Origin of the sequence: Collimonas fungivorans Ter331, assembly GCF_000221045.1 — a bacterium.
Lineage (GTDB): Bacteria > Pseudomonadota > Gammaproteobacteria > Burkholderiales > Burkholderiaceae_D > Collimonas > Collimonas fungivorans_A.
The window spans coordinates 2349662-2580347 of the sequence record NC_015856.1; the positions used below are offsets into that span (position 1 = coordinate 2349662).

The window sequence follows — 230686 nt, forward strand, 5'->3', positions numbered from 1 at the left end:
GCTGTATGAAGAGCTGCTGGCTTCGGATTTGCCGGCAGACCCGTTCATCGCCAGTTCGCTGGCCGCTTATTTCCCGCAGCCGCTGCGCGAACGCTACCCGGACGCCATGCAGCGCCATCCGTTGGCGCGCGAGATCATCTCGACCTACCTGGTGAACACGCTGACCAACCGCGTCGGCGCAACCTTTGTCCACCAGCTGGCCGACGAAAGCGGCGCCAGCCCGACCGACGTGCTGCGCGCCAGCGTCATCGCGCGCGAGGTGTTCGGTTTCGAGGAAATCTGGCAAGACATCGACGCCCTCGACAACCTGGTGCCGGATGCCCTGCAGGCGCAGATGTTTGTCGATGTCGGCGGCCTGATCGAGCACGCCAGTTTCTGGTTCCTGCATCGCCATGTGCAAGAAGCGTCGATCGAAGCCACGGTGCTGCGCTTCCGCCAGGCCGCCGACCAGCTGGGACCGCAGCTGGTATCGCTGCTGGCGGCCGGCGACGCCGAAGCGCTCAGGGCGAAACGCGATGCCTTGATACAGGCCGGCGTCTCCGAACAGCTGGCGCGCCGGGTCGCCAGCGCCGAACTGATCGGCGCGGTGCTGGATATCGCCGAAGTGGCGGCCTCCACCGAGCGCAGCCTTGAACTGGTGGCGGCGGTCTATTTTGCGCTGGACGTCAATCTCAACTTCGGCTGGATGCGCGAGCGGGCCGGTGCGCTGCCGGTCGACTCGCACTGGCAGACCCTGGCGCGCACCGCCTTGCAGAGCGACCTGACCGGCTTGCAGCGGGCGTTGACGGCCAAGGTGATCCAGCTGTCGCCGTCGCTCGAGCAATCGCAGGAAATGATCGAGGTCTGGCAGGCTGCCAGCCGTACGCCGCTGGAACGTTACCGCCGTTTGCTGACCGATTTCCAGATGGGCGGCAACGTCGACCTGGCGATGCTGTCGGTGGCGGGCGCGCGAGATGCGGGCAATCGAAACCATCTGAGGAGTTGTTTTATCTCTAGCTGAAGCAGCCGCCTGGCAGGCAGAAAGGCAAGGCCATGGATACCGTTTCATTCCGACACCGACGGCGCCATCTGCACCATCACCATGGCGCGGCCGGAAAAACGCAATGCCGTCGACCGCCCAATGGCCGAGGCATTGCGCCTGGCGTTTGAGCGGTTTGAAGCCGAGCCGGCGCTGAAGGTAGCGGTACTGGCTGGCGCCGGCGGCCATTTGTGCGCCGGCGCCGACCAANNNNCAATGTGCGATCCGGCCTTGCGCAACAATTGCTCGCCGATGGCGGCGGCAGCGGCCCGATGGGACCGAGCCGAATGGCTTTGTCGAAACCGNTGATCGCCGCCATCAATGGCTGCGCCGTGGCGGGCGGACTGGAGCTGGCGCTGCTGGCCGATTTGCGGGTGGCTGACGAAGACGCCGTGCTCGGCGTGTTTTGCCGGCGCTGGGGCGTGCCCCTGATCGACGGCGGCACGGTGCGCCTGCCGCGCCTGGTCGGCATGGGCCGTGCGCTCGACCTGATCCTCACCGGCCGGCCGGTAACGGCGGCGGAAGCCCTGGCCATGGGGCTGGTCAATCGCGTCACCCCGCCAGGCGCCGCGCTGGCGGCGGCGCAGGAGCTGGCGCGCGAGGTCGCCGGTTTTCCGCAGCAATGCATGCTGGCCGACCGCCGTTCCGCGTATGAGCAGTGGGACCTGCCGCTGGCCGAGGCGCTGCGCCGCGAAGGCGTTCAAGGCGTGCCGATTGTATTCGCCGAAGGCGAGGCGGGGGCCGCCAGGTTCACGCACGGCGCCGGCCGTCATGGCCGTTCCGAGGACTGACCAGTCTTTACATCTCAAACCGATAAGATCCGTTTGTTGTCAAATACACCTTGCTTCGCGCCTGCCGGCCTGTGTTGCGGGGATCGCTGCGCCTGGAGAAACAAAAGGAAGGAAACTTGACTGGGGTCAATGCCGTCCTCTCTATGAGCTGGCTAAGATGGCATCAAGCTAAAGCAATGCAAGAGGTATTGCGGCGGCAGATAACCGATAACAGGAGGAGCAATGGCAGCAGTGATATCCGAGTCGAAGGTCGCGTCTGTGTCAAGTACGACCGCCGACGATACGCTCAAACGCAAGAGCCGCGACGCCGGCGTGGTGTCAGGCGGGCATCTGGTGGCGCGCGCGCTGAAGAATGAAGGCGTGGACACGATCTTTACGCTGTGCGGCGGCCATATTATCGATATTTACGATGGCTGCATCGATGAAGGCATCCGCATCATCGATGTGCGCCATGAGCAGGTCGCAGCCCATGCCGCCGACGGTTATGCGCGCCAGACCGGCAAGCTGGGCGTGGTGGTGACGACGGCCGGTCCCGGCTGCACCAATGCCGTGACCGGGATTGCGACAGCGTTCCGTTCGGAAAGCCCGGTATTGCATATCGGCGGCCAGGGCGGCATCACCCAGCACATGATGGGTTCGCTGCAAGACTTGCCGCATACCGAAATGATGCGGCCGATCACCAAATTCTCCGAAGGCGTGCGTTCCACCGAACGGGTGGCCGACATGGTGTCGATGGCGATCCGGGCCTGCTTTGCCGGCGCGCCCGGCCCGGCTTACCTGGAAATTCCGCGCGATGTGCTGGACCGCGAAATCGAGATCAGTAAAGCAGTGATTCCGGCGGCCGGCCAATACCGTGCTTCGGTCCGCTCCTTGGGCGATGTCGCCGATATCGAGAAACTGGCCGACATCCTGGTGCAGGCGGAGCGTCCGGTGGTCTTGTACGGCGGCCAGGTCTGGTCCTCGCGCGGCCACAAGGAAGCGATCGACCTGGTGCGCGGCCTGGACATCCCGGCGTATTTCAACGGCGCCTCGCGCGGCTTGCTGCCGCCGGGCGATCCGCATCACTTCGACCGCACCCGGCGCGAAGGTTTCGACAAGGCCGACGTGATCCTGATCGTCGGCACGCCGTTCGACTTCCGCATGGGCTACGGCAAACGGCTGGGCCTGAACGCCAAGGTGATCCAGATCGACCAGGATTACCGTACGGTCGGCAAGAACCGCGACATCACGCTGGGCCTGGTGGGCGATCCCGGCGCGATCCTGGGGGCTGTCTTGCAGGCCGCCAGCGGTCGCATCAACAAGACAGCGCAAGAGAAGCGCCGGTCCTGGATGAAACAGTTGCAGCAGCAGGAAGCGATTGCGACCGAGAAGCTGATGCCCTTGTTCAAGTCGAACAGCTCGCCGATCCATCCCTACCGGGTGGCGTATGAAATCAACGAGTTCCTGAACGACGACACGATCTACATCGGCGACGGCGGCGACGTGGTGACGATTTCGGCGCAGGCGGTGCGTCCGCGCAATCCGGGCCAATGGATGGATCCGGGCGCGCTGGGCAGCCTGGGCGTGGGCACCGGTTTTGCGATTGCAGCCGGCTTGGCCAATCCGGAGAAGGAAGTGATGTGTTACTACGGCGACGGCGCATTCAGCATGACGTCGTTCGACATGGAAACGGCGAACCGTTTCGGGGTGCCGTACATCGCGGTGATCGGCAACAACTCGGCGATGAACCAGATCCGTTACGGCCAGCTGGCGAAATACGGCGAAGAACGCGGCAATGTGGGCAATTTGCTGAGCGATATCCCTTACGGCAAGTTTGCCGAGATGCTGGGCGGGCATGGCGAAGAGGTGCGCGATCCGGCGCAGATCGCTGGGGCGTTGCAGCGGGCGCGGGAAGCGGTGCGCAAGACACGGCGTTGTGCGGTGGTCAATATCTGGGTCGATCCTGCGGTGTATGCCCCGGGAACCATGGCCCAGACCATGTACAAATAAGCCGCTTAATAAGCCACTGAGCATCATGTTGCAGACCGATGCATCCGGATGAGCAGTCATCCGGATGCATTGGCACGGAGAGCCGCAATGGGAAAGCATCAAGTTGTAGACATGGAACACATCGCCTCGCTCATCGCTGCGCAAAAAACGCTGCCTGGGGCGCTGTTGCCTATCCTCCATGCGATCCAGGAGTCGGCCGGTTATATCCCGGCCGAAAGCGTGCCTGTGATCGCGCAAGAGCTGAACCTCTCGCGCGCGGAAGTGCACGGCGTGATCAGCTTTTATCATTATTTCCGCCAGCATCCGGCCGGCCGCCATGTAGTGCAGATCTGCCGCGCCGAGGCTTGCCAGGCGCGCGGTTCGGCGGCGCTGGAAGCACACGCCAAGACAGTGCTGGGCTGCGATTTCCACGGCACTGCCAAGGATGGCGAGTTCAGCCTGGAAGCCGTGTATTGCCTGGGCCAGTGCGCCTGCGGCCCGGCCATCATGATCAACGACGAATTGCACGCCAGGGTCAGCCACGGCAAGCTGGATCGGTTGTTGCAAGCCAAGCGAGGTGTGTCATGAGCATTACCGTCTATGTACCGCGTGATTCCACCGCGCTGGCGCTGGGCGCCAATGAGGTTGCCGCGGCAATCGTGGCCGAAGCGGCGAAGCGCGGCCAGCAAATCACCCTGGTGCGCAACGGTTCGCGCGGCATGTTCTGGCTGGAGCCGCTGGTCGAAGTGGCTACCGCCGCCGGCCGCATCGGCTACGGACCGGTTGCGCCGGAGGACGTTGCCGGCCTGTTCGACGCGGACTTGTTCAATGCTGATGTCCTGGCCGGCGGCCAGCATCGCCTGGCTTTGGGGCTGGTCGACGAAATTCCCTATCTGAAGAACCAGGAACGCCTGACTTTTGCGCGCGTAGGCATTACCGATCCGGTATCGCTGGACGACTACCTGGCGCATGAAGGTTACCTGGGCCTGCAAAACGCCCTCGCCATGCAGAGCGCCGATATCGTCCAGGAAGTGCTGGATTCCGGCCTGCGCGGACGCGGCGGCGCGGCTTTCCCGACCGGCATCAAATGGAAGACGGTGCTGGGTGCCCAGGGTGCGCAAAAATACATCGTCTGCAATGCCGACGAAGGCGACTCCGGCACATTTTCCGACCGCATGATCATGGAAGACGATCCCTTCGTGCTGATCGAAGGCATGACCATCGCCGGCCTGGCTGTCAACGCCGACTATGGCTACATCTACGTGCGCTCGGAATATCCGCATGCGATTGCGGTATTGAACGAAGCGATCGCCACCGCCAATGCGCGCGGTTTCCTGGGTAAAAACATCCTCGGTTTCGGCAAGGATTTCCAGCTGGAAGTGCGCAAGGGCGCCGGCGCCTATGTGTGCGGCGAAGAAACCGCCTTGCTGGAAAGCCTGGAAGGCAAGCGCGGCGTGGTGCGCGCCAAGCCGCCGCTGCCGGCGATCGAAGGCCTGTTTGGCAAACCGACCGTGATCAACAATGTGATCACCCTGGCTAGCGTGCCGATAGTGCTGGCGCGCGGCGCGGCGTTCTACAAGAATTTCGGGCAAGGGCGTTCGATGGGCACCTTGCCGATGCAACTGGCAGGCAACATCAAATACGGCGGCCTGGTGGAGAAAGCGTTTGGCGTCACCTTGCGCGAACTGCTGTTCGACTTCGGCGGCGGCACCGAAAGCGGCCGCACCATGCGCGCGGTGCAGGTCGGCGGCCCGCTGGGACCGTACCTGCCGCCGGCGCTGTTTGATACGCCGCTGGATTACGAAGCCTTTGCCGCCGTCGGCGGCACGGTCGGCCATGGCGGCATGGTGGTGTTCGACGACAGCGTCGACATGGCGCAGCAGGCGCGCTACTCGATGGAATTCTGCGTGGTCGAATCCTGCGGGAAATGCACGCCTTGCCGCATCGGCTCGACCCGCGGCGTGGAAGTGATCGACAAGATCATCGCCAATGCAAATCCGGCGAACACTGGCCAGCGCCAGCAGCAGATCCACCTGCTGCGCGATTTGTGCGACACCATGATCAACGGCTCCCTGTGTGCAATGGGCAGCATGACGCCGTTGCCGGTGTTGTCGGCCCTGAACCATTTTCCGGAAGATTTTGGCGCGCCGCCTGCGGCAGTCGGCAAGGCGGCATAAAGAAACAATAAAGCGCAGGCCTATGCGCGAACAAAGAATCAAGCTGCAGCGTGCGACCCGGTCGCATCGGCCAACAGGAGAAACAGAGAATGAACCAGCTCAATGAAATAGATTACGGCACGCCGGAGCGGCTGTCGGAACGGATGATCACTCTGGAAATCGACGGCGTCAATGTCGACGTGCCGGCCGGCACCTCGGTGATGCGCGCGGCCATGGATGCCGGCATCAGCGTTCCCAAATTGTGCGCTACCGACAGCCTGGAGCCGTTCGGTTCCTGCCGCCTGTGCCTGGTCGAAATCGAAGGACGTAGGGGTTATCCGGCGTCTTGCACCACGCCGTGCGAGCCGGGCATGAAGGTCAGGACGCAGACACCTAAGCTGGCCGATATCCGGCGCGGCGTGATGGAGCTGTACATTTCCGACCACCCGCTCGATTGCCTGACTTGCCCGACCAACGGTAATTGCGAACTGCAGGATATGGCTGGCGTGACCGGATTGCGTGAAGTCCGCTACGGCTATGAAGGCGATAACCACCTGAAGATGAAGAAGGATGAATCGAATCCTTACTTCACCTACGACCCGTCCAAGTGCATCGTCTGCAATCGCTGCGTGCGCGCCTGTGAAGAGACCCAGGGAACGTTTGCCTTGACGATTGACGGCCGCGGTTTCGAATCGCGCGTGTCGGCCGGGCAGATGGATAGTTTCATGGAATCGGAATGCGTGTCCTGCGGCGCTTGCGTGCAAGCCTGCCCGACGGCGACGCTGACCGAAAAGACCGTGATCATGATGGGCCAGGCCGAGCACAGCAAGATCACCACTTGCGCCTATTGCGGCGTCGGCTGCTCGTTCAAGGCCGAGATGAAGGGCAATGAAGTAGTGCGCATGGTGCCGCACAAGGATGGCAAGGCCAACCACGGTCACTCCTGCGTCAAGGGTCGTTTTGCCTGGGGTTACGCGACCCACAAGGACCGCATCACCAAGCCGATGATACGCAGCAAGATCACCGATCCATGGCGCGAAGTGTCCTGGGATGAAGCGCTGACGTACGCCGCCAGCGAATTCCGCCGCATCCAGGCCAAGCATGGCAAGGATTCGATAGGCGGCATTACGTCCTCCCGCTGCACCAATGAAGAAACCTATCTGGTGCAAAAACTGGTGCGCGCCGCTTTCGGCAACAACAATGTCGATACCTGCGCCCGCGTTTGCCATTCGCCTACCGGTTATGGCTTGAAACAAACGCTGGGCGAATCGGCCGGCACCCAGACTTTCGATTCGGTCATGCAATCGGACGTGATCATGATCATTGGCGCCAACCCAGCCTCGGGCCATCCGGTGTTCGCTTCGCAGATGAAGCGCCGTCTGCGCCAGGGCGCCAAGCTGATCGTGGTCGATCCGCGCACCACTGAAATGGTGAAGTCGCCACACGTTGAAGCCGATTACCACCTGAAACTGCGCCCCGGCACCAATGTCGCGGTAGTGACGGCCTTGGCCCATGTGATCCTGTCGGAAGGCCTGGAACAGGTCGATTTCATCGCTGAGCGCTGCGACCGGCAATCGTATGCCGACTGGAAAGCCTTCGTGCTGCGCCCGGACAATTCGCCGGAAGCGATGGAAGCTATTACCGGCATACCGGCTGCAGAGATGCGCGGCGCCGCACGTTTGTTTGCTACTGCCGGCAACGGCGCGATCTATTACGGCCTCGGCGTCACCGAGCATGCACAGGGTTCGACTACCGTGATCGGCATCGCCAACCTGGCCATGGCCACCGGCAATGTCGGACGCGAAGGCGTCGGCGTCAATCCGCTGCGCGGCCAGAACAATGTGCAAGGCGCCTGCGACATGGGTTCTTTCCCGCATGAATTGCCGGGCTACCGCCATATCTCTGACAGCATCGCCCGCGCCCAGTTTGAGCAGGCATGGGGCGTGACACTGGCCGCAGAACCAGGCTTGCGTATCCCCAACATGTTCGATGCCGCCATGGACGGCAGTTTCATGGGCCTGTATTGCGAAGGCGAGGACATCGTGCAGTCCGATCCGAATACCCAGCACGTGACAGCGGCGCTGTCGAACATGGAATGCATCGTGGTGCAAGACATTTTCCTCAACGAGACCGCCAAGTACGCCCACGTATTCCTGCCGGGTTCGTCGTTCCTGGAAAAGGATGGCACTTTCACCAATGCCGAGCGGCGGATTTCGCGCGTGCGCAAGGTGATGCCTGCCAAGGCCGGCCTGTCCGACTGGGAAGTCACGATTGCCCTGGCCAAGGCGCTGGGATATGAAATGCCGTACAAGCATCCGTCCGAAATCATGGATGAAATCGCGGCCCTGACGCCAACCTTCCATGGCGTCAGCTACGCCAAGCTGGAAAAGCTGGGCAGCATCCAATGGCCATGCAATGACGCGGCGCCGGACGGCACGCCTATCATGCACATCGACGAGTTTGTGCGCGGCAAAGGCAAGTTCATCAATACGCAATACATCGCTACCGATGAAAAGGTCACGCAGAAATATCCGCTGATTCTCACCACCGGCCGCATCCTGTCGCAATACAATGTCGGCGCCCAGACCCGGCGCACCGAGAATGTCGAGTGGCATAGCGAAGACCGGCTGGAAATCCATCCGCATGACGCCGAGGACCGCGGCATACGCGAAGACGACTGGGTCGGCATCGAATCGCGCGCAGGGCAGACCGTGCTGCGCGCGACGGTGACCGAGCGGGTGCAGCCGGGCGTGGTATACACCACCTTCCACTTCCCGGAATCGGGCGCGAACGTGATCACCACCGACAATTCCGACTGGGCCACCAACTGTCCGGAGTACAAGGTGACGGCAGTGCAGGTGATGCCGGTGGCGCAGCCGTCCGAGTGGCAGCAGCAGTACAGCCGTTTCAACCGCGAGCAGCTGGGGTTGCTGGCGGGCGAGGCTGCGCAGCTAGCGGATGCCGTAAGCAAATGAATCGAACTATCAAGGGAAAAAAATGAATCCGGGCAATCTTATAAAAATGGCGAACCAGATCGGCAGTTTCTTTGAAACCATGCCTGACAGGGAACAGGCGCAAAGCGATATCGCCAGCCACATCAAGCGCTTCTGGGAGCCGCGCATGCGGCGCTCCTTGCTGCAGTATGTGGATCAGCACGACGGCGTCGACCTGATGGAGATTGTGCTGGAGACCTTGCGTAGTCATCGTGCCGCAGTGCTCTGACAGGCGGCTGCGATTTTGTGATTTTCCTTATATCAACTTGGAGTAAAGTTAAATTTCTGATAAATAAAAATAACCCAACTCGCTTGGGTTTTTGCTATAATGCCCACTGTACTGGCAATTCTCGGACTGCGCGTAACCATTTATCCAAACGATCATCGTCCAGCCCATGTTCATGTTATCGGGCACGGATGCGAGGCAGTGTTTAACCTGCACTGCCCGGATGGACCAGCCGAATTGCGAGAGAATTATGATTTTTCCCAGAGAGCTGAACAAGATCGCGAGCGGGCTAAACGCTTGCCTGGCTGATCTTTGCGGCAAGTGGAGTCAGATACATGGACATTACTGATAAGGTTTTTGAAGCGGCCAACCAGCGCGCCGCCGCTGCCAGGAAAACATTCCCCGCGGCGGTGGAGGTGCGTTACGACCGCCGCGTAGCGCGCATCGTCATTGTGCTTGTCTCCGGCCTGGAGCTGGCATTTTCTCCCAAGCAGGTGCAAGGGCTGGAGCATGCGCATCCAGCCGAGCTTGCCGACGCGGAAATTACTCCTTCCGGTCTGGGAATTCACTTTCCGCAGCTGGACGCCGATTTGTACCTGCCGGCATTGCTTGAAGGTTTTCTCGGCTCAAAACGCTGGATGGCCTCCGAGATCGGCAAAATGGGCGGCAAGATATCCACTGAGGCAAAGGCCAAGGCCGCACGCGAAAACGGCAAGCTGGGCGGACGGCCCAGGAAAACCAAAGAATTGAAGGCTGCTTAAGATTTCAATTTGAAACGGGTAAACGTTTCAATCAGCTGAGCCCCGTCGCTCATCAAGAAATTCTCGAAGGCGATCGCCACCGGCGGCAGCTGCTTGTGCTGACGATGCACCACGTACCAGTTCAGCATCGCCGGAAAACCCTGGACGTCCAGCACCACCAGGTTGCCGACCTGCAGCTCCAGGCTGATGGTATGCACCGACAGGAAGCTGATGCCCATGCCTGCGATCACCGCCTGCTTGATGGTTTCAAAGCTCTTGATCTCCATGGCCACATTGAGCTGCGCCAGGTGGTCGCCAAAACTCTCCTGCATGGAATTCCAGGTATCCGAACCTCTTTCGCGCACGATGAACGGTTCGCGCATCAAGCGCGCCATCGGAATCCGCTTCTTGCCGGCCAGCGGATGCTGGGGTGAAGCCACGATGACGTAAGGGTGGGGTGCGAACGCGCGCCGGACCATGCCGGGATCTTCCGGCGGCCTGACCATGATCGCCAGGTCGGTCTGGTTCTCCTGCAGGTTGCGCAACAATTCTTCGCGGTTATGCACGGTCAGCTTGAGGCTGACGTTTTCATGGCGGCGCTGGAACTCGGCCAGCAGGCGCGGGAAAAAATAATCGCCGGCGCTGATCACGGCGACATTCAACCGGCCGCCGGAGACGCCTTTCAGCTGCGCCATCGCATCTTCCGCTTCACGGAACTGCTGGATGATCATGCGTCCATGCCGCAGCATTTCCACGCCTGCGGCAGTCAGGTAGATTTTCTTTCCCAGCTGCTCGAACAAGGGCAGGCCTGCGTGTTCCTCAAGCTGCTTGACCTGCAGCGACACCGCCGGCTGCGTCAGGTGCAATTCTTCCGCCGCCCGCGAATAACTCAGGTGGCGTGCCACGGTCTCGAAGGTTTTCAGCTGCCGCAACGTAGCGTTTTTCATTCTTGTCTCGTTTTTATAATAAGTATGTACTAATGATTATGCACAAAAACTTTAACTATGACTAATGATTTATTTTCCCTACCATGGCTTCAAGTCTGGAGATAAACGCAGAGCAGGCGCAGATGAATCCTGCAGATGAGTCCACCCGTAATTCCGATCACTGAAACCTGTATTTAGGAGGAAATGAATCATGGCCAGCATCACCATCGAGCGCACTTTTTTTGACCCTGCCGAAGAAACATCCCTGTTTGCCTACAACGCGGCTTTCCACGAGCTGGGCTTGAGCTGGCACTGGGATTACGATACCTACCGTTCGCTGCTGGCCGGCGCCAGCGAGAAGAACGTGATTTGCACCTATATAGAAACGCATCAGCGCCACTTGCTGAATGCCTACGACGCCGATTTCCTGATCAAGGCGATCGAAAGCGCCCGGGCGCAATGCCTGGAAAATATCAAGGCATCCGGCAGCCAGCCTGGCTTCAGCGTCAACTGGGCGGAAGTGCAGCGCGCCGAAGTCGGCATCTGACGCAGCGTTGTTTTTGACCCAGGCGCCAGGCTGCAAAGACAGCCGCGCTTAGTTGTATGTGACTCGGTTTCATGAGAATCAATGAATTGGACTTTTTCCTGGCAGATCCGGCATTTTTTCGAGAACAGAAAATTACTAATCTTGACCGTAGTCAAGGATCGCTCGAACAAGTCCTCGCACAATCAGTGCGACCATGCATTTTCCGCGATGGCTGCAAAAGACGGCGACGCGGACGGATAAGAGATGCAGGGTGGACATACAACTCATGGTCGCCCATGCGCAATGCTAGGCACAATGCAGTGTTCATGGCGACGTAGAAAACCAACCATAATGGAGACGGAGACATGAATCAAGACAGTGCACTAGGGGGCAAGGTATCGAATTCCCATCGATGGTGGCAGCTCATCATGGGAATTGTCTGCATGGCCATGATTGCCAACCTGCAGTACGGCTGGACCTTGTTCGTTAATCCTATTTCTGAAAAATACGGCTGGAGCAAGGCTGCGATCCAGATTGCCTTTACCGTGTTCGTGCTGACCGAAACCTGGCTGGTGCCTATCGAAGGCTACCTGGTCGACAAGCTGGGCCCGCGCCCGGTGGTATTGGTGGGCGGCATCCTGTGCGGCCTTGGCTGGGTACTGAATTCCTACGCATCTTCCTTGCCGATGTTATACATCGCGGCGGCCATCAGCGGCGTCGGTGCTGGCGCTGTATACGGCACCTGCGTCGGCAATGCGCTGAAGTGGTTCCCGGACCGGCGAGGGCTGGCGGCGGGGCTTACCGCGGCCGGCTTCGGCGCCGGTTCGGCGATTACCATCATCCCGATTTCGGCAATGATCAAGAGCAGCGGCTATGAATCGGCGTTCTTCTACTTCGGCATCGGCCAAGGTGTGATCGTGTTCCTGATCGCGCTGGGCCTGAAGACGGCGCCAAGCTACCTGAAGAAGGGAGCCGCAGCCTTGAAAATCAAGGTGCAGCAGGGACGGCGCGACTACCGGCCGAGCGAAGTGCTGCGGCAGCCGGTGTTCTGGATCATGTACCTGATGTTCGTCACGGTAGCTGCCGGCGGCCTGATGGCGACCGCGCAGCTGGGACCGATCGCCAAGGACTTCAAGGTGATGGACGTGCCGGTCAACATCATGGGCCTGGTCTTGCCTGCGCTGACTTTTGCACTGGCGATCGACCGTGTCCTGAACGGATTGACGCGGCCGTTTTTCGGCTGGGTATCGGACCAGATCGGACGCGAGCAAACCATGTTCATCTGCTTCGCGCTGGAATCGTTCGGCATCCTGATGCTGTATAAATTCGGCGCCGATCCGCTGCTGTTCGTGGTCCTGACGGGGCTGGTGTTCTTTGCCTGGGGTGAAATCTACAGCTTGTTTCCATCCACCTGCGCGGACACCTTCGGCAGCAAATATGCGGCAGCCAACGCCGGTCTCTTGTATACCGCGAAAGGCACAGCGGCCTTGCTGGTGCCGTTTTCCAGCATGCTGACCGCCGCTACCGGCAGCTGGGAGGCGGTGTTTGTGGTCAGCAGCGTGATGAATGCGGTGGCTGCCTTGCTGGCATGGTTTGTATTGAAACCGATGCGAAAGGCGCTCATGGATCAATCGATTCCGGAACACGAACTTAACAAAGAAGCTGAACTGAAAGCGCTAGGCCGCGTTCCTGACCGCCTGGTCTGACCATCATCGGATTTTACCCTTGGATTCTTGTGGGCGATCCCCTCAAGAATCCAGGCGGTCTTGGCTAAAGTAAGGCAGTCCGCATCGGCGCTCCGGTTTTCGAGCCATTCATTCACACAGCAGCAGCTTGCCGGCGCCCGCAACCGGGTGCGACGGGACAGGTGCGCGGCAAATATTTACATGGCTTGCCCGGCGTCCAGGGCAAGTCTTTCAAATTCTTGACAGGTCGGGGAAAGATTAAAAATGATACAGCGCTGGCTACGGTTCACATACCAGAATACAGTCCGCTTCGGCACCTTGGAAGGCAAGCGGGTGCAGATATGGGAAGGCGACATGTTCGCCGCGCCTAAGCCGTCCGGCTTGTTTGTCGACCTGGCTGAGGTAAAGGTGCTGATGCCGACCCGGCCGAGCAAGATCCTGGCCCTGTGGAACAACTTCGGCGCGCTCGGCGCCAAGCTGAACCTGGCGCGGCCGGTCGAACCGCTGTACCTGATCAAAGCGCCGAATTCTTACCTGAATCCGCAGGAAACCATCCGCCAGCCGGCGGCAGGCGGCAAAGTGGTGTTCGAGGGCGAACTGGGCATCGTGATCGGCAAAACCGCCAGCCGGGTGGCCGAAGCCGAGGCCGGCAAATACATTTTCGGTTATACCTGCGCCAACGACGTCACGGTAGCCGACATCCTGAACCGCGATCCGTCGTTTGTGCAGTGGGTGCGCGCCAAGGGTTGCGACACCTTCTGTCCGTTCGGACCGGTAGTAGCGAGCGGGCTGGATCCGAGCACGCTGACAGTGCGGACCATCCTGAACGGCGAAGTGCGGCAGGATTACCCGGTCAGCGACATGCTGTTTTCAGCGGCGCAGCTGGTGAGCCTGATTTCCCAGGACATGACGCTTTATTCCGGCGACATCATCTTGTGCGGCACCTCGGTCGGGGTCGGCTCGATGAAACCGGGCAGCACGGTGGAAATCGAGATCGAAGGCATAGGCAAGCTCAGCAACCGTTTTGAGTAGGAGCGAGTTGCGGCTGCAGCGGCGCTTCCAGGTTTTTTATTACTAGTACGGAGCAATCATGAAAATCGCAATTGTGGGAGCGGGGGCCATCGGCGGCTATGTCGGCGCCAAGCTGTCGCTGGCTGGCGAAGACGTTACCTTTATCGTGCGCGGCGCCAACCTCGAGGCCATACGCCGCAACGGCATGAAGCTGATCCTGGAGGATGGCTCGGAACACATCGCCGACCAGGTCAAGGCCACCGACAACTACCGGCTGGCCGGCCGCCAGGACCTGGTCATCCTGGCGCTCAAGGCGCACCAGCTGGAAAGCATCGCCGACCAGCTGCATCATCTGCTGGGGCCGGAGACGGCGATCGTGACCATGCAGAACGGCATTCCTTATTGGTATTTCTACAAGCATGGCGGCGCCCTGGAAGGCAGTCATCTGAAAATGGTGGACCCGACCGGCGAGATCAGCGAAAAAATCCCGGCGTCGCGGGTGATCGGCTGCGTGGTGTATCCGGCGTCCGAGCTGATTGCGCCGGGCGTGGTGCGTCATTTTGAAGGCGAACGTTTTCCTTTGGGAGAGCTGGATGGTTCCAGCAGCGAACGGGTTACGCGCATCTCGGCATGTTTTGTAAACGCCGGCTTCAAGGCGCCGGTGCTGGACGACATCCGTTCCGAAATCTGGCTCAAGCTGTGGGGCAACCTGAGTTTCAATCCGATCAGCGCGCTGACCCATTCGACGCTGGTCGACATCTGCCAGTTTCCCTTGTCGCGCGAGCTGGCGGCGGCGCTGATGACCGAGGCGCAGACGATCGCCCACAAGCTCGGGATCAGCTTCCGGGTGCCGCTCGACAAGCGGATTGCCGGCGCCGAAAAAATAGGCAAGCATAAAACGTCAATGCTGAAAGATGTGGAAGCAGGGCGCGCATTGGAAATCGATGCGCTGGTCGGCTCGGTGATCGAATTGGCGCGCCTCACCCACACGCCGACGCCGCACCTGGATACGGTCTATGCCCTGGTGAAACTGCTGGCCAAGACCTTCGAGGAAGAACGCGGGCAAGTGCAATTGCAGCGCGTGGCCTGAGCTGAGCGGCGGCGCATAGCGAATCCGGTTCGGCGGCAAAGTGCGCAATCTTAACCTTCGTCAAGGATTAAGCGAGGAAATTCTCGCAGAATGAATCATGGCGCAAGTTCCGCGTATTGCCGCCACAGGGATATTTGCGGTAGCACCAAAATAATATGTATTCAATAACGCGCACCCATAATAAATAAGCATCCTAAAATCATCAGGAGACAAGATACATGGACACCAGTAACGCCAAGCGAGCTCCTAATCGTTGGATTCAACTGATTATCGGCATCATCTGCATGGGCTTGGTCGCCAATCTGCAATATGCCTGGACATTGTTCGTCAACCCCATGGACGCTAAACACCACTGGGGCCAGGCAGCAATTCAATTATCGTTTTCCATTTTCATCGTGACTGAAACCTGGCTGGTGCCGATCGAAGGCTGGCTGGTCGACAAATTCGGGCCGCGCCCGGTGATTGCCATGGGTGCGCTGTTTGCCGGCGCCGGCTGGGTGATCAATTCGATGGCGACCAACCTGATCGAACTGTATGCCGCCGCGATCATTGCCGGCATAGGCGCCGGCTGCGTGTACGGCACATGCGTCGGCAATGCGCTGAAATGGTTTCCGGACCGCCGCGGCCTGGCGGCAGGGCTGACCGCTGCCGGCTTTGGCGCCGGCGCCGCGGTGACGGTGATCCCGATCGCCAACATGATCCAGTCGTCCGGCTACGAACGGGCTTTCCTGTTCTTCGGCATCCTGCAAGGCGTGTGCATTTTCCTGCTGGCCTTGCTGATGGTGAGGCCGGTGCCGCCCAAGGGCGTGGTGGTATCGAAGAAGATCACCATGACAAAAATCGATTACACGGCTGGGCAGATGATCAAGACCCCGGTGTTCTGGCTGATCTATGTGCTGTTCGTCGCGGTCGCCGCCGGCGGCCTGATGGCCACTGCGCAGCTGGCGCCGATCGCCAAGGATTTCGGCATCGCCAAGCTGCCGATGACGATGCTGGGCGTGACACTGCCGTTGCTCACCATGACGCTTTCCATCGACAATCTTTGCAATGGCTTTACACGGCCGCTGTGTGGTTTCATCTCCGACAAGATCGGCCGCGAAAACACCATGTTCATTGTCTTCATAGGCGAAGGCCTGGCCTTGCTGGGATTGATGGAATACGGCCATAACCCGTATGCCTTCATGCTGTTCGCAGCGTTGGTGTTCCTGTTCTGGGGCGAGATATTTTCGATCTTCCCGGCGATCTGCGCCGACACCTTCGGCAGCAAGTTCGCGGCCGGCAACGCGGGCACGCTTTACACCGCGAAGGGCACCGCAGCCTTGCTGGTGCCGCTGACTTCGGTGCTGTCCGCAGGCGGCGCCTGGAACCGGGTATTCCTGGCCGCTTCCATCATCACCATCGGCGCCGGCCTGGTCGCCAAGTTCATACTGGCGCCGATGCGCAAGCGCTGGGTGGATAAAGGCGTGCCGGCTTATTCGCCCGGGTTCGATCCGCATGCAGCGGCTGCGGTCAAGCGCTAAGACCGATTCATCACGCGGGATGGTGGCCTTGAACGGCCACCGGCCTGGGCCGCAAGGGTGAGCCGGCGATGGTCAGCCGGTGCAGCAGGACCTGGGCGAAATGGATGTGTGCCTTGGCGCCGCCAAGCATGGCGATGAACACCAGTCTGCCGTCGTCCGCCAGGCAGTTCAGTTCACGCTGGATATAATCCCCCGCCGCTATGTCGAGAATCACATCCTTGCCTTTGCCTTTGCCTTGGGCAGTGCAGAGGCGGTGGGCGGCACCGGATAGTGGCCGGCGCGCTGCGTTGATGGCGCGCATGGAATTCGATCCCGGTAGTTGGCGATCGAATCAGTCTACGAAGATGTCCCGGGCCGCGCATTGATCGGGCTCAATCTTCCTGCGCATTTTTTCTTAATTAGACCTGGGTTTTACCTGCTGATATAACCTGACCGGATATCTATATTATGTTGCAGCACGGTAGCGCCGTCCTGGGGAGATTGCCGGAGGCTTTGAATCGGCCGCCAAAAATAAAACAGCCGATCAATGATCGGCTGTTTTTTGCGCTATCTGCAGTATCACCGGAGTGACCTGCAATACCGGGAATTACAGGCCCCAGGTGTAGGTGGCGTCTGCCTTGTCGCCGGTAGTTGCCGCGTCAAGGGACTCGCGCAGGTTGACTGCCAGAAGGGTCGCGGCTACAGCATAGGCGATGCCTGCCACTTTTGCGGAAAAACCAGTGCTGCTTGCCGAGGTGTAGCTGTTGGTTGCTGTAGTCACGGTAGTGCTCCTGTCAAAGTAAGAATCTCTTATGCTGCTTTGCATTATATATTTCCAATAATGACTTTTCTAATGACATTATCCAATAACAGGTATGTCATCTGTCAATATCTTGCGCTGCAATAGAAGAAGATTCTGCCAGGAATACAACAGTATTCGGGCGATTTGACCAGCTTGGGCGGCTGTGACGGCTGGTTTCGGAAGCATCGTGTATACACAACGTATACACGATGCCGGCTGCTGTTTAGATTTTCCCTTGGTGTTTGAGCCTGCTCAGGGTCTCGGGGGAAATATTCAGGTAAGTCGCAAGCTCTTTTTTCGGCATGCGGTCGTAGAGATCCGGATGCTTGCGCAAGAAGCGGTGCACGCGGCCGGGCGCATCCAGCAGGTGCAGGGTGATGGTATGCGCCATGATTTCGCTCATCAGGCGCATCACTTCGTATTCGAATGCTTGCTTCAGTTTCGGGTGCTTGTCCATGAATGCCGCCCATTGCTGCAAGGGTAGTTTGGCAACCCGCGCCTTGGATACGCAGACGATGCTGTAGGGTGTCGGCGTTTTCAGGCGCCATGCGGCGTAGCTGGTCTCCATGTCGCGCTCGTCGGCAAAGCGCAGGATCATTTCCTTGGCTTGCTGGTTTGTCACCACGCGCTTGAGTATGCCGTCCAGGATGAAATATTGCTCCATCTCATGGATGCCCTGGTGCAGCAGAATTTCTCCTTTACCGCCATCGACTACGATCAAATGCGATTCCAACTCGAGCATTTCGCTCTCGTCCAAGTCTTTTAAAACATTATTTTGCCTGAGCTGAACACGAATGATGTTTTTCTCTGGGTGGTTTTCTATGAGAGTCATGTAGGCGTTTTAAGGGATGGTCGACAGTCTAAGGCCCCGTTAAGGACCCTGCGAAGATGATGCGTGAAAACTTGACCAAGGTCAATGCCGTCCTCTCTATGAGCTGGCTAAGATGGCATCAAGCTGAAGCAATGCAAGAGGTATTGCGGCGGCAGATAACCGATAACAGGAGGAGCAATGGCAGCAGTGATATCCGAGTCGAAGGTCGCGTCTGTGTCAAGTACGACCGCCGACGATACGCTCAAACGCAAGAGCCGCGACGCCGGCGTGGTGTCAGGCGGGCATCTGGTGGCGCGCGCGCTGAAGAATGAAGGCGTGGACACGATCTTTACGCTGTGCGGCGGCCATATTATCGATATTTACGATGGCTGCATCGATGAAGGCATCCGCATCATCGATGTGCGTCATGAGCAGGTCGCAGCGCATGCTGCCGACGGTTATGCACGCCAGACCGGCAAGCTGGGCGTGGTGGTGACGACGGCCGGTCCCGGCTGCACCAACGCCGTGACCGGGATTGCGACAGCGTTCCGTTCGGAAAGCCCGGTATTGCATATCGGCGGCCAGGGCGGCATCACCCAGCACATGATGGGTTCGCTGCAAGACTTGCCGCATACCGAAATGATGCGGCCGATCACCAAATTCTCCGAAGGCGTGCGTTCCACCGAACGGGTGGCCGACATGGTGTCGATGGCGATCCGGGCCTGCTTTGCCGGCGCGCCTGGCCCGGCCTACCTGGAAATTCCGCGCGATGTGCTGGACCGCGAAATCGAGATCAGTAAAGCAGTGATTCCGGCGGCCGGCCAATACCGTGCTTCGGTCCGGTCCTTGGGCGATGTCGCCGATATCGAGAAACTGGCCGACATCCTGGTGCAGGCGGAGCGTCCGGTGGTCTTGTACGGCGGCCAGGTCTGGTCCTCGCGCGGCCACAAGGAAGCGATCGACCTGGTGCGCGGCCTGGATATCCCGGCGTATTTCAATGGCGCCTCGCGCGGCTTGCTGCCGCCGGGCGATCCGCATCACTTCGACCGCACCCGGCGCGAAGGTTTCGACAAGGCCGACGTGATCCTGATCGTCGGCACGCCGTTCGACTTCCGCATGGGTTACGGCAAACGCCTGGGCCTGAATGCCAAGGTAATCCAGATCGACCAGGATTACCGTACGGTCGGCAAGAACCGCGACATCACGCTGGGCCTGGTGGGCGATCCCGGCGCGATCCTGGGGGCTGTCTTGCAGGCCGCCAGCGGCCGCATCAACAAGACAGCGCAAGAGAAGCGCCGGTCCTGGATGAAACAGTTGCAGCAGCAGGAAGCGATTGCGACCGAGAAGCTGATGCCCTTGTTCAAGTCGAACAGCTCGCCGATCCATCCCTACCGGGTGGCGTATGAAATCAACGAGTTCCTGAACGACGACACGATCTACATCGGCGATGGCGGCGACGTGGTGACGATTTCGGCGCAGGCGGTGCGTCCGCGCAATCCGGGTCAATGGATGGATCCGGGCGCGCTGGGCAGCCTGGGCGTGGGCACCGGTTTTGCGATTGCGGCCGGCTTGGCCAATCCGGAGAAGGAAGTGATGTGTTACTACGGCGACGGCGCGTTCAGCATGACGTCGTTCGACATGGAAACGGCGAACCGTTTCGGCGTGCCGTACATCGCGGTGATCGGCAACAACTCGGCGATGAACCAGATCCGTTACGGCCAGCTGGCGAAGTATGGTGAGGAGCGCGGCAATGTGGGCAACCTGCTGAGCGATATCCCTTACGGCAAGTTTGCCGAGATGCTGGGCGGGCATGGCGAAGAGGTGCGCGATCCGGCGCAGATCGCTGGGGCGTTGCAGCGGGCGCGGGAAGCGGTGCGCAAGACACGGCGTTGTGCGGTGGTCAATATCTGGGTCGATCCTGCGGTGTATGCCCCGGGAACCATGGCCCAGACCATGTACAAATAAGCCGCTTGGCCACTATAAAAAATTCGATCAAGTTGAACAGGAGATTTGAAATGAGTACCGAAAAAAGCAAGGTAAAACCACTGGACGGCATCCGCATCATCGACTTCACGCACGTGCAAGCCGGTCCTGCATGCACGCAACTGCTGGCATGGTTTGGCGCCGACGTGATCAAGGTCGAACGTCCGGGTTCCGGCGACGTGACGCGTTCGCAGCTGCGCGATATCCCTGATGTCGATGCCCTGTATTTCACCATGTTGAACAGCAACAAGCGCTCGCTCACACTCGACACCAAAAAGCCTGAAGGCAAGCTGGTGCTGGAAAAACTGATCAAGGAATCCGACGTGCTGGTCGAGAACTTCGGACCGGGCGCACTGGACCGCATGGGCTTTTCATGGGAACGCATCAACGAACTGAATCCGAAGATGATCGTGGCCTCGGTCAAGGGTTTCAGCGACGGCCATCATTACGATGACCTGAAAGTTTACGAAAACGTCGCCCAGTGCGCCGGCGGCGCGGCTTCCACTACCGGTTTCTGGGACGGCCCGCCGACTGTCAGCGCCGCCGCCCTGGGCGACAGCAACACTGGCATGCACCTGGCAATCGGCATCCTGACCGCCTTGATCGGCCGCGACAAGAGCGGCAAGGGACAGCGCGTTGCGGTGTCGATGCAGGACAGCGTGCTGAACCTGTGCCGCGTCAAGCTGCGCGACCAGCAGCGCCTGGACAAGCTGGGCTTCCTGGAAGAGTATCCGCAATACCCGCACGGCACATTCAGCGATGTGGTGCCGCGCGGCGGCAATGCCGGCGGCGGCGGCCAGCCAGGCTGGGTGCTCAAGTGCAAGGGCTGGGAAAACGATCCGAACGCCTATATCTACTTCACCATCCAGGGCCATGCCTGGGCGCCTATCTGCAAGGCGATCGGCAAGGATGAATGGATAGATGATCCTGCCTACAGCACGCCGAAGGCGCGCCAGCCGCACATCACCGAAATTTTCGACACGATAGAAGTGTGGCTGAAGGACAAGACCAAGTTCGAAGCGGTCGACATTCTGCGCAAATTCGACATTCCTTGCGCACCGGTGCTGACCATGAAAGAACTGGCCAACGATCCGTCGTTGCGCGCCAGCGGCACCATCACCGAAGTCGACCACAAGGAACGCGGCAAATACCTGACCGTCGGCAGCCCGATCAAGTTCTCCGACCTGACGCCGGAAATCACCGGATCGCCGTTGCTGGGCGAGCACACCGACGAAGTGCTGGCGGACGTGCTGGGCTACAGCGCCGGACAGATTGCCGAACTGCATAAAGCAGAAGCAGTCTGAGGATGACGATAGGCGAGTAATTGCCACATGAGTCGTCCCAAGGACGATTGACGGCGTCCGCCCAGGACGCCGTTTTTACATGCGGGCCGCGGATATCAACAAGTTCTTAGCAAGGAGCAGGGATATGTCAACCGAACTCGATCTCAGGCAGCTGGTGCAAGCCGTCGGCGACGCCATCGTGATTTCCGACGCCAAGGGCGCCATCACCTTGTGGAATCCGGCGGCCGAACGCATGTTCGGCTTTACCCAGGGCGAAGCGCTAGGGCAGTCGCTCGACCTGATCATCCCCGAACGCCAGCGCCAGCGGCACTGGGACGGTTATCAAAAGACCATGGATACCGGCATCACCCGCTACGGCAACGACGTGCTGCGGGTGCCGGCGGTACACAAGGACGGCCATACCTTGTCGATCGCGTTTACAGTAGCGCTGCTGCATACGGCGGACAACAAGGTGGCGGCGATCGTTGCCGTCATCCGCGACGAAAGCAGCCGCTTTGCCGAGGATCGCGCCTTGCGTAAACGCCTGGCGGAAATGGAAGCCAGACTGACAGCGCTGGCGAACGAATCCAGTTAAGATCGTGATGGAACCGGGCACACGGTACCTATGATAAATATAAACAGGAGATTTTCATGAGCAAAGCACTGGATGGCGTGCGCATTCTAGATTTCACCCATGTCCAGTCAGGGCCGACCTGCACCCAGCTGCTGGCCTGGTTCGGCGCCGATGTGATCAAGGTCGAACGCGCCGGCGAAGGCGACGCCACGCGCGGGCAGCTGCGCGACATTCCCGGGGTCGACAGCCTGTATTTCACGATGCTGAACCATAACAAGCGCTCCATCACGCTCGACACCAAGAACCCCAAGGGCAAGGAAGTGCTGGAAACGCTGATCAAGGATTGCGACGTGCTGGTGGAGAATTTTGCACCGGGCGCGCTGGACCGCATGGGATTTACCTGGGAACGCATCCAGGAACTGAATCCGAAAATGATCGTGGCCTCGGTCAAGGGTTTCGGTCCCGGCAAATACGAAGATTGCAAGGTCTATGAAAACGTCGCCCAGTGTGCCGGCGGCGCGGCTTCCACCACCGGCTTCGACGACGGTCCGCCGATGGTGACCGGAGCCCAGATCGGCGACAGCGGCACCGGCCTGCATTTGGCGCTCGGCATCGTCAGCGCGCTGTTCCAGCGCCACACGTCGGGCCGCGGCCAGAAGGTGCTGGCGCCGATGCAGGACGCCGTACTGAACTTGTGCCGCGTCAAGCTGCGCGACCAGCAGCGCCTGGAACGCACCGGCACCATGCACGAATATCCGCAATACCCGGACAGCAAGTTCGGCGAGGCCGTGCCGCGCGCCGGCAACGCTTCCGGCGGCGGCCAGCCGGGCTCGATCCTGAAATGCAAGGGCTGGGAAACCGATCCTAACGCGTATATCTATTTCATCACCCAGGGCGCGGTCTGGCCGGCGGTCTGCAAGGTAATAGGCGAGGAGGGCTGGATCACCGACGAGGCTTACGCCACGCCGGCGGCGCGCCTGCTGCACCTGAAGCCGATCTTTGCCCGCATCGAGCAATGGACCATGAGCAAGACCAAGTTCGAAGCCATGGATATCCTGAACCAGCACGACATTCCGTGCGGACCGATCCTGTCGATGAAGGAAATCGCCGAAGACGAGTCGCTGCGCCAGAGCGGCACCATCGTCGAAATCGACCACCCGGCGCGCGGCAAGTACCTGACGGTAGGCAATCCGATCAAGATGTCGGACAGCCCGACCGAGGTCACGCGTTCTCCCTTGCTGGGCGAACATACCGAAGAAGTGCTGGCGCAGCTCGGCTACGGCAAGGATTACATCGCCGCGCTGCGTGAAGAGAAGGTGATCTGAAAAAAACGGGCCGACGACATGACAGCAGAATTAGATTATCAGGCATTGAATTGCGCCGGTGCCTCGGTTGTGACGTCGGCAACGGACTATCCGGACGGCCACGTCATCCCGCTGCACCGCCATTCCTGCGCCCAGCTGCTGTATGCGACCAGGGGCGTGATGACGGTCGATGCGGCGGCCGGACGCTGGATGGTGCCGCCGGGCCGTGCGGTCTGGCTGCAGGCGCATGTCGACCACCAGATTCGCATGCACGGCGAGGTCGGCTTGCGCACGCTGCTGCTGGATGTCGCCATGTCGCCGCACCTGCCTGCGCGCAGCTGCGTGCTGGATATCTCGCCCTTGCTGCGCGAACTGATCGCCGCCGCCCATGGCAATCCGGCCGGGTATGACGCCAATAAGGACGCCAATACGGACGCCGACGCCCGCAACTGGCACATGCTGCAATTGTTGCTGCACGAACTGGCGTCGGTGACCGTGCTTCCTCTTTATTTGCCGTTGCCACTGGCGGCGCGCCTGCGCAGCCTGTGCGAACTGCTGATGGCGACTCCCGGCAAGCAGGTAACAATCGAAACCTGGGCCGGCCAGCTCGGCATCTCCACCAGCACCTTGCACCGCCTGTTCCTGCGCCAGACCGGCATGCGTTTCGGCCATTGGCGCCAGCAAGCCAGGCTGCTGCAGGCCATGGAACAGCTGGCGCGCGGCGGCAAGGTCGCCGCCGCAGCGCAAGACCAGGGCTACAGCAGCCAGAGCGCGTTCAGCGCCATGTTCAAGAAACACTTCGGCAGCACCCCCACTGCGTTTTATCGCTAGACCCTCCTGCGTTTTCTTTCCTGCCGCTGATAATTCCCGAAGAATCAAGGCCTTAGCTCGTCCTGGCGATTCCTGCCAGGCGTCCGGCTGTCGAATCGAACTGGTTGGCGGTATCATGCAGGGCGTTTCGGTCGTAAAATTCGGATAAGTCATTTGAATATCATGGTTTTTTATAAAGGAGATGGGCATGGGTCAGGAAAACAAGGGGCAAGAAAAATATACGGTCGAGCATGAGTGGTTGCGTGTCGAAGATGGCGGCCTGGTGACGGTCGGCATTACCGCTTACGCGCAAGACCATCTGGGCGACCTGGTTTTTGTGCAGTTGCCTGAAGTCGGCGCAACTATCGCCAAGGGCGAAGAAGCCGCGGTGATCGAGTCGGTCAAGGCCGCAAGTGAAATCAACATGCCGGTTGCCGGCACGGTGGTCGAAATCAACCAAGCGCTGGCGGACGCGCCTGAAAAGGTGAACGAAGACCCGCTGGGCGAAGGCTGGTTCTTCAAGATGAAAATAGACGATGCGGCCGAGTTGAACGGTCTGATGGACAAAGCGGCTTATGACGAGCTGATCAAAGGCCTGGCTTAAATAAGCGCAACTCTACTGTTCATTAAATGAAGGAAGCACCCATGACACAATCACGGCCTGCTCTTGAAGATCTGGCACAACATGCCGATTTCATTGAACGCCATATCGGCCCGGACCAAGCCCAACAAAAGGCCATGCTGACCGCCCTCGGTTTCGATACGATCGAGGCATTGATACAGAAAATCGTGCCAAGCGCCATCCTCGAGCGCCACCCGCTGAAACTCGGCGCCCCGCGCAGCGAAGCGGAAACGCTGGCCGCCTTGCGCGAAATCGCCGGCAAGAACCAGCTGTTCAAATCGCATATCGGCATGGGTTATTACAACTGCCATACGCCGACCGTCATCCTGCGCAACCTGCTGGAAAACCCGGCCTGGTATACCGCCTATACGCCGTACCAGCCTGAAATTTCGCAGGGGCGGCTGGAAGCGCTGCTCAATTTCCAGACCATGGTGACCGACCTCACCGGCATGGAAATCGCCAATGCTTCCCTGCTGGACGAAGCCACCGCCGCGGCCGAAGCGATGACTTTCTGCCAGCGCCTGTCTAAAAGCAAGAGCAACACCTTTTTCGTTTCGCAAGACTGCTTCCCGCAAACCATCGACGTGCTGCGCACCCGCGCCGCGCCGATCGGGGTCGAGATAGTAGTCGGCGACCATCTCAAGGACCTGGAGCGGCTCGACTGCTTCGGCGTGCTGCTGCAATATCCGACCCTGAACGGCGAGATCAACGACTATGCCGCCACCGCGCGCCTGGCGCATGACAAGCAGGCGCTGGTAGTAGTAGCTGCCGACCTGCTGGCGCTGACCCTGCTGACGCCGCCGGGCGAATTCGGCGCCGACGTGGTGATCGGCACTGCCCAGCGCTTCGGCGTGCCGCTCGGCTACGGCGGCCCGCACGCAGCGTATTTCGCCACGCTGGATGCGCACAAGCGCGTCATGCCCGGACGCCTGGTCGGCGTTTCGATCGACAGCCGCGGCGAACCGGCTTACCGGCTGGCGATGCAGACCCGCGAACAGCATATCCGCCGCGAAAAAGCCACCAGCAACGTCTGCACCGCGCAAGTGCTGCTGGCCAATATCGCCAGCATGTATGCGGTGTATCACGGCCCAAGCGGGCTGAAAACGATCGCGCAACGGGTGCACCGGCTGACAGCGATCCTGGCCGAGGGCCTGCGCCAGCTGCACCATGCGGTGCCGACCGCCAGTTTCTTCGACACCATCACCGTGCATACCGGCGGCCATACCCAGGATATCCACGCCGCGGCGCGCAGCCAGTCGGTGAACCTGCGCCTGATCGACGACGGCAGCGTCGGCGTTGCGCTGGACGAAACCAGCACCCGCGCCGATGTCGAAGCACTGTGGGGCATCTTTGCCGTAGGCAAGCCATTGCCTGCGTTCGCCGCGCTGGAAGCCAGCGCCGAGGAAAAGATACCGGCAGCGCTGGCGCGCAGCAGCGCCTACCTGACGCATCCGGTGTTCAACAGCCACCATTCGGAAACCCAGATGCTGCGCTACCTGCGCGCGCTGGCGGACAAGGACCTGGCGCTGGACCGCAGCATGATACCGCTCGGCTCCTGCACCATGAAACTCAACGCCACCACCGAGATGATCCCGGTGACCTGGCCGGAGTTCGGCTCCCTGCATCCGTTTGCGCCGCTCAACCAGGCCCAGGGCTACCAGCAGCTGGTGGCCGACCTGGAGCAGATGCTGTGCGTGTGCACCGGCTACGACGCCGTATCGCTGCAGCCGAACGCTGGTTCGCAGGGCGAATACGCCGGCTTGCTGGCGATCCGCGCCTACCACCAGAGCCGCGGCGAGGGCCAGCGCAATATCTGCCTGATCCCGAGCTCCGCCCACGGCACCAATCCGGCTACCGCCCATATGGCCGGCATGCAGGTGGTGGTGGTGCAATGCGACGAGCAAGGCAACGTCAACGTCGCCGACCTGCGCGCCAAGGCAGACCAGCACGCCAAGGACCTGGCGGCGCTGATGATTACCTATCCCTCGACCCATGGCGTGTTCGAAGAAGCCATCGGCGAGATCTGTGAAATCGTCCACGCCCACGGCGGCCAGGTGTACATCGACGGCGCCAACATGAACGCCATGGTCGGCTTGTGCGCGCCGGGCACTTTCGGCGGCGATGTCTCGCACCTGAACCTGCACAAGACCTTCTGCATCCCGCACGGCGGCGGCGGGCCAGGCGTCGGTCCGATCGGCGTCAAGGCCCACCTGGCGCCGTTCCTGCCGGGCCACCGCATGCTGGAAAACGGCATCGCGCCGGTTTCCGCCGCGCCGTGGGGCAGCGCCAGCATCCTGCCGATCACCTGGGCCTACATCACGCTGATGGGCGCGCAAGGCTTGCGCCAGGCGAGCCAGGTGGCGATCCTCAACGCCAACTACATCATGCACCGGCTGGCGCCGCATTATCCGGTCCTCTACAGCGGCAGCGACGGACTGGTGGCGCACGAAGGCATCATCGACCTGCGCCCGCTCAAGGACAAGACCGGGATCACGGTGGAAGACGTCGCCAAGCGCCTGATCGACTACGGCTTCCATGCGCCTACCATGTCGTTCCCGGTAGCCGGCACGCTGATGATAGAGCCGACCGAAAGCGAGTCCAAGCAAGAGCTGGACCGCTTCTGCGACGCCATGATCGCGATCCGCGAAGAGATCAGGGCAGTCGAGAACGGCGATATCAAGGCGGAGCAGACGGCATTGCGCCATGCGCCGCATACCAGCCAGGACCTGACCGACGAATGGTCGCGCGTGTATTCGCGCGAACAGGCGGTGTTCCCGCTGAAATCGCTGCGCCAGGACAAGTACTGGCCGCCGGTAGGACGGATCGACAATGTCTACGGCGACCGCAACCTGGTCTGTTCCTGTCCGCCCATGTCGGATTACGAGTAAGGCAAAGGCGGGCGCCGCATGCATACCGGTAGGGTGGGCACCCGTGCCCACGCGGATATGGATGATGCGACCACCGCGTGGGCAAAAAAACCTGCCCACCCTACAACTGATAAAAAGGACAATTTTCATGAGTGACGCAAGCAACGCCGCAGCAGCGGCGCGTACACCGCTATACCAGCTGCACCTGGAGCTAGGCGCCAAGATGGTGCCGTTTGCAGGCTACGACATGCCGTTGCAGTATCCGACCGGCATCCTGAAAGAACACAACCACACCCGCAGCCAGGCCGGCCTGTTCGACGTTTCGCACATGGGGCAATTGCGCCTGAGCGGTGCGGACGCCGCTGCCGCGCTGGAATCGCTGGTGCCGGTCGACATCGTCGACCTGCCAGTGAACCGCCAGCGCTATGCGGTATTCACCAATCCGCAAGGTGGCATCCTGGACGATCTGATGGTCGCCAATGCCGGCGATCACCTGTTCCTGGTGGTGAACGCAGCTTGCAAGCAGCAGGATACCGAACACCTGCGCCAGCATCTGTCCAGCCGTTGCCAGATCGACGAGCTGAGCGACCGTTCCTTGCTGGCTTTGCAGGGACCGGCTGCAGCCGCGGTCATGGCGCGCCTGGCGCCGGATACTGCGCAGATGGTGTTCATGCAGACCGCCAAGTTCACGCTGGCGGGCAGCGGCTGTTTTGTCAGCCGCTCCGGCTACACCGGCGAAGACGGCTTTGAAATTTCAGTGCCGAATGCCGCTGCGGAAACCCTGGCGCGGCTGCTGCTGGCGCAGCCCGAGGTGGCGCCCATCGGTCTCGGCGCGCGCGATTCCTTGCGGCTGGAAGCAGGCCTGTGCCTGTACGGCCACGACATGGATGGCAGCACCACGCCGGTCGAAGCCAGCCTGGGCTGGGCTTTGTCGAAGGCGCGCCGTACCGGCGGCGTCCGTGCCGGCGGTTATCCCGGCGCGGAACTGATCCAGCGCCAGCTTGAGCAGGGCGTCGGCCGCAAGCGGGTCGGCCTGCTGCTCAAGGATCGCATGCCGGCGCGCGAAGGCGCCGAGCTGGTCGATGCCGACGGCAAGCAGGTCGGCAAGATCACCAGCGGCGGTTTCGGACCGACGGTGGGCGGCCCGGTGGCGCTGGGTTATGTTGACAGCGCCCATGCGCAGGTCGGCACGCTGCTGCAAGCCGTGGTGCGCGGCAAATCGGTGCCCATCGAAGTGGTCAAGACGCCGTTTACTCCAACCCGCTATTTCCGCGGCTGAAGCACGCCGGGCTCCCGGCATCAGCGTTAGCCTGGTGCCGGCGGCAGAAAAAATGACGCATGGTTTGCCCGTGGCAGGAGGCGCAAGCCAGCTTGCCCGGCTTCCGCTTATCTGAATTCCAACTATCCCGAGAAGATTTTATTCGTTCTTTTTGTTTTTCCTTCTTATTAAGATCGGGCTGGGTGCTGCTTGCAGCTTGACCAGGGAAATCGATTTCATCGGAAAGACAATATGAGCGACAACAAGCCAGGCAACCATAAAAACCGGGCAGGCCGGCGCCGCCGTCTGCTGCAGGCCGGCATCGGCATGGCTGCCGTTGCGGCCCTTACGCCATTCGCAGTTCGCGCGGCGCAGCGCGAACTGCGCGTCGGTTACCAGAAAGGCTTGCTGAGCCTGCTGAAAAAGCGCGGCACGCTGGAGCAGCGCCTGGCGCCGCTTGGCGTGGCGGTCAAGTGGATAGAGTTCAGCGCCGGGCCGGTGCAGCTGGAAGCGCTGAATGTCGGTTCCATCGATTTCGGCGATGTCGGCGAAGCGCCGCCGATTTTCGCCCAGGCCAACGGCACGCCGATTGTCTATGTCGCGGCGACCGTGCCGCGGCCGGCGGTGGAGGCGGTGCTGGTCCCGGCAACTTCGGCGATCAGGGCAGTGGCCGACCTGAAAGGGAAAAAGATCGCTCTGAACAAAGGCTCGAACGTCCATTATTTCCTGGTCAAGCTACTGCAGAAGAATGGCTTGAACTATAGCGACGTCAACCTGGTGTGGCTGGCGCCGGCCGATGCCCGCGCCGCGTTCGAGAAAGGCGTGGTCGACGCCTGGGTGATCTGGGAGCCGTTCTTTGCGGCCGCCGAACAGACTCTGGCGGCGCGCATCCTGGCCGATGCCGGCGGCGTCGTCAAGAACCGGGCCTATTACTTTTCATCGAAGGATTACGCGCAGAAGAATGGCGACGTCCTGAGCATCGCCGTCGAAGAACTCAACAAGATCGACATCTGGGGCAAAGCCAACCGCAGCGAGCTGGCGGCGGAACTGTCGGCGGTGTGGGGCTTGCCGAAGCCCGTGGTCGATGTCCTGGTGGCCCGTTCTTCGTTCGGCACCGAGCCGATCAACAGGTCGATATTGGCGGAACAGCAGGTCATCGCCGACACTTTCTTCGAATTGAAGCTGATTCCCCGCCAGATCGACGTGCGCGACGCCGCGCCCGCGGCTCTGGGGCGGTCATAGGCGCGGACCGGCAATAACCGCTGCGCATATGAGATTAGCGAACTAGCTTATGCGTTTTTCGTCATAAAAATTCGTAGTCAATTTTTCCGCCTGCCGACAAAATGAGCAGGCATTCAAGGATTCAGGATTCGCATCTTCTTCGCTGCAATAGTGATTTCGCTGTTTTTAACAATGAGCATCTGCACGCATGAGTAGCCGCAATTTTTCCGAACAACAGGCGCTGACCGACAGTTCCGGCCTGGGCCTGGAGCAGGTGGTTTCCGCTTTGCGCACCTCGCGCGAGGTGACCAACAAGATCCGGCACCGCGGCGATATCCGCGAACTGCCGTCGCGCCAGGCGCTGGCGGAGGTGCTGCAGGGCTTGTCGGCGGCGCTGTTTCCGACCCACTACGGCCGCACCGACCTGAACGACGAGAACATCGACCATTTCGTCGGCAACACCCTCAGTTTCACCTTGAACATCCTGGCCGAGCAGATCCGCCGCGGCTTGCTGTTCGTGCTCGAAGAAAGCACGCCGGAAGCCGACCTCAACCGCCAGGCGATCGCTGTCACCCGCCAGTTCGCGGCAGGCTTGCCGGCCATCCGCGACCTGCTGGCGAGCGACATCCAGGCTGCTTACAGCGGCGATCCTGCCGCCACCAGCATTTCCGAAATCTTGCTGTGTTATCCCGGCACCACGGCCATCATCTACCACCGCCTGGCGCACGCCTTGCATGGCCTGGGGGCGCCGCTGCTGGCGCGCCTGATCGCCGACATCGCGCACTCCGCGACCGGCATCGACATCCATCCGGCGGCGCGGATCGGCGCCAGTTTTTTCATCGACCATGGCACCGGCGTGGTGATCGGCGAGACCACCATCATCGGCCAGCGGGTGCGCCTGTACCAGGCCGTGACGCTGGGCGCCAAGCGCTTTCCCGCCGATCAGGACGGCGCCCTGATCAAGGGCAACGAACGCCATCCTATCGTCGAAGACGACGTTGTCATCTATGCCGGCGCCACCGTGCTCGGCCGCGTCACCATCGGCAAGGGATCGACCATAGGCGGCAATGTCTGGCTGACCCGCAGCGTGCCGCCCGGCAGCAACATTTCGCAGGCGCAGATGCGCGACGACTGAATCTCCACCCCTCAACCTTCGATCACAGGAAATGTAAATGGCCAGCAAACCAGAAGTGAATACCGCCCTTGGCGATGTAGCAGCACGCCAGCTGGCAATTGCGACGCGCACCGTACCGCAGATGTCGTCCATCACGCCGCGCTGGCTGACCCACCTGCTGCAATGGGTGCCGGTGGAGTCCGGCATCTATCGCTTGAACAAGGTGAAAGACGCCTCCAGCGTCGAGGTCGACTGTTCCGGCCGCGACGAGCGCGAACTGCCGCAGACCTTTGTGGACTACATCGAGAACCCGCGCGAATACATGCTGAGCGCGGTCAATACGGTGCTCGATGTGCATACCCGGGTGTCCGACCTGTACAGCAAACCGTATAACCAGATCGCCGAGCAGCTGCGCCTGATCATAGAAACCATCAAGGAGCGCCAGGAAAGCGAACTGATCAACAACAAGGAATACGGACTGCTGCACAGCATTGTCGCCTCGCAGCGGATCAAGACACGCAGCGGCGCGCCGACCCCCGACGACCTCGACGAGCTGCTGGTGAAGGTCTGGAAAGAACCCGGTTTTTTCCTCGCCCATCCGGTGACGATCGCCGCCTTCGGCCGTGAATGCACGCGGCGCGGTGTGCCGCCGCCGACGGTATCGCTGTTCGGCTCGCAATTCATCACCTGGCGCGGCGTGCCGCTGATCCCCAGCGATAAGATCCTGATCGAGAAGGGCAAGTCGAAGATCATCCTGATCCGCACCGGCGAAAGCCGCCAGGGCGTGGTCGGCCTGTACCAGCCGGACCTGCCGGGCGAACAGAGCCCGGGCCTGTCGGTCCGTTTCATGGGCATCAACCACAAGGCGATCGCTTCCTACCTGGTCTCACTGTATTGCTCGCTGGCGGTGCTGACCGACGACGCCATCGCCGTCCTCGAAGACGTGGAAGTGGGCAAGTACCATGAGTACAAGTGATTTCTCCGGAAACGGCTTGCCCGACATTGCGGCATTGGCGCAGCTGGCGAACCAGTTTTTCACGGCATTGCCATCAGCCAGCCAGGGTCAAGCCGGCATCGGCTTGCCGGCCGGTTTGTCGCATCTCAACGCGGCGCCGCCAAGCGTTCCAGGCGGCGTCTCCGCCCTGGGCGGCGGCCTGGGATTTTCTCCCGGGGGAAGTCCGAGCGCAGTGTCGGGTGTGCCGGCTTCGCTGACCGGCGACCTGCCGCTGAGCGGCGCTTCGCCTGCGGCGTTCGGCCTGCCCGGCGAAGCCGAGCTGAAAGCGTTGTTGGCGGCGCCGGCAAGCAGCCAGTCGCAGCCGCCGGCGACAGCGGCCGGCCCAGGTAGTGGCGCCGCATATTATTTCCTCGACTTCGCCAAGCCATATCCTGCCGGCCTCAAGGTTCCCGGCCTGGCGACCGACAGCCTGCATGCCGGCAGCGTACCGGCGGCGCGCGCGCCGTTTGACATCAACCTGGTGCGGCGCGATTTCCCGATCCTGCAAGAGCGCGTCAACGGCAAGCAACTGGTCTGGCTGGACAACGCGGCGACCACCCACAAGCCGCAATCGGTGATCGACCGCCTGGCGTATTTCTACGCGCATGAAAATTCGAATATCCACCGCGCCGCCCACGAACTGGCGGCGCGCGCCACCGATGCGTACGAAGGCGCGCGCGAGAAAGTGCGCGGTTTCCTCAATGCGCGTTCGGCCAACGAATGCGTGTTCGTGCGCGGCGCCACCGAAGCCATCAACCTGGTGGCGCAAAGCTGGGGTAGGGCGAACATCGGGCGCGACGATGAAATCATCGTCAGCCACCTGGAGCACCACGCCAACATCGTGCCGTGGCAGATGTTGTGCGCGGAAAAGGGCGCCCGCCTGCGCGTGATCCCGGTGGACGACGACGGCCAGCTGCAGCTGGAGGAATACGCCAAGCTGCTGGGGCCGAAGACTAGGCTGGTAGCGTTTACCCAGATATCCAACGCCCTTGGCACAGTCACCCCGGCCAGGCAGATCATCGAGATGGCGCACAGCGCCGGCGCCAAGGTCTTGCTGGACGGCGCGCAGTCGGTATCCCATCTGCGCGCCGATGTGCAGGCGCTGGATTGCGACTGGTTCGTATTTTCCGGCCACAAGGTATTTGCACCGACCGGCATCGGCGTGTTGTACGGCAAGGAAGCGCTGCTGAACGAGATGCCGCCGTGGCAGGGTGGCGGCAACATGATCCGCGACGTTACTTTCGAATCGACCCAGTACCACGATGCTCCAGGACGTTTCGAAGCCGGCACCGGCAACATCGCCGATGCGGTAGGACTGGGAGCCGCTATCGATTATGTCAATCGGATAGGCATCGAGAATATCGGCGCCTACGAGCATCAGCTGCTGCTGTACGCGACCCACCGGCTCAAGGAAATCCCCGGCCTGCGCCTGATTGGCACGGCGCCCGACAAGGCTGCGGTGCTGTCTTTCGTGCTGGAAGGTTATAAGACCGAAGAAGTCGGCGCGGCGCTGAACCGGGAAGGCATCGCGGTGCGCTCGGGCCATCATTGTGCGCAGCCGATCTTGCGGCGCTTCGGGCTGGAAAGCACGGTGCGGCCGTCGCTGGCGTTTTATAACAACTGCGCCGACGTTGATGCACTGATTGCGGCGCTGGCCCGATTGAAAGGCGGGCGCAGCAGTTTCTGATAACGCTCGATTGTTTCACCCGCGGCCGGCAAGGGGAGTTCTTTGCCGGCTTTTATTTTTTCGAAAACGTGAGTGCAGGAGCCGGTTACGTCAGTAATCCGTCGCTAAAAACAACAGCCGCATCGGCATGCCAGGGCCGAGCCAAAGATAGAAACGCAGACTGTCAATCTTGGCAGGCTATTGAACCTTATCCACCGCCGCATTTACACGTCCCACAAAGTGCTGCACAGATCCGTTGGGCACCATGCGCGCCGCTTCTTTCCAATCGCTCCCTGTGAAATTGCATGTCCGCCGAAATCTGCGCGGCTGCCAAAATTTCCTCCATTCGAAAATTTAAAAAACAAAAAAGATCAACCTACCATCAAAAATTTTGCTTAGAACCTGTCACTTTTGATAGGTTGCTTTGTAGAAATGGAGTGCGTATTGTCGACATGCAATAGAAGAAAATCCCTCACCAAAAACAGGCGCTTGCTTCGCTGGTTTGTCGTTTTTTCCCGACGAATAATCGAGGGCATGAACTTGCTCGAGGGCAGATGATGTCAACCAATTCTCTTTAGAAAGGTTTTTCAATCATGAGCGAAACTGTCTATCAACAAGTGCAGCTGCAAATCACCAATGCCCAGGCCGGCCAGAATATCTGGATCGATTTGCAGAAAGTGACCGAACCGGTGGCTTGGAGCACCGGCCCGGCTTTCGACGGTTCAGGCGGCATCAATATCACGGTGCCTGGCTCCAGCAGCGCCTTGCCGCTGAATTCCTTCATCATCACCGCCTCTTCGGTAAAAGTCTCGACCGTTTCTTCCGGCGGCGGCGGTGGCGGCGGCGCCTTGTCTTTCAATGTCACGCTGTATCTGGTGGCGCAGCCGGGCATCCAGAATTTCAGCCTGCGCTCGCTGTCCGATCCTGGCGTGACGGTGCAAGCCCAGGTTGGTTTTGCCCAGCCGCAGGCGGTCAACCAGACCTTCTCGCAATTCCCTTGGGGTAAGTAACAACCCTGACGTTCCCGGCGGTCCGCAGTATCGCTGCGCGGCCGGGTTCCGTATGGATGCGGAGCCCGGCCGACTTAGAGGAGATTGGTTATGGAATTCACCATTGCATTCAGTTTCACCACGCAGAACGACACCGACACGCTGTCGGCGCAGCTCACCATCACCGACAACAACCTGATTTCGCTGGAGAACAAGCAGCCAGTCCAGATCAGTCCGGTATGGAGCGCCACGCCACCGTTGACGGCTGTGAGCCTCGAGCAAAAGTCACTGGCGCTGACGGCAGCGCAAAACACCAGCGGCAGCCCGCAGTCGATCAAGGTCACGCTGCCGATCAAGGCGGTGGGCACCAGCTTGTCCGGCAAGTTCGAGTCGGCCGGCGTCATTGTCAATGCGCAATACCAGTTTCTCGGCTACTCGAATTCCGGCCGCATCGCGGTTGGCAACTTCACGATCCCGTTTCCAAACTGATTTCCGACCGATGTGCAACTGATGGCGGCCGCTATGGATGCTAAAGAGAAAAACAATATCAAGGATGCGGTAGCGGCTGGCGCCAGCCCGTCGAACCCCAAGCCGGCGCCCGGGCCGGCGGCACCCGCGGCTATGCCGGCGCCGCTCCTGAGTGCGGCCCAGATGATCAGCAACGACCGCAAGACGCTGCCCGAGCAGGCGCGCCAGTACCTCGGCGCGCATCTGCTTGCCAATCCCAGCCATGCGCTGAATGAACAACTCTTTCGTAGCTGCCATTCATTCAAGCCGATCACGCTGACTTTCACCAACCTGCGCGCCAACAGCAAGGCGTTCCTGTCGCTGCAACCCGGCCAGGATGCCATCTGGAGCGACGGCGGTGAAAGCGAAAGGCTGGTCGGCCTGAGTTTTTCCAGTCGTGTCGACCCGGTTATCTATGTCCGCAATTTCCTGATCAACGCGCGTGAAATGTATCTGCAGACATACAAGGATTGCAATGAGATACAGGTCAACCTGTACCTGCGCACTGACCAGCACGGCGTCAAGGGCAAGGTAGACCTGCCGCCCGGCGCCAGCGTTACCCTGCAGTCGAGCAACGACCGCAGCACCGTCATTGGACTGAGTTCCTTTGCCATCGACCTGGAATGATACTTACCTGTGAAAGGCCGTCATGATTACTGCACTGCCAGTTGAACCGATTGAGCCTGCCGCGGCCACCGTGCCCGATGTGGCATTGTCGATTCCAGAATCGCTCCCTTTGCTGCCGGTGGTATTGCAATTCCAGAATGTCGCCGCCAACTCGAACCTCAACTTTACCTTCACTACCGCCGGTGCATACTGGTCGTTAGGCGCGATGTCGGGCGACAGCCTGGGTTTTTCGTATAACGTCACGCCGCAAAGCGCCGAAAGCGAATCGTGCATCCAGCAGATCGAATTCAACAATGCGGTGCTATCGATACGCACCGGGGAAATAGACCAGGCCAGCAGCGGCTTTACCTTGACGCTGTTCCTGCAGGTGCGGCCGGGCGTCGACTACCTGCAAGGATATTGCACGCTCAACAACGAGGCTGTGGTCACTGCAAGGATCGGCGCCCAAAGCCCGGTGCAATGGCGTAACGGCCGCATCAGTGCGGTGCTGGTGGGTTCGGAAAACATTTACCGCAACATCAGCTTCACGGTCCGGGGCGCCTATGTCGGCAACAAGATCGACCTGATCCTGACCACAAAGAAGGGCCTGGGCAAGGTCAGCTGGTCGCTGGGGCCTCCATTTGCCGAGGCCAGCGGGGTCCAGCTGGCCAGCATGCTGGGCACGATTCCGCTGGCGGCCATGTCGTACGGAGTCAACACACTCTCGTTCATCACCTCGATGATGGCCGACGATACCGCGAACAGGAGCGCCGGCAGTTCTCTGGAGTTTTACCTGAACGCTTATATCGTCTACGCTGCCAGCGACCTGAACTACGTTTACCTGAGGACTACCTGCAACAGCGATATCACGGTATATGCCCAGATCGGCAACCGTCAGCCGCAGATCGTCAGCCAGTCCGACACCGTGTTTACCTTGTAGCGATGAGCCAGCCAAACAGCGATGGCGGACGGGTCCTGCGCAGCGTCAGCGAGTCGCTGCGGCGGCTGATCCGCCACCATATTCCCGAGCTGCAGGCAGAATCGGCGGTGGTGTTCGATTCGCCGGGCGAGATCGACAGCCAGGAGGAAACCAGGCTGTCGCTCTACCTGTACCAGACCGAACTTAATCCCTACCTGCGCAACCTGGCGCCCAGCCTGACCCGACAGGCCGGGGCAGAGCGGCAGCCGACCGCGCTGAAGCTGACGCCCGCCCCGCTGGTGGTCGACCTGCTGTACCTGATGGTGCCGTACGCCAGGTCGGCCGAACTGGAACTGGTGCTGGTGGACCAGCTGGTGCGGCTGTTCCATGACGTCGCCCAGCTGTCCGGGGAATGGCTGGATCCGGTGCTGAAACGGAGCGGCAACGACAACATCGCCATCGTGCCGGATTCCGGTTCCATCGATACCTTGCGCAATATCTGGGCCGGTTTTCCCAACAAGACTTACAAGTTGACCAAGCTATACACGCTATCGCCGGTGCGGATTCCATCTGGCCTGGACCTGCAGGCGGACATGGTGACCCAGGTCGATCCGGCCTACCTGGAACTGCCATGAAGCTGAGTGCCGTAGTGCAGCTGATTGACGGCTTCAGCCAGGCGCCTGCGGTCGGGTTCCAGCCGCGCTTCCTGCTGAACCAGAAGCCGTTCATGCCGCTCGCCAAGCCACAGGCGTTTTATGCGTTCAGCGACCTCGATGACGGCGATTACCGGCTTACCGCCCTGGCGCCGCAGTTCTTTGCGCAAGAGGTGGCGTTCCGGGTGCCGCTGCGCTTGCCGTTGGCTGCCGCCATCGTTCCTTGCTACCTGGCGCCCAGTCCGCTGTATCCCTACCCGCCGGGGACCACACTGATCCGCGGCCAGGTGCTGCAGGCCGGAACCAGGCTGCCGCTGGCCGGTGTCAGTGTCAGCGCCAGTTATCCGAACTGGCAGGAAAAACCGAAGAGCGCTGCCACGCTGAGTTCGGATTACGGCAAATACGATGGCCGCTATGCGCTGGCCCTGGGCGGCAAGCTGGCTCCGGACACGCAGGTCGTGCTGAGCTTTAGCAAGGCTGGTTATGCAAGCGTAGAAAAACAGTTGCTGCTGCAACCCGCAACCACGCAGTTTGTGGACATTGAAATGCGTTAACTGTTAAGAAGGAATCATCTTGGCAACCACCTATCGTCACCCCGGCATTTACATCGAAGAATTGCCGAGCGCCCGCAACATCCAGGGCGCATCGACCTCCACCGCAGCCTTCGTCGGCGTCACCGAGTTCGGCCCGTTGGCGCAGCCGACCCTGATCACCAGCTGGAACGCCTACCAGCGCCAGTTCGGCGGACTGGTCTGGTACGGCATGGTGTCGTGGGCAGTGTTCGAATTCTTCAACGAGGGCGGCACCGCCTGCTACGTGGTGCGCGCCGTCGACAGCAAAGGCAACGGCAAGGCGGCTACCGGATCGGCCAGCGGCATCAAGATGACCGCGGTCACGCCCGGCACCTGGGCCAATATCCTGAATTTTGCGGTCAGCAACGCCAGCGGCCCTGACAGCGCAGTTTCCCTGGTATTCAATCTGAGCGTGGTGGTCGATCCGGCGGCGCTCAAGGCCCTGCCTGCAGGGTCGTCCGGCGCCACCTTGCAAGCCTATGTGGCGCAGAACAACCTGCAGCCGACCGCGATCGGCGGCAAGGCTTATTACGTGCTCGAGTCGTTCAACGGCTACACCGCAGCCAGCATGGGCGCAGGCGGCGCACTGGCGAACGCGGTCAACACTACCTCGATGTTTGTGCGGGCGGAGACCAGCGGCACCACGCGCCCGCCCAACAGCGGCAAGAGCGCGACGCCGCTGGCAGGGGGCGCAGCCGCCACCTGGGATTTCGAGAGCGCCACCACTACGCTCAGCACGGTGCAAGGCATCAGCCTGCTGGCCATCCCGGATACGGTCAACGCTGCCGACGCCAGCGGCAATCCAAGCCAGGCCTCGCAAGCGACCAGCATCAACGGCGGCCTACTATTCTGCGAAGGCGCACAGAACCTGTTCTATGTCAGCGATCCGCCGTTCGGCCTGGACGTCCAGGGGATCGGCAATTTCAAGTCGGGCAGCGCTACATCGCCGGCGCTCAATTCCAGCTACGGCGCCATCTACTATCCCTGGGTATGGATCTACAACCCGATTGCCGGCGCCAATGTGCCGATGCCGCCGTCCGGTCCTTCGCTCGGCCGTTACGCCTATACCGACAACAATGTCGGTGTCTGGAAATCGCCGGCCGGGGTCAACGATGGCGCGCTGCTAAGCGTGGTGCAGCTGCAGACCCAGCTCACCGATTCGGACCAGGACATCCTGAATCCCAACGGCATCAATGCGGTCCGCAATTTCCTCAATTACGGCAACGTGATCTGGGGCGCCCGCACGCTGGCTGCGAACGGCAGTGAATGGACTTATGTCAGCGTCAGGCGCCTGTTCATCTATGTCGAGCAAAGCCTGAAGCAGAGCTTGCAATGGGTGGTGTTCGAACCCAACGACCAGCAGACCTGGGCCTCGGTGACGCGCGACATCAGTGCTTTCCTGACCACCTTGTGGCAGTCCGGCGGCCTGTTCGGCGCCAGTGCGGCGGAGGCGTTCTTCGTGACTTGCGACGCTTCGAACAATCCGCCCGAGACACGTTCGCTAGGGCAGCTGTATATCGATGTCGGCCTGGCTCCGGTGTTTCCTGCCGAGTTCGTCATCATCCGCATGACGCAGAAAATCGCTGGCCCGGATTCCGGTTCATAACGGAAATGGGGAAACGGACCTGCCTCTTTCCAAACCAATTTGACTGCGGAGAATCACGATGGCCACACAACTAACCAATCCCTACCGAGGTTTCCGCTTCCAGGTGGAGATCTCGGGCATCCAGGTCGCGGCGTTTTCGGAAGCCACGATCCCGGACAGCACGGTCGAGACGGTCGAGTACCGGGAGGGCACCGATCCGGTCTACAAGCGCTCGTTTTCCGGCTTGACCACTTTCGGCAAGCTGAGCCTGAAAAAAGGCTTGACCGATTCGATGGAACTGTACAACTGGCACCAGCTGGTGGCCTTGCAGGGTTCCACTGCCAAAGGCGCGCAGAAAAACATTTCGCTGATACTGCTCGACGCCGGCGGCGCGGCCAAGGCGCGCTGGAATGTCATCAACGCCTGGCCCAGCAAGTACGAGAGCACCGGCCTGAACGCATCGAGCAGCGACGTGATGGTGGAAACCTTCGAGCTGACCATCGAATACATGACCAGAGTGTCTTAACCGGGAGCAGCCAGCATGAACGCAATCAGCACCGAAATCGAATTTACCCTGCCGCTAGGCTACCGCGACGGCGACGGCAACCTGCACAAGAACGGCGTGATGCGGCTGGCCACCGCCGGCGACGAAATCCTGCCGCTGAAAGACCACCGGGTGCAGAGCAACCCGGCCTACCTGACCATTATCGTTCTGTCGCGGGTGATTGTGCGGCTGGGCAATCTGGACATGATCAACACCAAGGTCATCGAAGACCTGTTCGCCGCCGATTTTTCTTACCTGCAGAACCTGTACAACCGCATCAACCAGGTCGACGGCGAAGACAAGGTGGTGCAGATCGAGAGTTTCGAAGCGGCGGGAAAGCGCGCTTCCCTGTAGCGCCCGACCAGCTGTATGCGGAAATTGCTTTTCTGGCATATCACTTTCACTGGTCGTACGGGGAAATCCTGGCAATGGAACACGCAGAGCGCCGTCGCTGGTGCGGGGAGATCAGCAAGATCAACCAGACCATGAACAGCGACGATCGGCACAAAAGCCTAACTTTGGGAGCATGACATGGCTACCGGCCGCAATCCATCCGGCGGAATATCGCAGCGCAAATCCGGGCCGCCGGCGAACCCGTTCAAGTCGTACAATTTTTATGTCGAGGTAGGCGGCATCGTGGTCGGCGGCTTCACCACGGTCGAGGGACTGCAGTCCAAAATCGAAGTCAAGAGCCTGCGCCAGGGTGGCGTCAACGATCTCGAATACAAGCTTGGCGGGCAAGTGACGTATGTCGACCTGGTGCTGAAGGCCGGCATCACCGCGCTGGATCCGATGTGGCTGTGGTACCAGGCCGCCTTGAACGGAAAGATCAAACGCCAGAACGGCTCGATCTACCTGCTGAACGACGAGGGCAATCCCACCGTCAGCTGGAATTTCTACAATGCCTGGCCGATCGAGTGGCAAGGGCCGAACCTGGACGCCGGCCAGAACCTGGTGGCCAGCCAGAGCTTTACGCTGGCGCACGAGGGGATCAAGAAAAACAGCGGGAGCGGCGGCTGATGGCCAGGCGCACGCCAGTTTCCCCGGGGCGGCGAAGCCCGGTCTTGCGCACGGCCTGCGCCAGCGCCGCCATGGATTTCCAGGCTGGTGTTGCTGCCGGTCGACGCATGGCATGGCCGGAAAATTATCCGGGACTGGACCTGGCGTTCCTGCAAATGCCGCGTCCGCCTTCCGCAGCAAAGAATACGCAATACATCTCGCAGCATCATCATTGGCTGCGCCTGGTGCAGCAATACATCCATCCGGCAGTCTTGCGCGACGTCCGGCAAGAGGTATTGCAAGGGGTGTTGCAAGATGCCCAGCGGCAGATCGAGAGTCGTTTCGAAAAATACCATATGCCGCGTTTGCAGCAGGCGTTGTTGCTTGCCGTCCCGGCAAAAATGCCTGGCAGCGGCAGCCTGCCTGCACCGGCGGGAAAATCAGGTTCGCAGGCAACTGGGCAAAACCGCAACATCCTGCAAAGGATGGTGCAGAATCAGATCCGTCATTTTCGGGACACCCAGGCTGATGTAACACTTGGCCAGGCAGGCGGCATTATTGCCCATCCATTGACGCTGCTGATGCCGCGCACGCAGGTAGCACAGCCACAGCAATCGACGCGGCGTCGGGATAACGAAGTCGACAGCCGGACCTCGATGACAATTGTGACGGCACGTCTCGCCGGTTTTGTCAGGCAAACCTTGCTGTCGGCGCCAGGGAAGTTGCGGCAGCCCGTTCCGCAGCGGCATAGTGCGCCGCAGTTCGCAAAACAAGCGGCGCCCGCCAGTATTGCCTCACGTTCGTCGCAAGCCGGCCATCCTTCCAGCAAGCTCTTGTGGTTCAAGTTTCATGCAAAGACAGCGCAGCGCATGACATCCGGGATGCACCTGCATCAGCGGCATTTCCACCATCTAGACAGGTGCGATATAGATCAGACGCAGGAACAGCATTTCAACATGCGGCAAAACCTGGCGTTGCCCCGCCAGGAAACAGCGCAGCGCCGCGATGTACCGGCGTTGCAGCTGGCAAGCCGAAACCGTAGCCGTGACTTCAGAACCGCGGGCAGCCGGCTCGCCTGGCGTAGCCAAGTGCGGCGCTGGGCCGGACGCGCCCCAGGGACGCTTGCTTATGCATATAAATCGACGTTCCCTGCGTTGCAGGCAACCGGAGCCGAGGCTGGCAGCAAGCGGTTGCAGCGCCTGACAACGCCTTCCTTGCCGCCGCCAATTGTGGCCGCTGCTCCATCACCAATGAGCAATCCGGGTGTGGCCGGTCCTGTCGGCAGTGACCAGGTCTCGCTCCGGCATTACCAGGCGGGGTTCACCGCCGCACTGGCTTACCGGCAGCAGCCGCAAGCCAGGCAAGCAGAAGTGCAGCGGCAACTGGAGCGTATCGAGCATACGGTGCACACCAAGGTGGTGCGCGAGATCATGCACAGTAACCATAATCAGCAGCACATCCGCAGCGTGGTGACGGCGGCGATGCTGTCGCCGCAGGTGGTGCAGGCGCTGGCGCGGCAGGTGCACGCCAGCATAGAGCAGCGTGCCGGCATCGAACGTTACCGCAGGGGGCGCTGATGCTGGAAATGGCCAAGATCGTGGTGCAGCAGACCCAGGAAGAAATCCCGGTCATGTACAACCCGACCGAACTGTCCCTGAACAAGACGGTGGTGCTGCTGGGACAAGGTTCGAACATCCAGTTCCAGCGGGTCGACGACGACGACCTGACGGTGTCCCTGTTTTTCGATACCTACGAACAGCAGACCGATGTGCGCGCCAAGACCAACAAGATCGTGGCGCTGACCCAGCCGACGGTCGGCAACGCCGAACGGCGCGAACCGCCGGTAGTGGTGTTCACCTGGGCCGGTCCGCTGTTCGTCGGCATGATCAGCAAGCTTGACCAGAAGTTCACGATGTTCCTCAGTTCCGGCGTGCCGGTGCGGGCGGAGCTGTCGGTCACCTTCAAATCCGTGCTGACCAAGGAAGAAGACCAGCGCGCGCAGGGAAAATTCAATTGCCGCCAGTTATGGCGCGTGAAGGAAAACGACCGCCTGTACCTGATTGCGCAGCAGGCCCTGGGCGACGCCAGCCAGTGGCGCCTGATCGCGGAAGGCAACAATATCTACGATCCGCTGAATTTCCCCGGTCGCCATGACATCGGACGCATGCTGGTGATCATCGATGTCCACGACGAAACGTACAACAACGGGGGCGGCAATGCCTAGCGTCCAGACCGGCGGTTTCCGCATATTAAAGAACCGCAGCGCCTTGCCGACCTCGGTGACTGCGGCGATCCAGAGCGTGCGCGTGGAAGACGAGATAAACATCCCCACCATGTTTAGTTTTACCTTGAATATCGTCTCATCCGGCGGCGCCTGGCAGGACGTCAACCTGGATATTTTCAAGCCGGGCGACGAAATCACGGTATTCCTCGGCCTCGACAGCCTGCAGCAGATGGTCAGCGCGGAAATCACGGCGATCGAACCGCATTTCAGCGATTACTCTACCGCCACCATCCGCGGATTCGACCGCATGTACTGGCTGAAATTCGGCACCCGCACCAGGACCTACCTCAACTTGGACGACAATGAAATCGTTTCACAGGTAGCGCGCGCAGCCGGCCTGACCGTGAAATTGCCCGGCAGTCCGGCCATGGTCAACGACTATGTGTTGCAAAACAATTCCTCAGACTACGATTTCCTGATGCGCCGTTGTGCGCAGCTCAACTACGAGCTGCTGATGGACGATACCACCCTGGTGTTCCGGCCGTCGGCAGAGGGCGAGAGCCCGGTCAAGACCATGAACTATCCAACGGATATCAGCGACCTCAAGCTCAGCCTGAAATTGCCGACCATGGGCAAACAGGTCACGGTGAAAGGATACGACATCACATCGAACAAGGTGCTGACGGCGGTGGCGTCTTCCGGCAGTTCGCAGGACAAGATGGGCGGCAAGGAAAGCGGCTACCAGCTGGCGCAGGCTTTTCCGGATTCGGACATCCAGCTGGAGCGGCCCGACCTCAGCACCCCGGAAGCCCTGCAAGCAATCGCCAACGCCCAATACAAGCGCAACCTGAACCAGTTCATCGAGGGCAGCACCAGCGTGCTGGGCGATCCGGACATGGTGGCCGGCGTCAACGTCAAGCTGAGCGGTCTGAGCCAGCGTTTCAACGGCATTTATTACATCACTTCCAGCGTCCACAGCTACGACGTCAATGAAGGCTACCAGACTGAATTCAAACTTAGAAGGACAGGCGTATGAATCCAGACGAAGGATTTTCCTCGGGCAGCATGACGCTGGGCGTGACCTTGGGTACGGTCAGCGATACCAAGGACGATAAAGGGTGGGGCCGGGTCAAGGTCAATTTCGTCCTGAAGGGACAGGAAATCGAATCCGGCTGGCTGCAAGTCATGAGCTTTTTCGCCGGTCCCGGCTACGGCGCTTTTTTCCTGCCGCAGCCAGGCGATTCGGCGCTGCTGGCGTTTGCCGACGGCGACGCCAGCCAGGCATACGTGCTGGGCTTCATGTGGAATGGCGTGCAAAAGCCGCCGCTGGAAGTTGCGCAGCAACAGGACGTGCGCGTGATCAAGACCAAGGGCGGGAAAACCATCACGCTGGATGATTCTGAAAAGGAAAACATCACCATTGCCGACAGCAAGAATAACCGCATCGTGATCGATACCGCCAACAACAAGATATCCATCAGCAGCGAGGGCGATTTCGCCATCAGCGCCAAGGGCACGCTGACCATCAGCGGGGCGCAGGTGGTGGTGCAGAACACTGCCGGCAGCGTCATGGCGGATTTGTCGAGCTCCGCCATGCAATTGCAGGGCGGACAGAGCATCAAGCTGTCGGCCGCCATGATCGACTTGAATTAGGAGGAGACATGGCACAAGGCGCCGCCAAGCAGGGCGACAGCATCGTCAACGCGGCCGATATCCATATCGTGCTGGTGCCGAGCCCGGGCGGGCCGGTACCGACGCCGCAGCCGTTTCCGTTCAACGGCAAGATCACGCTTAACACCAGCCTGAACGTGCGCGTCAACAGCCGGCCGGCGGCGACCGTGGGTTCGATGGCGCAAAACCTGCCGCCGCATATTCCTGCCAGCGGCGCCTTCCAGGTTCCGCCCACCAACCTGGGCCAGGTAGTGATGGGCAGCATGACTGTGCGTATCAACGGCAAGGGGGCGGCGCGTGCCGGCGATTTCTGCGAAACCTGCCACGACATTCCGCCGGCCGGGCCGCAGGCGCCGCCGCCCATGGTGCAGGTGCTGGGTCTGAGCACGGTGAACATAGGATGAACAACCCGGCAGACAGCGATTTTCTCGGCCAGGGCTGGGCCTTCCCGGTGACGGCCAGCGGCGGCAAGGTGCAGCTGGCGGCCGGCGCCGACGATATCCAGCAGGCGCTGCTGATCATCCTGCAAACCGCGCCTGGCGAGCGGGTGATGCTGCCGGCCTTCGGCTGCCGCATCAACGAACTGGTGTTCGCGGCCGGCAACGCCACCGCTGTCAGCCTGGCACAGCTGTATGTGAAGCAGGCGCTGGACCGCTGGGAACCTCGCATCCAGACCTTGCAGGTGAACGTGACGATTACGCCGCAGCAGCCGAACTGCCTGCAGATCGCGGTCGACTACCTGATCCGCGACCGCAACCAGCCGGCCAACCTGGTGTTTCCTTTTTATCTTAAATAAACCCGGAGCAAAGCATGAACCGCGAAGTCATCGAAGCCAGAATCAGAGAACTGAAAGACAATTACCAGGCCGGACAAGCGCAACTGCGCAGTCTCGAAGCGCAGCAAAAGGACTTGCAGCAAACCCTGCTCAGGATCAGCGGCGCGATCCAGGTGCTGCAAGAGCTGATCGACGTGACGTTGCAGGCCGAGGGGCCGGATACCCAGGCTAACGTCATGCATTTCGCCAGGTAATCCGCGACGCCATGGCTGACCCGATCCTGGACTTCCGCACTGCCGAACAGTTCTATCAGCAGGCGCTGAAGCTGGCCCAGACCTACACTCCCGAATGGAGCGCCTACTGGCCGGCGGTATTGACCGCGGCCACGCCCGATCCGGTTGGCGCGGCGCAAGCGGTCAACCAGGATCCGGGCCTGGTCTTGCTGAACCTGTTCGCCCAGCTGGCGGCATACACGGCAGGCATTGAAAACCAGATGCCGAACCAAAGGCGTCAGGCTTTTTTCCAGTCGATGGGCATGCAGCTGCGGCCGCCGCTGGCAGCACAGGCGCCGCTGCAATTCATGCTCAAGCCGGAGCAGCCGGCAAAGGCGGTGCCGGCGCAGACCGCAGTGCTCGACGCCGATGCCCAGCTCAATCGCTTCCAGACCAACCAGGATTTGCTGGTGGTGCCGGCCACTCTCTGCGCCGCCATGACCATCATGCCGGCGCAAGACCAGTACATCGACGCCATGCCGGCCCTTGCTTCGAGCGCCGCCAGCACACAGGGAGTGCCGTTGTTCGTCGCCGACGAAACCGCTGATCCGGCCGAGCAAGCGCTGGGCCACTGGTTCATCATGGGCGACAGCCAGCTGTTCAAGCCTGATCCGGCTCTGCAAAGCATCACCATTACCTTGTACGGCAAGCAGCTCTACAGCGATTATTTCGGACAGTGGTTCGACGGTGCGCTGACGCCGCTGAGCGCACAGCTGACGCAATCGGCCGACGCCCAGCGGCTGGAAATCCAGCTCAGCCAGAAACCGCAGGCGGCAGCACTGACAATTGCCCAGGTGCAGCAGGAAATCTACCGGCAGGAAGACCCCGGCGCCGGTTTTACCGACGATGTCTTGCTGACCGAGCCGGATCAGCAGCCGGAATACTGGCTACTGGTCAAGCCCAGCCCGCAGGTCAAGGTGCTGGCGTCGCTGGCGCAACAGCTGCCGGTCGTCACCGGCATCCAGTGCACCTTCAAGGGAGATGCCATCCAGCCGCAGCAAGCCGCGTTCAACGTGGTGCTGCTCGACATCTCGAACGGCGCCTATCCTTTCGGCCAGTCGCCGCAAGTCGGCGATGCCTTTTATATCCGCAGCGACAGTGTCTTTTCGCGCAAGGGCGCGTTGATCAACATTTCCTTCCAGCTAACCGCGGTCGCGGTAGAGTACCCGGTTACCTTGTACTGGCAATTCTGGGACGGCAAGCAGTGGCAGTCGTTCAACCAGACCTTGGCCCAGGCCAGCCAGTACCAGTTTGTCGACAGCACCAGCAACCTGCAGCACGACAATCCTGACGGTCCGACCCGGATCCAGTTCCAGTGCCCGGCGCTGGGTGAAACCACGGTCGCCGGCGGCGCCGGCTTGTGGATACGCGCGGTAATCGCCGCCGGCGGTTATGGCGAGGCTGGCGGCTTCACCACCACCAGCGTGGCCGATACGATAGACAGCATCCCCGCCACGATCCTGACGCCGGAGCAGAAAAACAGCGTGATTGCCTACCTGAACAATGTCGAGGGCGTCAATTTTTCCTATCAGTTCAACCAGTCGCAGTTTTATCCGCCGTATATCCAGTCTTTGCAGATCGGCTACAGCTATGCGGCGCCGCCGACCCGCTACTGGAGCTACAACGCCTTCACCATGAGCCGCTTCCTGTTCAGCCCGTTCAAGCCGGTGGAAGAAGTGTTGACCGGTTTTTATTTTGCCTTCGGCACCGCCGATTTCGGCAACTACACGCTGGGCAACAAGCTGACCCTGTATTTCTACCTGCAGCAGGAAAGCGCGGCTCCAGGCGGCAGCCTGCAGTGGGATTACTACGACGGCCAGGCATGGCAGGCGCTGTCGGTGGACGACGGCAGTTACGGCCTGAGCCGTTCGGGCATCGTCAGCTTCACCGTGCCGGCAAGCATGCCGGCGTCCTACCTGTATTCGCAGACAGCGTACTGGTTCCGCATCAACAATCCGCATGTCGACCGCACCATCCGGGTCTACGGTATATATCCGAATACGGTCATGGCCAGCAATATCACCAGCGTCGAAGACGAAGTGCTGGGCTCAAGCAACGAGCAGCCGTCGCAGAGTTTCACGCTGGATTACACGCCGGCGCTGCCGAACCTGGAGCTGCAGGTGATCGAAGCGCGTGGGCTCGATACGGTTGCCCAGAACGACGCCGCGCAAGACAGCGCCGGAGGTACCACTGCGGCTACTGCGGGCAGCGAGGTCAGCCGGCAATGGCTACAGGTAGACAATTTCACCTTCTGCGGTCCGACCGACCGCGTCTATACGCTGGATTGCCAGAACGGCCTGGTGACCTTCGGCGACGGCTACAACGGCATGATCCCGCCGCGTGGCTACAACAACATCATCGCCGCCCGTTACGACTACACGCAGGGCCTGGCGGGCAATGTCGGCGCCCATCGCCTGACCATGCTGCGGCCTGGCATCAGCAATATCGATGGCGTCGACAATCCAGCGCCGGCTGCCGGCGGCGTCGACGGCGATACGGTCGCTGACATAGCCGCACACAGCCCGGCGCTGGTGAAGGCGGGCGGTTATGCGGTGGAGCTGAGCGAGTTGAGCGCATTGGCGGCGCAGTCTTGCCAGCAGGTGGCGCAGGCGCGTGCACTGGAAACGCCGCAACAAGACATCAGCATCGTATTGCTGGCGCTCAGCAGCGCGCCGGTGCCTTACACCAGCCCGGAGATCCTGAACCAGGTGGCGGCCGCCATCAAGCAGGTGTGCCTGGCGCCGTTGGCGCCGCGCATCAGCACCCGGGCGCCGGATTTCGTGGCGATCAACGTCACTGCGCAGCTTGCGGTCAGCTGTGCGCCAGATCAGAAGAACGCCTTGCAGCAAAACATCGGACGCCAACTGCAGGCGTTTTTTCAGCCGGTGTTCGGCGGCCCGGGGCAGCAGGGATGGCGTTTCGGGCAAACCGTGCAGGCATCCGCCGTCAGCCGTTTCCTGCGCACGCTGCCGCAGGTTGAAACGGTGCTGGGCCTGAACCTGAACGGCCACCTGAACGGCAACATTGCGCTGCTGCCGGCGCAGCTGCCGGTGGCCGGCCAGATGACGCTGTTACTTTACCTGGAGTAGGGCGATGAGCTTCGAATTGCCCGACCTTGACCTCAAGACCTACCAGCAGCTGGTGGTCGAGCTGGTGCGCAGGATTCCGCAATACACCAAGCTGTGGACCGACTATAACGATAGCGATCCCGGCATCACCTTGTTGCAGCTGCTGGCCTGGCTGGACGAATCGCTGCTGTACCAGGCCAACCAGATCCCGACCCTGACCGACGAAAATTTCCTGCGCTGGGTGCTGGGCCTCGCCTTCAGCAACAACCAGACCGAATACAGCAAGGCTGCCCAGACCTACTACGATTTCGATTTCCTCGCCCTGCAGGCGGCGCTGGCGCAAATCGAGCAAGGGCAGGCGGCCAGCAAGGCGACGCTGCAAAAAGAGATCTTGCTTTACCTGCAAAGCCCGTACCTGGCGCTGACCTTGCCGAACATCGAGGTGGTAGCGATGCAGAGCAACCGCATGATCGAATTGCTGTATGAACAAGCCGTGGCGCAGCAAAAGAAAAACCACTCCAGCATTCCGGTGCCGGTTCCACTGTATGTGCAGCAAGCGTACGCGCAGGCTGCGGAACAGGCCAGCACTGCTTATCTCCTGAGCGACGCCATCTGGAACTATGTTTATCCGCTGTATCCCAACAAGCAGCAATATGCCTATTCCAGCACTACCATGCGCCGGCTGCTGCTGTTGCAAGGAAAAGACGAACGCGCGCGGGAGCAGACTTTGCTGAACCAGGTGAACTATTATCTGCAGCCGCGCGTGATTGCGGGCAGCGCCGTGCGGGTGCAAATGGCGCAGCTGACCGCGATCGACCTGACCCTGTCGATCCGGTGCAGTGCGGCCACGGTCATGTCGGTCACGCTGGATGCGCTGGTGAACCTGCTGTTCGGCTACCTGTTGCCGGCCGGCGGCCCCGATGGCCGCGGCTGGTCCTATGGCCAGGCGCCGCAGGCCGACGATCTGCTGCACCTGATCCTGAGCGTGCCGGGCGTTGCCGGGCTGGAAAGCATGGACTATAACTTCATTCCGACCATTGTCCTCGACCAGATGGCGCAGCTCGGCGCCAACACCACGCTGGCCGATTTGCCGGCAGGACGCAGCGCCATGCTGTACCGGGGCTTGCCGCGTCTGCGCTGCCTTGACATCACCGCGAGCAGCCAGCCATGAGCCTGCCGCCATCCAGCTACCTGCGTTACCTGCCGGCGGTCTTCAGCGGCAAGGATTCAGCGTTTGTCGGCGACTATCTCAAAATATTCGAGAAACTGCTGACGGGCATCGGCGACGGCGCCCTGGACGGCCGCCGCGGCATCCAGGAACTGCTGAATACGGATGTGGCCGGCAACCTGTTTTATCCGCGCCTCAGTTTCCTGTTCGATCCAGCCGGCACGGATTTCATGCCGCCAATTTCGGCCGCGAAGCCGAACCAGCAGCAGGCCATCCTGGCTAATCTTGACAGTTACATCGGGGTGCCGGCAGTCACCAATCCGCTGGCCGCCTATGTCGCCGGGCAGTCAGCCACGGGCTCGGCCCAAAGCGGCATCGAAGCCTGGCTCAACAGCTTCCTGAACTGGCTGGGCGGATGGGTCGACCTGACGCTGGACAACAGCTGGAGCATCGACAAGAAACGCATGGTGACGGCGCAGATCCTGGCCCTGTACCGGCTGCGCGGCACGCCGCTGGGGCTGGGCTACATGCTCAACTTGCTGCTAGACCTGCCCTTGATGATCGAAGGCGTGCAGTACCAGGAGGCAGGAGACGGATTCCCGGCCAAGGCGGTGCCGGTCAAGGGCCAGATCACGGTAACGGTCAGCAATCCGAAGGCGCCTTGCATCGGCGTCTCCGACCAGGTGCAGACGGCATTTATCCTGCAAGAGCGCTACCACGCCGGCAGCCAGGTGGTGTCGGGCTATTTTCCCTGGCTGTTCAATGTGCAGATCACGCTGCCCAATGCGCACAACAGCGGTTTCGTCCTCACCAGCCAGAATACGCAGCAGGTGCTGCGCTTGCAGCAGCAATTGCAGCAGCTGCTAGCCGCCATCAAGCCAGCCGCCAGCCGCTTCGCCATCACCATTTTCCCCAGCATGCAGTTGCAGGCGGTCACGCCGCAGACGCAAATATGCAATGCCGCAACGCTGGGAATCAATACTTTGCTTGGCCTTCAAGGAATCCCATAAATGAGCGCGTTCATCCCACCCATTCCATCCGATATCGCGGTGCGTCTTAATTATCATGACGGCATGTTCCTTACTGCGCAAAACATGACGCTGGAACAGAATTATTTTTCCAACTGGATCAAGCTGCAGAACCAGTGCCTGTATACCCCAGGCGTGCTGAACGGTTTCGACGTCGTGCTGCAGAACAATACCCTGGTGGTGGCGCCCGGCGTCGGCTTTGACTCAAGCGGCGATTTCCTGGTGTTTCCCGGCATCAGCGGCAACATGGTGCCGGCGGCCACCAATCTGGGCGACAGCTACGGACTGTACGCGGTATATCCTCCCACTCCCAACGTTTCCACCGACACCCTGGACCAGGCCGCCGTGTTGCAAAGCGCTTCGTTGACCTACCCGCCGAGCTATTCGATCATCCTCGCCACGGTTACGATGGACAGCGCCAATCCCGGCATCATCAAAAGCATTGCCGACAGCCGGATACCGGTCACCAGCCGTTTGCCGGCTGTGCTGGGCAAGCTGGCGGTAATCCAGTCGAGCCTGAAACAGGGGCTGGATGGTGCGCGCCACGGCAACGTCACGTTCGATACCCGCACGCTGCTGAAAGTCGGCGACCGGGTGTCGCAGCAAGTGTTTTACGTGGCCGGGCAGGGACCGGCTTTCAACGTGCCGCCCAGCGTCAACGCCACCGTGACCGGCTCCTTCCCATATGCGATCAGCGTCAGCAATGTCGGCACTTCGCAGTTCACCCTGGACCTGGTGGCAATAGAAACCCGCGCCACCAGCGAGCCGTCGGCGCAGGTGAACTGGCTGGCCTTGTCCAACTCTTCCACGCTTGAAAACGCCTGACAGGAATCGCACCATGAGCAGTTCATTGATTCAACGTCCAAATTATTTCGCCGGCGAAGCCCTGCTGACCGCCGATTTCGCTTGCGAGCAGCAGTACCACATGGATATCCAGAGTTTCAACAACCAAAGCCTGTATATCTGCGGCATCGCCACCGGACTTGAAGTGTTCTGGGACGCCGAGAGCAGCGCCAGCCAGGTCGAGGTCAGTCCGGGCATGGCGATCGACGGCCTGGGTCGCCAGATCATCCTGCTGCAGCCGCAGATAGTCAGGTTGGACAATGTGGTAGCGGGAGCGACCTATTTCCTCAGCATCAGCTACAACCAGGTGTATGCCGATTACAGCGACGAGACCGGCGTCGCCGGCTACAAGCGGATCGTGGAGCAGCCGCTGATCCAGTATGTGCGCAACCTGCAGCAGCCGGCCATGAACGTCCTGCTGGCCGTGATCAGCTTTACCACCCAGGGTGCCATCAATCAGCTGACTTATCGCTCGGGCAATATCGAGCGGCGCTATGTCGGTTCAACCCTGGGCGCCTTGAATTTTGTCACCGAAGGTGCCGGCGTCCACCGCATCAACTTGCCGGATGCGCTCGCCGGTTTCCTAGGCAACGCGGACAGCGACGGTTATCCCAGCATCAGTGCAAAAAAGGAAAGCAGCGGCGACCAGGCTTACCTGGAGGTGGATGCGCCGCGCAGCCAGTTCATGGGATTGCTGACCACCCGCAATAATCTCGGCGTCGGCGCCGACCAGCCGCTGGCCAACCTGCAGGTCGACGCCATTACCTTCAAGGGCCCTGGGGTATTGTCTTCAGACGGCTCACTGGTGACTTTATCGAAGACGCTGGCGCCGTATTTCCAGGTCGGCGACGTGCTGATCTCGGATCCGCCGGTGATCACCATGAACAACGGCCAGACCAGCTTTGGCATAGCCCAGCGGCGCACTATCGTCAGCATTAACCCGGGCAGCCTGCAAGTGACGGTGGACACGGCATTCAATCCGGTCCTGCAAAGCATCAGCTACACCTATGTGCGTTCGACGCTGGCGCGCTTCGCCGTCAGCAGCGACAGCAGCCTTTTGCGCATCAATATCGACGGCACGGTCGGCCTTGGCATGCAGGCCGCCACCAGCGCCGGCCTGGCCGCCAGCGGTCCGAATGCGCTGGTGATCACCGCCGACCGCAAGGTCGGCATCGCCTTGACCGACCGCAGCCCTGCGGCGGCGCTCGACGTCAACGGCAAGATCCAGAGCGACGACCTGAAAGTGCAGGGCCAGATCCAGACCGGCTCGATGATAGCCAGCGGCGCCATCCAGGCCCAAAGTTTCGAAGGCAACGGCTCCAAGCTGCAAGGGTTGCCTATCCTTAGCTACTGGGTCCGAGAGACCATCGGCACGCCGACCAGCAACCTGTATTACACCGACGGCAATGTCGGCATCCGCGACAAGAAACCGCTAGCCTCGCTCAGCGTCGGCGGCGGCCAGTCTTTCATCGGCAAGGGACACATCACTGCCATCAGCAACAATGTCTTGCAAGGTTATCAGACGGCGTTCCAGGATGAAATCACGGTCGGCGACACAATCACCGTCGGCATGTTGATCGAGCAGGTCGGCATCATCGCGGAAATCCTCAGCGACACCCAGCTGCGGCTGCAGGAACAGCTGCCGCTTGCAGTGCTGAATTCAGCCTACAGCTACCAGGCGCCCGGCGCCGACAGGAAATCCGGGCAAGGGCAGATCAGCAGCGACGGCAGCATCGTCACCGGCCAGGCCAGCAATTTCAAGAGCACCACGGTTGCCGGCGGCAAAATCATCATCGGCCGTTTCGAGCCCAAGACCAGCATCAGCCAGAGCAGCGCCGTCGCTGCTGTCGCCAGCGCTACCGCGCTTACCCTGAAGACGGCGTTTGCGGTCGACGTCAGCGCCTCTCCATACAAATACCAATCGGGCGGCGGTCCGGTCCAGGACGGCGTAGGCACGATCACCACCAAAGGCGTGCAAGTGACCGGCGACAAGACGGATTTCAGCGGATACAAGGAAGGCGATACCTTGATCATTCCGCCATCCTCGTCGCTGCCGCAGACCATGTTCGTGCAGTCGGTCATCAGCCAGACCGAACTGACGCTGATTCTGCCGGACGGCAAGGGCAAGCTGACAGGAACCTTTCCGGCCGCGGTGTCGGCTTATGTGGTGACGCCCTCGCTGCTGGCCTACATCGCCGCCAAGAACGACAACGGCGTGCTGCCGTCCGGCAGCCTGGACATTCCGCCGGCGATGATCGTCGCTACCAACAACATGGTCGACACGCCCAACACCGTGGCCATCAATTGCCGCCCCGAGGAAATCCAGAGCCAGTACGCGCTGCAGGTCAACGGCAACGTCTATTTGGGCGGCAGCACCGTGGATATCAAGGACTTGCATGTGCAGACCCTTACCGCCAGCAAAAGCATCACGGTGGCAGGCGACGGCAGCGCCGACAAGCTGCTGGATGTGGGCGAAAGCGGTTCCTCGCTGCTGACTGTGAGCAAGACCAACGTTACGGTGGGCGCAAGCGTTGCGCCATACCAGCTCGAAACGGCCGGCAACATCCACGCCAGCGGCGATATCGTCAGCGCAAAGACAGTGCGCGGCGCCAGCCTGGAGGGAGCGGCGCTGAAGGCGGCCGGCACCAGGATCAACAGCGACGGCAGCGTGCAGATCATGGGCACCCGGGTGCCCTATGACCAGTCAGCCCTGACCGACGGCGGCACTTTCTTCGAGCAGGTGGCGAGCACCGACGGTTATGTCGTGGCGACGGTCGGCCAGCCGGCCTGGGCGGTCAATTACTGCGGCTGCTTGTCCGGCGCTACCAGCGACAGCAACGGCACCCAGACCAGCTTCATGTATGCGACAGGACTTGCTTATCAATATGTCGTGCCGGAGGGTAAAAAGAAGGCGGCCGTATATTACATCCCGGTGCCGGGCTCTTTCACCATGCCGGTAAAACAGGGCGAGACCTGGAGCCTGACTTTGACCTGGAATGTCGATTTTGGCGGCGCGCCGCAGGTCGAGTTCTACTGGGTGCCGCTGGGGCCGACGCCCAGCAGCCTGGCAGAAGTCGCGGAACCGGCCCCGGCCACGCTGGCCGGGGGCGGCATGGCGGCATCTTTGCGGCGCCTGCGTGACGACCTCGCAGCGGGCCGCATCGGCAGCAGCATACGCGCCACCGTGCAGGAAGCCATCCAGCACCGGGTCGACGACCTGGCCCAGGTGTTCGGCGATGCAACCCGCATGAGCAGCAAGCCGGAAGACCGGGAGCAATTCATCCGCGACCTGCAAAAGATCGTCTGCGGGCCGGGCGCAACGGCGCAGGCATCGATGCAGCCCGGTTTCGAACAAGATGTCCAGGCCTTGATCGACACCTTCGGCAGCGTCACCGCTCATGTTTTCAGCGAATCGCAGCACGGCCTGCTGGCTGCCGGAGTCAAAGCGCTGGTGCAGATCAACGACAGCCCGGCCAACCGGCACGACCTGAGCCTGATCAAGAACAATATCAATCTGTTTCTCGACAATGTGCAGCAGGTGCTGCAGACAGAATTCGGCAGCAACGAGCGGCGCTTGCTGACGCGGGCGCTGGTGCGCCTGGTCGGCGACGGATCGGGAGGCGCTGACGGCAGTTAGGGCGGGGTGGCCGCCCGCAATCCGGTTTGACAGTCGCAATTCTTATCGATGTTCACCCATGAGGAATGATCATGAATACCATTGTAAACAGTACTTTCGGAACGCGCACCGCTTACAACCAGTCCAACCTGACCGACGGCAACTTCAGCCAGGTTGCCAGCAGCGACGGTTTTGTCATGGCGACGGTCGGCCAGCCGACCTTCAGCACCAACTATCTTGGCACGCTGGAAGGTTTCACCGTCGACAGCAGTGGCAGCAACACCAGTTTTGTCTACGCTACCGGACTGGCATACAGCTACAACGTGCCGAACGGGAAAAAGGGCGCGACCACGATCCTGATTCCCATGCCCGGCTCGTTTACCATGCCGGTGCGGCGGGGCGAGACCTGGAATCTGCGGCTGACCTGGAATCCTGAAATCGGCGTGGCGCCGCAAGTGGAGTTTTATTGGATCCCCGACCTGAATACTGCGCAGGGGCAGCCGGGCGCGCCGGCGAGCCAGCAGGCCAGCATCATGAAGCAGGCCATGAACACGCTGCGCGATGAATTGCAGTCCGGCAAGGTGCAAGGCAGCATGCTGCTGTCGGCCCAGCAGGCGATCGACAGCAGGGTGCACGACCTCGCACATATCCTTGGCGACAGCGTCAGCCACGGCAGCAGCGAACAGGATCGCCAGCAATTCGTCGGACGCTTGCAAAAGATCGTCTGCTCGGCGGCGCCGCAGGGACAGAAAACCGACAATACCGTCGATCCGCAAGTCCTGCAGGAATTGATTGCCAGTTTCGGCAAGCTCAGCGGCCATACATTCAACACCCAGCAAAGCGGCCTGATCGAAGCCGGCGTGCGCGCGCTGGTGCAGATCAACGATAACGACGCCAACCGCCGCGACCTGTCGCTGATCAACCGCAACATCGGCCTGTTCATCGACAATATGCAACAGGTGCTGGACAAGCAGTTCAGCAACAATGAGCGTCGCCTGCTGACAAGGGCGCTGGTGCGCATCGTCGGCGACGGCACCCGCGGCGACCTATGAAGCACGGCCAACCAGCCTCGGCGGACCGGCCGTGCTAGCCGCCGCCAGTCGCACCCGGTTGGCAACCTTCGACTTGCTGGATGAAGCCGGCTGCGAAGACTGGGTGCTGCGCACGCTGCTGCTGCGGCGCCACTGGCGCCCGCGGCACGCCGCGGCGCCGTTCTTTACGCTTGGCCTGGCGGCGTACCTGGATTGCGGTGCAGGAGGAGTCTATCATGACCTGGCGTTGCGCAGCCAGAACAACCGCATGCTGGAAAACCATTTCGGCCCGCTGCTGCAAGCGCTGGCGATGCTGCTGGGCGATTATTTCGGCGCGCCGGCCGGCATGACGGACGGCGCGGCATGGCCCGGTTTCCATATCTACCTGCCGCACCCGGCGTTCAGCCTGCCGGTCGCCAGCGTGCACCGCGACCTGCAGTACCGGGATGTCTTTCCCGGGCAGGCGTTCGCCGAGGACGACATGTTCAGCTTCACGCTGCCGCTCAGCACGCCCGAAGGCAGCGGGCTGAATATCTGGAGCGATGACGCGGCAGCCGCCGCTCCCGATTTCCATCCCTACCGCAGCGGACAGCTGGTGGTCCACAGCGGCCTGGCGACACACCAGGCCGTGCTCAGGTGCGACGGCGATCTTGAACGCATCACGCTGCAAGGCCATGGTGTAAGGCTTGGGCAGCGCATCCTGCTGTACTGGTAAGAGCATGCCGACTACCGCCATCCATCCTGAATTCCATCTGCGCCTGTTCAGCCAGGCCGCGGCCGACGACATCGTCCAGCGCCTGCTCAACCTCGATGCTTTCTGGCTGCCGCGTCATCCGCAGCTGCCGTTTTATACATTAGGCGCGACCAATTACTACGACATCACCGGCAACCCGGCCAAGCCATACCTGCGCCTGGCGCGGCAATACAATCCGTTCTTGCTTGAAAATTTCAGCGACGTATATCGAGCCTTGCTGGCCGGCCTGCAAGAACAACTGGGGCAGCCCGTCGATTTCCTGGCGGACGCTGCGCTGCCGGGCTTCCATATTTTCGGCGGCCATGCCGATTTCACCGCCCGCGACGAACACGATGTCCTGCATGGCGAATGGTTCCAGCGGCGCGACGGCCATGGTTTCCCCGGCAATCCGATCCATGTCGATACGGCGCACCTGGCGCTCGGGCTGCCAGCCGCGGTGGCTGGCGTGCCGTTGCCCACCTTGTCGTTTACCCTGGCGCTATGTTTGCCCGAGGAGGGCGCCGGCATGAAGATCTGGCCGCTGCGCCTGGCCAACATCGCCGATCTTGGCGGCCAGCAGCAGATGCAATTGCTGCAAGACTGCGCCAGCCGCCTGGTTGCCTACCAGGCCGGCGGTTTGTTCGTCCATTCTGGCGACTATTATCATCAGGCGCGCGGCCTGCCGGTGCAGGACGGGCAATACCGCATCACGCTGCAAGGCCACGGCGCCTGGCTGGATGGCCAGTGGCGTCTGTTCTGGTAACGCCTGCCAACCCGAGGAATGACGCCATGTTTTTCGCCCCAAGCCAATTTGCCTTTACCCAGCTGCTGAGCCGCCACTGGCAAGCGATCCTGGCGGAATGCCTGGCGTTGCCCGGACAGGAGTTTGACGCCTGGCCGGAAAGGCAGCTGTACAATCACGGCTGGGATGTATACGGGCTGTATGTCGGCCAGCAGCCGCTGCTGGAAAACTGCATCTTCTGTCCGCATACTGCGGAACTGCTGCAGCAGGTTCCCGGGTTGTCGCATGCCGGCTTTTCTCGGCTAGCCGCCGGTGCCGAAATTTCGCCGCACGTCGGCTACAGCGACCAGGTGCTGCGGCTGCATCTCGGTTTGCGCGCCGGCGAGGATTGCGGCATCCGCGTCGGCGCGCAGGTGCGGCGCTGGATTCCGGGAGAATGCCTGGTTTTCGACGACACCGTCGAACATGAAGCCTGGAACCGCGGCAGTTCGGAAAGGCTGGTGCTGCTGGTGGATTTCACCAAGCCAGAGGGAGCGCGGGCCGATGAACCCAGCTGAAACCGCCGCTTACGCCGATAACCAGGAATTGCTGCATGAGCTGCGCCAGATTGGCGACGGCATGATTGAGCGCGCCTTGCTGCTGCGCCAGCTGGCGGACGGAGTGGCACTTGACCAGGCGGAAACGGATGACCGGCTGGCGGCGCTGTACCGCCAGGCCAGCCGCCGGCAAGCTCCGTCCGGCCAGTTGCAGCAACAGCTGGCGCAGCTGGGATCGGCCCTGCAGCGCCGCTGGGACCGGCTGGTCCAGCGCAGCGCGGCAAGCATCCGCTCCCAGGTGTTTTTGCCCTGGGTACACCTGGCGCTGCTGTTCCAGCTCAGCCAGCGCGACCAGGAATTATTGCTGTGCGCCTTCCTGGCTGAACTGGACCAGCGCTATCACGCCATCTTGCAGGCAGTGAGCAGCGATCCGGACGCCGCCGTCGACGCTGGCCAGGGTTTCACATCCCTGGCCAGCGCCGCAGTCATGCTGGGCGGCACCCTTGCGGATCGCATCGACATGCAGCAGAGCCTGATGAGTAATGCCGCCTTGCGTCAGTGGGACCTGGTCGAACTGGCCGGCGGCAGCCGCCTTGGCGCGCTGAGCGGCGGTTATCGCTTGAACGCCGCGATCGCCTCCTACCTGCTGGCGCGCGCTGCGCCGCAGCTGCGCCTGGAACAGCCGCTGCACGATATCGATGGCCGGCTGGAACTGGAGGAACACCTGGTGGAAGAAGCGGTGAAGCAACAGCTTTCCAGTTTCATTGCCCGCACCGCCAAGGAGGATGGCGGGCATTCCAGCTTCGTACTGCATCTGCAAGGTCCCGACCTGTCCCTGCAGGAAAGCCTGTGCGCCGCCAGTTTCAGGCAAATCGGCATGCGCTGCGTGCGGCTGGACGGCAAAGCTGTCTGGCAGTCTTATCTCAACGGCCAGAAAAACCGGGCCGCGCTGGCGACGCGCTTGCGCTTGCTGTGCCGCGATGCGTTGTTGTGCAACCGGGTGCTGGTGCTGGTCCATTGCCAGTGGCTGAGCGCGCAGGATGGCGCCGACGATTTGCTGGACGAGGTCTGCAACACCTTGTTCGACAGCCAACGCTATCTGGCCGCGCTGAACGGTCCGGCCCGGCGCCTGAGCGACCTGGCGCACCAGTACGGCGGCCATCCGGTGATCCCGGCGCTGATCAAGAGCAAAACCCCCGATAGCCAGCTGCGGCTGCGTATCTGGCAGCGTCATCTGCCGGCCTCGGGATTTCACCCGACAGAGCCGGAGCTGGCGCAGCTGGTGAACAGCTATCTGTTTACGGAACAGCAGACCTTGATGGCACTGAAAGAGGCCGCCAGCCGCCGCCTGCTCAATCCCGATGCCGAGAGCGACCGGGAACTGCTGCTCGACGCCTGTCGCGAGCAAAGCCATCGCGAGCAGCTGAGCGTCGCGCAGGAGGTAAAAAGCGCCTATCGCTTCGACGACATCATCTTGCCTGCCAAAACCAAGGGCTGGCTGCAAGAGGTTTTGCAATATGCGCAAAACCGTCACCAGGTAATAGAGAACTGGGGTTTTGATCAAAAAAACCAGAACAGCAAGAATCTCTGTGTGCTGTTTTACGGTCCGTCCGGCACCGGCAAGACCATGGCCGCCTCGATCATTGCCAATGAACTCAACCTTGGCCTCTACAAGATAGACCTCGCCAACATCGTCAGCAAATACATAGGCGAAACCGAGAAGCACCTGGCGCAGCTGTTCGACCAGGCTGAAGCGATGAATATCGTATTGTTTTTCGATGAAGCGGAAAGCCTGTTTTCCAAGCGTACCGAAACCAAGGATGCGCACGACCGCTACGCCAACCTGCAGACCGGCTACCTGCTGCAGCGCATAGAGACCTATCCCGGCATCGTGATTCTTTCGACCAACCTGCTGAAAAACATGGACAAGGCGTTTACGCGACGTTTCAAGTTCATGATCGAATACCCGTTCCCGGGCGCCGAACAACGCCTGCAGTTATGGCGCAACGCGTTTCCGGCGGCAACCCCGCTCGACGCCGGCCTGGACTTGCCTTTGCTGGCGGAAAAAGCCGCGCTCAGCGGCGGCAACATCAACAACATCGCGGTCAGCGCCGCGTTCCTGGCAGCCGCGCAGCAACAGGCGGTGACGCAGGCACACCTGCTGCAAGCCACAGAGCGGGAATATCACAAGCTGGGCAAGGTATTCAGCTTGAACGATTTCAGCTGGGGCGACGATGACTAGGCAGCACCGCCATGTCGCGGGAACGACATGCGCAAGATGAATGTCCTGGCAGCGCCGCCGGCCAGCCATGACAATATGCCGGCGCCTGCCGGACCGGCCGCGGACCAAGGCGGCGATGTCACCGCGATGGGCAGCTATCACTATGCCGCCACCGGCGCGCTGCCGGCCAGCCTGCAGGCAGGGATCGCCGCATTGTCGGGGATCAGCCTGGATCATGTGCAGGTCCACTACAGTTCGTCCATGCCGGCCCAGTTGAAGGCGCACGCCTATGCGCGAGGCAGCGACATTCACCTGGCGCCGGGACAGGAGCGGCGCCTGCCGCACGAAGCCTGGCACCTGGTGCAGCAGGCGCAAGGCCGGGTGGCGGCCAGTGCGCAAACCAGGGGAGTGGCGCTCAACGACGACCGCCGGCTGGAACAGGAAGCCGATGTCATGGGCGCACGCGCCATGCGCCACGGCCCGGCGGCGCCGGAGCCGGAGCCGGATGAGTACGGCGCCGTGCCAGCCGCCGCGCGGCCGGTGACCCAGCTTTACCGGATCGAACGCGAACCCGACACACAGCAGGTTTATTCGGTCTCCGACGATAATTCCATGGTGACCGGGATGGCAACGCCCAATCACGAATTCTATGTGAATAACGCAACCCGGATCGGCGCCATGAACAATGCCATCGCTACCTCGCCGCTGATGTTTTACGCCGCAGGCACGGCCAGCCTGTTCGGGCGCGACTATTTCCGGGTTGGCTTGAGTTTTGACACCGCCAGGGTACGCGGCGACCATCGGGACGATTTGCAGGCGCAGTACCGGAACCAGGTGCTGCCCGAGATACGCTCGTTCCGCGAAGGGCGCCGCGCAGGAAAAACCGCCGAAATAGACGCCGCCACGGTGGTATCCGAGGGACGGATCAAACCGGCTTTGATCAATCCTGCACTGTCGGCCTCGGTACGCAAGCTTGAGCTGTTCAAGAAACTCATCCTCAGCCAGCTGGCGCTGGCCTCTTACCGCGACGATGAAACCGCGGCGATAGCCGATGCCGGCCGCATCGTCAGTACGCTGGAGAGCGCGCTGTATTCCGCCGACATTACCCGGGGCGCCATCGCAGCGCGGCTGGAAGAGCTGGCTCCTTATTTCAGGGAGGAAGACAATCCGGCGCGATTCCCCCTCGCTCCGATTTTGAGCGCCACCTTGCTCGAATTGCGGGCTGCCTTCGTGACGCTGGCGGCAGCATTACCGGAAGACCTGCCGGTCGACCTGATGTCGTTTCATAACGCCAGCTTCCAGGCGCGCCAGGTCGAAGCCGTCGACGGCCCGGACAACGTGCTCTTGTATCGCGCCTGCGACGTCACTACCTCCACCTTGCTCGGCAACAAGATCACAGATGAGAATGCGCAGCGGCTCAAGACCTATGTCGCAGGTTCCGGCGGCGCTTTCCATTACGCTACCAAGATACTGCAATCGGGCGGCGACTGGGTCACCCTGGAAGGTTTCGCCGCCAGCGACCGCGAACGCGGCATCATCGGCATCGAGGACGATGATTCGGCAAAAAACATCGACGATACCTGGCAATACATCATGTACGGTGCGCTGGCCGGCGGCGGCTCGCCGCTGTCGGACGAAGACCGCTATTTTGCGCTGTACACAAAACTGCGCTACTACCTGAAAGGCATCACGGCGCCAGGCGTCTTCGGGCCGACGCAACGCGCCAAGCTGATACCCGAACCGATTGATATCGCACGGCTGAAGGCGCTGTTTCCGGCTCCGGTTGCAACGGGTATCGGCGGCTTTTTTTCGCGGCTGATTGCGGACACGCCCCAGGAAAAGGCGCAAGCGTTGTTTGCGCAGTTGCAGGTGACCGGGTTGCTGGACAGGCACGGAAGCGTAGCCGACCGCGAGACGCTGACGGCGCAACAAGTGCGCGAGCGGTTGCCGAGCCTGCCTGAAGGTATTGCGGTGAAGGTTTTTCGTATCCTGCGTGAGTCGCTCAAGTCGCCGCATATCCAGATCGGCTTGAGCAGCGATCTTGCCAACGCCATAGCCTGGCGCGCCTACCTTGGCGCAAACGACGACGCGCAACAGGCGCTGCTGGAGCAGCAATCCGACGCCATCATGGAGCAGGGCATTGATCCGCGGGCGCAGTCGGGAGCCATGTGGAGCGACCTGGCGCAGACCGTTGGCAGCCTGCCGCCAAGGCCGGTTCCTACAGTTGCCCTGGCGCCCACGCTCGCAACAGAACCTGTGACGCCGCTGGTTGAGCCGGAGTCGCCGGTGCTGGGAGGGCAGGCCGAAACATCGCTGGCCGTCAGCACGCCGGTGAAAGATGAAGGCAAGCCAAAAGGCAAGAAGGCGTCCACACGGGATGAACTGATTACGATGGGCTTGAACGAACTGGACCGCCTGCGCGATCTGTGGCGCAGCCGGCAGCCACAGCCGGCATTGGGCAGTCCGCCGGGTTATGCTGACTGGAGCGGCGCGATCCGGTCGATTCAGCTAGCTCCGGAAGACATGCCTATCGGCGCTATCCACGAAGACATGATGCAGTGGCTGAGAAATGCCGAGGAAAGATGGGGCGTATGAGCGATCGTGACGGATTCAGGCCGGCACGTCGCCTTCGACGGTGGTACGGTACAAGGTGCGCCGCAAATGCTGCGGCGTGATGGGCGCATAGTGCACGGTGCTGCGGTTGTCCCAGAACACCATGTCGTGCGCGCGCCATTGGTGGCGGTAGACGTTTTCGGCGCGTATGGTGTGCTCATGCAGGTAGCGCAGCAGGGCGTCGCTCTCGTCCTTGGGCAAGCCGACGATGTGCGAAGTGAATCCTTCGCTGACAAACAACGCCTTGCGGCCGCTTTCCGGATGCACGCGGATCACCGGATGTTCGACTTCAGGCACTTCGTCGATTTGCTTTTGCGTCAGGTCGGCGCGCCAGGGCGACAGCTTCTGCAAGCGCCGGTAGCGATACACATAGGAATGCACGGCGCGCCGGCCTTCCAAGGTCTGCCTGACATCGGCGGGCAGGGTTTCGTAGGCCAGGAACATGTTGGCGAAAGAGGTGTCGCCTTGTTCCGCCGGCAGCTCCTGCGCATGCAGCAGCGAACCCAGGCTCGGCTTGGGCATGTAGGACAGGTCGGAATGCCAGTCGGCGCCGGCGTCCACCAGGCCGATTGGCTTGCCGTCCTCGATGACATTGGAGACGATCAGGATTTCCGGATAGCCTTGCAGGTGGAAGCGGTTCAGCACGTGCACCTGCAGCGGGCCGAAGCGGCGGCTGAACGCCACGTGCTGCTGCGGCGTGATGCGCTGCTCGCGGAACACCAGCAGGCCGTGCCTGACCAGGGCCGCGCGGATACGCGCCAGGTCCTCGGCGGATACCGGCAGCTGCAAGTCGAGGCCGGTGATTTCCGCGCCCAGCGGTCCTTCGATCGGGCGGATGTCAAATAGCTGGGAAGCGGCTGCGGGCGATGGCGATGGCAATAACGATAGCGTGCTGGCGATGGGCATGAGAGGACTCGGATAGCGGAAAGGCCTTGCCTGCCGTCACACAACAGGCCGGGCCATCCTGAAAACAACATTACACCTGTCCATTACACCTCCTTAAGCATGGGCGCCGCAAATAATGGATTGTCATATCCTTATGCGGTTTGCGGCGCATTGCCGCCCAGCGTCAGCGGTGCGCCGAAACCAGGGCGAACATGGCGCCTTGCGGATCCAGTCCTTGCACGATCCAGCTGCCGCCGGGCACCTGGTGAGGACCCATCAGGACCTTGCCGCCGCCGTGGCTGATGCGGGCAATGGCGGCGTCGACCGATTCCACGTTGACGTAATACAGCCAGCAGGTCGCCGGCATGTCCGCGGTCTTGGTCATCATGCCTCCCACCGCCGCACCGCCGGTAGAAAATGTCTGGTAGATGCCGAGCGGACCCATGTCGAGCGCTTCGTCCTTGGTCCAGCCGAACAGGTCGGCATAGAAGGTAAACGCCTGCTCGCCGTCGCCGGCATGCAGCTCATGCCAGCCGACATGGCCCGGGGTGCCGGCCGCAACCGGCGCCGGCTGCTGGTCGCTATTACCCTTGAACAGGATGAAGGCCGCGCCATGCGGATCGGCGGCCACGGCGAAGCGGCCGACGCCGGGAATGTCGTCCGGCGGCCGGCGGATAGTACCGCCGGCCGCGGTGACCCGCGCTGCATAGGCGTCGACGTCGCTGACCCCGATATAGCCGTTCCAGCAAGGTTTCGCGCCCATGGCGCGTGCGTCTTCGGGGATCGGCATCAGGCCGCCGACCATGGTGGTCCCGGCTGACAATATGATGTAGGAACGGTCGCCCATGCCGGCGTCCTGCGTGTTCCAGCCGACTACGCTTTGATAGAAAGACTCTGCGGCCTTGGCGTCGCTGGTCATGAGGTCGTACCACACGAATTTTGCTGGTTCGGCAGACATTTGGAATGGCTCCTTTGCTTCTTGGGTTCGAGTCGGCCTCAGCTGCCCACGATCGTGTCAGGCGGCGCTTGGAAATACATTATCCGCCCGATAACCGGGGAGTGGAAGCAGGGTGTTTGTGTTGCGGCGCAATAACTGATTGTAAAACCGGATTTTTCCTACATACGGGCGCACTCCATAGTTATTAAGATTGGACATACAGTGAAGCTGACCGGCGCTGCCGGGACAACTAGCTTCCTTCAACTCTGACGAATGGCGGGAATACATGATGAAACTTCAAGATGAACAATGGCAAGAGCTGGAACCCTTGTTGCTGGGGAAACAGAGCGATCCTGGCGTCAACGCAAAGAACAATCGCCTGTTTATCGACGCCGTGCTGTGGATCGTGACGCGGAATTCGGCATGGCGCAATTTGCCGCGCGAGTTCGGCAACTGGACTGCCACTTACATGCGCTTCCGGCGCTGGAACGAAAGCGACTTCTGGCGCCAGCTGAAACAAAGCGACATCCAGGCGCCAGGCCTGGCTCAGCTACTGGAACAGATCGTCCATTACGGCGACCTGTACACGCGCCGCATCGAGCAGCGCCAGCAACGGAAAATCTCCCGTACCGCATACAAGGCGACGCTGGCTCCGGTCAAAGCGGCGGCCGCCAGGCAGCCAGCCTTGGCGCCAGGCGAGTCGACCTCGCACTGGGTTCATCTGGTGGCGCCGGGCTGACTTGGACATTTCCCCGCGCTGCGCTACAGTAGCGGCATGACAATACCGCTTTCAGACCTGGAAAAAATCGCCGCTCTTACCCTGGAGCATTACAATCAGCGCGCCGACGATTTCCGTGACGGCACCCGCGATCACGACGTCAGCCAGAACATCGCGGCGCTGCTGCGCCATATCCAAGGCACGCCGCCGTTCGCCATCCTCGACGTCGGCTGCGGCCCCGGGCGCGACCTGCGCACGTTCAGCAAGCTCGGCCACACCGCCATCGGCGTCGAAGGCGCCGCCCGTTTCGTCGAGATGGCGCGCGCCGACAGCGGCTGCGAAGTGTGGCAGCAGGACTTTCTCCAGCTCGATTTTCCCGACAGCCGCTTCGACGGCATCTTCGCCAATGCGGCGCTGTTCCACATTCCCAGCCAGGAACTGCCGCGTGTGCTGCGCCAGTTCCATGCCACGCTGAAGCCGGGCGGCGTGCTGTTCAGCTCCAATCCGCGCGGCGGCAACGAAGAAGGGTGGAACCGCGGACGCTACGGCGCTTACCACGACCTCGATGCCTGGCGCGGTTTCATGGCCGATGCCGGCTTTGCCGAACTTGAACATTACTATCGTCCCGAGGGACTGCCGCGCGACCAGCAGCCGTGGCTGGCCAGCGTCTGGCGCAAGCAGGACCGATAGGTTCGCCGCGCCATGGGCCGGAATGCTCAGCCGGTGCTGATGTCCCACTTACGAATATTTGATTGTATGCGGAAGATATGGGCCCGCTTAAATTGATATTCCTACGTAATAAAAATCATTGTGCAACGTCTCTGAATAAAAGCCCGTTGAGTTCGGGCTTTGACGTGAAAGCAAAGAACCGATTTCAGGTGAGCCCAAACGTTTTCCTGATGCCTGCCCCAACCGGGCCTGCAGGCATGAAGCGGCGCAGTTTAGCCAAAAGAGAGGCCTCGCCTTTAGGCGTGCGGCGCATCTTCCACACGTCCAAAGCGGCATCGACAATCGTGCTGGCGACGCCATCGGGCGCCGGTGCTTTCCGGATATTTTTTTGAATTGCCTGGGAAACCACGCTGCGCACTATTGACGAGTACATCGATGCGTCTGGCCTGAGCGATGATGGCCTGGATTCCATATTGAACTGACGCTTCGTCACGGATATCCATTTCGACCAGCACAACACCGGGTATTGCCTGTGCTTTTGTAGTGCTGCGTACTGTGCCGAATACTTGGCATCCACGCTTGACAAACTTCTCTGCGGTGACGCGCCCGATGCCTGATGAAACGCCGGTAATCACGACAACTTCAGAATTCGGCATTGCAGTTCCTTTTGTATGAGTGAATGGAGATTAACGACAGATCAGCTTTGCGACGGCGTTGGCCTGATCTTGAACCAGATGGAATACATGGCCGGCAAGAACACGAGGGTCAGAATCGTTCCTGCAAATGTGCCGCCGATCAGCGTGTAAGCGAGGGTGCCCCAGAACACCGAATGGGTAAGCGGGATGAACGCCAAGATCGCCGCCAATGCGGTCAAGACCACTGGTCGGGAACGCTGCACAGTTGCCTCGACAACCGCGTGGAAAGGACTCAGTCCCGCCTGTTCGTTGTGGCGGATTTGCCCGATCAGAATCAGCGTGTTGCGCATCAGGATGCCCGACAATGCAATCAGGCCGACCAGCGCATTGATGCCGAATGGCTGCCGGAACAGAATCAAGGTTGGCACCACACCGATCAGCCCCAACGGGCTGGTCAGGAAGACCATCACCATCGCGGAGATCGAGCGCACCTGGAAGATGATGATGAGCAGGGTTACTGCCAGCATGATGGGGAATAGCGGCAACATTGCTTTCGTCGCTTTTCCTGACTCTTCGATGGAGCCGGCCTGCTCAATGTGGTAGCCGCCAGGCAGCTTGTCCATGATAGGCTGGAGCTTCTGGGTGATGGCTGCTGACACGTCCGGCGGTTGCAAGCCATCGGCGATGTCGCCCCGTACGGTGATCGTCGGCATGCGGTCGCGACGGCGCATGATTGGTTCCTCCATGCGCACGTCGACCATACCCACCTGCGACAGCGGGATGCGTTGCCCATTGGCGCCAGCTAGCGTGAAGTCCGCGATCTTGGCCAGGTCGAGCCGGCTGTCGCCAGCCGAACGGGCCGTGACTTGCACCGTGCGAATGTCCTCACGTACGGCGGTGACAGGCACTCCACTCAGCAAGAATTGCAGTTGCTGCGCCACGGCGCTGGAGGTCAGCCCGACGGCCTGCAATCGGTCTTGCTGCAAGTTGAAGTGCAGCATAGGCGTGCGCGTGCCCCAGTCAGCGTTGACCGTACGCATCATCGGACTGGCATCCATGACCCGTTGCACTTCAGCCGCGATACTGCGTAGCTTGTCCTGGTCCGGGCCAGTGACCCGGTAGGCGACGGGAAACGGCGAGTACGGGCCGAATACGAGCTGGGTGACACGCACGCGCGCCTCAGAGGCGAGGCCGTCGGCGATTGCCTTGCGTAACCGGTTTTTCAATGCCTCGCGCTCATCCTGGTTGTCTGTCCGGACCACGATCTTGGCAAACGACGGATCAGGCAATTCTGGTCCCATTGCCAAGTAGAAGCGTGGCGCGCCTTGTCCAACATAGGCCGTGACGATCTTCGCTTCCGACTGTTTAGCCAGCCATGCTTCCACCTTCTCTGTGGCGGCGCTGGTCTGGCCGATCGAGGTGCCATAGGGCATCTGCACCTCGACCAGCACTTCGGGGCGGTCGGAGATCGGGAAGAATTGCTTCTTGACCACTGCCATTCCGAGCACGGCCACAACAAAAAGGCCCACTACAGTACCGGCGACCAGCCACTTGCGTGCGATAACCCGTTCCAACACTTGACGGAAGCGGTTATAGCGTGGCGTATCGTAGAGTGCGTCGTGGCCGCCCTCGACTTTTTTGAGATTGGGTAGTAGCTTGACACCAAGGTAAGGTGTAAATACCACGGCGACCACCCAAGACGCGATCAGTGCGATGCCGACAATCCAGAACATGTTGCTGGTGTATTCACCGGCGGTGGAGCGGGCGAAACCATTGGGCATGAAGCCGACTGCCGTCACCAGCGTGCCCGACAGCATTGGCGCGGCAGTGTGGCTCCACGCATAGGCAGACGCGGCGATACGGTCGTAGCCTTCCTCCATCTTTACCACCATCATTTCGATGGCGATGATGGCGTCGTCCACAAGCAGGCCCAGCCCCAGGATCAGCGAGCCCAGCGTGATGCGGTCGAAGTTCTTTCCGGTCGCGGCCATCACAATGAAAACTGCCGCCAGCGTCAGCGGCACAGCCGCAGCAACGACGATACCCACACGCCAACCCATACTCACGAAACACACCAGCATGACCACCAGCAGCGCGACAAAGAACTTGACCATGAACTCATCGACCGCCGAGCTGATATTGACGGCTTGATCTGTGACCTTGGTCAGGCCCATACCCTGCGGCATATCGGCGTTGATCGCACCGACCTCCTTATCCAGCGCTTTACCCAAGTCTAATCCGTTCCAGCCATCGCGCATGACAATGCCCAACAGCAGCGCGGGTTCGCCGCCGTTGCGGATCATGAAAGTCGCCGGATCCTCATAGCCACGCTTGATCGTGGCGATGTCCGACAGTTTCAATGTGCGACCTTGCGCCACGACCGGCGTATCGCGGATCTTTTGCAATTGATCGAAAGCGCCGTCCAGGCGAATAAACACCTGAGGCCCCTTGGTTTCCACGGAGCCAGCCGGCGTCAGCGCGTTCTGACTATTGAGTGCGGCGAATACTTCCTGCGGGCTAACGCCCAGCGTAGCCAGGCGCTCATGCGAAAACTCGACATAAATGCGCTCAGGCTGCTCGCCAACGATGTTGACCTTCTTTACACCGGGTACGTGCAGCAGGCGCTGGCGCAACGTCTCCGCATCGCGTACAAGCAGGCGTTGTGGTTCGCCCTTGGCCTTGAGTGCGAATAGGGCAAAGGTGACGTCCGCGTATTCGTCGTTGACCATCGGTCCGATCACGCCAGGCGGAAGGTTGCTTGCCTCATCGCTTACTTTCTTCCGGGCTTGGTAAAACTCTCCCTGGACCTCCGAAGGTGGCGTACTGTCGAGCAAGGTCAAGGTGGTGAAGGCCAAGCCAGGTCTTGTGTAGGTCTCGGTACGCTCATACCAGCGCAGCTCCTGCATGCGCTTTTCGATCTTCTCGGCGACCTGGTCCTGCATTTCCTGCGCGGTGGCGCCTGGCCAGGCAGTAACGATGGTCATCACTTTGACCGTGAACGCGGGGTCTTCCGCCCGGCCAAGTTTGAAGAAGGAGATGAACCCGGCCAACGAGATCAGGCAGATCAGAAACAGGGTGACGGAGCGCTCGCGCACGGCGAGCGCCGACAGGTTGAAGCGACCTTCGCTCATGGCCGCACTCCCGCGGTTGCGGCGGCGACCTGGTCAGCCACCCGGACCTGCTCGCCTTCATGCAGCAGGTGAGTGCCGAGTGCGACTATTCGGTCACCTGGCTTGAGTTGACCTGCAATGTGCGCACCGTCGTCGTCCAGCCGCTGGACCGCGACCGCCCGCCAGGAAACCTTTGTCGGCTTGCCTTCGATGACCCAGACTCCCGAACCCTTACCCGCGTCGAACAGCGAGCCAATCGGTACCCACAAGCCGCCTTGCTCAGCGGGATGTGCGTCCGGGATCTGAACGGTGACCGTTGTGCCCAATGGGGCATTGGACATCTCCCCATCCAGCACATACCGCGCCTCGAAGGTGCGGGTTAGTCGGTCTGCGGCATCAGAGAGCTGCCTGAGTTTGGTTGGAACGGTAACGCCCTCTTTGCCAAAAAGCGTGGCTTGGCCGACTGAACCGATGGCAGGGCGCAAGGTTTCCGGCAATTGGATAATGGCCTCGCGGTGTCCAGCATGGGCAACACGCACCACGACTTGGCCCGCGTTGACGACTTGACCGGGTTCGACCAGCGTTTCCATGACGACGCCATCGGAATCCGCCACGAGCTCCGTGTATCGGCTCGCGTTGCGAGCAACTTCGGCTTGGGCTTCGGTCGCATTGAGCTGGGCTTTGGCGGTATCTGCGGCAGCCTTGACTTGGTCGTAGGCTGAAGCCGATATCGCGCCGGTTCCGCGCAGGTCGCGGTAGCGAGCTTCATCATCCGCCGTTTGCTGCGCCCGTGCTCGGGCTGCGGCGACCGCTTCTTGCTGAGCATGCGCGGCAAGCTTCAGATCGACAGGGTCGATGCGCATCAGTGGTTGCCCACGCTTAACGGTTTGCCCCGCGTCCACAAGCCTCTCCAATACCTTGCCAGAGACCCGGAAACCAAGATCGCTTTGTACCCGAGCGGCTACGGTTCCGGTGAACGTACGTGATGCGGCGACCGCGCCCTGAATGGTAGCCGCACGTACCAACGGCGCTTCGGTACGTGGATCGGATTGCGGTTTTTCGCCACAAGCGACTAGTGCAAACGGCAATGTAGATAGGGCGGCAGAGAAAACGAGGCGGCGGAGCATAGAAATCCCATAAAGAGCTAAACAGGATTTCTATTTTGGGACTAGTGACTAATTGTGTCAATGGTCACATAGATATTTGGCATTTATGGCGATAGACTGCGCAACACCAGATTAGATAGTTGCGATGGGGCATCATCCGCCGAATCAAAGCTATGCTGCAAAAGCAAGGGATTGAGATAGGGGCGAATGACCAAGTAAATCGCCGTCGCCGTTTCATCGAGCGGCGTTTTGCGCTCAAACTCCTCTGTCTCGCGCCCCTGGCGCAGGATGTCCTGCAGCATTGCCTGAATGCGCTCCTCAAAGGCGCGCACCGCCTCCCAACGCTCGGTGGCAGCCGAAGCCGCAATGTCATAGAGCTTGCGATCTTCAAAAAACAGGCGAAGGCATGACTCGACGCCCGTCTTGAACATGCGTCGGAGTTTCTCTGGCGGACGGTCGACTCCGTCAACGGCTGCTCTGACATCCGTTTCGATCTCGTGCAGGCAATTTGCACAAATCAGTTCGCCAATGGCCTGCTTGGACTCGAAGAACTTATAAATATATGCTTTGGAAAAGCCAATAGCCTTGGCAAGATCAGAGACGGTGGTCTTTTCGTAGCCGTACAGGCGGAAGTGCTCGGTAGCTGCGACAACAATTTGATCTCGCACTTCGTGATCGACTGGGCCTCGGGCGGGGCCCGGATTAGTGGTTGCTTTACTCATATTCAACAGCTTACCTCTTCTGCTCGATTTGTACAACGAGTGACTATTTCATGATATAGTCACATAATAATTTCTCCCTTTCATGTCGCGGAAGATACCCATGCTACTTAAACGAACTCTCTTCACATTAGTCGTCGCCAGTCTTTCAGCGGGTTGCGCTGTCGGGCCAGATTATATTCGGCCCGACACGCCCATGCCAGATCGCTACCTAGGTCAAACGGCGGTTGAGCAACGGCATGCCAACGCCACTGCCGATTTCACTGTGTGGTGGGGAAGCTTTGGCGATCCACAATTGGCCCACTTCGTAACGCTTGCGCTGGAGCAGAATTTGGATCTTGCGCAGGCATCCGCTCGCGTCGCTCAGGCGCGCGCAGGACTCGGAGCTGCGAATGCCGCGCTGCTGCCTTCCGGTAACATCAATGCCCAGGGGGCACGAGCCTACCAGTCGGTTGAAACGCCATTGGGGCAAGTCTTGAATTCAAGGCCCAATTTCGATCGTTACGGCAACGCCTATGAAGCCAACCTCGGCGTAGGCTGGGAGCTGGACGTATTCGGCGGCGTGCGTCGCGGCCGGGAAGCGGCACTGGCCGAGTATCAGGCTTCGGAGGCTGGCGCGGCGGCGACACGGTTGGCTGTGGCGGCGCAGACCGCTGACATCTACATCAGCATCCGTGGACTGCAAACTCGCCTAGATGTTGCCCGCCGGCAGGTACAGACGCAACAGGAACTACTCTCAACTATCAATCTGCTTTATGGCAAGGGATTGGCAGCCGAACTTCAAGTGCGGCAGGTCGAGGGTGCGCTCGCCCAGGTGCGGGCATCGGTACCGGTCCTCGAAACAGGGCTGGATACAGCCATGAATGCGCTGGACGTGATGCTGGGCACAGCGCCCGGTACGCACCGGGAGGAGCTGGCTAATGCAGCCGTTATTCCGATTGCTCCGCAGATCGCATCAACCGGATCACCGCGTGATTTGCTCAGGCGCCGGCCCGATCTGATTGTGGCCGAACGCCGTCTGGCTGCGTCAAACGCTCGTATCGGCATGGCAATCGCCGAGTATTACCCCAAGCTCTCTTTTAGCGGACTGATTGGCAGCGCGACATCTTTATCTAGCGGCAACCTGTTCACCGGCGGCGCAAGTCAAGCCGCCGGCGTGCTGGGCCTTCGCTGGCGTCTGTTCGACTTCGGCCGCATCAACGCGCAGATTGACTTGGCCAAAGGGCAGGAAGCCGAGGCGCTAGCCGGTTATCGGCTCGCGGTGCTGCGCGCTACCGAGGACGTGGAAAACGCGTTCTCGGCCTTGGTGAAACGCGAAGATCAGGCCGGCGTACTCAGTCAGGGCGTGGATTCGCTCAGTCGAGCGAGGGGGGCCTCGTTTGCGGCATACCAGAAAGGGGTCGTCAGCCTTATCGAAGTCTTGCAAGCCGATGAGAGCCTGTTACGTGCCTCCGATATGCGAGCGCAAGCGCAAACCGAATCGGCACGCGCGGCGGTCGCGGCATTCAAGGTGCTCGGTGGAGGTTGGCAACCCCAGGAATCCGAAGCTGTAGCAATTAGATAGCGGAGTACACGCCAACGAAGACGGAGGAGAGCCGCGCCCACAAAGGGGCTCGACAGACCATGTTGTCCGTTTTGACTAAATTGAAGAATCGGGGGCGAACCCGGCAGAATTTATTGTTCGTTTTCATTTCTTGAGGTGCGTCGGCTGAGGCAGCTCAAAAAAAGATGAAATCGTCGTTGCAGGAGGGAAGCGCCTGTCCTGTCAGCCAGACCAGGCGCCATAGGGCCAGGGCGGCCGCGAGAATGATTCCGGCAATAATCAGCATGTTCTTTCCTTTTATCGCACAGTCGTGCGAAATTAACGTAATAAAAACCGGCATCTCGCGCCGACATGGTTTTATGCGTGGTAATTGAAACTGCGGTAGGTCGAGGTCAGTCGTTCATAGGCATTGCGCACCCTGTCAGGCGCCTTGGGATCGCGCAGAAAACGCGCATCGTGCATCAGGCCGACCATCAGGCTGTAGATCTCGAACGCCAGCTGTTCAGGATCGGTGTCGGGCCGCAGGTGGCCGGCGTCCAGCGCCTGGATGATGGCGCGCCGCAAAACCCCGCGCCAGCGCAGCACATTATGCTGCAGCCGTTCGCGCATCGGCGTGTCGACATCGTCATACTCGAAGGCGCCGGCGACATAGATGCAGCCGGTGACATTGCAGGTGCGCGTAATCCAGTTCATCACCAGCGCGTTAAGGCGCGGCAGGCCGCGCGCCTGCGTCATCGCCGGTTCGAATACGTCGGCGGAAAAGCGGCGGTCGAATTCGTTCAGCACCGCTTCATGCAAGGCTTCGCGCGAGCCGACGCGAGAGAACACGCCGCTCTTGCTGATGCCCAGCCGTTTCGCCACTTCGCCCAGGGACAAACTCTCCAGGCCCTGGGTGGCGACCATGTCCAATGCCGTATTGACAATGGCCGCCAGGGTGAGCTCGCTTTTTTCGGTATGGGTATCCATGCGCTGCAGTTTAGCACTATCGTGCGAAATGTCTATGTTATTTTCTTTGGCAGCGCAGGATTCCTCAAACCGCCGGCATCTGGCGGAAACCGACGGTCAGGCGCCTGCGTAAATCGAATCGCCGGCGCCGCGTGTCGCGCTGTCCCGCAATTGCGCGGTTACCCGCTTGTGCTCAGGCATGGCCGGAACGCGGATGGCTGGATAGCTGCTGTCACTTTCGAGCAGCATGCCCTGGGCTGCGGCAACGGCTACTTCCTGCTCGACCTGGGCCCTGGTCTGGGTGGAAACAAAGGGCTGTTCGGCGGGATAAGGGGCTTCGGCAAAAACCGAGGCGGTTGCGGTGAGGGCGAGGATTGTCACTATCGTTTGTATGGTGCGCATGGTCGTTTTCCTAAAGAATGGAGGTGGGCGATAACGTCGGCTGCTCCCGCAGCCTGGCGCTGCGCGCCTGCTGCGGAGCAGATGTTCGCCATCGCTGACAAGCAGTGTAGGCTTGCGCAGCCGACGATCTCATGACACAAGAATGACAATTTCGTCATGCCGGCCTAGGCCGGCAAAACCGGTAATTTTCTATGTTCCTCCAATTTTCCTCGCATAATGGCAAACCGGATGATCTGGAGGAGTAACAATGGAATGGGTTTTCGAGCAGGAAAACATGGACTGGGCGGCGCTGTCCAATCTTTACAAGATAGCGCCGCTGGGCGACAAGCACCCGGACGATCTGAAAACGGCATTTACCAACAGCCTGTACAAGTGCTTCGTATTCGACGGCGCAGTCCTGGCCGGCGCCGGCAGGGCGCTGGCGGACAGCATCGATTGTTCCTATATTTGCGACGTCGCGATCCATCCGGATTTCCAGGGGCAGGGCCTGGGCAAGGCCATCATCAGCAAATTGCGGGACCTGTCCGCCGGACACAAGAAAATCATTCTCTACGCAGTTCCAGGCAAGGAAGGCTTCTACAAGAAACTGGGATTCAAGCGCATGAGCACGGCCATGGCGATTTTCAAGAACCAGGAACGGGCGCTTGCCGCCGGCCTGGTCAACGACACTTGATCGTGCGGATAAATCGACGCCAGCGGTGATTTATCCGTGTCGGTGAAAATATAGCGCTTTGCCGGCGTTTCAGATCACAAAAAATCCATGGCTGCCGTCGGCCGCCAGCTGTGCGACCAGGCCGTATTCCCAGTCCAGGTAGGCTTGCATCGCTGCAGCCGGGTTGTCGGTGCCTTCATACGGCCGCCGGTAGCGGTCGATGCGCGGCGACGCCAGCACGGTCTCGCCCGATTCTAGCGGCAGCCCGGCAGCAATCCAGGCTGCCGTACCGCCTTTGAGCACGAACACCGGCTTGTCGCCAAGCAGTTGCGCATCGCCGGCCGCGTAGCTCGCCAGCAGGCTGCTGCCGCAGGTCAGCACGTAACGTTCGGCGCCGGCTGCCTGCTCTAATACTTGCGCCAGCTGCGAGCGCAAGGCGAAGCGCGCGCCGGGGATGTGCTGCTTGACGTAGTTGGCGCTGCTGGTGAAATCGAGCAGCACGGTATCCGTTCCCTCTTGCAGCCATTGCGACAGCTGCTGCGCGCTGACCGCTTCGTACGGCGGCGCTGGCGGCAAGGCCTGGGCCGGATGGTCGCTTTCGCTGAAATGCTGCGGCTGCAGGCCGTCCAGCACATGGACTTCCCAACCCATCTGCGCCAGCCAGGAAGCCGTCATGTTGGCGCGCACGCCATCGTCGTCCGCCAGCACGATGCGGGCGCCGCGCACCGGCGCCACGTGGTCGGTTTCCTGCACCAGCTGGCCGCCCGGGGCAGAACCGAAGCCGGGCAGGTGTCCACGGCTATATTCTTCAGGGGTGCGGACGTCAAGGCGATAAGTGGTGCGGCCGGTTTCTGCTTGCCAGTGTTCCAGGGCCGCCAGGTCGGCGCGTCCCACCTTGGCCCGGTCTGCCACTTGCCGGCTGGCCTTGGCGGCCTGTACATGATGCTCGCTGCCGGATGGATCCAGGGAGCGTTCGGCAAAGCGCTGGGTCTTGCCGTGTTCCAGCTGCTGTCCGGCCAGGGTCCAGCCTATGGTGCCGTTGCGCAAGGCACTAACCGGATTCGGAATGCCGGCATTGATCAGCGACTGGCTGCCGATGATGCTGCGGGTGCGTCCGGCGCAATTGACGATGACCCGGGTTTCCGGGCGCGGCGCCAGCGCGCGCACGCGCAGCACCAGTTCGGCGCCGGGCACGCTGACGCTGCCGGGGATGCTCATGGTGTTGTATTCATCGTAACGGCGCGCATCGAGCACCACCACGTCGGCGTCCGCATCAAGCAAAGCCTTGACCTCCGGCGCCGACAATGACGGCGTGTGGCGTTGCGATTCCACCAGCTCGCCGAAGGCCTTGCTAGGGGCATTGACGTCGCGGAAGATTTCGCCGCCGGCGTCGCGCCAGCCTTGCAAGCCGCCGGCCAGCAGGTGCACGGCGCTGTAGCCGAGCTGCAGCAGGCGTTGCGCCGCAGGCTGGGCCAAGCCTTCGCCATCGTCGTAGACCGCGATGACGGTGTCGCGGCGCGGGATGCGGGCGTAGGCTTCCAGTTCGATGCGCCCCAGCGGCAGGTTGGCGGCGAACAGCGGATGCGCTTCGGCGAACGGCGCTTCTTCACGCACGTCGAGCAAGGCCAGTTCCTTGCGCTCCAGCAGCGCGGCATGGATCTGCTGGAACGAGAGTGTGGCGAAAGTGGTGTTTTGGGTTGTGGTCATGATTTTTTCAATTCGCTGGAACGGTCCCAGATATTCGGCAAATGGCTGTTGGAGTAACCGGAGATGAAGGCCTTGCTGCTGCCGTCCTCGGCGTATACCGAGCGCTGCACCGCGCCGATGTTAGCGCCGTATACATGGATGCTGATCGAGACGCTGTCGGCAAATGCGTTGCGCACCTGGTGGATGTCGCCGGCCTCGGGCGACAGCGTTTCCACCGTGCCCGGCGTCAGCTTGAGCGGCGCCCCTTCAGCCTGCAGGCTGCCGCCGGCGCTGCGCCGGTAGGCTTGCGCATACTCGGCGCCGCGCAGCATGCCGATCAGGCCCCATACCGTATGGTCGTGGATCGGCGTTGTCTGTCCAGGGCCCCAGACGAAGCTGACTATCGAAAACCGCTCGGCCGAATCGGCATGCAGCAGATATTGCTGGTAACGCTCAGGCTGCGGCTGGGCATAGGCATCTGGCAGCCAGTCGTCGACCGCGATCAATTGCTGCAGCAGGGCGCCGCCGTCGTGCAGGATCTGCGCTTGCGGCGGCTTGTTCTCGAGCAGGGCGGCGAATGCGGTGACAAAGTCGCGCAGCCGGCCGGGGTTTTTTGAGGTAGGCATGCTTCCCTTTTTTGTAGCTACAGATACAAGGATAAAGCATGCGGGATGATGTAGCCTAATCCTGAAATTGTCGCGCCATGACTGCTAACCGTTGCGAAACAGGAAACTGTAAGCGTTCAGCGCCGGTACGCCGCCCAGGTGGGCGTACAGCACGCGGGAGCCGGGCGGGAATTCGCCCAGCCTGACTTTTTCTATCATGCCTTGCATCGACTTGCCCTCGTAGACCGGGTCGGTCAGCATGCCTTCCATGCGCGCGCACAGGCGGATCGCTTCCAGCGTGCCGTCGTTCGGCAAGCCGTATTCGGGGCCGCCGAAGCGCGTATCGAGCACCACATCGCGAGCCGTGATGTCGCGTTCCAGCTCGACCAGCGCGGCGGTGTTTTTTGCGATGCGCAGGATCTGCTCGAAGGTTTGCTGCGGTTTGGCCGAGGCATCGATGCCGATCACGCGCTCGGCGCGGCCGTCGGCGGCGAAACCGACCAGCATGCCGGCTTGCGTGCTGCCGGTTACCGAGCAGGTGACGATGTAGTCGAACTTGAAGCCCAGTTCAGCTTCTTGCTGCCGTACTTCTTCCGCAAAACCGACGAAGCCGAGGCCGCCGCGCGGGTGTTCCGAGCAACCGGCCGGAATCGGAAACGGCTTGCCGCCGGCTTTGCGCACGTCTTCCATGGCTTGCTCCCAGCTCTGACGGATACCGATATCGAAGCCCGCGCTGTCGAGCCGCACCTCGGCGCCGAGGATGCGCGACATCTCGATGTTGCCGACCCGGTCGTACACCGCGTCCGAATAATTCACCCAGTTCTCCTGCACCAGCACGCATTTCAGGCCGAGATGGGCGGCAACCGCGGCGACCTGGCGCGTCTGGTTGGACTGGATGCCACCTATCGACACCAGCGTGTCGTAGCCGCCCGCCAGCGCTTCCGGGATCAGGTACTCGAGCTTGCGGGTCTTGTTGCCGCCGAACGCCAGGCCGCTGTTGCAGTCTTCGCGTTTTGCATAGAGTTCAACCTTGCCGCCGAGGTGGGCGCTGAGGCGTGGCAGCGGCTGGATAGGGGTGGGCCCGAAGGTGAGCGGATAGCGGGGAAATTTCTGCAGGTTCATGGAAGCGACTCCTGAGGTTGAGGGGGATCCATACTTCGCCGGCGGTGCTGCCGGAACAAAAACCATATTAGAATCAATCTCTGGAATCCGGGTTGCAAGTTTTCAAGAGAATTCAGATCTAAAATATGAAATTCTCTTCAATAGATGATTTTTATTCTGAGAAAAACTATATGAAAGCAACAAAGTTGCTTACCAAGGCGCCGCCGGCGGATGCTACTGGGGCGGCGATGGATCGTACCGACCGCGCCATTCTCAGGGCGCTGCAGCGCGATGCTTCCATCTCTAACGTGGCGCTGGCGGCCAAGGTGAACTTGAGTGCGCCGGCATGTCTGCGGCGCGTCGAACGGCTCAAGGAGTCGGGACTGATCAAGGGCATCGTCGCCTTGCTCAATCCGCGCGCGCTGGATGCCGGAACCATGGTGATGATCGGGGTGGTGCTGGATCGCTCGACGCCGGAATCGTTTGCCGATTTCGAGCGGGCGGCGCAGAAAGTTTCGGGTTGCCTTGAGTGCCATGTAGTCACGGGCGAATTCGACTACTTCATGCTGCTGCGGACCAAGGATAACGATAGTTATAACCGGCTCCATGCGGAGCAGCTGCTGTACCTGCCGGGCGTGCGGCAGATCCGCACATTCATGGTGCTCAAGCAGGTTCTTTCGACTACCCAGTTGCCGCTTTAGGCGGTCAGGTAGGCAGCCTGACCCGCTGCAAGGCAGATCAGGCTGGCGCTGCTATTTAGCAATTGCCTTTTTTTGCCTGGCCCGGAGGGCAATGGTAACGGCCGTTGCCATCGTCACGCCAGTCGTCACCGCGGCGGTCGTCATGGCGATCATCACGGCGATCGTCGCCACGGCGCCAGCCGCCGCGGTTCAGTTCCCAGCCATTGTTACCCTGCCGCCATTCTGGGCGGCTGTACTGATAGCCGCTGCGGGCCCGTTCCCAATGGCCGCCGGCCCAGACATGGCGGCTGCCGTTCCAGTTCCAGTACCCAGGCGCCCAGACATAACCGACCCGCGGCGGCGGCACGCGCTCATAGCGCGGCGCCGGAGGAGGGGTGCCGATGGTGATGTTGACGCCGATTTGCGCCATTGCCTGGCTTGGTATAAAGGCAGTAGCGCTGAGTGCTGCCAGCGCGGCCGCGCAGAGGATGCGTTTCATGTTTTCTCCCACAGTTGTTTGGTTGAGAAACTATATCTCTTATTTTTTTCAGGCCAAACTATGATGCATAAAATTACACTTCAGCGCATCGCATTACATCCGTTAAATAGTGTTGAGCAAGACGATTGACGGCGGCGCTGTCGGAATAATTTCACGAATCGCAATGCGCTGCGATTCCAGTGCGGCCAACGCTGTCCTCAGATGCAAGCGGATGGTTTTCTCGCTAGCATTGCTGTGATCGAAATCCGGCGTGGCGAGAAAGTCTTTTACCGCGGCCAGCAATTGGCGGCGGGTCAGTTTGGCTTCGGCCTGCCCGCTATCGCCGATGCGGTGCAGCAGCTGGAATGCCTGTCCGCGCTGCTCTATGAGTTTGGTGAGCTGTTCGTCGCAGCGGGCGATCGGCGTTGGATACTGCCGTACTTCCTCGCTAAGATCTTTGCTCAAATGTTCAAGATAGCTCTTGAACTCGCTCCGTACCGCTAGGGATATCTCCGGCTCCGCGCCACGCAGATTGTCTTCTCTCATGATCTTTCTCCATTAATAAGATTCCCATATGCAATATTTTGATTATTATAATATTGCAATATAGAAATATATCCGAGAACTTCACACTACTCATTCTGGAGAATATTTTGAGAAATGTAAGAAAATTATTGGGAATACTGCCGATTTGTTGCGGCATGCTGGCGTTTTTCACCGATGCGGCGGTGGCCAAGGTGACTAACTGGACCCCGAAGTAAACGCGAGCGGCGTCCGGAAGATGTCTCCCGGCCGCCGCAGACCCCGATGGGGATTAGTGGGCCTTGCTTGCCGGCCTTTGCCGGAAGAACAGGATGCAGCCCAGAATGAAGGCAAACAGCGCCAGCGAGGCGGAATAACGGCTCAGCGCCAGGCCGCCGGCATTCAGCGGCTTGTCGAGGAAATCGCCGACCACGGCGCCCAGCGGCCGGGTCAGGATGAATGCCGCCCAGAACAGCAGGGTGCGCGATATGCGCGTCCGGTAGTAGGCCAGCACCAGCAGCGCCAGCAGCGTGCCGAACACCAGCGCGGCGCCGGTGTAGCCGAGGCCGGCGCTATCCGCGGTCCAGTCGCCCAGCGCCGTCCCCAGGGTCTGGGAAAACATGATGGTCAGCCAGTAAAACATCTCGGCCTTGGGCGTGTTGACGGTGTCCACCGATATCGAGCCGAGCGTGCGGTGCCAGACCGCCAGCGATGCCATCAGCAGGATAAACAGCAAGGTACTGCCGCCCGCATAGCCGATGCCGAGTGAACGGTCGGCAAAATCGGCCAGCGTGGTTCCCACGGTGGTGGTGGCGATGATGGTGGCCCAGTAGAGGAAAGGATGAAAACCCTTGGTCTTGATCTGGGCAAACACGGCAACCAGGAAGATTGCGGCGAAAATGGCGGTCGCCGCCAGGTAGCCGAGGTTCATCGACATGGAGACGGCGTCGCCGCCGGTTTCACCTAGCGTAGTGGCGGCTATCTTGATGATCCAGAACAGCAGGGTCACTTCCGGGACCTTGCTCAAGCCGCGTTCGATAGACTGGTTCATGCGGATTTCCTTTCGATATCAGGTCTGTTACTGGTTCAGGCGTTTCGGGACAAGCGACAGATAAATGACCATGCCGATGATCAGCGCCAAGAACACGATGCTGGCCTCTATGGCGCCGAAGCCCAGGCCGCCGCTGCTTGCCGGCTGCGACAGCAGGTCGCCGCAGGATGCGCCGAAAGGGCGCGTCAGCACATACGCGATCCAGAAACAGGCGACGGCATCGGCCTTGAATATGTAGCGGAAAAAGGCGACGGCCGCGATCAGTCCGCCGAACAGCAGGGCGGAATTGGCATAACCCAGGTTCAAGCCCTCGGCCAGCCAGTCGCCGGCCGCGGTGCCGAGGGCGAAAGTAAATAAGATCGCAGCCCAGTAAAACAGTTCACGCCTGGGGCTGTCAATTGACAGGATGGAAAGCGTTTTTTCCTGCGCATACCAGATGGCGAAGGTGGCCATCAGGGCGATGCTGAAGCAGGCGGTGGAGGCGGCCAGCGGCACGTTGAGACGGTCGGTCAGGTTGTCGGTGAGCAGGGTGCCGAATACGCTGACGAATACTACGGTGAGCCAGTATAGGGAGGGCGCGTAGCGCCTGGCGCGCAGCTGGAACGCCAGCGCGACGGCAAACAATATGCCCATCAGCGCGGTGGTTGCGCCCAGGCCGAAATTGAGGTCGGCATTCAGGAAATCGGCGCCGGTTTCGCCGACGGTAGTGGACATCATCTTGATGATCCAGAACAGCACGGTGACTTGCGGCACCTTGTTCAGCCAAAGTCTTGCATCTGTGTCCATGGCAGCCTCCGAAGTGGATGGTTTCAAATGAATTGCTGCAGCCAGTCTGGGGATCCAGACTTAGCTCAGCCATAGTGAATGCCATCCGGCCACGGAGCTGCCGCTGTCATAACTCCTGCATGAATTGCACAACGGCCTGGGCAAACGCCTGCGGCTGTTCCGTTGCGCTCAGGTGCGAAGCGTCTTTCAATACGACCAGGCTGGCTTGCGGGATCTGCTCGGCCAGTGTCTGCGCCATGGCCAGCGGCGTGCCCTGGTCCAGCTCGCCGGCGATCACCAGCGTCGGCACGGTTATCTGCGGCAGGCGCGCGGTGGTATCCACGGTGCCGACCGCGTGGCAGCAGCCGATATAGCCGGCAGGCCCGGTAGTGGCCAGGCGCTGGCGGAAACGCGCCACAGTGGCGCCGTGCTCGGCGCGGAAACGGTCGTGGAAATAACGCCCCATGACGGCGTCGGCAATCACTTCGATGCCTTGGGCGCGCACGGTGTCGATCCGTTGCTGCCACACTTCACGCGCCGGCGGCGGGTAGTGCGAAGTGCAGTTGGCGAGGACCAGCGCGGCCACCAGCGACGGATGGCGCAGCGCCAGTTCCTGGCCGGTCATGCCGCCCATCGACAGGCCGATCCATACCACCGGGCCGGAATCGAGCTCACGCAGCAGGCGCGCTGCGTCGTCGGCGAGGTCGGCGATGGCGTACAGTCCTGCGGGGGCGTCGGAGCTGCCGTGGCCGCGATGGTCGTAGGCGATGACGCGGCAATCGGCGGCCAGCAGGTTGGCCAGGCTGTCCCACATGGTGAGGTCGCAGCCGAGTGCATGGCTCAGCACCACGGTGTGGCGCGGCGCTTTGCCGCTGCGCGGCGCGCGCACGCTGTAATGCAAGGCCGGTTTGCTGTCGGTGGCGGCTGCGCGGCCGATGCCGGGATGGACTGCCGCCGCCGGGGCTGACGGCGCCGGCGCGTAACCGATCTGCGCGCCGATGTCGCGCAGGATCTTTTGCGCATGCGTGAATGCGGTATTGGCGGCGGGCACGCCGGCATAGATGGCGCCCTGCATCAGCACTTCCTTCATTTCATCCGGCGTCAGGCGCGTCCCGGCGTCGCCCAGCAGCGCGGCCCGCGCATGCAGTTCGAATTCTTCCCAGCGGCCCAGCGCCATGGTGATGGCCAGCACGATCACGCGCCGGGTTTTCTGTTCCAGTCCGGGACGGCCCCAGATTTCATTCCAGGCAAAGCGCGTGATCAGGTTCTGGAATTCGGCGTTGAAGCCGGTGGCGTTGGCCAGCGAGCGGTCGACCCAGTCGTCGCCGAGTATCTGGCGGCGGTTCTGCATGCCGCGTTCGAAGTCATGATCGATGGGATCGTAGCTCATGGTTGGTTTACCTGTTCATTCGTGGTTGGGTTAGGTGCATTCAGGCGCAATCAGGCGAAAACGGCTTGCGCCTGCAATGCATCCATGGCGGCCCGCAAGCCCTGCAATTGCCGGCGCGCCAATGCTTCGGCCGGTGCCGTGGCAGCGACCGGGTCGAACAATGCGCTTAATACTTCAGGGTCAAGCTGGTCGCGCAGGCGCTCGTCCGCCTTGACGGCCTCCAGCACCACCTCGGCCAGCTGCCTGCCGTCGGCAACCGCGCGCTGCGTCAACTGTTCCATCAGGCCATGCGCCTGCGGCCGGCCGATTGCGCCGGCCAGGTAAATTGATGCGGCCTCTGCGAACACCAGTCCTTGCAGCGCATCGATATTGCGCAGCATGCGTGCGGCATCGACCTGCAGCCCGGCGACGGCTTCGTTCAATGCGCTGAGCGCGCCATGGGCGCTGAGGAACAAGCCGGGCCACTCCGCCAGTTCGGCCTGCCAGTTGCCGAGGCCGCGCTCATGCTGCTGGCCCATGCCCGCCAGCAGCGCCGCCGCGTTTTGCGGAGTACGGGTGGCGGCCGCCAGGGCAATCATGGCCGACACCGGGTTGCGCTTGTGCGGCATGGCCGACGAACCGCCGCGGCCGTTGCCGGATGGTTCTGCCAGCTCGGCGATCTCGCCTTGCGCCAGCAGGCTGAGGTCGGTGGCGATCTTGCCCAGGCTGCCGCTCAGCACCGCGACTTCCAGTCCCAGCCGTACCCATTCGTCGCGCTGGGTATGCCAGGCGGCGTCGGCCACGGACAGATCCAGGTCGTCCGCCATGCGCTGCGCTACCAGCGGGCCTTTGGCGCCCATCACCGCCAGCGTGCCGACCGCGCCGCCCAGTTGCAACTGCAGTGCGCGCTGCGCGGCCTGGCGCAGCTGCAGGCGGGCGCGCAGCAAAGGCGCGGCCCAGCCGGCCAGCTTGAAACCGAAGCTGGTGACCTGGGCCGGCTGCATCAAGGTGCGCGCCAGTATCGGTGTCGTCAGATGCTGTGCGGCCAGGCGCAGCAAGTTGTCGGTCAGCGTTTGCAGGCCTTGGTCGAGCAGGCTCAGCGCTTCGCGGGTGACCAGCACCATGCCGGTATCGATCACGTCCTGGCTGGTGCTGCCCCAGTGCACATGGCTGGCGGATTCCTGGTTGAACAAGGCGACTGTCTTGGTCAGTTCCTTGACCAGCGGAATCGCCAGGCTGCCGGCGCGGCGGCTGGCGTGCACCAGCGCCGGGATGTCGTACAGCTGCGCGTTGCAGACGCTGGCGATGGCGCGCGCTGCGCTGTCGGGAATGATTCCTTCCGCCGCCTGCGCACGCGCCAGGGCTTCCTCGAAACGGAACATGGCTTGCACCACGGCGGTATCGTCGAACACGGCGATCATCTCCGGGGTGGTGAGGAAACTGTCAAAAATCGAAACGCTCACTGCGGCTCCGTTCAGTCAATAAACAAGATAACAGCGAAAAAACGGCGACAGCAACCGCCATCGTCAAACATAGTCGAAAAACACGGTTTCCTTGTCGCCCTGCATCCAGATATCCCAATGATAGCGGGCATCTCCCTGTTTGCGCGCAATCAAGGTAGGGCGCCTGTCCGCGGGAACCTGGCTGAGGATCTCGGATTGCGCCAGGCCGCTGTCGTCTTCAAGGAAAACCGCGCTGAACTGGTGCTTCACCAGGCCGCGCGCAAAGACGGTGGCGAACAGCACGGGTTTTCCGAAACGCGCAGGACTGGGCAGCGATACCTCGATGCGGAAAGCGCCGTCGTCGTTGGTGGCGATGCGGCGGAAACCAGGTAGCTGCTGCGCCGTTTCGGCAGCGGCCGCATCCGGCATCCAGGCTTCGACCCAGCCGTCGTTGATCGGCGCGCCGTCGCCGTCGCGCAGCACGCCGCTGATGGTGATGGTTGGCGCTGTGGTGTGCAAGGTGGCGCTGGCGCTTACCGCCCAGGCCCATGCTTCGTGCGGAAAAGGGCCTACGGTTTGTGAGGTAGTGATATTGGAAGCCATTTGTATTTGCTTTCAGAGACTCATGGGCGTGGCGTCGCGGCCACGCAGGACGATGTCGAATTCGTAGCCCAGCATCTGGTCGTCGATCGTCTGCTCCAGGCTGAAGCGCGCAATCAGGCGCTGGCGCGCGGCCAGGTCGGGGATGCTTTGGAATATCGGGTCGTAATCGAACAGGGGATCGCTGGGGAAATACATCTGCGTCACCAGCCGCTGCGCATAGACGCTGCCGAACAGGGAGAAATGGATATGCGCCGGGCGCCAGGCCTTGTGGTGGTTGCCCCAGGGATAAGGGCCGGGTTTGATGGTGACAAAGCGGTAGCGGCCGTCGTCGTCGGTGAGCATCTTGCCGAAGCCGAAAAAATTCGGATCGAGCGGCGCATCGTGCTGGTCGCGCTTGTGCCAGTAGCGGCCAGCGGAATTGCACTGCCACACTTCCAGCAGTGAATTGCGCACCGGCTTGCCGTCTTCATCCAGCACGCGGCCGGTGACGACGATTTTTTCGCCCAGCGGCTCGCCTTGCCCATGCCTGGTCAGGTCGGTGTCGTGCGGCAGGATCAGGCTGGGCGATGCGGTAATGTTGGCCTGGACCGGTTCGGCAGCGCGGATGCGCAGCGGTTCCCGGGTCGGGCCGCGTTTCACGGTGGAGAGATAGGGCGGATAAATCAGGCTGGGGTAGACCCCGGTTTCTGTGGACTCGAATCTCACGTAGGTTTCCTTTTGATTGGAGGGGATGCTGCGCCATCGTCTTGGGCAGCGAGAAAATCGGTTCTCTGCATGATTGTGCGTATATCGCGCAGAAACCTGATTTTCTGTCTAAGTGATTTAAATCATAGGGGATCGGCAATTTGGCATCAAGGTGATAGGATGCCGCCATAACCGTATAACGCCCACATTGTGCGATATGCGCCCAAATGGAGATTTAATGACTATCAAACCCTTGCCTGATGCGCGTTCAGACATAGCGCCAATTTCTTCTTCGGAAGAACCGCTCAAGCGCGACTTGATCGCCGGACTGGAAAAGGGCTTGCTGGTGATCGAAGCTTTTGACCAGGAGCGCTCGCGCCTGACGATCAGCGAGGTGGCGCAGCGCGCCGGCCTGACGCGGGCCGCGGCCAGGCGCTACCTGATTACCCTGACGCACCTGGGTTATGTGCGGCATGAACAGAAGGTGTTTTCGCTGACGCCCAAGGTGCTGAGGCTGGGACAGTCCTACCTGCATTCGGCGCGGCTGCCGCGCATCGTCCAGCCCTTGCTGTACCGCCTGGCTTATTCGCTGGAAGAGGCGGCCTCGGCCGGGGTGCTGGACCATGACGAACTGGTGTGCGTGGCCGCCGTCAGCGCCGGCCGGCTGGTATCGGCCACGCTGCAACCCGGCACACGGGTGCCGGCGTTTTGCACCGCCAACGGCCGCGTCCTGCTGGCCAGCCTGCCGCAAGCGCAGATCGAATCGTTCCTGGAACGGCTGCAGCTTGAGCCGATCACTGCCCACACCATCGTCAACAAGGAGAGGTTGCTGCTGGAAATTACCCGCACCCGGGCCCAGGGTTACGCCGTAGTCGACCAGGAGCTGGAACTGGGCTTGCGCACGATCGCGGTTCCGCTCAAGAATTTCCGGGGAGAGACGGTCGCGGCGGTGAACGTCAGCGTGCATGCGGCGCGCATGGCGGTGGAGGATATTGTCGAGCGTTGTTTGCCGGCGCTGTTGAAAGCGCAGGTGGAGTTGACGGCGCTGCTGTAAGGCTAAGCTGCTTCCAGCACTCGCATTTCGATGTGCATGCCAGCGGCGGCGGCCATATTGACCAGGGCATCCAGGCCGAACAGGTTGATCTTGCCGCGCATGAGGTCGGAGATGCGCGGTTGTGTAACGCCGAACAACTTGGCGGCTTGCGCTTGGCTCAGGCAGGTACGTTCAAGGTGGGCTTTCAGCGCCATCATCAAGCTCGAGCGCAGCTTCATGTTCTCGGCCTCTTCGGGAGTGTCTTCGATGGCATCCCATACGCTGCTGTATTGTTTCTTGCTCATTTTCCTAATTCCCTCATGAGGTCACGGTAACGGTTCTCGGCCAAGTCCAGATCCGGCTTGCCAGTCTTCTGTGTTTTCTTCTGGAAGCAATGAAGCACGTAGATCGCATCGGCAAACTTCGCTACGTAGATGATTCGAAACGCGCCGCTCGCGTCTCGAATCCGGATTTCTCTGACGCCTTGCCCAATCGTCGGCATCGGCTTCCAGTCGTCTGGCTCATGGCCCTGCTGTACCTGATCGAGTTGGTATCCTGCCTCACGTCGCGCCGATATGGGGAAAGTGCGGAGGTCGTCAAGGGAGCTGCCGCGAAATTCAACCGGTTTGGGATCCATTATTTATTGAAATATACAAAATTTTGTATTGATTGTCAAATGTATCTGGTCATGGTCGGAAATGCACCTCCGGCTTGAACGGTCGAGCAAAAGTCATTGATGTCAAACCCACATCATCAAGGTATTCGCCGTAGCCTGCAACGCCGGCAGGCAGCGCGCCGTGGCTTCGGCCTTCGAAGAACTTGAGATCATCATCGACACGCTCAGGGCGCCGATCAGGGCGCCGCGGCGGCTCTTGATCGGCACCGAGATGCCGCGCAGCCCGATTTCATACTGGTTTTCGGTGACGCCGAAACCGTCTTCGCGGATCGCGATCAGTTCCTGGAACAGCTGTTCCTTGTCGACTACGGTCAGGTGGGTGTAGGCGATCAGTTCGATCCGCTCCAGGTAGGCGCGCAAGTCGGCGTCCGGCATTGCCGACAGCAGCACCCGGCCGGCGGTGGAGGTGTAGGCCGGCAGCCGTGTGCCGGGTTCGAAACCGGTAGTCAGCAGCCGTGGCGCATTGACACGGCTGACGTAGACCACATCGTCGCCTTCCAGCACCGAATAATTGGTCGATTCCTGCAGCTGCAAGGTAAGCCGCTGCAGGAAAGGCACGATAGCGCGCGGCAGCCGCGCCGAATCGAGGTAGGAGCGCCCCAGGTTGAGCACCTTGGGCGTGAGCCAGAAGCTGCGGCCGTCGGTTGCCGCCAGGCCGATATGCACCAGCGTCAGCAGGTAACGGCGCGCCGCGCTGCGGCTCAGTGCGACTTTTTCCGCCAGTTCGCTTGCGGTCAGGCGCACGGTATCGTCGTTGAAAGCGGTAATCACGTCGATGCCCTTGATCAGGCCATCGATCAGGTCGCGCTTGGCGACTTCCATTTCCACCAGTTCCGGTTTCTTCATTCCAAATAACTCCAAAAATGCGCGCCAATCGCTCAATCTGCGCGATTGGCGCAGTATTGCACGTTTTTGAGGCTGTTTTTCTCGAAATGCTCTTCCTATACTTGGCCTGACTACTTCAGCCAAGGATCAGCATGACTGCGCAAGAACACAATCCGGAACCGAATAATCCGCTCGGCATAGACGGCATCGAATTCATCGAATATGCCAGCGCCCAGCCGCTGGCGCTGGGCGCCTTGCTGGAGCAGATGGGATTCGTGCCGACCGCCCGCCATCGTTCGCGCGAAGTGACCCTGTACCGCCAGGGCACGATGAACGTAATCGTCAATGCCGATCCATCCTCGCTGCCGCAGGCCGACGGTGAACCGCAAGCGACAGTGATCAGCGCGATGGCATTGCGCGTGCGCGACGCCGACGCCGCCTATCGCCACGCGATCGAGATGGGCGCCTGGGCGATCCAGACCAGGGCCGGCGTGATGGAACTGAATATCCCGGGCGTGCACGGCGTCGGCGATTCGATCCTGTATTTCGTCGACCGCTTCCGCGATTTTTCCATCTACGACGTCGACTTCAAGCCGATCCTCAATGCGCCCGCCAATCCACCGGCGCTGGCGGGCATGCATTTCTTTGGCGTGGTGCAGACCATAGGCCGCGACCGCTCGCCGGAATGGATAGATTTTTACCAGCAGCTGATGGATTTCCGGCCGCTGCCGCAAGGCCGCTATTTTGGCGTCTTGCCGAAAGGCGTCTTGCTGGAAAGCCCTTGCCACAGCTTTTACCTGCAGTTGGTGGAGCCGCCCGAGGGCGCCGCCGGCCTGCAATGGGATGAGCAGCTGGTGCGGGTCGGCCTCGGTGCGCCGGACGTGCTGGAGGCGGTGCGGCAGCTCAAGCAGAGGGGCATCGTGTTCATCGACCGCGAACCGGCGCAGGCAAGCGAAAAGGGCGCTTTGACGCAACTCTATAAAAGCGGGATCAGCTTCGAGCTGGTAGTCAGCCAGCGGGATGCCAGCCGCCGGGAGCCGCAACATGCTTGAGATTTCCGGCAGCACCCGCATTTTCCCGGTGATCGGCTGGCCGGTCGAGCAAGTCAAGGCGCCAGCCCTGTTCAACGCCTACTTCAAGCGCCACGGCATCGATGCTCGCGTCATCCCGCTCAAGATCGCGCCGTCCGGCTACCTCTCGGCAGTGCGCATGCTGATGGCGGCAGAAAACGTCGGCGGTATCCTGGTGTCGATCCCGCACAAGCCGCTGAGCGTCGACGCGGTAGACCGGCCGACGCCGCGCGCAGTGCTGGCCGGCGCCTGCAACGCCATCTATAAAAGCGCGGATGGACAACTGGTCGGCGACCTGATCGACGGCGAAGGTTTCATCCGCGCCTTCGACCGCACCTGCGGCGATACGCGCTTCGACTGGCAACGGGCCAAGGCGCTGGTGGTCGGCAGCGGCGGCGTCGGCTGCGCTGTGGCGGCAGCGCTGGCGGCGCGCGGCATCGGCCATGTCGCCATTTACGATACGCGGCGCGAGCAGGCCGAAGCGCTGCGGCAGCGCCTGCAGGACATGTTCACAGAAACCGAAGTGGTGATCGGTGCGCCGTCCGCGGCGGGATACGACCTGGTAGTCAATTCGACGCCGCTTGGCATGGGCCCGGACGATCCGCTGCCGCTCGACCTGGACGGCATTGCGCCATCCTGCATCGTCGCCGACTGCGGCATGAAGATAGAAATGACCCGGCTGCTGCTGCAAGCGCAGCGCCATGGCTGCCGCATCCAGAAGGGGCGCGAAATGATGATCGAGCAGGCGCCGCTATACCTGGAACTGTTCGGCTGGCCGGGCGTGTCTTCGGATGCGTTCCGGGTTCTGGAGGCGATATGAACCTGAGCAATTTCGGCATGGACAGCATCACCCTGGCCGGGCCGCTGGAATCGAAACTGAGCGCCTCCAAGGCTGCGGGATTTTCGCAGATCATGTTGTGGGCCAAGGACCTGGCCGGCCATCCCGGCGGCCTGGAGCAGGCGGTGCGGCTGGTCAAGGCCAGCGGCGTCCGCGTCACCGGAATCCAGGTCATGCGCGATTTCGAGGGTTTGTCCGGCGCCTTGCATGAATACAAGCTGGACATCGCCAAGAACATGCTGCAGGTGTGCCAGGCAGTCGGCGCGCCGCTGCTGATGGTCTGCTCCAGCACTTCCAGCCACGCCAGCGGCGAACTGCCGCTGATCGCGCGCCACCTGGCCAAGCTGGCGACGCTGGCGGTGCCGCTCGGCGTGCGCGTCGGCTATGAAGCGTTGTCCTGGGGCCGCCACGTCAATCAGTATGCGCAGTCGTGGGAAGCAGTGGAACTGGCCGACCACGCCAACCTGGGCGTGGTGCTCGATTCTTTCCACATGCTCGCTAACCAGGCCGACCTCGATGGCTTGCAAGACATCCCCAGCGAAAAGATCGCGCTGGTGCAGCTGTCCGATTTCATGTGGCGCGACATCCGCAGCGCGGAAGAACGGCTGGAAACGGCGCGTCACTTGCGCGTGTTTCCGGGCGAGGGCGCGCATTCGAAGGAATTGTCCGAGCTGCTGCGGCGGCTGGACCGGGGCGGTTATCGCGGCGACTACAGCTTCGAAGTGTTCAACGACGATTACCTGCAGCTGTCGCCCGACATCGTGGCCCGCCGCGCCCACCGCGCCGCCAAGTGGGTGACCGACCAGGTCCTGCGGCGCAGCCTGCAGGTGCGCCAGCCGAGCGCGGGACATCCGACCATGGCTTGAGCGCCTGCCCTATATAAAACACCAGCTGCAAACAATAAAAAACGCAGCGTCACCAAGGAGACAGCATGACCCATCGCCCGAAATCCGTCCTGGCGCCGAACCGCCCGGACCTGCATTTTTTCCCTGTCTCGAACTTCCATGCGCCGGCGGCCATCGCCGTGCCATAGGAAACAGTTGTCCCACCGGGCTCTCAGGCCCGTGCAATTCATCATAAAAAAACCAAATGGAGATGTCATGAAGAAGAAATTCGTCGCGGCCTGCAGCCTCGCCGGCTGTTCGGTGCTGGCGCAGGCTGAACCAAACCTCACCCTGTACGGCGACCTGGACCAGTACCTTGGGTACATCCACAGCAGCAGCGGCAAAAGCGTCACCGGCCTGAACGACGGCGCCATCCTGCGCAGCCGGCTCGGCTTGCGCGGCGTGGAAGAGCTGGGCGGCGGCTACCAGACCCGGTTCACGCTGGAACAAGGCTTGAACGCCAACACCGGCGGCGCGGCCGATTCCAGCCGCCTGTTCGACCGCCAGGCATGGGTGGGCATGAATACGCCGGCAGGCGAGTTCCGCGTCGGCCGCCAGAACAGCATCGTGTTCTTCATCGGCGGCGCCATCGACTACACCGAACGCACTACCTACGGCTCGGTCATCAATACCTTCGGCGTACCGTCACGCTACGACAACGATATCTCGTACAAATCGCCGCGCGTGGCCGGCTTCCAGTTCGACGCCCATTACGCGCTGACCGAAACCGCAGGCGAAAGCGTAGGCGCGCGCGGCGTATACCAGCTCGGGCTGGACTATAGCAAAGGACCATACCGCGCCGGCTACGCCGGATTGTGGGCCAAGCCGGCGGCGAACGCGCAGTTTTCGGAGAAGGTGGTTTATCACAACCTGTACGCCAATTACGACTACGGCAAGGGCAAGCTGTATTTCGCTTATGTACGCAGCAACAACGTCACAAGCAATGCCAGCGGCAATACCGCTGCGGCCATCCTGAATAACGTCAGTATTCCCGGCAATGCCTTCACCGGCGCCAATGCGGATGTGCAACGCATGTACAACATCTTCCAGGTTTCGGCCGATTATCGCCTCAGCCCGCAATGGCGGATCGGCGCCTTGTATGGCGTGATGCAGGATACGTCGCAGCGGGATTCAGGCGCGCAGGGCGGCAACCTTGGGACTTACTACGATTTATCCAAACGGACCACGCTGTACGGTTTCGCCAGCTACATGAAGAACGACGCCAACGCAGGCTTCCGTTTCAGCGGTTCGGCCGGTCCCACCGCCAACCTGGCCGGAGCGGATATCAACGGTAAGAGCCTGGCCGGTTTGCAAGCCGGCATCTTGCACCGGTTTTAAACGCACCGTTTCCACATTATCATGGAGGGGATCCGTTCTCTTCGTGCAAAAAATACACCTATAGATCACCGAGGACGTCATGTCTATATCTACAGCAACGCAACAAGTCAAGGCGCCGGCCGCCGCCGCAGCACAGAAAACTGCACTGCACACAGCTACCCGTTCGCCGCGCAAGGCCGCGCTCGCCAGCTGGATCGGCAGCGCTGTCGAATATTACGATTTTTTCATCTACGGCACCGCCGCGGCGCTGGTGTTCGGCAAGATATTTTTCCCCTCGGTCGATCCCATAGCCGGCACCGTGGCGGCGTTCGCCACTTTCGGCGTCGGTTATGTGACACGGCCGATAGGGGCGGTGCTGCTGGGCCATATCGGCGACCGGTACGGGCGCAAGAAAGTGCTCACGTTCACCTTGCTGCTGATGGGAATCTCCACTTTCCTGGTCGGCCTGCTGCCGACCTATGGACAAGTCGGCATCAGCGCGCCGGTCATGCTGGTGGTGCTGCGCATGCTGCAAGGGGTGTCGGCGGCAGGCGAGCAGGCCGGCGCCAATTCGATGACGCTGGAGCATGCGCCGCCGCATCGGCGCGCCTTTTTCACCAGCTTCACCCTGAGCGGTACCCAGGCCGGCCTGATCCTGGCGACCCTGGTGTTCCTGCCGATCTCGGCGCTGCCGGAAGAACAGCTGTTGTCCTGGGGCTGGCGCGTTCCGTTTTTCCTGAGCGCGATCGTGGTGCTGGTGGGCATCTGGGTGCGCCGCACCTTGCCCGAGACGCCCGCCTTCGAACAGGAAAAATCGCACAAGCAAACCAGGCTGCCGCTGGCGGTGCTGCTGCGCGAACACAAGAAAAGCCTGGCGCGTGTCATCTTTGCGGCCCAGATCTCGGTGGTGAGCACCATCTTCAGCGTGTTCACGCTGTCCTATGCAGTCAACACCATGCACATCGCCCGCGCTACCATGCTGACCGTGCTGATCCTGGCGAATGTCGTCGCCTTGGCCGCGATCCCGGCGTTCGCCGCCTTGTCGGACCGCATCGGCCGCAAACCGGTGTTCATCTTCGGCGCGCTGGGCTCGGCATGCCTGATCTGGCCTTACCTGTGGTGCATCAGCCAGGCCAATATCCCGCTCATCTTCGTGTTCGGCCTGCTGTTGTCCGGTGTTGTGTATAGTGCGGCGAACGGCGTCTGGCCATCCCTGTACGGTGAAATGTTCGATACCCGGGTGCGCTTGTCCGGCATGGCGATCGGCACCCAGATCGGTTTTGCCCTGGGCGGTTTTGCGCCGACCATCAGCGCGGCTATCCTGAAGCCGGGCGCTGACGGCTGGATGCCGGTGGCGGTATTCGTCAGCGTTACCGCGCTGATCGCCGCCATCTCGGCGGCTACCGCGCGCGAGACTTATCGCACGCCCATGCAAGAGCTGGGCAGAGCCTAGGCGGCGCGAATTGAATCATCCGGAGACGATAATGAAGACAAAAATCCTTGCAACTGGAAACATCTCGGCAGGCCGCAGGGCGCGCAAAGCGGCGCTCGGCAGTTTTGTCGGCGCGGTGGTCGACTGGTATGACTTCCTGTTGTATGGCATCACCGCGGCCCTGGTGTTCAATACCCAGTTCTTTCCCAATGTCAGTCCGACCATCGGCACGCTGGCGGCTTTCGCCACGTTCGGCGTGGGTTTCCTGTTCCGGCCGCTGGGCGGCATCGTGTTCGGCCATTTCGGCGACCGGCTAGGCAGGAAGCGCATGCTGGTGATCACTGTGATGGTGATGGGCGTTTCCACGGCGCTGATCGGCCTGTTGCCGACGTACGCCAGCATTGGCTGGTACGCGCCGTTGGCGCTGGTGCTGCTGCGCGCCTTGCAGGGTTTTGCAGTCGGCGGCGAATGGGGCGGGGCCGCGCTGATGGCGGTCGAAAGCGCGCCGGAAGGAAAAAAAGCCTTCTACAGCAGCGGCGTACAAGTCGGTTACGGCGTCGGCCTGGTGCTGGCGACCGGCATCGTGTCGATCCTCACCCATACGCTGAGCAACGATGCCTTCATGTCCTGGGGCTGGCGCGTCCCTTTCCTGGTCAGCATCGTGCTGGTGCTGGTGGCGGCGTGGATACGCTCGACCATGGAAGAGTCCCAGGAATTCGTCGCCAAGGTCGGCAGCGAGCACAAGGTGAAAGTCCCGCTGCTGGCGGCGTTGCGCAACCATCCCGAGAGTTTCCTGCTGATCATTGCATTGCGCATGGCGGAGATGTTCACGATGTACATCGTCACCGCATTTGCCCTGGCTTATTCAACCAAGAACCTTGGCATGTCGCGCGACCTGTTCCTGAACATCAGCCTGCTGGTCGGCGCCGTGAGCTGCGTGACGATCCCGGCTTTCGCGATGCTGGCGGACCGGATCGGGCTGAAGCGCGTGTATGTGACCGGAGCGGTGATAGGACTGCTGTCCGCAGTGCCGTTTTTCCTCGCCATGGAAGCCCGCTCGGTCGCCTGGATCGTGATCTTCTCGGTGCTGCTGGCCAATATCGCACACGACATGGTGGTCAGCGTGCAGCAACCGCTGTTTACCGAATTTTTCGGGGCGGAATACCGCTACAGCGGCGCCGGCGTCGGCTACCAGTTCGCCAGCGTGGTCTGCGGCGGGTTTACGCCGTTCATCGCAACCGCCTTGCTGGGCGTTGACGGCAGCTGGCATGCCGTGGCGGCCTATCTCGCCGGCGGCTGCCTGCTGTCGGTGATTGTCTCGGCGCGCATGAAAATGGGCAAACCCGCGGCGCAGCCGAGCGCGACGCCATCTTATCCGCAGTCCACGAGTTCGACGCTGGTGATTTGATTCTCTGGAGCCGGCTGTTTGGGGCGTTTCCGGATGGAGATTGCCACCACGAAGGTCTGGTCGGCAAAAAAATCATTCATCGCCGCAGTTCAATTCGAAGTAACCGCGCGCCAGCGACAAGCCATTGACCAGGATTTCAATCTCATGCCGTCCCGGGTAATGCACGCGCGTGGTGAAATCCCGGATGCTCTGGCTGCGTTCGACGGAGACACGCTGGGCGGCCGCCAGCGTCAGTTCCTTGAGCTTGAAGACCTTGGCCGCCGTCGCGCCGGATTTTTTTACGTAATGCATCTTGTAGTCGATCACCAGGTGCTGGCTTGCCGCCGATTTTGAGGCAAGCTCAAACGACAGGGTCACCCGCTCGCCCAAGGCAAGCCGGCGCGGCGTCACCGCGAACTTGCTGAGCTTGACTTCCGGCGCGGCGCCGGCGCCGATCACTGCCAGCGCCCGCGTGTTGCCGGCCTTGATCAGCGAGCGCAGCGCGTGCCTGGCGATCCAGGCGCAATGGGGATGGTCGAGCGGCCAGGCGGCGAGGCGGTCCAGCACCCAGTCCGGATGCGATTTGGTGACGTCGTTCAGGTGGTTGGCGACCGATTTGCGGACATACAGGCTGGGATCCGCGCGCAGGTTTTCCAGGATGGGCGCCGCCAGCGACGGCTCGGCAAGGATGGCGTCGAGCCGGAACGACCACGGCAGGCGCGGACGGCAGCCTTCGCTGGCAAGGCGGCGCACGGCCTCGCTGTCGTCGCGCGACCAGGTTTGCATGATGGCCAGCGCCCGTTGCAGGTCGGCGCGCAGGAATTCGCGTACGGCGAATTCGGAGGAACCGAAGCCGGTGAAATACTTGAGTGCATCCATCGACCAGTCGAAATCGTCCAGTCCGTGCTGGCCCACGTAGTCGGGCAGGACCAGGGTGGCGAAACCGTGATCGATGCGCGGCGCCAGCGCGCGCAGGATCTTGACCGTCTTGCGGTAATCCGCCGGCAGCGTCGCGTGTAGGGCCTCTGTCATGCGGCGCAGGCGCTGCATCAGGCTCAGGCCGTCGAGTCCGGCGAATGCGATCTTGAGGAAGCGCTTGGCGTCGAACGCCGGGTAGATCGCCGCCAGTTCAAGCGCCACGCTGCGGAAGCGGGCCTTGTCAAAGATTTCTTTTAATGCAGTGTTTTCAGTGGCTGCCATGCTGTGCTCTCCGGCCGGATCCGTTTATTGTCTCCGAAAGCAACAGCTTAACCGCGGCTCCTGACAGCTGCTGTCAGGAGCCGCGCTGCGGTTCTTAACGCCGATAACGTTCTGCCGCATGTTCCTGGGCGAAGTTCGGCAGCATTGCCTGGCGCGCTGAGTTGAAGGTTTCCCACTGGCCGGCGTCAGGCAAGGACGGGATGGTCACCTGTTCGCGGCGGTCGAAGCCAAGCAGCGCCGCATCGACCAGTTCGCCCACCTCCATGACACCCTGCAGCGCATTGACGTCGCGTCCGGAGCGTTCCCAGATCTCAGTGCGGGTCGCTGCCGGCAGCACGGCTTGCACGTACAATCCGCGCGCGCCGAGTTCGGCGTTCAGGGCTTGCGAGTAGGTCAGTACATAGGCCTTGGTCGCACCGTATACGCCGAGCGGGAATTCCGGCGCCAGCGCCACCACCGACGCAATGTTCACGATGGCGCCTTCGCCCTGGGCCACGAAACGCGGGATGACCGCAGCCGCGAGCCGCGTCACCGCGGTGATGTTGAGGCGGATCAGGCGGTCCTGCAGCTCGACGTCCGCATCCAGCAAGCCGCCCGGCGCCGCCGCTCCTGCATTGTTGACCAGCAGCCCGATCCGCGCATCCTCGCGCAGCCGGGTCTCGACCAGCTTGAGGTCGGAGGCTTCCGTCAGGTCGGCCTTGATGATGTCGATGCTGACACCGGTTTCGGCGCGCAGGCGCTCGGCCAGCGCCGCCATGCGCGCCTGGTCGCGCGCCACCAGCACGAGATCGTGTCCGCGGGCGGCCAGGCGTTCAGCGTAAGTGGCGCCGATGCCGCCGGAAGCGCCGGTGATGAGTACGGTTGTTTTAGCTTGCTTAGTCATGGGGAGTCCTGATTTTGGTTGTTGAAAAGAAATATAAATGATGAAATTATTATTCATTATGAACATCAGCATTACAATCATGATCGCCATCATGTATAATGTCAAGCATCAAAAGGAGAGGTCATGAAGATAAGCCGCGAACAGGTTGCCGAAAACCGCACGCGCATTCTCGATGCTGCAGCACGCCTGTTTCGCGAGCGCGGCTTTGAAGGCGTCACCGTGGCGCAGATCATGAATGCCGCCAGCCTTACGCATGGCGCGTTTTACGGGCACTTCACATCCAAGGACGATTTGATCGCCCAGGCTTGCGCGCATGTCTTGACGCCGCCCGGGGGCGACCCCCATCCGCAGCGGATGGCCGATTTTGCCGCACAATACCTGAGCGCTGCCCATCGCGACGATCCCGGATGCGCCTGTCTGTTTTCGACGTTAGGCACGGAAGCCGTGCGCGCCGGCGATGACGTACGCCATGCCATGACCGAGAGCGTACGGCGCCAGCTCGAGAAGTTCAGCCAGAGCGCGCCGGGGCAGACCGCCGAGGAGCGGCGCCGCGCCGCGGTCGGCAGCTGGTCAGCCATGATCGGGGCGCTGATGCTGGCGCGCCTGGTCGACGATGCCGAATTGTCCGATCGATTGCTGGCGGATACGCTAGCGTGGCTGGAAGCGGGAAAGTAAGTGTTGTCATCAGGCAGTCACTGAAAGAAGCCATAATCGCCGGATTCAATCTCATCCCAAATGGCCATGCACCTCTCAAATATCCGTCGCACATCCCGTCCAGTCCTGATCCTGACCCAGCTCGCCGCTGCCGCTGCATTGACCGCCTGCGGCGGAGGCGGCGACAGCAACAACCTGGCCTCAGCCAAATTCCAGACCCTGGACGGCGCCGCGCCGCTGGTGATCGGGCATCGCGGGTTGCCGGGGCTGTATCCGGAAGAGACGCAGCCGTCTTATGAAGCCGCGGCCGACGTCGGCGCCGATTCGCTGGAAGAAGACCTGCACCTGACCAAGGATTGCGTGCTGGTTGCGCGCCACAATCCGTGGCTGAGCGACAACACCAACATCACCACGGTGGCCCAGACCAACGCCACCGTGGCGGCGCGCAAACGCACCGTGCCGGGCGTGCTGGTGAATGTCAGCTACTCGCTCGCCACCTACGGCGGTCCGGCGCAATACCTGAGCGACCTGACCGATCCCAACGATCCGAAATCGGTGTTGAAATCGCTGGTGGTGGACGGCGAGGACCATACCGGCGACTGGTCGATCACCGACTTCACCGTCGCCGAGCTGAAACAATGGATAGGCGGCACCACCTACGATGCGCGCGACCAGCGGCCGACCGCGCTGAACGGCAAATATCCGATCCTGACGATGCAGGAAATCATCGATATCGCCAAGGCCAAGGGCGCCGCCAGCGGCCGCACGATTTCGATCTATCCGGAATCGAAGAACCCGTACTGGAACAATGCGCAAGCCATCGCCAACGGCTGCGGCAGCGGCAAGCATCCGTTCGAAGATGCGATCATCAAGCTCATCAAGGACAACAACCTGAACAGCAAGACTGCGCCGATCTATGTGCAGAGCTTCGATCCGGCCAGCCTGAAGTACATGCGCGCCGCCGGCCTGAATACGAAGATGGTGCAGCTGGTCGACGGCAACGACGTCAACTACAAGACCGGCGAAATGATTTACCAGACCAGCGATGTCTATAATTTCGTCGATGGCCGCCCATACAGCTGGACCCTGGCCGGCGACGGCCGTTACTTCGGCGCCATGCTGACCCCGGCCGGGCTGGCTGAAATCAAGACCTATGCCGACGGCATCGGTCCCTGGAAACCGCAGGTGATGGCGCATACCATCGTGCCGTTCAAAGCAACCAACGCCGACGGCACGCCTTACACCGGCTCGCTGGCCGACGTCAACACGATCACGCCCACCAGCCTGATCGCTGATGCGCACAAGGCTGGCCTGTTCGTGCATTCCTATACTTTCCGCAACGAGCAGAAGTACCTGGCCGGCATCTACAAGGGCGACCCGAGCGCGGAATTCCTGACTTACTTCCGGGCCGGGATCGATGGCGTGTTTACCGATTTCGCCAACACTGGAGTGGCTGCGCGTACTGCTTTTATCAAGGAAGCCAGGCAGTAAGACAGAGGCGGGTTCAGGCGTAGCTCAGCCTGGGCTGGAAATCGCCGCGGCCTTCCGGCATGACGTCGAACAGGTTCCACATCGGATCCAGCATGTCGTTGTGGCGGTAGTCCTGGCCGGGCTCGGACGGCACGTAAAGCATCTCCGAGCCCCAAGTATGGCGGATCACGCCGTCGCTGCTGCGGTGGAATACGTTGAGCATCGGCATGTCCCATTCTTCGCCATCCTTGAAGTCCTGCTGCCTGCGCATCTGCGGGCTGAGGGCGCTGGAATCGCCGAAGTAATCGCTGTCGTAGCTGTTGCCGTCGGTGGACAGCAGGTGCAGCCCGTGCCAGCCGCGTTCCTTGGCGAAAGCGAGGAGATCCGCCAACGGCCGCTTGGCGACCACCACGAAGTTGAGACGCTGGTCGATGTGCCGTACCTGGCCATCGATGCCGTCGAGGAAATGGGTGCAGCCGGGGCAGGGCCGCTTGCGCTCCGGGCCGTACATGAAACTGTAGATCGCCAGCGTATCCTTGCCGGGCGCGAACAGTTCCGACACATGCACCGGACCGTCGGCGCCGACAAAACGATAATCCTGTTTCAATTCGCCGCCGGGAGGCAGGGCGCGGCGCCGGGCGGCGACGCTCTCGATCTGGCGCCGCAGCGCCATTTCCTCGGCCAGCAGGGCGGCGCGGGCGCTACGGTAACCGGCGCTCTCGCCGGGAAAACGAAGTTGCTGCAGTTCAGGCCTGGTCGACATGACGGGCTCCTCGGTTTGGCGTTCATGGCGTTCAAGCAACCAGTATATACGCGGAGAATTCGCTCACAAGCCGGGTGCTCAGGACGTTTATGGCCTGCCTGACAAGGTGTTTGTCTTTCATCAAGCCCCGGCGACCGACAGCAGCATCACCGCGCCCACCTCCAGCAGGTCGCTGAGGCCGTGCGCGATCATCGGCGCCAGCAGGCTGCGCGAACGTTCCATCAGCCAGACGTAGGTCAGGCCGAAGAGGAAGGCGTAGAGCTGCTGGGCGATCGCCTGGTACAGCGGATCCTGGAAGAAACTGCCGTAGTGGGCTGCGCCGAACAGCAGGCTCACGATCACGCCTGACACCGGGATCTCGAACCGGGCCAGGCGCACCCGTCCAGGCACCAGCACGGTCAGCATGCCTACCAGCACGCCACGGAAGATGATCTCTTCGTTGGGGCCGGCGACGAACATCACCGCCAGCCAGCCGGGGATGCCGAGCGCGGTCATCTCGTAGCCGCCTTGGGGCGCAGTGCGGCTGAGCAGCTGCGGCCAATAGTCGGCCACCAGCATCAGCAACGCCATGCCGATGCCGATCAGCACCGCCAGGCCGGCATAGCTGCGCTGCGGCGGCCAGCGCAGATAAGGATCGGCCTTAGGCAGATAGCGGCGCATGACCAGGACCGCCATCAGTCCGGCTGTAATCTGGAACAGCTCGGCCAGGCCGACAAAGGCCCAGACCTGATGGTGGAACCAGCCGGCCTGATGCTTGAACAGCCAGCGTGCGGCTTCGCGCGGCGGCCACAGCATCAGCTGCATCAGGATCGCTGCGAGCGCGATCGGCCACAGGCGGAACTTGAATCCGGTAATTTCAAAAAGCGGGCGGCTGGGCGCGAGGGCGGTGGTATCGGTCATGGACTGACGATATCAGGCAGCGGCCGTCGCAGTCTTGAACGAATGTTTCAGTGTGCTGCGCCAGGCGCCGGGCGAGCGGCCGGTGAAGGCCTTGACGTCGCGATTCATGTGCGCCTGGTCGGCATAGCCGGCGGCAGCGGCGATCTCGATCAGGCTGGCGCCGCCATCGACGATCATGCGCCAGGCCAGGCGGGCGCGGGCTTCGATACGGTAGCGCGTCGGACTGACGCCATAGACGGCGCGGAACCAGCGGAACGCCGTCACCCGCGACACGCCGTTTTCTTGCGACCAGAGCCGCACGCCGGCCGGATCGGAAGCGGTCAGCGCCTCGGCCAGCAGGTCCGGCGCTTCGCTCAGTTTGCCCTGGCTCTGGCGCCAGCCATCCGTGAGCGCTGCCGCAGCCTCCAGCGAATCGCGCCCGGCCAGGCGGATCACCAGGTCGGGATCGTTTACCTGGCCGCATGCCGATGCGGCGACAGGCATGGCTACCGGCAGGTTCAGGACCCTGGCGCCGCGCGGGATGGCGCGGTTCCAGTGGGCCGAAAAGGGCGCGTGCAACAGGACGTCGCCGGCCCGCACATGCCAGCGTCCGCATTCGCCGGCTTCCTGGTAGCCGCCGTCGAGCACGATGGTGGCATAGGCTTGGGCATGGATGTGGCGCGGAATCACGGTTCCGGGCTCAAGGATGCAACTGGGCGTTTGCTGGAAGCTGGGCATGCTGGAAAAGGAATGCGTAGCGATGGATTGCATATTGCAGCATATTGTTACCTGAAGGCAAGGCGACTCTGCTCCGGCAGCAGGTGACTGGCAATTAGGTATTGCAAAGCTAAAATTTAACCATTATGATTGCCACAAGCGAATTGGTCCAACCAATGGACCTATAGACCGATTGTCATCAATCGGCAGTCCACACGATCAATAATATGGAGACAGTGTTCATGAGGCTTCAAGGAAAACGCATCCTGGTGACTGCGGCAGGCCAGGGTATAGGACGCGCCAGCGCCGTGATGTTTGCCCGCGAGGGGGCGCAGGTGCTGGCTACCGATATCAACCAGGCGGCGCTGGACGAAACCGCCGCGCTGGCCCGCGCCGCCGGCGCCGAGCTGGTCACCCGCCATCTCGACGTCACCGACGCCAAGGCGGTGGCGGCATTGGCGCAGACCGGTTCGTCTTTCGACGTGCTGTTCAATTGCGCCGGCTTTGTCCATCACGGCAGCATCCTCGATTGCACCGAACAGGACTGGGAGTTCTCCTGGAACCTCAACGTTTCCTCCATGTACCGCCTCATCCGCACGCTGCTGCCGGGCATGCTGGCGCAGGGCGGCGGTTCCATCATCAACATGGCGTCGGCCGCTTCCAGCGTCAAGGGCGTGCCCAATCGTTTCGTGTACGGCGCCACCAAGGCGGCGGTGATCGGCCTGACCAAGGCGGTGGCTGCCGATTTCGTCGCCAAGGGCATCCGTTGCAATGCTATCTGCCCCGGCACCGTCGAATCGCCTTCTCTCGAAGCGCGGATCAAAGAACAGGCGCGGCAGCAAAACGTGCCGATCGCCGACATCGAGGCCGCGTTTGTCGCCCGCCAGCCGATGGGACGGGTCGGCAAGGCCGACGAAATCGCGGCCCTGGCCTTGTACCTGGCTTCCGATGAATCTTCCTTCACTACCGGCGCCATCCATCTGATCGATGGCGGCTGGTCCAATTGATCCATCCCTGTTGAATAACGTCACCATGAAAGCGAAACCATGAAGTTGTTGAGATACGGCCAGAAGGGCCAGGAAAAACCCGGCGTGCTGGATGCACAGGGACGCGTGCGCGACTTGTCTGGCGTGGTGACGGATATCGCCGGCCGTTTCCTGACGCCGCAGGAGCTGGATAAATTGCGAGCGCTGGACCTGGACAGCCTGCCGTTGGTCGCCGGTACGCCGCAGCAAGAGCTACGCCTCGGACCCTGCGTCGGTGCCGTCGGCAAGTTCATCTGCATCGGCCTGAACTATTCCGACCACGCCGCCGAATCGGGCATGGAAGTGCCGTCGGAACCGGTGGTGTTCAACAAATGGACCAGCGCCATCTGCGGTCCGGACGACGACGTCGAAATTCCGCGCGGTTCCCTGAAGACCGACTGGGAAGTGGAGCTGGGCGTGGTGATCGGCCTGGGCGGCCGCTATATCAGTGAAGCCGACGCCCTCAAGCACGTCGCCGGCTATTGCGTGATCAACGATGTCTCCGAGCGCCAATACCAGCTGGAACTGGGCGGCACCTGGGACAAGGGCAAGGGCTGCGATACCTTCGGCCCGCTCGGCCCCTGGCTGGTGACCGCCGATGAAGTGGCCGATCCGCATGCTCTCGGCTTGTGGCTGGAAGTGGACGGCCATCGCTACCAGAACGGCAATACCTCGACCATGGTGTTCCGGGTGCCGGCGCTGGTCAGCTACCTGAGCCGCTTCATGAGCTTGCAGCCCGGCGATGTGATTTCCACCGGCACGCCGCCCGGCGTCGGACTCGGACAGAAGCCGCCGGTCTACCTGCGCGCGGGCCAGGTAATGCGGCTCGGCATAGATGGCCTGGGAGAGCAGCGCCAAACTACCATCTCACTTTAAAGAGAACCACGATGACGACAATTCGATCAATCCGCGTGCTGGATGTGCGGTTCCCGACCTCGCAAATGCTGGACGGCTCGGACGCGATGAATCCGGATCCCGATTACTCCGCCGCCTATGTCGTTCTGGAAACCGACCAGCCCGGCCTGGAAGGGCACGGCCTGACCTTCACCATCGGCCGCGGCAATGAAATCTGCTGCGCCGCGATCAAAGCGATGGAACACCTGGTGGTCGGCCTCAAGCTGGACTGGATCAGCGCCGACATGGGCCGCTTCTGGCGCCACATCACCTCCGACAGCCAGCTGCGCTGGATCGGTCCCGACAAGGGCGCGATCCACTTGGCCACCGGCGCTGTCGTCAATGCGGTCTGGGACTTGTGGGCCAAGGCAGAAGGCAAGCCGCTGTGGCAGCTGGTGACCGACATGTCGCCCGAGGAACTGGTGCGCGCCATCGATTTCCGTTACCTGACCGACTGCATCACGCCGGAAGAAGCGCTGGCCATGCTGCGCGCGCAGGAACCAGGCAAGGCCGAGCGCATCCGCTCGCTGCAGCGGGACGGCTATCCGTGCTACACCACTTCCGCCGGCTGGCTCGGTTATGAAGACGCCAAGCTGCGGCGCCTGTGCCAGGAAGCGGTCGACAACGGCTTCAACCATATCAAGCTCAAGGTCGGGCGCGACCTGGAAGACGACATCCGGCGCGTCACCATCGCGCGCGAAGTGATCGGCCAGGACAGGCAGCTGATGATAGACGCCAACCAGGTATGGGAAGTCGACCAGGCGATCGACTGGGTCAATGAACTGGCGTTCGCCAAGCCGTGGTTCATCGAAGAACCGACCAGCCCGGACGACATCGAGGGCCATCGCAAGATCCGCGAAGGCATTGGCGCGGTCAAGGTAGCCACCGGCGAAATGTGCCAGAACCGCATCATCTTCAAGCAGCTCATCATGCGCGGCGCGATCGACGTGGTGCAGATCGATTCCTGCCGTCTCGGCGGCGTCAATGAAATACTGGCGGTGCTGCTGATGGCGGCCAAATACAAGCTGCCGGTGTGCCCGCATGCCGGCGGCGTCGGCCTGTGCGAGTATGTGCAGCACCTGTCGATGATCGACTATGTGTGCATTTCGGGGACCATGGAAGGGCGGGTAACGGAGTACGTCGACCATCTGCATGAGCATTTTGTCGAACCTTGCGTGATCCGGGATGCCAACTACATGCCGCCGGCTGCGCCGGGGTTTTCGATTACGATGAAGCCGGAATCGCTGGAGAAATACCAGTTCCGCGGCTAGCAAAGCACGCAGGGCGGGCACCTGTGCCCACGCAGTAGTATATTCAACATGGGCAAAAGGACCTGCCCGCCCTACAATAAAACAAATAAAAACGGAGACGGCAAAGTGGATCTACATTTAGCAGGAAAAGTGGTGATCGTGACCGGCGGCGGCGCAGGGATAGGCGCTGCGATTTCGCTGCAGCTGGCGGCGGAAGGCGCGATTCCGGTGATCCTGGGCAAAAGCCAGCCGGCGCCTGAATTCAAGACGGCGTTGCTGGCCTTGCAAGGAAAGTCGCTGATCCTCCAGCTCGACCTGATGGATGAGGACAAGTGCCGGCAGGCCGTGGCGCAGACCATAGGCGAATTCGGCCGGCTGGACGGACTGGTGAACAATGCCGGCATCAACGACAACATCGGCCTCGACGCCGGTCGCGCCGCTTTCGTGCTGTCGCTTGAAAAAAACCTGATCCATTACTACACCATGGCGCATTTCTGCGTACCGCACCTGAAAGCCAGCCGCGGCGCCATCGTCAACATTTCTTCGAAGACGGCTGTGACCGGCCAGGGCAACACCAGCGGCTATTGCGCCGCCAAGGGCGGGCAGCTGGCATTGACGCGCGAATGGGCGGCGGCGCTGGCGAATGACGGCGTGCGGGTCAACGCCGTGATTCCGGCCGAAGTGATGACACCACTGTACCGCAACTGGATCGCCAGCTTCGACAATCCGGAGCAAAAACTGGCTGCGATCACCAGCAAGATACCACTCGGAAAACGCTTCACCACAGCCGAGGAGATTGCAGACACCGCGGTATTTCTCTTGTCGCAGCGCGCTGCGCATACGACCGGGCAGTGGGTGTACGTGGACGGCGGCTACAGCCACCTCGACCGCGCCCTGACCTGAATGCATCTTGATAGATTGATTTAACACTGCCGGCGGCAGCGCCGGCAGTGCATCATGAGAGTAAATATGCAGCAATCAGAAATTCCTACGCCGGATTGCCTCATTTCGCTGGAAAACGTGACCAAGCGTTTTCCCGGCGTGCTGGCGCTCGACAACTGCCGCTTCGACCTGATGCGCGGCGAAGTCCATGCGCTGATGGGTGAAAACGGCGCCGGCAAATCGACGTTGATGAAAGTGCTGGCCGGCGTGTATCCCAAGGACAGCGGCGAGATCCGCATGGAAGGGCTGCCGGTCGAAATTCCAACCCCGCGCGCGGCGCAAGCGCTGGGCATCGGCATCATTCACCAGGAGCTCAACCTGATGAACCACCTGAGCGCCGCGCAAAACATTTTCATCGGCCGCGAGCCGCGCGGCCGCTACGGCCTGTTCCTTGACGAAGAGGCGCTGAACCGGCAAACCAAGGCGATTTTTGAACGCATGCGGCTGGACCTCGATCCCAGCACGCTGGTGAGCGAACTGACGGTGGCCAAGCAGCAGATGGTGGAAATCGCCAAGGCGCTGTCCTTCGACTCGCGCGTGCTGATCATGGATGAACCGACGGCGGCGCTCAACAACGCCGAAATCGAGGACCTGTTCCGCATCATCCGCCAGCTGCAGTCGCACGGCGTCGGCATCATCTACATTTCGCACAAGATGGACGAGCTGCGGCAGATATCCAACCGCGTCACGGTCATGCGCGACGGCAAATACATCGCCACCGTGCCCACCGCCACCACCTCGATGGAGACCATCATCGGCATGATGGTGGGGCGCCAGCTCGATAGCGACGGCGGCAGCCAGGCCATGCCCGACACTTCCGCCAACGATGTCGTGCTGGAGGTGAAGGGACTGCAGCGCGGTTCCCTCGTCAAGGATGTGAGTTTCAACCTGCGCAAAGGCGAGATCCTCGGTTTTGCCGGCCTGATGGGCGCCGGCCGCACTGAAGTGGCGCGCGCCGTCTTCGGCGCCGACCGCGTCGACGCCGGGGAAATCCGGGTGCACGGCGCCAAGGTGGCGATCAAGTCGCCGCGGGACGCAGTGGCGCACGGCATAGGTTACCTGTCGGAAGATCGCAAGCACTTCGGCCTGGCCACCGGGCTGGACGTCAAGACCAATGTCGCCATGTCGAGCATGAACCGGTTCCTGACCCAGGGCCTGTTCCTGGACCAGGCCGCGATCCGCGCCACCGCGCAGGATTTCGTGCGGCAGCTGAGCATCAAGACGCCGTCGGTCGAGCAGCCGGTGCGGCTGCTGTCGGGCGGCAACCAGCAAAAGATCGTGATCGCCAAGTGGCTGCTGCGCGACTGCGACATCCTGTTTTTCGACGAACCCACGCGCGGCATCGACGTCGGCGCCAAGAGCGAAATCTACAAACTGCTCAATACGCTGGCGGAGCAGGGCAAGGCGATTGTCATGATCTCTTCGGAGCTGCCGGAAGTGTTGCGCATGAGCCATCGCATCCTGGTCATGTGCGAAGGCCGCATCACCGGCGAACTGTCTGCCGCGGAAGCTTCGCAAGAAAAGATCATGCAGCTGGCGACCCAGCGCGAAGAAAAGCGCGATGATCAGCGCGCCGCCCAGGCCGCTTGACACCCGAATCACTTACATACAATGAAAACCACCATGGCAAATATCCAGAATCCCGCGTCGCAAGCACAGCAGCCAGGCCAGGGCGTATTCGCGGCGGTCAAGGCCAAGATCTTTCATCCTGCCACCCGGCAGAAACTGCTAGCCTTCGCCAGCTTGCTGGCGCTGCTGGTGTTTTTCAGTTTCGCCTCGCCGAATTTCCTGGAAATCGACAACCTGGTCGGCATCCTGCAGTCGACCGCGGTCAATGGCGTGCTGGCGATCGCCTGCACCTTTGTCATCATCACCGCCGGCATCGATCTCTCGGTCGGCACCCTGATGACCTTCTGCGCCGTCATGGCCGGCGTGTTCCTTACCTATTGGGGCATGCCGCTCTACGTCGGCGTCATCGCCGCGATCGTGTTCGGCGCCTTGTGCGGCTGGATTTCCGGCGTGCTGGTGGCCAAGCTGAAGATCCCGCCTTTCATCGCGACACTGGGCATGATGATGTTGCTCAAAGGGTTGTCGCTGGTGATCTCCGGCACCAAGCCGATCTATTTCAACGACACCGAGGGATTTTCGGCCATCTCGCAAGACTCCCTGATCGGCAGCCTGATTCCGGCCCTGCCGATCCCGAATGCGGTGCTGATCCTGTTCCTGGTCGCTATCGCCGCCGGCATCGTGCTCAATAAAACCATTTTCGGCCGCTACACCTTTGCGCTGGGCAGCAATGAAGAAGCGCTGCGGCTGTCGGGCGTCAATGTCGATTTCTGGAAAGTCGCTGTGTACACCGTCGGCGGCGCCATCTGCGGCATCGCCGGGCTGCTGATCGCGTCGCGCCTGAATTCGGCGCAGCCGGCGCTGGGGCAGGGTTATGAGCTGGATGCGATCGCCGCGGTGGTGATCGGCGGCACTTCCTTGTCGGGCGGCACTGGCACCATCCTCGGCACCATCATCGGCGCTTTTATCATGAGCGTGCTGATCAACGGCTTGCGCATGATGTCGGTGGCGCAGGAATGGCAGACCGTGGTGACCGGCGTGATCATCATCCTGGCGGTGTACATGGATATCTTGCGCCGCCGGCGCCAGTGAAAAGAACAGGTTTTGCAGGTGCAGTTACGGGCTGTTGCAGCAAGGCCCACCGTTTTATAACCATAAGAGGAGACTTGAAATGATAAAGAGAAGAGCAGTCAACATCGCCGTCGGCCTGGCGCTCGCGCTGGGATTCAGCGCTGCCGCGGTAGCCGAGGATATCTATATTCCCCTGATCTCGAAAGGCTTCCAGCACCAGTTCTGGCAAGCGGTGAAGACCGGTTCGGAGCAGGCGGCCAAGGACTACAATGTCAAGGTGTCGTTCGAAGGCCCGGAGACCGAAGCCATGGTCGACAAGCAGATCGACATGCTGTCGGCGGCGCTGGGCAAGAAACCGAAGGCCATCGGTTTTGCCGCGCTGGACAGTAAGGCCGCATTGCCGCTGCTGAAGAAGGCCCAGGCAGCGCATATTCCTGTCGTAGCGTTTGACTCGGGCGTCGACAGCGACATTCCGGTGACTACCGCTACCACCGACAACAAGGCGGCGGCGGCGCTGGCGGCCGACAAGATGGCTGAGCTGATCGGCAAGGAAGGCGAAGTCGCGGTAGTGGCGCATGACCAGACCAGCCGTACCGGCATCGACCGCCGCGACGGTTTTGTCGAACGCATGAAGGCTTATCCCAAGATCAAGATCGTCAGCATCCAGTACGGCGCCGGCGACCAGCTGAAATCGACCGAGATTACCAAGTCCATCCTGCAGGCCTATCCACATCTGAAGGGCGCCTTCGGCACCAACGAAGGTTCGGCCATCGGCGTGCTGAACGGCGCCAAGGAAACCAAGCGCAAGCTGGTGATCATCGGCTACGATTCCGGCAAGCAGCAGAAAGATGCGATCAAGGACGGCAGCATGGCCGGCGCCATCACCCAGAACCCGGTCGGCATCGGCTACAAGACGGTAGAGGCGGCGGTCAAGGCGCTCAAGGGCGAAAAGCTGCCGAAGGTGATCGATACCGGTTTCTACTGGTACGACAAGAGCAATATCAACGATCCCAAGATCGTCGCCGTACTGTACGACTGATACCGGGCGCTATCAAGCAGCAAGCGCGGCCCGATAGGCGCTATCGGGCCGTGGTCATTTCAGCAAATCCAGCCGCTGATGCCATTCAAATAGGGATTCGTGCGGAAACTGCGTGAACTGCTTGTCCTTGCGGCCAGCCTTGACTTCCACCCATGGCGCTTTATAGGCCAACAGCAAGTGGGTATATTCAGGCGGCGCCGGCAGCGGCGTGTCGATGGCGGAAGCGAACGGGTGCACCAGTTCCGGCCATTCCGGGCTGTAGAGCCACAGCGCGCTGCCGCAGCGGCGGCAGAAATGCCGTTGCGCGGTGCTGGTGTGGAGCCGTGATTCGCCTTGCCGTTTGAGTTTTGCGTGGTAGACGCTGACGTCGTCCTGGCCTTGCACCTTCAGGGTGCCGGCGTCGCCGCCGATGTTGACGGCGTAGCCGCCGCCGCCCTGGGTCTTGCGGCAAATCGAACAATAACAGCGCTGGTAAGGATAGGGCGTATCGCTTTCCAGGCTGAAACGGACTGCGCCGCAATGGCAGGATCCCTTCAGTTTCATGGTTCTCTCCTAGTTGTCGCTGCCTCCAGTATCGCCGATCCCGCCAGCAAGCCAGTGTTAAACAGCGAACATACAGTCCCGCGGTTGAAGCGCATCATGCCTTCCTCTTATTCCGGCGTCGCCGGTACTGGCTGGGAGGAAACATGCTGGCGAAATATATATTTGTCACTGGCCTGATTACGGCGATCGCCGTTTTCGGCAGCGAACGAACTGCTAAAAGCGGCGCACCGACCATCACCCCGATATCCCCTTCATCGCAAATTGCGCCGCCCAAGCGGCTGCTGGCCCCGGCCTTGCCGGCTGAGCCGCAGCCCGAACTCGAGCACGTGAACATCGATGGCGGTATAGTTAAAAGAACCTGAAGCATCCAGTTGCAGGCAGATCAAGGAAATGGTTATGGAGCTGGTCCGTACTTACATGATTGAAACCACAAATGCGCTGTTTACGCTGGTCGTCACCGAAGACCGCCATGGCGGTCCCTACAAGGCGACCTATGTCGGGACGCGCCAGAAAGTCGAACTGCCCTGGGTCGATAATCCCGGCCTGGGCCAGAAGGACCTTGACGGTGAGGCGGCAGACGTCGATTTCGATGTGCTGATCGCCACCTGCCACCGGCAGATCGCGGAGCGCGGCGGCGAAATCCTCGGCATTCAGGATATCTCTGTGATCGACGAGCGTCCTCGCAGGGACTGGGGATCCGGCCACTGACGAACTCGCTGCCGTCCGCAACCAGGAACCCATGGCAAGGACTAAAAGGTTCGTCCGGCCTGTTCATCCGCACGCCGCTACCGGCAAGCAAAAACCTGCAGAATCGTTTTTCATGGAGAACTATTTGATCTCCAGCCCCTCTCATTCCCAATAAAAAAGCCAATGCCTGGAACACCAGGCCGGTTGGCGCACGCCAACATTTCCACGAAGGTTGTTCATTTAACACCTGAGACAAGGAGATTTCTCATGAGGCCTATCAGTACCTACATCATTGAAACCGACAATGCACTTTTTACCCTGGTAGTCACGGAATCGGACGACGGCGGCCCCTACAATGCGTCGTATATCGGAACCAGCCCGAAATTCGAGCAGACCGATACGGACGACGACGCCGACCCGGTACAAGAAGATATCGAAGGCGAAATGGAAGACCAGGACTTTGACGCGCTGCTGGCGGCCTGCCACCGGGAAATCGTGGAGCGCGGCGGCGACATCATCAGCATCGAAGACATATCTGATGACGAACGCTAACGTCTTCCCGGCAGCGACACCCGATCAGAAGCGAACCTTCAGATAAGCGCTGGGCCCGACCAGCTTGACGCCCAGGTTGGCTTGATAGTTGGCGCTATCCCGGTACAGCTGGATTTTGGTGATGCCATAGTCGGCGCCGATGCCGACATTCTTGAACGGAAACCACTCGACGCCGACATTGCCGTTATAGATATGGCCGTTGATGTTGCCGCCGTTTTTCTTGATGCCGGAAGCCTCGGCGTACAGCCGCACATTGTCGCTCAGCGCCGTGCGCACGCCCACTTCCAGCAGCGGCGCGATGGCGTTGTCGCTGCGCGAATCGCTGGCGGTGCCGCTGACGCCGTCCAGCGAGCCGCGCGCCATGGTGTCGAGGTCGGCCTGGTAATAGGCGGCGCCGGCGCCGAGGCCGAATACCGTATTGCCGGATCCGAACCACCATTTGTAGGCCAGCTGCGCCAGTTCGACCTTGAGGCGGGCATTGGCGGAAGCATCGCCGGTGACCACCTGGCCATTGACGGTGGCGGTGCGGGCGATGGATGCATCAAAATTGTTGGTGTAACGGTAGTAATCGAACGCCAGGCCCTGGTGGTCGCCCAGCAGCATGTCGGCGCGCACCCGGCCCAGCGTCTTGTGGTCGCGCGTCAGGTCGCCGGTCTCGGCGCGGCCGTATTTGGTGTTGACGCCGATATTGAAAGTCGGCTCGACATAATAGCCGCCGACCGACAGGCTGAAACGGTCCAGCGCCGGCGACGGATCGGCCAGCGCGCTTGCGGACGCCAGGCACAAGCCTGTTGCGGCCAGGGATTTGGTCAAGATGCTCATCGGGAGATCCTCATTCAAGTTTATCCGCTTGGGGAGAAAATGCCTGGATAAAAGCTTAGCAGCAGCAACTTGGGGCGAATGAGCGATAGCTAACATTCCAGATTGGAATGCCGGGATTTTTTGGCGAAGGCGCGACTCTTTGCCGCGCAAGAAGAGATTTTCCAGGATTGATATATACTGCAATATGACTGTATATTCATACAGTCAATCATCTTTCAATTTTTACCTGGCGCGCAATACGTCGAGCCGCGGTGCCCGTAACATGGTCAGAGTGCTGGAAAACCGTTTTTATTATCTCGACAATTTCCTTGCCGTGGTGGCATCGGTGCGCGCCCGCTATCGCCATTTGCTGGATGGCGAAGAGCAGGCTTTCGTCGACGGTTTCGAAGCGTTGCCGCTGGCCTCGCGCGCATTGCTGGTGCGGATGGTGATGCGCAAGGGCGAGCTGTTTCGCTCGAGCAGGCTGCGCTACGATGAAATCGGCTGCGCGCGCAGCGCCGCGGCGCCGCTGATCGCCGCCGGCTGGCTGGACGGAGAGCCGGCCATCGATATCGCGCAGCTATGCGGCCTGCTGACAAAAACCGAGCTTGCAGAAGCGTTTCCGCTGCTGCCGCGCAGTGCGCGCAAGGCCGGGCAGCTCGACATCCTGCGCGACGAGTACGGCGACGCGGTACGCACGCTGGCCGGCTGGCGTATCGACGACCAGCTGCTGCGGCTGTCGATTGCGCCTCTGTGCGATCGGCTGCGGCTGATGTTCTTCGGTAACCTGCACCAGGACTGGTCGGAATTCGTGCTGTCGGAACTGGGGATTTTCAGATACGAACAGGTCGATTTGTCGCTTGCACAAGGTTTCAGCAGCCGCCAGGACATCGACGATTACCTGCACCTGCATGCCTGCCGCCAGCGGTTCCACGACGGCGAAGCGCCGCAAGCCGTGGCGGCCTGCCTGCCGGCCATGCCATATCCAAACGACTGGCTGGAACAGCGCCGCAGCAAGCTGCTGTTCCAGATCGCCCAGTACTACGAACGCAGCGCCGAGCTGGTGGCCGCGCTGTGCCTGTATGCGGATTGCGCCTGGCCGGGCGCGCGCTTGCGCGCGATCCGCGTGCTGGAACGCTGCGGCCAGCCCGATGCAGCTTTCGGACTGGCGCAGCAGGCTGAACAGCAGCCGGAAAGCGAAGCTGAAAAACAGCAGCTGCTGCGCGTCATGCCGCGTCTGCGGCGCCAGCTTGGCCATGGAAAGACGCTGCAAGCCGCCGCTGCGCCCATCGTCCGCCACGACCTGGCGCTGCAGCGGGCCGCGCCCGGCGTCTCGGTTGAAGCGCTGCTCGCCAGCCATTTGTCGCGCATCGACGCGCCGGCGGTCTATGTCGAAAACACGCTGATCAATTCGCTGTTCGGCCTGCTGTTCTGGGATGCCGTTTTTGCACCGCTGCCGGGCGCATTTTTCCATCCGTTCCAGAGCGGCCCGGCCGATCTCCACAGCGCCGATTTCCGGCTGCGCCGCGCCAGCCAGTTCGACGCCGGTTTCGCCCAGCTCGACAGCGGCGGCTACCAGCAGGCCATCTGGCGCAACTTCCACGCCAAGGCCGGCATCCAGTCGCCATTCGTGTTTTGGGAGGCTATCGATGAACAGCTGCTGGCGATGGCGCTCGATTGCCTGCCGCCGCTGCACCTGCGGAAATGCTTCGAACGCATCCTGCAGGATATCAAGACCAACCGTTCCGGCTTGCCGGACCTGATCCAGTTCTGGCCGGCGGAAAAACGCTACCAGATGATCGAAGTCAAAGGTCCGGGCGATCGCCTGCAGGACAACCAGATCCGCTGGCTGCACTATTTTGCCGAACACGGCATGCCGGTCGCCGTCTGTTATGTACAGTGGGCGGAGCAGTGCGCGTGAGCGAGCCCGCCTATGTAGTAGCGGTCCGCGCGCTGTGCGAGTTCACGGCCAAGCAGGGCGACCTCGACCTGCGCTTCACGCCCGCGCCGACCGCGCTGGAAGGCATTGCCGGCCACGCCACGGTGGCGTCGCGCCGCGCTGCCGGCTATGAGAAAGAAATCAGCTTGAGCGGCCGCTGCGGGCCATTGCTGGTGCGCGGCCGCGCCGACGGCTACGATCCGGCCTTGAACCGGCTGGAAGAAATCAAGACCTTCCGCGGTGACCTGGAGCGCATGCCGGACAACCACCGCCATCTGCACTGGGCGCAAGTGCGCATCTACGGCCACTTGCTGTGCCAGGCGCGCCAGCTGCCGGAACTACAGCTGGCGCTGGTGTACTACGACATCGGCAGGCAGAAAGAAACCCTGCTGACCGAATGTGCGACGGCCGCCGGCCTGCAACAATTTTTCGATGATCAATGCGGCCGCTTCCTGGCCTGGGCGCAACAGGAAATGGCGCATCGCGCCGCGCGTGACGAGCAATTGACCGCCTTGCGCTTCCCGCATGCCGATTTCCGCCCCGGCCAGCGCGCCCTGGCGGAAGCCGTGTACAAGGGCGCCAGCGCCGGCCGCTGCCTGCTGGCCCAGGCGCCGACCGGCATCGGCAAGACCATCGGCAGCCTGTTCCCCTTGCTCAAGGCCAGCCCGGGCCAGGGCCTGGACAAGATATTTTTCCTTTCCGCCAAGACCTCGGGCCGCGCGCTGGCGCTGGAAGCAAGCGCGCGCATCAAGCACAGCGCGGCCGGATTGCCGTTGCGGGTGCTGGAACTGGTTGCGCGCGACAAGGCGTGTGAGCATCCGGACAAGGCCTGCCACGGCGAATCCTGTCCGCTGGCCCAGGGTTTTTACGATCGCCTGCCGCAAGCGCGCAGCGCCGCCGTCGCCAGCGGCGCGATGGACCGGGAAAGCCTGCGCGAAATCGCTGCTGAACACGGTGTCTGTCCTTATTACCTGAGCCAGGACCTGGTGCGCTGGTCGGACGTGATCGTCGGCGACTACAACTATTACTTCGACCTGAGCGCCATGCTGTACGGTTTCACCATCGCCAACCAGTGGCGGGTAGGGGTGCTGGTCGACGAAGCGCACAACATGATCGAGCGGGCGCGCAAGATGTATTCGGCCGACATGGAGCAAGCCGCCCTGAAAAGCGTGCGGCAGACTGCGCCGCCGGTGCTCAAGCGTGTGCTGGACCGCGTCAACCGCCAGTGGAACGCTCTGTACAAGACGCAGGAAGGCGAGTACCAGCGCTATGCCGAACTGCCGGATGCATTCATCCAGGCGCTGCAACAGGCGGTGGCGGACATCACCGACTACATGACCGAGCATCCGGCCGCCGTCGACAGCCGCCTGCTGCAATTCTATTTCGACGCCATGCACTTCACCCGCATCGCCGAGCTGTTCGACAGCCACTCGCTGTTCGACATCACTCGCCATGGCGGCCACGGCGCCACGCTATGCCTGCGCAACATCGTGCCGGCAACGTTCCTGGCGCCGCGCTTTGCCGCAGCCCATTCGACAACGCTGTTCTCCGCCACGCTCAGCCCCTGGCATTTTTACAGCAAGACGCTGGGCATGCCGGACAACACCGCCTGGCTCGATGTGCCGTCGCCGTTCACCGCCGACCAGTTGTCGGTGCGGCTGGTGACCGGCATTTCAACCCGTTTCCAGCATCGCGACCGTTCGCTGGCGCCGATCGCCGAACTGATTGCCAAACAGTACACAGAGCAGCCAGGCAACTACCTGACGTTTTTCAGCAGCTACGACTACCTGGAGAAAGTCGCCGCCGTGTTCGCCTCGCGCTATCCCGATATCCCTTTGTGGCAGCAGGCGCGTCGCATGGATGAACGGGAACGGGAGCATTTCCTGTCGCGTTTTACCGAAACCTCGCAAGGCGTCGGTTTTGCGGTGCTGGGCGGCGCGTTCGCCGAGGGCATCGACTTGCCCGGCGCGCGCCTGATCGGCGCTTTCATCGCCACCCTGGGACTGCCGCAGATCAATCCGGTCAATGAACAGGTCATGCTGCAGATGGATAAACTTTTCGGCCAGGGTTACGACTGCACCTACCTGTATCCCGGCCTGCAGAAAGTAGTGCAGGCCGCCGGCCGGGTGATCCGAACTCAGCAGGACCGCGGCGTGGTATACCTGATCGATGACAGGTTCGCGCGGCAGGAAGTCAGGCAGCTGTTGCCTGCATGGTGGCAGCTGGCCGGCTGAAAGCGCCGCTTGCGATGGTGCCGGATTGCGATCCCGTCTCACTGCTATGTGAACTTCCGTACAGACCGGACGCCATCCTGCTCACAGGATTAAGACTCAGCCGCAAAAATCCCACCACGGTTGCCCGGAACCCGAGCGCCGCAAAACTTTCGAAGGAAAAGCGAGGCAATCATGCCTGACAAGCCAGAAGGCAAGGGCGACGGACTTGCGCCGCCGAATATTTCGCGCCGCAACTTCATGCAGTCGGCAGCCTGGGCCGCCACCGCAGTCGCCGCGCCATCTTACGGAGCACAGCCAGCCATGACAAACGACCAGCAGCCATTGATGCCTTATGCGATTCCGGCGCAAGCCGTCGCCCTGGATATCAATGGCAAGCTTCATCAGTTGTCGATCGAACCACGGACCACGCTGCTGGACGTGCTGCGAGAAATCATCGGACTCAGCGGCAGCAAGAAAGGCTGCGACCGCGGGCAATGCGGCGCGTGCACGGTGCTGGTCGACGGCCGGCGCGTCAATTCCTGCCTGACGCTGGCTATCATGCAGGAAGGTAAAAAGATCGAAACCGTCGAAGGCCTGGCGCAAGACGGCAACCTGCATCCGCTGCAGGCGGCGTTTATCGAGCATGACGCGCTCCAGTGCGGTTACTGCACGCCCAGTCAGATCTGCTCGGCAAAAGCCATGCTCGATGAACTGCGCCAACGCACGGTCAGCGCCGTCACTACCGACATCAAGGCGGCGCCGCTGCTGTCCGACGAGGAAATCCGCGAGCGCATGAGCGGCAACATCTGCCGCTGCGGCGCTTACCAGAACATCGTCGCCGCAATCCGCCAGGTTGCGGGCGACGACGGGAGTCCGTCATGAATTCTTTTTCCTATGAGCGCGCAGCCAGCATCGACGATGCATTGCAGCTTGCGGCGCAACCCGGCGCCAAGTTCATCGGCGGCGGCACCAACCTGCTGGATTTGCTGAAAGGCGGCGCCGAGCGTCCATTGCGGCTGGTTGACATTACCCGCCTCGCGCTCGCCGACATCGCCGAGTTGCCGAATGGCGGCGTGCGCATCGGCGCCCTTGCGCGCAACAGCGACACGGCCAACCATCCCTTGATACGCCAGCGTTATCCGCTGCTGAGCCAGGCCCTGGTGGCAGGCGCTTCGCCGCAATTGCGCAACATGGCCACCACAGGCGGCAACCTGATGCAGCGCACCCGTTGCTATTATTTCTACGACACCGCTTTCGACATGTGCAACAAGCGCCTGCCGGGCTCAGGCTGCGCGGCAAAAGAGGGGCAGAACCGGATCCATGCCATCCTCGGCGCCAGCGCGGACTGCATCGCCGTCAATCCGTCCGACATGAGCGTGGCGCTGGCCGCGCTGGACGCCGTAGTGCGGGTGCGCGGAGTGCAGGGCGAACGCAGCATTCCCATGGCCGATTTCCATCGCCTGCCGGGCAATATGCCGCAGCTCGACACCACGCTGCGGCCGGGCGAATTGATAACCGCAGTCGATTTGCCCGCTTCACCGTTTGCCTCGCATTTCCATTACCTCAAGATTCGCGACCGCGCCAGTTATGCGTTTGCGCTGGTATCGGTGGCTGCCGCGCTGGAAATCCTCGATGGCGTGGTGCACAGCGCCCGCGTCGTGCTGGGCGGCGTCGCCCACAAGCCGTGGCGTTCGCTTGATGCAGAAAGCGCCTTGATCGGCCACCGGCTGGACCAGGCGGCGCGTTCCGCCGCCGCCAGGCTGGCGGTGCAGGGCGCACGTGGCTACGCCCACAATGAATTCAAGATAGAACTGGCCAGGCGCGCTGTGATACGGGCTTTGCGCAGAGCAGAGCTGGCGGAAGGAACAATATGAACAGCACAGGTCAAGCCATCAGCCGCATCGACGGCCATGCCAAGGTTACCGGCGCCGCGCGCTATTCAGCCGAACAGCCGCTGCCGCGCCTGGCGCACGCGGTGCTGGTTCCGAGCACGATCGCCAGCGGCCGCGTGGTGACGATCGATTCCGCCGCCGCGTCGGCAATGCCGGGCGTGTTGCTGGTCATGACCCATCTGTCGGCGCCACGGCTGCCGGCGGGCGGCATGGCGGGCGCTGCTTCGCCGCCGGCCGGCAGGGTCTTGAACCTGTTGCAGGACGACCGCGTCCACTACAACAACCAGCCGGTGGCGCTGGTGGTTGCGGACACGCTGGAGCATGCACAGGCGGCCGCGCAGAACCTGCGCATCGCTTATAAAAAAGAAACCGTCCAGCTCGATTTCGAGCGTGCGAAAAAAAATCCGTACAAGCCGGAAAAAGCCAAGGACGAAGCCGCCGACACCCGCCGCGGCGATATCGAATCCGGCAGGCGCAATGCGGCAGCAGTGGTGGAGGCGGTATATACCACGCCAATGGAACACCATAACCCGATGGAGCCGCACGCAACCGTGGCGGCTTGGGACGGCGACCGCCTGACCCTGTACGACTCGACCCAGTATGTGTCCGGCGTACGGAACACGGTCGCCAAAACGCTGGGCATCTCGCCGGAAAACGTCCGCGTCGTTTGCCCCTACGTCGGCGGCGGCTTCGGCTGCAAAGGTTCGACCTGGTCGCATGTGGTGCTGGCGGCGATGGCGGCGCGCCAGCTGGGACAGCCGGTCAAGCTTGTCCTCGAACGGCCGCAGATGTTCGGTCCGGTCGGACATCGGCCGAATACAGAGCAGCGCATCATGCTGGCCGCTAGCCGGGACGGCAAATTCACTGCAATGCGGCACGACGTGATTGCCAGCACTTCGCGCATGGAAGACTGGCTGGAGACGGCCGCGCTGACCAGCCGCATGCTGTATGCGTGCCCGAACCAGCAAACCAGCCATCGCCTGGCCAGGCTGGATACCGGCACCCCGACCTTCATGCGGGCGCCGGGCGAAGCATCCGGCACGTTTGCACTGGAATCCGCCGTCGATGAGCTGTCGTACGCCTTGCAGATCGATCCGATCCAGTTGCGCCTGCAAAACTATGCGGAGCAGGATCCGGAGAGCGGCAAGCCATGGTCCAGCAAGTCGCTGCGGGAATGCTACAGGAGCGGGGCGGAACGGTTCGGCTGGAGCCGCCGCACGCCGCAGCCGCGCTCGATGCGCAAGGGCGAGATGCTGGTCGGGATGGGCATGGCGACCGCCACCTATCCGGCCAACCGCAGCGCGGCCTCGGCCAGCGCGGTGATCCTGCCGGATGGTTCGGCCATAGTAAGGTCGGGCTCGCAGGACCTGGGCACAGGCACTTATACCATCATGACGCAAATTGCCGCCGATGCGCTCGGCCTGCCGCTGGAACGGGTGAAATTCGAACTGGGTGATACCGACATGCCGCGGGCGCCGGTGTCCGGCGGCTCGCAGTCGGCCGCCAGCGTCGCGCCGGCGGTCAAGGCCGCGGCGCTGGCCGTGCGCCGCAAGCTGGTCGAGCTGGCGCTTGCCGATGGCGAATCGCCGCTATCAGGCCTGCAAGCTGAAAATGTCACGGTGGAGAACGGCTGGCTGACGGCGCAGGCGGACCCCAGGCGGCGCGAGCCGTTTGCCGCCGTGATCGCGCGCCATGGCGGAACCGCGCTTGAAGCATCCGCGGATGCCAAGCCCGGCGAAGAAAAGCAGCAATATGCGCATCATTCCTTCGGCGCCGTGTTTGCCGAAGTCCATGTCGATCCGGAGCTCGGCGTGATTCGCGTCGAGAGGATAGTCGGCAGCTACGGCATCGGCCGCCTGCTCAACCAGAAGACCGGCCATAGCCAGCTGATGGGCGGCATCGTCTGGGGCGCCGGCATGGCGCTGATGGAAAAAACCGAGATCGACGCGCGCTACGGGCGTGCGGTAAACAGCAACCTGGCCGAATACCACGTGCCGGTCAATGCAGATATCGGCAGCATCGACATCATTGTGGTCAACGAAGATGACCAGCACATCAATTCCCTGGGGGCCAAGGGCATCGGGGAAATCGGCATCACCGGAGTTGCCGCGGCCATCGCCAACGCGGTGTATCACGCCACCGGCAAGCGGGTGCGGGATCTGCCTGTCACCTTGGATAAATTGCTTTGAGCTGTTTGTCCATCGGCTTCATGAAGCAAACAATACGCGATCGGTAAAGTGGGAGTCGTTGGGATCGAAATAGGGCAGGGCCCAGCGGTCGCTGGTGGACAGGAACCAGCCGACGGCAAGCGCGGCTTGTTGTTTCGACGCTGAAATCTGCCCTTTCATCGCCGCCGGCGCGCTGGCCGCCATCCGGTTCAGGAACTGGAAATGGTCGACCAGCCCTACCGCTTCGATGGCGAATACGGTTGCAACGTCGCCGTCGTGGATCGCCAGCAAGTTGTCGCCGTTCGCCTGTTCCCCGCCCAGGGCAAGGTTGGACGAGCCGCAGAACACAACCGGATTGTCGCCATTGAAGCTGCATACGACAAACTTATGATGGATCTGGTGGCCGACGCCGCTGATGGAACGGACCTGGTCAAATGGCGGAGGCAGTATCGATTTGCCCGGCTTTCCGGTCACCAGCACGCCGGTTTTCTTGCCCGGCGCGTACAGGGAAATGCCGGTATTGCTGTCTGAAATGCCATAGCTGAAGACATTGCTGTCGGCATGCAAATCCTTCAGGGCGGCATAGACCGGACTAGTGCCGTTGTCGATCGCCATCACGGCGAACAGCACACTGCCGTTGCCGCCGGGCTTGGTTTGTTCTTGCTGGATGCGGGCAGCGATGTCGCCCAGGTTCTCGGTGACAAACTCGGCTGTGTGAGGCGCGAAAGTGATGTCGGTTTGCGGCGAAATTCCATCGGGGATCGAGAAAGTGGCCGAGGAAAACGGCGATTGCAGGTAGGCACCGAGCTTGACGCCGCCTTGCCAGACGGTCTCGAACAATTGCCCGTATTCCGCGGCGACGCTGGGATCGTCGAAGACCATGACATGGTTGGAATTGACGTACAGGCCGGTGACGGAAAAATTGGTCGAGCCGGTCAGCACCTTCAGCGCGCTATCCTTGTTGAAGGAAACGAACACCTTGTCGTGTGCGTAGCGCTTGAAATGGCCGCGCAGGATGTCGGCAGGGCTGGTGGCAATCGCCCTGAACTGCGCCTCGAATTCATCCTCGGGCATCGGTTTTGCGGCCGAGTGATGCAGGGCCGCGTTGTCCAGGATGATCCTTACCCGGCCTTGCCTGCCCAGTTCCAGCAGGATCTTGCATAGGTCGGGTTCATTCAGGTCGTAGGCAAACACGTCCAGATATTGCGCCGGATCCTGCAGCACCTCGTCCAGGAACTCGAAAATCCGCTCTCTTGCAGTCAGCCCGAGCCAGGCGTATTCGTCGGCAAAGGTATACTGCTCGCCGGCGTCGTTGACGCCCGATACTTGCGCTGTATCGAACAACAGTTCCCTGGTATCGGGCCGGATCAGCGCGTTGATGCCAAAATGGTGGGTAAACGCCTGAGACTGCGTATAACCGCGGGTAAACCCGAGCTTGAACTTGTTTTTGGCAAACGGCCCGACATACGCGCTGACCGACACGCCCAGCGTCTCGTCGAGGGCAAGCAACGACTGCTTGCCGTCAAAATAGCGTGGGATCACCGTATAGGTGTATTTACCGAAAAACGGCGTGAGCCCCTGATGGACGGAGCCAGGCACATGCAGCCAGCGAAACTTGTGTATCGGTGCATTCACCGTCGAGTTCGGCGGTTCGGCCGGATCCTGGGCATGCGCGCCCGGACTTTCAAACTGCAGCGTGTTGCACAGGTAGTAGGGAGGCAGGCCGTCGGGCTGGCAGCGGATCGTGAAACCCGCCAGATCCTTGCTGCTTTCAGGCTGCAGCAGGTTGAACGCCAGCAGGGTCTTGCAGTCGCCGATATGGGCGGTGACCGACAGCAACTGGGATTGATCCGTGACAGACGCCATCGCCATCCTCCGCATTCAGTTAGACATGTTCCGGTTCTCGAAGCACGATTTGCCTGATGAACCAGGCGTCCAACCTGTTGGGGAGGAGTTGCAAAATACTAGCGAAGAAATGTTACCCGATGATGACTTGCCAGCTGTCCGGTCAGAATGAATACTGCATGCCAGCCTGGCCGCCGCTCAGCCGGCCGCTCTGGGGATTGCGGTCGGTATCGGCTTCAACGTACAGCTTGGTGCGCTTGGACAGGCTGTAGCGCGCCACCGCCAGGAATTTGTTGTCTACGGCGCCGTCGGCGGTGGTGCGCCAATAGGCGGCGGTCAGTTCCCAGGCCGGAACCGGGACATAAATGACGCCGACGCCGTTGGTGATCAGGCTGCGGGTGCCGGTGTAGGGTTCGTTCCTGGTGTGGTAATGCACCAACTGCGCCGTGACCGGGCCGATCTCGTAATAGCCGCCCGCGGTAAACGTGGTCTGGCCGCTGCCGTTGATGCCGCCGTAGGCAATCGCCGCGCCGAACGGACGGCCGTTGTACATCAGGCTGGCGGCCTGCATGCTGCCGTGCTGGGTGCCGGCCTGTTCGCCGGCGGCATAACTGAGGCGGCCGATGAAATCGGAGTAACGGCCGGTATAGACGACCGCATTGTCCCAGGCGTAATTGAGCTGATGGTTGCCCGACGGCGACCAGCTCGATACGTAGGTCGGGTCGCTCAGCCACGAGCCGGCGTAATAGAGCGCGTTGTACTGGCGGCCGAGGGTCAGCTCGCCGAAGCTGTTGCTCAAGCCGACATAGGCGGTACGACCGAACAGGCGGCCGCCTTGGTTCAATTGCCCGTTGTCTAGCGAAAATCCGTTTTCCAGGTTGAAAATGGCCTTCACGCCGCCGCCCAGGTCTTCGCTGCCGATCAGTCCCCAGCGGCTGCCGGCCCAGCCCAGTTCAGCGCCGTCCACCACCGACAAGCTGTTGCCGGCCTTGGTTTGCTGGTAGCGCAGGCTGCTGTCGATGAAACCGTACAGGGTCACGCTGGTGCTGGCGACCTGTGCATGGGAGGCGCTGGAGGCAAGCGCCAGCAAGGCGGCAGGGGCGATGCGCGAAATCCGGGGAGAAGCACGCAGAGAAATGCAGGTAGCGGATGTTTTCATTGTTTTGCTGAGTGTGGTTGGTAATGAGTTGCGCACGGCAGGCGCGAGCGGCGCGGTGCTACCAGTCAGCCAGGCCGTCGGTCCGGTTCTGTTCGGCCTTCAATGCGCAGATGCGGTAATCCTGCGCATCCAGGCTGGAAAAGCCGCTGATGCGCATGGCGCCGCGCGCGTTTTCCAGTTCCTGCGCCTCGACGCTGGCCGCCAGGGCCTGGCGCAGCGCCGCCAGCGTGGCTGGCGCTGTAGCCGACGAGGTAATCAGCGGCAGGCCGGGCATAGGCGCAGTGAAGCCGATGGCGGCCAGGCGGGAGAATATCTCGGGCTCCTGGCGGCTCAGGAAATAGGCGCTGACGCAATCGAGCGCGGCGATGTCGGCCTGGCCGCTAGCGACCAGCCGCGCCGACTGCCGATGGGAGCCGCTGAACACCACCTTCGAGAAAAACCTGCCGCCGGCGGTGAATGGCGCAACCGCGCTGCGCAGCGCGTGATAACCGGATTGCGAGTGGCGCTCGTTGCAGGCGGCAACGGCGTCTTTAAATGCCTGCAATGGTTTTGCCGCATCCTCTTGTCGCACCCACAGGCTGCTGCTGTAATTTGCCTGCTCGCAGCCGGGCACGTCGAAATGAAAGGCGCCTACCACCTGCACCTTGCCGTGTAAAACCGTCGATACCGGATAACCGCAGGTCTGGCTCAACAACAGGTCCGGCTCCTGCCAGTGCTTTAGAAGGTCTTGCGGCTGGCCGAGCCGATGGGGAACATCGTCCACGCCTTCGAGTTGCAGGTAGCGGCGCAGCCCGCTCCAGAATTCATCCAGGCTGCCGGCCGGAAACGGGTACATCGGCAACGCACATCTCATGCACTGCCTCCGCCATGCAAACCTGCCTGCGGCGTCCAGCGCTGCGACAGCAGGTCAAACAGCTGGTCGGCCACGATGGCCAGCAGCGCAACCAGCAACGCACCCTGGATCACATAGGCGGTATTGAAGCCGCTCAGGCCGACGATGATCGGCAGTCCCAGCGTCTTGGCGCCGACGGTGGATGCAATCGCCGCCGTGCCGATATTGATCACCACCGAAGTGCGCACGCCGGCCAGTATGACCGGCGCCGCCAGCGGCAGTTCGACCCGGTACAGGATCTGCCAGCGGTTCATGCCGATGCCGCGCGCAATTTCCAGGATGGCCGGCGAGATCGAGGACAAGCCGCTCATCGCGCCTTGCGCCACCGGCAGCACGCCGTACATGACCAGCGCGATCAGGGCCGGGGTTTCGCCGAAACCGATCAGCGGCACTGCCACCGCCAGCACCGCCACCGGAGGAAACGACTGGCTGATCGCCAGCACCGTTTCCAGGGAAGAGCGGAACGGCCGGCCTGCCGGTCTGGTCACCAGCAGGCCCGCCGCCACGCCGCCCACCACCGCAATCGCGCCCGACAGCAGCACGATGCTCAAATGCGCCAGCACCAGCGTGGTGAATGCATCTTGCATGTACATAGGGCGGGCCAGCTGCGGGAAAACGGCGGCAAACAGGGGCGCCGTCAGCGGCATGCCGAAGGTAAAAGCCAGCAGCAACAGGCTGCTGACGGCGAGCCAGCGATGGCGCTGGAGCCGGTTCATCGCGGCGCCTCGAGCAGGTCGGAGAAATGCAGCACGCCGGCAGCCTGGCCTTGTTCGTCGACCACCGGCAGGCTGTGCGCCTTGCGCGTGATGAAGGCGGACAAGGCTTCGCGCAGCGTGCTGCTGCTACGGATCGGTTCGCCGGGAATCGGGGGCTCGCCGCGTACCCGGCCGGCGATCTTGTCCAGCCCGAGCAGGCGGATGCCGACATCGCTCTGGCCGACAAATTCGCGCACAAACTCGTTTTCGGGAGTCAGCAGGAAATCGCGCGGCGTGCCTTGCTGCACGATGCGGCCATGGTCCATCAGCACAATCCGTTGGCCTAGCGCCAGGGCTTCGTCGATGTCGTGGGTCACCAGCACGATGGTCTTGCCGGACAGCTTGTGGATATTGGCCAGCTCCTGCTGCAGGCTGGCGCGGGTCACCGGATCGAGCGCGCCGAACGGTTCATCCATCAGCAGCACGTCGGGATCGGCCGCCAGCGCACGCGCCACGCCTACCCGTTGCTGCTGGCCGCCGGACAGCTGGTCGGGATAACGATGGCGGAATTTTTCGGGGGACAGGTGCAGCAGTTCCAGCAGTTCGCTGACGCGGTCGTGGATCTTTGCCTTCGGCCATTTCAGCAGGACCGGGACGGCGCTGATGTTCTGCTCCACGGTCCAGTGCGGAAACAGCCCGACCGACTGGATCGCATAACCGATACGGCGCCGCAATTGCTCCGGCGAGTGCTCGACCACCGGCTTGCCGTGCAGCCTGATGCTGCCGCTGTCCGGTTCCAGCAAGCGGTTCAACAGTTTCAGCAAGGTCGACTTGCCGGAGCCGGAAGTGCCGATCAGCACCACGAATTCACCGTTCTTGATGGTCAGGGACAGCTCGCTGACCGCTGGCCAGCCGTTGAACGATTTGCGGACTTCGCTGATTTCAATCATGGATTTTTCTCCTGAAGATAGCGATCGCTACCTTGAATAGCGTATCGACCCCGATGGCCAGCAGGATCACCGGGATCACGCCCAGCAGCACCAGGTCCAGCGCGCTGCTCGACATGCCCTGGAACATGAGGACGCCGAAACCGCCGGCGCCGATCAGCGCCGCCACCACCGCCAGCCCGATCGCCTGCACGGTAGTGACGCGGACGCTGGCCAGGAACACCGGCAACGCCAACGGCAGTTCGACATGGAAAAATATCTGCCAGGGCGACATGCCGATGCCGCTGGCGGCTTCGCGCACGTCGGCCGGCACCTGCTCCAGCCCGGCCAAGGTGCCGTGCGCCATCGGCAGCAGCGAATACAAGGTCAGCGCCAGCAACGCCGGCGGCAGGCCGACGCCGCCGATGCCTGATTGCGGAAACAGGCTGCCCAGCAGCGCCAGCGGGCCGATCAGCAAGCCGAACAGGGCAATCGAGGGGATGGTCTGGATGACGTTAAGCACCGGGAACAGCAGCTTGCGCGCCCGCCGGCTGCGGAAAGACAGGGCGCCAAGCAGGGCGCCGAGCAGCACCGCGGGCAATACCGAAAACAGCACCAGCTGCAGGTGGCGCAGCAGCGCCAGGTTGAATGCGTCCTGGTGATTCTGGTATTCCTTTAGCAGCGACAGGCTATCCAGGTAACCCGAAGCGAGCAGCGCCGCGAGCGGCGCTGACGCAAGCAATATCAGCGCTACCCGCGCCGGCAGGCTGAGGGTGAGGCCGCGCAACGCCTCCGCCAGTTGCAGCCAGGCGGTCAGCAGCAACAGCCAGAAAGCGCCGCCGAACGAGATGCGCGCCAGGGAATCCGCCTCGCCGCTGCGCAGCTGGGCTTCATGCCCGGCCAGAGCCAGCAGGCCGCCGCTGAGCGCCGCCGCTGCAATGAGCAGGACAATATAGGTAAGGCGGCAGGGCCGCAGCCAAGGCGCCGCCAGCAGCGGCAGGGCCGGCAGCGCCAGCAGCCAGTAGCGCGCGGCAAGCTGGCTGAGCAAGATGCCCTGGCCGCTGAGCAGCCGATTGGGGGCGTAGGTCAGCAAAGGCAGGTTGGTGGCGGCGACGATCGCGACAATCACCAGCAGCAGGTGCACCGGGTTATGCAGCTTGAGTGACGGCAGCGCGACGTTGCCCACGCGCCATGGCTGGTTGGCCAGACGCGCCATGGTCATTTAATAAAACCTTTGCTGCGCAGGTAATCGCCGGCTATCTTGCGGGCGTCGCGTCCTTCGATGGCGATGCCGGCGTTGAGTTTTTGCAGCGTCGGACTATCCAGCGACAGGAACACCGGCTTCAGCAGACCGGCGATCTTGGGATATTTCGCCAGCACCTCGCTGCGGATCACCGCGGTCGGCGCATAGACCGGCTGCACCGACTTGACATCGTCCAGCGCCACCAGCCCCAGCGCCGCCAGTGCGCCGTCGGTGCCGTACACCATCGCGGCGTTGACGCCGGAAGTCTGTTCCGCGGCGGCCTTGATCGTGGCCGCCGTATCGCCGCCCGCCAGGGTCAGTAGCTGGTCCTGTTTCAACTTGAATCCGTAGGTGTTTTCAAAAGCCGGCAAGGCGTCCGGGCGCTCGATGAATTCCGCCGAAGCCGCCAGCTTGAAATGTCCGCCCTGGCTGATCCAGCGGCCGAGGTCGGTCAGCGTCTTGAGCTTGTTGGCCTGCGCCACATCCTTGTGCACCGCGATCAGCCAGGTGTTGTTGGCGGGGGACGGCGTCAGCCATGTCAGCTTGTTTTTATCGAGGTCGAGCTTTTTCACCAGCTGGTAACCGGCTTCGGCATTTTTCCAGGCCGGGTTTTTTTCATCGGAAAAGAAAAAAGCGCCGTTGCCGGTGTATTCAGGATAGATGTCGAGCTCGCCCGAGATCAGCGCGCCGCGCACTACCTTGGTGGTGCCCAGCTGCAGGCGGTTGACGGTCTTGATGCCGTTGGCTTCCAGCACCAGCTGGATCAGGTTGCCCAGCAGCGCGCCTTCGGTATCGATCTTGGAACCGACCCGGACCGGTTCGGCGGCCTGGGCCATGGGCGAAAACAGGGTAGCGACCAAGGTGGTGGCCAAGGCGGCGCCCAGCAGGCGAGTGTAAAGACTCATGTTGACTCCGTTAGATAGCGATGCCGGTTCAGGCAAAGGGATGGATATCGGCAATCACCGGTGTGCCGCGATGGCGCCACAGCAGCGGCAGGTAGCCGCGCTCGACGAAGCCGTCGCTGCGTTCCAGGTAGGTCTCGCGTTCGGCCAGATAGGCTTGTCGTAGGTGGAACCATGGCAGTCCGGGGTGCAGGTGATGTACAAGATGGTAATTCAAATTCAGGAACAGCAGGCGCCATGGCCATGCTGCCTCGTTGATTACCGAACGTCCCTGTGTGGCTTCGACCGCCCGGTGTTCGTAGAAAGAACGCACCATGGTCAGGCTGAGGGCGGGATAAGCGACCGCGAACAGGTAGTACCAGGGGGATATTCCGGCGCCGTGCAGGAATACCAGCAGCGCCGCCAGCAGCGCCAGGTGCCAGCCCCAGGTAACAATGGTTTTCCGGTTGCGCTGCCGCCATGCGCTGCGGACGGTCTGCGACCATGCCAGTGCCGGCCCGGCCAGCAGGCGGCCGCCGGAGGTATTGCGGAAACGGCGCAAGGCCCTTCCCAGCGGCCTGCCGCTCTGCAGCGACACGTAATAGGTTTCCGGATCGGCGCCAGGCAGCGTCAGTATCTTTTCATCGCGATGATGGGCAAGGTGGCTGTCGCGATATACCGCGTACGGATACCACACTGCCAGCGGCAACTGGCCGAACAGGGCGTTGAAACCGGCGTGGCGGGTCGGATGGCCGTGTATCAGCTCGTGCTGCAGCGACATGTACCAGGCGCTCAGTGCGATCAGCACAGGGGTGCCGAGCCACGGGTCCAGTTCGCGCCAATGCAGCACGGTGGCCAGCCAGCCGCCGTAGATCAGGGCGATCAGTCCCCAGGTAGGCAATTCCAGGCGCGCCAGCCATGCCGCGGCCGGCGTCTTTTCTTCCGCTGGGGCTACAGCCGCGGTCAACAGCTCAGGTTGACCAAGGAAATGGAATTTGGGGTCGTGAGGTAAAAAGTACATGCGCGGCTCTCTTTCCATTAGCCGCGAATATATAGTAGGTATATGCCAAGAAAGAACGAATCATTTGGAACAACTATATACGGAATAAATATATGCCCTGGACGCCTGGCGCCGTTCAGGCGCCTGCGGCTTTGCTGGCCTGGGGAATGTTCTCCAGTTTCCGCGCCATGCTGAACAATTGCTGCTCGAGGAGCTTGATCTTTTTTTCCTGAATGATTTCGGTTGCGGATTTTTCCGGGACGGAGAGTGGGACAGGCGGGAATATTTTCTTGATTTCTTCGACCGAGGGTAGGGGAACAGCCGGCCAGCGGATCAGTTGTATGCCCGCGGCTTCCATGGCGCTGTTTTTTCTGGCGTCGCGTTTTTGCGCCGCTGCGGTGGCGTGGGATCTGTCATCGATTTCAATGCCCGCAAGGACGTCCAGCGATCCATTGCAGATGACGAAATCCAGGCTTTTCGCACTGATCGTGTTGAACGCGCCGCCCTGTTTTTTTGCATCGATGCAGCTCGAAAGCGCTACCTGGGCCAGGACCACATAACCCGGAAGGGCATCGATCAGTTTCCAGTACATTTCCCGTTCGTTTGCCGTCAGCAGCGCCTTGCTTTTGTACTGGTAGCCGGCCTTTGCGTTTTCCGTCCTGCCTTTTTTGCTCGCCAGGGCAGCAATGACAGCCAAGACGATCAAACCGAGAATGATTAAACCCAATGCCTTTAGCATTTGTTCTCCCCTGATGGAATTTTTGCAACTTTATCAGCTTTGGCGAAAAAACAGCAGATTCGTATTCAACTTCCGCTCCGTGAATGCATGGGAGCCGCTACGCCGTCGGAGCTTTTTATATGGAAATGGTCTACCGGCGTGTGAATGGAATGTTGCGGAATCGGACGTTGCGCCAATCATGCGAAAATGGGCAAGCTTCGTCAACGGCTTGGCAAAAAAACTGAGCAAGAACCGGGCCAAACATTGGCCCTCAAGGAAAACATGATGTCTATCGACTGGAGCGCATTTACCCCATGGCCAGCGTTGCTTGGCGGCCTGCTGATCGGCCTGGCCGCGGCCATGTTCGTACTGTTGAATGGCCGTATAGCGGGAATCAGCGGCATCCTGGGCGGTTTGCTGCAGCCGGCGCGAGGAGATGTCGGCTGGCGCGCCGCCTTCTTGCTAGGGCTGATCGGCTCTCCGCTGGCCTATGCCTGGTTTGCAACGTTGCCCGCCGTGCAGATTGACGCCGGCTTCGGCGCCTTGATTGCGGCCGGGCTGCTGGTCGGCATCGGCACCCGTTATGGTTCCGGCTGCACCAGCGGCCACGGCGTCTGCGGCTTGTCGCGCCTGTCGCCGCGTTCGCTGGCGGCCACCGTCGTTTTCATGGGCTGCGGTTTTGTTATTGTCTACGGGATACGCCACCTGTTCGCCGCCTAAGGAAAAATCCATGCTCATCATCACATCGTTGCTTGCCGGCCTGGTGTTCGGGCTGGGACTGATCGTATCCGGCATGGCGAATCCGGCCAAAGTGCTTGGTTTCCTGGATCTCGGCGGCGCCTGGGACCCGTCGCTGGCGTTCGTGATGGCCGGCGCCATTGCGCTGGGGCTGGCGGCATTCTCTTTTGCAAAACGCAGAACCAGGTCTTTGATCGGCGCCGAGATGAAACTGCCCGCCGCACGCCATATCGATCGCAGCCTGCTGATCGGCAGCGCCGTGTTTGGCGCAGGCTGGGGGATGGCGGGCATTTGCCCGGGACCGGCCCTGGTTGATCTCGGCATGGGCGAGACGAAAGCGCTGGTGTTTGTAGCGGCGATGCTGGCAGGCATGGCGGTGTTCGAGATTGCCGAGAAGCGCCGGCGCGCGACCAGATCGCCGCATTGAATACTGCAGTACCGAGGCTGCTGTTCTGCAGCCCTTTCTATCGACGATCCACCATGTGTTGACCAGAAAACGCGCCCGCGCATCCAGACGCCGGCGCGCAGACTTGTTCTCGCCAGCGTCATTATCCGGTAACAAAACGTAGTTACTATCCGGAAAGATTTTTAACGCGTCTTATCAGAAGCGGTGATTCCATCGCTCCTTCGCGCAAATTTTACTTTCCAATCAGGATGTCGACATGGTGCTGACGCGATGAAACCTGACGTAAGCAAGTGGTCTCGCTCCGGACGCCGCCGCCGCTTGCCGCGGCGCGTATTTAGCCACATGCCTGGCCACGCATACAGCCGCGGCGCGATACTGCCGATCGGGATTTTTTTCCTGGCGGTGCTGTGCATCGGCATATTTTCCGTCTATAACATGGCGCAGGTGACCAGCGACAAGCGCCGGCTGGTCAACGCCGCCGATGCGATTGCTTACAGCACCGCCAATATCGCGGCGGAAGGCCTGAACTACACCGCCTATACCAACCGCGCGATGATCGCCAACTACCAGGCGGTGGGGCAGATGACAGCTATGTGGTCGAACGTCACCATGTCGGACCAGTACTGGAAAAACAATACCAAGGTGATGAAGGCCACCGCCGCGCTGACCAAATTCATTCCCTACATCGGCGCCGGCCTGTCGAGCGTGCTCAATGCGGTTTCCACCTTCGGCAAGTATTGGGAAAAAATCGTCGACGGCGTGCGCGTCACCAGCCAGGTGCTGGCCAACGCCGGCACCGCCACCACCTCGCTGACCAACTACGCGATCTTCGCCTCGCAGCAGGTGCACCTGACTACCACCGTCTCGGCCATGATCGCGATGCAAAAGGACCTGCTGACGGCCAATGCGCCGCGAGCCGAGTATGTGCCGCAGACCATCATGTACCAGGTCGCCAAGAGCGTGGTGGACTTCGGCAGCATGATCAAGCTGCACCAGCCGCCGCGCAAGTTCATGGGCAGCACCGAGATGAAGACCAAGCTGCCGGACAGCACCGGCACCGCCGAGTTCAACCTGGTGCACCGGGTGATGATGCAGGACATGATCAAGCTGACCAGCGCCATGGGCGGCCGCCGCCTGTTTCCTAACGCGGTCGGCCTGTGGGCGGTGGACGGCTGCAACCTGAGCGGCATCAACGGCATCCTGACCGGGCTCTCGGCCAACGGCCTGGAGCAGATCGTGCCGGCGCTGCAAGGCAACGTTGCGGCAGACGTCATCGGCCCGGTGATTGAAGCGTTCATGAACACGGTCGGCCTGGTTGTCAGCCCGATCATGTGCCTCTACGAACGCACCGGCGGCACCCGCATGATCCAGATGCAGGACGGCACTTATGCGTGGAGCAATATCGACATCATGGAGATCAATCCGCACCTGTTCAATATCCACATCCCGATGGCCGGCGCGGTGACGATGTCCAAGGTCGGCCGCCAGGGCCTGAACAAGAACCAGGAAGTGCCTGAAGACCTGGCCAAGTTCGTGGACGTGGTGAAAGACACGTCATCCTGGAAGAAATCGTTCTGGGGCGAGGCTACCGGCATCGACGATTGCCTGTATTTCACACTGCCCAACGGCGAGCTCTATGCGCCGCGAATAAGCGGCGCCTGCGGCTCGCTGTCTGCCGGCGCGGCCAAGAAATACTACGAGCGCGGCGTCATGAATATCGCCCAATCCTCCGGCGAGCGTGCGATGAAGGGCCAGGCGCAGATCGCCACCGCCAGCCAGGCGCTCAACAACGCCGCCATGGCGACCCTGGACCCGGTGATCAATGCCGCCGGCGCAGGCGTCAATTCCTCCAGTTCCTCCCAGTCCGCAGTCAATCTGCCGGACGCCAACGCCGGCAACCTGAGCGGCGTGGTGGGCGGCGCCCCGGCCGGCATGCCAGCCTCCGGCGCCGCGCTCAATGCGCCCAATCCCGGCAGCGCCGATGCGGAAGTGGCGGTGGCGACGGCCATGGCGCAGCAGGCGGTCAACTTCCAGCAGCTGTCCAGCCTGGGCGGCAATGTCGCCAGCTCCATCTCGAACATGCTGGGCAGCGGTTTTTCGCTGGCCACCTCGGCGTTCGACGATCCGCTGGACGCACCCAACGGTTTTCTCCAGTTCATCCTCAAGGCCTTGGGCCTGGGCGACCTGATCGACGTCCTCAGCATGCGCACTTCGCGCGGCACCGAAACCCTGTTCCAGAAACCCGGCCTGGGCGGCGCGGTGGCGGCGGACATGGGCCTGCCGGCGGAGCGTTTCGGCCTGTGGGAAATGCGCGGCGCCAACATGGGCAACTACCAGCTGGGCGACCGCGAAGCCAGCAACCTGTTCGTGGCCAGCAAGGAAGTACAGGACAACGCCTTGAAGGATGTCGGACCGTCGTTCGTGGTGGCGCTGCAGCAGAACGTCGACAAGACGCCGCTGCGCGCGGAAAGCAAATTCAACCTCGGGCGCGCGCCCATGCACGACTACGATACCGAACTCAAGCAGGATTATCTGAAGGCAATCGGCAAGGCGCGCGTTTATTACCGGGCGCCGGTAGAGCGCTGGACCACGCGCGGCCAGATCGTCTCGCACGCCAACCTGATGTTGCCGTACTGGAACGCACGGCTCGAAGGCTTGAACTATCCCGAGAAAGCACTGTTTTTCATCATTAACTGATATCCGGCCGGAAAGACTTCATGCGCATGCTGCCCACCCGATCCATCGCATCGCCCAGGCTGCGCCGCCAGCGCGGCCAGGCGCTGGTCGAATCCATCATTGTCTGCAGCCTGTTCATGGTGTTCCTGTTCGGTTTGCAGTGGGTGTGGCGTTTCGGCGAACTGGCGCAGCTCAATGCCGAAGCCCCGCGCTTCGCGGCCTGGGAGCGCACCGCATACAAGTCCGGCGGCGGCGCCGAGACGCAGGCGCTCTACCGCAGCGACAGCGACCTGGCGCCGCAGGTATTCCGCAACGTCTACCTGACGCCGCGTGGCGCGCGCCAGTCGCAAGGCGAGGGCAGCACCGCCTTGATGCAAGACCATCCCGACTGGATGAGCACGGCAGCGCGCTTTTTTACCGGCACCATGAAGGGCGCCACCTTCGGCACGATTTCCGGCAACGCCTTGAGCGTCAGCACCAATTCAGACAAGGCGCCGGGCGGGCCGATGGGCTTCGATCCCACCCACAACACGCTGACCAGCCTGAAGCTGGATGACAAACCCTATGAACGGGTGCAGGTCAACGGCGCCATCGGGCTCGGTGATTTCATCACGGAGTTCCTGCAGCAGCGTTTCGGCATCGCACCCGGGGTCGACAGTGCGGCCGCCAGCGGCCCCAACATCACCGCGCTGGGCAGCCTGACCATGGTCACCAATTCCTGGTCGGCGCCGGGAGCGGTGGCGATCAAGCGCATGTTTGACGAGCTCAATCCGCTGGCTTCCAGCAACAATGTCGGCATGGTGCTCAACAACGGCAAGTACGGCAACCTGTCGCAGCTGATCGGCGGCGCCTCCGGGTTCGGCAGCAATTACCGGGTCGACAAGGTGGGCATCAACCCGGCGCAAGTGTCGACGCTGGTGTCGCAGGGGATGGGTTTTGACTACGGCAGCCTGAAGAACCCGGGCGACCTGATAAAAATATTCAAACCCACCGACGAATACAAGGAAAGCTTTGTGTTCAAGGCGGCGACCATCGAGCCCGAATATGTCGGCATCATCTGCAAGGCAAAAGTGCCGAACTCGATCCGGCTGACGCAGTACACCCAGGATGAGCTGTGCCCGTCCGGCACGGTGCGCGCCCGTACGATTTCCATGTTCGACAATCCGGCATGGCGGTTTGTCGCGCCGTAGGGTGACATCTGGAAGGCGATGAGAATTTTAAGAAAATTCATTAATATTCAATGGATTGCAGATGATTTCTATGAATCTAGATTAAATTTAGATTGAAATTGAAAAGTCTTTTTATTCAATGGCTTATGTCAATATTCTATGAATTTAGATGAAATATGGGAGCTGCGTTTCTCCGGCCGCACACGTGGCGAAATATGTGCGGCGTCGTGAAGAATATATATATATATAATTTCCGCAGGGCAAATTTGCCCCTCATCATTCAACGCCAGCCTTCTCCAGGCTGAGTGAATCTTGATTCAACCGGCACGCCTCAAGATTTTACGGATCGTCTTTCGGCTGCCGCATTGCTGTCTACAAGCCAGGTTTTTCTTTCCCCTGAAAAGGGCTCAAAAATGATGGTTTTTGGAGAAGAAAATGAATCGGAATTTTAGTGGATTAGCGTTAATTCTCAGCTTCGCCTGTTTTACTTCCAGCCTTGCCGTCGGCGCCACCGTCACCAGGCAAATACCCAGCAGCGGCACGGTCAAGATCCCTGCCACCACTGTCGGTGTCGACGGATTGTCCTCGCCTGAAACCTCACCGGTATTTTCGAACGCGCCAGATCTTGCTGACGGTCCCACCGCTGCGGGTACTGCAGGGTTGACCGGCAAAAGCGGAACGCAAAGCACCACCAGCGTGCTGGCGCGGGTGGCGAAGTTCAAGATAAACCGCAGTATCGCCAGGACGCAGGGCAAAGGACAGTGGACCGAAGCAGTAGGCAGAGAGGCGCCCGACCGCCGGGTGCAAGCCAGTTTTGACGGCGAAAATTCACGCAACCAGCGGCTGGCAAGCAACGGCAACCAGTTTTCCATAGAACCGCCGGACCAGGGGCTGTGCGCCGGCAACGGCTACGTCATGGAATCGCTGAATGACGTCATGAAGGTCTACAACCGCAAAGGCGTCGCATTGAGCGGCGATATTGCACTGAACGCGTTTTACGGCTATGCGCCGGCGATCAACCGCCAGGTTACGCCGCGTGTCTTTGGCCCGTCGATTACCGATCCGGCCTGCTATTTCGATCCGGATGTAAGACGCTGGTTTCACCTGGTGCTGACGCTGGACACCGATCCCGCCACTGGCGCGCAAACCGGCACCAACCATCTCGACCTTGCGGTCAGTTCGTCTGCCGATCCGCTCGGGAGCTGGACGGTATACAAGATCGCCGTGCAGGATGACGGTACGCAAGGTACGCCCCAGCATGCAAATTGCCCATGCCTGGGCGATTATCCGCATATCGGCGCAGACGCCCATGGCATCTACCTGACAACCAATGAATTCCCGTTTTCCGGCGGCTTCAACAGCGCCCAGATATATGCCATATCGAAAAAAGCGTTGATCAGCGGCAGCACTTCGATACAAGTGGTGCAGCTGGACACGGCCGATTATCTGCTTGAAGGCAATCCGGGATTCACGGTATGGCCGGCAGTGTCGCCGGCCGGCGACTTTGAACGGAGCAACCGCGGCACCGAATACCTGCTGAGTTCAGTCGCGGTATTTTCCAATTCCGGCAACGACAATCGCCTGAGGGTATGGGCAATCGGCAATACCAGGTCGCTGAACGACGCCGCGCCTGCGCTGACGCTTCTGCATAATGTCGTCAGCGTCGACAGCTATGGCGTGCCGCCTGCGATTCCGCAGAAAGCCGGCAGTGCGCCATTGCGAGACTGTCTGAACGACCGCAGCATGGCGACGCCGGCTGGCGTCGGCTGCTGGAATTACCTGACCAGTGTCCTGCCGGCAGTTCCGGAAACGCTGGCGGACCTGGATCCGAACGATTCGCGCATGCAGCAAGTGTTTTTCACCGGCGACCGCCTGTATGGCGCGCTCGATACCGTCGTCAATGTCGCTGGTCAAGAGCAGACCGGCATTGCCTACTACGTGCTCAATCCCGCCGTCTCGGCTGGCCAGGTTGGCGCATCCGTGACCAAGCAGGGCCAGGTGGCGCTTGCCGGCAACAGCGTTACGCGGCCGGCCATAGCGGCGCTGCCTAACGGCAAAGGCGTGATCGGCTTTACCGTCGCCGGCGCCGATCACTACCCGAGCGCCGGTTATATCCATTTCAGCCGTGACCGCGGACACAGGGGCGAAACGGTCAAGATCATTGCCAACGGACTCGGGCCAGACGACGAATTCGGCGCCTATAACGCCTTTGGTACGCCGCGCAGCCGGTGGGGCGATTACGGCGCGGCGGCAGTCGACGGCAACGATATCTGGCTAGGCTCCGAATACATTGCGCATGGCTGCACGCTGGCGCAATACGCAAGTCTTGCCGACCCGGTAGCGCAGTTCAGCTGCAACGGTAGCCGCGTCGCCCTGACCAACTGGGCCACGCGCATCAGCAGGGTCACGCCCTGAGGCATTAACAGGGAAGGAGGGGGCCTGGAAGCGTTCGCCAGGCCCCTGGACCTGTTCGTGATCAGAGGATTGCGCCGGCGCACCTTCCGGCCGAACGATCACTTATTTGCCAGGTTTTCGCGCTTCGAGCGCGTAGCGCAATTTTGGCGCCTCTTGCTGGATATGGTCCCACAACCGGTTCGCGATCGGCCCGTGCGGCCGGTCGCGGCGGCGCGCCACCACCAGTTCCTCGGTACGGCCCGGCAGAAGGCGGCCGACAATCGATTGCAGGCGTCCGTCGTGCAACTCGTCCTCAATCAGGAAGCGCGGCATGTGGCCCCATCCGAGGCCCTGCAGGATGATTTCCTTCTTCATGCCCTGGTCCGCAACCATGCATTGCGGCGCACCTTCGATCATGAAGTAGTCTTGTTGCGGTGAATGGCGGGCGGTGTCGCGCATGATGCATTGGGTGAACGCGTGCATCTGGTCCGGCGCGATCGGGCGCTTGATGCGCTCCGGCAGAAAGCCTGGCGCCACTACCGGGATGAATGGCACCCTGCACAGGTCGACCCATTCAACGCGCGGGTCGCTCTTGTCGATCCAGTGCAGGATCAAATCCGCTTCGCCATCGAAGAGGCGTTCCCGCGGACCGCCCACCGCTTCGAAATGCAGGTACAGGCGTGTTCCCGGACACTGGGCGAAGAACCGTCCGAGCATCCCCAGCGCCTGCGGCCGCGGGCACAGGTCGCCGATCACCACATGGATCTCGCTTTCCTCGCCCATCGACAGCTGGGCAGCGTGGATGCGCAAGCCGTCCAGTTCGCGCAGCAGCGATTGCGCCCGGCGATGGAACGACAGCCCCGCCTCGGTAGGACGCACGCGATAGCCGCTGCGATCCAGAAGAGCAAGATCGAGCTGCCGTTCCAGCTTTGCGACGGCGGCGAACACCGCCGGGTGCGAGCGATGCAGCATGGCCGCCGCGGGCTGAAAACCGCCGGAGCGGACTACGGCGTCGAAGCATTGCAGGTCGTGCAAGGTGAAATCCGACATGTCATGTTTTCTTACAGAGATTATCGTATCTTTGTAATATCATAGAAATCGCCCCGCAGCTAGAATTTGCTTCATTCATCCACCAACAAGAAAGGTGTTTTCACCATGAATGAACTGAATTTCGTTAGCGCCGGCGACGGCGCCCGCATTGCTTATCGCATCGACGGCGACGCCGGAAAGCCAGTGCTGGTGCTGTCGAATTCCATCGGCACCACGCTGCGGATGTGGGATATGCAGATCGAGCGCCTGTCCGAGCATTTCCGTGTTTTACGCTATGACTTCCGCGGCCACGGAGGATCAAGCGTTCCGGCCGGCGCCTACTCGCTCGACCGGCTTGGGCGCGACGTGATCGAGCTGCTCGATGCGCTCGGGATTGAACGGGCGCACTTCCTCGGCTTGTCGCTGGGCGGCTTCGTTGGGCAATGGCTCGGCATCCATGCGCCCGAGCGGATCGACCGGCTAATCCTGAGCAACACCTCATCCTATCTCGGACCGGCAAAGCCGTTTGACGAACGGATTGCCGCCGTGCAGCAGGCGCCGGACATGGCCGAGACCGCCGAGATGTTCCTGGGGAACTGGTTTCCTGCACCCATGCTTGCGGCGAAGGACCCCGTCGTCGAGGAATTTCGCAGCATGCTGCTGGCGATAGACAGGCAAGGCCTGGCCGGCTTGTTCGCCGCGGTCCGCGATGCAGACCTTCGCCGCACAATCGCACTGATCTCCCGGCCGACGCTGGTGATCGCCGGCCGGTACGACACCGTGACTGCCGCCAGCCACAGTGAACTGATCGCGGCGACGGTGCCCGGCGCAAAGCTGGTTGTCCTGCCCGCGGTTCACTTGTCGAACGTGGAATACCCTGTCGAGTTCATGGAGGCGGTGCTCGGGTTTTTGCGCTGAACTGCATTACAAAAAGGCCCACTATCGATCCAGCGGGTATGTCAATTTTCCAATTGAAGATTGGCAAACGCTTCGGCAATCCGCAGGGGAGCAGTGGGGCGGGCGTACATTCTGTCCAGGTAAGTACGCAGTCGCGGGTGTTCATCGATCAGGTGATATTCATTGGCCCAGTCCATCAGGTACGCCGTCACGCAATCGGCTATGGTGACGGTGTCGCCGACGATGAACTGCCGTCCTGCCATGTGACTATCCAATATGGTCGCCATGGCAATGAATTCCTGGCTGGCGACAGGGATTTCCGCAGGTATCCGTTGCTCTTCCGGGTATAACCAGGTATGGCGTGTGATGCGCCACAACGGCTGCTCCAGTTCTGTCATGGCAAACATTACCCAGCGATACGCTTGGGCTAGTTGCTTGGGGTCGGCAGGAAGCAGCCCTCTATCAGGGTATTTTTCAGCCAGGTACATGACAATCGCCGCGGATTCGGTCAGCACCACATCGCCGTCGACCAGCGCGGGCACCTTACCGGCGGGGTTGATGCGAAGGAATTCCGGACGATGATGTTCTCCCGCCAGGATATTGACCGGCACAAACTCGAACTCGGCATTGAGCTCGTTTAATGCCCACAGTACGCGAATTGAGCGGGTGGCGGCAAATCCATAGAGTTTCATCATGATATTTCCTCTCAGGCTTAGGTTAGTTCCTAATAACTAGTCGATTGGCGAAGCGCCGAATCGACAGCCTGGTAGTTGATGATTGGATTTATTTTTTGAAGGTTTTTTACCATCTTGTCGACTCAACACAGGCGGGCGCCAATCTTGCCGGCTGCGCGTCGTTGCCGTGACCAAGGCGCGTGGCGCGAGGTCAACCTGCTGACCTCGCGAAAATTCACGCCGTCAGGCCTTCTGGGCTGCCGCGAATACCTCGCGTGCGGACGTCGTACCCGCTACGTGCTCCGTACCCTCGACTCCGAGGTCCATCCATCCTGCGTTCACGGCCTCAAACATTTCTTCGGCAGGTCCGGTGCGGCCCTTCGGGACGCCGAATTGCTCGAACGCTTCCGCCCATCCCGCACGCGGGACTGCAAAGGCCTTCACGTCGCGATGCAGGACTTCCCCCAATTGCTGCGCGACTTCATCCGCGCTGACCATCGAACCAAGCTCGACGACGCGCCGACCCGACCACGCTGGCCCGGTCAATAGGGTTGCGACTTCGGCGCCGATATCGTTCGTCGCGACCATGGTCGATTTCCGGTTTGTCGGGTTGTAGTAGACCGGCAGCGTTCCGCCTTGGGCGACCTGCAAGCCATAGAGGAAATTTTCGAAGAAACCACCTGCGCGCACAAATGCGATTGGCGATAACAAGTCGCGGAAACCTTGCTCCAGAAGCGACAAGGAGGTGATCATCCCAAGCCCGCTGGTCCTGTTCGCACCCATCGACGAAAGCGCTACCACCCGCGGCGGCGCTGCCTTGGCGAGCGCCTTGACATAGTTCTCAATCACGCCCTTGGCTTCTTTGTAATCGGGCGAGGGGGCCCAGACGGCCGGCAACATGACAAACGCACCTTCGACGCCTTTGAGCGCTCGCTCGATGGCTGCCGAATCATTCCAATCACCGTCAACCAGTTCCACGCCCTGGTTCGCCCAGCTGGACGCCTTCTCGCGATTGCGGACTAATGCGCGTACTTGCTTGCCGTGCGCCAACAGATGTTTTGCCGTTGCGCCGCCTACTTTTCCTGTGATTCCCATTACTAAAAACATGCAATTCTCCTGATATCAAGGGACAGAACACTGCCCCGGTTACTAAAATTGAGGGCAGGACACTGCCCCAGCTGATTCAACGGATGAGCGGCAGAATGGCCCGGATACGGGGATCGCGCGCGTAGAGGCCGCCCCATGTCAGCGCGCCCAGAAGCAGGGAAATGATTTCCGGCGGCGACCCCAACTCGCCGATGCGGACATGGGCGCAGATGGCGCCTCCCAAAAAGCCCGTCACTAGAATCGCGCCGAGGACGGCGGTGGCCGGGATGGCGTAAAGGAGGGCGCAGGCGAGGATTATTGGCCCAACGACACGAGTCAGGTCCATTGCGAACCCGGTTTCCTGCAACATGCTCGCGATCTGTGTCGGCGCGAAAAGCTGAATAGCGCCGTCTGCCATCAGGGCAATAACGACAAGCGCGCTCATTATCCGGCCCGCCCACAAGGCGCGATGCAAGTTCATGGTTTCAGGCGCCTGATGCAGGTTCATGGTTTTGGACATTTGTCGTTCTCCGATGGGGGATTCCAATATTCGGAGCATACTGTGTCTCTTAAGTGTGATAAACACAGAGAAAATGAACTCACTGTTCTCTCTCTAATGAACAATGCCATGCCGAGGCACGAAAAATGCAAAATCTCGAACCCATCCTCATTTTCATAACGGTAGCGGAAATGGGGAGCTTCACCCACGCAGCCGATAGCCTGGGGATTCAGAAGGGACGGGCCTCAACAGCGGTCCGGAAGCTGGAAGAAGATATCGGTGTCAGGCTTCTGCACCGGACGACGCGTAGCGTGCAGTTGACCGAAGACGGGCGGGTATTTCATGCACGTGCCCGCGATCTGCTTGCCGAAGTTGATGATCTGCACTCAATGTTCGCAAGCGATCAAGTCGCGCTGCGCGGGCGCCTACGGGTCGATCTGCCGAGCGAGCTGGCGCGCACCACCATCGTGCCGGCCTTGCCAACCTTCATGGCGACTTATCCCGAACTGGAGCTGGAGGTGTCGAGTACCGATCGCCAAGTTGACCTGGTTCAAGAAGGGTTCGACTGCGTATTGCGACTCGGTCCCATCGGGGACGAGACGCTGATTGCCCGCCCGCTGGGCAAGTTACGCATGGTCAATGCCGCCAGTCCTGCCTACCTGGCGCGCCATGGCGCTCCTCGATCGCTAGAGGATCTGCAGCACCAGGAACATCGGGTAGTTCATTTCGCAAGGACACTTGGCGCAAAACCCTATGGATGGGAGTATCCGCACGGCGACGGCTATGCGAGGCTTCAGTTGCGAGGTGCGCTGCACGTCAACAGCGTACAGGCCTACGAAGCCGCCGGCGTCGCCGGCCTTGGCCTGATTCAGGCGCCACTGCTGGGGATTGGCAGTTACTTGGAGAGTGGGGCGTTGATAGAGTTTCTACCAGACTTTCAGCACAGGCCGCTCGACGTTTCCCTGGTAGTAGCGCATCGGCGCAACCTGTCGCGCCGAGTCCGCGCATTCATGAAATGGCTCGAAAGTGTGCTCGCGCCGCACCTGGAATAGCGAAGCGAACTGCTTCGTCCTGCTTTCGAAATCAACATTCTGAATATGCGACCATTGCCCAAAAATAACTTTTCGTGCTTATACTAACAAGATTGATTTGGAGCATTTATTCTGAAAGAGGGAAATGAAAAAAACAATGCTGATATTAGGATTGGCGGGCGCGTTGGCAACCGGGAGCGCGGGTGCTGAGGTGGATAAAAATGGATGTCGGAATACGGCAAAGCAAGGCTATATCTGCAAAGCGCAAACAGATGCAACCTGGCAAAGGAAGCGCCAGCAAGAGCAGGCGAAAAGGAATAAACAAGATTTGGCGGCACAAAAGAAACATACCGGACTTTTGTCATCGGGATCGCATTAGTTGTGAGTTCCGTCGCACCGAAATGGGTGACGTGCATGAGGTTATTCATGGCTTCCTGCCGTCTGAGCGCCCAGGAATTTCTATCGTTGAGCGTGAGCCGGCAAAGCCTGTTAAGGCTAAGTCCAGGGCAAAACAAAAGGCTTGATTGCTTCTATTTTTTAACCATCACAACTTCGCATAATTTGTAGAAAGGCATTATGCGGGGAAGGACCCCTTTACCTCATATCACAACGCGGAGAACAAGCTCCGGCGCGGGGTACAGCGTGACATGAGGGATTCAAAATTTCCGGAAATTTTCTCAACGATTACTGTTGCGGCGGCTGCGCTTCCCAGCGCAAACTGCATCGAAATCCGTTCCCAATAAGCCCGTTTTGCCGGGTTCTTTTCCCTCGTTTTATGCACTGCTGCCAGTGCGGCTCGTAGATCGATTTTTGCCATATCTGCGAGCATCGAAATTTCCGCATCGTCAGGCGCTCGGCGCTGACTTCTGAGGTCTGCAATCCTTGCAGTCGTTATCCCAAGCGCTTGAGCGAGTTTGTAGTCACTTGTCAACCCCTGCTGTTGCTTGGCTGCATCAATTAGTCCGATTTGGTCCATAACACCTCCTTTTTCGCCACTTTACACTACCGCTCGCCGTTGACAACACTCGCGTCTGCGAGCTACCTTTCGCACAACTCGCAACCGCGAGCTAATTTAAGCGAAAAGGAATTTACCATGAGCGAAGTACAGAAACAGGCTTTGAAGCCAAATCAAGCGGTAATCATTGGTCGAATTGACAATGTTCGCACCTTCGATGTCCAGGGCAAGCGTACCTTCGAAACGCGCGTTATCCAGCCAGCACCGGATCAGTTCACTTCCCCCTCCGCAGTTGCTCTCATGTCCCACAACAAGCTCGGCAACTCCGGCGATGACGTCAACGTCTTGGTGTCGGTCGCCGGTTTTCGTGACAACTACAAGGACAAGGAACAGAACGCCGTGCAGACGGCGCGCAACACCCTTCGGGTGATCGAGTAAGGCTTTTGACGTTGGGCTCGTCCCAGTTATCAACAACTCATAAATGGGGTACGCAGTGGGTCAATATCTTCAAGGCGTTGCGCAGTATGAAAAAGATTTTCAAGGGGTTCAAAAAAAGAATTCCGTTTTTGACAGCTTCGGCGCAAAGCCGTTTGATCCGCTCGAAATGCTGCGTGATGAATTGCGATACAAGCGCCTGCGCCGAAACATCGGCGTGGCTGCAAAGCTGCACGAAATCAGTGTGGCGGCGGGTCGCAAAAATCATAACGTCATCATGGTCACGTTGACCTACGTTGTTGATAGCTGGGAGAAAAAGCACATGGGCGCGTATCTAACCCATGTGCGTAATTGGATGTTTCGCCGGACTGGCGAAAAGCTTAAATACGTATGGGTCGCTGAGATGCAAAAGCGCGGCGTTATTCATTACCACGTTCTGTACTGGATGCCTCGCGGCATAACGATGCCAAAGGCCGATAAGCAAGGCTGGTGGCCGCACGGATCGACCAGAACAGAAAAGGCTAATAAGCCTGTTGCATACGCGATGAAATACGCGTCAAAACTGGATTCGAAGGAGGGCTTTCCTGATGGAGCTCACACATATGGTGTTGGTGGCCTCGTTGAAGCTGATCGTAGTGCTCGGCGCTGGTTTAATTTTCCTGGCTTTATTAAGGCGCGTGCGGCGGTCGGCGATTGCTGGAAGCGATCAGCAGGTGGTGGGTGGCTTGAATTGGGAACAGGCCAGTTATGGCCTTCGGAGTGGGGCCTTTGCCTTGTCACGAAGCTCCGGCTGTCTATCGTACGTCTCCACGACCACGGGCGTCCCCTTGATGTGGGAGGGCCGTTTTCATGGTTGAAATCAAACCTCAAGGTCGAGCAAATAGCTTGATGCGCACTGTCTACATGACTGAGCTGCGACAGGCTGTTTGCATGCAAATGCGCAGTGCCAATAACTTCGATCCTGATGAGTACATGGCGCATCTGTTCGCAAATCAGGAAGACTTGGGTGCCGCGTTCGTGGCTCGGCAGCTTGAGTGGGCCGAACAAATTTTGCAAGACCAACTGGCCGATGCATTGCCGGGGGCGCGGCGTTCAGCCGCCCCGGTGAGCAGCCTTCCACCCGGCGAAGCCGGTGGAAGCGGTCCTACGGAGTCTCTTGTGCGCATACGGGCGCACTGGGAGTGAAACATGTTTGATGCTGCATCTGTACAGGATTTACTCGTTGCCGCAGGTTGCGTTGTGACCTTCGCGCTTGGGTGGATAGCGGGAGCACTCTCATGAGTGACCTTGCTGTGATGATCGGGGGCTTTATGAGCTGCTTTGCCCTCGGTTTTGTAATGGGTCGGACATTGAAACTGTTCCGGCAATTCTTCGATATATCGTCTTAAGGAAAATCAAATGAGCAAAATTCTTCAAAAAGCAAAGCTGTTGGCAGTCAAAATTGGCGTTCCTGTTGCGGCTCTGGTCGCTACTGGCGCTGCTAACGCGGCTGCTACGCTGGACCCATCGGTTGCCGCTGCCTTCACGGCTATTGGCGACAACGCTACGGCGATGTTCGGTTTGGCGATGCCGGTCGTTGCGTCGGTGTTGGGCATGTTCATCGTTCTGCGTCTGTTCAAGAAATTCGGTAACAAGGCTGCTTAATTCGTATGCTACGCGCTGCCATCTTGCTTTCTCTTTGCATGGTGACAGCGTACGCGTTCGAGGTTCATCGAAAAGTCTCTTCTCCTATGCTCCCAGGCGCTAGCCGGGGGCATAGGGGAGGGGACTTTTCTTCTTCTGAGTGTGATTGCATCATCCCTCCCAATCGTGGCCTTTATCGGTGACTGTATGAAACGAATTTTCACCTGTGCGCTGATTTTCTTGTTCGTGGCTGTCTCTGCTCAGGCCGCAACCGCCGGGTATTCTGGCTATACCGGTGCTGCCAGTATTGTCAATGGAGTGCCAGGCAAGGTTGCTACTGCATCGCTTGGTGCAGTGGTTGATGCTACCGTGTTGGATCAGGTTGTGGTGGCTACTGAGGCTGGTGCGCGGGTTACTGTGCCTGTCTCAACTACTGCTGCTGTTGCTGCTGAGGGTATCGCTGGGGCTGGCTTAAAACTTGTTCCTTATCTTGGTGCTGCGCTGACTGCTGCACAAGTCGCTTCCATGTTAAAAAATGCTGGTTTGCGCTATGGCAGTTGCTCGGCTCAGTCTTGGTTCGGGTTGCCTGCTTATTGCCAACAACCGCCAGCTGCTGACCAGTATCTCTGGCACGGTGGTTTCGGCTCTAATTCTTCAGTCCCATATCCTGATCCCACTTCGGCGTGTCAGGGTGATATGGCTGCGTTGATCAGGTCCAATTCTACTTGGGCCGGTTGGACTATGACTTTGGGTAGCTCTAGTGGGCCTGATGTTGTGGGTTGTGTACTAGTTAGTCCCACTGGTGTCGTTGGCTCTTCAAATTTTACCGTTGCTAGTCGGTATCTAAATCCTAATCCCGGTCAGTTGCCGCCGCTTGCGCCTGCTACTGGCGATGACATAGCTGGCGCATTGAAACTTCAGGCTATTCAGGACAGTAATGCGCGTAAAGCGCTGTATGACGCAATTAAATCTGATCTTGCTGCTCATCCTGAATATCAGACAGCCGATACCAATCCTGTGCAGCCGTCTACGCCTGCGTCTGTTACCGCCTCGCCTGTAATCAGTCCGACCGTTACGACGCGTGTTGATACTGTCCCTAAGTCTGACGGTTCGACTGACACTGTAACTACCTCCCAATCAACTACTGTTAATCCAACTACGACCGGAACGACTGTTGGCGATATTAAGACCACTTTTCCGAGCACTACGACTACAACGGTTACGACTACTAACAATGTGACCAATCAGACCACCACAAACACTTCTGTTACCAGTAATCCTGCGCCTTCTCCTGAGTTAAAAATTCCTGATGACTACAACAAGGAAGTCACTCAGAAGCAAGTTGAAAAAGATTTGAACACTGATGCTGCGCCACCAATGGATGATCAGCAAAAAGTTATTACTGATGCAAATACAAAGGGTGATACGGATCGCGACAAAATATACGACGACATTAAGTCGGGTCAGCAGGATAAGAGTAGTTGGTTTTCTTGGGTGTGGTCGCCTCCCGTTGGCGTCTGTGCGCCGATTACCGGCGTTATTGCTGGGTTTCATGTGTCATGGGATTTGTGTCCATCGATAGCTATCATTCAGGCCATCATCGGTTGGTTGATGGGTATTTTCAGTGCGGCGGAAGTGTACGGCCAGTTGTTCAAACGGGAGGATTGATCATGTTAAAACTTGTCACTTTACTGTTGTCCGGTATACCTGCGATTATCGCGGCGATTATTAGCATGATCGGGCGCAAGCTTGGCACTGCTGCAGCTTCCATTGCTTCGTTTGTGATCATCACGGCTGGCCTTATTGCCTGCATCAATGTCATTCTTCAAAACGTGTTGGCGTTGATTGCTATACCGCCGTTTATTGCTAACTCTGTTGGATTATTCATTCCTGCTGATTGGGTCGCCTGCGTCACGGCTGTGGTGAGTAGTCGTATTTGTCGCGCTGCGTATGACATGGCGTTGATGAAAATCAAGCTTGTGAATAACGCGAGTTAATCATGGCTGACTATTTGGTGTACGGAAAAAAAGGCAGCGGTAAAAGTCTCGTGGTTGTTGGTCGTATTAAGGATGCTCTGTTGGCGGGAAAGAAGGTTGCGACTAACTTGAACCTGAAACTGGATAAGCTCCTGCCGATTGGTACTCGGGGAGTGATCTGTTACCGGCTTCCTGATCGTCCGACCATTGAGGACATGGAAGCTATCGGCATTGGGTCTGACAAGCTTGATGAGGCTACGTATGGCCTTGTGGTGCTCGATGAAATGGCTACGTGGATGAATTCTCGGTCTTGGGCTGACAAAGGCCGTCAGGCGCTTCTAGACTGGTTTGTGCATTCTCGAAAAATGCGGTGGGATTCGTACATGCTATGCCAGTCGCCAAATCAGATTGATAAGCAGGTGCGTGAATCGCTGGTTGAGCAAACTGTGGCTTGTAAGCGCCTGGACAAAATTAGGATTCCATTTCTTGGTGCGTTGACGAAGCATTTTTTCGGTGTCGAGCTTAGGGCGCCAAAAATCCATCTAGCCATCGTGAAGTACGGTGTCGGTAACGACGCTGTGTTGAGTGACCGTTGGACATATCGCGGCAAGAATCTGTATGCGGCTTACGATACCGAGCAAAAATTTAGTCCTACTTATTCGGATGGTATTTTTTCTTACCTGTCGCCGTGGCATGTTGCTGGTCGCTACTGCAAGCTTTCGATGGGGTGGCGTGACTACATCAAGCGTTTCTTTAATCCGGCGCCTTCAAGGCTTCCTGCTAAGCCTTTGCATCCAGTTGCGCGGCTTGTGTCGCAATTGCCTGCCTCTGAACGTGTGCGGCATTTTCAACGGTTGGAACAATTGGGGGCTTTCAAATGATGGATTCAGATGACGTGAAATTTGTGTTTCGTACTTGGCTTTTGCTGGTGCTGATGGCCTGTCTTGTTGGCGTTGCCTTTGCTGATGAGCTGCCGGCCGATTTGCCCGAAGTGCCTGTTAAGGCTGTGGCGAAGGAAAAGCCTAAGGGGGATACACTTCGCGTTGAAAAGGTCAGCAGGCCATTGAGTGATCAGACTATGATGCCTGAGCAGCTGCTTGTTTATCTCAGCTCTAAGCGCTCTTTTGCGCCGGCTCCTGGCTGTATGCCTAACGGTTTTTTGACATGCCAAGGGCAGGGCGCTCATGTTGACGGCGTGCCGGCAGCAACAGATGAGGGGCGTTATCGTCCTCGCCCTGGAACTATTCGCGGGTATCACGAATAAATGTGACGTACCAGGTGTGACTAACCCTGGACAAGTCACAGTAGCTCGGTCACAATGAGACATGGAAAATTCAATCTCGCAAGCTGATTTCGCTTTCTGTGACCCATCGATCGTGACTCGGCGCCGGCAGGTCACTCCAGCTCAGTCACAGCTGGTCTTGTCCATATTTCCCGGTATCGATCTTTTTGGCCTCGGCTTCGAACAAGAAGGCTTTCCAGTCGTACGCGGTCCCGATCCTCTCTTTGGTGGTGATATTCGCGCTTTTACTATCCCCGGCGGCAAGTTTGACGGCATCATTGGTGGCCCCCCATGTCCTGATTTTTCGAAAGCACGCAGATCTGCCCCTACCGGCTACGGTCTCGAAATGATTGGCGAATACGTTAGGGTTGTCACTCAGGGGCAGCCGATGTGGTGGTTGATGGAGAATGTTCCAGGCGTGCCTGATGTTCGCATTGAGGGTTATTCACACCAGCGGATTGATCTGAATGCCCGTGAGGTCGGTCTGGATCAGAACCGGCATCGGCATTTCCAGTTTGGGCATCGTGACGGTTTGCTGATTTCTATCGACAGGGGTGCAAAATCGACTCTATTTGAGCCGTGTTGCACGGCATCGGAGGGGAGTCAGATAGGGCGCAGGGACTGGGACAAATTCTGCCGCCTTCAAGGGTTGAAGGGCGCTCTTCAACTTGACCAGTTGACGCTGTCGGGCAGGTATCGTGCTGTTGGTAATGCTGTGCCGTTGCCTATGTCTCGCGCTCTGGCACGTGCAATTTTGAATGCTCAGTCTCCTAATGACGTTCGGTTGTGCGGGTGCGGCTGCGGACGGCCCGTTGTCGGCAAGTCGGTATATGCCATTCCTGCCTGTCGCAAGCGCATGTCTCGCCGAAGTGTGACCGACCAGGCACAGCTGGTGTCCGCCGAGTCACTGTGACTGTGCCGGCGTGACTGGTCCAGGATCTGTCACACCTGGTCGGTCACATCAAATAAACATTTCCTTGCGTTAGCGATAAAATGCCTGTCAAACAGGGGGCATTATGGAAATTTCCACAACTGAGATAGTGATTCTGTTGGTCGGCGCGCTAATGTGGCTAATCGGTTGGCTATACGGTCGTAAGCAAAGCGGTGTGTCTTCGCCGACCCAAAGCCGTCCATCGCGATTGTCGCCAAATAGACATTTCAAACCTGGGCCGCCTGATCGCACGGATGAGTTATTGCGTGCGTTGTATGGCGAAAAAGCGAAAGCTGAGCGTCTAATTGAATTTGAAGTGCAGCGGATGCCTGGTATATCTAGGGCGGAGGCTGTAAGTCGTGCGCTAGAACGGTTAATGGATGATCGGCGGCGCTAAATGTGGCTGGGTCTGGGCCGCAGGGCCCAGGTAAGCCACTGAGTTTCACCGATTGGCGAATCTTGAGAGCGTGCTTTGTCGACGGCGACCAGATCCCGTTGGGCGCTCCCTGCAAAACTGTTTTTATCCAGCGACGTACCGTCGCATGTTGAGCCAGCGGCGCTTTTGCGGACTGGGGCGGTTTTCAGGTGGAAGCTGCTTTTTGCTTCCTCTTGAATACTGCTCAAAGGACCGTAGTCCAGGCTTTGTCCTGTAACTGCTATCGTTGGCGGCCATGATTGACCATCCCAGCTCTGCGGCGCGTCCTGTGCGGCTCCTGTCGCGTTTTAGACCGTATAAGGCTTCCATGTATCGACTTTCGAGAACAATTAGCCTGAGTGCCCATTGTGGGCAGTAGGTTTTGCCGGCTTCCCAGTCTGAGATTGTGCGAACGTGTCGGCCTGTGATCTTGGCGGCCGCATCGACTGTAAAGCCGCTCATGAGCCTGGCTGAGACAAATTCTGATGGAAAACAATATTTATTTTTTGTGGCGATGCGCTGCTTTTTCATTGACATTAACCCCTGTGTGTGAATAAACAAAAGAAAAGGCCGGGATACGTTGTCCCGGCCGTGTTTTCTATCCTCACCATCTATCCAATATAACGGACTTGCTTGACTGCTATTTAGGGGTCCTAAACTTCGCATAATTTGTATTATGTCAAATCGCAGATTGCGCAAAGCAAGGCTATCGACAGTATTTACACGGCTGAAACGGCTGCTTCTTGGCACTGCACTGTTGCCGACAGCAAGCTAACAAATCCAATATTTCCCTCTTACTCACGCCTGCAATCAGCAGGCGTTTTTTATGCACGGCCACCTTTCGATACTCCCGCCGCCGGCGACCATTATTCCAGCTCACCTTGCGTAAATTCCGCAAATGCCAATAGGCCTGCCGGATCTCCATCATCATGCGCTCAAGATCACCCTGGGAGATCTGCTCACGTTCGAACAATTCCAGTTGCATAAAATGCAGTGATTGTAATTTGGAAACATTACGGACGCTCGACAGAATTCCTACCCAGCTAGAATGGACAGGTATCGATCAACGGCCCATCATGCGGCGCTGTAGCAATCCAGAAGACTCCCAAACCGTTATTGCACCACGTTTGAGCGCCAGCTAGCCCAAACTCCCGGGCGATCTCAAAACCGATCTGGACGGCATGCAGCATGGTATGCGCACAGACACGCCAGCTATTCATCACAGGGATCACGATCCCGCGCGACCGGAAATAACGCTTTTGATTTAGGTCACGGCAGTCCATCAACTTGCCGCAATATTTGGCAATGTACTCAGCCAGCTTGTGAGCGCCGTTACGGCCGAAACCAAACTTACTTGGATCACGTACATTCACTTGTCCCATTTGCTCACCAGACTGGCCAAGACCGAGTATCGACTGCCACACCGAACGCAGCAGTCTGTAATCCTGTCGACCGCTAACAGCCACATGGAAATGCAACGCGCCCCGCTTTTGCTCCTCAATAACCGCGACGTAGTGAAAAGCCTTGTGCTTGCTCAAACGCCTTGTAAAGGCTTTCCAGTGCTTGAGTGCGGTCTCACGATCAATCATGTTTTCCCGATACGTCAGCGTCACCATGCGGTCAGCGCCAATCTCCTTGCAGCACAGCCGGACTTTCTGCTTTGCGCGCTTGCCAGCATCCTCCTCATTGGCTTCACGCTTCTCCGAAGCACCGCGCTTTGCATGCGGCACAGGCAGCGAATCCCGGCCCACAAAAAACTTATCCTTAGTGACTGTTATCTCAGTCTGACCATTCGCGAAAATGCGCTGGCGCGCCGTGTAGGTGTCTTGCCAGCCGTTACCGTCATCAGTCCACCATTCCGGCTTTTCTTGAGGGGTTGTTACGAAAGTGCTTGACGATTCGTTCAAATCGGAGTGGAATTGCGGCATTCGGTACTCCTGCTACGACAGGTTTATCGGACGGCCCTGCAAGTGTTTCGATCACCTGCAGGGCTTTTTCTTTTCTACTTCAAAAACTGAATTTCTGAACACCCTACTTTTTACGGCCGCAAATGACAATCGGCTGGAAACCCTTTATTTGCCTCATGTTCTTAAGTGTCCCAGATACAAGTTTAGCGGCGCTTCGCGCCGCGCTTGGTGCGCTACGCTCCCCATCGCGACCCGCCCCGCCGCTACCCTAAAAATCAACACATAAGAACAACATCAAAAGCGGCCTTACAGGGAGCGGTCGACTTAACCGAGGCATCACCAGCACCACACGCTTTCAATAGTCACCAAGACGCCATCTCAGTGGTCTATGCGGGCCCTGCGGCCCACACCCCGCTACCTTTTACGCAATAGCTGCGATCGCAGCAGTTTTTCAATCACGGCGCTCTTGGTTAAATCCTTAAAACGCAAATACTCATTGAACAGATTCACCAGATCCTCTGGCAAATCCACCGTGAACACAACCCGGCCAGCACGTTCACGTTGTAATCTTTTTCGCTCTGCGCTTGTCATTGCGCGGCCAGTCGCCGGACGCCCTCGAGGACGTTTCTCAGCCAGCAGATCGATAGTCACAGAATCATGGTGATCCTTCATTTTCACACCCAGATATGTTTACTCGAGTCAGAATATTTATCGTGACAAGTCACGTTTATTTAGAACCAGCCGAGCGGCCAGTGCGCTTACCAAGGACTCCATAACCATCCTCATCCAGCGTAAAAACGGAAGATCCAGAACCTCTCTCAGATCTTGATAAAGCCGCGGAACCAGCAGGACTAGCTGAAGCAACCTGTTGATGATTCTGACCACCGTGATCGTCAAAATCAACAAAGTACCCACGTGCCACAATATCGCGGCAAAGTAGCTCAGGCACGGCCATAGGCGTAGCCTGCTGAGTAAAACAATCACAACGCTTTTCATTTGCAACACAAGCAACGGGCACAGGCGCCGTAGTCGGTTTCGTAACCTCGTCATACCGTGGCGCCGTCTGCGGCAGACCAGTGACACGCGGCACACGCTCAAATAAATACTGCTTCGCATCACCAACAGCATTTAGGTACGACGCTTTCTGGCCAGATGCACCAGCAGGAGCGCTTGCGCCAGAAGACGAACCGGCAGCACCAGTAGAAGCGGCATCCTCAGCCTTTACGGAACGCTGCTTGTATTTATTAAACGAGTAATAGCCAGCAATCGGCACCGCTGCCACAAACAAAATAGCGAGTATCAATTTGGCCGGAATACTGCGTTTAACAGTGTGAACCTCAGCCGATTTATAGAGCCCAAAACTTTCTTTTGGAAAGGAAAATTTATGCAAGATGGCATTTTTCTGGCCCGACTCTTTATCAGGACTTAAATTGGCAGACGGCCATTCCCAAATGTTAGAACGTTGCAAGCCGAATTTACGAATAGCATGCAAGTGACGACCGCAGAGATTACGAACAAAATTATCAACCAAACTTGGATGTTGAGTAAGCAGGAAAATATCGTAACCGCTATGCCGATGCACAGCTAAATCCTGATAGTACTTAGGGAGCGTCGAACCATTCGGTTTTTTCGGAAAAACAAACTGGGCCTCATCAATGACGATGAAAGAACCTATCGGAAGTGAAGCCCACTCGTCAGCCTTAAACTCGGTCCACGGCAACAACAAATCCTTGATGCCAGAATAATAGACATCCCTCCCCTCTTTTTCAGCGAGCGCTTTCAAGTAGGAAATCAGATAAAGCGTTTTGCCATGCCCCGGCAACCCGGTAATGATCGTAATCATTTGAGCTGCACCTTTTTCAAACTACCCGACAGCAATTTCATAGCAAGAGAAATTGAAACCGCAGAAAAAATAATAGTGATTGCCTTATCCAACCACAAATAACCAATCAAACTAAGAGCATCGCCCGGAATACTATTGACGCGATCAAAAACGGCCTGCTGCATATAACCGATAGCGACATCAAGACCCTTGTAGGTAACAAATCCGATACCGAGAGCAATCACAGCACGCCATACAAGCGATGCCATCGCAGTGGCAAGAGCACCCATCAACGCAGGTAGAAAAACGGCTAAGAACATGATTTACCCCTGAAGAATTGACTTACTAACGATTAAATAAGCAACGAGCAACGCACAAGAAACAATCACATATCGCAACGGCAAAAGGTTCTGACAAACAGCGGAAAGATGGATAGGCACATCATGACCAGCGAATGACAAATTACGATCAGACAAACATAAACCCCCACCCAAAAACCCGCTTTGGTCCAACTTGTCCTGACTTAAATCGACAATGTCACCGGCCTTAGTTTGATCAATTTGAGATTGCATAGGATCAGCGCCACCGAGCAATTTATTTCCCAAATCTTTAGACGCCGATGCGACCAAATTGGCGCACGTGTCATCCCGCATCTTGCGCAGAATTGCACCCTGAATAGCATCGCCACTAATAGTTGTATTCGACGTAGCGCCATTGCAACCAGTACCACCTACCTGAGAGTTTGAGCAAACATTCAATTCAGGGTGCTTAGCGCAAAAATCATCACCTGGAGGATCACTGTTTGTCGCATCCTTGCCATCGCTCTTTCCGGGCGCGCCATCAGCGTTATTTGAGGTGCTTCCCGATACAGTACAACTCTTACCACCGGCAGATGAAACGGTGCACGTAGTAGTGATCGTGGTGGAGCTACCATCCTTGTTGCCGGACGTAGAACTGTTCGTTGTAGTCGTAGAGCCGTCAGAGTTATTTGTGGTAACAGGAGGCGCGTTCGTAGTGGTGTTTTTGGTATTACCCGAACCAGTACCATTACCAGAACACATCGCGGTCCCAGCAGAATCAGAACCAATATTTGATGTACCAGCTGGACAAGAATTATCCGGATTCGGTGATGGTGCCGTCATTGGCTGATCGGACTTTGCGGGCTCAGTTGTCGGAACAACCGGTTTCGGAGCAGTTGGTCCCGGAGTATCAGGCGCATAACTGCCCGTACCGCCGTAGTTATATTCATAACCGCAATACCAGTTAAACACCCCCGCCACGCTTGTAGGTTGCCCCTGACAGTCGTCATCCAACCCCGTGATGTTGATATCGCACCCATTGATCTTCTTCGGCCACACATTGGCTTTTTTTCCTGTACCTGCAAACAAGGCATCATGGTGAGATCCGGCAGGATCTGAATAGCACTGAGTCTGCACAGGCGGTCCGCACGCGCCTTTGGAGTCAACAACATTTGGCGCTGTACAAACACTTCCAGCGACCAAACCAGTTGAAGCGCCATACGTCGTGCCACGCTCAACCCAAGTGCACGAACGAGTGTTACCGGTGTTAACCGTCATCACAAAATTAGTCATCAAAGTTGGCTGAGCATAACTCTGACAAGCCGTAACAGCATCCGGATACAAACCATTCGAACTACCACCACTGGTCGAACCCGTCCAGCTATAGCTAGCATGGGCAAAATTATAAAAACACAGCAGCATCACAATGATGCAAAAACGGGACAGAGCTCTCAACAGAAAAATATTCATGATCGAAATAAAATCCAGAAAGCACCGCAGACAGTAATGATGACTAGCAAGCCCATAGGACCTCCCGAGGAAAAACGGGAGCCGAAGCCCCCGTTCAAGAACGCGCCGACCAACCGAAAATTAACGGAGGATACGACGAATCCAGCCGATAGCAGCGCAGGCCACGATGACACCGAGGACCAACACGCCATTGGTGCTGACATCCGTTTGAGCCTGTTGAATTGGCGCAGACAGATCGACAGGAGTGGCAGCAGCATGCGCAACCGACGCGCTAACAAACAGCGCAACAGCAGAAACACCAGCACCGACAGAACGAACAAATTTATGCAGCTTCATTTTCACTACCTCCTTTAACAACACGGGCAACCTGAACGATTCCCCAAGCAGTCGCCCAGACCGACACCATAGCCGCTGAGACTAAACCGCCATCTTCAGCCGACATCAACAACAAACTGTTGGCAACATCAGCCCCGCTTTGCACCACGTAACTACACGTGGTTACATCTGTAATCGACGGATCAAGCTGAAGCACGTATGACCCGTCAGATTGTTGAATTGCGATCGCACAGGTAGCCATCAGCGGCCCCGAGCACGATCACGCGCATGTTCACGACGTCGCGCCTTGTGTTCTTCCCACGCATCATCATTGGCCTGCTTTTCGATCTGACGCGCAGTCAAAACGCGACGAATCCAAAAAATACGAGCAATAGAAACGACGACACCCAACACTAAAAGACCAACCGCCCGCACATTTGACAAGGCAGCGCCAAGTACAGCAGTCAGATCAATATGAGGAGTCATCAGAAATTCTCGCAGAGCCAGATATGAACCCAACGTTGAGCAAAAATCGACGCTGGCATAAGGGCGTACAGAAACACCATCAGCAACGCGTAATGTGTTTCTGGACGCATGATTAAGCAGCCTTAGCAGGCGGAACCGGATCAACAGCAGGCTTCGGCTTCGCGACAAGCGTCATCACCGCAACCTGCGACTCGATACGCTTTTCGCGAGAGATCGACACTTCGAATTCGACCTCGTACATACCGGGAGAAATTTCCTTGTAGCGCTCTGGCAACATCAACTCGCCCACCAGAGGCTCAATCACACCAGTGTCACGATTTGCCTTATGAACGATGCATTGCGCCATGCGCATGTCGTAGTTGATGCCTGTCTTTTTGGAAATGCCAGCGTGAGGAACAACGTGCAAAACTTGGATTGTGCTTTTCATGATTTTTCGCCTCTAGACGGATTGAATTTAAAAAGTGATAAAGTTAAAAATATTTACGGAAAGAAACGAATGTTGCTACTACAACTGCTAGGACTACTTGGCGATGCAATCGCAATAGCCTTTGGCATCGCCGTTGCAATATGGGTATACAAAAAAATGAACCCAGAAAAAAAGCACTGCCCACACTGCGGCGAATCACTTACAAAAGCGGCAAAACACGGAATCAACCCTGATCGCAAAGAACCGACAATCAACGAGCCGTAAAGAAACACCGGTTTACCTTTCCAACGGAACTGCTATGATTCGGTTAAATCCAACAATACTGGAATCCAACTAAATTGGATATTAATCCAAAATATTTGGATCAACAAGGAAAAAATCATGCGCATCAGCAAATACTTAGATCAGCTGCAAAAAGCACTGGACGTGAAAACAGACAAGGACGTAGCCAAACTGATGGGGTGGACGCACAGCGTGCCGTCAAACTGGCGCAAGGGACACAGCTTTATGACAAATCAAGCAGCAGCAAGCGTGTCAGAAAAACTAGGCATCCCAGTAATCGAAGTAATCGCAGCTGTAGAAGCCGACCGGGAAGAAGTGAGCGGACAAAAGTCCTTTTGGACAGATTTTTTTCAGAGGACAGCGGCGACGGCAGCTAGCGTTGCAGTGTTGGGCGTTGTCACTTTATTTTTGACACCGACGCCCTCACAAGCCACACCACTGCTCAAAGCTAATACCCCCACGATTTGTATTATGTAAAATAAATGAACCGGAAGCGTCGCGGTTTATCCATCGTTGGTTTGCACAAAATTGTTCCCGTTTTTGCATAAATTTGTTCCCAGCCCCCTGCGCAGAAATAATTATGGTGACACACCGCCTATGAGACGGACCCCAGCAACGACTTGACTGGGAAGCTGTTACTGCAGATGCCGCCGATCGACGCACTCCATCCACACGGCATCACCGATCACCGGCCATCCATGCGTAACTTTCTGCCCAGTCCCCGGCAACATCTACATTCTCACATTGTGTCCATCGACTCATTTTGTTGTTGTATTAAATACCAGCGGACGCAACGTTCAAACCTCCAGTCATCTTCTCGACCAGCGTAATGCGTTGAATAAAATAGCCAGCCCGCCATGAGCGCCAGCACTACACAGGATAAGACGACTATGGGAACGCTCCAACCATGAAAATTTACCGAACTGTCTTGCTTCATCAAATTAGCAATTTTCAAGTTATCAGCACCACCAATGGATGGCGAAAGTAACTCGTTGTTCGTTTGCGCGCTGAATTGACCCACTCCGGTTGACCTCTCTCCATTGTCTGGCGAATGCAGCGACCCGGTCATAAGACCCCTTGAATCCCAAATCGATGAGCTCTTCGTGGAGCTGCTTGAGACTTCGCCGCTGCTTGCGGGATTTTGCTGCCTCGGTCTTGAGCCAGCCTGTTAGCTGGAAGGCGTATGGGTCGATGGCGCTGGCAGATTGGCGCTCCGCATAGGCGGGCTCGCTGATTTCCGAGCGTAGATAATTTGAGGTTCGGGGATCAACGGAACAGCCAACTCAGTTGAGCAGTTCGGACATCGGGCAAGCAACAGGACAGGAGACGATGTATAGTTCAAACAACTTATGGAGGTCGAGGTAATGTCAGAACATGAAGATTCACTAAGTGGCGAAGAGTCGGTGGTAATCGCATCGGGCGTCGCGGCAAAGTCTGCGACGGGGTGGCGGGATCCCCGAATATTCTCCACGCTCACCTGGTTTATATTATTCCTGGCTGCTGTCTCTGTCTGGGGATTCATCGCGGGCGACCGAGTGTCCATCGTTGGTATCGCAATATGTGGTCTCCTCGCTTTCGTCGGGGGAGTCGTGACGGCTGTGAGGGGATTACCTCTTCAAGGTACCATTCAGATCCTTGCCGGCTTAGTGCTCATTGCGATTCCGGCATACCTCATTGTACTTGGGAGTGGTTACGCGATAATGGCTGGTGGTGGCTAATCGATTTCCATGGATGAAGCGATGAGCGAGCTACTGAGCGACATCGCCTGCGACGCGGATGACCGACACTGCTTCTCGGAAAGAGAGGTCCACATGGAAGGAACCGACCGACACTGTTGATGCTCGCGGCTTAACTGACTTCCCTATTCCATTGCTCCCGAACCCCGTTGTGCCAGCGCAGTCGGAGCTAGGAATTAGCCCTGGTAGTCCCAACCGGAGATCCAGCACCAGCTTGCTGACCGACCAGGTGCACTTAGACGTGGACCTGGTGCCGGCCTGCCGACTGGATCCGGACCGACGTCGAGCTGCATGAGTGGGTTGCATCAGCATAGCCGGCGTCAGGTTTTCGCGCTGGTTGTTCCGGCGGCACCAGCTGCGGAGAGCGGCTGCCGGCAGCGCCTTATCGGTTACGCGAAGCCACCGTCGTCGGCCGCAGATACAACTTTACGCAACGGAATTTTGCATAAATCTGTTCCTGGCTTGCCAGAGAGTCACCAGTAACCGTGGGCCGATTGGAACAAAATTTTGCAAACTAACGTCCACAATATTTGCATGGCTTGAACGGCTGCTTCTTGGCACTACACTTCTGCCGGCAACAAGCTAGCAAATCCAGAATTTCTCTCTTATCCACGCCTGCGATCAGCAGGCGTTGTTTATGCACGGCCACTTTTCGATACTCCCAACGCCGGCGACCATCATTCCAGCGAACACTTCGTAAATTGCGCAGATGCCAGTACGACTGTCGAATCTGCATCATCATGTGCTCCAGCTCAGCCTGACTGATCTGCTCACGCTCAAACAATTCCAGTTGCATATCGGCGCAAATGGAAAGATTGCAAATTGGAATCTATGTTTAAATGGCAATATATTTCAACAAGGGACGCGACATGGCCAACGACCTGATAATCAAAGGCACTAGCCTGATGCTAGCAGTCGGAATTGTCGGTGGCGCCGTCTGGCTAATGAGCGGACCAACAACAATGGATAGCATCAACCAGGCTGAAACAAAAAGCGTCGTGCGTACACCGAACCCTGCTGTCAAAGACATGAAAAACCGAAGCTATATCGCGAGCATGGAAACCAAGCCAGCGACAGAGCAACCAACGGGAATAATCAAATGCAAATCAGGTGGAAAGACCACCTACTCAGATAAAAAATGCGCAGGCGCGGAACAGCAGACGGCCATGGTCATCAAGGAAACAAGCGGCGGCTTCGTTAGCCCAAACCAGCAAACGATTGCCGATACGCGCGCAAGAATCAGGGCAGACATACAACGCCCTGGGATAGTTACGATGGCTGGCGAGTCGACGCAGGCAATAACCAGCAACATGCAGGGCCAGTGCTACTACCTGGCTGAGGAAATAAAATCTATTGATGCCGCATCTAATATCGGTCAGACATCGCAATCGCAGCAACAGCTGCGAATCCGAAGGCAAGATGTCAGGGCAAGGATGTACCGACTTGGGTGTTAGAACCGAACGTCAAAACCGGTTTTTCAGGGGTGAGCCATCCAGGCGGCGTCGGTGCGCCGAAGCATACGAAAATCGGTAAATACCGCATCACCTACCCTCTTTCTTAGTGAGGACCGGTCGCTGTATTTAGCTTCACAGTTGTGAAGGCGTTGCGCGTAGGCGTGGTTGGTTGCGGCGGCACCGGCAGCGCCGTAGTTTCATTGCTGGCACGGCTAAGTTCACATCCGATCAATGTGATTGGAATTGATTGTTCTGTGATGAACTTGCAAATCAAGCATAATTGAGCCCCTGTTCCTCGATTGAATGAGGTTTTTTCGGTATCCGGCACCATTTTTGATTGAGGGGTGCCTGTCGCTTTTAATATTACTTACGACAAAAAATTTCCATGAGTCAAGCAAATAACAAGAATACGGTAGCAAATCCCAAAGGCAAGCGCTTCTCCCGGCGTAAATTTATTGGCACTGCCGTCGGCGCCGCAGCCGTATTGGGCGGCTACTCGGTCCTGTTCGGTGGCCAATTCCGCGCTGCCAAGGCGGATCGCACGGTGGACGTGCTGCTGATCGGCGGCGGCATCATGAGCGCGACGCTCGGTGTCTATCTGTCCGAGCTGGAGCCTGGCTGGACCTATGAAGTGTTCGAACGCCTGGACAACGTGGCGGAAGAAAGTTCGAATGGCTGGAACAACGCGGGCACCGGCCACTCGGCGCTCTGCGAACTGAACTACACCCCGATGGACGACAAGGGTGAAGTGCATATTACCCAGGCGATCGGCATCAACGAGAACTTCCAGATCTCGCGCCAATTCTGGTCGCATCAGGTGCGCAAGGGCGTTCTGGGCAATCCGCGCGAATTCATCAATTCGACACCGCACATGAATTTGGTCTTTGGTCCGGAGAACCGTGAATTCATTCGCAAGCGCGTCGCAGCCTTGAAGGCATCGCCGCTGTTCGCTGGCATGGAAATGACGACGGAACCGACCAAGATTGCTGAATGGATTCCGATCATGATGGAAGGCCGCAAGCCGGACGAGATGGTCACCGCCACCCGTTCGCCGCTCGGCACCGATGTCAACCTGGGCGCGATTACCCGCCAGTTCTACAAGCATCTCAGCAGCAATGCGGGCGGCAAGATCACCACCGGATATGAGGTGCGCTCGATCACCCGCAATGAGGATGGCTCCTGGCGTGTATCGGCTTTCGACATCAAGGATAGTTCCAAGGTCCAGACCGTTGATGCGCGCCACATCTTCATCGGCGCCGGTGGCGCCGCATTGCCGCTGCTGCAGTTGTCAGGCATTCCTGAGGCGAAGCAGTATGGCGGCTTCCCGGTGGGCGGTGAATTCCTGGTCACGGATAATCCCGCCATTACTTCGCGCCATCTGGCCAAGGTCTATGGCCTGGCGGATACGGGTTCGCCACCGATGTCGGTGCCGCATCTGGATACCCGCGTGCTGGATGGTAAAACCGTGCTGCTGTTCGGGCCGTTCGCCACCTGGTCCACCAAATTCCTCAAGAACGGATCGTATTTCGATATCGCGAAGGCAACCACGCCCTCCAATATCATTCCGCAACTTCAAGTCGGCGCCCATGAGTTTGCGCTCGTCAAATATCTCGCGCAGCAATTGGAGCTGTCCAGGGAAGACAAGATGGCGGCGCTGCGCCGCTACATGCCTGAGGCAAAAGACGAAGACTGGCGTTTGTGGCAAGCCGGCCAGCGTGTGCAGATCATCAAGAACATGCCCGACAAGGGCGGCGTATTGAAGCTGGGTACCGAAGTCGTGGTTTCCGAAGATCGCTCCGTGTCTGCATTGCTGGGCGCGTCGCCTGGTGGCTCTACCTCGCCAGCGATCATGCTGTCACTGCTGGAGAAAGTTTTCCCTGATCGGATGAAGACACCTGCCTGGCAGAAAAAAATTCGCGAGATCGTTCCCACTTATGGACAAAAGCTCAATGAGAACCCGCAGCTGCTTGCGACGACATGGGCAAGCACCGCTGAAACTTTGCAATTGACTATCGCATCGCCAAGTTTGGAGGGCTTCGTTCCAGGGACCGCTCCCGTCGAGCACCCTGGACAAGTGAAAAAAGTGCCAGATATCGCGTTATAGTGCTGCGAAGCTCGGTGTAAGCGACATCCACTTACTCACCTATCTGGTTGGCAATGGAGATGGGCGTGCACGAAGACGCCCATCTTCAGGGACGCAGCATCAATCGCTGCGAGAGTAGGTATGGGGGGTGGTGCGCAAGCCCCCCTTCCCTGCAGCGCAAAATCGCGTCCAGCGCTCGACCAACATAGTTTTGCGCTGGATTTCGATTTAACACGGCTAGGCATTACGAGTCCACCACACCTGACTTATGCTCCGTTGCACGCTTGGGCGGTGGAGCGCCTTAAATCAGGGAATTAGAATTTATATTGTGCCTTCAGCGTGACCGTGCGCTCCGTCCCGGGAGCAACCCAGAGTTGACTGTAAGAGCTGGCGTAGTAGGTCTTGTTGAACAGGTTGTCGATATTCAACGAGACGCGCAGCTTTTTGGTCGGCTTGTAAGAAGCGATCATTTTGTAGGTGGTATAGGCAGGCAATTTAAAATTACTGCTTACCGCTACGTCGCCGCTGCGTTCACCGACATAGTTCGCACCGCCACCAAAAGATGCAACGCCGTCGCCAAGTTTGAAGTCCTGAACCAGGAGCAGGTTGGCGCTATTTTTAGGCACATCCGGCAATGCGCTGCCAACCTTGAATAAATTGTCTTTGGTGATTTTGGTATCGGTGTAGGCATACGCTGCAGTTAGACGCAAGTTGCGAACGATTTCTCCAGAAACGTCGAGTTCAACGCCGCGGCTTTCGACCTCGCCGGCAGCGACTGAGTAACTAGGGTCCAACGGATCCACCGTTAGCACATTCTGTTTCTGAATCTTATAAACCGCCAAAGTGCTGCTGAGTTTGCCGTTGGCCGCATCGTACTTTGTACCGATTTCATAAGAACGGCTGCTTTCCGGCGCAAAAGGCAGGCCGCCCGACGTAGTGCCGCTGCTTGGCCGGAAACCTTTGGATACGCTGGCATAGAACGACAGCGTCTTGAGCGGCTGATAGACGATACCGACGCGCGGGCTGGTCGCGTTGCCGGATTGTTCGGTATTGCGCAAGAAACGCCGGTCATCGAAAGTTTGCGTGTAATTATCGTAACGCACCCCGATCAAGGCCTTCCATTGCTTGCTAATGTCGATCTGGTCCTGCGCATACAGGCCATGTGCGCGCTGCTTTTCCTTGGTGCTGATATTAAGCGTCATGGCCCCCGGCACGGATTGACCATATACAGGATTGTAAATATCAATCGCATACGGAGAGGCCGCAGTTGGATTGGCGCGCATCAAAACGCGATCGTCGTCGAAGCGATAAGCATCGACGCCGAACAGCAGATTGTTCACCACCGGCCCGGTTGCGACTTTACCGAGTAATTCCAAACGGCCAGAGGTATCGGTGGCCGAGAAATCACGAAGACGATGCTGGCGCCATAAGGTGCGTCCATCGGCAAGCAATTTGCCGGCCTCTGTCGACAACCCCTGGAGCGAACTTTCGCGATAGGACAATCCGCTCTGCAGCGACCAGTCATCGTTGAATTGATGTTGTACGAACAGCTGGTGGCCGAGCGACTTGATGGTGATCGGACCGTCGCTAGGTTCACCGAGAAAGCGCGAGTTGGGAATCAGGCCGAGCCTTCCGTTAACTGCCAGGACGCCGCGATCAAACGGCGTTCTTTGCTGGACCGCCTCCATTTCATAAGAAAGAGTGGTATCCGGCGAGATCATCCAGATAAAGGAAGGCGAAATCACATAACTCTCGGAATGCTCGGTATCGCGAAAACTGTTGCCGTTCTGATAGGCGGCGTTAAGGCGGTAGGCGACCGTTTCACTGAGAGGGCCGGTCAGATCGACCGCGGTTCTGTAAGTACTGTAGTTGCCGATGGATTGCTCAATGGTTTGAGACGGTTGAAACAAAGGTTTTTTAGTTGTGATATTAACGGTGCCGCCTGGATCGCCGCGACCATACAGCGCGGAAGCAGGACCTTTCAATATTTCGACGGTGTTCGTATTGGCAGCATCGCGTTGGCCGTTGTAGCCGCGGCTAGAATTAAAGCCATTGACCAGGAAATCGGAGCCGAAATTCGGATCGCCCGTGAAGCCACGCATGGCATAACTGTCCCACAGGCCACCCAGATTGCTTTGACGGGCGATGCCGCTGGCCAGATCCAAGGCGTCGGAAAACTTGACGGCGCCGACATCCTGCAATAAATCGGCAGTTAATACGCGCGCGCTCTGCGGCAAATCCATCAAGAGTGTATCGGTCTTGGTAGCGCCTGTAGCGGAGATGCTGCGATACGGTTGCTTTTGGCCGACGACGACTACGTCCGCAGCACTGTCGGCGTCAGCGGCAGAGGCTGCAAGCGGATAGGTAGCCGCAAGAAAAAATGCGAGATGAAAACGTGGCGAGGCATGCATGAAACTCCCTGTTGGAATAGATATCGTGTAGAAGTCCGGTTATTTGCGGGGCCGCGGCTCGCAAAAACATCGTCTTCTGGTATTGACTATGAGGGGAATGAAACAAGGACTACTGAGGTAAATGGAAACAGCTGGAATGATACGGGGAAATTTGGGACAACCATATTAAAAAAGAGTTACGGAACTGAAAAATGCTAAACGGCCAAACCCGCTCTTGAACTGGCTTGAACACGACAGATTATAAACGATAGCGCTGCACGCCCAGTTCGGCAGCTTGAGCAGGATTCTCACACGCATGCCTGAATTTTCAGCGCCGCCCCTCCTTTCCTTGGCATGCTCGCTTATTTGTTGGATCTTCCTTGAATCACTAATTTAATTTCGCAATAGCGTCTTAGATTTCCCGGTAACTTCCAACACCACGCGACGATCTGGCTGCAAGCAAGAGATCAGCTCTGCGCGATTTATTTGGTCACATGTTGTTATCGACTCTCGCTTGCCCCTCCCTTCAGCGTGCATTAATGCGGGCCGGATTCCTGCGTCAGCAAGATAACTCACCACAGTTTTGGCGCGACTCGATGACAACGCGTCATTGTAGGCATCTGTGCCAAGACGATCCGTATGGCCAACGACAAGTATTTTCTCGACAGTCATCGTTTTTAATTGTTGAGCGAGTTGATCTAGCTTTACCCGCCCTTCCGGCAAAATATCTTTTCTCTCTCCATGGGCGAATCGAAATAATGCATCAGTTGCCAAACTTATTTTTTGCACTTCCACTGGCGGGGCGACGGCGGCAAGCGCAGGGGGAGCAGCATTAGGCACTGGGTTCAGTATGTTTGCACATTCAGGACGATCCCAATACATAGCTCTGGTTAAGCTGTTCGCATCAAAATCGACACGATATTGGCATGTGATGAACTCATTTCCTTTCCCTGTACGGAAATTGAAAATGTAATTCCATTGTTTCACTCCAAAGAGCCCTTCGCTGAAATGTGGCTTGTCGATTAGCGCATAAAGCTGATTTTTCGACATCCCAGTTCTTATCTTCCGCAGGTTCTCCTCATTTGGAAAAGTGCCCTCTTTAAGCCACGCCGTGGATCGAGCAGGAAACTGCACTTGTTGATCACCGCTTGCATCGCTAGTATTTTCAGCGGCGTTATGGCTGGTAGCGCATCCACCCAGCAGCATCGTCACGAATGTCAGTGCGGCAAGCACTTTATGTTTGTTGTTCATATGTCACCCTTTGTTTTTTTGTTGTCCAGGTCCGAAGAACCTGGACAACATGTCGTAGATTAACGGTCTCCAAGGCGATAATCAGAAGTGGAAGCCAGCGCCGGCGCCGGCGCCAAACTGACCTTGCGTGTTCGTCGTTACTGCAGCTTTGACCACCCAACGGCCGTTATCCGATACTTTGGAAACCCCTAATGCGAGCGAACTTTGTCCTTGATATGTACCGACTGCAGCAGATGCCATGCCGGCGCCAGCGTAGATCGACTGCGTCAGCGACGCCACAGCAATCGCAGAAGCCGCGCCGGCATCAGCATTCTTGCCAATCTGATTGAGATCGTGACGGACGCCAGCAATCTGGTTGTCCGTATAAGCATTTGCTTGACTGACAGCGCCCTGAAGCTGACCATAGTTGACGGCATCACCCGACGACACGCCATTGGCGACGTTATGGATTGCAACAGCACTACCGCCACTATTGAGCGTCACACTGGTATCGTTCACCGAGCCATCCGCGTTATTGTCATATTTGACTGCACCCTTGGTTGCGCTATTTAGCTGTCCCACGTTGACGGCGTCTGTATTAGCCGTACCCGCCGCCACATTGGCAATTTGACGCTCGTTCCCGGCAGATCCCACAGAAACCGTGTTGACGCGATCGGCAACTGAACCGTTGCCCAAAGCAACCGAGTTATTGGCAGTTGCACTGGCATTGTGGCCAAGCGCAGTGGAGTTCGAGCCGGATGCAACGGCCCCCGATCCACCGGCCGCAGAACTGCTGCCTGTAGCCTTGGGAGCCGTGGTTGAGTCAGGACTTACCTGAAACATCCCAGTCGATCCGGTCCCAAGATTATTTGCAAGATTCTTGATCTGGTTATCGGTGTATTGGGCAGCCTGGGTCACAGCCCCATCCAATTGTCTGAGATTGACTGCATCGGTAGCTTGCGACCCATCGGCGACATTTGTCAGCTGGCGTTCAGCACCTGGGGCGCCGATAGAAACCGTACCAGCAGTGTTGTTTTGCACGTTCGAATACGGGCCGACATAGTTTTGGGCGCCGCGTGTCGCTTGAGAGCCGCTACCCAAGGCAACACTATTGTCGGCAGACGCCGTTGCGCCATTGCCAATTGCAACACTGCTGGTATTGTTTGCAACCGCATTAGGTCCTGCCGCAAGGCTATTATTTCCGACTGCTTGCGAGTCCGGCTGTGTGGAATTCACATGGAAATACTTGATTCCACCACCGCCATTAATGTTGTTGAGGCTATTGTTCAAAGTGGTTAAGTTGTTGTCCACGGCGCCCAATGCACTACCCACATTATTGTAATTATTCCCCTGGACCGTATAGTTCGGCGCCGTGACCTGACCGGTCACCGGATCAAACGTCGAACCACCGCCGAAGTTGTTTGCTATCGACGTCCCAGCCTTGTTCAACTGAGAACCATTGATCGCATCCGTTGATGCCGCACCCAAGCTGCCTGGTGCAACATTATGCAAAGTCACCGGACCGGTAGCGGCGCCGACCAGGGTCAGATCCTGGGATGGTACGCCACCATTTGGCGTGGTCGGCGTTGCGGCATCCGAATATTGCACTGGGCCTACTCCGCCTGTGTTCAATTTTACGATCGCCTGATTCGTCGCAAACAACTCACTGCCGTTGATTGCATCGGTCGATGTCGCCGTCACCCGACCTGCCGCTACATTGGTGATGGTGCGCTCGCTGTTAACGGCGCCAACGCTGATTGTGCTGGTCGGCGCCGTGCCTGCGACAGTGTAGGTCGTGCCGCCGATCGTCACTCCAGTGGTGGCGACCGCCGCCGCCGTCGCTGATCCCGAACCTAGAGCCACGTCGCCAACGTTTGTAGCCGTCGCCAGGTTCCCAATGGCTAATGCAAAGTCTGCTGTCGCTCTCGAATTTGATCCTATCGCAACAGACCTTGTTGCCGACGAGAAGGACGTGTCTCCTAGCGCCAGCGCCTTCGTTCCCGAAGACACAGCGTTTCCCCCAATTGCAGTAGAGGAACTGCCAGTCGCGGTGGCACTCTGGCCGATCGCAATTGCAAATCCATTCGCTGGACCGCCATTGGTACTCACATTCCCGACTGCCACCGCATTAGAACCCAGGGCAATCGAATTCCTGCCGCTTGCATTGGTGTTATACCCTAGCGCTATCGCATAGATATTGCTGGCCGTTGCCTGATTGCCAACCGCCACCGAGCTCACCCCTGCCGCGTTTGCGCCATTGCCATAGGCCGATGCGCTGATACCGGAGGCCACGGCCAGAGGCCCTGAAGCCACCGAATCCGCGCCAGTCGCCTGGCTATCCGCCAATATCGAATTGGCGTGGAAATATTTAATGCCGCCACCGTTGTTAATGTTGGTGACTGTCGTGCCAAGATTCGTGACTGCCGTGTCGGTAGCATACAATTGGCTGCCGTTCACCGCATCGGTGCTGGTGGCGGTAACGCGGCCCGCCGCTACATTGGTGATAGTGCGCTCGCTAGCCAATGTTCCCACGCTCACCGTACTGGTCGGTGCAATGCCTGCATAGTTGTAAGTGGTGCCGTTGATGGTGCCGGTTGCTGTCGCCACTGCTGCCGCCGTCGTCGAACCCGCACCCAGCGCTACATCGTTTGCATTGGTGGCGGTCGCGCCGGAACCCAAGGCTACGCCCTTCACGGCGGATGCCCTAGCGGTATCACCCAACGCAATGCCGCCGGCGGCCGAAACGGTAGATGCATTACCCAACGCCACCGAGCCTTGGCCTGTCGCTGCGTTGCCGCTACCTTGCGCCAGCGCACCGTTGCCATTGGCGGTATTGTTCGCACCCACTGCGACAGCACCGGTGCCGGTGACTGAATTTGGATCACCAATCGCTACCGCACCATTGCCGTTTGCTGTCTGCTGACTGCCGATTGCTACCGCGCCGGTGCCGCCAGTCACGTTCGACTTGTAGCCGATCGCGGTAGAACCCGAGCCGGCGCCGGATGCCACTGACGATGTATCGCCAATTGCTACTGTGCTTGCCGCTGCGGCATTGGTGAAGCTACCCAAGGCTACCGAGCTCAGACCAGTAGCTTGCGACTGATTGCCCACCGCTGTACTGCCGAAATTCGACGCTACCGTGCCTATCCCCAAAGCCGTAGCGTTGGTTCCGCTTGCAGTAGAACCCAGGCCCAAAGCGGACGCCTGGCCACCGGAAGCATTGGCGGTCGCACCGACTGCCGTGGAATTGCCTCCTGATGAGAGCGCATGATTACCGATCGCAGTGCTATTGCCGCCCGTCGCCGCGGCGGTCACGCCAATCGCTGTATCCTGCGCTCCAGTTGCTTTTGCCTGGTTCCCGATTGCCGTGGCATCGGTGTTGGCAGCGACCGCCGCAAAACCGATCGCAATGCTGGTCGTGCCGCTGGAGGCAGCGCTGTGGCCGAAGGCTACACTATCGACGCCCGAAGACACGGCGTTGCCACCGATGGCCACTGTGTTGCCGCCTGTCGCCGACGCGCCAGCACCCAATGCGACATCATTGGCAATGGTGGCCGAGCCGCTGACGCCAGCAACCGCGCCGCTGCCCATGGCGATGCCATTGGTGTTGTAAGCAGTGGCAGTTGAACCAACTGCAATGCTATTGGTGCCGGAAGAGATTGCACCTGTGCCAAGTGCCGTGCTAGAACCGCCTGTGGCCGCCGCAGCGGAGCCGAATGCCGAATCGCCGGTGTTTGTGGCTTTGGAATTCTGCCCGACCGCAGTGGCGTTCGCGCCACTGACTACCGCTGCCCAGCCGACTCCAGTACCGTTGTTCCCGGTCACGCTAATCTGCCTGCCTATGCCCACCGAGTTGGTTCCAGTCGCAGTGGACGCATCACCGATAGCGACGCTGATATTTTGTGCATTCGCGCCGCTGCCGCCACCAATGGCAATCGAAAATGAACCGGCCGTGGCAGGAGCACTGCCGCCAGTACCCGTTGCGGAAGAGCCATTTATCTGGTCAATCTGAATCGCTGTGCCGGCAAAAATGGGGGCGCTGAAAGCGAACAGGACCGCAGCTGCAGTCGCGGTCAGCAAACCTGACTTTCTTGGCGTCTGCCCTGAGCAGCTAGACTTTCCTTTTCCTCGCGTGAGGAGTTCTGACGCAACAATCCGATTGCGAAGCGCTTGACTATAAACGATCCAATAAGATTTACTCATGCTTCCCTCTATTGAAATTAAAGTGTTCCGCTGCAATGAATCAGGGCCATCATCTGGCTGAAATTGACTTGTTGTGCTGCGCTACAGGAAATGATCGCCGGAAATTTGCCGCGACTTATTGAGCCGCTGCAGATACAGCACCTGCCTGATAGCCCACTGGGGCCCAGTGTTCGTCTTTCCATATCAGAGAGACGCGTTCCCACGAAGACGCCTTGGGATAGACCGAAACGAAAGTGATCCCGACAAATTCACCCTGAGGCAAACTCGGATTATTGATTTGGTGTTCCATCGATTGCCAGATACGGCGGCTGGGTGATGTTCCCAGCCGGATGCGCATATCGTTGACGTATTTGATCCAGGCGCCTTGCTCTGATTTCAATTTCATCAACGCGTCGCTTTGCTCCCACATCTGATCGACTTGCTGGCTATCGGCTAAAGTCAGCCATTGCCGAGCCGTTTCAATAGCGGCATCAGCAGACGCGGGTTGCGCCGAAGCGGTAACGGGAACAAGAATGATGGAAAAAATCAGGATGGCCAGCGTGGCCAACGGAGATAGTTTGCGTGGCGCTGTGAAACGTAAATCGTTCCAAGCCGTGAGTCCGTTTGCAAAATCCAGTTTATCCATTGCTCCCCCGCTTGGAATGATTTTTTTGTGCAAATAATTTTATTTGGCTGCATTAAGGAATGCCCAATGTGCTGCATTGCGTACTTGAGAAATCCCACATTCTCAAGGGGGATGAAGAAAATTTTCTTGACGAAATGAAGATTAGTTTTCAAAAGATAATTTTTCCAGCGAAACTTCGGGCAATTAACATAAGTTCACAAATAGCGTTGTATAAAGGCACATGAGCCTGGGCGGCGGTTTTAGCGCGGCACAAAAATTGCACTTCCGACAGTAATCGAGCTCGCATGGCCGATCGCAGGCAGAAGCAATGCCAACGGCTGCCATGTCCAGATGATAAACAACGTCAATGCCGGCGCCAGTATCAAATACTGGCTTATCTAGTTGCTTGAAGAGCAGATTCGCCACTTATCGCTGGCCAGCCTCGTTCTGACATGGTCGTGGATATAGTTGCTTACTTGCTCACCAATTCAACCAGGCATGTGAGCTGGGATAAGCACTCGTAGCTTCGCGACGATTACATCCGATGTAATTGCCGTGCCTCGCGACGGCGCCTACTCTTTGGCTGTCGCGCCGCCAATCCGGCGACGCTCACCGTCAAGGAAACCTCCATGTCCAGTTACCCCCTTCATACGATCGAGTCCGCCCCTGCGCAATCGAAGCCCGTACTCCAGCAACTGCAACAGGCGTTCGGCCTGATCCCTAACATCGCGGCTGCGATGGCCGCTTCACCGGTGCTGATCAATGGCTTCATCGGCCTGTTCGAGCGCGTGCACGCGAGCACTCTGACGGAACCGCAGATCCAGGCGTTACTGCTGACCAACGCGGTCACGAACGCCAGCGCGTGGGCGGTCGCATTTCACTCCGCGCTGGCGTTGCGGCAAGGCGTGCCTCCCGCCGATGTCGCTGCAATCCGGCGCGGCGGCCTGCCTACGGGCGCCGGACTGGGAGCGTTGTCAACGTTGGCGCGCACGCTGATAGAAAAGCGCGGCCGCATCAGCGAATCGGATCAGAGACATTTCTTCGAAGCGGGATTCAGCTCCGAACAGATACTGGAAGTCATTGCCGTGGTTGCCGCATCTACCATCACGAACTACACTGGCAGCGTTACCCAGCCGGCGCTCGAGGCACAGTTCGAGGAATTCGCCTGGCATGCGCCCGTATCTTGAATCGGTCACATTCGTCCAGCCAGATTAGGAAACCCGATGAGCGTCGCCAGTCCCGGTCCGAAAGCGCCGACCAGCGAATTTGGCGATTTGCTGCGCTATTGGCGAGACGTGCGCGGCGTGAGCCAGCTCGACCTGTCGCTCGAGGCCGGTGTCTCGCAACGCCAGATCAGCTTCATTGAAAGCGGGCGCAGCGTACCGGGCCGGCACACAATCCTGGCCCTTGCGCAAACGCTCGATGTGCCGCTGCGCGAACGCAATGCGCTGCTGCTGGCCGCCGGTTACGCCCCGGTGTATTCGGAGGCGCCGTGGAACGCACAGGAAATGCACAGCGTCGTCCGTGCGCTCGAACGGGTCATGCGCCAGCACGAACCATTTCCCGCGATCGTGATGGACCGCAACTGGAACGTGCTGATGACCAACGATGCCGCGCCACGCTTTTTCAACCACTTCATCGACATGGCTTCGCGCGAAGGACCGCGCAACATGCTGCATCTGATCTTCGATCCGCAAGGCATGCGTCCGTTCGTGGCCGATTGGAACAACGTCGCGCGCAGCTTGCTGCAACGGGTGTACCGGGAATCGGTCGGTCATGTGATCGACGACGGCACCGGGCGCCTGATCGACGAACTTCTTGCCTATCCCGGCGTGCCGCGTGACTGGAAGGCGCATTATGCGCCAGCCGCCACGCCGGCGATGCCGGTCATTCCACTTGGCTTCGTCAGCGAGGGAATAGTTTTTAATTATTTTTCGATGGTGACGAGCATTGGGACGCCGCAAACTGTTGCCGCGCAGGAGCTGCGCCTGGAATGCATGTTCCCGGCCGACGACGCAACCGAAGCACGGCACCAGCGACTGTTAGCAAGATATTCAAAGGAACGCCGAACGGCTAGCGAACTGTAGCGAAGGATCCGGATTGCCACCTGTACTACCAAAATCGTCGAAATCCCTCACCGGTTTCTGACCGATAATGACCGCTCTTCGCACAACGCAGCGACGTTGAGGATACTTGCGAATACGCTGTATGATCACCCTCGGTGAGCTTTATCGAGCGATCATTCGCGGCGAATGTTTTCCGCAGATCCTGCGTCAATAATTGTCGACTTCTTTTTCCCACATATGCATATCTTTCAAAATGCAGCACCAAGAATTTGAACCTCCTGAAGAGCTGCGGGATAGCATAAAGTGCTTTTGGTATAACAAAAGAGACTTCGGCGATGTGGAATCGGATTTTGAAGTGCTGCCTGACGGCTACGCCGAGATTATTTTCTATTTCGGAAGCACCTGCAGTATTTCCAGCAATGGCGGCTTACGGCCATTGCCGTCGCCATTCATGATGGGGCTGCTCAATCAGCCCATTCTTTTCAGCGCGAAAAACCATCTGGAAATCATTGGCGTGAGGTGCTTTCCTTGGGCCGTGTTCGATTTGCTGGGGCTGCCGTCCGGTAAAGACGGCGTGCGCATATTCGAGCATCCTGTCGCCCAGCTTCAATCCACATTGAATGCGTCCATTCGTGCTGAAAAGATAGATGAAGCGATGGTTCAGGTAACTCGCTATTTCTTGAATATGCGGGCGCAGATTGCTATCGACAGCATGCTGTTCAAAGCGGGAGTTGCCATGAACGCGGCAAACGGCAGCATGCCGGTAAGCCAGGTAGCGGCGGCGGCTCATGCGACGGTTCGTACGCTGGAAAGGAAATTCAAGCAATCTTCCGGCTATAGCGTTAAAGACGTATCCGGCCTGATGCGCTTTGAGCAGCTACGAAACCGATTATGGCTTTGTCCGGATTCCAGTCTTGCCGGCTTGGCCCATGAACTGGGCTATACGGACCAATCCCACCTGAGCAGGGAATTCAAGCGCTACAGCGGCACTACGCCGGCGGCATTCGCGCGAAAGGCAAAAAAAGGAAAACAGGCTGCAGCCAGCGATTTTGTCGCGTTTGTACAAGCCTGACGCAGAAGCATTCAAGTATCTTGCCTATCAGTCATCCCACATGAAAGCTACGCTTGAAAACCACGCTTGAAAGCAAGAAATCCACACAATCCGCACAAAATCATTCCATTCACGATGTAATCATTGCCGGCGCTGGGCCCGTGGGCCTGTTCCTTGCCTGCGAACTTGCCTTGGCCAAATGCTCCGTCCTGATATTGGAAAAGGCGGAGAATCCGCACTCGCCATTGAAGCAGCTTCCTTTCGGCATGCGGGGACTCTCGGCGCCAACCATTGAAGCGCTTTACCGTCGCGGATTGCTCAAAGAACTTGAGTTGACAAAACGTCTTAAAGATCCCCATGGCGCGCCATCTTCCATACAAGAGGCACAACTCCGTCGTCCAGGGGGGCACTTCGCCGGCATTCAATTCCAATATGACAATATTGATGCCTCACAGTGGGGGCACCGCCTGCCTAACTCGATGGATCCCAGTTTGTTGTCTGAATTGGAGGAGTTTGAATCCGTGCTGGCTCGCCGCGCAGAAGCCTTGGGTGTAGAAATCAAGCGCGGGCTTGCCATTACCGGCTTTCAGCAAACCGAGGATGGGGTGACGGTCCAGTCAGGCGAGCAATCTTTTAAAAGTCAGTGGTTCGTGGGTTGTGATGGCAGCCGTAGTGTGGTTCGCAAGGCGGGCGGCTTTGAGTTCGCCGGTACGGAACCGGAATTTACCGGCTACTCTGCACAGCTTGATATTGCCGATCCGGAGAAACTCAACCCAGGCCGAAACGTGACGCCAAGAGGGATGTACTTCCAATCCCAGCCGGGTTACCTGATACTGCAGGACTTTGACGCCGGGGCATTTCATCACACAAAGAAACCAGCCACGCTTGAACACGTGCAGGAGGTTGCGCGCCGCATCTCGGATACCGACGTGACCATCAGCGCCCTGCATATCGTCACCACCTGGACTGACCGCTCACGGCAGGCCACAAGCTACCGCAACGGCAGGATACTTTTAGCTGGCGACGCCGCGCACATCCACTCGCCGTTGGGAGGCCAGGGACTCAACCTTGGACTGGGTGATGCCATGAACCTGGGCTGGAAGCTCGCCGCAATCGTCCAGAACAAAGCGCCGGAAGGTTTGCTGGAGAGTTATCATGCTGAACGCTACCCAATTGGCGCACAGGTCCTGGATTGGTCACGCGCCCAGGTTGCAATCATGAGGCCGGACCCGCATGCCCGCGCGCTCAATGCCATCGTCCGTGACCTGATCAATACCCGCGATGGCGCCACCTATTTTGCTGGAAGGGTATGGGGTATTTTCACCCACTACAATCTTGGTGGCGGCCACCCTCTGGCAGGCTACAGTGTTCCCAATTTTGAGTTCGAAGACGGCACAAGAATCGGCGAGTTGATGCATGACGGCCAAGGGATACTGCTTGATTTCGATATGAATGCTTCCCTCGAAACTTTGGCGAATGAATACGGCGGCCGAATCAAGTATGTTCCGGGCCGGGCCAAAGAACAGCTGGGCCTGAGCACTGTACTGATACGCCCAGACGGGATTGTCGCCTGGGCTTCTGACAACAAGCCTGACGCGCAATCAATCAGGAAAGCGGCTGCTTCCTGGTTTGTCAGATAGACTAGAACATGTGCCGCATGCCCAGCCTGTGCTGATTTTGGCGCCGCCGAATTTCACGTACGCGCTGTACGCGTGCGTCCTATCGGTCGAAACGATAGAAATGGAAGAATAATCGATTTGTGCTATGACCCAGGCACGCCGACAATCAATTCACTAAAAATTGATGACCACTAAACAGGAGACCCGATGACACAACGATTCTGCAACCCCGTCGCGACCCACTTCGGTCCTGGCAGCCTTGAAGAACTGCCCGGAATCGTCAGCGGCGCAAAAGTGGCAGTGGTGACTTTTCCCGAAGCGCGTTCGTTGGGTCTTCTTAAAAAACTGGAGGATTTGCTAGGCAAGCAGCTGGTGTGTGTCATCGAAAATGTTCACCCCAACCCGGACGTTTCCCAACTGGCAGAAATGTATAACCGGTTCTGGCGGGACGAACACGCATGCGATACGGTTGTGGCGTTAGGGGGCGGAAGCGCTATCGACACCGCCAAGGCCTTGATGGTCGGAACGGAAGGAGGGAGTTTCGATGAGCTGCTGGCCCTGCTTGCCGACGGCAAGCCTTTTACGCCAAGCAGGGTGAAGACGCTCATTGCCATCCCCACGACCGCCGGCACCGGCAGCGAAGTAACGCCGTGGGCAACGATCTGGGATGCGGCAAAAAAAAAGAAATATTCGCTGCACCTGGATTGCACCTGGCCCAAAGCCGCTATTGTCGATCCGGATTTAATGCTTACCCTTCCCCGGGCAATGACGGTTTCCACGGGACTGGATGCGTTGTCGCACGCGCTGGAATCGATCTGGAACGTCAATGCCAATCCGATCTCAGACACGCTCGCGATCGGGGCGATCCAAGAGATCATGGCTTGCCTGCCGTTACTTGCCAAGGAGCTCGACAACAAGACGCTGCGATCATCCATGGCGCTCGCTGCGATGAAGGCAGGGTTGGCATTCTCCAATACCAAAACGGCCCTCGCTCACTCAATTTCTTACGAGATGACTCTGCGATATGGATTGCCGCATGGCATAGCCTGCTCGTTCACACTCCCCTTGGTGCTCGGCATGGCATGGGGCGAGCTGCCCGACAGGGACGCAGCCCTGCAGAGAGCGTTCAATGCCGATCGAAACACTGCGGTGGACCGTTTACGCGCCTTTCTGCACCAGCTCGAAGTCGGGACCGAATTTTCCGACTATGGCGTTTCGGGGAAAGAAGCGCAGGAGATGGTGCAGCACGCCATGCAGGGTGCGCGAGGGAAGAATTTTATCGGGGCAAAGGCCGCTGGCTGCGGGCACGGATGATCGAAGATCTGCCGACCATGCCATAAATGCGTAAACTTTGCCCAAGGTTGGATAAGGGCTGCTCTAGTCAGGATCTGCAGGCGAAATGTGAAAATTGTCCGATGTCGGCGCCCTCTTTCAACGTAAACTGTAAATGGACCTCATCGCGCGCTACTACCGAAAGCCTTGCCTGTGGAATTGCCATGTTTATCCGATCCCGTCTTTGTTCTCAATGGCGATCTTAAATCAAATCCTCCGCCAGGCCGTCGCTGCGATGTTTATCCACATGCAATTATGTAAAAGGAAATTTTCAGTCCCTTGTTATCTAATCAGGAGAATTCAATGAGCCAGTCACAAGATGCCAAAAAGGTGTTGTTCGTCGGCCAGCAGCCGGAAACGGTTGATTTCTCGGATCCGGCCTTACCGCCGGGTTTCAACGCGGAGAAAATCCATGCCGGCATCAGTATTGGCATGCAGCAGATGACAGAGCGCGGCTGGCATGCCGATCTCTGCCTGGTGCAGCCGGACGAATCCGGCGCTGCGGCGCTTGAACGTCAACTCGCCGGCACGGCCTACGACTGCGTGGTGATCGGCGGCGGGATCCGCATTCCTCCGAAGAGCCTGCTGCTCTTCGAAAGGCTCCTGAACACTGTCCACAAAGCCGCTCCCAAGGCATCCATCGCTTTCAACACAACGCCTCAGGACACTGGGGATGCGGCGGCCCGGTGGCTGCACACTGAATGATTCGTCTGCGGCACGCTTGCCCTCACTGTGCAAGAGCGGAAATCAGGCCGGAATGGTCGCGATCGCATCAATCTCGACCAGCACCTCCGGATGGAACAGTGTCGCCACGCCGATCAGCGAGCTGGCCGGCGGATGTGCCGTATCGATGAAGCGATCGCGCACGGAACGTATGGTTGGAAGCAATCCGGGCTGGAAATCGCGGACGTAGATCGTCAAGCGCGCCACATGCCGAAAACTGCTGCCCGAGGCCTTCAGCGTTTCATCCAGATTGGAAAAAACCTGTTCAAGCTGGATCTCGAGTTCCGGCCCCGCAATCGAACCGTCCGCCCGGAATGGCACATGGCCGGAAAGCAGCAGCAGTTTTCCGCTCTCGATAATCGCAGCTTGCGAAATTCCGGGGATATTGTTTCCAGGCGGGTTGACTGCGCGGAATGTCATTGGCTGATTTCCTTCGATTAACTATCGGGAATCCTGGTTTCGGCCGCTTCGAGCTGATGTCGCGTACTCTCAAGCTCTTTTGTTGACAAGACGACACGCAGGTCTTTCGCAATCGCCAAGTAAATATCATAGGCGGCACTAAAGGAAAGTGCGCCCGTCCTCACCTGATGCTCCAATATCGAAAGGACATTGGCCAACAGCATGTGATCTAAGCTGCTGGCTGCCTCTTGCCTGGTCTGGGCCATGATTTGTTCGCCTTGAAATTGACGATGAGCAATTATGCCAGAAACACAAAGGAAACCGCAGCGTCAATTCCCGGCCGGGCGCACCAGCGCAGTATTCCAGGCGCTAAGCAGCAGCAACCGCACCAAAGATCAGCGACCGGTGCGCTGCCACGCCCGCCATGACGCCGTCGGCAACCGCATGCGCCACGCCGGGAGCCATGCGCGCGGCATCGCCGCAGCAGTAGACGCCGGCCACGGTGCTGGCCTTCTGGATGTCGGTGCGGATGAACATGCCGGTCATTCCCTCATCAAAAGCGCAGCCCAGCTGCTCTGCCAGCGGATTGGCGGCGTGGGTCCGACTCATCACGAACAGCCCGGCCATCGACTGGATGCGGCCGTCGCTCAGCACCACATCGGCCTTGCCCGCCATGCGCGCCACCGGCGTGCGCTCAATCGTCACGCCGCGCTGGACCAGGCTGGCCAGTTGCTCTTCATCCGGCTCGAACGCGCCGTTGAGAAACAGCGTTGTCGTGCCCCAGTCAGGCAGCATCAAAGCCTGGTGTATCGATAGTGGCCCTGTGGCCAGCACGCCGATGCTGCCTTGATCGAGTTCATAACCGTCGCAGTACGGACAGCTGAACACACTGCGGCCCCAACGTTCGGCCAGTCCCTCAAGCTGCGGCAATTCGTCGACTACCCCGGTCGCCAGCACCAGCCGGCGCGCCTGCAGCAGCTGGCCGTTATCCAGCGTCAGGTGGAAGCCGCCTTCGCTGGCGGCCGCTGCCACCGCAGTGCCGTCCCGCCATGTAACGCTGGGGTAAGCCAGCAGCTGGGCGCGGCCGGCGGCGGCGATGGCCGATCCCTCGCTGCCGTCTTGCGTCAGGAAGCCGTGCGAATGGCTGGCATAGCGGTTGCGGCGCTGGCCGGCGTCTATCACCAGCACGCGGCGGCGCGCCCGCGCCAGCTGCAGCGCTGCCGACAGGCCGGCGTAGCTGCCGCCGACGACGATGGCGTCGAACTCATTTCCTGGATGCCGGGTGGGCATAGTTTTCTTCCTTGTGTTTCTTGTATTGAAGGTTGAAGCGCCCCGACAGGTCGGCCAGCGTGACGTCCTTGAAATGCTCGATGAGCAAGGCTTCAGCCGCGTCAAAAGCGCTCGACAACGATTGGTTAACCACCTTTTCCACCAGGCAGTCCGGATGATCGGCGCGGTGCCCCATCGCAAACACGGTGGGGGCGCCGACGGCTTCGTAGATATCGTGCAAGGTCACTTTGTGCAGATCGCAGGTGATGGTCCAGCCGCCGCCGTGGCCCCTGCCGGAACCGACGTAGCCGCGCTCGCGCAGGCCGGCCAGCACGCGCCGCACCAGCACCGGGTTGGTGTCCAGGTAGACCGCCAGTTCTTCGGAGGTGAATGGCCGCTCGCCGTGCGCCATATGCAGCAGCACGTGGAGGATCGATGAAAGTTTGCTGTCTCTTCTCATGTAACTAATGATAGTACATAGTCTGAGTTTGTGCAGGCATGGCCGCTGTGTGCGATTCGAAAACTACTGCGCGGCCTGTCCCTGTTGAGCTTTGCTATGTTCAGCCAGCGCTACCGCTTTATAGTCGTAGGAAGGATAGAACTCCGTCCTGTAGCTGCCCCAGGCCGTATCTTCGAGCACGCGGTTTACCTCGCGCAGGCGCGAGGCGGGCAAGCGCAGCGTGATGACTTGTCCGATGCCCATCGTTACATACCAGCTTACTACCTCTACTCCTGCCGGCGGGAACGCATTGTAAAACCCCTGTTTGGCAAGCTGGGCGTTCAACTCGCCCAGCGGACGCGACTGGTCGTGTTTCAAGAACACGGTCAGCAACAGCGCATTGTCCGGCGTGGCGGCCGCATTGCCGGCAGCGGGGGCCGCCACCGATTGCGCCATGGCGCCGCCGGCGTGAAAAGCCGCAGACGCCAGCAATGCGGACATCAACAACGATCTGAATTTTCCTTGCATGATGTGCTCCTTGTAGTTAACCGCAATCGATTTGCTTAAGGCTTGACCGCTTCCATTCCTTTTCCCTGCAGTACCCGCGCCGTTTCCGGACTTGCCAGCAAATCCAGCAACGCCTGCGCCGCCGCCGGTTCCTTGCTGGCGGCGCCGATGGCGGCGGTGTAGACGGTGAAATTCTGGATCTCGGCCGGCAACGGGCCAACTAAAACCACGCCTTTGACTGCTAGGATTTCGCTGATCTGCTGGAAACCGAGCGTCGCTTCTTTGTTCAGCAGATGCTCGCCGACGTAGCCGCCCTGCACCTTCACCGCCTTGCGCTCGATTTCATCGGCGATTCCCCATTGCCGGAACAGCTGCGCCAGGTAGATCCCGCTGGATCCGCCTGCAGCGGGATCGATGTAGGCGACCGATCTGGCGTCGAGCAGAGCCTGCTTGAAACGCTCCACGGTACTGATGTCCGGCTTCGGCGCGCCGGCCAGCACCATGGCGCCAATGCCGACCCGCGCCAGGTTCACCACGCTGGCAGCGTTCGCTTTCTGCCTGGCGACCAGTTGCGCGATCAGGTCCGGCGTCATGATCGCCACGTCGAACGCAGCGCCGCCTTCAATGCGTTTGGCAATGCCGCCGGCGGTATCGTTTTGCAGGATGATCTTGTTGCCGGTGCTGGCCTCGAACTGCGGCGCCACGGCTGCAACAACCTGTTTGTATGCGCCGGAGGTGAGCACAGTCAGGTCAGCAGCCGGCGCTGGCAGCGGCAGCGCGATCGCCGCCACAGTCGCACTGGAAGCGACCCATTTTTTAATTCTGCTGACATTGTTTTTCACAATTGATAACAATTCTTGTCTGTAATATAATGACCGCGAGAGTTCAGCCTCGCTAATTTACCTGTAAATCAGCTTGTAAATTTTTATCCGCACCGCGGATATCCTTCGCATCGATGCACGCCAGACGTCTCTACAGATGTCCAGCCGCAACGATCGCTCCAGATAAGTTTTGCCAGCCGTACCGCCAGCCAACATCTCACTGTTTTAAGGAAATTCCATGAGAAAACGCTTGCCTCGCCTGTTTCGTACAAGCTCCATCATTGTCGCCGGCCTGCTTACCGGACCGGCACCCGCATCGGCTGTCGACGCCGATCCGGAATTTACTGCCGCTGAAAACCGCCTCAAAGCCAAGAATACTTTCGATAGCCTGAGCCGCTCCAAGGCAAGGCGCGCCTTCGATGCCTTGCCGCCAGCCGATCGCGAGAGACTATTATCGTCGCGAATCAGAAAGGCTGCGCCGGATGCGGCCAAACCCAGGATTTTTCTACGGGACGAGACCGATGACTGCCGCAACATGCCAAGCTATAGCGAAAATAGCGTCGGCTTCAGAATCGGCGTGACGCCGAATGGCTTGAAATTCAGCGGCGGACCCAGCGAACCGTTGCGGGCGCCGTATTCATCCATGCATAAAGGCACAGGCTTTTGCGATTTTTCCCAGCATGGCATGACGCCGGCAGTCCGGCAAAATGCAGGCGAATACCGGGCCAATTTGCACGGTGCGAATATCCCGCCTCCTTTTAGAAGCCGCCATTCGCCTGCTTCCGCGCTAGGCGAATCGCTGCGCAACCAGCACTATGCCAATGAACAGCAGCGGCAATCGGCAAACCCGCCGCCGATGCCCGTGACGACAGATACCTATCGCGAAGGCCGGTCAAACCGGACTCCCCATTTGCCAGGCAGGGTCATCGTTACCACACCTGGCGGAGGCCTCAGATTCAAGCCGTAGCAGCTACGGCCTGATCCGATTCGCTTGGGCGACGCTGACCATAGTCAGGTATTTGCGCCTGCTTCCTTGAGCCGGGCGTCGCTGTTGCGGGTCAGCAGCCTTCTGGCCCAATGCTCGAACTCGTCGATGTAGGTAAACACCACCGGCACCACCAGCAAGCTCAGCGCGGTCGAGGTCAGCAAGCCGCCGATGACGGCTACCGCCATCGGCTGCCGGAAGCTGGCGTCGGCGCCGAAACCGAGGGCGATCGGGGCCATGCCGGCGATCATGGCGACGGTAGTCATGACGATCGGCCGGGCCCGCTTGTGGCAGGCGTCTATCAATGCCTCGAACACCGACATGCCGCGGTCGCGCTTGCCGACGATGGCGTATTCGACCAGCAATATCGAGTTCTTGGTGACGATCCCCATCAGCATGACCAGGCCGATCATCGATGGAATATCCAGTTCGCTGCGCGCCATCAGCAGCGCCAGGAAGGCGCCGCCCAGCGACAGCGGAATCGCCGACAGGATGGTGACCGGCTGCAGGAAATCGCGGAACAGCAGCACCAGCACGCAAAACACGCACAGCACGCCGATGACGATCGCCATCATGAAGCCGGCGCCCAGCTCCGCCGCTATTTCCGCATCGCCGGTCTGGATCAGCTGCACGCTGGACGGCATCTGCTTGACCGCCGGCAGCGCTTTCGCCGCCGCCAGGGCTTCGCCCAACGGCATGCCGCCGAGATCGGCGCTGACTGTGACGTAACGCCGGCGGTCGTAACGTTCGATTTTCGACGGTCCGCTTTCCACCGACAAGCTCGCCACCGAAGAAAGCGGCACCAGGCCGTTGCGGCCAAGCACATGCAGGTTGGCAAACGTGGTCACGTCCTGGCGGTCGGTATCCGGTACGCTGACATTGATATCGACCTGCCGGTTGTCGAGGTTCAGCTTGGCCAGGTTTGCCGAAAAATCGCCGGCCGTGGCGATCCGCACCACCTGGCCGATAGCGGCGGTCGACACCCCCAGTTCGCTGGCGCGCTGCAGGTCCGGCCGCACGATGATTTCCGGGCGCTCCAGGCTGGCGGTAGAGCTGATATTGGCCAAGCTGCCGACGCCGCGCAGCTGCCGCTCCATCGCCTGGGCGGTCGCCTTCAGCGCATTTTCATTGTCGCCGGCAAGGATCAGCTGCATTTTCTCGCCGGGGCCGCCCGCACCCACTGTGAATCGAGCGCCGGGCACATTCAGCAAGGCCTTCCGCACCGCTTTCTCGATTTCAGTCTGGCGCGGACGTTTGGCGCGATCGGACAAGGAAAGCGTCAGCGATCCGTTGCGCACTTCGCCAGCCTGCAGCTGTCCGCCGCCGACCACCTGCGACACGCCTACCGTGGTGAAAATGTTATCAATGCCGCCCACGCTGCCAAGCGCGCCGCGCGCCCGTTCGGCTACCGCCAGCGTATTCTGCAACGAGCTGCCAGGCGGCAGTTCGACATTGACCGTGGTATACCCGCGGTCGGCCGGCGGCATCAAACCGGTCGAGATGAATGGAATCAGCGCCACCGAACCGACAAAAAACAGGGTCGCCGCCAGCATGGTGGTCTTGCGATGCGCCATGCACCAGCGCACCGCATGCAGGTACCAGCGCATGATGCGTCCATCCTGCTGTTCAACCGCAGGCTTGGACTTCAGCAGGTAGGCAGCCATCATCGGCGTCAGGATACGCGCCACCAGCAGCGAAGTGAGGACGGCGATCACCGCGGTCCAGCCGAACTGCTTGAAGAACAGGCCCGCTATGCCGCTCATCATGGCCGTCGGCAGGAACACCACGACCAGGGCCATGGTGGTGGCCATCACCGCCAGCGCGATTTCCGTGACCGCGTCGCCGGCCGCCTGCAGGATCGGCTTGCCCATATGCGCATGGCGCTCGATATTCTCGATTTCGACAATCGCGTCGTCCACCAGGATGCCGACGATCACCGCCAGCGCCAGCAAGGTCAGGGTATTCAGGGAAAAGCCGAACCACGCCATGGCGGCGAAGGCAGGCAGGATCGACAAGGGCAGCGCCGAGGCCGCAACCAGGGTCGCGCGCCAGTCGCGCAGGAACCACCAGACCACCAGCACCGCCAGGATCGAGCCTTCGTACAGCATGTCCATCGAGCCTTCGTACTGCTCCTTGGTGTAGCCGACGGTTCCCGAAATCCGCGTGAACTTCAAGGTGCGGTTGCTGGCTTGCAGCTTCTCCAGCGCCGCGCCGACGTTTTTCGCAATCACGGTTTCGTCGTAACCCTTGGCGCGGAACACCTTGAAGCCGACCACCGGCTTGCCGTCCAACAAGGCAATCTGGGCGCGCTCGGCGCTGGCGTCGCTGATGGTGGCGATCTGGTCCAGCCTGAGCTTGCGGCCATTGGCCAGCGTGATCGGGAACGCCGCCAGCTCCGAGGCCTGGTGCACCGTAGCGATCACCCGCGCCGATTGTTCTTCCTGGCCAAACTGCCCGCGCCCGCCCGACGATTCCTGCTGCATGTTGCGCAACGCCTGGGAGACGTCGACCGCAGTCACGCCCTGCGCCGCCATGCGCACCGGATCGACCGCGACGCGCACCTGGCGCGTCAGGCCGCCGACCCGGTCTATGCGGCCGATGCCCGGCACTGCCAGGATCGCCTTGCCAACGGTGTCGTCGACAAACCAGGACAGCGCTTCTTCGCCCATGTCGGCGGCGATGGCGTACACCAGCACCGCATCGCCGCCGACGGTGACGGCGCTGACGGTCGGCTGCTGCAGGTCGGTCGGCAACTGCGAGCGTACGCTGTCGACTGAATTCTTGGTGTCGATCAGGGCGTCCGAGAGATTCTTCTCAAGCACGAATTCCACCGTGATCTGCACCTGGCCGTCGGTGATCGAGGTGCGCAGGTGCTTGAGCCCGCTCATGGTCGCCAGGGCGTCTTCCACCTTGCGCGCCACCTCGGTTTCCAGCTGCGCCGGCGCGGCGCCGGGCTGCGTCAGCGTGACATTGATGGTGGGCAGGTCGATATCCGGCAGGTTCTGGATCGGCAACTTATGGAAACCCATGATGCCGGCGATAGTCAGCAAAGCGAACAGCAGGATCGCCGGGATCGGGTTGCGGATGGACCAGGTGGCGAAATTCATTTGCCCCCCTTGGCTGCCGGCGCGGCGCCGGCACTTGCATCCGCACTGGCAACCCGCACGGTATCGCCTTCGTTAAGGAAGCCGGCGCCGAGCACCACCACCTGGTCCGATGGCGCAATGCCTTTGACGACCTCGATGTCGGTGCCCTGGCGGCGTCCTGTGACCACCGCCAGCCGTTCCACCTTATTGCTGCCGTCATCCTTGAACTTGAGCACATAAGTATGGCCGTCGCGAATGACGATGTTTGCGCCGGCACCGTCAGCGCATGGGTCGGGCTGAGTGCGATCGATCCGTTTGCATACATGCCGGCCCGCACCGGCTGGCCGTCGGCGATATCGGCATACACCAGCCCGAGCCGCGAGCCGCTGTCCAGTGAGGGCGCGGTTTGCGGCACCACGGCAGACGCCGTGCCGCCGCCCGGCAGCGCCAGCGCCACCTGCTGGCTGCTCGCAATGCGGGCCAGCTGTTCCGCTGTCACTTCGCCGCGCCACTCCAGGCGTCCTTTTAATATCATCCTGAACAATTCCTGTCCGGTCGACACCACCGAACCGGGGGTAGCGGAACGCGAGCTGATGACACCGTCGTCGGGCGCAAGCACATCGGTATAACGCAGCTGCAGCTGCTTGAACGCCAGCTGCGCGCGCGCCGTCTTGGCCAGCGTGGTCGATTGCAGCACGTCCTGGTCGCTGATGCCGCCGCTTCCCTGCAGCGAGATTGCGCGCTTGGCGTTGGCTTCGGCCTGCTCGTAAGCGGCGACCAGCTGCGCTTCTTCGGCACGCAGCAGGTCTGGATTGAGGCGCGCCAGGACCTGGCCTTTCTTGACGCGGTCGCCGACATTGACCCGCACCTGGTCCAGCTGGTAGCCGCCGATCTGGCTGCCGATGATCGCTTCCTGCCACGGCGCAACGGCGCCGGATGCGTTCAGGGTCTCGGCCCAGCTAGCCTGGGCCGGCCTGGCGAGCGTCACTGTCAGCGCCGGCGTGGTCTGGACCGGCTTGGCTTCAGCCTTGCCGGATTTCACCATCATGGTGACGCCGGCGGTGGCCGCTACCGCGACAAAGGCAACCGCGATGGCAATGGCGAGGCCCTTGCGCCGCGGGGAGGATTTGGCAGAGGTTTTATCAAGTACGGCCAATGGTTCGGAGGCATTCATGATTAAGGTTTCCTGGTGTATTGCTATCGTATGGTTGTGAAGGCGGCCGTACAGTTAGGTGCGGTATTAGCCCGGGCTGTCGATTTGCCCGGTGGCTTGCATCAGGCTGATCCAAGCCTGGCCCTGGTCGCGTTTGGCGGCGATGAAATTTTCTTCGGCGGTCTGGCGCTGGCGCCGGATGTCTTCCAGCTCGAACATGCTGATGGCCCCGGCCCGCCACTGCGCCTGGCTGGCGCGGAAACTGAGCTGGGCGGCATCGACCGCATCCTGCGAAGATTTCACACGGTCTTCGGCCGAAGTCTGGAAGGCCAGCGCATCCTCGACGTTCTGCACGACGGTGCGTAAGGTTGCCTGCAATGTCGCGGCCGCTTCCCGGTAGCGTCCGGTGGCGGCATCCACATTGGCCGCGCCGGCGCCGCCATCGAATAAAGGAACGGTCAATCCCGGCCCGGCCGACCAGCTGGTGAAATTGACCGAATTGCCGGCGGCGCGCAGCCAATTCCCCGACAGCATCGCACTAAGGCTGATGGTCGGCAGCCGCTGCGCGCGCGCCACGCCGATATCCGACCAGGCCGCAGCCAGCGAGCGCTCGGCCGATACCAGGCTAGGATGGTCGCGCAGCACCGTCGCCGGCAGCGCCGGCTGCATGGCCGGCGGAGTCGGCATGACATGCGCGACATCGTCCAGGATCGCGCTGCTTTCCCGCGGATCGGCGCTGGCTGCCGCCGGCGATACCGGCAATAACAGGCGCCGCACCGCTGCCGCCGGCTGTCCGGTCAGCGCTACCAGCGCATCGACGCTGCGTGTGCACTGTTCCTGCTGGCTGATGCGCGCGGTGCGGGCGTTGGCCAGGTTGGTCAGTGCGCTGAATTCCGCCGAGGGCGCGATATAACCTACCGCACGCCGCTTGCGCGTGAGGAGCAGTTCGGTTTCGCGCGAAGCGATGTCGGCATCGCGCACCTGCAGCGAATAAGCGCAGGCGCGCAGGGAAAGACTGTTGTTGGCCACTTGTGCCGCCAGCGACAGGCGGGCGCCCTGGGCATCCGCCGTGCGCGCATCCAGGCGCCGCTGCGCGGCGGTCACGGACTCGCGGATGCGTCCCCATAGGTCGATTTCCCAGCTGAAATCGGCGCCGATCGACGAGGAACTCTCGAGCATGGTGGCAGAGCCGCCGCCCAGAGTGTTCTGTGTCTGCGCACGCGTGGCGTTTGCGTTGCCGTTAACCGCAGGCAGGCGCTGCGCATTGGCTACGCCGGCTGCGGCTTTGGCCTGGTCGACCCTGGCGACTGCCTGGGCCAGGGTCGGATTGTCGGCAAACGCCGATGCGATCAGGCTGTCGATGGCCTGGTCGCCCAATTGCGTCCACCACTGCCCGCTCGCAGCGACTGCGCTTGCTTTTCCGGGATGCGGACTGTTTTCCCAGTCGGCGGGAACCGGCGGCTTGGGCGGCGAATAGGCTGGCTGGGTCGCACATGCGCTCAGGACCAGGGCAACTGCCGCTACGGCGGCAAACATTCTCATTTTTGGCATATTCGATGCAATCCATTCCTGCTTTATTCGGGCTTGCTGGGTTTTGTCCGATTGATCTCATTTAATAAATCATATAATAGATCGAACATTCTATCTATTATATGCAGGAATGCGCCGCCGTCAATTTATGTTAGATTGATCGCTCTATTTTGTATCTTTTTGGTTTTAAGGAGGCGCCGTGCGCAAAATCGACCCGGTAAAACATGAGCAAAAGCGGCGCGACATCCTCGAAGCCGCAGGCCGCTGCTTTGCCAAGGACGGGTTCCGCGGCGCCAGCATTTCAAGCATCTGTTCCGAAGCGAAAATCAGCGCCGGCCACCTTTATCACTACTTCGCCAGCAAGGAAGCGATCATCGAGGCCATGGCCGCAACCGGCCTCGAGCATGCGGAACAACGTTTCAACCACTTGATGAAAAGCGACAACCCGATCGAAGGCCTGATCGCCGAGATCGAGCAAGCCAACAGCCAGAGCTGCAACATGCAGCAGCATCAGATCGACATGCGCGCCAAAAAACAGCTGCATGTGGACATGCTGGCCGAAGCCGGCCGCAATCCCGCCATGGCGGAAATCGTCAACAAACACTCGGCGAAAATTCGCGGCATGCTCGCCACCCTCCTGGAAACAGCCCAGAAACGCGGGCAGATCGACCAGGCCCTGGATCCAGACCTGGCCGCCGCCATTTTGCTGGGGGCAATGGAAGGTGTCGGCAACATGACGATGCGCGATCCGGAACTCGACATGAAAAAGAAGCTGGAAATGCTGAGCACGCTGATCAAGCGTTTCCTGGCGCCGGGCTCAAGTAAAGAAAAATAGAGCCCGGGGAACGGTGTTTACTCAAGCGCTGCATGTAGGGTGGGCACGGTTTTTGTGCCCACGTGCATCAACAGCGTGGGCACAAAAACCGTGCCCACCCTACCAAATACCTGGATTACCTGGCTTGCTTTATCGCCAGCCATTCGTTCAGCGCTGCCCTGGCAGTCGGGGTGAAGTCGGTAAACACGCCATCCACGCCCAGCTCGAAATAGGCCTTGTACTCCGCTTTCGGATCGCCGTTATAGCTGCGAGTCAGGCGCGCCGGTTCGTCGCGGTAGGTGAACGGATGCACAAACAGACCCAGCCGGTGCGCATCGGGAATCAGGTTTGTCGGCGCCATGTTGGATGCATCCGACAGCTTCTTCACCGCATTGCCGGCGGCGTCCACGCCCTGCGGCGGCAGTATGTAAAGTTTCCACGGACCGATGCCGTCGGCATAGGTCTTGATTTCAGCCAAGCCTTCAGGCGTCGCCATTGCCGCGAAGGTGCGCGAATCGCCTTTTTGCAGCCAGGAAAAAGGTTTGGCCGTGTCCGGAGAGCCATAGGTCATGACGCCGGTCTTGAAATCGGTGCCGTCGCCGTCCATCAGCTGGACCACCTTGGTTTTCAGGCCGAGGCGGCGCATCAGCTTCAGGCTTTCCGGTTCGAACGACTGCACGAACACCGGGGAATCATGGGTGTTCCAGCCTTCCTTGATCAGCATCGCCAGCAGTTTTTCTTCCAGCGGCACGCCCAGCGCGCGTTGGTAGATCGGGTTCTTGGTTTCCGGATAGATCGTCAGGGTGCTGCCGGGATTGGCGGCGCGTGTGGCTTTGGCGAGGTCGATGACTTCCTGGAATGTCGCCATCGGATACTTGCCGTCGTACTGGTGGCTGCGGACGGCGATCGGCTGCTTGACGCGCAGGGTTTTCAGTTCGGCAGCCGTGAAGTCGCTGATATACCAGTCCGGCGGCACGGCCACGCCGTCGACCGTGCGCGATTTCTTGCGCGATGCGAATTCAGGATGGCTGGCGACATCGGTGGTGTCGCTCAGGAATGGGTTGTGGCAGACGAACAGCACGCCGTCGCTGGACGACATCAGGTCCATCTCCAGCGAATCGGTGCCGGCGGCGATCGCTGCCTGGTAGCCTGCAATGATTTCTTCCGGATACAGGCCGGCCAGCCCACGGTGGCCGATCACCAGCGGCGGATTGCCGTCGAGCGTCTTGAGACCCGGGTAATGCGCCGCGCCGGAGGATGCCGGCTGGCTGGCGCAACCCGTAATCAGTGCGGCTGCGGCAAACAATGAAGCTGTCGGTACGTATTTCATATGGCTCCTGCTGGTTATCCTGGGAAAGTTTCTGGAACGGCAAAGCGACTATTGCACAATGTCTGCACGTCGGGAAACATATGCATTACTCGGCCGTCACTTTGCCTGGATTTGCCAGCAAGTTCCATACCCACTGAAACAGATAACGAGACTGTCTAGGAAGGTACTTTATTAACAGTCTGATTTAATTAAATATATAAATCAACTAGTTATGTTTTATTTTAAACCTATTACTTTTAATATTTTACTTCAAATAATTTACTTTAAATGGCACCGCATGCAATGCAACAAGATCAGCCAAGCTGCTCCCGCCACCAGCGGCTTCCGGCCTGTGGCGTGGCGAGGCTGAGCTGCTCGCCCATCTGCGGCGTGCTGACCGGCACGCCGTGCTGTTCGGCCAGCGCGACGATGCGCTCGAACGGATCCTGCCAGACATGCAAGGCCAGGTCGAAAGTGCCGTTATGCACCGGCAGCAGATGCTTGCCGCCCAGGTCCAGGTGGGCTTGCAGGGTCTGTTCCGGCTGCATGTGCACATCCGGCCAGTCAAGGTTGTAGGCCCCGGTTTCTATCATGGTCAGGTCGAATGGGCCGTAGCGCTCGCCGATTTCCTTGAAGCCACCGAAATAGCCGCTGTCGCCGCTGAAGAACAGCCGCAGGTCGCCATCCAGTATTACCCAGGACGCCCACAACGTACGATTGCCGTCGCTCAGGCCGCGCCCCGAAAAGTGGCGCGCCGGCGTGGCCACCAGCTGCAGGCCACTTACCCGGGTGCTTTGCCACCAGTCCAGCTGTTGTATCTTTTCCGCCGGCACGCCCCATTTGACCAGCGTATCCCCTACTCCCAGCGGCGTCAGGAAATGCTCTGCCTTGCCGGCCAGTTGCAGGATGGCGTCATGGTCCAGGTGATCGTAGTGGTCGTGCGACAGGATCACGCCCCTGATCGGAGGCAGCTCGGCGATGCTGATCGGCGGCTGGTGGAAGCGCTTGGGGCCGATCCACTGGAAAGGAGAGGCGCGCTCGGAAAACACCGGGTCGGTCAGCCAGAACTCGCCGCCCAGTTTCAGCAGCATGGTCGAATGTCCCAGGCGGAACAGCGATCGGTCCGGCGCCGCCAGCAGTTGCTCGCGGCTGATCGCCTGCACCGGAATGGGCTTGGCCGGCACCGTGCCGGCCGGTTTGCTGACGGCAAAACGCCACAGGATCTGCAAGGTCTTCCACAAGCCGTTTTTGTGCTTGGGAAGCTGATTCCTGAACTTGCCGTCGCGCCGCTGCGATGACGTTGGGGGAATATTGGTATCGAGAGTTGTGAACGTTTCGCTTGCCATGCTGCTTATCCTGTTGCCGGTTAGTTGACGATTCCCTGCCATGGTAAAACAATTACACTACACAGTGTAGTTTAAATGAGGAAAAAGTAAACTTATCAGTGCAAATAATTTGTAACCGGCGCCAAACCGCCTGGCAAATTGCGGCGAACCGCCGCCGCTTCCATCTGCCTTAAGCCGCTCCCGAACCCGCGGCGACCCTGAGCGCCAGCGCAATCCCCTTGGCCGCCTGGGAAATTTCGTCCAGCGACGGGAAACTGGGAGCGATGCGGATGTGCCGGTCCTCGACATCATTGCCGTAGGGAAAAGCTGCGCCGGCAGACGTCAGCGTGATGCCCAGTTCTTTCGCCAGCGCGATAGTCCGTTTGGCGCAGCCCGGCGGCGTGACGAGATCGATGAAATAGCCGCCGAGCGGCCGGGTCCAGGACACCCCTTCGCTATCGCCAAGATAGGCGTCGAATTGCGCAAGCACGGCGTCGAACTTCGGTTTCAGCAGCTGGCGGTGGCGCCCCATCAGCGCTTCGACATTGGCGCGGTCTTTCAGGAAACGCACGTGCCGCAACTGGTTGACCTTGTCCGGGCCGATGGTGCGCACCGAGGTGTTGCGCTGCCACCAGGCGATGTTGGCGGGCGATGAAGCCAAAGCAGCCAGGCCGGAGCCTGCCAGCGTGATCTTGGAGGTCGAGGCAAAAACGATGGCGCGCTCCGGGTTGCCGGCGCGTTCGCAAGCTTCCAGCACATTGATGGTGCTGTGCTTCTGCTCGCTCAGGTGATGCAGGCGGTAAGCGTCGTCCCACAGCAGCAGGAAATCCGGCGCCGCGGTCTTCATGGCCGCCAGGCGTTGCACCACCTCGGCCGAGTAGATAGTTCCGGAAGGATTGCTGTATTTGGGCACACACCACATGCCCTTGATGCTGGCGTCGGCAGCAACCAGTCTTTCAACCAGTTCCATGTCCGGGCCATCGTCGTTCAGCGGCACGCTGACCATCTTGATGCCGAGCGACTGGCAGATCGAGAAATGGCGGTCGTAGCCTGGCACCGGGCACAGGAAAGTCACCGGCTGCTGTTGGCTCCACGGCGTTTGGCCGGCAATCCCGTACAGCAGGCAAAACACGATGGCGTCGTGCATCAGCGCCAGGCTGGCGTTGCCGTCCACTACCACTTGCCCGGCAGGCACATCGAGCAGGCTGGCGAACAAGGCACGCACTTCGGGCAGGCCGCTGGCGATGCCGTAGTTGCGCGTGTCGGTGCCGTCCGCCGCAGTAAAACCCTCGAGCTGCTGCAGCAAGGTGCTGGACAGGTCTAGCTGTTCCGGCGCCGGCTTGCCGCGCGACATGTCGAGCTTGAGGCCGAGCTGCTTGAATGCATCGTATTGCGCTTGTATATCTTGTGACATCATTGGTCCATCCTGCAGAAGCAGCCCCTGGCGGGGCTGCACATTAATTAATCAATCAATAACCCAGCGCAAGCCCCGAGTTGCGGCGTGGATCGTTGGCGCCGTAGAAACGGTTCTTGCCGACCGGCTTGCCGCCCAGCGACGGCGCCCCGACCAGGATCGCGGCGACATGGTTGAACGGTTGCGGCACGGTGAACTTCTGGCCCCAGCCTTCGAGGATCTTCTGGGTATCAGGGCTGAGGGTGTACGGTTCAAGATTGGTCGCTTCCGGCAGCCACTGCTGGTGGAAACGCGGCGCATCGACTGCTTCCTGGATATTCATGCCGTAGTCGATCACGTTCAGCATGGTCAGCAAGGTCGCTGTGATGATGCGGCTGCCGCCAGGCGTGCCGACCACCATGACGGTCTTGCCGTCCTTGGTGACGATGGTCGGGCTCATCGACGACAGCGGACGTTTGCCGGGAGCGATGGCGTTGGCTTCGCCCTGCACCAGGCCGTACATGTTGGGCACGCCGATCTTGGCCGTGAAATCGTCCATCTCGTCGTTGAGCATGATGCCGGTCTTGCTGGCCATGACGCCGGCGCCGAACCAGTCGTTCAGCGTGTAGGTGACCGACACCGCATTGCCCCATTTGTCGACGATCGAATAATGGGTGGTGTTGCTGCCTTCATGCGGTTCGACGCCAGGCTTGATGTCCTGCGATACGCCGGCCTTGTGCGGATCGATGGCGCTGCGGATCTTGGTCGCATAAGCTTTGTCGAGCAGGCGCGCCAGCGGGTTCTTCACGTAGTCGGGATCGCCCAGGTAGCTGTTGCGGTCGACATAGGCATGGCGCATCGCTTCGATCTGGTAATGCATCGCCTGCGCCGAGCGGAAACCGAGGTTTTGCATCGGATAACCCTCGAGGATGTTCATGATCTCGCAGATGACCACGCCGCCCGAGCTCGGCGGCGGCGCCGAAACTACGTGGTAGCCGCGGTAGTCGCATTCGACCGGCGCCAGTTCGCGGGTTTTGTACTGGTCGAGATCGGGCTGGGTGATGATGCCCTTGCCGGCCTGGCTGGAGGCGACGATAGCTTGCGCCACCCAGCCCTTGTAGAAGCCGTCGCTGCCCTTGGCGCTGATCTCGCGCAAGGTCTTTGCCAGGTCCTTTTGCACCAGCTTCTGGCCGACGCGGAACGGCTCGCCTTTGTTCAGGAAAATGGCGCCCGAGTCGGCCGCGTCTTTCTTGAACATCTCGGTCGTGGTGTCCAGCATGTCGACATCGCCCTGGTCCAGCACAAAACCTTCTTCGGCGTACTTGATGGCCGGCGCGATCACCGTGGCGCGCTTCATCGTGCCGTATTTGCTCAGCGCCAGCTCCATGCCGGACACCGTTCCCGGCACGCCGACCGCCAGGTGGCCCTTGGTGCTCAGGTTGGGGACCACGTTGCCGTTCTGGTCGAGATACATGTTGGCGGTGGCCGCCAGCGGCGCTTTTTCGCGGAAATCGAGGAAAGTCTTGCGGCCGTCGGCCAGCTGGATGGTCATGAAACCGCCGCCGCCGATATTGCCCGCGGCCGGGTACACCACCGCCAGCGCATAACCGACCGCCACCGCCGCATCGACCGCATTACCGCCATCCTTCAACACATCGACGCCGACACGGGTGGCCAGGTGCTGAGCCGTGACCACCATGCCGTTTTCGGCGGCGGCCGGGGCTAGCGAAGCGGCTTGCGCGCAGGAAAAACAAAGGACGAATGCCGTTGCAAGCAGCGACTTGGCCAGGGGATTGGATTTCATGTGCAGGGTCTCCAGTGCTGAGGAAAGGGACGTTGTCGGCAGCGGCCTGGCAGCAAAGCGACGCCAGGGCCGTGCCCAACATTCTATAGTGGATGAGCGGGGAAAAGCGGAAACTAAGTGGTCGCCGGCTCAACCTTGCGCAGTGCTGTCAACGATGTACGCTGCTGCCCTTGCCCATCGAAATTCTCCGGGGCCAGCCATTTTTCAAAGGCGCTGCGCAGTCCGGGCCATTCGCTGTCGATGATGGAGAACCACGCTGTGTCGCGCGAACGTCCCTTGTAGACGATGGCCTGGCGGAAGATGCCCTCGAACTGGAAACCAAGGCGCGCGGCGGCCTGGCGCGAAGGTCCGTTCAGGCTGTCGCATTTCCATTCGTAGCGCCGGTAACCGAGTGCGTCGAAGGCGTGTTTCATCAGCAGGTACTGGGCCTCGGTGGAAACCGGCGTGCGTTTCAGCAAGGGAGAAAACGCCACGAAGCCGACTTCGATGACGCCGTTGGCCGGGTCGATCCGCATCAGCGACAAGGTGCCGACCGCGTTTCCCGTCTTGCGCTCGATCACCGCATAGTGCAACGGATCGCTGCTGGCTGCTGCCTGCTCGGCATATGTGCGGTAGCTGGCGGCGTCGGCGAACGGGCCGACCGACATGTAGGTCCAGTCGCGGCCATCCTCCGCCTGGCTGTAGGCAGCATACAGGTCGGCGGCGTGGCGCTGCGCATCCAGCGGCTCGAGGCGGCAGTAGCGTCCTTCGATAGCAGCGTTGTGCGGCGGACGCGCGCGGGCGCTCCAGTCAGGCAACGGTGCGCCGATTGGCTGCTGGTAGGGATTCAAAGTGCTGGACATAGGGGTTTCCTTGCTGGATGAGGCCGGGCATGCGCCGGGGGCATGTGCTAAAGTAGGCTTTTCGTGGCCCTGAAAAAAGAGCCACATCATATATATTTCATAGTGCCACCCGGCGCCCCTTGCCCATGACGACCATCCCGGCCCTGTTGCCGCAAGCCCTGCTCGAAGCGCCATTGCTGAAAGACAGCGGCGCGGCGCCGATGCAGCGCCAGTTGCACCATCGTATCAAGGAAACCATCCTGGATGGCCGGCTGGCGCCCGGCAGCCGCCTGCCCGGCTCGCGCGCCCTGGCTGAAGCGCTGTCGATCTCGCGCAACACGGTGACGGCCGCCTATGACCTGCTGGCCGCGGAAGGTTATGTCGAGCCGGATCGCCAAGGCACCCGGGTGGCGACGCTCTCGCGCCCACCGCCGCGCGCCGAGCGCAACCCGCCGCCGGCGCCGGCCACCGCGCTGCGCCTGAGGCACATCCAGCCCAGTGCGCCGCGCAGCGACGCCAGCGCGACGCTGCGGCCGGGCGTGCCGGCCTTGTCGCATTTTCCATTGGCCGCCTGGCGCCGCGCCGTCGACCGTGCGATCCGCCGCAGCGGGCCGGCGGCCCTGGGTTATGGCGATCCGCTGGGCGAACCGGTGCTGCGCGCCGCCATCGCCCGTCACCTTGGGGTTGCCCGCGGCGTGCGCTGCGAAGCGGCGCAAGTCATCATTACCGAAGGCGCGCAAGAAGCCCTGGCGCTATGCGTGCGTTTGCTGACCAATCCCGGCGACACGGCCTGGGTCGAGGATCCCGGTTATCGCGGCGCCAAGGCAGCGATGCATGCAGGCGACCTGAACATCGCGCCGCTGCGCATCGACGGCGACGGCGTAATCGTGGCCGAAAGCGACTGGAAATCCCCGCCGCCGCGCTTGATCTACACCACGCCATCGCATCAATATCCGGCAGGCGCCGTGCTGACGGTGGCGCGGCGCCTGGAACTGATTGCGCAAGCACAGCGCCATGGGACCTGGATCATCGAAGACGACTACGACAGCGAATTCCGCCATGCCGGCGAATCCATCGGCGCCATGCAGGGGCTGGTGGCGCAGGCGCCGGTGCTGTATGTGGGGACGTTCAGCAAGACCATGTTCCCATCGCTGCGGCTGGGATTCCTGGTGCTGCCGGCAGCGCTGCTGGCCGCGCTGCGGACGCCGCTGGAGGAAATGCTGCGCGGCGGCCACCGCTACGAACAGCTGGCGCTGGCCGAGTTTATCGAAAGCGGCCAGTTCAGCCGGCACCTGGGCCGCATGCGGCGCCTGTACCGCGACCGCCAGCAGGCGCTGCGCGAAGCCATGGCCAGGCACATGCAGGTGCCGCACACCATCGAAGGCGGCCACTGCGGGTTGCACCTGACGGTGCGGCTGCCGGTCCAATATCCAGACCGCAAGATCGCCGACGCCGCGCGCCGTTACGGCATTTCGCCCTACCCGCTGTCGGATTTCGCGCTGCAGCCGAGGCCGGAAGACAACGGCCTGGTGCTCGGTTATGGCAACACCTCCGCCGAACTGTTCGAACCCTTGGTGCGGCGCCTGTCGCAGCTGGCGCGTGCCGCTGAAATCGTTTAAGCCGCCGGCAGTTCTTCTATGGCGTCGACGCGGTCGGGGTAAAACGCCAGGTGATCCTTGATCTCGGCCACGGCTGCATAAGGCGCCTCATAGCTCCAGACGCTGTTCACGGTACGGTCGCCGCCGGCGGGAATGCTGTAATAAGAACATTCGCCCTTGTAGGGACAGTAGGTGGTGTGAGTGCTCGACTCCAGCTGGGACATGTCTACATCCTGGCGCGGAATGTACTGCACTCCAGGATACGCCGCCTCGCGCAACGTCAGCGCATTGCTGGTTTCGGCAATGACGCGGCCGGCGACGGTGACGCGGATCCGCGCCGGATTCGGCGTTACGGTGATCGGATGGTCCGGGCCCGGGATCTTTATCGGTTTCTCGCTCATGGTATTGAATCCTTTCCTGTGGCTAGCGTTAACGGTGTTTCAGACACGATATCACGCAGCTGGCCACGTCGCCCGGGCCGAGCTGAATTCGAAAAATCAAATAACGCATATAAAAATGAATTAATATTTGTTTTTCAAATAACTGCTTAAGCGTAAAGTATCGCTCGTGCCATCCCAGGATTTTCCATCATGACTGCTGCCTGTACCACCGTAGTACCCGACAACTCCGACGCGGCAGCCTCGCCGCAGCTCCCGATCTATCTCGATTACTCAGCCACCACGCCCGTCGATCCGGCGGTGGCGGTCAAGATGTGCGAATACCTGACGGAGAAATTCGGCAATCCGGCCAGCAGTTCGCATGCGTTCGGCTGGGAAGCCAAGGCGGCAGTGGAACAGGCGCGGCGGCAGGTAGCCGCGCTGGTGGGAGCGCAGGCCAGCGAGATCGTCTGGACCTCCGGCGCCACCGAATCGAACAACCTGGCGCTGAAAGGCGCCGCCCATGTCTTGCGCGAGCGCGGCCGCGGGCGCCACCTGGTGACCATGAGCACCGAGCACAAGGCGGTACTGGACACTATGCGCACGCTGGAACGCGAAGGTTTCGAAGTGACTTACCTGGCGCCGCAGCCGAACGGCTTGGTCGATCTGGAAACATTCAAGGCGGCGCTGCGCAGCGACACCATCATCGCTTCCGTGATGATGGTCAACAACGAGATCGGCGTGATCCAGCCGGTTGCCGAGCTGGGAGAAATCTGCGCCGGGCGCGATATCGTGTTCCACGTCGACGCCGCGCAAGCAGCCGGCAAAGTCGCCATCGACCTGCGCAGCCTGAAAGTCAACCTGATGTCGTTCAGCGCGCACAAGGTCTACGGTCCGAAAGGGATAGGCGCGCTGTTCGTGCGCCACGATCCGGCGCTGAAGCTGGAAGCGCAGATCGACGGCGGCGGCCATGAAAACGGCATGCGTTCCGGCACCCTGGCCACCCACCAGATCGTCGGCATGGGCGAAGCATTCAGCCTGGCGGCCAAGCTGCTGGACAGCGAAAACGCAAGGATAAGAAGTTTGCAGGAGCGCTTGTGGGACGGTTTGCGCGATTGCCCCGGGGTGGTGCTCAACGGCGATCGCCTGCAGCGCGTTCCGCACAACCTGAACCTGAGTTTTGAAATTCCCGGCAGCACGCCTATTGCGGCGCAGCTGCTCGATATCGCAGTCTCTGCCGGCTCCGCCTGCAACTCGGCCAACGCCGCGCCATCCTATGTGCTGTCCAGCCTGGGCCGGCCCGATGCGCTGGCGCGCAGCGCGATCCGTTTCTCACTGGGACGCTATACCAGCGCGCAGGAAATCGACTATACGGTGGCGACGCTAAGGCAATTGCTGAATTCCTAAGCGGCCCGGATCGGACAGTTGAGCATCCACTGCACGCCGAAGCGGTCCGTCAGCTTGCCGAAGTAATCGCCCCAAGGCTGGACCGCAAGCGGCGTAGTGACGTTTGCACCCTGGCTCAGGCGTTCGAACAGCTGGTCTGTCTGCTCGCGGCTGTCGGTCATCAGGATGTGCGCCGAACCGCGCATCGGTTCGGCGTCGTCGTTGTCTGATGCATAAAACAGGACCCCCGGCCCTTCAAACCTCGAATGCATGATCTTGCCGCGCATCGCCTCGTTCTTCAGCGGGATGCCGCCGGCGCCGTAATACATGACTTCGACCACTTGACCCAGCCCGCACTCGGTGTAGAACGCCAGCGCCTGCTCGCAGCCGGTGGTGAAGAACAGGTAATTGGATTGCTGCATCGTCATCGCTCCTGGAGTGCGCCGACCTTGTCGAGGAAAGCCTGCATTACACCATTGAATTGCAGCGGCCGCTGCAGCGGCGCGAAATGGCTTACGCCTGGCATCAGGATCAACTCCGCACCCGGAATACTGCGGCTCAGGTACTCGGCGTGTTCGGCCTTGATGAATTCGTCATGTTCGCTTTGCACGATCGCTACCGGCACTTTGATCTCGGCCAGGTCGCGTGCCGCATAATTGGGTTGCGTCTTCATCATCAGCCCCACCGCCTCGGCAAACGCGGAAAACTGATCCGGCGTGGCCGAAAGCCGGGCGTAGTCTTTGGTGTGGCGGCTGAAACAGCGGTCGATGACAGGCGTCGCCCTGAACTCCTTGGCACCGCCAGGATCCATGTTGCAGCCAAAGAAAAATACGCCGCTGACGCGCGTCGGCGCTTTCATGGCCAGCACCAGGGCGGTGCAGGCGCCGTCGCTCCAGCCCACCAGCGGCGCTTTTTTTATGTGCAGGACATTCATCACGGTCAGTACGTCGGAGGCCATCAGCTCGTAGCTGAACGGCCGCGCATCGCGTGTGCTGCGGCCATGGCCGCGGCTGTCTATCAGCACCACGCAATGGCCTGAAGCCACCAGCACGGGAACCTGGCAACCCCAGTTGCCGCTATGGCCGAGGCCGCCGTGCAGCAGGATCACCGGCGGCCCGGAGCCGTAGGTCGCGTACCAGATGCGGGCGCCGTCGTGGCTTACATGGCCCTGGTCGCCTGCCGCGGGCAGCGGCGCGGCGCCGTGCGCTTCGAAATTGCTGAGGTCGTCGTCGAATGCTTCCACGCTGTTCCTTGCAGTGTTCAGCGCAAAATCGCGCCGTGTTTGCCGATCATGACCATTTCCACGAATTTCGAGCCGTCATGATTGTTCGGTGTATAGGATACCCGCACGCCGCCCAGATCGAAATCGCGCATGGTTTCCAGCGCCGCCATCAGTTTCTGCCTGGTCGGGTTGGGGCCGGCGCGGCGCAGCCCCTCGGTCAGCAGCTTGGCCGCCACAAAACCTTCGAATGCCGAATAGGAAGACGGCGGCGGCTTGGGCATGGCTTTCAGGACGCTCTGGAATTCGCGCGTCGCGCCGGCGGCGAAATTCTTCGGATAGGGCATCACCTGCATCACGCTCACTCCGCGGCCGTCTTCGCCCAGCGATTCGAAAAAGGTATCGGAGCTGACATTGGACAGCATCATGAAGGCGGGGTGGAATCCCTTCTTGTGGACCTGCTTGACAAAATCGGCGCAGGCCGACGGCGTGCAAGCCATCAGCACGGCCTGCGGATTGCTCGCGATGATGGCGTCGACCGCCTTGTCGATTTTCAGGTCCTTGCGGTCGTAGCTCGCGGTCACCACAGCGTTCAGCTTGTGCGCCGCCAGGTTGCGTTCGAAGCCGGCCAATCCGTCGCGGCCGAAACTGTCGTCCTGATACAGGATCGCCACCTTGCGGATCGCCAGGGAACTGAACAGTTCGACCATTTTCGCGGTTTCGTCCTGGTAGCTGGCGCGCAGGTTGAACAGGTAGGGATTGAATGGCTGGTGCAGGCTCTGGCCGCCGGAGAATGGTGCGATCAGCGGTACTTTTTCCGCCTGCAGCAACGGCAGGACAGCTTCCACCGTCGGCGTGCTGCGATAGCCGAACAGCGCCAGCGCATTATCCTGCTTCAGGAGTTTCTCGGTATTGAGCCTGGTGGTTTCCGGCTTGCGCTGGTCGTCATAGGATTTCAGCTCGATCATCCGGCCATGCACCCCGCCCTGCGCATTGACCCAGCCGAAGTAAGCCAGCGCGCCCTCCATGTTTTCCTTGCCGGTGGCTTCGCCCGACAGCTCCACGGACTGTCCGATGACGATCTTTTCCTGGGCGCCGGCGGTCGCCATGGCCGCCAGTAAAAGAAGTGCAAACAATGTCTTCATGCCGATTGTCTCCCTGATTATGATTATTTTCGGTCGACAATACTCTTCCGAAGCTTGCAAATAGCTTTCATTTTTCGGGCTATTTGGTCTTCGAAAGATCAGGACAAGGCAAAGGAATTAATATTTCATCAATAATTATTCTTGCGCAAGATCAAGCCGATCTCGGCAAACTCTTCCAGTATCTCCCCTATGCGCGCCGTCGCCACCGCCCCCAGCGCCTGCACCGCATGGTGACCGTGGAAAGGTTTTTTGCGCGCGCTTACCCATTGCAGCACTTGCCGGGCGTCGGGCGCCAGGATGCTGCGCTCGCGCCTGCGGCCCGATTTCATCACCAGCATTGCGTCGTTGCGGCTGCCGTCGATCTCGAATTCGACCTGCGGATTGCGCTCGAACGCGGCGGTAAACGTGCCGCCCCAGTCGGCCAGCAAAGCCGTGGCAGAGAGTGTCGCCACGGCCTCGCCGGTGGCATCGATCAGGCTTTGCAGGCGCTGCCGTTTTTCTTCCTGGCCCACGGTGGAGCCGAGGCCGAAGGCCAGTTCGCGGCCGGCGTCGTGCTTCAGCATGCGCTCCTTGATTTCTTCCATCAGCAGATCGGTCCAGGACGGCGGGTTGATGGTGAACAGCAAGGACAGCGACGGTTCGTGGTTGAGGGTGCAATGCCAGTAGCCCGGATGCAGGTACACCAGGGTGCCGGGTTTGGCTTCGAAACTCTTGCAGCTGGACGGCATGCGCGTCGGGAACGGCTGGCGCGCATAGCGCTGCATGTGTTCGTTGACCGCCGCGCCGGAAGACCAGCCGACGTGCGGATTGACTACATGCTGGTTGGCGGCGACGCTCCACTGCTTGCTGCCGATCAGCTGTATGTTGATGGTGACGTTCGGATCGAAATGGAAGGTCGAACCGGTGCCTTGCGAAATGAACGCCTCGAAATAGACATCGTCCTGGCGCAGCCCGAGGTCGCGCTCCAACGCACGCGCAATCGGCTCCAGCGCCGGCACGTGGTCTTCGACCTTGCTCAGGTACAGCGTGTAGCCGCTTTCATAAAAAGCCGGCAGTTGCCGCGCGGTGGCGTTGATCAACGGGTTTTTGGTATCGCGCGGGGCCCAGGCGTCGGCGTCGCCGCGCCAGGCTTCCAGCAGCGCATCGATGCTGGACAGCTCCGGGATGGCGGCGATGTCGGCGAAACGTTGCGGTGAACCGTGGCACACATACGGTTTCTTTTGCCAATAGCGCGCCATGAAGGTATCTACCGCCAATGGATGTATCAGGTCGGCCAATCCCAGCTTTTTCATCGTCGCTCCCCTTGCCTCGGAACTACCAGGGACAACTCGGAAACCAGGCCCGTTTCAACGGGCTCCTCCAGAAGATTGATACGCTTGCATGATTGAGATTAGCACAATATTTCCATGTTGCAATATTAATTTTGTGCCACCGCCAGTTGGCGACGATACCGCGCTCAGCCGCCGTATTTCGCCAGGAATTCCAGGTTTTCGCTCAGCACCGCTTGGAACTGGTCGCGCTGGGAAGGCACCCACATGGGAGGATCGAATGCCGCCACGATGCGGCTGGCCTCAATGCGAATGGTGCCGGCGATCGGTTCGCGCACGGCAAACGTATTGCTCTCCAGGCTGCCCTCCAGGTCGACCACAAAACCCAGCGCTTCGCTATCCTTGAGGCGCGCCTTGAACGATTCCTGCAGCCTGGCGGGACGGCCGGCGTGCGGCACCACGATTTCTATCGGCCGCAAATCCGGCAGCGGCACCAGCACCGCGGCCACTACCGACGACTTGCCGCTGGCAACAGGAAACGCCAGCTCGGCTACCTCCTGCTGCACGATGGCCTTGACCGCCGTCACCTCGGCCGAGGCATCGTAGCCGGCCAGCGCCGTCACCAGATTGTCGGTCAGCACCGCGACCGATTCGACTGCGCCCGACGCCGTCACCGCGAGCCGGAAGGTGATCGTGCCCTGCACTTCCTTGTGTTCCCTGAGCTGCTCGCCCAGCCTGCGCTGGCAATCCAGGATCACCTTGCGCGCCGCAGCGGCGTCCAGCGGACCGGTCACCAGCGGCGAAGTGGCGCGCAAGTGGCCGACCAGCGCGATGCGCCCTTCGATCGGATCCATGCTGCCTTCGATGGTCTGGGTGCCGTGCACGATGCGGTCGTCGAACAGCAGCAACTGGTTGAAATGGGCCGGCACCAGCTCATACAGCACCTCGCCGTGGACATGGTGTTTCTTGTAGCTCGGCACGCCGTCGCGCATCAGCAGCGTCTCGCCGCCGGAAAACTTCCGGCTCTGCCAGCGCGTCAGCGAGTACACGAAACCCCAGGTGCCGTTGTGGAAATCGCTGTGCAGCCCCAGCGTGCAGCCGTTGACCATCAGGTGCAGGTTAGGCGCGCCGGTGGGGATCAGGCCGAGGTTATCTATGCACCATTGCTTCATGTGTTGCATGAAGCGGCCGAACAGCGGCTCCGGGATCACCTGCTGCGGCACGGTGCGCAGGTAGGTGTACATCTGCGGCGCGCAGAAATACTGCCAGCTGACGGTCTGCTTGTACGCGTCCTTGACGCGCGCATCGAAGGCCGTGCGCATGGCCTCGGCTTCTCCGAAAAAATCGCTCACTATGTGCTGGCGCTTGATCATCCTGCCTCCTGCTGAAACATGTTGAAAGATTGTTTGGCTGCTGCGTTCAAAGCGCTCCGTGCGCGCGCATGTCGCCCAGCGCGACCCGTATCTGGCGATTGCCCGAATACGGCCGGCGCCCGTGCGCCAGCAGCAGGTTGTTAACCAGCAGCACGTCGTTGGCCTGGGTCTGGATCTGCACCGAACAGGCGTTTGAGCACGGTGTCGATGGTCTTGATCCAGTCCGGCGGAATGCTGCTGCCGTCGCCGAAAAACACCGTGCGCGGAAACTTGTCGCGGCTGAAATGCTTGCTCAGCAAGGCATCCACCTCTGGCGGCAAGGCATCGGGATGATGCAGCAGTATCTGGTTGAACCAAGCTTCCGTGCCGCGTTCCGGGATTTGCAGCAGGGCCTTGGTGCGGTACGACACCGTGACGTCATTCTCGGACGGCGCGTCGATCTCGTGTCCGCTGGCGGCGACCTTCTGCTTCAGCTGCTGCAGGCTGTCGACCTTGAAGAACTGCTCCCACGATGCATCCAGCCCGCGGATGAAGCGGCGCCGGTAGACCAGTCCTTGCTGGCGGAAACGGTCCAGCATGGCGGCCGGCAGCTTGCTGGCCACCAGGCGGCCGTCGGACAAGGTCCACTCGCCGCCTTCGGGCGCCGGCTGCAGGCAATAGAACAGCTGCCGGGACGGCCAGCTGCTGGTGTGCGAGGCCTCGTTGTGGAACTGGATCTCGAGATGCTTGGGGTAAGGCGTCGCAAAATAGACGTTCTCGCTGGCGCTGGCCAGCGGCAGGTCGCCGTAATGCTTGTAGAGCCTGTCGCAGGCGGATTCCGCGCAGCGCTCGAAGCCCTCGAGCCCGCCGACCTCGAAGCCGCGGAACAGGACGTAGCCATCCGCCCACAGCGCTTCATCGGTCTGCTGGCGGTGCTGCCTGATCCAGTCGGCAAGCGGTTCTTGCGTAGTGCTTGAAATATTCATGGTTTCCCTGGATTACGACGTTGAAAAGGAATGTACGGTCCGGCAGCCGGCTTCATGACATGGCGACCAGTATCTGGCGCTGGCCGTCGAACGGCATGCGGCCATGGGCCGCCAGCACGTTGTCGACCACCAGCAAATCGCCTTTTTGCCAGCGGAACAGGGTCCTGGCGCCACGCATGACTTCGCGCACGGCAGCCAGCGTATCGTTGGCTATGCGGCCGCCGTCGCCGTAATAGGCCGCCATCGGCAAGCCGCTCTCGAACTGCGCGCTGAGGTTGCTCGCCAGCGGCGTGTTGGAGGCATGGAACAGATGCGCCTGGTTGAACCAGACAGCTTCGCCGGTGACCGGATGGCTGCGCAAGGCCGGCCGAATTTCGCTGATGCGCAGGCCGCCGTTCGCCTGCCATTCGAAACCGATGTCCATCTCGCGGCAATACGCTTCCACCCTGGCCTTGTCGCCGGTGAGGAAAACCTTGGTCCAGGAGTTGTACCTGGATTCGGCCGAGGCCAGGTTGCGCACATACATCAGCCGGCGGCGCTCGAATTCCGAGACGATATCGGCTGGCATGGCGGCCAGGATTTTCCTGGAATCGGCGACCGGGGTTTCGCCGCCGCTGCCCGGCGGCGTATTGCAGAAGAAATACAGACGCTGCGGCCAGCGGCTGGCGTAGGACATCTCGTTGTGGAGCGGGATCTCCAGGTGTTTTGGATATTCGGTCGAGGTATACACGCCGTCGGCCACCTGGCTGCGCGGCGAGGTGCCGCCGGAATAGTCGCGCAGTTCCGGCGCCATCGCCGCCACCGCCCGCCTGAAGTCTTCCGCATCCTGCAGCGGCAGCCCCCTGAGCAGGACAGCGCCCGCCTGCAGCAGCAGTCTGCCCAGCTCCGGGGTTGACGCCGCCAGCCATCGGTAGCAATCGGGAAGGTCTGGATCGACTTCCACCAGCGCTGGAAAACCCGTGCCGGCCGCCACCGTTGCTGCGATATTTTCTACAATGTTCTGCATATTGCGTCTCTCCTGAAAACGGCCTCAGCCGAGATACCAGTGTTTGCCGATCTCTTCCGCCAGGCGTGCGGCATGCGGCGGTTTCAGGATCGACAGATGATCGCTGCCGTCAACATGCACCGCCCTGAGTCCGGGTTCGAGCCGTCGCCACGCATCGAGGTCGACGCCGTCGTCTTCATCGGCCGGTACCGCGCAAAACAGCAGCGGCAGTCCGCCGAACGGCTGCGCCGCCTGGTAACCGATGCCGCACTGCCGGCAGAACATCTCGATCACCGGCTCGAAGTCTTCCAGGCGCGCCCTGGCCGGCAGCACCCCGGCTTGCTTCATCTTTTCGAACACCAGCAGCACCTGCGACGGCTGGTCGCGGCTGGCGAGATCGGCGGCGCTGACGCCCAGGCCTGCGCCGAGGTTCAGGTCCATCAACTTGACATACTCATGCATGGCCTGGTCGCGATCGGCGTGGCCGTGCGCCCGCGGCGCCTGCGTGTCGACCAATACCACCGGAGCCACCACGGCGCCGGCCTCGATCAGCTGGCGGGCTATCTCCAGCGCGATCCAGCCGCCGAAGGAATGGCCCAGCAAGTGGTAAGGTCCGGCCGCCTGCATCGACCTGATCGCTTCGACATAACGCCGCGCCGCTTCCTGCACCGACGGCGGCGTTCCGTCCAGGCCGAGGAAACCCGCCGCTTCCAGTCCGACGAAACTGGCGTCGCCGACGAACCCGGCGCACAGGTCGAGGAAGGAGGTAGCGTTGGCGCCAGCGCCCGGGATGCAGAACACCTTGCGCGTCCTGGCGCTGCCGGTCCGGATCACGACCGCGGAAGCGTGCAGCGCCGGTTCGGCAGGCTTTGCACCCCTGTCGATCCCGGCCAGGATGGACGAGATGGCGCTTCCCACCCGCCCGGCGCGTGCGGGATCCATCATGATGCTCCAGTGGTCGCCGCCGATCGGATGGACTTGCAGCCGCCCACGGAGGACGGTGCTCCAGCCGTTGGCCGGATCGGAAGGCTGCGGCTGATGTGCGGTGAACAAATGCGCCGCGACATCGAGCGGCTGGGCATAGTACCGGTGCGCGGCTGCCCGCAGGTTGAACCAGAGTTCGGCCCTGGCCTCGAACTCCTCGCTGCTCATGTCCTTCTTCAACCAGCGGTTGTCCCTGGCACAGGCGATGGCCGAGACCAGGTCGGTGGTTGCGAGGATTTGCGCAACCTCGTCGTCGGCCAGCTTGTAGCCGAAATATTCGATGAAAGCGACCAGCAGCATCTGCTTGTCACTCAGGCCTAGCTCCGATATCCCACGGTCCGCCGCGCCGCGGTGCCAGCTGTCGATCAGGCCGAGGAATTCCACGCCCTGTCCCTGTTCCAGCAGCTGCCTGGCGACTTCGTACGCAAGCACGCCGCCGGCGGACCAGCCTGCGAGACGGTACGGACCGTCCGGCTGGCCTTGCCTGATGAGCTGGACGTAGCTTGCGGCCAGTGCTTCGTTGCTGCTGTCGGCGGTGACGGCATTGCGGTCGGCCCGGATGCCGTAGACGCCGATTTCCTCGTCGATATGGCGAGCGAGGCGTTCATAGGACAACACTTCGCCGCTAGGTTCGTGAATGAAGATCAGTGGCCGCCGGCTGCCGCCTTTGCGGATGGTGATCCACTGTTCGTTCGCCTGCTTATTGGGCTGGTTGCGGTTGACCGTAATCAGTTGCGCCAGCGTGCTCAGCTCCTGCGCCAGCAGGATATCTTGCAGCGCTACGTCGAAACCCTTCTGCTTCATTCCTTCTATCACCTGGAATATCATCAGCGAATAACCGCCGAGATCGAAGAAATTGTCGTGGCGCCCTACCCGTTCCACTCCCAGCAATTCCGACCACAGCGCGGCGATCATCTGTTCGATTTCGCCCTGCGGCTCGGTGTAAGCCTGCTGCGCCAGGCCCTGGCCGTCCGGGGCCGGCAGCGCTTTGCGGTCGAGTTTGCCATTGGGCGTCAGGGGCAAGGCCGGCAATGGCACGAAGGCCGCCGGCAGCATGTATTCCGGCAGTTTCTCGCCCAGCCGCGCGCGCAGCCGGACCGGATCGGGCGCTGCGGCGTCCTGCTCCGCCACTATGTAAGCCACCAGCCGCTTGTCGCCCGGGCTATCTTCGCGGGCGACGACTACCGCTTCCCGTACGCCAGTCATCTGCAGCAGCTGTGCCTCGATCTCGCCCAGTTCGATGCGGAAGCCGCGCAGCTTGACCTGGAAATCGTTGCGGCCGAGATAGGTTATGCTGCCGTCCTCGCGCCAGCGCCCGAGGTCGCCAGTCTTGTACATGCGGCCCCCGGCCCCGACTGCAAAAGGATCGTGCAGGAAACGTTCGGCTGTCAGCTCCGGCCGCTCGAGGTAACCGCGCGCCACGCCAGCGCCGCCGATGTAGATCTCGCCGACGCAACCCAACGGCACCGGTTGCCGCTCCCGGTCCAGCAGGTAGATGCGCGCACCCGGCATGACATGGCCGATATGCGGCCGGCGGCCGTCCACCAGTCCGCAGCTGGCGTCGACGCTGCACTCTGTCGGGCCGTACATATTGAAGAACAAGACGCCGTCCACTGCACTGAGTGCCGTCCAGGCGGCGGCATCGATCGCCTCGCCGCCCAGCAGCAGCTTGCGCAGCGCCGGCGCCCGGCCTTTGAGAAAACCTGCGGCCTGCATGGTGCGCAGGTGCGAGGGTGTGCATTCCATCGCCTCGATGTCGTACTGCTCGAGGAAAACCAGCAATTCTTCGGCGTTGAGGCGGGTTGCCTCGGGCACCAGGAACACAGTGCGGCCCCAGGCCAGCTGGCCCCAGGCTTTGACCGCCATGTCGAAACCGAAGGAAGAGTTCCAGGCGATGCGGCGGCAATCGGGCTGCAAGCCATGGATGTTTTGTTCCATGCCATGCAGGAAATTGAGCAGGTTGCGATGTTCGACCATCACGCCCTTGGGTATGCCGGTGGAGCCCGAGGTATAGATGACATAGGCCAGGCTTGAGCCGGACAGGCCGGTCTCGCCGGCATCCGGATTGGTTGCCGGCGCGGCGCCCCAGGGCGAGTTTTCCCAGGGTGTTGTATCCAGCGCCACGCAAGCACAGCCTTGCGGCAGTTCGAAGCGCGGACGCAATTTCTCCTGGGTCAACAGCACCACCGGTGCGCTGTCGTGCAGCATGTGAGCCAGCCGTTCGTCGGGGTAGACCGGGTCCAGAGGCACATAAGCACCGCCGGCTTTCAGCGTGGCCAGCAGCGCCACCACCAGCTCCAGGCTGCGCTCGGCGCAAATCGCAACCCGCCGCTCCGGGCCGACGCCGAGGCTGCGCAGGTGGTGCGCCAGCTGGTTGGCGCGCTGGTTGAGTTCGCGGTAGCTCAGGCGCTCGCCCTGGAACTCGAGCGCCACTGTATCGGGCTGGGCCGCTGCCTGCTGTTCGAACATCACATGCGCCAATGTTTCTTGCCGCGGTTCGCGATGCACGGTGTTGAAAGTGTCCAGCACCAAAGTGCGTTCGGCCTGACCCAGCAGGTCGATCTGGTCGACCGCCTGGCTCTCGTCTTCAACCATGCCCCGCAATACAGCCTGCAGATAACCCCAATGGCGGCGGATCGTTGTTTCATCGAACAGCGCGGTGGCGTAATTCAGCTGGCCGCAGATCTGTTCGCCGCTTTCGCGCAGCTCCAGCGACAGTTCGAACTGGGCGCTGTCCGGCGCACCGCCTACGCTTTCCACCGTCAGCTGCGGCAATTCAAGCGGCGCCTTGGGTGTGTTGTGCCAGGACAGCATTACCTGGAACACCGGATGGTGGGCCATGGAACGCAGCGGATTGAGCGCTTCCACCAGCCGCTCGAACGGCACGTCCTGCAGGCTCTGCGCCTGCACCGCGGTCTGCCGCACCTGGGCCAGCAACGCTTGCACGCTGGGGCGTCCCGCCAGGTCGACCTTGAGCGCCTGGGTGTTGAGGAAGAAACCGATCAACGCTTCCACTTCGACCCGGTTGCGCCCGGCATGGGAGCTGCCGATGACTACCTGTTCCTGGCCGCTCAGCCGCGCCAGCACCGTCGCCCAGGCCGCCAGCATGGTCATGTACAAGGTGGTGCCGTGGCGCTGGCTGAGTGCTTTCAAGGCCTGGCTGAGCCGGCTGTCGAGGGCGATTTCAATATTCGCACCGCGATAATCCTGGATCGCCGGACGCGGCCGGTCGGTAGGCAGGTCCAGCAGGCCGGGGGCGCCGCGCAGTTGCTGCACCCACTGCTGCAGTTGCTGTTGCAGCAGCGGGCCCTGCAGCCATTGCCGTTGCCAGACGCCGTAATCGGCATACTGGATGGGCAATGGCGGTAGTGGATCGGGCTGGCCTGCGCGCATTGCTTCGTACAAGACTGAAAACTCGCGGGTCAGCACGCCGCCCGACCAGCCGTCGGAGATGATGTGATGCATGGTGACCAGTAGCACATGGTGGTCGGCACCCAGCCGCAGCAGCCGGCCACGGATCAGCGGACCAAGCGCCAGGTCGAACGGCAGGCCGGCTTCCTGCCGGCAGATCCGTTCCAGTTCGGCGTCGCTTGCGCCCTCCAGCTCTTGCAGCGCCAGCGTGAACCCGCGCGCCTCGTCGATCACCTGGCGCGCCTGGCCACCGATGCCGACAAACCGCGTGCGCAGCACTTCATGGCGCTCGACGATGCGGTCGAGCGCGGCTTGCAGCGCCTTCCTATCCAGAACGCCGCGCAGCCGCACCGCATCGGGAATGTGATAAGCCTTGCTGGCTTCCGGGTCGACCCGGGCGATGAACCACAGCCGCTGCTGGGCGAACGACAGCGGCAGCGGCGCCGAGCGGTCGGCCCGGGCGATGGCGCTCAGCGTGTTCTGGCCGGCCTCGGCCACTTCATGGGCCAGTTCATCCAGCTGCGGATGGGTGAACAGCGCAGTCAGCTGCAGCTCGATGCCCAGCCGTTCGCGCAGCTGCGAGATCAGGCGCACCGCCAGCAGCGAGTGGCCGCCCAGTTCGAAGAAATTGTCGTGGCGGCCGATACGCTCGACGCCCAGCAGCTCCGACCATATCTCGGCCAGGGTCTGTTCGATGTCGCCCATGGTGGCCTCGTAGGCGCGATGGATGAAAGCCTGTCCTTCCGGCATCGGCAGCGCCTTGCGGTCGAGCTTGCCGTTGGGCGTCAGCGGCAATGCCTCTAGGGTCACAAATGCAAGCGGCAGCATGTACTCGGGAAGTTTTTCGCTCAGCTGCGCGCGCAAGGCGGCGGGATCGAGTCCGGCAGCTTCTTGCCCGCCCACCACGTATGCCACCAGGCGCTTGTCGCCCGGTACGTCTTCGCGCGCGATCACCGCCGCTTCGCGCACACCGGCCAGCCGCGACAGCTGCGCCTCGATCTCGCCCAGCTCGATGCGGAAGCCGCGAATCTTGACCTGGAAATCGTTGCGGCCAAGATAAGCGATTGAGCCATCGTCGCGCCAGCGGCCCAGGTCGCCGCTCTTGTACAACCGTTCTCCGGCGAGGAACGGGTCGTCGATGAAACGTTCTGCGGTCAATCCAGGCTGCTGCAGGTAGCCGCGCGCCACTTGCGCACCGCCGATGTAGATCTCGCCGGCGACGCCCAGCGGCACCGGCCGGAGATGGGTGTCCAGCATGTAGATGCGGCAGTTGTCGAGCGGCCGGCCGATAGGCGGCAGGTCCTCCCAGGCGCTGGCCGGCGCAGCCAGCACCTGGGCGCTCACTACATGGCTTTCGGTAGGTCCGTAATGGTTGTGCAGGCGGGCCCGGCCATCGTCTCCGAACAAACGCCGGATCGCCGGCGTGATGCGCAGCTGCTCGCCGGCCGTGACCAGGTCCTGCAAGGCCGGCAGCGGCGCGGCCTGCTGCGACCACAGTTCGCTCAGGCTGTTCAGGGCAATGTAAGGCAGGAACAGGCGTTCGATCGCCTGGCCGCTGAGCCAGGCAGCCAGCGCCGGCAAGTCCTGGCGTAGCGATTCGTTGAGCAGCACCAGCGTGCCGCCGCCGGCCAGGGTCGAGAATATTTCCTGGAACGCGACGTCGAAGCCCAGCGCCGCGAACTGCAAAGTGCGCGCCGCCTGCGGCAATACGCCGCGCTGCCAGTTCAGCAGGTTGACCAGGCCACGGTGCGGCATGGCCACGCCTTTCGGCTGGCCGGTAGACCCGGAGGTATAGATGACATAAGCCAGGTGGGAGGCTTGCAGGGCAATCGGTTCAGGATCCGGGTCGGAAGTGGACGTCTGGGCCCAGGCGGACTGCTCCCATGCGGCCTGGTCCAGCACCAGGCGGACTGCGGCAGGCGGTGTTTCGATGCGCTCACCGAATCTTTCCTGCGTCAGCAGCGCAAGCGGTGCGCTGTCGCCCAGCATGTGCGCCAGGCGCTCATCCGGATATGCCGGATCGAGCGGCACATAGGCGCCGCCGGCCTTCAGCGTGGCAAGGATGGCGATCACCATCAGCGGACCGCGCTCCAGGCAGATCGCCACCCGGTCGTCAGGACCGACGCCAAGGCCGCGCAGATGATGGGCCAGCTGGTTGGCCTGCTGGTTGAGCTGACGGTAGCTGAGCCGCTGCTGCTCGTATTCGATGGCGACGGCGTCGGGACTGCGCGCCGCTTGCTGCTCGAACAGCAGATGCACCAGGCTTGCGCCGCCGTGTTCGCATGCGCTGTTGTTGAGGCCGCGCAGCACTTGATCCCGTTCGCCGGCCGGCAGCACCTCGATGGCGTGCATCGGCGTCTGCTGCGCGTTTTCCAGTGCATGGACCAGCCCTTCCAGCACTGTTTGCACGAAGCCGCAGATGCGTTCCGCCGAGATGGTGTCGACGATCTCTGCGGTCAACGTAAAGCCTTGTCCCAGATCATCGACGTGCAGCACGAACGGATAGTTGGTGCGGTCGCGGCTTTCCAGGTAGCGGATACCGTCGATGACGGCGCCGCTGCCTGCATTTTCCGGTCGGCTGTAGCGATAATTCAGCAAGGCCGAAAACAGCGGCGTGTTGGGCGGCACGGCGCTGCAGCGCTGCGCCAGGGTCAGCGAGGCATGTTCGTGGTGCAGCAATTCGATCAGTGCGTCATTGACCTGCTTCAGGCTCTGCTCGGCGCCCTGTTCTCCCAGCCGTACACGCAACGGCAGCGTGTTGATGAGCATGCCCATCGCGCGGTCGGCGCCGGCGCCGCCTTGCATGCGGCCGAACAGCACGGTGCCGAACACCACGTCGTCGCGGCCGGTGCAGCCGGCCAGCACTTGCCCCCAGGCCAGGTGGAAAATGCTGGCCGGACTGACGCCGCGGCTGCGCGCCAGCCGCCGCAGGCGCCCTGCCAGCGCATCCGGCACGAGCAGCTTGGCTTGTACCGCATTGGCGCCGTTGCCCTGCACATCCAGCAAGTCGAAAGGCGCGGTCGGCTGATCCACATCGCCCAGCATCTGCCGGAAAAAAGCTTCATGCTCGGCGGTGCTGGTGCCCAGGCGCGCCTGGGCGACGAAATTGCTGAACGGCACCGGCTCCGGCAGCTCGGCCTGGCGGCCCTGCAAAATCAGCACCACTTCCTGCACCAGCAATTCCAGGCTGATATGGTCCATCACCAGGTGGTGGTACAGCAGCTGCAGCAGCCAGCGCCGCCCGTCAGGATCGAAGGCGGCGAAACCTTTCATCAGCGGCGCCTGGCGGACGTCGAGCCGGAAATGGCGCGGATCCGCATGCGCCTGCAGTTGGACCTGCACATCGCCGCTGTCGAAGGGCACAACCTGGACTTCCAGCTTCGCCTGGCGCCAGACTACCTGCACCGGTTCCGCCAGGCCATCCCAATGGACGGCGCTGCGCAAGACATCCTGGCGCGCGATCACCTGGTCCATGGCCGCGACGAAACGATCCAGCAGTTCCTTGCTGTCGAAGCTCATCAGCAAGCGCGTCAGGTAGGCGTCGCCTTCCTGCTGCAGCAGGTGATGAAAGAGGATGCCTTCCTGCAGCGGCGCCAGCGGATAGATATCCTGGATATTCGCCGCGCCGCCCGGCGTCGCCTCTACGATCCTGTCGATCTGTGCCGGCTCCAGCCGCACCAGCGGCAGCATTTCCGGCGTGATCCTGGGCGGCGCCGCGGCCGGCTGCCCTTGCGGGATGACGGCGGCCCAGCTCAGCAGCGCTTGCTTGTGCAGCTTCAGCGACGCCATCATGGCGGGCGTCAAGGCGCCGCGCGGCGCCTTGATCACGAGTTCTCCATCTTCAACGCGGACGCTGATCTTACTCTCTTCCAGCAGCTCGATCAGTGCTTCGGCTTCGGTTGCGCTCACAGCTTTCATAGTCTGAACTCCTCGGTTTCCTGTTCTGAATCCAACGCCGCGAATTGTGCAGGGATGGTCTTGCGGACTGCGGTGCTTTCCTGAATGCCTGGCGTTTGCGGCCGCGTGACTGCCGCCGCCATCGCAGCCAGGCTGGGCTGGGCAAACAAGGCGCGGATATCGATAGTCCAGCGGCGGCAACGCAGGCGCTCCAGCAGCTGCACCGCCAGCAGCGAGTGGCCGCCGAGCTCGAAGAAACTGTCGTGCCGACCCACCCGTTCGACACCCAGCAGTTCGCTCCAGATCTGCGCCAGGACCAGTTCAATTTCGCCGTCCGGCGCTTCGTAAGCTTGGCGCTTAAAGGCATCGCCCTCGGGCGCAGGCAGCGCCTGGCGGTCGAGTTTGCCGTTGGCTGTCAGCGGCATGGAATCGAGCTGCACATAGGCCGCCGGCAGCATGTAATCAGGCAGGCTCAGCCCCAGTTGCGCACGCAATGCTGCCGGATCAAGCTGGCCGGCATCCGGCTCGGCCACCACATAGGCCACCAGCCGCTGGCCGCCCAGGCCATCCTCACGTGCGATAACCACCGCTTCGCGCACGCCGGCGATAGCGGCCAGCTGGCCATCGATTTCGCCAAGCTCGATGCGAAAGCCGCGAATCTTCACCTGGAAATCGTTGCGGCCGAGGTAATCGATGGCGCCGTCATCGCGCCAGCGGCCGAGATCGCCGGTCCGGTAGATACGGCCGCCTTCGACAAAAGGATCGGCCAGGAAACGCTGCTCGGTCAGCGCCGGCTGGTTCAGGTAGCCGCGCGCAACTTGCACGCCGCCGATATAGAGTTCGCCCGTCACGCCCAACGGCGTCGGCTGCATGCGCTCATCCAACAGGTAAATGCGGGTGTTGGCGATCGGCCTGCCGATCGGCACCGATGCCGGCTGGTCGTCCGCCGCGCAGGTCCAGGCGGTGACGTCCACCGCCGCTTCAGTCGGTCCATACAGGTTATGCAGCCCGGCATGCGGCAATTGCGCAAGGAACTGCCGCGCCAACGGCGCCGGCAACGCCTCGCCGCTGCATATCACCCTGGCCACGCTGGCGCAGGCGGCGGCCGCCTCGCCATGGTTCAGGAAAACCTGCAGCATGGACGGCACAAAATGCAGGGTGGTCACACCGGCGCCGCGGATCAGTTCGCTGAGGTAGGACGGATCCTTGTGTCCGCCCGGGCGCGCCATCACCAGCTGCGCGCCGGCCATCAACGGCCAGAAAAATTCCCATACCGATACATCAAAGCTGAACGGTGTTTTTTGCAGCACCACGTCGTGCGCAGCCAGGCGATAAGCCTGCTGCATCCACTGGATGCGATTGACGATTCCCCGGTGTTCGTTCATCACGCCTTTCGGCTGGCCGGTGGAGCCGGAGGTATAGATCACATAGGCAAGATGGTTTTCCGTCAGCCCCAGCTCGGCGGGAACAAGATTGCCTTCATCGTTTACCGGGTCGGTATCCGGCACCAGCAGCTGCACCTGTTGCCCGGGCAGGCGGCTGGCCAGGCTCGCCTCAGTAAGCACCGCCACCGGCGCGCAGTCGCGCAGCATGTGTTCCAGGCGACCGTCAGGATACGCCGGGTCCAGCGGCACATAGGCGCCGCCGGCCTTGAGCGTCGCCAGCAAGGCCACCACCATCGCCTCGTTGCGTTCCAGGAAGATCCCGACCTTGGCGTCGGGCCCTACGCCCAGCGTGCGCAGCCGCCGCGCCAAGTGGTTGGCCCTGGCGTTGAGTGCGGCATAACTCAAACGATGTCCTTCGCACTGCACGGCGGTGGCCTGCGGCTGTCGAGCCGTCTGCTGCTCGAACAACTGATGCAGCAGCAACTGCCGCGGATACTCGGCCGCCGTACGGTTGAAAGCATCGATCAGTTGATGGCGCTCGGCGGCGGGCATGGTCTCGATTGCCTGCAGCGGCATGTGGGGAACTTGTTCCAGCGCTTGCACCAGGCCTCGCACAACTTGCTGCATGAATTCGCAGACCCGCTGCGCCGATACGCTGACGTCGATTTCCGCGCACAGTTCGAAACCTTCGCCGAGGTCGTCGACATGCAGCGCAAACGGATAATTGGTGCGGTCGTGGCCGCCCAGATGCTCTATGCCTTCCATCGCCGTACTGTCTGCACCGTCCTCATGACTGTAGCGGTAATTGAGCAGACTGGTGAACAGCGGCAGGTTCGCCGGCAGGCTGCTGCAGCGCTGGGCCAGGGTCAGCGACGCGTGTTCGTGCCGCAGCAGTTCGATCAGCGCGGCATGGGTCTGCCTGAGTCCCTGCTCGACACTGAGCTGGTCCAGCTGCACCCGCAGCGGCAAGGTATTGAGGAACATGCCCATGGCGCGCGCCGCGCCGGCGCCGCCTTGCAGGCGGCCAAACAGCACGGTGCCGAACACCACGTCGTCGCGTCCGGTGAAACACGCCAGCGTCCTGGCCCACGCCAGGTGAAACAGGCTGGCGCAGCTCACGCCCCTGGCCTGCGCCTGTTGCCGCAAACGCCGCGCCAAAGCCGGCTCCAGGCGCGACCTGGCTTGCCGCACCTGGCTGCCGTCGCCTTGGACGTCGAGCAGGCCGAACGGCGCCGTAGGCTGATCGACATTGCCCAGCACCCGGCGGAAATAGGTTTCGTGTTCGGCCGATCCCATTCCCAGCCGCGCCTGCGTCACAAATCGACGGAACGGCACGGGAATCGTCAGCTCGGCCTGCCGACCCTGCAAAATCAGCATGATTTCCTGCACCAGCAGCTGCGATGCGGTGTGGTCCAGCACCAGGTGATGGTGCAGCAGCTGCAGCAGCCACGATTGCGTTGCGCCGTCAGGCATTGCATAAGCGCGCAGCATCGGCGCCTGGCGCACGTCGAGGCGGACCTGGCGCGGATCGGCATGCGCCTGCAGCTGGCTTATGGCGTCGCCGGCGCTGGCATCATGGACCAGCGCCTGGATTGCAAGGCTGGCCTGGCGCTGGACCAGCTGGACCGGCTCCTTCAAGCCTTCCCAATGCATTGCAGTGCGCAAGATGTCGTGGCGGGCGATGACCTGGTTGAGCGCCTGCACGAAGCGGTCCAACCGTTGCCTGCTGTCGAAGCGCAGCAAGGTCGGCAGTACATAAGCGTCGCTATCGCTTTGCAGGCGGTGATGGAAGAGTATGCCTTCCTGCAGCGGCGCCAGCTGATAGATATCCTGGATATTGGCAGCGCCGCCGGGCGTGGCTTGCGCCAGCGCTTCGATTTGCGCCGCCCCCAGTTCAACCAGAGGCAGCATGGCGGGAGTGATGCGCTGCGTCCCTTCGGCAATCAAGTAACCGGCCGTATCCGCAGCGGCGCGTTGCTGCAACAGCGCGATGAGGTCGCTCTTGTGGCCGCGCAGCGAAGCGATCAGGTCGCGGTCGGCCAGCAGTTTCTGGTCGCCGATCACCGACAGCTTGTCGCCGTCGGCCCGCAAGGCGATGCCGATGGCGTCCAGTGTATCCAGCAAATCTCGCGCGCTCATAGCACGATCTCCTCGAGTTGAATGGTGGCGCTGGCCAGGTGGGCCAGGGTCGGCGCGTTGAAGATCATCTGCACGTCGGCCTGGAGCTGTTTTTCGCTCATGTTGTGGATCAGCTGGATCGCCAGCGCCGAGTGGCCGCCGAGTTCGAAGAAGTTATCGTGGCGCCCGACCCGTTCGACCCCGAGCAGCTCGCCCCAGATCGCCGCCAGCGCCTGTTCCGTCGGACCGGCAGGCGCCTCGTAACCCTGTTGCGCCGCGCCCTGCCCGTCCGGCGCCGGCAAGGCCTGGCGGTCGAGCTTGCCGTTGGCGGTCAGCGGCAATGCCGCCAGGGTCACGTAGGCTGCCGGCAGCATGTAGTCCGGCAGCTGCTGGCTCAACTGTGCGCGCAGCTCGCCCGGATCGGGAGCCGCCACGGCGGGATCCGGCACCACGTAAGCCACCAGCCGCTGGTCGCCGGGGCTGTCTTCGCGCGCCGTCACGGCTGCCTCGCGTATACCAGGCAACAGGACCAGCCTGGCCTCGATCTCGCCGAGTTCGATGCGGAAACCGCGGATCTTGACCTGGAAGTCGTTGCGGCCCAGGTATTCGATCGTGCCGTCCTGGCGCCAGCGGCCCATATCGCCGGTCTTGTACATGCGCGCCGCGGCCGCGGCTGCGAACGGATCGTGGACAAACCGTTCCGCCGTCAATTCCGGCCGGTGCAGGTAACCGCGCGCCACACCGGCGCCGCCGATGTAGATTTCCCCGGCCACACCCAGCGGCACCGGCTGACGGTGCGCATCCAGCAGGTAGATGCGGGCGTTCGGCATCACGCTGCCGATCTGCGGGATGTCGCCGGCGACCGGTCCGCATGCCGCGTCGACGCTGCACTCGGTCGGCCCGTACATATTGAAGAAGCTGATGCTCTCGACCGCGGCCAGGGTGCGCCAGGTGACCGCATCGATCGCTTCGCCGCCCAGCAGCAGCTTGCGCAGCGTATGTCCTCGTTCCTGCGGAAAACCCGCAGCCAGCATCATGCGCAACTGCGACGGCGTGCATTCCATGGCTTCGATGGCGTGTTTTTCGATGAAACCGAGCATTGCATCTGCGCTGAGGCGGGTGTTTTCCGGAACGAGGAAAACCGTGCGCCCCATTGCCAGCTGGCCCCAGGCTTTGACAGCCATGTCGAAACCGAACGATGAATTCCAGGCAATGCGGCGGCAATCTGGCTGCAAGCCGTGGATGCGTTCTTCCAGTCCGTGCAGGAAGGTCAGCACGTTGCGGTGTTCCACCATCACGCCTTTGGGCGTGCCGGTAGAGCCAGAAGTGTAGATGACATAAGCCAGGTGCGAGGCGTCCAGGCCAACTGCGCCGGGATCGGGATTGTGCGTCGGCGCCGCGGCCCAGGGCGATTGCTGCCACGCCGTGCCGTCCAGCACCAGCGCCGTGCAGCCTTGCGGCAGGCGCAGCCGATCATGCAGCCGTGCCTGGGTCAGCAACACGGCCGGTGCGCCGTCTTCCAGCATGTGCGCCAGGCGCTGGTCGGGATGGATCGGGTCCAGCGGCACATAAGCGCCGCCAGCCTTCAGCGTGGCGATCAGCGCCACCGCCAGGTCCAGGCTGCGTTCCAGGCACAAGGCGACGCGGTCGTCGGGCCGCACGCCCAGGCTGCGCAGGTGGTGCGCCAGCTGGTTGGCGCGGCGGTTCAGTTCGCCATAGCTGAGTGACCCGTCTTCGTATACCAGCGCTATCGCTTCGGGATGTTCGACCGCCTGCCGTTCAAACAAGGCATGCACCAGCGTGCCGGCGGGATAGGCGCGCTGCTTGTCGTTGAAAGCATGCAGCAGCTGCTCGCGCTCGGCATCGCCGAGCAGTGCGATCTGCTCGACTGGCTGCCCGTCGTCGTCAGCCATGGCGCGCAGCATCGCTTGCAGGTAACCCCAGTGGCGCTGTACCGTGGCCTGGTCGAACAAAGCAGTGGCGTAATTGAACTGGCCGACGATGCGATCGCCGGTTTCTTCCAGGTCCAATGACAGGTCGAATTGCGCGCTGCCGGCGCCGCTGCCGACGTTTTCGAAACTCAATCCGTCCAGATCAAGGTGCGTCGCGGGCGTGTTCTGCCATGCCAGCCGGACCTGGTAAATCGGGTTGTAGGCCATCGACCGCACCGGATTGATCGCTTCCACTACCTGTTCGAACGGCAGGTCGCGATGATTTTGCGCCTGCAGGGAGATTTGCCTGGCCTGCGCCAGAAGCTGGCGCACATCGGCTTGCTGGTCGAGCTTGAAACTGAGCGCCTGGGCATTGACGAAAAAGCCGATCAAAGGTTCCAGCTCGGCGCGGTTGCGGCCAGCCACGGAACTGCCGATCACCACCTGCGCCTGTCCGCTGAGCCGCGCCAGCACCGCTGCCCAGGCCGCCAGTACGGTCATGTAGAGGGTGGCGCCATGGCGCTGGGCGAGCGTTTTCAGGTCGCGGCTGAGTTCTTCGTCCAGCGCCACATCTATCGACGCGCCGCGATAGTCCTGGATCTCCGGCCGCGGCCGGTCCGTCGGCAGGCTGATCAGTCCGGGAGCGCCGTGCAGCTGCCCTGTCCAGTATTGCAGCTGTTGCCGCAGCAGCGGGCCTTGCAGCCACTGCCGTTGCCATACCGCATAGTCGGCATACTGGATTGCCAGCGGCGCCAGCGGATCCGCTTCGCCACGGCGCATGGCCCGGTACAGCGAAGAAAATTCCCGCGCCAGCACACTCAGGGACCAGCCATCGGAAATGATGTGGTGCATGGTCAGCAGCAGCACGTGATCGTCGTCGCCCAGGCGCAGCAGGCGGCCGCGGATCAGCGGACCGCGCGCCAGGTCAAACGGCTCGACCGCTTCCTGCCGGTAAATCCGCTTCAGCTCGTCGGCGCCGGCGCCTGTAAAATCACTGTGCGTGAGGGCAAAGCCGTGCGGTGCATCGACCACTTGGCATGGCTGTCCATCCACGCTGACGAAGCGGGTCCGCAGTATTTCGTGCCGTTCGACAATGCGATCCATGGCGGCCTGCAGCGCCTTCTGGTCAAGCGCGCCGCGCAGTCGCAGGGCGCCGGGGATATGGTAGGCGGGACCCGCCTGCGCATCGATCTGCGTGACGTACCACAAGCGCTGCTGGGCATGAGACAACGGCAAGGACCTGGAACGATCCGCCGCCGTGATGGCGCTCAAGGTGCTCTGCCCTGCTGTGGCGACTTCACGCGCCAGTTCAGCCAGCTGCGGATGCGTAAACAAGGCGGCCAGCGGCAGCTCAATACCCAGGCGCTGGCGCAATTGCGAGATCAGGCGCACCGCCAGCAGCGAATGGCCGCCCAGTTCAAAAAAACTGTCCTGGCGGCCGACGCTTTCGACGCCAAGCAAGTCAGACCAGATCTGCGCCAGCACCTGCTCTGTCTCGCCCGACGGCTCCTCATAGACACGCCGGACGAAGGCCTCACCCTCCGGCATCGGCAGCGCCCTGCGGTCCAGCTTGCCGCTCGGCGTCAGCGGCAAAGCCTCCAGCGGTACATAAGCCGCCGGCAGCATATAGTCCGGTAACTGGGCGCTCAACAAGGTTCGCAGCTGGGCAGGATCCGGCCGCGATGCGGCTGTGTCGGCGACCAGGTAAGCCACCAGGCGCAGGTCGCCCGGTTTGTCCTCGCGAGCGGTTACCACCGCTTCGCGTATCCCAGCGATGCGCGACAGTTGCGCCTCAATCTCGCCCAGTTCTATGCGGAAGCCGCGGATCTTCACCTGAAAATCGTCGCGGCCGAGGAATTCGATGCTGCCGCCTCCACGCCAGCGGCCCAGGTCGCCGGTCTTGTACATGCGCGCTGCCGGATTGTCGGCGAACGGATCGCGGACGAAACGTTCATCGGTCAGCTGCGGGCGATGCAGGTAACCCCGCGCGACGCCGGCGCCGCCGATGCAGATTTCACCGGCTACGCCCACCGGCGCCGGCTGGCCGTACGCATCCAGCAGATAGATGCGGACGCCGGCAAGCGGACGCCCGATATTGCCGGCGCCGTCCCGCGGCCCGCACTGCGCGACAGCCGCATTGATCGTGGTTTCGGTCGGACCGTAGGCATTGTTCAGCGCCGGACGATGGCCTTGGCGTTGCCACCATGCCTCGATGGCCGCCGCGCTTACGGCATCGCCGCCGATGACGATCTGGCGCAGCTGCGGCGGGATGGCGACATCTGCTTCCTGCGCCAGGCGCTGCCAGAACAATGTGGGCAGGTTGGCGATGGTCAGCCTGTGCTCCGCACATAGCTGGCACCAGCGTTGCGGATCGGTGATCCAGGCATCGCTGCGCAAGACCAGCGTGGCGCCGTGCAACAACGCGCCGAAGATTTCTTCCGCCGCGACATCGAAGCTCAGCGCGGAGAATTGCAGCACCCGGTCCTCCGGCTGGAATGCATAGAGCCCGTTCAGGACCGCTGCCTGATGGCTGAGCTGGCGATGTTCCACCATCACGCCCTTGGGTATGCCGGTGGAACCGGATGTGTAGATAACGTAAGCCAGGTGCGCGGGCTCCAGTCCGATCGCGGCTGGCTCAGGATTGTGCGTGGGGCATGCGGCCCAGGGCGATTGTTCCCATGGCGTTTCATCTATCGCCACGGTTGCCTTGTCCGGCGGCAGCCGTCCGAGCAGGCTTGCCTGGGTCAGCAGCACGGCCGGCGCACTGTCTTCCAGCATCTGGGCCAGGCGCTGGCGGGGATGGACCGGGTCCAGCGGCACATAGGCGCCGCCGGCCTTCAGGGTGGCGATCACGGCCACCACCATGTCGATGCCGCGTTCCAGGCACAGGGCAACCCGGTCATCGGGCCGCACGCCAAGCTGGCGCAGGTGATGCGCCAATTGGCTGGCGCGCCGGTTGAGCGCTCCATAGCTTAGTTGCCGGCCCTCATGTTCCAGCGCGACCGCCTCTGGATTTTTGGCTGCCCGTTGCTCGAACAGCACATGCACCAAGGCGCCGGCGGAATAAGCAAGACCAGAATTGTTGAAGCCATGCAGGAGTTGCGTGCGTTCAGCGTCGCCGAGCAGCGCGATCCGGTCGACGGCCTGCTGGTCGTCCGCGACCATGCCGCGCAACATCGCCTGCAGGTACTCCCAGTGGCGGTGCACCGTAGGCGGATCGAACAAGGCCGTTGCGTAGTTCAGCTTGCCGGCGATATGGCCGGCTACCTCTTCCAGGTCCAGCGCCAGGTCGAATTGCGCGCTCCCGGGCAGGCTGTCCACGCGCTCTACCGACAGGTCTGCCAAGGCAAGCTTCACCGGTGGCGTGTTATGCCAGGTCAGCATCAGCTGGAACAGCGGATGGTAGGCCATCGAACGTGTCGGATTGAGGGCCTCCACTACCTGTTCGAACGGCACGTCCTGCAACTGCTGCGCCCGCAATGCCGTGTTCCTGGCCTGCGCCAGCAAATCCTTAACGCTGGGCGCTCCATCCAGGTCGAACTTGAGCGCTTGCGTATTGATGAAAAAACCGATCAGCGGCTCTACCTCGGCCCGATTGCGGCCGGCGTGGGAACTGCCGATCACGACTTGCGGCTGCCCGCTCAGCCGCGCCACCAGCGCCGCCCAGGCCGCCAGCACAATCATGTACAAGGTTGCGCCATGCCTGCGGCCGAGTTCCTTTAATGCCTGGCTCAGCCCGGCATCCAGGGCAACCTCGATGCTGGCGCCCTGGTAGTCCTGCAGCGCCGGCCGCGGACGGTCGGTGGGCAGGTTGACCAGTTCGGGGGCGCCGTGCAGCTGTTTCACGATTGCGCCAAGCTGCTGTTGCAGCAGCGGCCCTTGCAGCCACTGGCGCTGCCAGGCCGCATGGTCGGCATACTGGATCGCCAGCGGCGGCAACGGATCCGGCTGGCTGTCGCACATGGCGCGGTACAAGATCGACAGCTCCTGCATCAGCAGGCTCAGCGACCAGCCGTCCGAGATGATGTGATGCATGACTACCAGCAGCACATGATCGTCATCGCCCAGCCGCAGCAGGAGGCCGCGGATCAGCGGTCCTGCGGCCAGGTCGAAAGGTTCGGCCGCCGCCTGTTTGCAGAGGTTTTCCAGCTCATGCGGGGCAAGGCCTTCAGCATTCTGGTGCGCCAGCAAGAATCCACGTGCAGGCGTTATCAGCTGGGACGGCTGGCCGTCGGTGGTGACGAAGCAAGTGCGCAATGCTTCATGACGTTCAACAATACGATCCAGGGCGGCCTTCAGGGCTGGCTGGTCAAGCACGCCCCGCAAGCGCAGGGCGCCGGGAATGTGATAAGCCACGCTGGCCTGGGAATCGACGCGGGCGATGAACCATAGCCGCTGCTGGGCGTAGGACAGCGGCAGCGGGCTGGAACGATCGGCCGGCGTGATGGCGCTCAGGGTGTTTTGTCCTGCTTCGGCGATCTCCAGCGCCAGTTCGGCCAGCTGCGGATGCGCGAACAGGACTGCCAAGGGCAGTTCGATATCCAGCCGCTGGCGCAGCTGCGAAATCAGGCGGATGGCCAATAGAGAATGTCCCCCCAGTTCGAAGAAATGATCATGGCGGCCGATGCGTTCGACGCCGAGCAAGTCCGACCAGATCTGCGCCAGTACCTGTTCGACCTCGCCCTGCGGCGCCTCGTAGGCGCGCTGGATGAAGGCGCCTTCTTCCGGCGCCGGCAACGCCTTGCGATCGAGTTTACCGTTGGGTGTCAGCGGCAAGGATTCCAGCATCACGTACGCTGCCGGCACCATGTATTCAGGCAGTTGCGCCTTGAGTTGCTCGCGCAGCTCGGCCGGATCAGGAGGCAATGCACCCGACTCAAGAACCATGTAAGCCACCAGGCGCTTGTCGCCTGGACTGTCTTCCCGTGCAATCACCACTGTTTCGCGTATACCTTCGATGCGCGACAATCTCGCTTCGATCTCACCGAGTTCAATACGGAAGCCCCGTAGCTTGACCTGGAAGTCGTTGCGGCCAAGGTACTCAATCGATCCGTCCTCGCGCCAGCGGCCCAGGTCGCCAGTCTTGTACAACCGCTCTTCCGCAACGAATGGATTGTCAATGAATCGTTCCGCCGTCAGTTCAGGCCGCTGCAGATAACCCCGGGCCACCTGCACGCCGCCGATATATATTTCACCCGCGAGGCCCAGCGGCACCGGCTGACGATGGGCATCGAGCAGGTAAATTCGGCTGTTGCTAATAGGACGTCCGATCGGCGGCAGGTCTTCCCACGCCTCAGCCGGTCCTTCCAGAATATGCGCGCTGACCACGTGACTCTCGGTGGGTCCGTAGTGGTTGTGCAGCCTGGCTTGTCCGTGCCTTGTAAACATGCGCCGGATCGCCGGCGTGATCCGCAACTGTTCACCTGCCGTGATCAGGTCTTGCAGCATCGGCAACGGCTCGGCGCGCTGCGACCACAATTCGCTGAGATTATTGAGCGCAATGTAGGGCAGGAACATCCGTTCGATCGACTCCGCGCCTAGCCAGTTCGCCAGCGCCGGCAGGTCTTGCCGCAGCGCCTCGTGCAGCAGCACCAGCGTGCCGCCACTGGTCAGGGTCGAGAAGATTTCCTGGAACGCGACGTCGAAACCAAGTGCCGCGAACTGCAAGGTCCGCGCCGGTTCCGGCAGCACGCTGCGCTGCCAGCCCAGCAGATTCACCAGGGCGCCATGTGGCATGGCCACGCCTTTCGGTACACCGGTGGAACCCGAGGTATATATGACATAGGCCAAATGGCCAGGCTGGAGTCCCAGTTCGTCCGGATGCAGGTTGACGGCGGACGCAACTAACCATGCCGGACTCTCCTGATCCAACGCGATTGCCGTTGCTGGCATCCGATAAAGCAGCGACTTCTGCATCAGCGCCACTACCGGCTCGCTATCCTGCAGCATTTGCGCCAGGCGCTCATCCGGGTAACTCGGATCCAGCGGCACATAAGCGCCGCCAGCCTTGAGCGTCGCCACGATCGCCACCACCATCGCCAGGCTGCGCTCGACGCAGATCGCTACGCGCGTATCGGGACCGACACCCAGTCCCCGCAGATGCCGCGCCAACCGGTTGGCTTGTTCATTGAGCGCGCGGTAAGTCAGCTGTTCGCCATCCAGTTCCAGCGCGATCCGTTCCGGATGCGCGGCTGCCTGCTGTTCGAATCCCTCGTGCACCAGTGCCGGCAAGGCGTAAATGTGGCGGGTATCGTTGAAACCATGCAGGACGAGGTCGCGTTCCATCGCCGGCATCACGCCGATGGCGTACAGCGGCGTCTGCGGCGCCTGTTCCAGGGCAAATGCCAATTGTTCCAGCGTCTGTTGCATGTACAGGGCGATATGCTGCGCTGACACAGACTCGTCGACCTGGACCGTCAGTTCAAAGTCGCGGCCGGAATCGTCGATGTACAAGCCGAAGGGATAATTGGTGCGGTCGCGGACCCCGAGGAAGCGGACGCCTTCGAGAATTTCCGTTTCATCGGCGCTGGCAACGTGGCTATGGCGATAGTTCAGCAAGGCCGAGAATAGCGGCGTATTGACCGGCAATCCACTGCAGCGCTGGGCCAGCGCCAGTGAAGCATGTTCGTGGTGCAGCAACCCAGTCAACGCCGCATGCACCTGCTGCAAACCTTCCTCGACGCCGCACTCACCTAACTTCACGCGCAACGGCAAGGTATTGATGAACAAGCCGATGGCGCGATCCGCGCCCGCGCCACTCTGCATGCGGCCGAACAGCACCGTGCCGAACACCACGTCGTCGCGGCCCGTGCATTGGGCCAGCACTTGCGCCCAGGCCAGGTGGAACAGGCTGGCCGCGCTGAATCCCCGCGTTTTAGCCTGCCGCCGCAGCCGCAGCGCCAGCTCGAAAGGCAGGATCAGTCTGGCCTGTGCAATCTGGGAACCGTCCCCCTGCACATCCAGCAAACCGAACGGCGCTGTCGGTTCATCGACATCCGCCAGCATCTGCCGGAAGAAATCCTCGTGCTCGGCTTCGCTCACGCCCAGCCTTGCTTGTGCCACAAAATTGCGGAACGGCACAGGCGTAGGAAGCTCGGCCTGCCGTCCCTGCTGTATTAACGCGACCTCTTGCAGCAGCAGCTCCAATGTAGTGTGGTCCATCACCAGGTGGTGATACCGCAGCTGCAGCAGCCAGCGCCGACGGGCCGCATCGTGGACGGCAAAACCCTGCAGCATGGGCGCACTGCGCACATCGAGCCGGAAACGGCCGGCATCGGCGTGTTGCTGCAGCTGGGACTGGATGTCGCCCTGCTCCGCTTCGAGCGGCAGCACCTGGACCACCAGCGCGGCATGGCGCCAGACTACTTGCACCGGTTCGTCCAATCCTTCCCAGAACACCGCAGTGCGCAGGATGTCATGGCGTGAGATAACCGTGTTGAGTGCGGCCGTAAAACGATCGAGCCGGTCCTTGCTGTCGAAACCCAGCAAGGTCGGCAGGACATAGGCGTCGCCCTCGGTTTGCAGCAGATGGTGAAACAGGATGCCTTCCTGCAGCGGCGCCAGCGGATAGATGTCCTGGATATTGGCGACGCCGCCCGGCGTCGCCTGCACAATCCGTGCGATATGCATTTCATTCAATGCGGCCAGCGGCAGCATGGCTGGCGTGATGGCCGCGGCGTCTTGCGGGATGCCATTGGCAGGCGGCACGACGTCGCGTTTGCCCAGGCTGGCGGTCTGTTGGATGGCTGTCGCCAAGGATGACAATTGAGGCTGGGCGAACAAGGAACGGATATCGATGAACCATTCGCGTCGGCGCAGTTGCTCGACAAGCCGGATGGCCAGCAACGAATGTCCACCCAGTTCGAAGAAATGATCGCGACGGCCGATACGTTCGACGCCGAGCAGTGCCGACCAGATCTGCGCCAGCACCTGTTCAATCTCGCCCTGCGGCGCCTCGTAGGCGCGCTGGATGAAGACGCCTCCTTCCGGCGCCGGCAGCGCCTTGCGATCGAGTTTACCATTGGGTGTCAGCGGCAAGGATCCCAGTATCACGTACGCTGCCGGGACCATGTATTCAGGTAGTTGCGCCTTGAGTTGCTCGTGCAGCTCGGCCGGATCAGGAGGCAATGCACCCGGCTCAGCCACCATGTAGGCCACCAGGCGCTTGTCGCCTGGACTGTCTTCCCGTGCAATCACCACTGTTTCGCGTATACCTTCGATGCGCGACAATCTCGCTTCGATCTCACCGAGTTCAATACGGAAACCGCGTATCTTGACCTGGAAATCGTTGCGGCCAAGGTACTCAATCGATCCGTCTTCGTGCCAGCGGCCCAGGTCGCCAGTCTTGTACAACCGCTCTCCCGCAACGAATGGATTGTCAATGAATCGTTCCGCCGTCAGTTCAGGCCGCTGCAGATAACCCCGGGCCACCTGCACGCCGCCGATATATATTTCACCCGCGAGACCCAGCGGCACCGGCTGACGACGGGCATCGAGCAGGTAAATCCGGGTGTTGCCGATAGGACGTCCGATCGGCGGCAGGTCTTCCCACGCCTCAGCCGGTCCTTCCAGAATATGTGCGCTGACCACGTGGCTCTCGGTGGGTCCATAGTGGTTGTGCAGCCTGGCTTGTCCGTGCCTTGTAAACATGCGCCGGATCGCTGGCGTGATCCGCAACTGTTCACCTGCCGTGATCAGGTCTTGCAGCATCGGCAACGGTTCGGCGCGCTGCGACCACAATTCACTGAGATTATTGAGCGCAATGTAGGGCAGGAACATCCGTTCGATCGACTCCGCGCCGAGCCAGTCGGCCAGCGCCGGCAGGTCTTGCCGCAGCGCCTCGTGCAGCAGCACCAGCGTGCCGCCACTGGTCAGGGTCGAGAAGATTTCCTGGAACGCCACATCGAAACCGAGCGCCGCGAACTGCAGGGTCCGGGCCGGCTCCGGCAGCACGCTGCGCTGCCAGCCCAGCAGATTCACCAGGGCGCCATGTGGCATGGCCACGCCTTTCGGTACACCGGTGGAACCCGAGGTGTAAATCACGTAAGCAAGATGATCGGGCTGCAACCCCAGTTCCTCCGGGTGCAGGTTGGTAACCGAGGTATTTGGCCACTCCTCCTCATCCAACGCGATTGCCGTTGCTGGCATCCGATAAAGCAGCGACTTCTGCGTCAGCACCACTACCGGCTCGCTATCCTGCAGCATCTGCGCCAGGCGCTCATCCGGGTAACTCGGATCCAGCGGCACGTAAGCGCCGCCAGCCTTGAGCGTCGCCACGATCGCCACCACCATCGCCAGGCTGCGCTCAACACAGATCGCCACGTGCGCATCTGGACCGACGCCAAGTCCCCGCAGATGCCGCGCCAACCGGTTGGCTTGTTCATTGAGCGCGCGGTAAGTCAGCTGTTCGCCATCCAGTTCCAGCGCGATCCGTTCCGGATGCGCGGCTGCCTGCTGTTCGAATCCCTCGTGCACCAGCGCCGGCAAGGCGTAAATGTGGCGGGTATCGTTGAAACCATGCAGGACGAGGTCACGTTCCGCCGCCGGCATCACGCCGATGGCGTACAGCGGCGTCTGCGGCGCCTGTTCCAGGGCAAACGCCAGTTGTTCCAGCGTCTGTTGCATGAACAGCGCTGTGCGTTGCGCCGATACCGACTTGTGTATCTCCGCGGTCAGTACAAAGTCCACGCCAAGATCGTCGACATAGAGACTGAAGGGATAACTGGTAAGGTCACGCCCTCCGAGGTATTCCATGCCTTCCGCGATTTCCATCCGTTCAAGGCCTTGCGCCTGGCTATGCCGGTAGTTCAGCAGCGCCGAGAACAAGGGAATATCGGCCGGCAGGCTGCTGCAGCGCTGGGCCAGCGCCAGTGAAGCATGTTCGTGGTGCAGCAGGCCGGTCAACGCCGCATGCACTTGTTGCAAACCTGCCTCGACCCCTCGTTCTCCCAATTGCACTCGTAGCGGCAAGGTATTGATGAACATGCCCATGGCGCGGTCCGCGCCCGCGCCACCCTGCATGCGGCCGAACAGCACCGTGCCGAACACCACGTCGTCGCGGCCTGTGCACTTGGCCAGCAGCTGCGCCCAGGCCAGGTGGAACAGGCTGGCCGCGCTCAGGCCGCGCGTTTTTGCCTGCCGCCGCA

201 protein-coding genes and 4 pseudogenes (2 of these 205 cut by a window edge) are annotated in these 230686 nt (G+C 60.5%); 115 read left to right on the plus strand and 90 right to left on the minus strand.

What is annotated here, in order from left to right; translation table 11 throughout:
- From CFU_RS10315 to CFU_RS10355, 9 genes and pseudogenes are all read left to right on the plus strand, one after another.
- Positions 1-1000 carry the 3' end of an NAD-glutamate dehydrogenase gene (locus CFU_RS10315; RefSeq protein WP_041741696.1) on the plus strand. 3884 nt of this gene lie to the left of the window's left edge, so the window shows 1000 of its 4884 coding nt (coding positions 3885-4884); its start codon lies beyond the left edge, outside the window; it ends in the stop codon at positions 998-1000.
- Positions 1001-1081: 81 nt separating this feature from the next.
- Positions 1082-1809 (plus strand): annotated as a pseudogene (locus CFU_RS10320) (crotonase/enoyl-CoA hydratase family protein).
- Positions 1810-2031: 222 nt separating this feature from the next.
- Positions 2032-3798, plus strand: coding sequence for a thiamine pyrophosphate-binding protein (locus CFU_RS10325; protein ID WP_014005987.1), 1767 nt, complete (start codon positions 2032-2034; stop codon positions 3796-3798).
- Positions 3799-3885: 87 nt separating this feature from the next.
- Complete coding sequence (locus CFU_RS10330) at positions 3886-4365, plus strand: formate dehydrogenase subunit gamma (RefSeq protein WP_014005988.1); 480 nt, start codon at positions 3886-3888, stop codon at positions 4363-4365.
- Positions 4362-5954, plus strand: a complete 1593-nt coding sequence (locus tag CFU_RS10335; protein WP_014005989.1) for a formate dehydrogenase beta subunit — start codon at positions 4362-4364, stop codon at positions 5952-5954. Before CFU_RS10330 ends, CFU_RS10335 begins: the two co-directional genes overlap by 4 nt.
- An 89-nt stretch (positions 5955-6043) precedes the next feature.
- The gene (gene fdhF, locus CFU_RS10340; RefSeq protein WP_041741698.1) at positions 6044-8908 is read left to right on the plus strand and encodes a formate dehydrogenase subunit alpha; all 2865 of its coding nucleotides are present in this window, start codon (positions 6044-6046) and stop codon (positions 8906-8908) included.
- Between the two features lie 22 nt (positions 8909-8930).
- A complete protein-coding gene (locus tag CFU_RS10345; protein ID WP_014005991.1) occupies positions 8931-9155 on the plus strand; it encodes a formate dehydrogenase subunit delta in 225 nt (74 codons plus the stop codon).
- A gap of 99 nt (positions 9156-9254) precedes the next feature.
- A complete protein-coding gene (locus CFU_RS25535; protein ID WP_202946143.1) occupies positions 9255-9461 on the plus strand; it encodes a DUF4160 domain-containing protein in 207 nt (68 codons plus the stop codon).
- Positions 9462-9487: 26 nt separating this feature from the next.
- Entirely contained in the window at positions 9488-9913 is a 426-nt protein-coding gene (locus tag CFU_RS10355) for a DUF2442 domain-containing protein (RefSeq protein ID WP_014005992.1), read from the plus strand.
- On the opposite strand, the gene CFU_RS10360 is transcribed toward CFU_RS10355, so the two are convergent.
- On the minus strand, positions 9910-10839 hold the full coding sequence (locus CFU_RS10360; RefSeq protein WP_014005993.1) for a LysR family transcriptional regulator: 930 nt from the start codon (positions 10837-10839) through the stop codon (positions 9910-9912). The genes CFU_RS10355 and CFU_RS10360 overlap by 4 nt on opposite strands.
- Positions 10840-11029: 190 nt before the next feature.
- Here CFU_RS10360 and CFU_RS10365 point away from each other — a divergent pair, with 190 nt between their 5' ends.
- The 5 genes from CFU_RS10365 (at position 11030) to oxlT (CFU_RS10385) (ending at position 16650) form a co-directional block, all read left to right on the plus strand.
- Positions 11030-11365 (plus strand): hypothetical protein, encoded by a 336-nt coding sequence (locus tag CFU_RS10365; RefSeq protein WP_014005994.1) that lies wholly within the window; start codon positions 11030-11032, stop codon positions 11363-11365.
- 344 nt (positions 11366-11709) lie between these two features.
- Positions 11710-13050 (plus strand): oxalate/formate MFS antiporter, encoded by a 1341-nt coding sequence (gene oxlT, locus CFU_RS10370; protein ID WP_014005995.1) that lies wholly within the window; start codon positions 11710-11712, stop codon positions 13048-13050.
- A gap of 243 nt (positions 13051-13293) precedes the next feature.
- Positions 13294-14061 carry a fumarylacetoacetate hydrolase family protein gene (locus CFU_RS10375; protein ID WP_014005996.1) on the plus strand — a complete coding sequence of 256 codons (768 nt, stop codon included), beginning with the start codon at positions 13294-13296 and terminating at the stop codon, positions 14059-14061.
- Positions 14062-14119: 58 nt separating this feature from the next.
- Positions 14120-15130: a 2-dehydropantoate 2-reductase gene (locus CFU_RS10380; RefSeq protein WP_014005997.1), complete on the plus strand. Its 1011-nt coding sequence runs from the start codon at positions 14120-14122 to the stop codon at positions 15128-15130.
- Between the two features lie 218 nt (positions 15131-15348).
- The gene (oxlT, locus tag CFU_RS10385; RefSeq protein ID WP_014005998.1) at positions 15349-16650 is read left to right on the plus strand and encodes an oxalate/formate MFS antiporter; all 1302 of its coding nucleotides are present in this window, start codon (positions 15349-15351) and stop codon (positions 16648-16650) included.
- Between the two features lie 25 nt (positions 16651-16675).
- Here oxlT (CFU_RS10385) and CFU_RS10390 read toward each other — a convergent pair.
- The 3 genes and pseudogenes from CFU_RS10390 to CFU_RS10395 form a co-directional block, all read right to left on the minus strand.
- Positions 16676-16879: pseudogene (locus tag CFU_RS10390) on the minus strand (zinc-binding dehydrogenase); the annotation flags it as partial.
- Positions 16880-17236: 357 nt separating this feature from the next.
- Positions 17237-17410 carry a hypothetical protein gene (locus CFU_RS24870; protein ID WP_190275244.1) on the minus strand — a complete coding sequence of 58 codons (174 nt, stop codon included), beginning with the start codon at positions 17408-17410 and terminating at the stop codon, positions 17237-17239.
- Between the two features lie 244 nt (positions 17411-17654).
- Complete coding sequence (locus tag CFU_RS10395; protein ID WP_014006000.1) at positions 17655-18263, minus strand: Crp/Fnr family transcriptional regulator; 609 nt, start codon at positions 18261-18263, stop codon at positions 17655-17657.
- Between the two features lie 177 nt (positions 18264-18440).
- On the opposite strand from CFU_RS10395, the gene CFU_RS10400 reads away from it, so the two are divergent.
- The 41 genes from CFU_RS10400 (at position 18441) to CFU_RS23810 (ending at position 63835) form a co-directional block, all read left to right on the plus strand.
- Positions 18441-20207 carry a thiamine pyrophosphate-binding protein gene (locus CFU_RS10400; protein WP_014005987.1) on the plus strand — a complete coding sequence of 589 codons (1767 nt, stop codon included), beginning with the start codon at positions 18441-18443 and terminating at the stop codon, positions 20205-20207.
- A 50-nt stretch (positions 20208-20257) separates the two neighbouring features.
- A complete protein-coding gene (gene frc, locus CFU_RS10405) occupies positions 20258-21529 on the plus strand; it encodes a formyl-CoA transferase (RefSeq protein WP_041741701.1) in 1272 nt (423 codons plus the stop codon).
- A gap of 124 nt (positions 21530-21653) precedes the next feature.
- A complete protein-coding gene (locus CFU_RS10410; RefSeq protein WP_041741703.1) occupies positions 21654-22103 on the plus strand; it encodes a PAS domain-containing protein in 450 nt (149 codons plus the stop codon).
- Between the two features lie 56 nt (positions 22104-22159).
- A complete protein-coding gene (gene frc / locus CFU_RS10415; protein WP_014006003.1) occupies positions 22160-23407 on the plus strand; it encodes a formyl-CoA transferase in 1248 nt (415 codons plus the stop codon).
- An 18-nt stretch (positions 23408-23425) separates the two neighbouring features.
- The gene (locus CFU_RS10420; protein WP_014006004.1) at positions 23426-24217 is read left to right on the plus strand and encodes an AraC family transcriptional regulator; all 792 of its coding nucleotides are present in this window, start codon (positions 23426-23428) and stop codon (positions 24215-24217) included.
- 181 nt (positions 24218-24398) lie between these two features.
- Positions 24399-24800, plus strand: a complete 402-nt coding sequence (gcvH, locus tag CFU_RS10425; RefSeq protein WP_014006005.1) for a glycine cleavage system protein GcvH — start codon at positions 24399-24401, stop codon at positions 24798-24800.
- Positions 24801-24841: 41 nt separating this feature from the next.
- Positions 24842-27706, plus strand: a complete 2865-nt coding sequence (gene gcvP / locus CFU_RS10430) for an aminomethyl-transferring glycine dehydrogenase (protein WP_041741706.1) — start codon at positions 24842-24844, stop codon at positions 27704-27706.
- A gap of 127 nt (positions 27707-27833) precedes the next feature.
- Positions 27834-28964, plus strand: a complete 1131-nt coding sequence (gene gcvT, locus CFU_RS10435; RefSeq protein WP_041741707.1) for a glycine cleavage system aminomethyltransferase GcvT — start codon at positions 27834-27836, stop codon at positions 28962-28964.
- A gap of 231 nt (positions 28965-29195) precedes the next feature.
- Positions 29196-30185, plus strand: a complete 990-nt coding sequence (locus tag CFU_RS10440; protein WP_041741709.1) for a sulfonate ABC transporter substrate-binding protein — start codon at positions 29196-29198, stop codon at positions 30183-30185.
- 187 nt (positions 30186-30372) lie between these two features.
- Complete coding sequence (gene epsC / locus CFU_RS10445; RefSeq protein ID WP_014006009.1) at positions 30373-31299, plus strand: serine O-acetyltransferase EpsC; 927 nt, start codon at positions 30373-30375, stop codon at positions 31297-31299.
- Between the two features lie 37 nt (positions 31300-31336).
- Entirely contained in the window at positions 31337-32254 is a 918-nt protein-coding gene (locus CFU_RS10450; RefSeq protein WP_014006010.1) for a family 2A encapsulin nanocompartment shell protein, read from the plus strand.
- Positions 32241-33959, plus strand: coding sequence for a family 2A encapsulin nanocompartment cargo protein cysteine desulfurase (locus CFU_RS10455; protein ID WP_014006011.1), 1719 nt, complete (start codon positions 32241-32243; stop codon positions 33957-33959). Before CFU_RS10450 ends, CFU_RS10455 begins: the two co-directional genes overlap by 14 nt.
- A gap of 572 nt (positions 33960-34531) precedes the next feature.
- Complete coding sequence (locus tag CFU_RS10460; protein ID WP_014006012.1) at positions 34532-34948, plus strand: hypothetical protein; 417 nt, start codon at positions 34532-34534, stop codon at positions 34946-34948.
- A gap of 90 nt (positions 34949-35038) precedes the next feature.
- Positions 35039-35416 carry a hypothetical protein gene (locus CFU_RS10465; RefSeq protein WP_041741711.1) on the plus strand — a complete coding sequence of 126 codons (378 nt, stop codon included), beginning with the start codon at positions 35039-35041 and terminating at the stop codon, positions 35414-35416.
- Positions 35417-35449: 33 nt separating this feature from the next.
- On the plus strand, positions 35450-36061 hold the full coding sequence (locus CFU_RS10470) for a hypothetical protein (protein WP_148264800.1): 612 nt from the start codon (positions 35450-35452) through the stop codon (positions 36059-36061).
- 22 nt (positions 36062-36083) lie between these two features.
- Positions 36084-36980 carry a hypothetical protein gene (locus CFU_RS10475; RefSeq protein ID WP_014006015.1) on the plus strand — a complete coding sequence of 299 codons (897 nt, stop codon included), beginning with the start codon at positions 36084-36086 and terminating at the stop codon, positions 36978-36980.
- Positions 36981-36982: 2 nt separating this feature from the next.
- Positions 36983-37594, plus strand: coding sequence for a DUF4255 domain-containing protein (locus tag CFU_RS10480; RefSeq protein WP_014006016.1), 612 nt, complete (start codon positions 36983-36985; stop codon positions 37592-37594).
- Positions 37591-38166 (plus strand): hypothetical protein, encoded by a 576-nt coding sequence (locus tag CFU_RS10485; protein WP_014006017.1) that lies wholly within the window; start codon positions 37591-37593, stop codon positions 38164-38166. The genes CFU_RS10480 and CFU_RS10485 overlap by 4 nt, the downstream gene beginning before the upstream one ends.
- 19 nt (positions 38167-38185) lie before the next feature.
- A complete protein-coding gene (locus CFU_RS10490) occupies positions 38186-39790 on the plus strand; it encodes a phage tail sheath family protein (RefSeq protein ID WP_014006018.1) in 1605 nt (534 codons plus the stop codon).
- 58 nt (positions 39791-39848) lie between these two features.
- The gene (locus tag CFU_RS10495; RefSeq protein ID WP_041741712.1) at positions 39849-40295 is read left to right on the plus strand and encodes a phage tail protein; all 447 of its coding nucleotides are present in this window, start codon (positions 39849-39851) and stop codon (positions 40293-40295) included.
- A 15-nt stretch (positions 40296-40310) separates the two neighbouring features.
- Positions 40311-40667 (plus strand): hypothetical protein, encoded by a 357-nt coding sequence (locus tag CFU_RS10500; protein WP_041741714.1) that lies wholly within the window; start codon positions 40311-40313, stop codon positions 40665-40667.
- 32 nt (positions 40668-40699) lie between these two features.
- On the plus strand, positions 40700-40843 hold the full coding sequence (locus CFU_RS25460; protein WP_425304702.1) for a DUF6760 family protein: 144 nt from the start codon (positions 40700-40702) through the stop codon (positions 40841-40843).
- A 1-nt stretch (position 40844) separates the two neighbouring features.
- Positions 40845-41333, plus strand: a complete 489-nt coding sequence (locus CFU_RS10505; protein ID WP_014006020.1) for a phage tail protein — start codon at positions 40845-40847, stop codon at positions 41331-41333.
- Positions 41334-41377: 44 nt separating this feature from the next.
- The gene (locus tag CFU_RS10510; protein ID WP_148264801.1) at positions 41378-42889 is read left to right on the plus strand and encodes a hypothetical protein; all 1512 of its coding nucleotides are present in this window, start codon (positions 41378-41380) and stop codon (positions 42887-42889) included.
- Entirely contained in the window at positions 42889-43536 is a 648-nt protein-coding gene (locus tag CFU_RS10515; protein WP_014006022.1) for a hypothetical protein, read from the plus strand. The genes CFU_RS10510 and CFU_RS10515 overlap by 1 nt, the downstream gene beginning before the upstream one ends.
- A complete protein-coding gene (locus CFU_RS10520) occupies positions 43529-44572 on the plus strand; it encodes a phage late control D family protein (RefSeq protein ID WP_041741717.1) in 1044 nt (347 codons plus the stop codon). Before CFU_RS10515 ends, CFU_RS10520 begins: the two co-directional genes overlap by 8 nt.
- Positions 44569-45189, plus strand: coding sequence for a phage baseplate assembly protein V (locus CFU_RS10525; protein WP_014006024.1), 621 nt, complete (start codon positions 44569-44571; stop codon positions 45187-45189). Before CFU_RS10520 ends, CFU_RS10525 begins: the two co-directional genes overlap by 4 nt.
- Before the next feature lie 8 nt (positions 45190-45197).
- On the plus strand, positions 45198-45611 hold the full coding sequence (locus CFU_RS10530) for a PAAR domain-containing protein (RefSeq protein WP_014006025.1): 414 nt from the start codon (positions 45198-45200) through the stop codon (positions 45609-45611).
- Complete coding sequence (locus CFU_RS10535; RefSeq protein WP_014006026.1) at positions 45608-46003, plus strand: GPW/gp25 family protein; 396 nt, start codon at positions 45608-45610, stop codon at positions 46001-46003. Before CFU_RS10530 ends, CFU_RS10535 begins: the two co-directional genes overlap by 4 nt.
- A gap of 14 nt (positions 46004-46017) precedes the next feature.
- Entirely contained in the window at positions 46018-46236 is a 219-nt protein-coding gene (locus tag CFU_RS10540) for a hypothetical protein (protein ID WP_014006027.1), read from the plus strand.
- Between the two features lie 11 nt (positions 46237-46247).
- Entirely contained in the window at positions 46248-49343 is a 3096-nt protein-coding gene (locus CFU_RS10545; protein WP_014006028.1) for a baseplate J/gp47 family protein, read from the plus strand.
- Between the two features lie 4 nt (positions 49344-49347).
- Complete coding sequence (locus CFU_RS10550) at positions 49348-50493, plus strand: hypothetical protein (RefSeq protein WP_014006029.1); 1146 nt, start codon at positions 49348-49350, stop codon at positions 50491-50493.
- A complete protein-coding gene (locus CFU_RS10555) occupies positions 50490-51500 on the plus strand; it encodes a phage tail protein (protein ID WP_014006030.1) in 1011 nt (336 codons plus the stop codon). The genes CFU_RS10550 and CFU_RS10555 overlap by 4 nt, the downstream gene beginning before the upstream one ends.
- On the plus strand, positions 51501-52343 hold the full coding sequence (locus CFU_RS10560) for a hypothetical protein (RefSeq protein ID WP_014006031.1): 843 nt from the start codon (positions 51501-51503) through the stop codon (positions 52341-52343).
- 13 nt (positions 52344-52356) lie between these two features.
- On the plus strand, positions 52357-55998 hold the full coding sequence (locus CFU_RS25170; RefSeq protein WP_238531429.1) for a hypothetical protein: 3642 nt from the start codon (positions 52357-52359) through the stop codon (positions 55996-55998).
- 71 nt (positions 55999-56069) lie between these two features.
- Entirely contained in the window at positions 56070-57029 is a 960-nt protein-coding gene (locus CFU_RS10570) for a hypothetical protein (RefSeq protein ID WP_148264802.1), read from the plus strand.
- Positions 57030-57060: 31 nt separating this feature from the next.
- Complete coding sequence (locus CFU_RS10575; RefSeq protein WP_050808544.1) at positions 57061-57723, plus strand: hypothetical protein; 663 nt, start codon at positions 57061-57063, stop codon at positions 57721-57723.
- A gap of 4 nt (positions 57724-57727) precedes the next feature.
- Positions 57728-58504 (plus strand): hypothetical protein, encoded by a 777-nt coding sequence (locus CFU_RS10580; protein ID WP_148264803.1) that lies wholly within the window; start codon positions 57728-57730, stop codon positions 58502-58504.
- Positions 58505-58530: 26 nt separating this feature from the next.
- Entirely contained in the window at positions 58531-59040 is a 510-nt protein-coding gene (locus tag CFU_RS10585; RefSeq protein ID WP_041741719.1) for an aspartyl/asparaginyl beta-hydroxylase domain-containing protein, read from the plus strand.
- The gene (locus CFU_RS10590; RefSeq protein ID WP_014006037.1) at positions 59027-61261 is read left to right on the plus strand and encodes an ATP-binding protein; all 2235 of its coding nucleotides are present in this window, start codon (positions 59027-59029) and stop codon (positions 61259-61261) included. Before CFU_RS10585 ends, CFU_RS10590 begins: the two co-directional genes overlap by 14 nt.
- 27 nt (positions 61262-61288) lie before the next feature.
- Positions 61289-63835: a DUF4157 domain-containing protein gene (locus tag CFU_RS23810; protein WP_014006038.1), complete on the plus strand. Its 2547-nt coding sequence runs from the start codon at positions 61289-61291 to the stop codon at positions 63833-63835.
- Positions 63836-63850: 15 nt separating this feature from the next.
- On the opposite strand, the gene CFU_RS10600 is transcribed toward CFU_RS23810, so the two are convergent.
- Both CFU_RS10600 and CFU_RS10605 read right to left on the minus strand, forming a co-directional pair.
- A complete protein-coding gene (locus CFU_RS10600; protein ID WP_014006039.1) occupies positions 63851-64759 on the minus strand; it encodes a TauD/TfdA dioxygenase family protein in 909 nt (302 codons plus the stop codon).
- 163 nt (positions 64760-64922) lie between these two features.
- Positions 64923-65696: a VOC family protein gene (locus CFU_RS10605; RefSeq protein ID WP_014006040.1), complete on the minus strand. Its 774-nt coding sequence runs from the start codon at positions 65694-65696 to the stop codon at positions 64923-64925.
- A gap of 265 nt (positions 65697-65961) precedes the next feature.
- On the opposite strand from CFU_RS10605, the gene CFU_RS23280 reads away from it, so the two are divergent.
- Positions 65962-66414 carry a transposase gene (locus CFU_RS23280; protein ID WP_014006041.1) on the plus strand — a complete coding sequence of 151 codons (453 nt, stop codon included), beginning with the start codon at positions 65962-65964 and terminating at the stop codon, positions 66412-66414.
- Positions 66415-66450: 36 nt separating this feature from the next.
- Positions 66451-67083 (plus strand): class I SAM-dependent methyltransferase, encoded by a 633-nt coding sequence (locus CFU_RS10615; protein ID WP_014006042.1) that lies wholly within the window; start codon positions 66451-66453, stop codon positions 67081-67083.
- Between the two features lie 275 nt (positions 67084-67358).
- Here CFU_RS10615 and CFU_RS23815 read toward each other — a convergent pair whose 3' ends face one another.
- The 4 genes from CFU_RS23815 to CFU_RS10635 all read right to left on the minus strand — a co-directional run bounded on the left by CFU_RS23815 (position 67359) and on the right by CFU_RS10635 (position 72635).
- Entirely contained in the window at positions 67359-67718 is a 360-nt protein-coding gene (locus CFU_RS23815) for an SDR family NAD(P)-dependent oxidoreductase (RefSeq protein WP_014006043.1), read from the minus strand.
- Between the two features lie 41 nt (positions 67719-67759).
- Positions 67760-70828 (minus strand): efflux RND transporter permease subunit, encoded by a 3069-nt coding sequence (locus CFU_RS10625; RefSeq protein ID WP_014006044.1) that lies wholly within the window; start codon positions 70826-70828, stop codon positions 67760-67762.
- On the minus strand, positions 70825-71934 hold the full coding sequence (locus CFU_RS10630; RefSeq protein WP_014006045.1) for an efflux RND transporter periplasmic adaptor subunit: 1110 nt from the start codon (positions 71932-71934) through the stop codon (positions 70825-70827). The genes CFU_RS10625 and CFU_RS10630 overlap by 4 nt, the downstream gene beginning before the upstream one ends.
- 83 nt (positions 71935-72017) lie before the next feature.
- Positions 72018-72635: a TetR/AcrR family transcriptional regulator gene (locus tag CFU_RS10635; RefSeq protein ID WP_041743299.1), complete on the minus strand. Its 618-nt coding sequence runs from the start codon at positions 72633-72635 to the stop codon at positions 72018-72020.
- Positions 72636-72735: 100 nt separating this feature from the next.
- On the opposite strand from CFU_RS10635, the gene CFU_RS10640 reads away from it, so the two are divergent.
- Complete coding sequence (locus tag CFU_RS10640; protein WP_041743301.1) at positions 72736-74196, plus strand: efflux transporter outer membrane subunit; 1461 nt, start codon at positions 72736-72738, stop codon at positions 74194-74196.
- A 336-nt stretch (positions 74197-74532) separates the two neighbouring features.
- Here the strand turns inward: CFU_RS10640 and CFU_RS10645 are convergent, their stop codons facing one another.
- Positions 74533-75141 carry a TetR/AcrR family transcriptional regulator gene (locus tag CFU_RS10645; RefSeq protein WP_014006048.1) on the minus strand — a complete coding sequence of 203 codons (609 nt, stop codon included), beginning with the start codon at positions 75139-75141 and terminating at the stop codon, positions 74533-74535.
- 96 nt (positions 75142-75237) lie between these two features.
- Positions 75238-75522, minus strand: coding sequence for a DUF4148 domain-containing protein (locus CFU_RS10650; RefSeq protein ID WP_014006049.1), 285 nt, complete (start codon positions 75520-75522; stop codon positions 75238-75240).
- 247 nt (positions 75523-75769) lie between these two features.
- Here CFU_RS10650 and CFU_RS10655 point away from each other — a divergent pair, with 247 nt between their 5' ends.
- A complete protein-coding gene (locus CFU_RS10655) occupies positions 75770-76195 on the plus strand; it encodes a GNAT family N-acetyltransferase (protein WP_014006050.1) in 426 nt (141 codons plus the stop codon).
- 69 nt (positions 76196-76264) lie between these two features.
- Here the strand turns inward: CFU_RS10655 and CFU_RS10660 are convergent, their stop codons facing one another.
- The 3 genes from CFU_RS10660 to CFU_RS10670 all read right to left on the minus strand — a co-directional run bounded on the left by CFU_RS10660 (position 76265) and on the right by CFU_RS10670 (position 79587).
- On the minus strand, positions 76265-77881 hold the full coding sequence (locus tag CFU_RS10660) for a rhodanese homology domain-containing protein (RefSeq protein ID WP_014006051.1): 1617 nt from the start codon (positions 77879-77881) through the stop codon (positions 76265-76267).
- Positions 77878-78486, minus strand: coding sequence for a cysteine dioxygenase (locus CFU_RS10665; RefSeq protein WP_014006052.1), 609 nt, complete (start codon positions 78484-78486; stop codon positions 77878-77880). The genes CFU_RS10660 and CFU_RS10665 overlap by 4 nt, the downstream gene beginning before the upstream one ends.
- Positions 78487-78570: 84 nt before the next feature.
- Positions 78571-79587 carry a 1-aminocyclopropane-1-carboxylate deaminase gene (locus CFU_RS10670; protein ID WP_041741721.1) on the minus strand — a complete coding sequence of 339 codons (1017 nt, stop codon included), beginning with the start codon at positions 79585-79587 and terminating at the stop codon, positions 78571-78573.
- Positions 79588-79757: 170 nt separating this feature from the next.
- Between CFU_RS10670 and CFU_RS10675 the strand changes: the two genes are divergently transcribed.
- A complete protein-coding gene (locus CFU_RS10675; protein ID WP_014006054.1) occupies positions 79758-80267 on the plus strand; it encodes an Lrp/AsnC family transcriptional regulator in 510 nt (169 codons plus the stop codon).
- A 55-nt stretch (positions 80268-80322) separates the two neighbouring features.
- On the opposite strand, the gene CFU_RS10680 is transcribed toward CFU_RS10675, so the two are convergent.
- From CFU_RS10680 to pcaH, 8 genes are all read right to left on the minus strand, one after another.
- Complete coding sequence (locus tag CFU_RS10680; RefSeq protein WP_041741723.1) at positions 80323-80745, minus strand: YXWGXW repeat-containing protein; 423 nt, start codon at positions 80743-80745, stop codon at positions 80323-80325.
- A gap of 102 nt (positions 80746-80847) precedes the next feature.
- On the minus strand, positions 80848-81270 hold the full coding sequence (locus CFU_RS10685; protein WP_014006056.1) for a hypothetical protein: 423 nt from the start codon (positions 81268-81270) through the stop codon (positions 80848-80850).
- 268 nt (positions 81271-81538) lie between these two features.
- The gene (locus CFU_RS10690; protein WP_014006057.1) at positions 81539-82297 is read right to left on the minus strand and encodes a membrane protein; all 759 of its coding nucleotides are present in this window, start codon (positions 82295-82297) and stop codon (positions 81539-81541) included.
- Positions 82298-82324: 27 nt separating this feature from the next.
- The gene (locus CFU_RS10695; RefSeq protein ID WP_041741725.1) at positions 82325-83083 is read right to left on the minus strand and encodes a membrane protein; all 759 of its coding nucleotides are present in this window, start codon (positions 83081-83083) and stop codon (positions 82325-82327) included.
- 106 nt (positions 83084-83189) lie between these two features.
- Positions 83190-84452, minus strand: a complete 1263-nt coding sequence (gene pcaD, locus CFU_RS10700) for a 3-oxoadipate enol-lactonase (protein ID WP_014006059.1) — start codon at positions 84450-84452, stop codon at positions 83190-83192.
- A gap of 50 nt (positions 84453-84502) precedes the next feature.
- A complete protein-coding gene (pcaB, locus tag CFU_RS10705) occupies positions 84503-85894 on the minus strand; it encodes a 3-carboxy-cis,cis-muconate cycloisomerase (RefSeq protein WP_014006060.1) in 1392 nt (463 codons plus the stop codon).
- A 63-nt stretch (positions 85895-85957) separates the two neighbouring features.
- Positions 85958-86476, minus strand: coding sequence for a protocatechuate 3,4-dioxygenase (locus tag CFU_RS10710; RefSeq protein ID WP_014006061.1), 519 nt, complete (start codon positions 86474-86476; stop codon positions 85958-85960).
- A 12-nt stretch (positions 86477-86488) separates the two neighbouring features.
- Positions 86489-87181 (minus strand): protocatechuate 3,4-dioxygenase subunit beta, encoded by a 693-nt coding sequence (gene pcaH, locus CFU_RS10715; RefSeq protein WP_014006062.1) that lies wholly within the window; start codon positions 87179-87181, stop codon positions 86489-86491.
- Between the two features lie 217 nt (positions 87182-87398).
- Between pcaH and CFU_RS10720 the strand changes: the two genes are divergently transcribed.
- The gene (locus CFU_RS10720) at positions 87399-88214 is read left to right on the plus strand and encodes an IclR family transcriptional regulator domain-containing protein (RefSeq protein ID WP_148264804.1); all 816 of its coding nucleotides are present in this window, start codon (positions 87399-87401) and stop codon (positions 88212-88214) included.
- A gap of 2 nt (positions 88215-88216) precedes the next feature.
- On the opposite strand, the gene CFU_RS10725 is transcribed toward CFU_RS10720, so the two are convergent.
- From CFU_RS10725 to CFU_RS10735, 3 genes are all read right to left on the minus strand, one after another.
- Positions 88217-88498 (minus strand): helix-turn-helix domain-containing protein, encoded by a 282-nt coding sequence (locus CFU_RS10725; RefSeq protein ID WP_014006064.1) that lies wholly within the window; start codon positions 88496-88498, stop codon positions 88217-88219.
- A complete protein-coding gene (locus CFU_RS10730; protein WP_202946144.1) occupies positions 88495-88830 on the minus strand; it encodes a type II toxin-antitoxin system RelE/ParE family toxin in 336 nt (111 codons plus the stop codon). The genes CFU_RS10725 and CFU_RS10730 overlap by 4 nt, the downstream gene beginning before the upstream one ends.
- A gap of 102 nt (positions 88831-88932) precedes the next feature.
- Positions 88933-89715, minus strand: a complete 783-nt coding sequence (locus tag CFU_RS10735) for an IclR family transcriptional regulator domain-containing protein (RefSeq protein ID WP_041741729.1) — start codon at positions 89713-89715, stop codon at positions 88933-88935.
- 131 nt (positions 89716-89846) lie between these two features.
- On the opposite strand from CFU_RS10735, the gene CFU_RS10740 reads away from it, so the two are divergent.
- The 6 genes from CFU_RS10740 (at position 89847) to shiA (ending at position 96643) form a co-directional block, all read left to right on the plus strand.
- A complete protein-coding gene (locus tag CFU_RS10740; RefSeq protein ID WP_014006066.1) occupies positions 89847-90746 on the plus strand; it encodes a 4-hydroxyphenylpyruvate dioxygenase in 900 nt (299 codons plus the stop codon).
- The gene (locus CFU_RS10745) at positions 90739-91584 is read left to right on the plus strand and encodes a shikimate dehydrogenase family protein (RefSeq protein ID WP_041743305.1); all 846 of its coding nucleotides are present in this window, start codon (positions 90739-90741) and stop codon (positions 91582-91584) included. Before CFU_RS10740 ends, CFU_RS10745 begins: the two co-directional genes overlap by 8 nt.
- Positions 91581-92468 (plus strand): sugar phosphate isomerase/epimerase family protein, encoded by an 888-nt coding sequence (locus CFU_RS10750; RefSeq protein WP_014006068.1) that lies wholly within the window; start codon positions 91581-91583, stop codon positions 92466-92468. Before CFU_RS10745 ends, CFU_RS10750 begins: the two co-directional genes overlap by 4 nt.
- A gap of 234 nt (positions 92469-92702) precedes the next feature.
- Positions 92703-93824, plus strand: a complete 1122-nt coding sequence (locus CFU_RS10755) for a porin (RefSeq protein ID WP_050808546.1) — start codon at positions 92703-92705, stop codon at positions 93822-93824.
- A gap of 79 nt (positions 93825-93903) precedes the next feature.
- Complete coding sequence (locus CFU_RS10760; RefSeq protein WP_014006072.1) at positions 93904-95256, plus strand: MFS transporter; 1353 nt, start codon at positions 93904-93906, stop codon at positions 95254-95256.
- A 31-nt stretch (positions 95257-95287) separates the two neighbouring features.
- Positions 95288-96643, plus strand: coding sequence for a shikimate transporter (gene shiA, locus CFU_RS10765; protein ID WP_041741731.1), 1356 nt, complete (start codon positions 95288-95290; stop codon positions 96641-96643).
- 72 nt (positions 96644-96715) lie between these two features.
- Here shiA and CFU_RS10770 read toward each other — a convergent pair whose 3' ends face one another.
- Both CFU_RS10770 and CFU_RS10775 read right to left on the minus strand, forming a co-directional pair.
- On the minus strand, positions 96716-97822 hold the full coding sequence (locus CFU_RS10770; protein WP_014006074.1) for a DNA alkylation repair protein: 1107 nt from the start codon (positions 97820-97822) through the stop codon (positions 96716-96718).
- A gap of 94 nt (positions 97823-97916) precedes the next feature.
- Positions 97917-98705, minus strand: coding sequence for an SDR family NAD(P)-dependent oxidoreductase (locus CFU_RS10775; protein ID WP_041741732.1), 789 nt, complete (start codon positions 98703-98705; stop codon positions 97917-97919).
- 123 nt (positions 98706-98828) lie between these two features.
- Between CFU_RS10775 and CFU_RS10780 the strand changes: the two genes are divergently transcribed.
- Positions 98829-99380, plus strand: a complete 552-nt coding sequence (locus tag CFU_RS10780) for a TetR/AcrR family transcriptional regulator (protein WP_014006076.1) — start codon at positions 98829-98831, stop codon at positions 99378-99380.
- A 60-nt stretch (positions 99381-99440) separates the two neighbouring features.
- Positions 99441-100850: a glycerophosphodiester phosphodiesterase family protein gene (locus tag CFU_RS10785; protein WP_014006077.1), complete on the plus strand. Its 1410-nt coding sequence runs from the start codon at positions 99441-99443 to the stop codon at positions 100848-100850.
- Between the two features lie 13 nt (positions 100851-100863).
- Here CFU_RS10785 and CFU_RS10790 read toward each other — a convergent pair whose 3' ends face one another.
- The 3 genes from CFU_RS10790 to CFU_RS10800 all read right to left on the minus strand — a co-directional run bounded on the left by CFU_RS10790 (position 100864) and on the right by CFU_RS10800 (position 103242).
- Positions 100864-101592 carry a DUF899 family protein gene (locus CFU_RS10790; protein ID WP_041741734.1) on the minus strand — a complete coding sequence of 243 codons (729 nt, stop codon included), beginning with the start codon at positions 101590-101592 and terminating at the stop codon, positions 100864-100866.
- A gap of 120 nt (positions 101593-101712) precedes the next feature.
- Positions 101713-102492 (minus strand): CPBP family intramembrane glutamic endopeptidase, encoded by a 780-nt coding sequence (locus CFU_RS10795; RefSeq protein WP_014006079.1) that lies wholly within the window; start codon positions 102490-102492, stop codon positions 101713-101715.
- A 12-nt stretch (positions 102493-102504) separates the two neighbouring features.
- The gene (locus CFU_RS10800; RefSeq protein ID WP_014006080.1) at positions 102505-103242 is read right to left on the minus strand and encodes an AraC family transcriptional regulator; all 738 of its coding nucleotides are present in this window, start codon (positions 103240-103242) and stop codon (positions 102505-102507) included.
- Positions 103243-103430: 188 nt separating this feature from the next.
- On the opposite strand from CFU_RS10800, the gene CFU_RS10805 reads away from it, so the two are divergent.
- The 7 genes from CFU_RS10805 (at position 103431) to CFU_RS10835 (ending at position 110975) form a co-directional block, all read left to right on the plus strand.
- Positions 103431-104195 carry an SDR family oxidoreductase gene (locus tag CFU_RS10805; RefSeq protein ID WP_041741736.1) on the plus strand — a complete coding sequence of 255 codons (765 nt, stop codon included), beginning with the start codon at positions 103431-103433 and terminating at the stop codon, positions 104193-104195.
- A gap of 39 nt (positions 104196-104234) precedes the next feature.
- Positions 104235-105089: a fumarylacetoacetate hydrolase family protein gene (locus CFU_RS10810; protein WP_014006082.1), complete on the plus strand. Its 855-nt coding sequence runs from the start codon at positions 104235-104237 to the stop codon at positions 105087-105089.
- Positions 105090-105100: 11 nt separating this feature from the next.
- The gene (locus tag CFU_RS10815; protein ID WP_041741738.1) at positions 105101-106378 is read left to right on the plus strand and encodes an L-fuconate dehydratase; all 1278 of its coding nucleotides are present in this window, start codon (positions 105101-105103) and stop codon (positions 106376-106378) included.
- Between the two features lie 105 nt (positions 106379-106483).
- On the plus strand, positions 106484-107260 hold the full coding sequence (locus tag CFU_RS10820; protein ID WP_041743310.1) for an SDR family oxidoreductase: 777 nt from the start codon (positions 106484-106486) through the stop codon (positions 107258-107260).
- Between the two features lie 66 nt (positions 107261-107326).
- A complete protein-coding gene (locus tag CFU_RS10825; RefSeq protein ID WP_050808547.1) occupies positions 107327-108889 on the plus strand; it encodes a sugar ABC transporter ATP-binding protein in 1563 nt (520 codons plus the stop codon).
- A gap of 33 nt (positions 108890-108922) precedes the next feature.
- Complete coding sequence (locus CFU_RS10830; protein WP_050808548.1) at positions 108923-109957, plus strand: ABC transporter permease; 1035 nt, start codon at positions 108923-108925, stop codon at positions 109955-109957.
- 79 nt (positions 109958-110036) lie between these two features.
- A complete protein-coding gene (locus CFU_RS10835) occupies positions 110037-110975 on the plus strand; it encodes an ABC transporter substrate-binding protein (RefSeq protein ID WP_041741739.1) in 939 nt (312 codons plus the stop codon).
- A 54-nt stretch (positions 110976-111029) separates the two neighbouring features.
- Here CFU_RS10835 and CFU_RS10840 read toward each other — a convergent pair whose 3' ends face one another.
- On the minus strand, positions 111030-111518 hold the full coding sequence (locus CFU_RS10840; RefSeq protein ID WP_014006088.1) for a GFA family protein: 489 nt from the start codon (positions 111516-111518) through the stop codon (positions 111030-111032).
- Positions 111519-111661: 143 nt separating this feature from the next.
- Between CFU_RS10840 and CFU_RS10845 the strand changes: the two genes are divergently transcribed.
- The 3 genes from CFU_RS10845 to CFU_RS10855 all read left to right on the plus strand — a co-directional run bounded on the left by CFU_RS10845 (position 111662) and on the right by CFU_RS10855 (position 112757).
- Complete coding sequence (locus CFU_RS10845) at positions 111662-111880, plus strand: hypothetical protein (RefSeq protein WP_014006089.1); 219 nt, start codon at positions 111662-111664, stop codon at positions 111878-111880.
- A 34-nt stretch (positions 111881-111914) separates the two neighbouring features.
- Positions 111915-112226 (plus strand): hypothetical protein, encoded by a 312-nt coding sequence (locus CFU_RS10850; RefSeq protein WP_041741741.1) that lies wholly within the window; start codon positions 111915-111917, stop codon positions 112224-112226.
- A 246-nt stretch (positions 112227-112472) separates the two neighbouring features.
- Positions 112473-112757, plus strand: coding sequence for a hypothetical protein (locus CFU_RS10855; RefSeq protein ID WP_041741743.1), 285 nt, complete (start codon positions 112473-112475; stop codon positions 112755-112757).
- Positions 112758-112781: 24 nt separating this feature from the next.
- On the opposite strand, the gene CFU_RS10860 is transcribed toward CFU_RS10855, so the two are convergent.
- Positions 112782-113579: a hypothetical protein gene (locus CFU_RS10860; RefSeq protein ID WP_050808549.1), complete on the minus strand. Its 798-nt coding sequence runs from the start codon at positions 113577-113579 to the stop codon at positions 112782-112784.
- A 262-nt stretch (positions 113580-113841) separates the two neighbouring features.
- On the opposite strand from CFU_RS10860, the gene CFU_RS25175 reads away from it, so the two are divergent.
- From CFU_RS25175 to CFU_RS10885, 5 genes are all read left to right on the plus strand, one after another.
- Positions 113842-115479, plus strand: coding sequence for a VRR-NUC domain-containing protein (locus CFU_RS25175; protein ID WP_041743314.1), 1638 nt, complete (start codon positions 113842-113844; stop codon positions 115477-115479).
- Positions 115476-117731, plus strand: coding sequence for an ATP-dependent DNA helicase (locus tag CFU_RS10870; protein WP_238531430.1), 2256 nt, complete (start codon positions 115476-115478; stop codon positions 117729-117731). The genes CFU_RS25175 and CFU_RS10870 overlap by 4 nt, the downstream gene beginning before the upstream one ends.
- A 171-nt stretch (positions 117732-117902) precedes the next feature.
- The gene (locus tag CFU_RS10875; RefSeq protein ID WP_041741744.1) at positions 117903-118592 is read left to right on the plus strand and encodes a 2Fe-2S iron-sulfur cluster-binding protein; all 690 of its coding nucleotides are present in this window, start codon (positions 117903-117905) and stop codon (positions 118590-118592) included.
- Entirely contained in the window at positions 118589-119584 is a 996-nt protein-coding gene (locus CFU_RS10880) for an FAD binding domain-containing protein (protein ID WP_014006096.1), read from the plus strand. Before CFU_RS10875 ends, CFU_RS10880 begins: the two co-directional genes overlap by 4 nt.
- Positions 119581-121791: a xanthine dehydrogenase family protein molybdopterin-binding subunit gene (locus CFU_RS10885; RefSeq protein WP_014006097.1), complete on the plus strand. Its 2211-nt coding sequence runs from the start codon at positions 119581-119583 to the stop codon at positions 121789-121791. The genes CFU_RS10880 and CFU_RS10885 overlap by 4 nt, the downstream gene beginning before the upstream one ends.
- Positions 121792-121809: 18 nt before the next feature.
- Here the strand turns inward: CFU_RS10885 and CFU_RS10890 are convergent, their stop codons facing one another.
- The 9 genes from CFU_RS10890 to CFU_RS23295 form a co-directional block, all read right to left on the minus strand.
- Positions 121810-123636 carry a phospholipase D-like domain-containing protein gene (locus tag CFU_RS10890; RefSeq protein ID WP_148264806.1) on the minus strand — a complete coding sequence of 609 codons (1827 nt, stop codon included), beginning with the start codon at positions 123634-123636 and terminating at the stop codon, positions 121810-121812.
- A 142-nt stretch (positions 123637-123778) separates the two neighbouring features.
- A complete protein-coding gene (locus tag CFU_RS23290) occupies positions 123779-124774 on the minus strand; it encodes a porin (protein ID WP_050808550.1) in 996 nt (331 codons plus the stop codon).
- A 58-nt stretch (positions 124775-124832) separates the two neighbouring features.
- On the minus strand, positions 124833-125627 hold the full coding sequence (locus tag CFU_RS10900; protein WP_014006100.1) for a phosphate/phosphite/phosphonate ABC transporter substrate-binding protein: 795 nt from the start codon (positions 125625-125627) through the stop codon (positions 124833-124835).
- Positions 125624-126382 (minus strand): ABC transporter permease, encoded by a 759-nt coding sequence (locus CFU_RS10905; RefSeq protein WP_014006101.1) that lies wholly within the window; start codon positions 126380-126382, stop codon positions 125624-125626. Before CFU_RS10905 ends, CFU_RS10900 begins: the two co-directional genes overlap by 4 nt.
- The gene (locus CFU_RS10910) at positions 126379-127311 is read right to left on the minus strand and encodes an ABC transporter ATP-binding protein (protein ID WP_014006102.1); all 933 of its coding nucleotides are present in this window, start codon (positions 127309-127311) and stop codon (positions 126379-126381) included. Before CFU_RS10910 ends, CFU_RS10905 begins: the two co-directional genes overlap by 4 nt.
- Positions 127304-128509, minus strand: a complete 1206-nt coding sequence (locus tag CFU_RS10915) for an ABC transporter permease (protein WP_014006103.1) — start codon at positions 128507-128509, stop codon at positions 127304-127306. The genes CFU_RS10910 and CFU_RS10915 overlap by 8 nt, the downstream gene beginning before the upstream one ends.
- Complete coding sequence (osmF, locus tag CFU_RS10920) at positions 128506-129435, minus strand: glycine betaine ABC transporter substrate-binding protein OsmF (RefSeq protein WP_041741746.1); 930 nt, start codon at positions 129433-129435, stop codon at positions 128506-128508. The genes CFU_RS10915 and osmF overlap by 4 nt, the downstream gene beginning before the upstream one ends.
- Before the next feature lie 28 nt (positions 129436-129463).
- Positions 129464-130432 (minus strand): fatty acid desaturase, encoded by a 969-nt coding sequence (locus tag CFU_RS10925; protein WP_148264807.1) that lies wholly within the window; start codon positions 130430-130432, stop codon positions 129464-129466.
- 115 nt (positions 130433-130547) lie between these two features.
- Entirely contained in the window at positions 130548-131150 is a 603-nt protein-coding gene (locus CFU_RS23295; RefSeq protein WP_014006106.1) for a DUF2726 domain-containing protein, read from the minus strand.
- A gap of 264 nt (positions 131151-131414) precedes the next feature.
- Here CFU_RS23295 and CFU_RS10935 point away from each other — a divergent pair, with 264 nt between their 5' ends.
- The 5 genes from CFU_RS10935 (at position 131415) to CFU_RS10955 (ending at position 138533) form a co-directional block, all read left to right on the plus strand.
- Positions 131415-131849, plus strand: a complete 435-nt coding sequence (locus tag CFU_RS10935; protein WP_014006107.1) for a YeeE/YedE family protein — start codon at positions 131415-131417, stop codon at positions 131847-131849.
- Between the two features lie 10 nt (positions 131850-131859).
- Positions 131860-132294 (plus strand): YeeE/YedE family protein, encoded by a 435-nt coding sequence (locus CFU_RS10940; protein WP_041741747.1) that lies wholly within the window; start codon positions 131860-131862, stop codon positions 132292-132294.
- Between the two features lie 249 nt (positions 132295-132543).
- A complete protein-coding gene (locus CFU_RS10945) occupies positions 132544-134970 on the plus strand; it encodes a pilus assembly protein TadG-related protein (RefSeq protein ID WP_238531432.1) in 2427 nt (808 codons plus the stop codon).
- 20 nt (positions 134971-134990) lie between these two features.
- The gene (locus tag CFU_RS10950) at positions 134991-136139 is read left to right on the plus strand and encodes a hypothetical protein (protein WP_014006110.1); all 1149 of its coding nucleotides are present in this window, start codon (positions 134991-134993) and stop codon (positions 136137-136139) included.
- 414 nt (positions 136140-136553) lie between these two features.
- A complete protein-coding gene (locus CFU_RS10955; RefSeq protein ID WP_041741750.1) occupies positions 136554-138533 on the plus strand; it encodes a hypothetical protein in 1980 nt (659 codons plus the stop codon).
- A gap of 102 nt (positions 138534-138635) precedes the next feature.
- On the opposite strand, the gene CFU_RS10960 is transcribed toward CFU_RS10955, so the two are convergent.
- Complete coding sequence (locus CFU_RS10960) at positions 138636-139562, minus strand: LysR family transcriptional regulator (protein WP_014006112.1); 927 nt, start codon at positions 139560-139562, stop codon at positions 138636-138638.
- A 105-nt stretch (positions 139563-139667) separates the two neighbouring features.
- On the opposite strand from CFU_RS10960, the gene CFU_RS10965 reads away from it, so the two are divergent.
- Complete coding sequence (locus tag CFU_RS10965; RefSeq protein ID WP_041741752.1) at positions 139668-140459, plus strand: alpha/beta fold hydrolase; 792 nt, start codon at positions 139668-139670, stop codon at positions 140457-140459.
- Positions 140460-140500: 41 nt separating this feature from the next.
- On the opposite strand, the gene CFU_RS10970 is transcribed toward CFU_RS10965, so the two are convergent.
- The 3 genes from CFU_RS10970 to CFU_RS10980 form a co-directional block, all read right to left on the minus strand.
- On the minus strand, positions 140501-141130 hold the full coding sequence (locus CFU_RS10970; protein WP_041743323.1) for a glutathione S-transferase family protein: 630 nt from the start codon (positions 141128-141130) through the stop codon (positions 140501-140503).
- A gap of 225 nt (positions 141131-141355) precedes the next feature.
- A complete protein-coding gene (locus tag CFU_RS10975) occupies positions 141356-142219 on the minus strand; it encodes an NmrA family NAD(P)-binding protein (RefSeq protein WP_014006116.1) in 864 nt (287 codons plus the stop codon).
- 76 nt (positions 142220-142295) lie between these two features.
- Positions 142296-142718: a DoxX family protein gene (locus CFU_RS10980; protein ID WP_041741754.1), complete on the minus strand. Its 423-nt coding sequence runs from the start codon at positions 142716-142718 to the stop codon at positions 142296-142298.
- 125 nt (positions 142719-142843) lie between these two features.
- Here CFU_RS10980 and CFU_RS10985 point away from each other — a divergent pair, with 125 nt between their 5' ends.
- Positions 142844-143749 (plus strand): LysR family transcriptional regulator, encoded by a 906-nt coding sequence (locus CFU_RS10985; protein ID WP_014006117.1) that lies wholly within the window; start codon positions 142844-142846, stop codon positions 143747-143749.
- Between the two features lie 124 nt (positions 143750-143873).
- Positions 143874-144107: a hypothetical protein gene (locus CFU_RS24425; RefSeq protein ID WP_148264808.1), complete on the plus strand. Its 234-nt coding sequence runs from the start codon at positions 143874-143876 to the stop codon at positions 144105-144107.
- Between the two features lie 225 nt (positions 144108-144332).
- Here the strand turns inward: CFU_RS24425 and CFU_RS10990 are convergent, their stop codons facing one another.
- The gene (locus CFU_RS10990; protein WP_041741755.1) at positions 144333-144704 is read right to left on the minus strand and encodes a hypothetical protein; all 372 of its coding nucleotides are present in this window, start codon (positions 144702-144704) and stop codon (positions 144333-144335) included.
- 117 nt (positions 144705-144821) lie between these two features.
- Here CFU_RS10990 and CFU_RS10995 point away from each other — a divergent pair, with 117 nt between their 5' ends.
- The 9 genes from CFU_RS10995 (at position 144822) to CFU_RS11035 (ending at position 150912) form a co-directional block, all read left to right on the plus strand.
- A complete protein-coding gene (locus tag CFU_RS10995) occupies positions 144822-145121 on the plus strand; it encodes a hypothetical protein (RefSeq protein WP_050808554.1) in 300 nt (99 codons plus the stop codon).
- 55 nt (positions 145122-145176) lie between these two features.
- Positions 145177-146007 (plus strand): rolling circle replication-associated protein, encoded by an 831-nt coding sequence (locus CFU_RS11000; RefSeq protein ID WP_148264809.1) that lies wholly within the window; start codon positions 145177-145179, stop codon positions 146005-146007.
- Positions 145968-146303: a hypothetical protein gene (locus CFU_RS11005; RefSeq protein WP_148264810.1), complete on the plus strand. Its 336-nt coding sequence runs from the start codon at positions 145968-145970 to the stop codon at positions 146301-146303. The genes CFU_RS11000 and CFU_RS11005 overlap by 40 nt, the downstream gene beginning before the upstream one ends.
- A 213-nt stretch (positions 146304-146516) precedes the next feature.
- Entirely contained in the window at positions 146517-146762 is a 246-nt protein-coding gene (locus CFU_RS11010) for a major coat protein (protein WP_014006120.1), read from the plus strand.
- Between the two features lie 186 nt (positions 146763-146948).
- Positions 146949-148409: a hypothetical protein gene (locus tag CFU_RS24430; protein ID WP_148264811.1), complete on the plus strand. Its 1461-nt coding sequence runs from the start codon at positions 146949-146951 to the stop codon at positions 148407-148409.
- Between the two features lie 2 nt (positions 148410-148411).
- Positions 148412-148738: a DUF5455 family protein gene (locus CFU_RS11020; protein WP_041741760.1), complete on the plus strand. Its 327-nt coding sequence runs from the start codon at positions 148412-148414 to the stop codon at positions 148736-148738.
- Positions 148739-148740: 2 nt separating this feature from the next.
- On the plus strand, positions 148741-149598 hold the full coding sequence (locus CFU_RS11025; protein WP_050808555.1) for a zonular occludens toxin domain-containing protein: 858 nt from the start codon (positions 148741-148743) through the stop codon (positions 149596-149598).
- Positions 149595-149981 carry a hypothetical protein gene (locus CFU_RS11030; RefSeq protein WP_041741762.1) on the plus strand — a complete coding sequence of 129 codons (387 nt, stop codon included), beginning with the start codon at positions 149595-149597 and terminating at the stop codon, positions 149979-149981. Before CFU_RS11025 ends, CFU_RS11030 begins: the two co-directional genes overlap by 4 nt.
- Before the next feature lie 61 nt (positions 149982-150042).
- A complete protein-coding gene (locus tag CFU_RS11035) occupies positions 150043-150912 on the plus strand; it encodes a DNA cytosine methyltransferase (RefSeq protein ID WP_041741763.1) in 870 nt (289 codons plus the stop codon).
- Between the two features lie 538 nt (positions 150913-151450).
- Here the strand turns inward: CFU_RS11035 and CFU_RS24435 are convergent.
- The 10 genes from CFU_RS24435 to CFU_RS11065 all read right to left on the minus strand — a co-directional run bounded on the left by CFU_RS24435 (position 151451) and on the right by CFU_RS11065 (position 158071).
- On the minus strand, positions 151451-151876 hold the full coding sequence (locus CFU_RS24435) for a helix-turn-helix domain-containing protein (protein WP_148264812.1): 426 nt from the start codon (positions 151874-151876) through the stop codon (positions 151451-151453).
- Between the two features lie 175 nt (positions 151877-152051).
- Positions 152052-152330, minus strand: coding sequence for a hypothetical protein (locus CFU_RS11040; protein WP_050808556.1), 279 nt, complete (start codon positions 152328-152330; stop codon positions 152052-152054).
- 58 nt (positions 152331-152388) lie between these two features.
- Complete coding sequence (locus CFU_RS11045; RefSeq protein WP_014006122.1) at positions 152389-153273, minus strand: rolling circle replication-associated protein; 885 nt, start codon at positions 153271-153273, stop codon at positions 152389-152391.
- Between the two features lie 393 nt (positions 153274-153666).
- The gene (locus tag CFU_RS24440; RefSeq protein WP_148264813.1) at positions 153667-153924 is read right to left on the minus strand and encodes a hypothetical protein; all 258 of its coding nucleotides are present in this window, start codon (positions 153922-153924) and stop codon (positions 153667-153669) included.
- Between the two features lie 55 nt (positions 153925-153979).
- Positions 153980-155095: a zonular occludens toxin family protein gene (locus tag CFU_RS23820; protein WP_014006123.1), complete on the minus strand. Its 1116-nt coding sequence runs from the start codon at positions 155093-155095 to the stop codon at positions 153980-153982.
- Entirely contained in the window at positions 155092-155394 is a 303-nt protein-coding gene (locus CFU_RS11055; RefSeq protein WP_041741766.1) for a DUF2523 family protein, read from the minus strand. Before CFU_RS11055 ends, CFU_RS23820 begins: the two co-directional genes overlap by 4 nt.
- A gap of 3 nt (positions 155395-155397) precedes the next feature.
- On the minus strand, positions 155398-156843 hold the full coding sequence (locus CFU_RS24445) for a hypothetical protein (protein ID WP_014006124.1): 1446 nt from the start codon (positions 156841-156843) through the stop codon (positions 155398-155400).
- 120 nt (positions 156844-156963) lie between these two features.
- Entirely contained in the window at positions 156964-157179 is a 216-nt protein-coding gene (locus CFU_RS24450) for a major capsid protein (protein ID WP_148264814.1), read from the minus strand.
- Positions 157180-157419: 240 nt separating this feature from the next.
- A complete protein-coding gene (locus CFU_RS24460) occupies positions 157420-157644 on the minus strand; it encodes a hypothetical protein (protein ID WP_148264816.1) in 225 nt (74 codons plus the stop codon).
- Positions 157645-157756: 112 nt separating this feature from the next.
- Positions 157757-158071 (minus strand): hypothetical protein, encoded by a 315-nt coding sequence (locus tag CFU_RS11065; protein WP_014006125.1) that lies wholly within the window; start codon positions 158069-158071, stop codon positions 157757-157759.
- On the opposite strand from CFU_RS11065, the gene CFU_RS24465 reads away from it, so the two are divergent.
- Both CFU_RS24465 and CFU_RS11070 read left to right on the plus strand, forming a co-directional pair.
- Positions 158045-158335, plus strand: coding sequence for a hypothetical protein (locus CFU_RS24465; protein WP_148264818.1), 291 nt, complete (start codon positions 158045-158047; stop codon positions 158333-158335). The two genes, CFU_RS11065 and CFU_RS24465, sit on opposite strands and share 27 nt — an antisense overlap.
- Positions 158336-158452: 117 nt before the next feature.
- The gene (locus tag CFU_RS11070) at positions 158453-158830 is read left to right on the plus strand and encodes a hypothetical protein (protein WP_014006127.1); all 378 of its coding nucleotides are present in this window, start codon (positions 158453-158455) and stop codon (positions 158828-158830) included.
- A gap of 262 nt (positions 158831-159092) precedes the next feature.
- Here the strand turns inward: CFU_RS11070 and CFU_RS24470 are convergent, their stop codons facing one another.
- From CFU_RS24470 to CFU_RS11080, 3 genes and pseudogenes are all read right to left on the minus strand, one after another.
- Positions 159093-159422, minus strand: coding sequence for a hypothetical protein (locus CFU_RS24470; RefSeq protein WP_238531433.1), 330 nt, complete (start codon positions 159420-159422; stop codon positions 159093-159095).
- Positions 159385-159603, minus strand: a pseudogene (locus CFU_RS25180) (IS21 family transposase); the annotation flags it as partial. The gene CFU_RS24470 and the pseudogene CFU_RS25180, both read right to left, overlap by 38 nt.
- A gap of 1000 nt (positions 159604-160603) precedes the next feature.
- The gene (locus tag CFU_RS11080) at positions 160604-160885 is read right to left on the minus strand and encodes a hypothetical protein (protein ID WP_050808557.1); all 282 of its coding nucleotides are present in this window, start codon (positions 160883-160885) and stop codon (positions 160604-160606) included.
- A gap of 73 nt (positions 160886-160958) precedes the next feature.
- On the opposite strand from CFU_RS11080, the gene CFU_RS11085 reads away from it, so the two are divergent.
- A complete protein-coding gene (locus CFU_RS11085) occupies positions 160959-161543 on the plus strand; it encodes a hypothetical protein (RefSeq protein WP_148264820.1) in 585 nt (194 codons plus the stop codon).
- A 385-nt stretch (positions 161544-161928) separates the two neighbouring features.
- On the plus strand, positions 161929-163647 hold the full coding sequence (gene mqo, locus CFU_RS11090; RefSeq protein WP_014006129.1) for a malate dehydrogenase (quinone): 1719 nt from the start codon (positions 161929-161931) through the stop codon (positions 163645-163647).
- Between the two features lie 293 nt (positions 163648-163940).
- On the opposite strand, the gene CFU_RS11095 is transcribed toward mqo, so the two are convergent.
- The 4 genes from CFU_RS11095 to CFU_RS11110 all read right to left on the minus strand — a co-directional run bounded on the left by CFU_RS11095 (position 163941) and on the right by CFU_RS11110 (position 172074).
- The gene (locus tag CFU_RS11095) at positions 163941-166037 is read right to left on the minus strand and encodes a TonB-dependent siderophore receptor (RefSeq protein ID WP_014006130.1); all 2097 of its coding nucleotides are present in this window, start codon (positions 166035-166037) and stop codon (positions 163941-163943) included.
- 372 nt (positions 166038-166409) lie between these two features.
- Positions 166410-167267: an OmpA family protein gene (locus CFU_RS11100; protein ID WP_041741771.1), complete on the minus strand. Its 858-nt coding sequence runs from the start codon at positions 167265-167267 to the stop codon at positions 166410-166412.
- Between the two features lie 81 nt (positions 167268-167348).
- On the minus strand, positions 167349-171449 hold the full coding sequence (locus CFU_RS24475) for a beta strand repeat-containing protein (RefSeq protein ID WP_081466455.1): 4101 nt from the start codon (positions 171447-171449) through the stop codon (positions 167349-167351).
- 115 nt (positions 171450-171564) lie between these two features.
- Positions 171565-172074, minus strand: coding sequence for a DUF4019 domain-containing protein (locus CFU_RS11110; RefSeq protein ID WP_041741774.1), 510 nt, complete (start codon positions 172072-172074; stop codon positions 171565-171567).
- A gap of 608 nt (positions 172075-172682) precedes the next feature.
- Here CFU_RS11110 and CFU_RS11115 point away from each other — a divergent pair.
- The 6 genes from CFU_RS11115 (at position 172683) to CFU_RS11140 (ending at position 178826) form a co-directional block, all read left to right on the plus strand.
- On the plus strand, positions 172683-173240 hold the full coding sequence (locus CFU_RS11115) for a carboxymuconolactone decarboxylase family protein (protein WP_014006133.1): 558 nt from the start codon (positions 172683-172685) through the stop codon (positions 173238-173240).
- A gap of 36 nt (positions 173241-173276) precedes the next feature.
- Positions 173277-174140, plus strand: a complete 864-nt coding sequence (locus CFU_RS11120) for a helix-turn-helix domain-containing protein (protein ID WP_014006134.1) — start codon at positions 173277-173279, stop codon at positions 174138-174140.
- 232 nt (positions 174141-174372) lie between these two features.
- Positions 174373-175191 (plus strand): helix-turn-helix domain-containing protein, encoded by an 819-nt coding sequence (locus tag CFU_RS11125; RefSeq protein WP_041741776.1) that lies wholly within the window; start codon positions 174373-174375, stop codon positions 175189-175191.
- 53 nt (positions 175192-175244) lie between these two features.
- Positions 175245-176810 (plus strand): FAD-dependent monooxygenase, encoded by a 1566-nt coding sequence (locus tag CFU_RS11130; RefSeq protein WP_014006136.1) that lies wholly within the window; start codon positions 175245-175247, stop codon positions 176808-176810.
- A 186-nt stretch (positions 176811-176996) separates the two neighbouring features.
- The gene (gene psrA / locus CFU_RS11135; RefSeq protein ID WP_014006137.1) at positions 176997-178103 is read left to right on the plus strand and encodes an iron-containing alcohol dehydrogenase PsrA; all 1107 of its coding nucleotides are present in this window, start codon (positions 176997-176999) and stop codon (positions 178101-178103) included.
- Positions 178104-178424: 321 nt separating this feature from the next.
- Positions 178425-178826 (plus strand): hypothetical protein, encoded by a 402-nt coding sequence (locus CFU_RS11140; protein WP_041741778.1) that lies wholly within the window; start codon positions 178425-178427, stop codon positions 178824-178826.
- 42 nt (positions 178827-178868) lie between these two features.
- Here the strand turns inward: CFU_RS11140 and CFU_RS11145 are convergent, their stop codons facing one another.
- The 6 genes from CFU_RS11145 to CFU_RS11170 all read right to left on the minus strand — a co-directional run bounded on the left by CFU_RS11145 (position 178869) and on the right by CFU_RS11170 (position 182300).
- Positions 178869-179264: a RidA family protein gene (locus tag CFU_RS11145; protein WP_014006139.1), complete on the minus strand. Its 396-nt coding sequence runs from the start codon at positions 179262-179264 to the stop codon at positions 178869-178871.
- Between the two features lie 17 nt (positions 179265-179281).
- Positions 179282-179509 carry a hypothetical protein gene (locus CFU_RS11150; protein ID WP_041741780.1) on the minus strand — a complete coding sequence of 76 codons (228 nt, stop codon included), beginning with the start codon at positions 179507-179509 and terminating at the stop codon, positions 179282-179284.
- Between the two features lie 103 nt (positions 179510-179612).
- The gene (locus tag CFU_RS11155; RefSeq protein ID WP_014006140.1) at positions 179613-180533 is read right to left on the minus strand and encodes an NAD(P)/FAD-dependent oxidoreductase; all 921 of its coding nucleotides are present in this window, start codon (positions 180531-180533) and stop codon (positions 179613-179615) included.
- Positions 180508-180972 (minus strand): Rrf2 family transcriptional regulator, encoded by a 465-nt coding sequence (locus tag CFU_RS11160; protein ID WP_014006141.1) that lies wholly within the window; start codon positions 180970-180972, stop codon positions 180508-180510. Before CFU_RS11160 ends, CFU_RS11155 begins: the two co-directional genes overlap by 26 nt.
- Positions 180973-181035: 63 nt before the next feature.
- Entirely contained in the window at positions 181036-181479 is a 444-nt protein-coding gene (locus tag CFU_RS11165; RefSeq protein WP_014006142.1) for a hypothetical protein, read from the minus strand.
- Between the two features lie 35 nt (positions 181480-181514).
- Positions 181515-182300 (minus strand): molybdate ABC transporter substrate-binding protein, encoded by a 786-nt coding sequence (locus CFU_RS11170; protein WP_190275245.1) that lies wholly within the window; start codon positions 182298-182300, stop codon positions 181515-181517.
- Positions 182301-182517: 217 nt separating this feature from the next.
- Here CFU_RS11170 and CFU_RS11175 point away from each other — a divergent pair, with 217 nt between their 5' ends.
- The gene (locus CFU_RS11175; RefSeq protein ID WP_014006144.1) at positions 182518-183246 is read left to right on the plus strand and encodes a hypothetical protein; all 729 of its coding nucleotides are present in this window, start codon (positions 182518-182520) and stop codon (positions 183244-183246) included.
- 44 nt (positions 183247-183290) lie between these two features.
- Here CFU_RS11175 and CFU_RS11180 read toward each other — a convergent pair whose 3' ends face one another.
- The 3 genes from CFU_RS11180 to CFU_RS11190 form a co-directional block, all read right to left on the minus strand.
- Positions 183291-186371, minus strand: coding sequence for an efflux RND transporter permease subunit (locus tag CFU_RS11180; protein ID WP_014006145.1), 3081 nt, complete (start codon positions 186369-186371; stop codon positions 183291-183293).
- Entirely contained in the window at positions 186280-187524 is a 1245-nt protein-coding gene (locus CFU_RS11185; protein WP_014006146.1) for an efflux RND transporter periplasmic adaptor subunit, read from the minus strand. Before CFU_RS11185 ends, CFU_RS11180 begins: the two co-directional genes overlap by 92 nt.
- A gap of 66 nt (positions 187525-187590) precedes the next feature.
- Entirely contained in the window at positions 187591-189054 is a 1464-nt protein-coding gene (locus CFU_RS11190) for an efflux transporter outer membrane subunit (protein ID WP_014006147.1), read from the minus strand.
- A gap of 178 nt (positions 189055-189232) precedes the next feature.
- Between CFU_RS11190 and CFU_RS11195 the strand changes: the two genes are divergently transcribed.
- On the plus strand, positions 189233-189868 hold the full coding sequence (locus CFU_RS11195) for a TetR/AcrR family transcriptional regulator (RefSeq protein ID WP_014006148.1): 636 nt from the start codon (positions 189233-189235) through the stop codon (positions 189866-189868).
- A gap of 115 nt (positions 189869-189983) precedes the next feature.
- Here the strand turns inward: CFU_RS11195 and CFU_RS11200 are convergent, their stop codons facing one another.
- The 5 genes and pseudogenes from CFU_RS11200 to CFU_RS11220 form a co-directional block, all read right to left on the minus strand.
- A complete protein-coding gene (locus tag CFU_RS11200) occupies positions 189984-191177 on the minus strand; it encodes a glycerophosphodiester phosphodiesterase family protein (protein ID WP_014006149.1) in 1194 nt (397 codons plus the stop codon).
- A 293-nt stretch (positions 191178-191470) separates the two neighbouring features.
- Positions 191471-192502 carry an MBL fold metallo-hydrolase gene (locus CFU_RS11205; RefSeq protein ID WP_050808558.1) on the minus strand — a complete coding sequence of 344 codons (1032 nt, stop codon included), beginning with the start codon at positions 192500-192502 and terminating at the stop codon, positions 191471-191473.
- Positions 192503-192671: 169 nt separating this feature from the next.
- Complete coding sequence (locus CFU_RS11210) at positions 192672-193898, minus strand: aminotransferase class I/II-fold pyridoxal phosphate-dependent enzyme (protein WP_041741782.1); 1227 nt, start codon at positions 193896-193898, stop codon at positions 192672-192674.
- A gap of 52 nt (positions 193899-193950) precedes the next feature.
- Positions 193951-195573, minus strand: coding sequence for a gamma-glutamyltransferase (gene ggt, locus CFU_RS11215; RefSeq protein WP_238531454.1), 1623 nt, complete (start codon positions 195571-195573; stop codon positions 193951-193953).
- Between the two features lie 233 nt (positions 195574-195806).
- A pseudogene (locus CFU_RS11220) lies at positions 195807-196520 on the minus strand (GNAT family N-acetyltransferase); the annotation flags it as partial.
- A gap of 125 nt (positions 196521-196645) precedes the next feature.
- Here CFU_RS11220 and CFU_RS11225 point away from each other — a divergent pair.
- Complete coding sequence (locus CFU_RS11225; protein WP_041741785.1) at positions 196646-198118, plus strand: PLP-dependent aminotransferase family protein; 1473 nt, start codon at positions 196646-196648, stop codon at positions 198116-198118.
- Here the strand turns inward: CFU_RS11225 and CFU_RS11230 are convergent.
- A complete protein-coding gene (locus CFU_RS11230; protein ID WP_014006155.1) occupies positions 198115-198498 on the minus strand; it encodes a DUF427 domain-containing protein in 384 nt (127 codons plus the stop codon). The two genes, CFU_RS11225 and CFU_RS11230, sit on opposite strands and share 4 nt — an antisense overlap.
- A 189-nt stretch (positions 198499-198687) precedes the next feature.
- On the opposite strand from CFU_RS11230, the gene CFU_RS11235 reads away from it, so the two are divergent.
- Positions 198688-199881 carry an IscS subfamily cysteine desulfurase gene (locus CFU_RS11235; protein ID WP_014006156.1) on the plus strand — a complete coding sequence of 398 codons (1194 nt, stop codon included), beginning with the start codon at positions 198688-198690 and terminating at the stop codon, positions 199879-199881.
- Here the strand turns inward: CFU_RS11235 and CFU_RS11240 are convergent.
- The 11 genes from CFU_RS11240 to CFU_RS11285 all read right to left on the minus strand — a co-directional run.
- Entirely contained in the window at positions 199878-200282 is a 405-nt protein-coding gene (locus CFU_RS11240) for a VOC family protein (RefSeq protein ID WP_041741787.1), read from the minus strand. The genes CFU_RS11235 and CFU_RS11240 overlap by 4 nt on opposite strands.
- A gap of 2 nt (positions 200283-200284) precedes the next feature.
- Positions 200285-201103: an alpha/beta fold hydrolase gene (locus CFU_RS11245; RefSeq protein WP_014006158.1), complete on the minus strand. Its 819-nt coding sequence runs from the start codon at positions 201101-201103 to the stop codon at positions 200285-200287.
- Between the two features lie 17 nt (positions 201104-201120).
- On the minus strand, positions 201121-202224 hold the full coding sequence (locus tag CFU_RS11250) for an ABC transporter substrate-binding protein (RefSeq protein WP_041741789.1): 1104 nt from the start codon (positions 202222-202224) through the stop codon (positions 201121-201123).
- A 128-nt stretch (positions 202225-202352) separates the two neighbouring features.
- Positions 202353-203516: a JmjC domain-containing protein gene (locus CFU_RS11255; protein ID WP_014006160.1), complete on the minus strand. Its 1164-nt coding sequence runs from the start codon at positions 203514-203516 to the stop codon at positions 202353-202355.
- 164 nt (positions 203517-203680) lie between these two features.
- Complete coding sequence (locus CFU_RS11260) at positions 203681-204865, minus strand: hypothetical protein (protein ID WP_041741790.1); 1185 nt, start codon at positions 204863-204865, stop codon at positions 203681-203683.
- Between the two features lie 46 nt (positions 204866-204911).
- The gene (locus tag CFU_RS25370) at positions 204912-205019 is read right to left on the minus strand and encodes a hypothetical protein (RefSeq protein ID WP_014006162.1); all 108 of its coding nucleotides are present in this window, start codon (positions 205017-205019) and stop codon (positions 204912-204914) included.
- A complete protein-coding gene (locus CFU_RS11265; protein WP_014006163.1) occupies positions 205006-205830 on the minus strand; it encodes a TauD/TfdA family dioxygenase in 825 nt (274 codons plus the stop codon). The genes CFU_RS25370 and CFU_RS11265 overlap by 14 nt, the downstream gene beginning before the upstream one ends.
- Positions 205831-205882: 52 nt before the next feature.
- On the minus strand, positions 205883-206836 hold the full coding sequence (locus CFU_RS11270) for a TauD/TfdA family dioxygenase (protein ID WP_014006164.1): 954 nt from the start codon (positions 206834-206836) through the stop codon (positions 205883-205885).
- A gap of 24 nt (positions 206837-206860) precedes the next feature.
- On the minus strand, positions 206861-215128 hold the full coding sequence (locus CFU_RS11275; RefSeq protein WP_050808560.1) for a non-ribosomal peptide synthetase: 8268 nt from the start codon (positions 215126-215128) through the stop codon (positions 206861-206863).
- A complete protein-coding gene (locus CFU_RS11280; protein WP_014006166.1) occupies positions 215125-218631 on the minus strand; it encodes a non-ribosomal peptide synthetase in 3507 nt (1168 codons plus the stop codon). The genes CFU_RS11275 and CFU_RS11280 overlap by 4 nt, the downstream gene beginning before the upstream one ends.
- On the minus strand, positions 218628-230686 hold the 3' portion of the coding sequence (locus CFU_RS11285) for a non-ribosomal peptide synthetase (protein WP_050808561.1). Its footprint extends 4012 nt past the window's final position; 12059 of the gene's 16071 nt are visible here — the last part of the coding sequence; its start codon lies off the right edge, out of view; the stop codon is at positions 218628-218630. Before CFU_RS11285 ends, CFU_RS11280 begins: the two co-directional genes overlap by 4 nt.

What these genes read in the sequence shown, in the direction of transcription:
- CFU_RS10325 (WP_014005987.1), top strand. Translation starts at nt 2,032, where the DNA reads ATGGCAGCAGTGATATCCGAGTCGAAGGTCGCGTCTGTGTCAAGTACG.
- CFU_RS10330 (WP_014005988.1), top strand. Translation starts at nt 3,886, where the DNA reads ATGGGAAAGCATCAAGTTGTAGACATGGAACACATCGCCTCGCTCATC.
- CFU_RS10335 (WP_014005989.1), top strand. Translation starts at nt 4,362, where the DNA reads ATGAGCATTACCGTCTATGTACCGCGTGATTCCACCGCGCTGGCGCTG.
- fdhF (WP_041741698.1), top strand. Translation starts at nt 6,044, where the DNA reads ATGAACCAGCTCAATGAAATAGATTACGGCACGCCGGAGCGGCTGTCG.
- CFU_RS10345 (WP_014005991.1), top strand. Translation starts at nt 8,931, where the DNA reads ATGAATCCGGGCAATCTTATAAAAATGGCGAACCAGATCGGCAGTTTC.
- CFU_RS25535 (WP_202946143.1), top strand. Translation starts at nt 9,255, where the DNA reads ATGCCCACTGTACTGGCAATTCTCGGACTGCGCGTAACCATTTATCCA.
- CFU_RS10355 (WP_014005992.1), top strand. Translation starts at nt 9,488, where the DNA reads ATGGACATTACTGATAAGGTTTTTGAAGCGGCCAACCAGCGCGCCGCC.
- CFU_RS10360 (WP_014005993.1), bottom strand. Translation starts at nt 10,839, where the DNA reads ATGAAAAACGCTACGTTGCGGCAGCTGAAAACCTTCGAGACCGTGGCA.
- CFU_RS10365 (WP_014005994.1), top strand. Translation starts at nt 11,030, where the DNA reads ATGGCCAGCATCACCATCGAGCGCACTTTTTTTGACCCTGCCGAAGAA.
- oxlT (WP_014005995.1), top strand. Translation starts at nt 11,710, where the DNA reads ATGAATCAAGACAGTGCACTAGGGGGCAAGGTATCGAATTCCCATCGA.
- CFU_RS10375 (WP_014005996.1), top strand. Translation starts at nt 13,294, where the DNA reads ATGATACAGCGCTGGCTACGGTTCACATACCAGAATACAGTCCGCTTC.
- CFU_RS10380 (WP_014005997.1), top strand. Translation starts at nt 14,120, where the DNA reads ATGAAAATCGCAATTGTGGGAGCGGGGGCCATCGGCGGCTATGTCGGC.
- oxlT (WP_014005998.1), top strand. Translation starts at nt 15,349, where the DNA reads ATGGACACCAGTAACGCCAAGCGAGCTCCTAATCGTTGGATTCAACTG.
- CFU_RS10395 (WP_014006000.1), bottom strand. Translation starts at nt 18,263, where the DNA reads ATGACTCTCATAGAAAACCACCCAGAGAAAAACATCATTCGTGTTCAG.
- CFU_RS10400 (WP_014005987.1), top strand. Translation starts at nt 18,441, where the DNA reads ATGGCAGCAGTGATATCCGAGTCGAAGGTCGCGTCTGTGTCAAGTACG.
- frc (WP_041741701.1), top strand. Translation starts at nt 20,258, where the DNA reads ATGAGTACCGAAAAAAGCAAGGTAAAACCACTGGACGGCATCCGCATC.
- CFU_RS10410 (WP_041741703.1), top strand. Translation starts at nt 21,654, where the DNA reads ATGTCAACCGAACTCGATCTCAGGCAGCTGGTGCAAGCCGTCGGCGAC.
- frc (WP_014006003.1), top strand. Translation starts at nt 22,160, where the DNA reads ATGAGCAAAGCACTGGATGGCGTGCGCATTCTAGATTTCACCCATGTC.
- CFU_RS10420 (WP_014006004.1), top strand. Translation starts at nt 23,426, where the DNA reads ATGACAGCAGAATTAGATTATCAGGCATTGAATTGCGCCGGTGCCTCG.
- gcvH (WP_014006005.1), top strand. Translation starts at nt 24,399, where the DNA reads ATGGGCATGGGTCAGGAAAACAAGGGGCAAGAAAAATATACGGTCGAG.
- gcvP (WP_041741706.1), top strand. Translation starts at nt 24,842, where the DNA reads ATGACACAATCACGGCCTGCTCTTGAAGATCTGGCACAACATGCCGAT.
- gcvT (WP_041741707.1), top strand. Translation starts at nt 27,834, where the DNA reads ATGAGTGACGCAAGCAACGCCGCAGCAGCGGCGCGTACACCGCTATAC.
- CFU_RS10440 (WP_041741709.1), top strand. Translation starts at nt 29,196, where the DNA reads ATGAGCGACAACAAGCCAGGCAACCATAAAAACCGGGCAGGCCGGCGC.
- epsC (WP_014006009.1), top strand. Translation starts at nt 30,373, where the DNA reads ATGAGTAGCCGCAATTTTTCCGAACAACAGGCGCTGACCGACAGTTCC.
- CFU_RS10450 (WP_014006010.1), top strand. Translation starts at nt 31,337, where the DNA reads ATGGCCAGCAAACCAGAAGTGAATACCGCCCTTGGCGATGTAGCAGCA.
- CFU_RS10455 (WP_014006011.1), top strand. Translation starts at nt 32,241, where the DNA reads ATGAGTACAAGTGATTTCTCCGGAAACGGCTTGCCCGACATTGCGGCA.
- CFU_RS10460 (WP_014006012.1), top strand. Translation starts at nt 34,532, where the DNA reads ATGAGCGAAACTGTCTATCAACAAGTGCAGCTGCAAATCACCAATGCC.
- CFU_RS10465 (WP_041741711.1), top strand. Translation starts at nt 35,039, where the DNA reads ATGGAATTCACCATTGCATTCAGTTTCACCACGCAGAACGACACCGAC.
- CFU_RS10470 (WP_148264800.1), top strand. Translation starts at nt 35,450, where the DNA reads ATGGATGCTAAAGAGAAAAACAATATCAAGGATGCGGTAGCGGCTGGC.
- CFU_RS10475 (WP_014006015.1), top strand. Translation starts at nt 36,084, where the DNA reads ATGATTACTGCACTGCCAGTTGAACCGATTGAGCCTGCCGCGGCCACC.
- CFU_RS10480 (WP_014006016.1), top strand. Translation starts at nt 36,983, where the DNA reads ATGAGCCAGCCAAACAGCGATGGCGGACGGGTCCTGCGCAGCGTCAGC.
- CFU_RS10485 (WP_014006017.1), top strand. Translation starts at nt 37,591, where the DNA reads ATGAAGCTGAGTGCCGTAGTGCAGCTGATTGACGGCTTCAGCCAGGCG.
- CFU_RS10495 (WP_041741712.1), top strand. Translation starts at nt 39,849, where the DNA reads ATGGCCACACAACTAACCAATCCCTACCGAGGTTTCCGCTTCCAGGTG.
- CFU_RS10500 (WP_041741714.1), top strand. Translation starts at nt 40,311, where the DNA reads ATGAACGCAATCAGCACCGAAATCGAATTTACCCTGCCGCTAGGCTAC.
- CFU_RS10505 (WP_014006020.1), top strand. Translation starts at nt 40,845, where the DNA reads ATGGCTACCGGCCGCAATCCATCCGGCGGAATATCGCAGCGCAAATCC.
- CFU_RS10515 (WP_014006022.1), top strand. Translation starts at nt 42,889, where the DNA reads ATGCTGGAAATGGCCAAGATCGTGGTGCAGCAGACCCAGGAAGAAATC.
- CFU_RS10520 (WP_041741717.1), top strand. Translation starts at nt 43,529, where the DNA reads ATGCCTAGCGTCCAGACCGGCGGTTTCCGCATATTAAAGAACCGCAGC.
- CFU_RS10525 (WP_014006024.1), top strand. Translation starts at nt 44,569, where the DNA reads ATGAATCCAGACGAAGGATTTTCCTCGGGCAGCATGACGCTGGGCGTG.
- CFU_RS10530 (WP_014006025.1), top strand. Translation starts at nt 45,198, where the DNA reads ATGGCACAAGGCGCCGCCAAGCAGGGCGACAGCATCGTCAACGCGGCC.
- CFU_RS10535 (WP_014006026.1), top strand. Translation starts at nt 45,608, where the DNA reads ATGAACAACCCGGCAGACAGCGATTTTCTCGGCCAGGGCTGGGCCTTC.
- CFU_RS10540 (WP_014006027.1), top strand. Translation starts at nt 46,018, where the DNA reads ATGAACCGCGAAGTCATCGAAGCCAGAATCAGAGAACTGAAAGACAAT.
- CFU_RS10545 (WP_014006028.1), top strand. Translation starts at nt 46,248, where the DNA reads ATGGCTGACCCGATCCTGGACTTCCGCACTGCCGAACAGTTCTATCAG.
- CFU_RS10550 (WP_014006029.1), top strand. Translation starts at nt 49,348, where the DNA reads ATGAGCTTCGAATTGCCCGACCTTGACCTCAAGACCTACCAGCAGCTG.
- CFU_RS10555 (WP_014006030.1), top strand. Translation starts at nt 50,490, where the DNA reads ATGAGCCTGCCGCCATCCAGCTACCTGCGTTACCTGCCGGCGGTCTTC.
- CFU_RS10560 (WP_014006031.1), top strand. Translation starts at nt 51,501, where the DNA reads ATGAGCGCGTTCATCCCACCCATTCCATCCGATATCGCGGTGCGTCTT.
- CFU_RS25170 (WP_238531429.1), top strand. Translation starts at nt 52,357, where the DNA reads ATGAGCAGTTCATTGATTCAACGTCCAAATTATTTCGCCGGCGAAGCC.
- CFU_RS10570 (WP_148264802.1), top strand. Translation starts at nt 56,070, where the DNA reads ATGAATACCATTGTAAACAGTACTTTCGGAACGCGCACCGCTTACAAC.
- CFU_RS10580 (WP_148264803.1), top strand. Translation starts at nt 57,728, where the DNA reads ATGCCGACTACCGCCATCCATCCTGAATTCCATCTGCGCCTGTTCAGC.
- CFU_RS10585 (WP_041741719.1), top strand. Translation starts at nt 58,531, where the DNA reads ATGTTTTTCGCCCCAAGCCAATTTGCCTTTACCCAGCTGCTGAGCCGC.
- CFU_RS10590 (WP_014006037.1), top strand. Translation starts at nt 59,027, where the DNA reads ATGAACCCAGCTGAAACCGCCGCTTACGCCGATAACCAGGAATTGCTG.
- CFU_RS23810 (WP_014006038.1), top strand. Translation starts at nt 61,289, where the DNA reads ATGCGCAAGATGAATGTCCTGGCAGCGCCGCCGGCCAGCCATGACAAT.
- CFU_RS10600 (WP_014006039.1), bottom strand. Translation starts at nt 64,759, where the DNA reads ATGCCCATCGCCAGCACGCTATCGTTATTGCCATCGCCATCGCCCGCA.
- CFU_RS10605 (WP_014006040.1), bottom strand. Translation starts at nt 65,696, where the DNA reads ATGTCTGCCGAACCAGCAAAATTCGTGTGGTACGACCTCATGACCAGC.
- CFU_RS23280 (WP_014006041.1), top strand. Translation starts at nt 65,962, where the DNA reads ATGATGAAACTTCAAGATGAACAATGGCAAGAGCTGGAACCCTTGTTG.
- CFU_RS10615 (WP_014006042.1), top strand. Translation starts at nt 66,451, where the DNA reads ATGACAATACCGCTTTCAGACCTGGAAAAAATCGCCGCTCTTACCCTG.
- CFU_RS23815 (WP_014006043.1), bottom strand. Translation starts at nt 67,718, where the DNA reads ATGCCGAATTCTGAAGTTGTCGTGATTACCGGCGTTTCATCAGGCATC.
- CFU_RS10625 (WP_014006044.1), bottom strand. Translation starts at nt 70,828, where the DNA reads ATGAGCGAAGGTCGCTTCAACCTGTCGGCGCTCGCCGTGCGCGAGCGC.
- CFU_RS10630 (WP_014006045.1), bottom strand. Translation starts at nt 71,934, where the DNA reads ATGCTCCGCCGCCTCGTTTTCTCTGCCGCCCTATCTACATTGCCGTTT.
- CFU_RS10635 (WP_041743299.1), bottom strand. Translation starts at nt 72,635, where the DNA reads ATGAGTAAAGCAACCACTAATCCGGGCCCCGCCCGAGGCCCAGTCGAT.
- CFU_RS10640 (WP_041743301.1), top strand. Translation starts at nt 72,736, where the DNA reads ATGCTACTTAAACGAACTCTCTTCACATTAGTCGTCGCCAGTCTTTCA.
- CFU_RS10645 (WP_014006048.1), bottom strand. Translation starts at nt 75,141, where the DNA reads ATGGATACCCATACCGAAAAAAGCGAGCTCACCCTGGCGGCCATTGTC.
- CFU_RS10650 (WP_014006049.1), bottom strand. Translation starts at nt 75,522, where the DNA reads ATGCGCACCATACAAACGATAGTGACAATCCTCGCCCTCACCGCAACC.
- CFU_RS10655 (WP_014006050.1), top strand. Translation starts at nt 75,770, where the DNA reads ATGGAATGGGTTTTCGAGCAGGAAAACATGGACTGGGCGGCGCTGTCC.
- CFU_RS10660 (WP_014006051.1), bottom strand. Translation starts at nt 77,881, where the DNA reads ATGACCACAACCCAAAACACCACTTTCGCCACACTCTCGTTCCAGCAG.
- CFU_RS10665 (WP_014006052.1), bottom strand. Translation starts at nt 78,486, where the DNA reads ATGCCTACCTCAAAAAACCCCGGCCGGCTGCGCGACTTTGTCACCGCA.
- CFU_RS10670 (WP_041741721.1), bottom strand. Translation starts at nt 79,587, where the DNA reads ATGAACCTGCAGAAATTTCCCCGCTATCCGCTCACCTTCGGGCCCACC.
- CFU_RS10675 (WP_014006054.1), top strand. Translation starts at nt 79,758, where the DNA reads ATGAAAGCAACAAAGTTGCTTACCAAGGCGCCGCCGGCGGATGCTACT.
- CFU_RS10680 (WP_041741723.1), bottom strand. Translation starts at nt 80,745, where the DNA reads ATGAAACGCATCCTCTGCGCGGCCGCGCTGGCAGCACTCAGCGCTACT.
- CFU_RS10685 (WP_014006056.1), bottom strand. Translation starts at nt 81,270, where the DNA reads ATGAGAGAAGACAATCTGCGTGGCGCGGAGCCGGAGATATCCCTAGCG.
- CFU_RS10690 (WP_014006057.1), bottom strand. Translation starts at nt 82,297, where the DNA reads ATGAACCAGTCTATCGAACGCGGCTTGAGCAAGGTCCCGGAAGTGACC.
- CFU_RS10695 (WP_041741725.1), bottom strand. Translation starts at nt 83,083, where the DNA reads ATGGACACAGATGCAAGACTTTGGCTGAACAAGGTGCCGCAAGTCACC.
- pcaD (WP_014006059.1), bottom strand. Translation starts at nt 84,452, where the DNA reads ATGAGCTACGATCCCATCGATCATGACTTCGAACGCGGCATGCAGAAC.
- CFU_RS10710 (WP_014006061.1), bottom strand. Translation starts at nt 86,476, where the DNA reads ATGGCTTCCAATATCACTACCTCACAAACCGTAGGCCCTTTTCCGCAC.
- CFU_RS10720 (WP_148264804.1), top strand. Translation starts at nt 87,399, where the DNA reads ATGACTATCAAACCCTTGCCTGATGCGCGTTCAGACATAGCGCCAATT.
- CFU_RS10725 (WP_014006064.1), bottom strand. Translation starts at nt 88,498, where the DNA reads ATGAGCAAGAAACAATACAGCAGCGTATGGGATGCCATCGAAGACACT.
- CFU_RS10730 (WP_202946144.1), bottom strand. Translation starts at nt 88,830, where the DNA reads ATGGATCCCAAACCGGTTGAATTTCGCGGCAGCTCCCTTGACGACCTC.
- CFU_RS10735 (WP_041741729.1), bottom strand. Translation starts at nt 89,715, where the DNA reads ATGAAGAAACCGGAACTGGTGGAAATGGAAGTCGCCAAGCGCGACCTG.
- CFU_RS10740 (WP_014006066.1), top strand. Translation starts at nt 89,847, where the DNA reads ATGACTGCGCAAGAACACAATCCGGAACCGAATAATCCGCTCGGCATA.
- CFU_RS10745 (WP_041743305.1), top strand. Translation starts at nt 90,739, where the DNA reads ATGCTTGAGATTTCCGGCAGCACCCGCATTTTCCCGGTGATCGGCTGG.
- CFU_RS10750 (WP_014006068.1), top strand. Translation starts at nt 91,581, where the DNA reads ATGAACCTGAGCAATTTCGGCATGGACAGCATCACCCTGGCCGGGCCG.
- CFU_RS10755 (WP_050808546.1), top strand. Translation starts at nt 92,703, where the DNA reads ATGAAGAAGAAATTCGTCGCGGCCTGCAGCCTCGCCGGCTGTTCGGTG.
- CFU_RS10760 (WP_014006072.1), top strand. Translation starts at nt 93,904, where the DNA reads ATGTCTATATCTACAGCAACGCAACAAGTCAAGGCGCCGGCCGCCGCC.
- shiA (WP_041741731.1), top strand. Translation starts at nt 95,288, where the DNA reads ATGAAGACAAAAATCCTTGCAACTGGAAACATCTCGGCAGGCCGCAGG.
- CFU_RS10770 (WP_014006074.1), bottom strand. Translation starts at nt 97,822, where the DNA reads ATGGCAGCCACTGAAAACACTGCATTAAAAGAAATCTTTGACAAGGCC.
- CFU_RS10775 (WP_041741732.1), bottom strand. Translation starts at nt 98,705, where the DNA reads ATGACTAAGCAAGCTAAAACAACCGTACTCATCACCGGCGCTTCCGGC.
- CFU_RS10780 (WP_014006076.1), top strand. Translation starts at nt 98,829, where the DNA reads ATGAAGATAAGCCGCGAACAGGTTGCCGAAAACCGCACGCGCATTCTC.
- CFU_RS10785 (WP_014006077.1), top strand. Translation starts at nt 99,441, where the DNA reads ATGGCCATGCACCTCTCAAATATCCGTCGCACATCCCGTCCAGTCCTG.
- CFU_RS10790 (WP_041741734.1), bottom strand. Translation starts at nt 101,592, where the DNA reads ATGTCGACCAGGCCTGAACTGCAGCAACTTCGTTTTCCCGGCGAGAGC.
- CFU_RS10795 (WP_014006079.1), bottom strand. Translation starts at nt 102,492, where the DNA reads ATGACCGATACCACCGCCCTCGCGCCCAGCCGCCCGCTTTTTGAAATT.
- CFU_RS10800 (WP_014006080.1), bottom strand. Translation starts at nt 103,242, where the DNA reads ATGCAATCCATCGCTACGCATTCCTTTTCCAGCATGCCCAGCTTCCAG.
- CFU_RS10805 (WP_041741736.1), top strand. Translation starts at nt 103,431, where the DNA reads ATGAGGCTTCAAGGAAAACGCATCCTGGTGACTGCGGCAGGCCAGGGT.
- CFU_RS10810 (WP_014006082.1), top strand. Translation starts at nt 104,235, where the DNA reads ATGAAGTTGTTGAGATACGGCCAGAAGGGCCAGGAAAAACCCGGCGTG.
- CFU_RS10815 (WP_041741738.1), top strand. Translation starts at nt 105,101, where the DNA reads ATGACGACAATTCGATCAATCCGCGTGCTGGATGTGCGGTTCCCGACC.
- CFU_RS10825 (WP_050808547.1), top strand. Translation starts at nt 107,327, where the DNA reads ATGCAGCAATCAGAAATTCCTACGCCGGATTGCCTCATTTCGCTGGAA.
- CFU_RS10830 (WP_050808548.1), top strand. Translation starts at nt 108,923, where the DNA reads ATGGCAAATATCCAGAATCCCGCGTCGCAAGCACAGCAGCCAGGCCAG.
- CFU_RS10835 (WP_041741739.1), top strand. Translation starts at nt 110,037, where the DNA reads ATGATAAAGAGAAGAGCAGTCAACATCGCCGTCGGCCTGGCGCTCGCG.
- CFU_RS10840 (WP_014006088.1), bottom strand. Translation starts at nt 111,518, where the DNA reads ATGAAACTGAAGGGATCCTGCCATTGCGGCGCAGTCCGTTTCAGCCTG.
- CFU_RS10845 (WP_014006089.1), top strand. Translation starts at nt 111,662, where the DNA reads ATGCTGGCGAAATATATATTTGTCACTGGCCTGATTACGGCGATCGCC.
- CFU_RS10850 (WP_041741741.1), top strand. Translation starts at nt 111,915, where the DNA reads ATGGAGCTGGTCCGTACTTACATGATTGAAACCACAAATGCGCTGTTT.
- CFU_RS10855 (WP_041741743.1), top strand. Translation starts at nt 112,473, where the DNA reads ATGAGGCCTATCAGTACCTACATCATTGAAACCGACAATGCACTTTTT.
- CFU_RS10860 (WP_050808549.1), bottom strand. Translation starts at nt 113,579, where the DNA reads ATGAGCATCTTGACCAAATCCCTGGCCGCAACAGGCTTGTGCCTGGCG.
- CFU_RS25175 (WP_041743314.1), top strand. Translation starts at nt 113,842, where the DNA reads ATGGTCAGAGTGCTGGAAAACCGTTTTTATTATCTCGACAATTTCCTT.
- CFU_RS10875 (WP_041741744.1), top strand. Translation starts at nt 117,903, where the DNA reads ATGCCTGACAAGCCAGAAGGCAAGGGCGACGGACTTGCGCCGCCGAAT.
- CFU_RS10880 (WP_014006096.1), top strand. Translation starts at nt 118,589, where the DNA reads ATGAATTCTTTTTCCTATGAGCGCGCAGCCAGCATCGACGATGCATTG.
- CFU_RS10885 (WP_014006097.1), top strand. Translation starts at nt 119,581, where the DNA reads ATGAACAGCACAGGTCAAGCCATCAGCCGCATCGACGGCCATGCCAAG.
- CFU_RS10890 (WP_148264806.1), bottom strand. Translation starts at nt 123,636, where the DNA reads ATGGCGTCTGTCACGGATCAATCCCAGTTGCTGTCGGTCACCGCCCAT.
- CFU_RS23290 (WP_050808550.1), bottom strand. Translation starts at nt 124,774, where the DNA reads ATGAAAACATCCGCTACCTGCATTTCTCTGCGTGCTTCTCCCCGGATT.
- CFU_RS10900 (WP_014006100.1), bottom strand. Translation starts at nt 125,627, where the DNA reads ATGAGATGTGCGTTGCCGATGTACCCGTTTCCGGCCGGCAGCCTGGAT.
- CFU_RS10905 (WP_014006101.1), bottom strand. Translation starts at nt 126,382, where the DNA reads ATGAACCGGCTCCAGCGCCATCGCTGGCTCGCCGTCAGCAGCCTGTTG.
- CFU_RS10910 (WP_014006102.1), bottom strand. Translation starts at nt 127,311, where the DNA reads ATGATTGAAATCAGCGAAGTCCGCAAATCGTTCAACGGCTGGCCAGCG.
- CFU_RS10915 (WP_014006103.1), bottom strand. Translation starts at nt 128,509, where the DNA reads ATGACCATGGCGCGTCTGGCCAACCAGCCATGGCGCGTGGGCAACGTC.
- osmF (WP_041741746.1), bottom strand. Translation starts at nt 129,435, where the DNA reads ATGAGTCTTTACACTCGCCTGCTGGGCGCCGCCTTGGCCACCACCTTG.
- CFU_RS10925 (WP_148264807.1), bottom strand. Translation starts at nt 130,432, where the DNA reads ATGTACTTTTTACCTCACGACCCCAAATTCCATTTCCTTGGTCAACCT.
- CFU_RS23295 (WP_014006106.1), bottom strand. Translation starts at nt 131,150, where the DNA reads ATGCTAAAGGCATTGGGTTTAATCATTCTCGGTTTGATCGTCTTGGCT.
- CFU_RS10935 (WP_014006107.1), top strand. Translation starts at nt 131,415, where the DNA reads ATGTCTATCGACTGGAGCGCATTTACCCCATGGCCAGCGTTGCTTGGC.
- CFU_RS10940 (WP_041741747.1), top strand. Translation starts at nt 131,860, where the DNA reads ATGCTCATCATCACATCGTTGCTTGCCGGCCTGGTGTTCGGGCTGGGA.
- CFU_RS10945 (WP_238531432.1), top strand. Translation starts at nt 132,544, where the DNA reads ATGAAACCTGACGTAAGCAAGTGGTCTCGCTCCGGACGCCGCCGCCGC.
- CFU_RS10950 (WP_014006110.1), top strand. Translation starts at nt 134,991, where the DNA reads ATGCGCATGCTGCCCACCCGATCCATCGCATCGCCCAGGCTGCGCCGC.
- CFU_RS10955 (WP_041741750.1), top strand. Translation starts at nt 136,554, where the DNA reads ATGAATCGGAATTTTAGTGGATTAGCGTTAATTCTCAGCTTCGCCTGT.
- CFU_RS10960 (WP_014006112.1), bottom strand. Translation starts at nt 139,562, where the DNA reads ATGTCGGATTTCACCTTGCACGACCTGCAATGCTTCGACGCCGTAGTC.
- CFU_RS10965 (WP_041741752.1), top strand. Translation starts at nt 139,668, where the DNA reads ATGAATGAACTGAATTTCGTTAGCGCCGGCGACGGCGCCCGCATTGCT.
- CFU_RS10970 (WP_041743323.1), bottom strand. Translation starts at nt 141,130, where the DNA reads ATGAAACTCTATGGATTTGCCGCCACCCGCTCAATTCGCGTACTGTGG.
- CFU_RS10975 (WP_014006116.1), bottom strand. Translation starts at nt 142,219, where the DNA reads ATGTTTTTAGTAATGGGAATCACAGGAAAAGTAGGCGGCGCAACGGCA.
- CFU_RS10980 (WP_041741754.1), bottom strand. Translation starts at nt 142,718, where the DNA reads ATGTCCAAAACCATGAACCTGCATCAGGCGCCTGAAACCATGAACTTG.
- CFU_RS10985 (WP_014006117.1), top strand. Translation starts at nt 142,844, where the DNA reads ATGCAAAATCTCGAACCCATCCTCATTTTCATAACGGTAGCGGAAATG.
- CFU_RS24425 (WP_148264808.1), top strand. Translation starts at nt 143,874, where the DNA reads ATGAAAAAAACAATGCTGATATTAGGATTGGCGGGCGCGTTGGCAACC.
- CFU_RS10990 (WP_041741755.1), bottom strand. Translation starts at nt 144,704, where the DNA reads ATGGACCAAATCGGACTAATTGATGCAGCCAAGCAACAGCAGGGGTTG.
- CFU_RS10995 (WP_050808554.1), top strand. Translation starts at nt 144,822, where the DNA reads ATGAGCGAAGTACAGAAACAGGCTTTGAAGCCAAATCAAGCGGTAATC.
- CFU_RS11005 (WP_148264810.1), top strand. Translation starts at nt 145,968, where the DNA reads ATGGTTGAAATCAAACCTCAAGGTCGAGCAAATAGCTTGATGCGCACT.
- CFU_RS11010 (WP_014006120.1), top strand. Translation starts at nt 146,517, where the DNA reads ATGAGCAAAATTCTTCAAAAAGCAAAGCTGTTGGCAGTCAAAATTGGC.
- CFU_RS24430 (WP_148264811.1), top strand. Translation starts at nt 146,949, where the DNA reads ATGAAACGAATTTTCACCTGTGCGCTGATTTTCTTGTTCGTGGCTGTC.
- CFU_RS11020 (WP_041741760.1), top strand. Translation starts at nt 148,412, where the DNA reads ATGTTAAAACTTGTCACTTTACTGTTGTCCGGTATACCTGCGATTATC.
- CFU_RS11025 (WP_050808555.1), top strand. Translation starts at nt 148,741, where the DNA reads ATGGCTGACTATTTGGTGTACGGAAAAAAAGGCAGCGGTAAAAGTCTC.
- CFU_RS11030 (WP_041741762.1), top strand. Translation starts at nt 149,595, where the DNA reads ATGATGGATTCAGATGACGTGAAATTTGTGTTTCGTACTTGGCTTTTG.
- CFU_RS11035 (WP_041741763.1), top strand. Translation starts at nt 150,043, where the DNA reads ATGGAAAATTCAATCTCGCAAGCTGATTTCGCTTTCTGTGACCCATCG.
- CFU_RS24435 (WP_148264812.1), bottom strand. Translation starts at nt 151,876, where the DNA reads ATGAAAAAGCAGCGCATCGCCACAAAAAATAAATATTGTTTTCCATCA.
- CFU_RS11040 (WP_050808556.1), bottom strand. Translation starts at nt 152,330, where the DNA reads ATGCAACTGGAATTGTTCGAACGTGAGCAGATCTCCCAGGGTGATCTT.
- CFU_RS11045 (WP_014006122.1), bottom strand. Translation starts at nt 153,273, where the DNA reads ATGCCGCAATTCCACTCCGATTTGAACGAATCGTCAAGCACTTTCGTA.
- CFU_RS24440 (WP_148264813.1), bottom strand. Translation starts at nt 153,924, where the DNA reads ATGAAGGATCACCATGATTCTGTGACTATCGATCTGCTGGCTGAGAAA.
- CFU_RS23820 (WP_014006123.1), bottom strand. Translation starts at nt 155,095, where the DNA reads ATGATTACGATCATTACCGGGTTGCCGGGGCATGGCAAAACGCTTTAT.
- CFU_RS11055 (WP_041741766.1), bottom strand. Translation starts at nt 155,394, where the DNA reads ATGTTCTTAGCCGTTTTTCTACCTGCGTTGATGGGTGCTCTTGCCACT.
- CFU_RS24445 (WP_014006124.1), bottom strand. Translation starts at nt 156,843, where the DNA reads ATGAATATTTTTCTGTTGAGAGCTCTGTCCCGTTTTTGCATCATTGTG.
- CFU_RS24450 (WP_148264814.1), bottom strand. Translation starts at nt 157,179, where the DNA reads ATGAAGCTGCATAAATTTGTTCGTTCTGTCGGTGCTGGTGTTTCTGCT.
- CFU_RS24460 (WP_148264816.1), bottom strand. Translation starts at nt 157,644, where the DNA reads ATGACTCCTCATATTGATCTGACTGCTGTACTTGGCGCTGCCTTGTCA.
- CFU_RS11065 (WP_014006125.1), bottom strand. Translation starts at nt 158,071, where the DNA reads ATGAAAAGCACAATCCAAGTTTTGCACGTTGTTCCTCACGCTGGCATT.
- CFU_RS11070 (WP_014006127.1), top strand. Translation starts at nt 158,453, where the DNA reads ATGCGCATCAGCAAATACTTAGATCAGCTGCAAAAAGCACTGGACGTG.
- CFU_RS24470 (WP_238531433.1), bottom strand. Translation starts at nt 159,422, where the DNA reads ATGACCGGGTCGCTGCATTCGCCAGACAATGGAGAGAGGTCAACCGGA.
- CFU_RS11080 (WP_050808557.1), bottom strand. Translation starts at nt 160,885, where the DNA reads ATGCAACTGGAATTGTTTGAGCGTGAGCAGATCAGTCAGGCTGAGCTG.
- CFU_RS11085 (WP_148264820.1), top strand. Translation starts at nt 160,959, where the DNA reads ATGGCCAACGACCTGATAATCAAAGGCACTAGCCTGATGCTAGCAGTC.
- mqo (WP_014006129.1), top strand. Translation starts at nt 161,929, where the DNA reads ATGAGTCAAGCAAATAACAAGAATACGGTAGCAAATCCCAAAGGCAAG.
- CFU_RS11095 (WP_014006130.1), bottom strand. Translation starts at nt 166,037, where the DNA reads ATGCATGCCTCGCCACGTTTTCATCTCGCATTTTTTCTTGCGGCTACC.
- CFU_RS11100 (WP_041741771.1), bottom strand. Translation starts at nt 167,267, where the DNA reads ATGAACAACAAACATAAAGTGCTTGCCGCACTGACATTCGTGACGATG.
- CFU_RS24475 (WP_081466455.1), bottom strand. Translation starts at nt 171,449, where the DNA reads ATGAGTAAATCTTATTGGATCGTTTATAGTCAAGCGCTTCGCAATCGG.
- CFU_RS11110 (WP_041741774.1), bottom strand. Translation starts at nt 172,074, where the DNA reads ATGGATAAACTGGATTTTGCAAACGGACTCACGGCTTGGAACGATTTA.
- CFU_RS11115 (WP_014006133.1), top strand. Translation starts at nt 172,683, where the DNA reads ATGTCCAGTTACCCCCTTCATACGATCGAGTCCGCCCCTGCGCAATCG.
- CFU_RS11120 (WP_014006134.1), top strand. Translation starts at nt 173,277, where the DNA reads ATGAGCGTCGCCAGTCCCGGTCCGAAAGCGCCGACCAGCGAATTTGGC.
- CFU_RS11125 (WP_041741776.1), top strand. Translation starts at nt 174,373, where the DNA reads ATGCAGCACCAAGAATTTGAACCTCCTGAAGAGCTGCGGGATAGCATA.
- psrA (WP_014006137.1), top strand. Translation starts at nt 176,997, where the DNA reads ATGACACAACGATTCTGCAACCCCGTCGCGACCCACTTCGGTCCTGGC.
- CFU_RS11140 (WP_041741778.1), top strand. Translation starts at nt 178,425, where the DNA reads ATGAGCCAGTCACAAGATGCCAAAAAGGTGTTGTTCGTCGGCCAGCAG.
- CFU_RS11145 (WP_014006139.1), bottom strand. Translation starts at nt 179,264, where the DNA reads ATGACATTCCGCGCAGTCAACCCGCCTGGAAACAATATCCCCGGAATT.
- CFU_RS11150 (WP_041741780.1), bottom strand. Translation starts at nt 179,509, where the DNA reads ATGGCCCAGACCAGGCAAGAGGCAGCCAGCAGCTTAGATCACATGCTG.
- CFU_RS11155 (WP_014006140.1), bottom strand. Translation starts at nt 180,533, where the DNA reads ATGCCCACCCGGCATCCAGGAAATGAGTTCGACGCCATCGTCGTCGGC.
- CFU_RS11160 (WP_014006141.1), bottom strand. Translation starts at nt 180,972, where the DNA reads ATGAGAAGAGACAGCAAACTTTCATCGATCCTCCACGTGCTGCTGCAT.
- CFU_RS11165 (WP_014006142.1), bottom strand. Translation starts at nt 181,479, where the DNA reads ATGCAAGGAAAATTCAGATCGTTGTTGATGTCCGCATTGCTGGCGTCT.
- CFU_RS11175 (WP_014006144.1), top strand. Translation starts at nt 182,518, where the DNA reads ATGAGAAAACGCTTGCCTCGCCTGTTTCGTACAAGCTCCATCATTGTC.
- CFU_RS11180 (WP_014006145.1), bottom strand. Translation starts at nt 186,371, where the DNA reads ATGAATTTCGCCACCTGGTCCATCCGCAACCCGATCCCGGCGATCCTG.
- CFU_RS11185 (WP_014006146.1), bottom strand. Translation starts at nt 187,524, where the DNA reads ATGAATGCCTCCGAACCATTGGCCGTACTTGATAAAACCTCTGCCAAA.
- CFU_RS11190 (WP_014006147.1), bottom strand. Translation starts at nt 189,054, where the DNA reads ATGCCAAAAATGAGAATGTTTGCCGCCGTAGCGGCAGTTGCCCTGGTC.
- CFU_RS11200 (WP_014006149.1), bottom strand. Translation starts at nt 191,177, where the DNA reads ATGAAATACGTACCGACAGCTTCATTGTTTGCCGCAGCCGCACTGATT.
- CFU_RS11205 (WP_050808558.1), bottom strand. Translation starts at nt 192,502, where the DNA reads ATGGCAAGCGAAACGTTCACAACTCTCGATACCAATATTCCCCCAACG.
- CFU_RS11210 (WP_041741782.1), bottom strand. Translation starts at nt 193,898, where the DNA reads ATGATGTCACAAGATATACAAGCGCAATACGATGCATTCAAGCAGCTC.
- ggt (WP_238531454.1), bottom strand. Translation starts at nt 195,573, where the DNA reads ATGGTGGTCACGGCTCAGCACCTGGCCACCCGTGTCGGCGTCGATGTG.
- CFU_RS11225 (WP_041741785.1), top strand. Translation starts at nt 196,646, where the DNA reads ATGACGACCATCCCGGCCCTGTTGCCGCAAGCCCTGCTCGAAGCGCCA.
- CFU_RS11230 (WP_014006155.1), bottom strand. Translation starts at nt 198,498, where the DNA reads ATGAGCGAGAAACCGATAAAGATCCCGGGCCCGGACCATCCGATCACC.
- CFU_RS11235 (WP_014006156.1), top strand. Translation starts at nt 198,688, where the DNA reads ATGACTGCTGCCTGTACCACCGTAGTACCCGACAACTCCGACGCGGCA.
- CFU_RS11240 (WP_041741787.1), bottom strand. Translation starts at nt 200,282, where the DNA reads ATGCAGCAATCCAATTACCTGTTCTTCACCACCGGCTGCGAGCAGGCG.
- CFU_RS11250 (WP_041741789.1), bottom strand. Translation starts at nt 202,224, where the DNA reads ATGAAGACATTGTTTGCACTTCTTTTACTGGCGGCCATGGCGACCGCC.
- CFU_RS11255 (WP_014006160.1), bottom strand. Translation starts at nt 203,516, where the DNA reads ATGAAAAAGCTGGGATTGGCCGACCTGATACATCCATTGGCGGTAGAT.
- CFU_RS11260 (WP_041741790.1), bottom strand. Translation starts at nt 204,865, where the DNA reads ATGATCAAGCGCCAGCACATAGTGAGCGATTTTTTCGGAGAAGCCGAG.
- CFU_RS11265 (WP_014006163.1), bottom strand. Translation starts at nt 205,830, where the DNA reads ATGAATATTTCAAGCACTACGCAAGAACCGCTTGCCGACTGGATCAGG.
- CFU_RS11270 (WP_014006164.1), bottom strand. Translation starts at nt 206,836, where the DNA reads ATGCAGAACATTGTAGAAAATATCGCAGCAACGGTGGCGGCCGGCACG.
- CFU_RS11275 (WP_050808560.1), bottom strand. Translation starts at nt 215,128, where the DNA reads ATGAAAGCTGTGAGCGCAACCGAAGCCGAAGCACTGATCGAGCTGCTG.
- CFU_RS11280 (WP_014006166.1), bottom strand. Translation starts at nt 218,631, where the DNA reads ATGAGCGCGCGAGATTTGCTGGATACACTGGACGCCATCGGCATCGCC.